This window comes from Robiginitalea sediminis (genome assembly GCF_002198115.1).
GTDB lineage: Bacteria > Bacteroidota > Bacteroidia > Flavobacteriales > Flavobacteriaceae > Robiginitalea > Robiginitalea sediminis.
In genome coordinates, this window is sequence record NZ_NGNR01000002.1 from 470,900 (window position 1) to 701,585 (window position 230,686).

Here is a 230,686-nt window from a genome sequence, read left to right on the forward strand (position 1 = left end):
TTTCGCTGTTAAGGAGTGAATCGCTAATTGTTTTAAACTTTTTGTAGTACTCCAAAGCTTTTTGCGGTTGCTGCAGCGTTTCAAAAACAGCACTGTAGTTTTCAAAAGAAGTGCGAAGTATAGATGGACTGCCGGTTTGCAGTGCGTAGGTCTGTGCCAAATTAAGGGCTTCCAGGGCTTCAGTGGGTTTACCGTCAAGCAATAAGGCCTCGGCCAGCCTGTTTCGGGCAATGGCCATTCGACGCTGGGCATTTATAGATTGGCCCAGTTCAATGGCCTGTTCCAGAAAACCGATAGCGTTTTTGGGTTGCCCCATTTGAATATGAACACTTCCAATATTCGTAAACGCAGCCACCTTAAGAGATGTAACTCCCGCTTCCTCCGATTTCTTCAGACTTCGGTCAAAGAACTCGAGGGCGCGTTTTTCATCGTTCATAAGCTTATGCATGAGCCCGATATCATTTAAAGCCTGTGCCTGGTAATAGGTATCTCCATGGGCTTCATAGATAGCCAGGGCCCCTGAATTATAATCGATTGCTTTTTGAAAATTACCCAGATTGTGTTCTAAGGTTGCCAGGTGATTCATGGCATCGGCAATGCGAATCGAATCGCCCAACCGCTCAAAAATCTCAAGCCCTTTCAACACATGGCTTAAGGCTAGAGAATAGTAACCTCTGTTTTGGTTAACGCTACCACTGAAATCATAAGCCAGTCCGATGCCCAAACTATCTCCGGCAAGAACCGCCTGTTCCATATCGATGGAATTAATGCTATCGGCAGCCTTGAGCCTTCCCTGGCTGAACTCCAAAATAGCCAACGCGCGCAATGCCTTGGAAATTGGGATGTGCTTCCCCAGTTTTCTGGCCAACGACAAACTTCTGCGGTAGTGGTATGCTGCAGAATCGGCCATGTCCCTGTTGTTATAGACGATCCCTAACTGATAATGGGCCTGAGATATCCCCGAAATAAAATCCAGGGATTCTGCGAGCGCAAGTTGTTCCCGCGCAAATTCCGCTGCTTTCGCATTATCGCGATACATATAATAGTTAACAATAGTATTTATGGTCAGGACTTTGTTTGTGTCTCTGGGTTGTTGTTTATATACCGCTAGCAGACTGTCCGGATCCGAAGGGTTTTGTCCGTGCCCTAACGCGGAAACAGAAAGCACCAGGCAGAACAAAATTTGTTTATACCACATACGATTGCTCTTATGATCAACAAGATAGGGTAATTAATCCGTCATGCGTCGGGGCCTGTTTGGCCGAAATTGGCTCATGTCCATGACTTGTCTATGTATTTCATCGAAGCGATCATCTGTTACAACTATTTAAAATGTTGATAAACAATTAAATACAAATAAACAGTCCATTTCGGTTATTGAAGGTGTCCATGCCCGAATGAGGGTTGGACACTTAAATCTGTCCATACTTTGTCCATGCTGAAAATTAGGGAGCGGAGAATCTCGCATATAGTTTAGCCGTGTTGAATCTCAAAAACCAATACGCGATGAAAACAATCAGCAAATGCCTTAACATCTTGCCCCTCATTCTGCTCGGGGCAGCCTTGACTCTCGGTTCATGCAGTAAAGATGATCCCGAGCCGGACCCGGACCCCACTTCCAATCCGACCCCGGATGGTCCATTGACCTTCGCCAGTGTCCTGGCCCGCGGCGGGGACTTTGAGTCGTTCCCCGAGTCCCGGGATACGGATACCCTGGAAGTAGGGGAGAACTACAATGAGGAATACACGGTAGACCAGAATGGCAGCCAGGTTACCCAGCGGTTTGTCTGCCAATCTTCCAAGGTAAGTGTCCTGGACGGGAATGGTAAATTTCCTTTGTTCAATGCCAATGCCGAGGTTATCTATCCGGCGAGCTTGCTTCAGGGTAAATCCCTCAGGAATGCCACCCCGTCCATCATCCCGGTGAAACGGGCTGGAGGAACTATTTCGTATAACCTCAACAACGGGAACCTTAATTCCTCCTTCGAAGTGGAGGAAGTCACCAAAAGCTCCATACAGAATGCGATGAACAACATCATCGCCAATTCCCCGGATGTGGTCCCGGCCAATTTCAATCTGGATATTGAGGAGGTATTTTCCGAGTCCCAGCTCGCCATTGAAATGGGTATCGATGTTCAAACCTTCCGGGCAAAGGCCTCGGCAGATCTTTCATTTAGTACAGATAAGTCCTATAACCGTTTCCTGGTGAAATTAACCCAGGAGTATTACACCATGAGTTTTGATCTGCCCACCCGCAAAGAAGACATCTTTCACGAAAGCGTTACCCCCGAGGACCTGAGCACCTATGTGCAGGAGGACAATCCGGCTACCTTTATTTCATCGGTTACCTACGGGCGTATTTTTTACATGCTGGTAGAGTCCACCTCATCCCGTCAGGAAATGTCGGCCAAACTGGATGCTTCTTATGGTGCCTTCAAGAATAAGGTGGAAGGCAGCGTGGAAGTTGATGCCTTTAACTCTCTGGACGAAGTACGCATTAAAGTTATAGCCTATGGCGGCGATGCCAAGGGCACCTTTGAACTCACCGGGGAGACCAATATCAATGCCATAGCCAACAAGTTAGCCGAGAGTACCGATATACGCGCAGGCCTGCCATTGTCCTATATTGTCCGCAGTGTGGAACGCCCGGATATTGTTGTGGGCACCAAGCTGGCTACGGAATACGACGCGGTTACCTGCGAATTGCGGGGCGCCCTTCCCCCGCTCGGATACCGGAACCTGGAAGGGGTCTTTGAAGACGGTTACGGGGCTGCCACTGCTGTAGCCGGGTCCAATGCCATCCTTTTCAACGGAGCGGGTACCGAGTACATTTGGTTCAATGGGAATACGGGGAATATTTCACCGGTTTACTCCATTAAGGATGCCAATGCCCCCTTGGGTGTTGTGCGATACGATGCGATAGGTGCAGCACTGCTGTATATTCCCGGAGAAATTTGGCTCTATGATGAAAACAGCCTTGAGTTCGTCATCCTGAAATTCAATCCTTCACCCTACGCCGGGAATAACAATTCCATTCCCACGACTTATATCGGGGAGCGATACACAGGGCCTTTTAATGTAAACCAGGTCCATAATTCCAACCTGTTGGCTGGGGACTCTTTTCCCTTTTCAAGCCTGGGATTCGATGCCGCAGCATATCTCGGGTATGAGGATCGGGCCTATACGGAAAACAGTTTCGGATCAGTAACGGTTCACAATGTCCGTACGTACAAACATATTTATATCCAAAAGGATCAGAACAACTACTATGCCTATGAGAATTATATTGTAGACAAGTTTGAAAAGGTCAATATTTTCACCGGAAATACTACGGAAACAGGGACCATTGTTACCCGTACCTGGACCAACCGGGCGGATCTGTTGAACGTTTCCAATTCGACCTTCCCGTTCGACCAGGTGGGGGCTGCCTGCAAAATCACCCTTGGGAATACAGCCAATGCCTTTAAATTATTGTATTTCAACGATGCTGGCGACGAGTTCTTTGTGCGCAACGGTGTACTGGGCTCGGCAGACGGTCCGTATGTATTGAATTAGCTCTAGCTTATTAGGGACAGCCGGCCACTCAGGTTGTAGATTCAACAACTTGATGCCGGTTGTTTTTTTGCTGGTTTAGTGCAGGGTTAGCTCCTAATTTGAATGGGTGGGGGGAGGGGGGTGCCCCTTAACACTGAAAAGTGCAATTGTGAAAAGCAGTCAAGTCATTTCCGCGCCTCCACCAATTCCAGCTGGTCCAGGCTAACCTGGGTGGTAAAAATGCCATAATTTACTATGGCTTTGTTTTTTTCGATCTGGTCGATGCTGCCTACGGACTTGCTGTCTGCCAGACGTACACGGTCCCCCACTTTTAAGACGGGCCTTGGCTTGGATTTTTCCTTTTGTTCGGCCTTTTTTCTGGCCTTAGCCTTTTCTTTTCGGATGGCTGCCACCTCTTTAGCTACCTCCTTTGCGACAGATTCCGGAGGTTTGGGTTCCGCGGCTGCTTTTTTAGATGCTTTGGGCGGTTTTGTTTTTCGCTTGCTGTTTTCAGTTTCCACCAGCCGCAGCAGTTCCGAAATGAGGGGCCGTTTTTTCTTATCCCTGAAGTACTGGGATGCGATTTTATCGACCCTCGTGCCCAAGTGGATCATACGCTGATTGTAATCGTAGAGCTCCTGGTAGTTGCTCAGCTTGTCCCTAAGCTTTGCATTGAGGGTTTCCATTTTCTGAGTTTCTTCCCGGGCCCGGGTTTCTTCTTCCTGTAACCGGTTGCCGGTTTGGGCCATTCGCGTCCGTTCTTTTTGCAGTTTGGCAATACTTTCGTCGAAGCGGACCTTCCCGCGGGATACTTTTTTCTTTGCCCTGTTGATAAGGCTGTACGGGATGCCATTTTTCTGGGCTACCTCGAAGGTGAACGAACTCCCCGGTTGGCCCATTTCCAATTGGAAGGTGGGTTCCAGGGTCCGGCTGTCGAAGAGCATATTGGCGTTGGTGGCATGGGGCAGTTCCCCGGCCAGTGCCTTCAGGTTGGCATAATGGGTGGTTATCACCCCGAAGGACTCCCTTTCATAGAAGGTTTCCAGAAACACCTCTGCCAGGGCACCGCCCAATTCCGGGTCGCTTCCCGTCCCGAATTCATCGATTAAGAAAAGGGTATCCGCGTCGCACTTGCGCAGGAACCGGTTCATGTTCTTTAGCCGGTAGGAGTAGGTGCTCAGGTGGTTTTCAATGGATTGGTTGTCTCCGATGTCGGTGAGGACGGATCCGAACAGACAGCAGGTGCTTTTCTCGTGAACGGGGATCAGCAGACCGCTTTGAAGCATAACCTGAAGTAGCCCGATAGTCTTTAACGTGATACTCTTGCCCCCCGCGTTGGGTCCCGAAATCACAATAATCCGATTTTCAGGACTCAGACTGATGGTCTGCGGCCAGGTCTTTTCCCGTTTTTCGGTATTGGTCAGCAATAAAAGCGGATGGTAGGCATCGCGGAGAAACAGGGTCTTGTTTGTATTGATTTCCGGCAACAAGGCATTCATACTGCGGGCAAATGCCGCCTTGGCAGCCGTCAGATCCATTTCCGTCATAACCTCCTGGTAGGCAGTCATTTCCCGGATAAAGGGGCGCAAAGCAGCTCCAAGGGCTTTCAGGATGCGCCGTATTTCTTCCTGTTCCTCCAATTCAAGAAGTTGTAGTTCCCGGCTGTGACGTACCGAAGCCTCGGGTTCGATATAAACAATACTCCCTGTTTTCGAAGTACCCAGGACCTGCCCCTTGACCTTGCGCCGGTGCATAGCCTTAACCGCCAGCACCCGGCGGTTGTCCACCACAGATTCCCGAATTTCGTCCAGGTATTCTGCTTTAACCGCCCGGGCCAGCGCGGCATTGAAACTCTGCCCCATCTGGGCCTTTATGGCATTCATCTGCCGCCGGATACTGTGGAGCAACTCCGAGGCATCGTCCCGGATTTCCCCGAACTTGTCAATTACCTGGCCGATATGCTGCGGAATTTCCTCCCTATAGGTAGCCTGAAAGACCCATTCATTCAGTTGTGGGTAATATTCCCGGAACTTTTCAAAAAACTTCTGGTGGAGCCTTATTTGGGAGGTCAGAGCGGCCATATTCCGGAAGTCTTCCAAAGGCAGTAGGCTGTTTTCGATACGCAAAAGGTCCAGGGCCTCGTCTATGGGTTCGAAGGAGCTCCCCGGGATTCTGTTTTCATTTTGGAAGGAGGAGAGGTACTCGCTTGCTCTTTGCAGGGAAGCCAGTAATTCTTCTTCGCTCCGAAATGGTGCAATGGTAAGTGCCATCTCCCGCGCTGGTCCGGTATGGCAATAGGCCGCCAGGCGCTTCCGGATTTGGGGAAACTCCAGGTCTTCCAGGGTTTTTTTGGGTATCGCTTTCATTTGCATTCCAGACAGGGCAAAGGTAAGCAAAAGCCAGGCACCGCCATGGAACCCATACCTGCGAAAACCATTGTATCCCTGGGAGGGACACGGCGGAAATTCGTACCTTTAAAGGAACTTAATGCCTTACACTCCTTTCATGGATATCAAGGATAAATACACCGAAGACACCTGGGGTAAAATCAAGCGACTTCCCTATATGGTGGCAATAGGCATGGAAGGTGCCGGCCGGAGTGGCCTTTCGGGATCTGCCCAGGAAAGGCATGCTGCGGTGGTCAGTGTCCTCTCGGCTAGGGAGGCTTTTCCTGGTAACCCGCTTATTAGCAGGATCCTGCCCCTCTCCGACGGGGAAAAGGCAGAGATGGACGTCATTGCCCAGCACGACAGCGCTATGAATTTCCTCTCAGCTTCCGGTATACGTTCGGCTACCGACTTATGGAATCATATAGAGGCCTGTGCCCTTGAGGTTCTTCAAGCCCTAGCTAAGCATGAGGCAGGAGATACCCTGACCGATTATCGCCAATGGTTGCTGCGCATTGCCAGTGATGTTTCCGTGGCGGCCAAGGAGGGGGATTTCTTCGGTATAGGTGGGGTGCTGGTTAGTGAGGAAGAGCGGGAGTGTTATGCGCGCCTGGAAAGGGCCCTGGACCTGGAAAGCGGAGAGGAGGACTAATGGAGGTTCGGATTGCCCCTGCCTGGAAAGCTCTCCTGAAACAGGAATTTGAAGCGCCCTATTTTTCATCCCTTGCTGCTTTTGTGCGGGAGGAATACCGGAGCCAAAAGTGTTATCCGCCCGGGAGCGAGATCTTCGCAGCCTTCTCACACTGCGGGCCGGAGGAGATTAAGGCTGTAATCATGGGGCAGGACCCCTACCACGGCCCGGGTCAGGCCCATGGGTTGTGCTTTTCCGTTAGGGATGGGCAGGCCCACCCACCCTCCCTGATCAACATCTTCAAGGAAATCCAGGCCGATACCGGCGCTCCTTACCCCCAAAGCGGCGATTTAACGCGCTGGGCCCGGCAAGGGGTACTCTTGCTTAACGCGACGTTGACCGTTCGGGCACACCAGGCCGGAAGCCATCAGAAGAAGGGGTGGGAAACCTTTACCGATGCGGTCATACATCGGCTCTCCATGAGCCATAAGGGCATTGCTTTTCTGTTGTGGGGCGGGTATGCCAAGAAAAAGGCCCAATTGATAGACAGCAACAGGCATTTGATCCTCATATCCGGCCACCCCTCTCCGCTGAGTGCCAACAGAGGCCTGTGGTTTGGAAATGGCCACTTCAGCCAGGCGAACCGGTATCTGGAAGGCCAGGGGAAACCTGGGTTGGTTTGGTAACTACACCAACAGGTCTTTGGCGTTTATTGTATTAGACAAAAGCTTTAATTCACTTAGTGTAATAATTGTTTTTTCAAGAGATTGCAATGAAATCTGTTGCTGACTCCATCGGGTGAGTCCCAGCCAGCTTTTTACATCTTCCAGGCGCTGCCCGTAGCGGTTGGCCAGGGTACGGTCTATACTGGGGATGTTTCGAAATTCCCGGGTGTAGGTATTGAGAATTTCACGAAGGTTATCCAAAAGGGCTTTATGGCGTGCTGCGTACTCCGACCGGGCCACCAGGATAAAGCAGGGCCAGGGTGTGGGGCACTGGCCAATCCGCCTGAAGACGCCCTGGTCTACCACAGGTTGCGTGGTAAAGCGTTCCCACAGGAAATAGGCTGCCTGTCCTTCTGAGAGGGCTTTTATAGCCCCATCCAGGGTGTGTACAACTTCGAAGCGGACATCCTCAGGTTTCCATTCCATTTCCCGGGCATGCACATAAGCCATGAGTTGGCTTCCGCTTCCCGGCCGGCTGATGGCAGCAACCTTTCCTTTCAGCTCTGAGGGCGCGTGGTAGGGGCTCCCTGCGGCCACATGAATACCCCAGAGCAGGGGGGAGGCCACATATTCCTGGAGGATTACCGCCTGCAGCCCATCGGCGGCCGCTTTGAGAAAACCATCCGTGAGGATCACAGCCAGATCCGTTTCCCCTCTGCGCAGCATTTCTGCCATCCGGCCACTCCCTTCCGGGACATCCGTCCAGTGTAACGCAATGCCCTTTTCTGCAAAGGCACCTTCCTCCATGGCCATGTGCCAGGGAAGGTTAAAGTGTTCCGGAACCCCTGCAATGCGTACGTTTTCCAAAGTTCCTGCTGTCTTTAGTTTGCTGCGATTTGTTCCAGGGCAAAGTCGATGAGCTTTACCACTGCTTTATGCGGGTCTGCGGAAAAGGCCGCGGCCGGCCTGTTGGCCAGGATACAGTTCAGGGAGGCTGCCCGGTGACCCATCAATCTGGCAAGCCCGAAGATACCCGCGGTTTCCATTTCCATGTTAGTGACCCTGAGTTCCCCATGGCGAAAGGCTCCCAGTTTTTGCAGAAATGCCTCGTCCTGAGGGGCCAGGCGAAGCCTTCGTCCCTGGGGGGCGTAAAAGCCGCTATTGGTGGCTGTTATCCCGGTAATCACATTCTTTGCCTTAAATCGGGAGCTCCAGGTTGAATGGGCTTTTACCACATAGGGCGCTGCTTTGGCCTGGTACCACTGCAGATGCCGGGACAGGGCATCCTGAAGAGAGTGTTCCTGTATTTGGGAGCTCTGGTAAAAATGAAGCAGGCCGTCAAAGCCTACGGCGTAATCGCTGAGGACCATCCCGTCTACGGGGATATCCTTCTGAATCGCGCCGGAGGTACCCAGCCGGACCAGGTCCAGGGAAACCGTTTCGGGATGGGGGCGGCGTGTCTTAAAATCAATGTTTACAAGGGCATCGAGCTCATTCAGGGTGATATCGATGTTATCCGTACCAATTCCGGTAGAGACCACGCTCAGGCGTTTACTGCCAAGCCAGCCGGTATGGGTCACAAACTCCCTGTGGGATTTGCGGACTTCCACGCGGTCGAAGCGCTCCGAAACCATCGAAACCCTTCCGGGATCTCCCACCAGGATAACTGTTGGGGCCAGGTCTTCGGGTTTGAGGCTTAAATGGTAAATGGATTGGTCCTCGTTCAGGATTAGCTCGGACGACTCCAGGGACATGTCAGAGCTTTAGGATGCGGTTGGCCTCGGTGTTGTAGAGGAAATTGTATTTGAGGGCCCCGCCCAGGTAGGCTTCATTATTGCGCAGGTCCGAATAGAAGCTGGTTTTATTTTGTAGGATCTGCATGCCTTTTTCATTGAGGCGGGCCGGACTCATGGTCTGGAAAAGCGGTTTGAGCGTTTGCAGGATACGCTGGTACTGGGAATCCCCGAAGCCATACCACCCCTGGTCTTTAAGGAGCAGATTCATAAAGGCCTTCTTGGAGCGGGGTTTTTCTTCTGCGGCGACCTTCAGGATATGGTTTTCCAGTTCATTCAGACCATTTTTAATAGTCGGAAAGCGCTTCAGGTGGGTTTCTATGGTCGGCTTCAGGTAGGCAAACTGGTAATTCCCGTAGTCCGACAGGTTTTCAAGCCGGATGGGGTTGTCACTGCAATAGAGTTGCCACACATAGTCCGCATATTCGATGTCATCCTGGGAAAGCGCAATCCGGTTTTTGAAGAGTTTGCGGATTTGCTCCTCGTTCAAATCCCCTAGGCTCAGAAGTTTTTCGGATCCCTCCTGGTCCCCGCTGCAGGCGAGCGTAATATGGGCGTGGCGCCGGTGGGTCTTGAGCCAGCTGATCACCGCCAGCATATTGATCTGGCAGAAAAGGTCGTATTCAAACCAAAGGATGATTTCGTCCTGCTGCTTATGGTTGCACAGGGAGCGATACTCCTTCAGGGTTTTTTCAATGAACCAGGATTTACTGACGTTATAATTCTTGTGCAGGTAATCAAACCGGGTCTTCCAGAAACTCTCGCTGCCGACGTTGGTCTCGGTCTTGCCCTCACACAACATCTCCCTCCAGGTGATGATATCTCCTTTAAACTTCAGCTCCAAAAGACGCTGAGTGAATGAATCACCATTGGTGATATGCAGCTGCGAGCTCATGGTGTCAGTTGTTTGGTTTGACTTATAAAAGTAACATTTCGTCGAGAATTTCAAAAATAAATTAACAAAACCCCTGAGAATTAGTGGGTTTCAGCCACCAACCCGCTTTACCTTGAAGCCCAGGTCTTTTAGGAAGTCCATAATGCGGTCCCGGTAATCCCCCTGGATAACAATGCGGTCGTCCTTATAGCTGCCTCCCACGTGTAATTCGCGTTTCAGCATCCGGGTGAGCTCCCGGAAGTCGGAATCGGCCCCGGTATACCCTTCCAATACAGTCACAGGTTTTCCCTTGCGCTTTTCATAGACACACCGGATTGGTGCCTCCTGCAGCCATAAACCATGGTCATTACCCTCTTCTGACCTGGAATTCCCGGGTTCGTCCGGTTCGTGGTCCGGGAAGAGGTTGCGTAACTGGTCTGCCAGATCCATGTTTACCCTTTTACCAGCCCCAGCTCGATAAGCCTCTCATGCAGGAATTCCCCTGCAGTAATATCCTCGTACAGTTTCGGGTGCTCCTCGTCTATACAGTGTTCCAGGCAATTCAGGGGCATTTCGCTGACCGGGTGCATGAAAAAAGGTATGGAATACCGGGAAGCACCCCACTGATCCCTAGGCGGGTTGACCACCTGGTGAATGGTTGATTTCAACCGGTTGTTGGAGAGGCGAGAGAGCATGTCTCCCACGTTGATCATCAATTGGTCCGGGGCGGCAATAGCGTCGATCCATTCCCCTTCGTGGTTTTGCACCTGCAGCCCTTTCCCGTGTGCACCCATAAGCAGGGTAATCAGGTTGATGTCGCCATGGGCGGCGGCGCGAACCGCATTTTTGGGTTCCTGGGTTATAGGCGGGTAGTGGATGGGGCGCAGGATGGAATTCCCATTGTGGATATACGGGTCGAAATAGCCCTCGGGCAAATCCAGATGGAGGGCCAGGGCCCGCAGGACATAGCTCGCCGTTTTCTCGAGCATCTTATAGGTTTCTTTGCCTACCTGGTTAAAGCCGGGCAATTCCTCCACGAGCACATTGGGAGGATACTGGGCCTCCAGGACAGGGTTATCCACCACATATTGGCCGAAATGCCAGAATTCCTTGAGGTCCCCTTCAGAACGCCCTTTGGCGTGTTCCTTCCCGAATGAGGTATATCCCCGTTGCCCCCCAATTCCTTCGATCTCGTATTTCGCCTTCACCTCCTGGGGCAAAGCAAAGAATGCCTTAACCTCCTTGTAGAGGGAGGATACCAAACTGTCGGAAAGGAAATGCCCACTAAGGGCTACAAAGCCGATTTCTTCGAAGGCGCTGCCAATTTCCCGGACAAACTTTTGCTTGCGCTGCGGGTCTTCACTGGTGAAATCCCTTAGGTCTACACTGGGAATATGTTTCATGGAAATCTTGTGAATTAGATACCTTCAAAAGTAAACAAAATGCGGCGTTCTATGTCCGAATCCTTAGATTTGTTCCCGATATCACAACCGGTGCCCTATGTCCCAGCCCCAAATGGATTATTCCGCCTACCAGCTGCCTGCCGAGACGCTGCTGTCCCTCTACAAAGGGATGATGAAGCCCCGACTGATCGAGGAGAAAATGCTTATCCTGCTGCGCCAGGGTAAGATCTCCAAGTGGTTTAGCGGCATTGGCCAGGAAGCGATAGCAGTTGGGGTCGCCTCCTGCCTGAAACCGGAAGAGTACATCCTGCCCATGCACCGGAACCTCGGGATCTTTACTTCCCGGCAGGTTCCTCTCAGCCGGCTTTTCGCCCAATGGCAGGGTAAGGCATCGGGGTTTACCAAAGGCAGGGATCGGAGTTTCCATTTTGGCACGCAGGAGCACCGTATAGTGGGGATGATTTCCCACCTTGGGCCGCAACTCGGCGTGGCCGATGGCATTGCCCTGGCAGATGTACTGCAGGGGAATGGGCGGGTAACCGCTGTTTTTACCGGAGAGGGGGCTACCAGCGAAGGGGATTTCCACGAGGCGCTCAACCTGGCTTCGGTCTGGGACCTTCCCGTGCTTTTTTGTATTGAAAACAATGGGTATGGACTGTCTACCCCGGTAAACGAGCAGTACCGTTGTGAGGACCTGGCGTCCCGAGGGGCAGGCTACGGTATGGAGGCGCATATCCTGGATGGGAACAACATCCTGGAGGTTTACTCCCAAGTAAATGCCCTCTGTGAGGACATGCGCAAAAATCCGCGACCGGTGTTGCTGGAATTCAAGACCTTCCGAATGCGCGGGCACGAAGAGGCCAGCGGCACCAAATACGTTCCCCAGGAATTACTCGAACACTGGGCCTTGCGGGACCCGTTGGAAAACTATGGGGCCTACCTCCGAGAGCACGGGATCCTCAGCGAAGAGGAAGAGGTGCGCATCAAGCAGGAAATAACACAGGAAATCCACGATGGCCTCGAAATGGCTTTTGCGGAAAAGCCTGTGGGTTTTAATGAAAGTGACGAGTTAAATGATGTATTTAAACCTTTTGTATATCAAGAGGTAAAACAAAATTCAGAAAAGACCAATATACGTTTGGTCGATGCGGTTTCCCAGGGTCTGGGGCAATCTATGGAGCGGCACGGGAACCTGGTAATCCTGGGGCAGGATATTGCGGAATACGGCGGGGTATTCAAGGTAACCGAGGGGTTTGTATCCCGGTTTGGCAAAGACCGTGTGCGCAATACCCCCATTTGCGAATCGGCGGTGGTATCGGCAGCCATGGGATTGGCCATCAACGGGATGAAGGCCGTTATGGAAATGCAGTTCGCGGACTTTGTGAGTTCCGGTTTCAACCCCATTGTGAATTACCTGGCAAAGGTGCATTACCGCTGGGGCCAACCGGCCGATGTGGTGGTGCGTATGCCCTGCGGGGCTGGAGTAGGGGCAGGGCCCTTTCACTCGCAGACCAATGAAGCCTGGTTTACGAAAGTTCCGGGCCTGAAGGTGGTTTACCCGGCCTTCCCCAACGATGCCAAAGGGTTGCTGGCTACGGCCATAAACGATCCGAACCCCGTCCTGTTTTTCGAGCACAAGGCCCTATACCGGTCCGTGTATGGGGATGTTCCCACCGATTACTACACCATTCCTTTCGGGAAAGCCAACCTTCTCCGCGAAGGCCGGGACCTGACCCTTATCACCTATGGGGCCGGGGTGCACTGGGCCCTTGAAACCCTCGGTGAAATGAGCCTGGAAGGCGTAGACCTGTTAGACCTGCGAACGCTTTGCCCCCTGGACTGGGACGCTGTCTTTGCATCGGTTCGTAAAACCGGAAAAGTGCTTATCTTACAAGAGGACAGCGCATTTGGCGGAGTAGGCTCCGACCTTGCCGCCCGGATTGCCGATACCTGCTTTGAAGCCCTGGACGGCCCGGTTAAACTGGTTGGCGGGCTGGAAACGCCCATCCCTTTTGCACGGAACCTGGAGGCGGGCTACCTGCCCAAGGGTCGTCTGAAGGCAGCCCTGGAGGATCTGATGCGGTACTAAACCGTTTATCGAAAAGGTCGAAGGAAGGCACCCCGGACGCAAACCGACCGCCTCTCTTCGTACGTATATAGATCAAATTAAAAACCACAAACCATGAGAACCATCTTTCTGGGACTCTTTGCCGGGCTCTTGGTCCTGCAGGGATGTTCCGTATCCAAGTCTGCCAGAGGCCAGCGTAACCTGCTAAGCGGCACCTGGGAACTCACAGACATTTCCTACCAAAACAATGAGGGAGCTTTCCAGGCAACCTTGTTCAACGATGCCGATGCCATTTGCTTTGAAGGCAGTGAATGGTTTTTCCGGGATAACAACAGCACAGGAAGGTACACCTTAACCGAGGGCAGTCTTTGCCAGGGGGGCGACCGATTCTTTCGCTGGTCCGTGCAGGAGCGGGAAGAGAACTACAAATCGGTATTCCAGTTTAAATTCATCGATGAGAACCTGAAGGACATTTCCGGGGGGCAGGGCTACCGCCTGCTTATCGAGTCCCTCGACGGGGCACAGATGACCCTAAGTTCCAATGTACAAGCCGATGGGTCGCCCATTACTATTCTGTATCACTTCACCAAAAAAATAAAACCATGAGACATACCAGAACGATTACCGCCCTTTTCGCTTTCTTTTTGATTGCCGGGTGCAGTACGGTTAAAAACGCCAATAACAAACAAAAAGGCGCCGTCATAGGAGCTTCCGGAGGCGCTGTTATAGGCGGGGTCATTGGAAATAATGTAGGCAAGGGGAACTCTGTCCTCGGCGCCATAATTGGCGGTGTTGTTGGCGGTGTGGCCGGTGGCTATATCGGCGACCGAATGGACCGCCAGGCCGAGCGGATCGAGGAGGAAGTCCCCGGAGCAGAAGTTACCCGGGTAGGGGAAGGAATCAATGTGACCTTCACCGAAGATGCGGGCGTATATTTCGAAACCAACCGGGACGAGGTAAAAGGAACCTCCGCCGAGACCCTGGGCCGCCTGGCCGGGATCTTCCAGGAGTACCCCAAAACAGTAATCCTTATAGAGGGACATACAGACAGTGCAGGCTCCGAGGAGTATAATCTGGCGCTGAGCAAAAGGCGGGCCGAATCCGTAGCCAACTATCTCATTGCGCAGGGGGTCGACGCCAGCCGCTTTACCGTAAAATGGTATGGGGAATCCCAACCCCGGGCCGACAATAGCACCCCGGAAGGAAAAGCCCAAAACCGGCGGGTAGAACTCGGGATCATGGCTAGCGAGGCCCTGAAGGAAGAAGCCCGGAAAGAAACCGGAAACTAGGACCACAGCCCGGCTCTCGCCGGGCTTTTTAATTCAACTTTGCTGATTGTCGTATTAGTTTGCAGATCAACGGCATAAGGCAGGTATGAACGCAGAGTTTGCTACTTTTCGGGGAACACTATTTGGAAATGGGACCCCGGAATTTACTCCAATTTACGGCCCTTGCCCTTGGGTATTTCTTTTTTGGCTTGGTTTGCCTTCAGGCACAGGAAATGCGCGTACGCAAGGTAACTACCCTGGAACGCTACGACCAGGCCCTTGTGATACCCCACGAGGAGCGGCTGGCCATGAAACAGGAACGGCAGGAAGAACTGGAGCGCAGAAGGGCTATGCTGGATACTATGGAAGTATCCCGGCATAAAAGATTGCGGTTACTCAGGGAATTGTATCGCAAGCCTTCCGGAGACCTCTGGGCAAACCTCCTGGCCCAACCCGATACTCTTCAGGTAAAAGAGCAATAGGGGGTTGCCCTGCTCTAAAAGGATTTCATCTTCTCTTTCCGCTTGCGCAGCTGTCTTTCCAGGTCTTCAGTAGCTTCGGCAATAGAAGCTTCGAATGCCCCATGCGAGGCTTCTGCAAAGAGCAACGGCCCGGGTAGGCTCAGTCGTATTTTGCAGATTTTCCCCGTATCGGGGTCCGAGGTATTCTCCGTTTTCAAAAAAACATCGGCGCGAACAATGAAATCGTACTTCTGCGCCAACTTATCCAAACGTTGACCGGCCAATATCTCCAGGCGGTTACTCGCCTTCACCTGGTCGTATTCGAAATTGATGTCCATAAAAATCCTTATTTCTGACTTAAAGGTAATGCAAAGCAGCCAGCCCTCAGTATGACAATAGTCATTTTGGGAGGCGCCCTGGTAAATTACCGAAAGGTAATCCTTCCGTTAAGCCTCATGTCGATAGGCAGTGCCTTTGGTTGTCCCGTGTTATTTTCGTAATTTAAAGTACGAATAATCCGTAGTTTCTTCAAGGATCCAATCATGGACCGTATACATCACATACCTGCAACTCCAACCCGGGAAAAACCGCACACGGAATACCTGCGTAAGGGCATAGAACGGTTGCAGCGGTTGTTGATTTCCTATCGCCACGAACCGGTGACACAAGCCAGGTTTGAGGTCCGCGAAGGCCTGCGCAACCAATTGCGTTCCCTCTGGCTTAAATCCCAAACCGAGCCTTCTGGTCGGCTGCTCGAAGAATTCAGGGTTCTGGAAGCGGAGGTAAGCGCGTTTCTGGCTCCCCTTTAAGAAGGGTCGGCGGAACCGGAATTCTTTTCAGGGATATACACCGAAAATAGGATTCCTGCAATCAGGGAGGTGGAGATCACGGTAAGCGATACCCATTCGGGCAAATGGATATGATGGGAAAAGATCATTTTCAGGCCCACGAAAGCCAGGATTACCACCAGGCTGTAATTGATATAACGAAATTTTTGCAGCATCCGCGAGATCAGGAAATACATGGAGCGCAATCCCAGTATAGCCAGGATATTCGACGAAAACACGATAAACGGGTCGGCGGTAATGGCCAGGATGGCCGGGATGCTGTCCAGGGCGAACAGTATATCCGTCAGTTCTATGATGATCAGGGCAACGAAAAGCGGCGTCGCTGCAACCAGACCCATCCTCCGCACAAAAAAATCGTGTCCCTGGAGGGTAGCAGTAATCGGAAAAACCTTTTTGAGTTGGCGGAAGACCCAGGAATTCTGGGGGTTGAAGTCATGGTCGTCTGCCCGGAGCATCCTAAAGGCGGTATAGAGCAGGAATGCCCCGAAAACATATATAATCCAGTCGAACCGGTTGATAAGGGCTACCCCAAAGAGGATCATCAGCCCCCGGAAAACGATGGCGCCCAGGATGCCCCAGAACAACACCCGATGCTGGTATTTGGGTGGGATGGAAAAGGCAGAAAAAATAACGGCAATTACAAAAACGTTGTCGATGCTCAGGGAGAGTTCTATCAGGTACCCGGTGATGTATTTTAAGGTGGCACTTCCCGGGGTAAGTCCGGTTGGGTTTTCTAAATGCCCCCCGCTGAAGAGCCAATAAATCACCCCGCTGAAGCCCAGGGCAATGGAGACCCAGACAGCCGTCCAGGTGGCGGCCTCCTTCGATTTTATTTCATGGTCTTCCTTGTGAAACACGCCCAGGTCCAGGGCCAGGAAAACTGTAATGATGGCTATAAAGCCAATCCATATCCACATGGGTAGTAATCCGTTTAGACAAAGATAAGCATCCGCCAGACAGGAAGGAAAGAAATCAAGAGGACCTGAGGCGATAATTGCTGTAGCCCAGCAGGGCAAGGGAAAAGGACCCGCAAACAGCAAAACCAAGGAAGAGGGGCAGAGCAGAATCGGTCACAAAACTGCCGATCCAGGTACTTATGGGCACAGACATCAGCGTAGCGATAAAGCCGGTAATAGCCGCCCCAATCCCGGCAATATGGCCCAGGGGCTCCATGGCCATGGACCGCAGGTTGCCGAATAAAAATCCCACTGCGAAGAACTGCAAGGCCAGAAACCCCATCAATACCCAAACCGAAGGGTTTTCGCTGTTGAAAAACAGGATGCTGTAACAAAGCGGCGTTGCGGTATAGACCAATAGGGCAACGGTGATAAGCCGTCTCATGCCAAAACGCAACACCAGGGTCCCGTTTAGGAATGTGGCGGTGCCGATGGTTACCGCCAGGCCGGCAAACAGATAGGGAAATAGGTCCGGAAGGCCGTACTGACCCTCAAATATCTGTTGGGAAGTGCTCAGGTATACCAGGAATGAACCGGTTACAAACCCCCAGATATACGTAAAAATCATGGTTCTCCTGTAGCTCATGACCTGCCTGAAACCCCTCAGAATCCGCATAAAGCTAAAGCCGGAACGGTTCCTGGGGTGCAGGGTTTCTTCCTGCCGGCGCCAGAACCAAAGGGCCACCAGGAGGCTGAACCCCACCTGCACATAAAAAATGGCTTCCCAACCCAAAATATCAAGGATGAGTTTCCCAAAAGCGGGTGCCACGATGGGCACCAGAATGAAAACCACGGTCACAAAGGACATGATCCGAGCCATATAATCCCCGCTGAAGCGGTCGCGAATCATGGCAATGCTGATGGTTCTCGGGGCCGAAAGCGACATGCCCTGGAGGATGCGCCCGGCAATCATCCATTCCAGGCTACTTGCTGCCACACATATTCCACTGGCCAGGATAAATATCCCGAAGCCGATATACACCACGGGTTTGCGCCCTACGCTGTCGGAAATAGGGCCAAAGAGCAGAGGACCGGTCCCCATACCAAGGAAGAAAAGGGTAATCAGGAGTTGGTTGGCTGCAGGATCATGGTTCCCCACAGCAATGCCGATGATGTCGAGGGCTGGCAACAAGGCATCCAGGGCCAGGGCCACAATAGACATAAGCGCTGCCATCAAGGCAATGAATTCCGTATGCGTTCCCCCAGGTTTTACCACGGCCCAAAAATAGACCTAAAAATGGGCTTCTGCCTGTTGAACCCCAAAGAAATACGAGGCCCAGTTACTCCGTCTCCATCGCAAACACTTAAGCATCAGGAAGGTGTCGCTTAAGAGACGCCAAAAACTGGGTTGATATAAGACTCGAAATTCCCTGTAAATCGTATCTTTCAGGTAAAACCAGTGAGATGAAAATACGAATGGAAGGCAGTTCCGTGCGCCTGAGGCTTCGGCGTACAGAGGTGGCTCAAATTGGGGCAGGGGAACGTCTGGTCGAAAAAGTGGTATTCCCGGATGGGGTATGGACCTATTCCTTGGTTCCAGAGGACGGTGTCCAGGAACTCTCAGCCCGGATGACTACCCAAGGTGTTGACATCATCCTGCCCGCAAAACTGGCAGCTTCCTGGGCCCATTCGGAACAGGTAGGGTTTGAGAATTGGGTGGGACTCCCCGGGGGTTCGCAACTGCATTTGCTCGTGGAAAAGGATTTTGTCTGCCTGGACAGGGATCTGGAGAGCCAGAAGGATCATTACCCGAACCCCAAGGCAGATGTCCAAGGTTGTTAGTTTTAATTAAATCATAATGAGCTGTATTATAATACTTAAACGTTTGTTATATTATAGTTTAATTTAATTTCTGAAACTAAAGAAAAGGCTGTATACCCCTCAAAAACAAACAGGAATGAAAGGTAGTTTCTGGACCACGGATAAAATCGTTAGTCTCGTTGCCATGGGGATCAGTCTGCTTACGCTTGTCATATTTGTTCGGCAAACCGACATCATCGAACAACAGAGTCATCTTTCGGTAATGCCTTATCTGCGTCTGGAGATGAGCAACGATAACCAGAACCATTTCACTAAGATGGAACTCTTCAACTATGGAGTGGGGCCGGCCATCATTGAATCCCGGGAATTGTATTACAAGGGACAGTGGCTGGATATGGAATTTGCGGATTTTTTCAGGTCCAAAGTACCTGAAATGCAGGAGATAACCCTGGTTGCCAATGCCAACCTGGCCCCAGGGCAGGCCATACCTTCGGGCGGAACCCGACTGCTTTTGCAAATGTGCGATACCCAGGAATGCCACCGCAGGCTGTTTATTGCCATGCAGGCCCTTCAGGAAGGAGATTTCGACTATCGCATCCGGTACCGGTCCATTTACGGGGACCGTTGGGAAATACGGTCCGGCCAATCTGAGCCCCTTGCCCTGCAGCCCTGATTAATTTCCAGTGGTAGCTGTAACATATTGGAAAATTTTCCTTCTCATGTATATATCAAAGAAGGAACACTCATGACCTTGTTATCCCGTCTCACCCTGCTCGTTTGCTTTTTTTGGGCAGGTACTTTTGCGTTTTCCCAAAGCGAACTTACGGCAGCCGAGTGGCAGGAAGACCTCCGCTATTTGCAGCAAACCATCCATTCGGACTATCCCTTTTTGTTTAAGAAGGTTCGCCCAGATGCCTGGGATGCAACGGTAGATTCGCTTTATCTCGCGATTCCGGAGATGGAACCCCATGAAATTATGGTGGGCCTTGCCCGGGTGGTAGCCCGCTTTGAGTACGGGCATACTGTCTTGGGGTATTGGGAAGGCAAGGTGCCTTACAGTCAGTTGCCCATTGTCCTTTATGATTTCCAGGACGGGATATACCTGCAGGGGGTGCATCGGGACTATGCAAACCTGGCGGGGGCAAGATTAACGGGAATTGAGGGGGTGCCCATTTCAGAGGTGCTGAAACGGATGCGACCCGTGGTTCCGGCTGAGAATGATATGTTTGTGAAAGCCTATGGCATTCATTATCTGACCTTTCCGGAATTCCTCCATGCCCAGGGCGTGATACCATCGTTGAAAAACAGTATTACCTTGAACCTGGAGCAGGAGGGAAGGGCCTTTGAAGCCACTATAGAAGCGGTCCCCGCCGAACGGTTTCCGCGCCAATACGGGATGGTGGTCCCCGGCGCGGAATGGGTGGAGTCCCGGGACCTGAGCCAGACCCCGCTATACCTGAAAAACCTCGAGCGCATCTACTATTACGAACACCTGCCAGAAGAAAACGCTGTCTACTTGCGGCACAGTCAGATCATGGACGATTCCACCGCCACTATCCCGCAGTTTTACGATGAGGTGTTCAGGTTTATAGAAGAAAATAAGGTAAAGAAGCTCATTTTGGATGTACGCCTTAATGGCGGGGGTAATAATTACAAAAACAAGCCCATCGTTACCGGGATTATCCGCTCCAGGATCAATGAACCCGGGAAGCTGATGGTCATTATCGGCCGAAGGACCTTTTCGGCCTGCCAGAACCTGGTAAACGAATTACACAACTACACCCATGCGGTGTTTGTTGGGGAACCCACAGGGGAGAACATCAACTTTTACGGGGACAACCGACCGGTAGCCCTCCCGAATTCCGGAATAAACGCCTATTTATCCTATGCCTGGTGGCAGGATAAGCCCCAATGGGAAAATGCGGACTGGCTGGCTCCACAGTTGGCGGCTGAACCTACCTTCGAACAGTACCGGACCAACCAGGACCCAGCCCTCGAGGCGGCACTGGCATTTCAGGACAGTACATATATCTCCGACCCTATGGGCCATCTGACGCGGTTGTTTACCCAGGGAGCGATCCAGGAGGTACAAGCCGAGGCATCCCGGATGATTGCCGATCCCAATTACGCCTACTTTGATTTTAAATCGAAGTTTGAAGAAGCTGCCTCTAACTTGCTTGAAAGCAACAGTGTAGAGGAGGCTTATTTTGTTTCATCCCTGGTCACAGGCTTCTATCCGGAAGCGCCTTCGGCATGGCTGCTTCACGGTCGGATCTTGCAGGCCAAAGGGGAGGGGGAGAAGGCTCGCGAGAGTTTGAAAAAGGTGATTTCCCTGGGAGGGAGCCAGAACCTTCGCAAGCAGGCAGAGGCCCTCCTTAAGGCGGAATAGGGACTCTTAAATCCTTGTGAATTAGGACTTTTTTGGCAATAAATCGCATAAACGAGGGTTACCTTAGAGTATGCGACGAAAGAGCAGGAATATCTTTGCCTTATGTTACGGCTGCTGGTTGGTGGCCATCGTGTTGGTCCTCACCACCAGTACCAGTGGGTGCGATGCGGGAAAAGCCACGGCATCAGCAGAACAGTTGGCAGCTTTGGACCAACAGCTCAAGAGCAATGAGTGGCGCTTGGAAGTGGAGTTTGCCATGCCCATGGCTTCCCCCGAATACGTAAGTGCTGCCAATCTCGGGGTTACTCAGGCCCGGGGGAGTTCTGTAACCAATATTAACCTGACGGGAGAAGGCTATTACCTGGAAATGCATGGGGACTCCATTAAGGCGTATTTGCCGTACTACGGCAGGCGGGACAATGTAACCCGGGTAGGCGGCCGGGGAGGTATTGAACTCGATACGGAATATACCGAATATAAGATCCGGAATTCAAGGAGTGGCAAGACCCTGGAGTTTTTTGCACGGGACGGATACGAACGCTTTCGTTTCCTGATGGAACTCAGCTCAGGTGGTCGCACAGAAGTTTCCGTTTTCAGCCCCCAGCGCGATGTAATCCGGTACAGGGGGATGACCCGGTTTAAGGGAGCAACACCATAAGAGGGTGTTTAAAGGCTGGTTGAAATTTTAGTACTATCTTATAGTAGGATTCCAAAGACTACTAGGACATGAAAATCAGATTTCTGCTTGTTTTGAGTATTGCCGCAGTTTCCACTATAGGTTGCCAAACCGTAAGGAATGTTCCCGGTACAGAAGCTAATACCGTATCGGAACTTAAAGCGCCTTTGCACCTGAATTTTGAGGTAGTAGAATCTTCAACCCAGGTAGCGACCGTTTCTTTTAGGCCTCTCAGAACCAGGAATACTGTGGAATCCTTCAATAAATCCGGTTTTTACCTCAGTATCCAGGGAGACAGGGTCACGGCGGAACTTCCGCATTACATCATGAGACAATTCTTCAGGGATGCGTATGAAAGGCCTGGAATCTTTATAGACAACAAGCAACTCACTAATCTGGCGTATACACGCTATAAAGACCCAAGAGAGTTTACTCTGCAGTTCGAAGTACTGAATCTTACCGAACGCCTGCGCTTTGAACTTCATATAATGCCGGACCAGACGGCATATATGAAGCTGCTTAGTGCACAACGTCCCATGGTCACCGGTTATACCGGGAAGGTGAGCAGTACCTTATAATTCGCTTACCGTCCAATTACATGTAAGTAGGGGGCTTTTCAAATTATCTATTAGACATAATATAAATTATAGTACAACCCAATATCCGCGTAATATGCAGTATTTGACATAAAACCAGTTTCGTACCGCTGTGTATGAAACGGTACAGGTTTTATGACAAGCGGATATGGCCCTATTGAGTAATGTTTTTATTTGCTATTTCCGCTCGGGCGCATAACGGAAAAGATTTTATGTCAAAGGAAATGAACCGTATCATGCAATTACCGAAGCGTACGAAACGGTAGAGGTTTTTATGACAACCGGATACGGCCTAATCCTGTACTGTTGATTTACCATTACCGTTTAGCGGAGCTAATTGATCATATAATCTGTTATGTGTAGCTACATGCAGATAGCATCAGATTTATGACAAAGGAAAATGGCTTGCAGAATCAATGATTTAAAGCGTATGAGACGGCACCTGTGAAGTGTCTGTAGTGTGCCATTTCCTGTTTAAGCCCTTATTAAGCCAGGTTAACCCGGACGGCATTCATGCCTTTCTGCCCCTTTTCAAGCTCGAAGGTAACGGCATCGTTCTCGTCGATTTCGTCGATAAGGCCAGAAACATGTACAAAGTGTTTTTCCTGCGATTCCACATCCAGTATAAATCCAAACCCCTTGGAGTGGTCAAAAAATGTGACTTTGCCTCTGCGAACAGGATCGATTTCTTCTTCCTCTTTCTGAGGGATACCCAAAACAATATCCTCGGCTTTGACTTTGATTTTATCGGATGGATTTGGCGGGGTGTCGGTAAGATTTCCAAATTGGTCCACATATGCGAAGGGGATACCGCCTTCACCCTCCTTGGCCTCTGCCCTGCGCGCTTCTTTCTTCTTCTGCTTTTCTTCCCTTTTCTTGAGCCGTTTTTTCTCCTTTTCCCTTTTACTAAACGTTTGTTGTGATTTGGCCATAGATTGAATTATGCTCTTAAGGTAGTACTTTAAATACCGATAGGGGTCCGATTAAAAAAAAAAGCCCATCCAAAGTGGATGGGCCCTGAAAAAACAATTATGTCTTCAGATAACTTTTACGTTAACTGCGTTTAATCCTTTTTGTCCTTGTTCCAGATCAAATTCAACTTCGTCACCTTCGCGCACCTCGTCAATTAATCCTGTAACATGTACAAAGTGATCTTTTTCGACGCCTTCTTCGGTAATAAATCCAAAACCTTTGGAGTCGTTAAAGAATTTCACTGTTCCTTTACTCATGATAATACTATTAAATTAGTGGGCAAAGGTGAGGCTAATAATCGAATATTCAGTCATTTATTGAAAATATTTATCTTAAATATCCCAATAGCTTTGCCAAAACCGCGACATTAATCTCTTTTAAGTACCTCTGTCGAACAAAACCGGTTCTTATGATGATCAAATCCTTCCGCCATGCCCTCTCCACAGATAAACCTTTAAAGGGCATCCTGATTTCCGTGCCTTCCTGTGAAATGGTCGAAATGATTTCCGACGCAGGTTTTGACTGGTTATTCCTGGACATGGAACACAGCCCTGTGAGTCATGAAACGATGCTGAATTTACTCAGGTGCGTTTCCCCGAAATGCCTGTGTGCGGTTCGGGTCCCGGAGGCAACCGCCACAGATGTGGCCCGGGTGCTGGATGCGGGTGCAGAGGCGGTTATCTTTCCCCGGATTTCTACCGAGGCTCAGGCACGGCATGCGGTTTCCCTGTGCAAATACCCACCTGAGGGCCTGCGGGGTGTGGGTATGGGGCGCGGGGCCCGTTATGGAAGGGACTTTACCGAATACCTGAAAGAGGCGAACCAAAGTATAGCCTGCATTGTCCAGATCGAAGATGCCGAGGCCGTGAAAAATGCGGCAGCCATTGCTGCAGTACCCGGCGTAGACGCCCTTTTTATTGGCCCCTACGACCTGTCCATGAGTATGGGCCTGCCCGGGGAGGTTACCCACCCGGACGTCCAGCAGGCCATTGCCAGCGTGGCACGGCTAAAAGCTCCGGGGCTGACCCTGGGAATTTTTACCGCCAACCCGGAAACCATGAAACAGTATACGGACCAGGGCTTTCGCCTGTTGGCGGGTGGTATTGATACGGAACTGGTCCGTAGCGGAGCCCAACGAATCCTGGATACCATGTAAGGCATTTTCCCGCCGAGGCAGGCGACCACCATTTTTTCCGCACCTTACCCTTTAACCAACTCCTTCTGGATATTGTCCGGCACCACCTCATAGGAAGCAAATGCACTGGAAAAGGTCGCTTTGCCCTGTGTCAGGGACCTCAGGCTGGTAGAGTATCCGTACAACTCTGCTTCCGGAGTAGCGCATTTCAGGATCTGGAAATGGTCCTTGTTGTCCATCCCCAGGATCAGCGAGCGCCGGCTCTGAAGGTCGGTCATTACCCCTCCCATCATGTCCTCCGGCACTTTAACGGTGAGCTGGTGGATGGGCTCCAGCAACTTGGGAGCTGCATTCAGAAAGGCTTCCTTAAAGGCATGTGAACCGGCAATCTTGAAGGAGATGTCGTTGGAATCTACCGAGTGCATCTTCCCGTCGTAGACCATCACCCGTACATCCCGGATATAAGAACCGGTGAGCGGTCCTGATTCCATGACCTCGAGGATGCCTTTTTTGATGGATGGCAGGTAACGCAGGTCTATTACCCCTCCTACAATACAGTTGTAGAAAACCAACTTACCGCCCCAAGGCAGTTCCACTTCTTCTTTTCCCCTGATGTTGAACCCTTCCGGTTCCGGCATGCCTTCTTCCCAGGGTTCTATTTTCAGGTGTACCTCGGCAAACTGCCCCGCACCACCAGACTGTTTCTTATGGCGGTAGCTGGACGACGAAGAGCGGTTGATGGTTTCCCGGTAGGCTATTTTGGGTGCTTCAAACCGGGCCTCTACCCCGTAAACCTTTTCAAGAAGCCACTGGATGTTCGCCAGGTGCAATTCCCCCTGGCAACCCAGGATCTGTTGCTTTAGTTCACTGGAATACGTAATGGTTACCGTGGGGTCCTGGCTGTGGATTTTCTTGAGGGCCTCGGCCAGTTTTTCCTCATCGTGCTGGTTCACCGCCCACACGGCCTTTTTGGTGCGGGGTTGCGGATAGGCTATTGGCCGGATGGTTACCGCTTTAGGCGCCGCGTGAAGGGTGTCGTTAGTCTCGGTATCCTTAAGCTTGAGGGTAGCGCCAATATCCCCTACTACCAATTGGTTCACGGCAATTCGTTTTTTGCCGTCCATGATAAAGAGTTGGTTGAGGGTCTCACTTTCCCCCGTGCGGGAGTTCTCCAACTTATCGTTGACGCGCACCACCCCTGATTTCACCTTAAAGAAAGTCACCTGGCCCACATTGGGTTGCTGAAGGGTCTTGAAAATAAAGAGTGTGGTTGGGGCTTCAGGCGTCGGTTCCACGGTGTCCCCTTCCAGGGTTTGTTCGGGTTTCAGGTCGGCAGCGGCGGGGGCCACATTGTCGATAAAGCCCATAAGCCGCCCGCTTCCCATATCCTGCAGGGCGGAAACGCAGAATACCGGGAAGAGTTCGTGGTGCAGCATCCCGGCTTTGATGCCCTGCCGCATTTCATCCTCGGTGAGGGTCCCCTTTTCGAAAAACAGTTCCAGGAGTTCTTCGTCATTCTCTGCCGCCTTTTCGACCAGTTCATTGTGCAGGGCATTGGCGCGCTCCATCTCGCTGTCCGGAATAGGGAATTTTTCGGGCTTCCCCCCTTCGGATGAAAACTTGTACATCTTCATCTTCAGGACGTCGATAATGCCTTGCGCCCCATCTACTTTGATCGGGTATTGCATCTGTGCAGCGTTATTGCCCACCAGGTTCCGTATTCCCCGAAGGCTGTCTTCGAAACTCGCTGTAGGGTGGTCTATCTGGTTGATGACAAAAAGCGTGGGTTTGTTGTATTTGTCGATGTAGTTCCAGATAATTTCAGTCCCCACCTCTACCCCATTGCGGGCATTAATTACGGTGACGATGGTATCCGCCACGCGGATGGACGAAAGGATTTCCCCGAGGTAATCGTCCAGCCCGGGGGTATCCATGATGTTGATCTTGTAGTTACGCCATTCTGTATGCAAGGGGGTGGCAAAAACCGAGGCACCGCGTTCTTGCTCCAGTTCGTGGTAATCGGAAACCGTATTCTTTCCCTCTACCGTGCCCCGGCGGCTGATTAGCCCGGCCTCAAAGAGCATGGTTTCGGCCAGGGTCGTTTTACCGCTGTTGTGGGCCCCTACTAATACAATGTTCTTGATGTGTTTATCGTCGTAAATTTTCATGGTCTCGGTTGAAAAGGTTAGGTATCATTTCTGGTAGTCCCGTAAAGGTAGCAGAGCGCCCCGGCCCAAAACATGACATTTTCCCATATTTCAGGGATTTCCGAAACCATATGGAAGGTGGGCCTTACCCCTACCCTTCTCCACCGGCTATGGAACCGAAGCCATGGGTTCTGCATAGGTTACCCGGTAGATGGCATCTGCAAAATCGTCCGAAATAAGCAGGGATCCATCCTCGAGGAACAGCAGGTCCACGGGCCTGCCGAATTGTTCCTGGGTGTCATCATCCAACCAGCCTTCAATAAAGGATTCATAGCCTACCGCGGTATTGCCTTCCAAGGTCACCATAGATACCCTGTAGCCGGACTTTTCGCTGCGGTTCCAGGAGCCGTGTTCGGCAATGAGGGCCGCATTTCGGTACTGGGGAGGAAACATATCCCCTGTAGGGAACTTAACCCCGAGGGGCGCTACGTGGGCGCCAAGGTTTTGAACCGGGGCAACAAATTCACTGCAATCCCGCTGGTCTCCGTATTCGGGGTCTGCAATGGTACCCCCATGGCAGAAGGGGTAACCAAAATGGTCTCCTGCCCGGGCTACCCGGTTCAGTTCGCAGGGCGGGATATCATCCCCCATCATATCTCTGCCATTGTCGGTAAACCAAAGCTCCCCGGTTTGTGGGTGCCAGGTGAAGCCAACGGAATTCCGCACCCCGTGGGCGACGATTTCACGGTTGCTCCCATCCGGGTCCATCCGGGTAATAGAGGCATATCGCGGGTCTACCGTGGCCGAGTCGCAAATGTTACAGGGGGCACCTACCGGCACGTAAAGTTTGTCGTCCGGCCCAAATGCGATGTACTTCCAGCCATGGTGGAATTCCGTAGGGTAATCGTCATAGACCACCACGGGTTCCGGCAGGTTTTCCAGGCGCGATTCCACGCTGTCGTAACGCAGCAGGCGCCCCACTTCGGCTACATAGAGGGCCCCTTTGCGGAAAGCGATCCCATTGGGTACCGAAAGGGTCGAATCCAATATCAGGATCCGGTCTGCCCGGAAATCCCGGTCCCGGTCCTGAATAGCATATACGGTTTTATCGTTCCGAGTTCCCACAAAGAGGGTTCCATCGCTACCCATGGCCATGGAACGTGCCCCGTCCACGCTGTCCGCATAGACTTCAATACGAAACCCAGGAGGGAGTTTCAGCCGGTCCAGGGGGAGGTTGCTGGGGGCTTCCTCATATTGGATCTGCGCTGGCTGGTTTGCTTCACTGTTGGATGGTCCACAGCTTTGCATACTCACCATTATCAGGATAAGGAAGAGCACCGGAAAAAGGATTCTGGAAAAAGTCATTCTTTGTATTTTGGTTTGCCCTAAAATAAGAAATCCATATGTCATATCCACAGGTATCGATACTACTAAACACCTTCCTGAAATTCCAATGCCCGAGTCGTGTGGGGAAACTTCCCTACAGTCCAATGTGCCTGAAAATACTCCCCTGATGGGAACCGGTCGTTCGCTCGAATGGAGTACCGTGGGTGGATGGGAATTTTATAAACTACTCCGTTATTGAAGGAAAGGAAAGCGATATGGAGACGCAATAGCACATTGCTTTCCGGCTCACCAATGCGGACATCTGCGCAAACCGGGTTATTAAGGGCAATTGTTCTGAAGTTGATCCCGGTTTTGACCGATACATAAGAGAGGCTTTGCTAATCTCCCCCAAGAAAGCCCTTGACTTGGGAACCTTTCGCCGGTTCTCGCCTGACGCAGTGTTGCCAGTGGGTGTTTCCTACCTTTGCTCGACCAGCTCGTCGTCCTTCCAGGTCCCCTGGGCCACCACCTGATCCGTTTCCGAATAGAAGACGCCCTCTCCGCTGCGACGGTCATTTTCCCAGTCGCCCACGTATTTTTCACCATTGGGCCAGAAATAGGATCCATTGCCATTTCGATGGTCATTCTCGTAATGGCCCACATAGTATTGTCCATCCGGCCAGTAAAAGGATCCCTGGCCGTGTCGCCGGTTGTCTTTCCATTCCCCTTCATAACGGCTTCCGGTTTCCAGAAGCGCTATCCCGTAACCGTTGGCCTTACCATTTCGGACTTCCCCCACATAATATATTCGCGTACCCTTATCCGTCATAAAGGTCAGGTACTGTCCATTGGATTTCTCGCGTAACTGGCGCCGCAGTCCGTGGAGTTCCAGATGTGCCTTTTCCAGGGCAAAGTACAGGGAGTCTACCTGGCGGCCTTCCGAATCGGGGTACGCTGAGGGAAGTGCAGGCATTTCTGCTTCACGCTGGGTTTGTTCCATTATTTGCCTCTGGAGGGATTCACGCTGGGCCAGAAGATCTGCAATCACTGCCATGCGCAGGCGAATACCTGAGGCGTCCAGGCTACCTTCTCCCTGTGGCAGGGATTGTTGTTCCCTTAAGGCCTCCCTGAAACGGCCACTGGCCAGAAGGGAATCGATGTGTCTGGAGGTGCCCAGGGCCTTCAACTGGGCCGAAACTGCTTGTTCTTCGCTCCGGCTTGCTGCCAGTTGCAACTTTAAATCCGTTACTTCTGTTGCTTTGCGCATCCACAGACCAAAGGTCAAAGACAGGAGTACTGAAACGATGAGGAAGGGTGTTTTAAACTTCATAACGGTCTATATACGCAGTAAACGTCTGTTTAGTCGTCGAGGTGTATGGCTGGGAGTTTATTTCTCACTTTCCTGAAATCCGGGGCGTAATAAAGATGGCACCGCACGGTCCAGCCCTGTTTGTAGATTCCCGGGTTGTCAAAGTCCTGACCCTGGGAATACATAAGGCCTGCGGCTACCGTGAGGCGGGGTGTCAGAATGTAGCCCAGGGTAGTGGTCAGACGAAGGTCTTCCAGCACGCTTCCCACCACCTCTTTACCGCTCTGGAGGATGAGTTCGGATTCCGGCGAAAGGTACCAGGTTCCCGGTTCGAACTTATGGCTGTTAAGGGGAACCTTGATGCGAAGCATGTAGCGCCAGCGGTTGCGAAAGATATACGCGCTTTCTTGTGCAAAACCCTGGGACCATCTGTGTTCAATCCGGATGCGGTGGTAGACCATAATGGAGGACAAGGGTTGGGCAAATTGGTATTGGTGCCAGATTCGCCATTCCGGCACTACGTTGCGGCCCTCCGAAAGCGCATCCGTATTGAAATTGACCCGAAGTACGCCACCCAGACTGGCATTGAAGTATTTGGAATAGATATAGGACAAGGCATGTCTGTTATATACTTGGGCAATCTGACCCGCAAACGGGGTGTTTTCCGTTTCCTGGAAACGAAAATGGGTTTCGGCGATCCAGATCAGGCGTTTGGATACCCGGATGTTTCCATAGGTGTTGATCCACAACTTGGATACCGGCTCCTTGTATTTTGAAGCGTCCGGCAAGAGGATGTCTTCCTGGGCGTGTAGTCTACTGGCACCGATGCAAATGCACAGCAGGACGCACAGTCCCCGCAAAACCCGTTTCAAGTGCATTATTCCTGAGCCTTCTCTTTCAGGCCAAACAACGCAATGACCGTTTGCGGATCCTTTTCCTTCCGTAGTTTTCTCTCGAGTTTTTCGGTGTCCTCATCCTTTAGCGCAAGGACCCGTTCAAAGGTTTGCTCCAGGAGCGTGGCCCAATCCTTGGCTTTCTCGCAGCTGGCATTCCTCCCAACTTCGTTCAGGACATAAGGTAAGAGCACCTCGAAATAGGCAGTGGTGATACGACGCTTTACGACTTCATCCATGATGGTAGCCGTAAAAGGGTTCCAAATCTGGTCTGTGTATGCCTCGCGGACCTGCCGGCTTCGCTCCTGTTGCTGCACCAGATTGCGGGATAGCCTGCCCAGATTTTCAAGGCAATTTATGGCGTTTTCAATCTCCACAGACTTTTCTTCTGCGTAAGAGAGTCGCGAATAGCCATCCACCACGCTTTCCGCCTGTCGCAGGACGGCTTGTAGGGCCAGGGTTGTTATTCGCTCTTGGGATTCGGAAGGTTCGGATACCAAGCGTTTCAGCGCTTCGTATTGGCTGACCATGCTTTTTTCCCGTTCCAGAAGTGCCTGTTCTTGTTGCTCCAGGGTGAGTCTGGGGCCAAGGGCTGCTGTAATCTCCTCCAGACTGCCTTTGGCGTACTGGGCCATATCCCTCAGGGAGGCTATTCCGGAACCACCGAAATCCAGGCGATCCGCACCAGGCCCTTCATAATACGCGTACCCAGGCACCTCTGATGGAATCTTTGCTTCGGGGGTATCGGTCCACAAGCGTCCCTGGAGCGCCTCCCTGGGCAGGAAATCCAGCACGCCAAACTGCTTGAGTTTAACTACATGTAAGAGTGGGTTTATCATCCGGGCTTTCAAGCCTCCTGCCACTTGGAAGTAGTACTGGGCCTCCGGATCGGACCGGCGCGCGAGCTCCAATTGCGGGTCGTTCAGAATACGGTCCGACATAGCGGCAGCTTCGGAAACCCATTGCTCCAGGTCTTTTAAAAATGCCTGTTCCGTTGGGGTAAAGGGATAAACGCCCACTTGAACCTGAAACCCTGTTCGGTAAACTGTGGAGCCAAAGGAGGAGAGCAAACCCTTTATTCGCCTGTAGTACCTGTCGTTCTCCCTTAGAAGGGCAACGATCCCAGAACTGTCCGGCGTCATGCCTGCAAAATTGAGAAAGTGAAGATATGCCTCATCCAGGGCCACGGATCGGCGTTGTGGAGCCTCCGCAAAATCCAGACTTCGGCTGGTCCATTGCCCCGTCTCGAGGGTTTCGACCCGCTCCAGTACCCCTTCCTGAAAATACCAGTGTTCCTCTCCCCCCGGAGAAGCCTCGCTAAACAAGGTCCATTGGTCGTGTGCCATACCCGTTCGCAGCAATCTCCCGGCCAGGGCGTTCCCATTCCCTTCAATCCTGAAACTCCGCTGCGGGATGCCCTCCTGGAAGCGGATGGCAGATCTGAATTGGACCTTTTCCAGGGTAGAGTTCCGGATTTGGTTTACCACATGAGTCCATAATCCCTCCGGTTTACCGTTGCTGAGCAACCCAATGGCCTCATGCTCCTCGCCGGAGATGTTAAACTTGTACTGGTATCCCACTCGCTCTGCCACACTGTCTGTCTGAAAGGTGCCAAAGCGAAATTGCCAGGCCCCCTGGGGCACGTGGTCGACGAAATTACCCTTAACCAAAAAACTGTCCTCCTCCCCTGCCAGCGGGTTTTCAGTTGGAGAACTTTGCATCTGAAAGGAGCCTTGAATAAGGGTGTCCTTTTCCTGTACCGTATATTGGAAGGTGGCAGACCCCGCCCACTCACCCGCCTGATAGGTTCCGGAAAACTGGCGTAGTTCCTGTGCCCTGAGGACATGATGGGCAAAGCCGCAAAGGAAAAGGGCTAATCCGGTCCTGACGATATGGGTTTTAAGGCTGCTGTTCACGAATCCGGATAGGATAGGTCCTGGATTGAAATCGAAACTATTTACGAGAGATTAGCTTGGACGGATCATTCGGGCCGAAAAAATATGGCAACCTAATCCTTTGGTAAAGGGAATTCTATTGAAATACAGGATTTTGTACCTTGTAAAAAAACCAATATCGATGATTCGCAGCATAACTATAGGGGTCTTTTGCCTGTTTACAGGAATGTGGGGTGCTTTCTCGCAGGAGGATCGACCCCGTTTCGATGTAGAGCGGGATTTGCTATTAGCCCACTACGATTGCAAGACCGATGTAGACGACCTGCATTCTGTAGCGGCTCTGGCAACTTTGCTTTCCACGGATCGTTTTGACGGGGTGACCTACCATGCCGTAGCCGGGGCCTATGGGGTTCAGGAAGGCTTATATGTACCCCCGAACGAGCTGTTTGAGGCTGCTTTCGCCGGCCATTGGTCCGATGCTCACACCAACCGTGAGCAGGCGCTTACCGAAGTCCTGGCAGTAGCTCTTAGAACCCTCGATGCCCAGGGGGACATCTGGATACCCGAGGCCGGACAATCCGATTTCTCGGCCGCCCTGGTCCGCAGGATTCAGCAGGAAAGACCGAGTCTCAACGTGCGTTCGAGAATACATATTGTTCAGCACAGCGATTGGAATGAAGAGGTTACAGCGGCTGAAGCCCTCGTTTTTGTAAAGGCGCACACCGACTATTGGAAAATTCCCGATGGGAATGCCACGGGTAACGGGACGCCCGGGTTTCGATCCGACGATCCCATATCAGGGCCGGGAGCCCTGGCAGATGCTCACCTCAGGGAAGTTTGGGAATTAGCCATCCGGATTGCCAACCGGTATAACGGAGCAGACGGGCGGTACCTGAATACCTCAATAGCCAAAGGGGGGCTCGACTTTTCGGACACGGCAGAAGTATGCTGGATTTTCGGGATGGAACACCTGGAAGATGCCAACGCTTTTTTTGGCTACATTTCCGGGAAGTGACCGTTTAGCGGACCACCAACACGGAGCCTTGCAGGCCCCGGACGAGTTTCCGCGTCAGGCTTTTCTGCACGCCTTTCGGGATACAGAACAGATCCGTACGGGTCTTGGTGGCAAAGGAAATAACCCGCTCCAGGCTATCGGCATCGTCTGTAAAGACAAAATGCTGTTTGGCCGGGTCGCTTTCGGTTTCGCCAAAAGAGGATTTACCAATACTGAAGTAGCGCGTATTGCTGGCCCTTTCCGTAAGCAAAGGCTCCCAAAGCCCTAATTGGACACCTTTGTCCGGGGCATAGACCCCAGCAGAAAAGGACTGCAGGCCCGTAGTATCGTCCAAAATCAGAACCGATCCGGGGGCACTGTCCAGTACAGCTTCAGTGAGCCGGTCCCCCAGAATTCCGGCCACTTTACGGACGCGTTTGCCTATGATCACCACCTGGGGGGCACTTTCGGCCATGGCTTCCATAACGGTGCCCTTTACATTTCCATAGCGCAGGTCCACTGACTTGCTATACTCCGAACCGGCGATGTCCTGTAGTTTTTTACGGGTTTGACGACTGTCTTCGTAGAGTTCCTTTTTGGCTGAAAACTGATTGTCTTGCTGAATGGCACTTGCAGGTGCCTTTACATGAAGGATCTGAACCGTTGCCCCAAAACGGGAAGCCAGCATTTCCGCGGCTTTCACAAGGTGACCGGAACGGTTGTCCGGGGTGGCAAGTACCAAAATCCTAGAGGGTGCTGGGGTAGCCTTTTCCATTTATAAGCAATTGAATGCATAATGTGTGTTATGTGAAATTATAATAATGCCCTTGGACTTACACGGGTTTTAACCTTTTCTTTTGAAGTTCTGAAGTGCCTGCCCTAGGGGGCAGTCAGTTGGGGTTCCGGGTAAAGGGAACAAACCGGACCGCCATAAGCACTTCGGTATGGATTTTCCCCTCTCGTCGAGTTACCCGGGTGAGTTCCTGCACCCCTTGTGTTTTCCCCAAGGGGATAACCATCCGTCCGCCTTCCCGGAGCTGGGCGAGGAGGTCCTTAGGAATGGTAGGCCCCCCTGCCGTGACCATAATGGCATCGAAAGGAGCCGCTTCTGGCCAGCCGTGATATCCGTCCCCAATGCGGGTCTGGACCTGGTCATACCCAAGTTTTCTCAGGAGTTCTTTGGTTTGAGTCCCCAAAGGGGCTACAATTTCTATGGTATACACCTCCATGCCCATCTGGGCGAGAACGGCGGCCTGGTATCCAGAACCTGTGCCCACTTCCAATACCTTATCCCCTTTCCGGAGGTCCAGGGCCTGGGTCATGGCGGCCACCATGTAGGGTTGGGAAATGGTTTGCCCCCACCCTATGGGAAGTGGGTGGTCCCCATAGGCTGCCTCCTGATCCTGATCGCGTACAAATAGGTGCCGAGGCACCGTTTTCATAGCTTCGAGGACCCGGGCGCTAGTGATATCCCTGGCACGTAATTGTTCCTTAACCATTTGCTCTCGCAAGGTCCCGAAATCGGGTTGGCCGGATAGTGCAGTGAGGTAAGACATGGATATGCTAAGGGCTAACAGGGCTTTCATGAGGGTTTCAACCTTCCTTTAAGATACAAAATTCCCAAGGATTTCCCGGGTGTCTAAAAGTGAAAAAGAAGAAGGGGGCAAATGTAGATTTAACACTATATTTACCATCCAACCGAAACACTATGAGAACCCCCCTCTCCCCTGCCCTGGGTCTGTTCCTGGTATTAACCAGCTTTGCAGGAGTAGCCCAGCAAACAGCCCGGGATACCATACAGGATCGGCCACAATATCAGGCCGTCCTGCTCGAAAACGAACCGCAGGTAGACGGGGACATCCTGAATGACCCGGTTTGGCAGGCAGTTCCGGCCATTGAGGACCTCAGGCAGATCCGGCCTAATTACGGAGAGCCCGTTTCGGAGCGCACTGCGGTGCGGATTGCCTACTCCAGGAGTACGTTTTATGTTGGGGTAGTCTGTTATGACAGTGAGCCCAATAAAATTGTGATTTCGGATTCCCGCCGGGATGCCGACCTGAATGATGAGGACAGTTTCCTTTTTATTATCGATACCTACCACGACCGGCAAAACGGCTTCCTCTTTGGCACCAACGCCCAGGGCATGGAGTACGACGCCCAGATCGACAATGAAGGCAAGGGAAATTTTAACGCCAACCGCCAGCAAGGGGGTGTTATAGGCGGGACCAACCTGAACTGGGATGCTACCTGGAGCGTGAAGACCGAGGTAGGCGATTACGGATGGAGCGCGGAATTTGCCATCCCCCTGCGCTCCCTCAGGTTTGCTTCGGGAACCATGAAGACCTGGGGGCTTAATTTTCAGCGGAATATTGCCAAAAGGACCGAAACTGCATTCTGGGCCAATCTTCCCCTGGGTTTCGACCTGAAGCGGATTTCCCTGGCCGGGCAGCTTTCCGGGTTAAGCCTGCAGAACCCGGGGAACCTGAAACTCATTCCCTATGTACTCGGGCAGGTAGTCAATGACAAATCGGTTTCTCCCTCTGAAACCGATACCCGCTTCGAGGCCGGGCTGGATGTTAAATACAGCGTAACTCCCAGCCTCACCCTTGACCTGACCTACAACACGGATTTTGCGCAGGTGGAGGTAGACGACCAGCAGATAAACCTGGACCGTTTTAATCTGTTCTTTCCCGAAAAACGGGCCTTTTTCCTTGAAAATGCAGGGCAGTTCACCGTCGGGTCCCCGGGAGAAGTAGACTTGTTCTTCAGCCGGCGCATCGGCCTCGGAGAGGACGGGAGTATTGTCCCCATTATAGGGGGCGGAAGGTTATCCGGAAAAATTGGCAATACCAATGTAGGCCTGCTCAGCATGTTTACCGAAGGGATTGAGGCTTCGGGGATCGAGGAGAATAACTTTTCCGTGGCAAGGGTAAACCACAACTTCCCGGGTACCCGTTCCTCCCTGGGGGGCGTTTTTATCAACCGGGCGGGTCTTGGCGACACTCCGGACGATTATAACCGGGTGTATGCCGTAGACGGGAAATGGGGCATCGGGAACAAAGCAGAAGTGACCGGGTTTTTAGCCAAGAGCGTTACCCCGGGGATATCTTCAAGCGACCATGCCTTTAAGCTGATGGCCAATTACAACTGGGATGGCTGGAACTTAACGGCGGGGTATACCGAGGTAGGTGAAGGCTTTAACCCCGAAGTTGGCTTCCTGCAGCGCACGGCCTTCCGCAAACCCGAGTTCCTGATTTTCAAAGCACACCGCATCCCCAATGCGGGCAATTTCCTGGAAATGCGACCACACGTCTCCTACCGGGGGTATTGGAATTTCGACGACGAGGTGGTAACCAGTTTCCTGCACGTAGACAACCACTGGGTCTGGCGCAGCGGGTTCGAAATACATACGGGCATCAATTTTACAGCAGAAAATGTGTTTCAACCCTTCAGCCTGGCAGGCCTCGAAGTCCCAGTGGGATACTACAACAACGAAGAACTGCAGCTGGTGGTTATTACCAATCCTAACAATGCCTTTTCCTTAAGTACCCGTACGTTTATCGGGGGTTATTTTGACGGGAAGAGGATTTCGAACAGCGGCACAGCCAACCTGCGTGTTGGGGACCGTTTCAACTCCTCACTTACCTTCAGCCACAACGACATCAAATTAGGCAGCGGGGATGTGACCGCTTTTGTAAGCGGGCTGCGCTTTTCCTATAGTTTCACCCCGCGAATTTTCCTCCAAAGCCTGATCCAGCGGAACAATGTTTCTGAAATCACCTCGGTGAATGCGCGTTTCGGATGGCTGCAGAATGCGAATACAGGGTTGTTTGTGGTGGTCAATATTGTACGGGACGACAACCTGCTCGATGCCCTGAACAACCAGGTCATTACGGTGAAATACACCCACCGCTTCGACCTCCTTCGCTAACGGGCCTTAGTGCGCCTTACTTCTGAAGCCCCTTATTTTAAGGCTGTTCCTGCTGGTGTTGATAAAGTACACCCCAGTAAGGAGGATTACGGCAGCCACAATAGATTGTACGCTAATGGTCTCATTCAGGAGGGACCAACCCAGGATCATAGCAACAATGGGGTTCACGTAGGTGTTGGTTGACACCTTCTCCGGCGATACATTCTTCAGCAGGAAGTTAAAGGCGGTAAAGGCCGCGATACTCCCGAAGATTATCAGCAGCAACATCGCCCAGTGGGTCTGAGGTTGCCAGTGCAGGGGGTTACTCCAGGTCTCCCCAAGGACCAGGCTCATGATAAAGAGCATAATCCCGCCGGTAGCCATCTGATACCCCGTGTTCACAAAGTAGTTCCTGGGGAAATCTGCAGTACCTACAAACAAGCTCCCATAGCCCCAGGCGAGCATGGCGGCAAAGATCATGGCCACCCCGGCCCATGCCCGGGTATCTGCGATAACCGCATCTTGGTTAACCAGCAGGTAAATCCCCACGATTCCCAACAGGATCCCCACCATAGACATCGGACGTATCCGCTGCCCCCTTAGGATCCACATGAGCAGGAGCACGATAAGGGGTTGGGCGGATATCTCCAGAGCGGCAAAATTACTGTCCACATATTTGAGGGCCCACACCACTACCCCGTTGCCAAAGCTCAGGAAAAGGAACCCGGCAATGGCGGAATTCAATAATTGCCTGCCGCTGATGCGAAGGCTCTTCCCCATAAGGGCGGCAATGCCGAAGATGATGAGGCTTGCCACTGAAAACCGGATCCCCGCCAGCATAAATGGGGGTAGCTCCGCCACCGCCACCTTATTGAGCAGGTATGTGGATCCCCAAATGACGTATATGGCGAAAAAGGATAACAGGATCAAGGCCCTGTTGGGGTTGTTTTCCATGACGCAATATTAAGGTTTTCCCGGGCTAAACCCGGATAGCAAAGCTTCTTTTTCACTAAGATGGGGATTGTACCTATCAGGGCATTCGCAGGTACTCGGAGTCCGGTAATGGTTTGCCTGGTATTCGAGTAAAAAATTCCGCTTTCCGCGCATAACAAAAGGTTCGAGTCTTACCAGGCCTTCCTTTAGAGGGATAAGCCGTTAAATGGCTCGCCCATGGTATTAAGGAATCTTATGAGTCATTATAGAATGTTTAACGTTATAATGAAAAGATTAAACATTAATTAAGAACATGGCACGACCCTAAAGAATACATTTACTCCTGTCTAATCTTTAAAAAAAATCGAAATGAAAATGATCAAATCAACCCTTGCCCTAGTAATGGCCACCAGTCTAACTGTAGCCTGTGCCCAGGACAAAAAACAAGGACCATCCCAATCGGATATGGCGGAGAACACCGAAGCCAGTGCATCCACATGGGAGTCGGAACCCACTATTGTTGGGGTGGCGAGCAACAATGCCCAGTTTTCTACCCTGGTAGCAGCTGTTGGAGCTGCCGACCTGGCCGGAACGCTGAATTCCGCCGGGCCTTTTACCGTTTTTGCCCCGACCAATGAGGCATTCGAAAAGTTGCCGGCAGGCACGGTTGAAACCTTGCTGAAGGCGGAAAATAAGTCCACCCTGACACAAATCCTCACCTACCATGTGGTAGCGGGTAAATTCATGGCAAAAGATGTCATAGAAGCCATTAAGGCCAATAATAATGCCTATCCCGTGGAAACGGTAGAAGGAAGTGTACTTACCCTGAGCCTGAAGGACGGAATGGTTATCCTTACCGACGCCAAGGGTCAGACCAGCACGGTAACCACAGCAGATGTTGCTGCCTCCAACGGGGTTATCCATGTTATCGACACGGTAGTGATGCCGGAATAAGCCAGCTTACATCTCATAAAAAAACCGCCCGGATCACGGGCGGTTTTTCTTTTCATAGCAATTCTCAATCCTGACTCAGACAACCATTTGCGGTTTCAGGCGCGATTCTACTTTCCGCTTGATGGCGGTTAGGCGCTTCATAACATCCATAAGGTGCTGCTCGCGGGTCTTTTTATATACCTCATTAATTTCGAGAATCAGGTTTTTGAGATCCCGGGAGGCCTGAACCCTGTCACTGGTTGAAATCCGGGACCACTTGCGTTGCTCGAATTCGTTTGCCTTATCCAGTAATTCCATAGGTTTCTTTTGAATTGATTTCAATTACGCCTCAAGATATAGAATACCATCCTTACGTTTAAAAGGATTAACAAAAGTTTAAACGTGTTGGCCCTGCTACAGCCCCAAAGGACCTGGTGTTTTCATGCATGCGTGCTGACCTCAGTGCATGTAACTGCCTGCATTGATGTCGATTACAGTGCCGGTAGCATGGTCCATCTGCCCGCTGCAGATAAAAGCGGTTAAGGGGGCGATATCCTCCGGGAGTGTAAGCGTATTCAGTGCAATTTCATCGAGCAGGCGCTGCTCCCCATATTCCTTAACGAAGGTATCTGCCATAGCCGTCCTGGTAAAGCCAGGGGCAATGACAAAAGACTTTACATTATCCTTTCCGAAGGATCGGGCTACCGACCGGGCCAGGGAAGTTAACCCGCCTTTAGAGGCGGCATATCCCAGGAATTCGCGGGTTTCGCCCCGGAAAGCTGCCCGGCTTCCGATATAGATCAGCCGGCCGCCGCCCCCATGGGCCTGGAAATGCCGAAGCGCCATTTGGGTGAGCAGGCCCGGGGCGTCCAGGTTAATGGCCAGGGTTCGCTTCCAAACTGCCCACCATTGGTCCAATTCTTCTTCGATAGGATGCGGCAGGAAGACCCCGGCATTCAGCACCAGGGCATCCAGGTGCCCCAGGGCTTTCAGGGCGTTCTCAAATAAATCCCGGGTCCGGTCCGGGTCTGCTAGGTTTGCGGGCAGCAAGACCCCTTGGTCCTCATAACCTCTAAGAACCCCCTCTGCCTCCTGCCTGCTACTGTTATAGTGAAGGGCTACCTGTGCCCCGTCTTCCAGAAGCCTGCGGGCAATAGCTGCCCCGATGCCCCTGGACGCTCCCGTAACCAGTATGCGTTGTCCGCGAAGATCCATATCCTTCCTTTTATGGCAGGAAGGTAGTCAGAAAGCCGAGATCTTACAATTCTGCGGCTTCCGTAAAAAAAAAAGCGACCCCTCCGGGAGTCGCCTGGTTTGTTTTTATTCGGATTTTACTGGACTTCCAACTGAAAATCCTGAGTTGTCCGGTTGCCGGCAACGACAACCACACCTTCCTGAGTGGCATCCTGGTAGCCTTCCAGGCTTGCCGTGACCGAAAAGGATCCCTCTTCCAATCCCAATATAGCGTAGGCGCCTTCGGCATCAGAAAAAGTACTGGCGTAAACGGAATCCGATGCCATAACCGAGAGCTTAGCCCCTTCAAGAGGAAGGACTGCCCCTGTAGAATCTACAGTGGTTACCATACCCTGTAAGGTGCCGGAAGTAGTCAGGTTGGCCGCCCGAATTACGGGTTTGAAATTGAAGCCTTTGGGATTGGGCCCTCCCTTCGCGACAAATGATCGGCTTACATCCACATCGAGCAGCACATCTGTGCTAAGACTACTCGCTACGCGCAAGGCTGGTTTTATAAATACCTTGATTCCGGATTGCATGCCGCTGGGCACCTTAAGGTCAAAAACCGTACTATCCTGCAGTACTACGCTGGCATCCTTCACGTAAATACGCACCAAATCATAATCTCCGGCAGGGATTTCGGCCGATGCCAGCTGTTCGGTTACCCCTCCTGTCAATTCCAGCAGGTTTACCGAAATTTCCTCTTCCATCAGCACCACAAAGGGGGAACCCGATCTGCTGGTATCCGAGCTGTCCGTTTCCGCAGCGTCCGCGCGGCGGGCTTCTACCTTATAGACGGTGAGGTTGGCCTGGTCGATCCAGGCATAAGGAAAAGGTGCATCGCTCAGGTAAACATTGAGCCGTCCCATTCCACCAGCGGATTCCTCCGATTCGGAACACGCGTGGAAGACCGTGAGGGCCAAAAGGATAAACAGGCCTTTGAGAACTGATTTCATAGCTATGGTTTTTAAATGAGGCGATGGCAAGTAAACACCCCTGAGCTAGAATCCATAGCGGAAACCACTTTTTTCGATGAACGACCGGCTTCTCCCCTTCCCTTTTAACGTCCTAGGTTCCTGGCGTGGCGTTTTCTCTGTTTTAGCTACTGTTAATGATAACCAAATCCTCATTTGGCATAAAATTATATAATGCGTTGAAATACAAGTCGTAAGACGGATTGCTGAGAACTCGGCAATGTTAAAAATTGCTTAAGATGGTACCTTTTATAGCAAGGTACTGTAACAAACCAATTCCATAAGCGTCTTATAGATGTAATCGCCTGGTAAACGAAACAGGGCAGCCCCGAAGAAAAGATAACAGTCATCAGAAATACAGGCGAAGCAGAACAATAGTCATCAATCAAAAAAAACATACCATCATGAAAACAATGTTCAAATCCACACCTACCGAATCCAGAAGGTTTACGTATTTCTCTTCTTTTAAAGGAAGTAAGCGCGTCCGCTGGTCCGAAGCCCGAAACTTCGTCTATTAACAGCAACCATCAATCGTATCATCAAAAAACAACAGTCATGAAACCTTTTTTCAAACAAACGCCCACCGAGTCCCGGAGATTTGCCTACTTCTCCAATTTTAAGGACAGCAAACGGGTACGCTGGACAGAAAGCCGGCACTATGTCTACTAAAGACCATTGCCCGTACACCACAAAAAAAGGCCCGGAAACCCGGGCCTTTTTTAATTTGTTCCTATGCTTTTCTACAAGGTAATGGTTTCGGTAGCTCCGTTGGGATAAGTAACAAGTGCCTGGTCATCGCAGGTACCGTCTCCCAGGTCTACTTCAATCACCAATCCATTCTTGGTGAGCTCCATAACGCCGCTAACCAGGTGCTCACACCCGAAATTTCCGGTCAGGGGTTCCAGCACATCCACAGCGTAGCTATTGCCATCCATGGTCAGGTTCCAGTTTCCGGAAATGCTAAAAGAAATTTCCACAAGGGTCTCCCCAAAGGTAAATGACAGGGTTTTGGTGCCGGTTTCGGCAATGGTGCTGTCATCGGCCAGGGTTACGACCATGTCGCTGGTTACGCTCATGCTTATGGCGGTCTCCCCATCGGAAACCAGGGTAAAGGTCCGGGTGCCGTTCAGTTCCACTTCCCCTACAAAAAAGCCTTCGTAGATAGCTGTAAATGAGGCTGAAGACGTGTCGGCTCCATAGGTGACTACCAGGGAGCCGTTGGCATTGTCCGTCCCGTTGAGGACGCAATTCCCGAAGGTCACGGTAAAGCCGGTTTCGGAGTATTCTGTTTGGTAGCACTCGTTGTTGGCAAACTTTCCGGAGGCTGCATTGCCGTTTTGGTAGATTTCGGCCAGGACGGCATCGGCTGCCCCGGTCCATTGTTCGGCATTCATCACAGCCTGGAATTCGGCCTGGGAAAGGCGGGCATCCTGCGGGATTTCACGCTCATCGGCATCTGTGCTGCAGGACTGCAGGGAGATGGCCGCAAGGGTCAGGAAATAAACACTTATCCAAAAGAAGTATTTCCGTTTCATCGATATCGAATTTGGGTTACACCCCTAAAAACGAAGGGAGAAAGGGAATATTTCCCTGGGAAGCTAAAATCCGATGAACGGTATTTCCGCTATTGACCCGGGAACAGGGATCTGTCCAGGCCAGGAAGAAGCCGGAACGCATTCTCGTAATACACCTTGCGCAATACGGCATCTGGCAGGTCCAGACCGTACATGGCCCAGAACGCGTGGTATTTCTTGTAATAGGGGAAGTACTCGTCATCGCTCTCCAGGACCCGGAAATAGGTGGGGTACTCAGAAGGGTTCCAGGCGTCTTTCCCAAAGACAATCCGGTCCTGGTGCTTCTCGAAGAAGGCCCGGGCCATACGGGGTTGCCTGCCCAGTTCCGCTATCACAGCCCCAATGCCCACGTACATGTTAGGCATTTCATCCATAAGGGTGCTCAGGGTTCCCAGGTCATTGGCAAACCAGCCCATATGGGCATTGATAAACGTGGTCCCCGGGTGCTTTTTAAACATCCGGTGTTGTTCGGCTATAATCTGCTGCCAGGGGGCGGGGTCACTATCACTGCGTTTGCGCCCGGGCCGGAGTTTGAGCTCCAGCCAGCGCTCGTTAAACGAATCCATGGGGTCCCAGAACGAACGGGGGTCGGCAGAATGGATCAGCACGGGAATTCCCAATTCCCCGCACTTGGCCCAGACCGGGTCCAAACGAGGGTCGTCTACGGCTATGCGCTCGCCGTTTATATCCTTGTTGCGCAAGCCGAGGCTTTTGTAGATTTTCAGGCCCGAGGCCCCGTTCTTCACATCTGCTTCCAATTGGGCCGCTGCTTTCTCGCCCCAGCCTGGGGTTCCTACACCCTCAAAATCCACATTGGCAAAGACCACGAACCGGTTCGGATAATGGGCGCGGATGTTGGCCATGGCTCCGGTTATCCGGTCTCCGGAACCCCCGCTGAGATTTACCATAACGGCCATGTTGAGGCTATCCATGGCGGCAACCAGTTCCGAAAGGTCCATCTCGGGCATGCGGAAATGGTGGCTGTGGACGTCCACAAACGGATAACGGGCATGTAAGACGGGTTCTCCTGGCACCACCAGGGTGGAAACCGGGTTATAGGCTTCAAAATCCATTTGTTGGGCAGAAACCGATAGGCTTGGCAGGAGCAACAGTAGGGCGAAAAGGGTTCTCATAGGGATCTAGGTTTTTAGTTTTTGTCCGGTTTGTTCCAGCAAGCGGTTATACGATTCCGGTGTATCCATGTCTGCAGATGCCTCTCCCGGGTCCAGATAGCTCACGTTTTGCGTTTCCCGGGCAATGAGTTTGCGGGCCCCATGGGCATCGGGGAGGTACAAAAGGGCGTCCCAATACTTTTGTGAAAAAAGGGCGGGCACCCCTCCCCCATCCGGGTATCTGGAAGCCACTATGCCCGCATGGCCTCCTTCCCGGAAAACGCGCACAACTTCCCGCAGGTAGCCTTCCGAGATCAATGGCTGGTCACATACGAGGATCAGTACGCCCGGGGCCTGGGGCGATTTTTCCCGGACCGCTTTCATCCCACACCGGATACTGCTGCCCATTCCAAGGGCCCAGTGCGGGTTAAAGGTGCTGGCTACTTCCAGCTCTGCCAGGACAGTCTGAACTTCTTCCCCATGGGCGCCTGTAACCACCAAGGGGATGAACCCAGCTTTCCGGACTTCCCCAAGGATATGGCCCAGCACGGTTTGACCCTTCCAGTGAAGCAAGGATTTCACCGTGCCCATCCTGCTGGATGCGCCTGCCGCTAAAACCAGGGCCGGCATGGGTTCGGTCATGGGGTATGGATAGCTCCGGTTTTATCTTTGAGCGATATCGGATTGGTCTGCCGGAAAACGGAGAGGATTTCTGAGAGGATGGAAATCCCGATTTCCTGTGGCGTTTCCGCACCAACGTCCAGGCCTGCAGGCCCGTGCAATCGGTCAACCCAATCCGGATCGAGATCGGGGCGCCGCTCCAACAGGTCGTTAATAAGGCGTTCCCTCCTGTAGGCCGGCCCGAGGATACCCACATAGCCGGGTTGTGCTCCACTGAGGCCCAGCAGGTATTTAAGGTCTTTGTTGTATGAATGCGTCATCAGGATAACAGCGGTCTGAGGGTCTATATCCGAAGCATCCAGAGCCTCTGGCACAATGGCCCTGAAATGGGTTGCCCCGGGGAAGTTCTCCAGGGTCTTTGCCTCATCCGCAGCTACGGTTACCCGTACTTCCCACCCCATTAAACCGGCAAGGCCTGCCAGTTGAACAGCGTCGTGCTCTCCCCCGAAAATTTCCAGCCGCATGCAGGGGCTGAGGGTTTGGCGGAAGGTTTGCAACCCTTCGTGTTCCAGGGATTTTCCACATGGGTAGCTGTCTCCAGACAACAAAAATTGGGTTCCCATACCTGCCAAAGGACCATCCGGTATCTGGTACCTGCTTTCCATTTCGAAGGGTTCCCGGGAGGCTATTTGTGCGGAAAATGCCTCCAGAAAACCTGATCCCGGATGGAACGGTTCCAACAGGATATGGAGGATTCCCTCACAGCCCAGGCGGAACCTGCCGTCATAGGTCATCATCCTTGGGGTCCCGGATTGGAAAACCCCTGTTGCCTGCCGGTATACTTCCTTTTCCACACATCCCCCACTCACGGCACCGTAAGAGGCCCCGTTTTCGAGTAGGAGCATACGGACGCCGGGCCTGCGGTAGGAACTGCCCTCCAGGGCCACTACCGAGGCCAGAACAGCTTTTTGCCCCATTTCCAGGGCCCTGCCATATGCTGTGACAATATGTTTGATTTCGTGGGTCATACTATTGGATTATACGGGAGTAGTGGAACACGGCTGCCTGCCGGGTACGTGTGCTCTGAAGGATCCAGCCGCACAAAACCCCCGGCCCGGGCCAGACTCAGGAAATCCCCCGAGCTGTTCATAGGAACTTCGGTTGCCAGACACTTCCCTTCCCTCCAAAGGAGGTTGACAGTCCGGAAATGCACCAGGTCTGAGGCATTGCGCATTTCAGTGGTCAATTCGGCCATGAGCCCCGGCTGATCCTGGCCCAGACATGCCCGCAACCATCCCCTAAAGTACAACTGAAAATTGAGGAAGGAGGATACGGGGTTGCCCGGGAGCGAAAAAACCCGACAACCCGAAGCGGGGTGCACCCCAAACCAGAAGGGTTTGCCTGGCCGCTGGGCCACCCTGTGAAAGGCTTTATTGACCCCAAGGTCTGCCAGGGCATCCGGGAGGAAATCGAACTTCCCTTTGGAAACCCCGCCGGATAGGATCAAGGCATCCGAGGTTTGCAGCAGTTCCCCCAGGGTATGGCGGATAGCCTCCGGCTGGTCTGGTAAGTGGTGACGGCTGGCAGTAATACCCAGGCCGGAGAGGGCTGTCGCTATCGCGTATCCGTTTGAACTCCGGATTTGGTGGGCCTCTGGTTGTTGGTCTACGGGCACCAATTCATCCCCGCTGGTTACTACCCCGACTTTGGGAAGTTTACGGACAGGTACACGGGACCTGCCCACAGATGCCAACACCCCGATTTCAGCCGGCCCTATTGAAACGCCGGCCTTAAGGGCAAGGGCGCCTTTGGGGGCATCGCTGCCCATAGGGTGGATATTCTGACCCGCTCTGACCGGATGTATACGGATTTGAAACCCGTTTGGCGTCTTTTCAAGGTCTTCATAACGCACTACGGCGTCCGCGCCAAGCGGAACTACTGCCCCTGTGGCAATTTCAATACAGTTCGAGGGGTTCTTCAGCATACGCACCGCATCACCCGCACGGGCCATGCCCTCGCATGGGAAATCCATCATTCCGGCAGTGGCTTGCGATGCCTTCATGGCAATTCCATCCATGGTAGCCCGGTTGTAGGGTGGCAGGTCCCGATCGGTTTCGATATCTGTGGCCAGTACCCGCCCTAATGCCGATTCCAAGGATATCAATTCCACTGGCAATGGCACAACACTATCCAATACAGCCTCGAAGGCCTTTTCGACAGGTGTGAGCTGGTCTGCGCCTTTCATACTTCCCAGGATTGGTCCTGGCACACCGCCAGGTATTGCCGCATCCCGCCCTCGATCCAGTATACCGGTGTTCCCGGCAGGGTTTCGCGTATAATCGTATATGCCTGCCTGCTTCTGGGGCCGCTTTTGCAAATGACATAAATGGCTCCTGCATCCTTGAGTGAATGCAGGTTCTCTTCCAGGTCCAGAAGCGGGATATTCACAGCTCCAGTGGCCGACTTTGCCTTGAATTCGGACGCTTCCCGCACATCGAGCAGGACCGTACCCGGCACATATCTTTGCTGCTGGTATTCCGCCACACTGCAGGTTCCGTCTGCCCTTGTACATCCGGGAATGCTCGAAGTTTCCAGGGGGGCAAGACCTTCCCGGGTTGGATTCCGGTCGAAGGCAATTTTTTGCATTTGTTGTTCGAGGGCCTGGTAAAGCATCAGGTGCCCTGATAATACGCCAGGAAGGTCACAGAGGGCCTTTACGGCTTCAAGTGCCTGCAGACTGCCGATAATAGCGGGCAGGACGCCAAGGGTTCCCAGGGTGTCACAATCCGGTATTTCACCGATAGCCGGCATTTCCGGAAAGAGACAGCGATAGGTTGGCCCTCCGCGGTAATTAAAAACGCTCACCTGCCCTTCAAAACCGTGTAGCGCCCCATAAACCCATGGGATTTCCCTTACCAGGCAGGCATCGTCTATCAGGTACCGGGTTTGCAGGTTATCCGTGGCATCCACTACCAGGTCATACCCTTCCAGGATCCTTAGGGCATTGGTCGGGTGAAGGAAGGTATCGTACAACCGGATTTGCGTATCGGGATTCTGGTCCTGAAGCACTCCGCTCAGCACTGCTATTTTGGATTTCCCAACCTGTTCCGGTCCATAGGCGGGTTGGCGGTGCAGGTTACTCCATTCCACCTGGTCCCCGTCCACCAGGCCAAGGGTCCCAATCCCCATGGCATTGAGGTATGTGGCTACAGGTATCCCAAGTCCGCCGGCTCCTACTACCAGGACCCGGGCGCGGGAAAGGCGCTCCTGACTCTGGGGTCCGAAGCCCTCCAGCCGGGTCTGACGGGTATATCGGCTGGACTTCATCGGGCTAAACGGGATTGGATGGTTTGGTATTCCTCCGGTCTGTTCGCATTGGCCAGGATCTCCGGGTCCTGAGCCACTACCAGATGGGTTCTGGAGCGGATCAGGAATTTTCTCGGGCAGCTGCCCTCCACCTCCTGGAGGTATGCCGGGACACGTGCCAGGGCGTGGGGCTCCCATATGGCAGCCATTGGCTCGGGAAGTCCGCCCTGCTCCAGGGTAAAAGCTGTGGCATCGGCAGCAGCGTCACGGAGCTTCAACAGGTACTCAAGGGCTTCGGCGTCTATCAGGGGCATGTCGCAGGCCAGTACCAACCAGGCCACGTCCGGCAGCATGACATGGGCGCTGAGTAGGCCGTTAAACGGGCCGCGGAATTCATCCCGGTCCGTTATTACCGCCACAGGTCCTTTATAGGGTTGGTCTGCCCGAAGGCTCATAAAAACTTCAGGGACAACGCTATCCAGCAATCGGGCCAGGTAATCCCGCTGTGGTATGCCGTGGTATTCCAGAAGGCCTTTGTCCAGACCCATCCTGCTGCTTTTCCCGCCCGCAAGAACGAGGCCATAAACAGGTGCTACGTGTGGAGTCTGCGCCATGTTAACGTATTAGCCCCCAATGGAGGTCATGGAACTTCCGAAAATAGGGCCGAATCGCTCCTGCGCTTCAAACCCGTCTTTTGCCCGGGAACCCACCGCCTGACGTATGATCTGGCGCACCTCCGATTCGGGTAACCCGGCGCGGAGTTCGCGTCTTACGTTGGCTACCGGTTTGCCGTAAAGGCAGGTAATGAGGTCTCCTGTGGCTGTTACCCTCAGGCGGTTGCAACTACCGCAAAAGGTTCGGCTAAAGGAAGGGATGATCCCGAAGGACCCCGTATGGCCGGGAATTTTGTAATTGACTGAGGTAGAGGTTAACGGGGCGGGCAGTTTTTCAAAATCCGGGTACTGTCCCCGGATGTGCTCCAATATCCGCTTGTGATTCCAGTGCAAGGTCCGGAAATCTTTGCTTCCCCCGTTAAAGGGCATTTCCTCCAGGAATCGGACGCGTACCGGAAACTCCCGCTGGAATTCCATCATCGGGTATATATCCGATTCGTTCTGGCCCTCCAGGACAATGAAATTAATGCGGACCTCCAGGCCTGCCTCGATGAGTTTCTCCACATTCTCCCGGACTGTACGGTAGTAATCCCTCCGGGTGATCCGTGCAAAGGTCTCCGGACTGATGGCATCCATACTGACATTGACGTGGCGGATGCCGAGTTCCGCAAGCCGGGGGATATGCGGCCCGATGAGGGTGGCATTGGTGGTCAGGGATATTTCCCGGAGCCCTTCCAGGCCGGCCAGGTGCTCCAGAAGGTCCATAATTCCTTTCCGCACAAAGGGCTCTCCTCCGGTAAGCCGGATTTTGTCTACCCCCAGGCCGGCCAGGGTACTGCTGAGGGATTTCAGTTCCGCGATACTCAACAATTCGTTCCGGGAGGAAAAACCGATTCCTTCCTCGGGCATGCAGTAATTGCAGCGCAGGTTGCAGCGGTCTGTCACAGCCAGCCGCACATAGTTTATTACCCTGTTATGGTTATCGATGAGCATAGGTATTCTTTAACCGCCACTTACCGGTGGGATAAGGGCTATTTCATCTTCCTCCCCGATTCGGGCATCATCGCCTGTATATTTCTGGTTTACCGCCACGGCCAGGGAAGAAAGCGTGCCGAGCCTTGGGTAGTGCCCTTTGAGGTAGGTTTTAAGATCGCCAACGGTCTGCAGGGCCGCAGACTCCCCTCGGGGGAGTTGCAGCGGGCTTTCCCCGACAATGTCCCGGGTGATTCCGAACAGGAGGATTTTCATACGTTCCTTTTCCAATTTTGGCCCAAAAGGTGCCGTGGGTTGGGCTACCCTTATACCAGGCCATGAGTTACTCATATCCTACTGGCTTAAAGGTACCAAAAAATGGAGCAAAACCCATTGTTTTAACAATCGGCAGGAACTCCTGTCATTCAGGGCGCTGCCTTACTCAACCTTCACAGGGCTTAGAATATGTAGCCGTACGGCATACTACGAATGGCAATTCTCCGTTTTCCATGGAAATCAAACGAACCGTATATGAAATTGAAACGCGCCTACCTGTTGCTCCTGGCCCTGGCAGGGCTTGTTGCCTCCTGTGGCAATGCCGATGATGATGTAAGCCTGAACCTGAATCAAAACGGGGACCTGGGCCTTGGCAAACCCGCCGATGACTGCCTGTCTTTCGGCACCAATGAATTACTCTTGTCCATTCAGGACCAGTATACCACCCTCCCGGGAAAAGTCTCTGTTTTTTTCAGGGTATCCGATGACCTCGGCAACCCTGTTGCAGGCCTGACTGCCCAGAATTTCACGATTTACGAGCAGGGCAGGAACGACGCCTGCTTCAACACCATTTCCACTTCGGAATCCCAGGCCCGTATCTCGCCCAATTCGCAGATTTTCACCAACCACACCCTTTTGGTGCTGGACCTCAGTAATAGTGTGCTCAGTGGCAGTCTGCAGGAACTCAAATCCGCTTCCACGAGTTTTATCCAGAACGTAATGCCGGCTGTGGAAACCGAATCCTTTAAAATGGGGATTTATTGGTTTGACGGGGAAGACATTCTGCACGAACTCCAACCCCTAACCCCTTCCCGATCTGCCCTCACCGCGGCCATTGAGGGGATCACCCAGGATATCAGTAATGACCCCTCTACGGACCTTTACGGTGCTGTAATCAAGAGTACCGATATCGCGGAAGACCTGCTGCGGGAAAGTGCTCAGAGCAACACCATAGGGGCAGCATCGGTGGTTATTTTTACCGATGGTACCGACCAGGCGTCGCGGTATTCCGAGCAAAGCGCCCTGGAAAAGGTGGAGGAGGCCGATACCAATATTTCATTTTTCACCATCGGCCTGGGGGCCGAGATAGACTCCTCGGTATTAGAGGAGATTGGAAAGACCTTTAGTGTGTTTGCCGGCAACAAGGAAGAATTGGAAATCACCTTTAACCAATTGTCCCAAAAAGTCTCGGAGCGGGCCAATAGCTTCTACCTCTTTGAATACTGCAGCCCCAAACGGGATGGCAGCGGCGAAAACAACCTGGTAATAAGGGTTCTCCGCGACGGGCAGCAGGGAGCGGTGCAAACCAGCTTTAGCGCGGACGGCTTTACCGCGGGCTGTGAATAACGGAATAGACTTCTACCAAAAAAGGCTTCCACTCAGGAAGCCTTTTTTTTGACATCCTCCCGCCGACCGTACCAAGTAGGGTTTTTGGCACGGCACTTGTTCTATTGATACAACAGCCTTACATCCTAAAAACACAGTAGAGCAGTAACCTTAAAAGCGTTCGTCATGGATGTAATTCACGAAATCATCGCACAAAGCCCCATCGGTGCCGCAGCCTCCTGGTTCCGCGCCCTGATACTCAGCCTTTTTATCGCCATTGTAACCCTATTGGGCGGCATGTTGGGCGTCCTGTTGCTGTACGGCAACCAGTTCCAGTTCAGTTTCGGGTATTAAGACCCGGATTTACGGAGGATCAGGCTATTGTTGCCTGTTTCCCATTCCTGTTCCAGGTCATACAGAAACCCATTGACAATGGCGTAGAGCGGTTTGTTTTCCTTGTAGAGAACAAAGGTGGCATTGTCCCCGATATCCCATTTGGATGGAGGGTTTTTAAAGCCGGCTCCCACAATATGGACCGGGAAAGGGACATCCATTTGTTTTTCGGGGACATTTTGGACCCTTACATATGTATAACCTTCTTGGAGCAAGGACCGGAAATCGAGGCTGGAGACTGCGTCCATATCCGGAAGCACTGTAGGATAGAGCTTGCCACTGCGCAGTTCCAGACCCGTAGCCTGAACGGTTTCGTACCCATAAAAAGTAGACAGGTCGCCCATGTCGGTAATACGTCCGATATTCCAGAAATCCCTGTGGCCATCCCTGTCTACTTCGGCGCGGTAGATCCCGAAGTCCATAAGGTAGCTTTTGCCTTCCAGGGGGTAGGTAACCTCCTGTATTTTTAAATCGAGCATTTTCCGGTCATTCTCCGGAATCTGGTAGTAATCGTCCAGGGACACCCCGGTATAGCTTCCCGAAGCAATGGCGTAGATAGCCGAAAGGATGGAAACGTAATTCAGTTTGCGTATTTCCTGTTTTTCGAGGTCCTCGGGATATCCGCCGGATTCTATCAGGATGGCGCTGGTTCCCCATTTCTGGATGTTATCCCCAAAGGCGCGGGGCTCAAAGTCGTCGTTGTAGCGGCCTACCTGCCCCGGGGCATATTCCTGCAGGATCCGGTTCATGTATCCGATAACCCGCATGGCGCGTGCCCGGACCACGTTGACCTCCTTTTCGTAATTGTAGGCCGGCGCCAGGTAGGAAATCGTAGCCGGTTTCGGGGTCTGCTCGGCATTGTAGTACCGACTCTGGTCGTGCAGGTTAAACCCGAATTCGGCCTGCAGGCTGTCCCGTACGCGTTTCAGGGTTTGCCCTTCGGGCGATTGCAAACGCAGGGCGTCCCGGTTGATGTCGATGCCCAGGAAATTATGGCGCTGGAACCTTGCGGCTCCATCGGGGTTCAGCATGGGCAAAAAGTGGATGCGGACCGAATCCAGCAACGCCTGTTTTTCTTCCCGGAAGTCCTCTGAAGACAGGAAATTCAGGATGTCGAAGATGGCCTGGGTGGCAGTGGGTTCGTCCCCGTGCATCTGAGACCAAAGGAAGATATCGGTCTCCCCGCGCCCGGTACTTAGGAGCCTCAGGTCACGCCCTTCAATGGAGCTGCCCACCTTCCGTACTTCAAAGCCTTCCGTCCGGGCAAACCGATCGATTAGGGGCTGAATGTCCTGGTGCTGAATCCGCCGCTGGCCAATTGAAGGTTCCCGGTACTTCTCATAGGTTTCAAAAAACCGCTGGGTGAAGGCTTCCGTTTGGGCTGTAGCCGAAAGGGATATCCCGCATACGGCCAACAAGAGGCATTTTCTAATCATTTGTTATGGAATTTGGAGGGCCCTGAAGGTTCAGCGCTTTCACCGCACGGCGGATGCGCTTCATAAACCCTTGGCCCGGGTCTGTTTTTTCGGTTCGGTACCCGCTGTCTTTTTCCAACCAGAGGGGGTGGCCATCGAAGGCCGTGTATTCATAATGCCCAATCAGGTAGGTGATGGGATATCGCCTGCTAAGTTCCCGGACGAGCCAGATGTTGGCGGCTTCCTGTTCCCGGGTCAGGGGTGTCTGCGGAGTGCCCCCCACATTTTCGATTCCGATGGCAACATGGTTAAGCCCAATGGTATGCCGGGCCATCAGGGTATCTGGCATCAGGTGGTAAATGGTGCCGTCCCGGTCTACCAGGTAATGGGCAGAAACGTTCAGGGCGCCTGCCGAATTAATATCGGGGCGCGAATTGGGCAGCCGGGCAGGCTGGAAAGCGTCGAAAGAGCCCTGCAGACTGGGGATAGCCGTCCAGTGCAAAACGATCATTCGCGGCGTAATCCCGGGAGTACTCTGTACAATACCATAACGCTGTTCCAGATAGTCCAGGGTCAGGCGTTCGCGCTGGGTATCCCAGGAAATGGGTCTTTCCACAACCAATGGGGTATAGGCCGAACACGAAAGGGACAGCGCCAGCAATATCAGAGCGCCTAAGCCGCTAACGATTCTGAATTGCCTCATATTTTTTCCTTTTAACCGTATCTGTTTTTTCGATGCGGTACCAAATTTTCCGTTTTCGCCTTCCCCATTTCCGGGCAGCTTTCACATCGGTGCCCATAAAAATATCGATATGCCGGTGAAAGCGTCGGTTCATTTTATCCCGGACCAGAAAAGTATCCCGCCAGCCCCGAATCCGCACCCGGGTATCCCGCTCCAGACCCAGCTCCAACAGGTCGCGGGAAATGGCAATGGATGGGGTCTGCTCGGAGAGGGTGTCGCCCCAGGCCGCCAATAAAGGGTCGCCATCGGTTTGTGCCTCGGAGGCATTGTACGCCGTTGCCGTTACTTCCAGGGGCAGCCAGTCATACTGGTTTTCCGGAGGATTCTTCTTGCAGGCACCCAGTAAAGGGAGTGCTATAAATACAGGGGCTGCCACCAGCGGATTGACGCGTGGTCTCCCCTGCCCCGGGTACTTCCGGGTATCGACGTAGTTGGGTGGATGCGTGGCCAATTGTGTATCTTGCTGGTTAAAGATACAGTTCCTTCCGAAAAGTTCAGCCTATGAGATGGTTTAAGCGAATCCTCCTGCTTGTGGTAGTGTCCCTTTTGGTCTTTCTGGGATTCCAGTACCCAAAACTCGCCATTATCACAGGATATGCCGCCAAGAATATGGCTTCGACCGCCTTTATTGCCGGGCGATCCGAACAGTCTGTGAACCAGAATGACCACCAGGTCCCCCTGATCGAGATGGCCAAAAGTACCTACCGGGAGACAGACCAAACCGGTCGTGCCACGGTCCTGGGTCTGCAGTCGCGGGAAGCCATTTGCCGGGAGGGCCTGGGCTGCGTTCTGGTACCCCCGGGGGAGAAGGCTCCAACATCCGGAGCTACCCCGAGGAGAAGTTCCACCGAATTAGCCCTGCCTTACCCCCTGGGCCACCTACCCGCGGTAGACACCACCTTTTCGGAAGTGGATTACGCCTTGGTTGCGGAAGCCTTTGACCAGGCCTTCAAGGACCCGGAAATACAGCGCACCCGGACCCTGCTGGTCCTCTACAAAGGGTATTTGCTCCGGGAAAAATATGTCGAGGGGTTTGGCCCCGATACCCCGGTACTGGGGTGGTCCATGACTAAAAGTGTCCTGGCGACCCTTTACGGGATCCTGGAGTACCAGGGCCAGTTAGATATCGATATGCCCACCGGCCTGGCAGGGTGGGCATCAGACCGGCGTTCCCAAATCACATTCGAGGATTTATTGCGTATGCAAAGCGGCCTGGAATGGGACGAGGACTATTCCGGGATCTCCGACGTAACCCGGATGCTGTTCCAAAGCAGCAGCATGCCTGTGGTCCAGGCCCGGAAAGAACTGGCCGGTGCCCCCGGAACCCTCTGGAATTATTCCTCCGGGACCAGCAACCTCCTTTCGGGGTTGCTAAGGGACCACCTGGGCAATGACCAGCGCTACCTGGATTTCCCTTACCGGGAACTCGCAGATAAAATCGGGATGAACAGCCTGCTGATTGAAACCGATCTGGATGGAAACTTCGTAGGGTCGTCATATGCCTGGGCCAGTACCCGGGACTGGGCCAGGTTTGGCCTGCTCTACCTTCGGGAGGGACAGTGGAACAGCACGAGGCTATTCCACCCGGATTGGGTACGGGAGGTTACTACCCCTACGGAACATTCCAATGGCCAGTATGGCTTGCATTTCTGGTTGAACCGGGGTGGCACCTATCCGGATGCCCCGCCAGATCTCTACATGGCTAACGGTTACCAGGGCCAACACGTCTTTATTATCCCCTCAAAGGATTTGGTGGTAGTGCGAACCGGGCTTGCAGAATCCCCCGATTTTGACGCCAATGCCGTTTTGTCCCGGTTGGCCCGGGCGATCCGAAATTAGGTTTTCTAGGGAGTATTTCAACGGCAGGAATGACCGTTTGTCGGATACACCACAGAAAAAGAACGCTTCACAACAAAAAATTCCTCCCCCGGTTGCTTTGGTCTAAGTTTACCTTGTCTTACTTGCTAAGACGGAGTAATTTTTTCATTTTCATATAGTGTTCTCGTAGAAGAGTCCTGGTGTAGCATCAGGGCTCTTTTTTTTTAAGGGATCCACTTATCCTTCCCGAAATCCGGCTTGCGCTTTTCCAGGAAGGCATTTCGGCCTTCAATAGCCTCATCCGTCATATAGGCCAGGCGGGTGGCCTCCCCTGCAAAGACCTGTTGCCCTACCATCCCGTCGTCTGTGAGGTTCATGGCAAATTTGAGCATCTTGATGGAGGTGGGCGATTTGGCCAGGATTTCCCGGGCCCACTCCCAGGCGGTATCCTGCAGCGCTTCGTGCGGGATCACGGCATTGACCATCCCCATTTCGAAGGCCTCCTGAGCGCTGTAATTCCGGCCCAGGAAGAAAATCTCCCGGGCTTTCTTCTGCCCCACCAGCTTGGCCAGGTAGGCAGACCCGTAACCCCCATCGAAACTCGTAACATCCGCATCGGTCTGTTTGAAAATAGCGTGCTCCCTGCTGGCCAGGGTCAGGTCGCAAACCACATGCAGACTGTGTCCCCCGCCCACTGCCCACCCGGGCACTACGGCAATAACCACCTTGGGCATAAAACGGATCAGCCGCTGCACTTCCAGGATATTCAACCTGTGGTAACCGTCCTGCCCTACATATCCCTGGTGCCCCCGGGCACGCTGGTCTCCCCCACTACAGAAGGCGTACACCCCGTCTTTGGGAGAAGGGCCTTCACCGGTAAGCAATACCACCCCTATAGACCGGTCTTCCTGGGCATCGTAAAAGGCCTGGTAGAGCTCACTGGTTGTTTTAGGCCGGAATGCGTTGCGCACTTCCGGGCGGTTAAAGGCAATGCGGGCTACCCCGTCGCATTTTTGGTACGTAATGTCTTCGAAATCGGCTGCCTTTTTCCACTTCGGCTTTTCCATAGACCTGCATGTATTAGTTGACGCCCTAAAGATACGCCCTGCGGCAGAACTGAAAAGGATTTCAACGGGGTTTCCGGTTTTTTTCGGCAATCCAGCGGGATAGATACCGATGGCTGTCAAAAGCCTTGTACCTGAGCAGCGCTCGGAGGATTCCGGCCTCTCGGCCCTGGTGTTGTACTCCGGCGCCTTCCCACCAACCCGCAAGGACACGGGCCCAGAAGGAGGGCTCCCGGAAATGTTCCCGGGTCTCAGCAAGTTGGGTGTCCAGGGCCTGCTTCCATTGGTTTTGGTCCTGGTAGAGCGAGGCGCAACGGGAAACAAACTCCCGGGCGTCATACCCCGGGCAGATATGTGCCCCTTCACCGCTGAAAAGGCCTTCTGCGCCTACCGGGGTGGTCAGGGTAGGCAGACCACAGCTCAAAGCCTGCAGGATTTTCCCTTTGACCCCGGCCCCAAAGCGCAGGGGTGCAACCTGCAGCCTGGTCTTCCGGAAAACCGATTCAATATCCGGTACATGGCCATGAATTTGTATGTGGGAGGTAGCATCCATGCCCTTTTTCCATTTCTCCGGGAGGTAGGCTCCGCAGATGTGCAGTTGTGCCTTCGGCAGGGTTTCGGCCAGCAGGGGGGCAAACATCTGAACAAGCCATTTTACAGCATCCCTGTTCGGGGCGTGCAGGCCATTCCCGACAAAGACCAGGTCTTTTCGCGATTCAAACCCTGGGTTATCCACTGTTCTCGCGTCCTTGAACCCCATAGGCAGGTACAAGAGGGAATCGGAAAGCAGGGGTAGAATCTCCCTGAGGAGGGCCACCTCGGCCCGTGATACCAGGAAGTTCAGGTCGGTACGCAACAGGCTTGCCATTTCCCTGTAAAAGGCAGGTTCCTCCAGCAGGTCCGAAACCTCCCACTCCCGCCCGGCACCCAGGGCTGCAGCCCTGGAATACCGTAAGCTGTGCAGGTCCTGGGTATCCAGAAGGAGAAGCGCCCCTGGGAGGGTATCGCGTACCCGCCAGCCAAACTGCTCCTCGGTAATGAACCGGTCGAAACAAACCGCGTCATACTGCTCCTGCCGCAGATGTCGGTTAAAGGTTTCGCTATTGAGTTCGAACGTATGGCACCGGATTTCCAGGGTTTCCAGCGGGGCAGACAGAGGGCCGCGTTCTGCGGTGCTTCCCATATGGACACGGGCACCCATTTGCCGGAACACCTCCAGGATCTGCAATGTCCTGTGTCCGGCTGCACTGGCCTCGGGTTCGGGCCACTGGTGCCCGAGATACAGGATTTTTCCGGGCAGTTGGGCCATTACATCATCGCGGCATAGAGTTGGGAAATACGAAGCCGGAGCCGGCGTTCGTAATCTTCCTGCAGCCAATCCTTGTAGTTCTTGGTGTTGTTCATGATGCAGTAGGAATACTGCTTGATCCTGAATTCGATCTCCTCCCGGAGTTCCCTTGCCAACAGGCGCGCTTCAAAGATATCCGGGCTGTTCTCCACGCACATTCTGGCGTGTTGTTCAATGGAGCGTTCCAGGACCAGTTTCGATTTTTTGCCTGCAGCAAAAACCTTTTTGTACTCCGCCTTTACGTCGAAATCGATTTCCGGGGTCCGGGAAAACCTGGCGCGAAGGGATTCCGGCATTTCATAGACAAATTCCCGCTCAATCTCCTCGTCGTTTCGGATATTCTCCAGATAGAAATCCGGGAAGTGGAAGATCTCCTGCCAGTCTACCGGGGCATCCCAGGGGCCAAACCGGGCAATGTTGTTCCCCAGGTCTACCACATTGAACTCCTCCTTGTCCTTATAGATCCGGGACCCCCGTCCGATCATCTGGAAATACAGTGTAAGGGACCGTGTGGCGCGATTCAGGATGATGGTTTCCACACTGGGCTCGTCGAACCCGGTGGTGAGAATACTTACCGAGGTGAGGATGGCATCCGGGGTATTGGAGAACCACTCCAAGATCTCCCGCCGCTCCCCTGCCGAATTTTTATTGTCCAGGTGACGGATGGGATATCCTGCCTTCTTAAAGGTTTCATAGACATACCGGGAGGTACTGATCCCGTTGTTGAAAATCAGGGTCTTGGTGCCTTTTGCCACTTCCTCGTAGGCGGTGAGCAATTTGCCCAGCATCAGGTTGTTGCCGTACAGGGCGTCGGACGATTTAACCGTATAGTCCCCATGGATCCCCAGTTTAAGGGATTTCAGGCTCACATCGTAATTGTACATATTGGCCCGGGCCAGGAACTTCTTCTGGATAAGCGACGCTATGGACTCCCCTACAATGAGCTTTTTGTAGTGGTCCTTCATGGGGAGTTTGATGTTGGAGCTCAGAGGGGTGGCCGTAACGCCCAGGATAATAGACTTTTCGAAATACTTGAATAGCTTCCGAAAGGAATTATAGTGCGCCTCATCGATGATAACCAGGCCAACCCCGGAAAGGGCAATGGCTTTCTCCTGCAGGCGGTTGTTTAAGGTTTCCACCATGGCCACGTAACACTGGTAATCCTCCTCCCCTTCCAGGTGCTTCACATCGCTGTTGATGATTTTGTTTCGAACTCCAAAGCCGCTGAGCATGCGGGAGGTCTGGTGGCTAAGTTCTATACGGTGGGTCAGGACCACAACTTTCCGCTGTTTCTCCCGGATGTACCGACGGGCAATCTCGGAAAACACCACGGTCTTACCCCCACCGGTAGGCAACTGGTAGAGTAAGTTGATATCAGACGGGGACTCTTCCAGGCAGGAAAAGATCTTGCCCAGGTCCTGGAGCTGATAGTCGTAAAGCGTTTTTTCCTTGGTCTGCGAGGACATACCCAAATGAAACTAGTAAACAGTTTAGGGGCCTTTTATGGAGGGGGGTCGGCCAAAATGCGAAATTAGCCGATTTTTCCAACTCCCCGAGGGTGCTACCCGAGGTTTTCTCAACAGTGGGGGTTAATAACCCTTTCTTCGGTCTATCAGGTTTTCCGGGGGGCGCCCCTCAATCAGGGCCCTGTAGTTCCGGATAACCTGGTCTGCCACAGAATCGGGGTCAGTCACACTGGCCACATGGGGGGTAATCCATACATTGGGGTGCTCCCAGAAGAGATGCTCCCGGGGTAGAGGTTCCTGGTGAAAGACATCCAGGCAGGCGGCGGAAAGCCGGCCGGTATCCAGTGCATCTATCAGATCCTGGTCTACCAGCAAAGGTCCACGGGCCACATTGATGAGGAACGCACCCTGGGGCAGGCCTTCTAAAAGAGATGCAGACAATATTCCTTGTGTTTCCGGAGTAAGGGGTAACAAACAAACCAGGACATCACTTTGTTGCAGGAAGTCCGGCAAGCCCTTAGGGCCGTGGTAGACCTCCACCGAGGCATTTTTTGGTGTCCTTGCCCACCCTTGTACCCGGAATCCGGTCCTGCCTAGTAGCCCGGCTACGGCAGTGCCCAACTGCCCCATGCCCATGATTCCTACACGGAGGTCCTCTATACGGCGATAAGGCGCCGGGTTCCATTTTTTTTGGCCTTTATCCGAAGCGTGAACATAAAGGCCGCGCAGGTAGGCCATTATCTGAGCCAGAACGTATTCTGCCATATCGGAGGCCAGATACGGATCTACCACACGCATCACCGGGATGCCAGGATCCGCATCCGGGTCCTCGAGGATAAAGTCGACCCCTGCCCCCAGGCCCTGTATCCCAAGGAGATTAGGGAAGGCAGACAGGCTGCCTGCCGGATGCTTCCATACGGCTGCCATGCGAATCTCTTCTTTTGGGAAACTATCCTTGTAGTCATAAACCGGGATATCCGGGGCCTTGCTCCGCAGCAGGCTCCGCCAGGCATTTGTTTTATCGTCGTTTCGAAGTACTGCTATTGCCATCGTAATCTCTTAAAGTTGGTCTTCCAGAAACAGGAAGCGTTCCGCATTGGGCCAGCCTGCTTCCCGGACAGTATCCAGAAAGGCCATGACGCGATCCCGGAACTCGGGTAGCATTCCGTGGTGCGATAGATGGGCCACCCACTGGCGGCAGGAATTGTACATACTCTTATAGAAGGCATCCGGACATCTGCGTACCTTTTCGTACCGGGCAGCGGTCTCCAGGTTGAAGGCCATTAGGTCTGCCAGCAGATAGGGGTCCACTCCAAGAGTTTCATACTGCCGGATATAGCGCTGAGCCACCGACCTTCGCGCTTTCGGGCGCCGGCGGCTCTGTGGGAAATACTCCTTTAGTATCCTTGCCTTAGCCTCTTGCATGAGTTTATCTTCCTTAGGATTAAAGGCAAAATCGTAGTATTCCTTAACCCGGGGAAAGCGATCGTAGAGGTCCAGTAACTGCTCAGCAAGGGCTTCGGGGCCCAATCCGGCCAGGTATTTCTTTAGCGCTCTCTTGCTCATAGGGGGTGAAAGATACGCATCACAAACCAAAGGCATCCGCCAGGGCGCAATGGAATCCTAATTCTTCCCAAACTTCTCATAAATATTGTAAAACTACCCTGAAATCCACTTGCAAAATCCCTTAAAAAAGCTTATAATGAGAGAATGTAATTTGTAGAATCTTTAAACGGGAAATCATACATGAGGCAACTTAAAATTGTCAAGCAGGTAACCAACAGGGAATCCAAATCGCTTGACAAGTACCTGCAGGATATCAGTAAAATAGACCTTATTACCGCCAATGAAGAAGTAGAACTCGCACAACGCATCAAACAAGGAGACCAGGCTGCCCTGGAGAAACTTACCAAGGCGAACCTCAGGTTCGTGGTCTCTGTGGCCAAGCAATACCAAAACCAGGGGCTCAAGCTTCCGGACCTGATCAATGAAGGCAACCTGGGTCTGGTAAAAGCTGCCAAGCGATTCGACGAAACGCGGGGCTTCAAATTTATTTCCTACGCGGTATGGTGGATCCGACAGTCCATCCTGCAGGCCCTTGCCGAACAATCTCGGGTGGTCCGCCTGCCCCTTAACAAGATCGGCTCCATCAACAAGATCAAGAAAACCTTTTCCTATCTGGAGCAGGCACACCAGCGCCCACCAACCCCGGAGGAAATCGCCAAGGAGCTGGATATGACGGTAAGTGAAGTGAAGCAGAGCATTAAAAATGCCGGCCGGCACGTTTCCATGGATGCTCCGCTCAGGGAAGGGGAAGAATCCAACCTGTACGATGTGTTGCGCTCCGGGGAATCCCCCAGGCCGGATAAAGGGCTGATGCGCCAGTCTCTCAATGCGGAAATCAACCGGGCCCTGGAAACCCTCTCCCCCCGCGAAGCAGACGTAATTAAACTGTATTACGGGATTGGAGACCACCAGTCCATGACCCTGGCCGAGATTGGTCAGACCTTCGACCTGACCCGGGAACGGGTACGGCAGATCCGCGAAAAAGCCATCCGAAAACTGAGGCACGATTCGCGAAGCCGATTACTAAAGTCTTATTTAGGATAAAAAAAAAGCGGCCCAATGAGGCCGCTTTTTCCAACATACACTAAAACATTAAGAACAGCTAAGCCTGCTGATATTGAAATCCGAGAGGATTTCGTTTAAGGCCTGGATAAAATCCAGGTAAGCCGCGTGGTCTTGATTCTGGTTCGCCATAGTTTTGGGGTTTTAGGAGAAACAGCCGGGAAGCCGGACTATAAATAGTCCAGCTCCGCCAGCTCGTTCACACTTAAGATTTCATTTAATTCCCGGAGGAAATTCAAATATTCCTCCCCGTAGGTATCGTATAGCATGGTAAGTTGGGTTACAATTTACCCCTTCCGCTTTGGGGGTCGGAAGAGATACGTTAAACCTATTCCCTTTCTGCCGCTTCCACAATAAATTGTGGTGAAGCCTTCCGTTTTTGTTGGCAAATCCTACCGCCTGGTGGTCTGTCCCTAGAAGCCTATCTGGTACCGAACCCCTGCCCTGACTGCCAGGAAATACGAACCGGGCTGCAGAACAAACTCCTGCCGGCTTACCCCTATGTGTGCGCGGTAGCGCCGGTCCGTACGTTTTGCGGTAAACTGGTATTCCACCTGGACCTCCTGGCGCTCCACAAAGAACAAGGTCTCGGCCAAAAGCTGTGTCCCGGAATACAATTGCTGAAGTTCGGGGTTGAAACCGTAATTGGCCCGCAGTCCGAGATAGTGGTGCTCATTTTTAAGATACCTGCGTCCAAGAAATTCTCCCGAAAACCCCGGATCTCTATCCCTGAAGAGGCTTACGTAAGGCCTGAAACTCAGGTAGTAGTTGCCGCGGTACAGGCCATAGGAGCCCGTAAGCAGCGTTGCCTTTTGGGCCTCAAAACCCAAATAACGCATACCGGCAGACAGCTCATGGCCCTTGCCTGCATTTGCATAAACCTCCGCCCCGACCCGGTGCTCCGGATAAGTGGGCGCATTGGAATACCCATAATTGAGATAGGCATAAAACTTTTTGGAGAGCCTGGGGTAGGCATCGAGTTCCCACTGTACCCCGTGGGTCTGGAACCGGTGGCTGTAGTTGATCCTGGGGATCAACTTTCCCCATTTAGTATTGCGTTGGTATTCTATGGTCCCATAAACCATGGGGTCGAAACCCTGGTCGAAGGCTTCGAGGGCATTTTCCAGGGCAATAAAATTACTGGGTTCCCCTGTTGCTTCTCCCCTGCTCTGGGTGGCGCCAGTGCGTATTTCTTCCCGCAATTGCTCAATATCCGGGTTCGACCCCAGAAAGGAAAGGGCTTTGTTGGCCAGGCCAAGGGCCAAAGACGGATTCCCGGCATTGCGTTCATTGCGGATGGCTCCCAGCCAGCCCTCCACGGAGCCTCTGTCCCTTGAGATCACCCGGTTAAAGTGCCGGCGTGCCTGCTCGTAATCCCCGTCCCAGCTATAGGTGCTGGCCAGAAGGTTCTCCACATCTGAATATTTGGGATAATCCGCCAGTATTTGTTTCAGGGCTTTCCGCGCAGGTTCGTACTGGCCATTGAAGGCCAGTTCCCGGGCACTGCTCAGAGCCAGATCGGCATCATATGGAGCTGGGGTATCCTGTGCAGGGCTCGTATGTGGCAGGAGGCAAACCAGCCCTAATATGAGAATTGGCAGTACGCGCTTCATTGGAATGTCGTTTGGGTTAGTTCCCGGGTGGGGTTACCCCCTGTGGAATGCTGGCCTGATGGAGCCCCGGAAGCCCGCATTAATTTCTCGGATAGAATTTTGGAATGCGGTAACCGGGTTTGGATAGCCGCTGCCAGGTAACTGGCCTTATAGTTTTTACCCGCCCAATGGTAGACATCCAACAGGGCAGCATACCCGTCCTCATAGACCGGATATTTATTTACCACTTGTTCCAGGATGTCCTGTGCTTCCGCATACCGTCCTTCCCAGGCATGGATCCGACCCAGCAGGATTTCGGTATCCACATGTCCCGGTACTTCAGACAGGATATATCGGCACAGCAAGCGCGCCCGCTCCCTTTCCGAATTAAAAGCCAGGTCCCGTGCAATACTGTAGGCCTTATCGAAATCCGAACCACTGAACACACTGTGGATCCACACCAGTTCTTTTTTCTGTGGCGGGTGGAATAACGGGGGGTAAAGGACACCATCATTGGGCACCAGGGCGTTATCCCGCCATACGTATTCATATCGGGATTGGAAATCCGCTGCCCGGGAGGCAAGGGACTCCCCTGTTTCCGGGGAAGGAGGTGCAGCCTCCCCGGAAGAAATGCCATAGGCCTTGCCATCCAACAGGAGGTGATCCCGGACCCGAAGATCCGCAACCCGACGGATATGATCCATTAATGGGATTTCCAGATCTTTGCGTGGGGTACTGCCTTGTGGCAACTCCCCTCCCATCCAGGGGGTTTCCTTCGGCAGGTCCCAACTGTATTGCTCAGCCAGGGCATACGCCAGTGTGGGTGCCACGTCCAGGTGGGAGGCAGGTGCCTGAAAATCCATGGGCCTGGAGACTAACGGACCAAAAACCAACAGCGGTACCCCATAGGCCATTTGCGGTTCTGAATCGCCCAGTAATCTGGGTCTGTGGCTGCCGGTAAGCACAAAAAGGGTATTCCGATACTCCGGCAATGCGGCCACTGCCTCCATGAATTCCCGAAGCTGCTGGTCGGTATAGTGCATAGCAGCCAACAGGGACTTGTTCCTCCTGGCGACCCGCCGGGTCCTTTCATCCGTTACAGTTTGTTCCAGCTTTTCACCTACTTGCTTTTCGTAGTATTCGGCATCCGGAATTCGGTAGGGTGGCTTGCTACTCAGGGTTTGGAACACATCGAAACGTGGCTCGGTGGCCAGGGGGCGGCTATCCAGATACCGTTGAAAAAGGGCCTGGTCCGGAAATCCTGTGGAAATCCCGGCTGCATCGGCTTCGTGCTCCTGGTACTGCTCCGGGAAGGCTTTACGGTCTGCCAGTTCATCGATCCGCTCTTCGTATAAATACCGGTCCCAGCCAAAGAGGGCACTATTCCCCCCATACTGGAAACTGGTCCGGTACCCAGCTTTTTTGAGCAAGGCATAAAGGCTATGACGGGCAGGCAGGTGTATACCCGGGTGCGTTTCCACCAAAGGCAGGGAGGCGGTCAGGGCCACCAGTGCAGTTGAGGATTCCCGGCTGTTTGCCATAAAGTCGGACCAAAACAGGCCATGTTGCCTGAGGGAATCCATAAACGGGGTAACTGCAGCAAGCGGGGCATTACTTCCTACAAAATCGGATCCAAGGCCTTCTACCACCAACATAACGATATGCGGAGGGTCAGATTTTAATTCCAGGACCTCTCCCAAGGTCCCTTTTCCGTTTCCGGGCCTCCAGAATGGGTTGGGGTCTTCTCCGGAATAGGGCGCAACCCCGGACCACTGGTCGGCAACCGCTTCCAGGATGTACTGAGTCTTGTTTCGGTTCACCGGCCTCTTTTCCGAGAGCAGGGTTGCCAGAAAGAGCGAAAACAGGATAATGGTTGCCGGGTAGAGGTTGGAGATGACCTGATAAAATCGTTTGCTCAGGCGGTAGGCCCCTCGGAACGCCCCTCCAAGGACCACCGCAGCGACGGCAAGCATTATAAACAGCCGTGTCCCGGAATACTGTTCCCCCAGTTGGGATGCCATGGCCGAACCCACGAGTTCATATCGGTCTATGAAGTATTCAGTCAGGATGGCTTCCAGCAGCAGTAACCCTGTAAACAATGCGGCCGAAATCCGGAAACCAAGTCCGGGCTTTTTGCCTTCCAGAATGTTGAAAACAAAGGCTCCAAGGAGGCCGCAGAGTGCAGCAAAACCAAGTTGATGCAGGGCGTGGAGCAACAGGTTGGTATTAAACAGGGTATCCAGGGCGCCTTGTTCGTAGAGGCGGACTTGCTGGTAGGTGGAAAGCAGCAGCAAAGCCGCAAAAAACGCAATGACCAGCCGGATATAATCCCTCAGGAGGCGTTTGCCGGAGGCTGTTTTTGAAGGTTGCTTTACTTCCATGTCCTATGCTTTGGCAAATCCTTTGCGGACCTGGGAACCCCAGCCCGAATTGATTTTGAACAACTTTTTATAATTGCCGCGCACGGCAGACCACACCACAATCGGGTGGAAGGTAAATGGCTCAATAAGGGCACAAAAGAGCAGGATCAGAATGTCTTTGGTGCGCGTATACTGGTTGTAGGACCACACGTCCCACAGGACCGCGTAAAATGAAAACATAATGGCGAAGGCATAGACCATTACGGTTATGGCCAGAAAGAACGACCAGTTGAGGATACCGAGGTAGGCAAACAACAAGATGGAAAAGAAGCCCAGAAACTCCAGTATAGGAGCCAGCCATTCGTAAAAAAACCAATATGGGTAGGAAAGCATTCCCAGCCGTCCGAATTTGGGATTGAAAAACATATCCTTATGCCGGAAAAGGGTCTCCAGGTTCCCCCGGGACCAACGGTCGCGCTGGTTTACCAGGATTTTCAGGTCTTCAGGGACCTCTGTCCAGCACAGTGGGTCCGGGATGTATTCTACCGTATACGGGAGGTCGCGCTCGTGCATATACCGTCTCATGCGGAAGACGATTTCCATGTCTTCGCCCACAGTTCCCGTGTCGTAGCCCCCTATTTCCATAGCAATTTCCCGATCGAAGAACCCGAATGCCCCGGAAATGATCAGAAGACTGTCTATTCGCCCCCAGGCCATACGCCCGAGAAGGAAGGATCGGGTATATTCCAGCAGTTGGAAGCGGGCCAGCCAATTCTTCGGCAGGCGGATTTCTTCGAGAACCCCGCCATCGATCCGGCAACTGTTGGCCACGCGGATTACCCCGCCAACGGCAATCACCCTTTTCCGGCTCCTTTGGTAGAAGGCCTTTACCACATGCAGAAGGGCATCCGGCAAAAGCAGGCAGTCCACATCGATACAACCTACATACTTACTTTCGGACAATTGGATCCCTGTATTCAGCGCATCCGATTTTCCGCCGTTCTCCTTGTCTACCACCGTGAGCTTGGAAAAGGACCGCTGGCGGGATTTGTACACCCCGCGAATGGGCTTAGAGCGCCACTGCGGGTCAATTTCCCGTTCCACACGCTGCAGGTCGTAGGCGTCGATCATTTTCTGAAGGGTGTCGTCCTTGCTCCCGTCATTGACCACCATAACCTCATAATTCACATAATGCAGGGAAAGCAGGGACCGGATATTCTCCACGATGGTAAGCCCTTCATTGTAGGCGGGGGCAATTATGGTAATGCTCGGGGAAAGAGGCGAAGCCATAATGCGCGATATATCGCCCACACTGTTCTTGTTGCGGTAATGGATGGAACTCCTGGAAGACAGGTATCCCATGGCGGTAAAAAGTAGGAACAACACCAGGGTAAACACCAAAAAGACGATGTTGATATACTCCAGCAATATGTCGAAGGCTCCGCTATTCATGGGTCCTTTCCTTTTTAGGTCTCCAAAGCCTGAACCTGCCGAAATTCCGGAGTTGCAGGCCCCGGGCGGGTTTGGTTTCCTCCGGTCCTACTTGTGCCCCGTTGAGTTCCTCCAGAACGGCTGCGGCCTTTTCCCGGATTCTGGCATCCTGGTCTTCCAGCAATCCTCTGAGGAACGCCGCTTCCTTGGGCCCGCCAACAGCGGGAATTTCAGAAAGCAAGATGAGTTTGGATTCCGTGTCGTACTCCCGGATGAATTCCGAGAAAATGCAGAAAGTGCCTTCCTGGTTAGGGGCTGTTTTTTCGGGTTGTGCCGTGAAATATTCCGTTTTAATGGGTTCCGAAAATGACGTTTCATCCTCCGGTTCCCCTGTGAGTCCGAATGCTGGGACAAGGGTTTCGGCTTCCTGTATTTCGAAATCCGTAGCCTGCCTGGACCAGCGCGGCTCAGATGCCTGGTGGGAACCAGCCATTTCTGCTGAATCTTCCGTTACCAATGGGATGAATGACAGGTCAAACGCCGAGCTGGTTCTGGTTTCATGGTGATACCCCTCAGAAGGGTTCCCGGTTTCCGGGACCACTACCTGGTAGTCTACCTCAATCAGTGCGGGTTCCCTATCTGATTGCAGAGATGTCTCCTCTTCAGGTTCATCCTCGACGATATACGGGATAAAGGCAATATCATCTCCGGGATCCTCCTCAGACGGGCCTGCCTGTGTCATAATGGCCCGCAGTTCCTGTTTCAGGCAAAAGTCGAATAAGGCTTCATCCCAGTCGTCCATGGGAATGTGCGCTCCTTGCTCCGATAGTTCGGGCAGGCCGTTGTCTTCAGGTGCCGATGGGGTGGGTTTGAGATTAAACCCTTCGGTTGCCGGGATTTCCTCCGCCTGTACCTCCAATTCGTTGATCTCGGTTTGCCCCTGGAATGTTTGAAGGACTTGCGGTTCCTCCTTCGGGTTTTCCTGAGGAGCAACTGGCTCCAGGGGGTCGATGCCCGCCACAGGCAGGGCACTTCCCGGGACAAGGGTGTTCATTACCGAGCGCGCTTTGGAACGCACTACGAAATTCCCGTCCTGTTCTGAAATTTGTTGTAAAATTGGCAGGTCATGGGCATCCCCAATACTGGAAAGGGCCTCCAGGATCAGAAGTTTCAGCGCTTCTCCCGATTTCCGGAAAATCACCTTCAAGGGGTCCCGTGCCGCTTTAAAACGGAAATCGCGGATACACTCCGCGGCGGCCATCTTTACCATGGTATTCCGGTGTTGCAACAGCCTTATGATGGCCGGCTCCGCATCGTTTTGGTTGTAGTGCCTGATGAGCCTCAGGGCAAAAAGGACCACATCCCGGTTTTCGGAGGTAAGCCAGTCCCGGAAACGAGGGGGGTTATAATCCTCGCGCTGCCTCAGGATTTCAAGGAGTTTAATCTGCTGCCATTCGGATATGCTGTAGCGCGCCGTGTCCATAAAAAAGGAAAGACCTTCTTCCCGAAGGCTTACGGTAGCCAGCTGTGCTTGTTTTCGGATTACCCCCCTTTTGTCGTTAACAAAGGGGCGGATAAGGGTATAGGCCTTTTCGACCTCCATTTCGGTGAGTTCCCTTATGCCCTGGGATACCCGCTCCCAGCGCCAGCTTTTAAGCTTGGTATATGCGTCCTGGTGCAATCCGAGATCCCGGTACAGGCGGAGTAATTTCACGCGGGCAGAACCCGAAACATCTGTCTTTAAGTCCATCAGGACCTCCGATAATATCCGGCGGTTGAACGGATTCTTGAGCAACTCACGGATTTCAATTTTCATCGTGATATAGGCCTCCCGGCCCTCGGCCTCGGTTTCCGGGTCGTAAAACAGGAAATTGCTAATCATGGGGGCCAGTTCGCGCTTGTGCTGGCGGACGGCGGCTTTACGGGCAGAGAGTCTGTTGCGCATCAGGAAGATGAAGCCAAAATACGCAAGGCTGATACTGCCAAAGAGGATTCCTAGGTCCCACAGAAGATTGGTATGGATCTCCGGGGCCTGGAACAGAGGAAGGGGGCGATATGTCCAAAAGGTTTGGGTCAAGCCACCCGTGTTTTCAGTATTTTATGGATTCGAACCATCAGTTCGGAAGGGCTTACCGGTTTTGCGATGAAATCGTCGGCTCCCAGTTCGAAGGCGTTCAGGACGTTGGTCTCATTGCCAGCCGTGGAAATCAGGATTACCGGGATGGAGGATTTGATCTCGTTCCGCAGGTAGTCCACCATTTCAATCCCGGAGAAATACGGCATAAGTACGTCACTCACTACAATATCGGGAAGGGTGCGTTCCAGGGATTCCTTCATGGCACGGCCGTCGGATACCCACTCCACCAGGTAGCCTTCTTTTTCAAGGCGGTAACGGAGCAGGGAAGCGAGCATTTCGTCGTCTTCGGCGAGTAAAAGTCGGGGGTCATTCATCGCGAGTTGCGTTTAATTAGTTGTAAAAAGGCTTGTTCCAATTGAAAATCCAGTACCTGGTAGTCCCGGGAGAGTTCCGCTTCCCACTGACGGATGCGGCCGAGACCGCGCTGCTCACGGCTCAGTTCATGGATTTCTTCAACGGCACGCAGCCAATCGGTTGCATTTATAAGGACAAGGCCGGCTTTTACTTTATGGGCGGCGTTGCGTATTTCCCGGTAATCCGGGTTTTTCATATGTACTTTTAAACGGCCCAGAAACTCGAGCAGATTTGCACGGAGCAGGTCCAGGAGTTCCCGAAGGACCTCGGGGTCTTCCCCGCACTCTGTCCAAAGCCTTTCCAGGGACAGAGAGTCTTCCGAATGCGAATGCGGTTCGGGCGTGAGCGCCTGCTGGCTCCCTGCCACGGCCTTTATAAGGGCTGCCGAAAGCGTTTCCGGGCGAAAGGGTTTCAGGACGATATCGTCAATTCCGGCTGCTTTGCATTTTTGGTCTTCTTCTGCCGAAAAATCGGCGGTTACGGCTATTATGGGTAGGTTTCGGATACGCGGATCCTCGCTGCTGCGGATTTGCCGGCTGGCCTCATACCCATCCATTCCGGGCATGCGCAGGTCCATCAAAACCACATCCACATCCACTTCTTTAAGTAACCCGAGGCCATAGGGACCACTTGGGGCCGGCAAAAAACGGCATCCCCAGGACTTCAGTCGGGTTTCCATTAATTTCAGGTTCAGGCTGTTGTCTTCGAATACAAGGAATCGCTTCCCTTTGAGGACTTCAATGCCTGAAGGGGTGGCTTCTTTTGACGGAACCGCGGTGGCAGTTCCTATTCCATAAGGGATCTGAAACCGAAAGGTGCTACCCCGGCCCTCGCGGCTCATGGCCTTGATGCGACCCCCTTGTTGATGTACGATTCGGTGAACAATACTTAATCCCAATCCTGTTCCCGGAATGACGGAACCTTCGGAATGCCCTCCCCGGAAATAGGGATCGAAAACTCTTGGCAATACCTCAGGCGGAATGCCGCATCCGGTATCGCGGACGCTCACCGTGAGGACAAATTGCTTTTCTTCCACAGCACCTCCGGCCTGAAGCTGAATCTGCCCCTGGCGTGTAAACTTTGCTGCATTTCCCAGCAGGTTGAACAGGACCTGGGTGAGTTTGGCGGGATCCCCCAAAAGGGTGTCGGGGATTGAATCGTTAAAGTCGTATGTTAACCGGACATCCCTTGAACTGAGGATGGGGCGGACCAGGTCTGCAGCTTCCTGGAGCACCTCCCGGGGTCGGAACGCGGTCCGAGCATAGGGTTCAATCCCCCCGTTGAGACGCGAAAACGCCAGAAACTGGTTGATAAGATCCAGCAGGGATTTTGAAGCGGAACGGATAGAACGAATACTTGAGGTTTGCTGATCATCCAGTTCGGATTCCAGCAACAGGTCTGCAAACCCCATAATCCCGTGCAAAGGTGTCCTGAAATCATGACTGACAGAGGTGATGAGCTTTTGGGCCTCTACCCAGGATGCATTCTCACCTTGTTGATCCGAAGTTGCGCCCCCCCAGTACCTACTGTCCAATTCACTGCAGAACGTCTCGAAGCGATTTTTGAGACGCCGCGCTTCTTCGGCAGATAATTCCTCGAATGAATACGCGTCCAGTGCTTCTTTGAGGCCATGTACACGTTGCTGGAGGTCCTTGGATTTTGTTGGCATGGGTTGGTGTTGGTAGGATTTCCCACCGATTTTCGTGATCAGGTGCGCTAAAAATCCCCAAAACACGGCCCTGGTACAAGTAAATGTTCCCTATCTTTCCAATTCTGTTGTCAAACCCGCATAAACGTTGGTTAACCTATGAAGAAATACGCCTCTCCCCTGTCCTTTTTGTGGTGCGCAGTGCTTCTCGTATCCTGTGTCGAAAATAAAAGCCCGGAACCACCGGATCCCACGCAGGAGGCCATGCGCATTCACCAGGCAGTCATGACTGTGGATACGCATGTGGATATCAATGTCCGGAACTTCACGGATTCGGTCAATTATACCCAGCGCCTGGAAACCCAGGTAAACCTCCCCAAAATGGAAGAGGGAGGGCTGGATTTGGCCTGGCTCATCGTCTATACCGGGCAGGACACACTCAGTCCGGAGGGCTATAGCGCGGCGGCGGAAAATGCCATGGCGAAGTTCGATGCCATCCACCGGCTTTGCGAGGAAATCGCCCCGGACCGGATCGGATTGGCCCTAACGGCTGCAGAAGCCCGGGAAATACACGCTTCCGGGCGGAAGGTTGCCATGATTGGGGTGGAGAATGCCTATCCTATTGGAGAAGACCTCGGGAACTTTGAAGTGTACCACCAGAAAGGTGCGCGCTACGTTTCCCTGGCCCACAACGGCCATAGCCAGTTCTCGGACTCCAACACAGGGGAAGCCGATAGTGTTTGGTTATATAATGGTTTAAGTGAAATAGGCAAAGAAGCTGTAAAAGAAATGAATAGACTGGGGATTATGATAGATATTTCCCACCCTTCCCGCGAAGCGGTAATGCAGATGCTAGAGCTTTCCAAGGCCCCTATTATTGCTTCGCATTCCTCTGCCCGGGCGCTTTGCAACCACAGCCGTAACCTGGATGACCAGCAGTTACTCAAGCTTAAGGAAAATGGCGGGGTCGTTCAAACCGTAGCCTTTCCCGCCTACCTGAATACCGAGAAAAGCGAAGCGCGGGCCGCTTATATGCGCGGACTCCGGGAAGCTGTGGCAGATTCCCTCGGCCTGGAGTGGTACGACCGCTCTCAGTTTGCCTCTCTTTCCCAGGAGCAACGGGAAACCCTTATGGAAAACTATCCGAAAGTGCGCCAAATGGCTGATAGCCTTGCCACGAAACGCGGAGACGCCCCACCGGCGGTGAACGTTTCGGACTTTGCTGACCATATAGACTACATGGTAAACCTAATCGGGATTGATCATGTAGGGATCAGTTCGGATTTCGACGGGGGTGGTGGCATAGAAGGCTGGTCCGATGCCTCCGAAACCTTCAATGTAACCCTGGAATTGGTGCGCCGGGGGTATTCCGAGGAGGACATCCGGAAGCTTTGGGGCGGGAATCTGCTGAGGGTATTGGATGAGGTACAGGCCATAGCTGAGGCCTGGGAGGACTAGGCCTTTTCCAACCGGTCCTTTACAAATTCTACCCTCGTTTTCCCATGAGGTGTGGGCTTGCCGTCGGCATCGAGGTTTACCACGATAACTTGGTCTACCGTAACTATGGTTTCCCGCGTCATTTTATTGCGTGCCTCGCACCGCAGGGTCAGGGAGGACGTCCCGAATTTCACCACCTCTATCCCGATTTCAACGATATCGCCACTGTGGGCCGTACTCATAAAGTTGATTTCGGAAATATATTTGGTTACGACCTTCTTGTTTTCCAACTGGATGATGCTATACAGGATGGCCTCTTCGTCTATCCATGACAGGAGCCTCCCACCGAACAAGGTGCCGCTGGAGTTCAGGTCTTCCGATTTCACCCATTTTCTAGTATGGAACCTCATAATCTGTAATTAGCTTACCAAAGATACGTTGCTGCCGTGCTATCCGGACTACATAAGAAGACTTGCCCGACGCTTTTATTAAATCATAAATTATGTTAAGCCGGGGATAAAGTTTTGCTAATTGGACCGCGGTTAATTCGCGGATTCAGTACTTTCCCAATGCCAAAAACCGACACGCCATGTATACCTTCGTCAAATTCCTGCTGATCCTTGCCCTGACCTTGCTTACAAACCTGCTCTAATCCCGGAGAACCCAAAAAAGGATTTATTTCAAGCAATACTACTCTTTGTAAATCATATTATATTATATATCAATATTATATTATAATATATCAAGAGTAATAAACGGTCTTACAATTGGTGAATTCCCGAATCCCCTCTTCAGACAACTCTCTTCCGTAACCCGATTGCCCCACCCCTCCGAAAGGTAGTCTTGGGTCGCTTTTCACCAGGGCATTGATAAAAACAGCTCCTTCGTTCAGTTTCGGGATCAAGCGTCGTGCGCGATCCATGGAGGATGTAAAAACAGACACTCCAAGGCCAAATAGGGTATTATTGCTAAGGGCCGCCGCCTCTTCTTCCGTATCGAATAGGGTTACCGCCAGAAGGGGGCCAAAAGTCTCCTCCTGGAACAACGGCATCTCCGGACTGACATTCCCCACCAGGGTGGGTTCAAAAAAAGCGCCCTCAGACCCACCTCCACGGAGGAGCTCGGCTCCCATATCAAGTGATTTTTCCAGTTGCAGGGCCAATTCCTTCGCTCCGGACGCCCGTGCCAGAACGCCAATAAAGGTTTCAGGATCCAACGGATCGCCGCACCTAAGGGCCTCAATGCGCTTTTGCAACTTGCTTAGAAAGGTTTCGGACACGGATCGTTGCAGCAACAGCCTTTTCCCTGCAATGCAACTTTGTCCGGTATTCTGAAACCGCGCCTGGATACAGGTTTCCAGGGTCTGTTCCAGGTCGGCATCCTCAAAAACGATCAGGGCATTGCTCCCGCCCAGCTCCAGTACCGATTTTTTGATATGTTTCCCTGCCAGGGCACCCACTGCACTCCCGGCCGCAGTACTTCCTGTAAGGCTTACGGCCCGCACTTCCCGGTGCGACAAAACGATTTCCACCTCGGGGCTTCCGATCTTCAGGTTCTGGAAAACCCCTTTTGGAAAACCGGCCTCCAGAAAAGCTTCTTCAATTAACTCCGCACACTTCCAAACATTGGACGCGTGTTTTAGAAGGCCTGTGTTACCAGCCATTAGCGTGGGTGCTGCAAAACGCATTACCTGCCAGAACGGGTAATTCCAGGGCATAACGGCCAGTACCGGCCCCAGAGGCTCATAAGACACATAACTCCTGCTGGCATCGGTTTGCACTTCCCTGCCAGCCAGATGCGCCCCTGCCATGTTTGCATAATACCGGCATACCCAGGCACATTTATCGATTTCGGCCAGGGACTGGGATATCGGTTTGCCTACCTCCATGGTTATGTTCCGGGCATAGAGCTCCCTATTGGCCTGGAGTACGTCTGCCACCCGTTCCATATGTGCCCTTCTGTCCTTTAATGGCCTTACGGCCCAATCCCTGAAGGATACGGCGGATGTTTCAATGCAACGACGTATCGCCCCGGGTTTCAGCGGCTCGAATTCGTAGAGCACTTCGGAGGTATAGGGATTTATAGATTGGACCATGGTAAATGCCTTTGGTTTGGATACCCTAAAGATACGCATCGGCAAATCGCCCGGGAAGATGCATTGTTTATAAAGGCGTTAAAAACTCCTATCCGCCACCCCCCTGCCCGGATTATTAATCGTTACTTTTATAAAAACGCTGCGCCATGAGCCACAGATCGGCAGACCTGCTTCGCATCAGGCCCACCCTAAGCGGGGCAAGCATTACCGCCCAGACTTCCGAGGACGAACGTTTTCAAAACCACACCCTGAGGCCGGTAATTAAGCTACAGAATGACTTGTTGATAGCTGCGTTCCGCAACTATTCCATGAAACACAAAGGGGTGTTCTTCGAACTGGGGCCGGATCGGAAAGCCCGGTATATAGAAAACGCCATCCAGAAGGACATTAAGTTCCGCAATGCCCTAAAAGGCATGATTATCGGGCAGTTTACCCTGGAAGAATACCAGTGCTACACCCGGAACTCATCTGCCTTAAATAAGCGGATGATGCATATGGTCATCGAGCGCCTGAAAGACCAGATGCAACTCATAGACCTTCCTTCACTGGTCCAGTAAAGACCGGCCATCCAGGTCGGTAGTCAGGATTTCGCTCATCAGATTAAACCAGGGCCGTGCGGCCAGGAACAAAGCTCCCACCCTTTGCGGAAATTCGGGGTGCAATACCTCAGAATCTGTGAATTCCCTGACGAATATGAATTGTTTGTGCCGGATCAGGTCGATGTTGTCGGTATCCCGGGTAAAGCCTTTGGGAGCAGTTTTGACTTTATCCCCCTTAAGGTGGCCCCAGGCCGCTGCAAATTCACGATCCTGGATTACCTCCCTGAATTCCTCCCCTTCGTATTGGAGCGCTTTTCGGATGCGCATCAAATCGCGCGGGTTGGGCTGCCAGAACCCAATGGCGGCAAAGGATTCCCCGGGCCTGACCCTCAGGTAGTACCCACCGCGCCTTTCTGCCCCGGCCCGTGAAAAAGAGCAGGCAAAATGAGGGTTAAACGGGGTCTTGTCATTGGAAAACCGAATGTCCCTGTATATACGGAACAATTTTGCTTTCTCTATCGAATCGTGGGTGTTGAGGTCCTCTTCTATCCCTTTGAAGAAATCCTTTGCCTGCTGCTGGCAGGCTTTGAATTCCGATTTATGCGGATGGAACCACTCCCGGGAATTGTTGGCTTTTAGGAGTTTGAGGAAATCGAGAGCTTCTGGGGTGAAAGATTTCAATGGTAATTACGATTAGGAGTAATACAATCCATAGGTTAGGAATGCTAAAGTTACGCAAAACCAAAAACGGCGGTCCTATTTTATAGTTACTTTTGGAAGCAAGCCCATAGGATATGAAAACCCAGGACATCATTTCCCTGATCGAATCCCGAAAAAACAACCCCTGCCTTAAATTCCGGCTAAAGAAGCAAACAGAAGCTTTTACAGACCTGTTGTTCCTGACCCTGTTCGACCAGGAAACCGAGGTAGGCACCAACCTCACTGTGCTTGAAACGCGGTTCCAGGAATTGGTTTCCCTGGCCTGCTGGCACCCCGACAAGCCATGCCGGGAGGTATGGGGCAAATATGTAAAGCTCCTTCCGGAAATCCTGGACAAACTCAACCTGGATGCCAAGGCAATTGCGGACTGCGACCCCGCCTCCCTTTCCCTGGAGGAGGTCTACATGGCTTACCCGGGCTTTTACGCCATTGCTATCTACAGGCTGGCACACGAACTGCATCAAATGGGGTTCCCGCTGGTTCCGCGCCTGATGACCGAATATGCCCACCGTCAGACCGGAGTGGACATAAACCCGGGGGCAACCATTGGGAAGTCCTTTTTTATAGACCATGCCACAGGGGTGGTCATAGGGGAAACCGCCATTATCCGGGACAATGTGAAGATCTACCAGGGGGTCACCCTCGGAGCCCTCTACGTGGCCAAACAACTCGAAAACACCAAGCGACACCCGACCATAGAGGATAATGTGACCATCTATGCGAATGCTACCATCCTCGGAGGCGAAACTGTGGTGGGGGCCAATTCCATAATTGGGGGTAATGCCTGGCTGACTACCTCGGTCCCTCCGAATTCCAAGGTATTTCACACCCCGGAAATCAAAATCAAGACCCAACATGCCCGCTGATCTCGCTTCCCTGATCGGGAATACCCCCTTGGTACAGAGCCGCAGCCTTGTACAAAAGTCAGGGGTAAAACTCTATTTTAAGCTGGAAGGGCAAAACCCCGGAGGCAGTGTCAAGGACCGACCGGCCCTGAACATGATCCGCAGCGGTCTTGAACGTGGTGAAATTCATCCTGGCTCAAAACTCATTGAAGCCACCAGTGGAAACACCGGGATCGCCCTGGCTATGATTGCCAGGCTTTACAATCTCCATATCGAATTGGTCATGCCCGAGAATGCCACACGGGAACGGGTACAGACCATGAGGGCCTATGGTGCCAGCGTGGTACTTACCCCAGCGGAAGCCGGCATTGAAGGGAGTCGGGACTACGCTGAAAAGAAAGTCCGGGAATCCGGGTACCAGATGCTTAACCAGTTTGGAAACCCGGACAACTGGAAGGCCCACTACTTTTCCACGGGGCCTGAAATCTGGGCCGATACCCAAGGGCAGGTTACCCATTTTATAAGCTCTATGGGCACCACGGGAACCATAATGGGGACCAGCGCCTTCCTGAAGGAAATGGATCCCAATATCCAGATAATCGGCGTTCAGCCGGATGACCACTCGAGTATTCCTGGTATCCGGAAATGGCCCGAAGCCTACCTGCCCAAAATTTACGATCCTACCCGTGTAGACCGCATCCTGGAGGTGACCCAGGACGAGGCTGTGGCCATGAGCCGCAGACTTGCCTCCGAAGAAGGGATATTTGCCGGGATGAGTAGCGGGGGCGCTGCCGCGGCCGCAGAACGGCTGGCGCAAGAATTGGACGAGGGGGTACTGGTATCCATCGTCTGCGACCGGGGAGATCGGTACTTGTCTTCCGACCTGTTTGAACAGTAGGACCTGTTTCGTAAGGGAGTCAGAGGTTTACAGCCATCCTTTCCTGCGGAAATAGACCAGCATACCTATTAAAAGGGCCAGCATGAGCCCCAGCACAAAGAAGTATCCGTGCTCCCACTGCAGTTCGGGCATATAGCTGAAATTCATCCCATAAACACCCGCAATAAAGGACAGAGGAATGAAGATGGAGGCCATAATGGTGAGCACCTTCATCACCTCGTTCATCCGGTTACTCACACTGCTCATATACATTTCCATAAGGCTCAGAACCATTTCCCGCTGTATTTGCAGGGTTTCATAAATCTCCGTGGCATGGTCCAGGGCATCCTTAAGGAATAACCGCGTATCCTGGGTAATCAGGGGAGACTCGGTCTGTATCAGACGGTAGACGATATCCTTAACCGGTACAATAAACCCTCTAAGGGAAATAATCTCCCGCCGCAGCTGCTGGATCTGGTAGGCGGTTTGCTGCGTGGGCTGGTCGAAGACCTCGTGTTCCAGGGTGTCTATTTGTCTTTCGGTGGCCTCCAGGACGAGAAAATAATTATCGATTATGGCGTCCAGGAGGGCGAAAAACAGGTAGTCTGCCCCCCTGCTGCGGATCCGGCCCGATTTCTCCTCGATGCGCTTGCGGACCCCATCGAAAACATCGTGTTCCACTTCCTGGAACAGATAAACCCGGTTTTGGGTAAGGACTATCGCCATGTGTTCCTTTACCACCGCCCCTTCCGGGTTGAGGTAAAGCATTTTAAACACCCCGAAAATATGGTCCGGGTATTCGTCTACCTTGGGCCGCTGCTCGGTATTGGTAATATCTTCCACAACCAGGCTGTTCAGGCCAATTTTACGGCCCAGCGCGTCCATTAAGGCCTCATCGCTTACCCCGATGACATTGATCCATTCCGTGGTACCTTCCAGCCCTGTACCATTGAGCTTGGGCAGGTTCTCTACTTCGGATGCCTCATAGTGGTCCTCCCCAAAAACAATCTTTTCAATCCGGGTTTGCTGTCCTTCCCGGTTGCCCATATATATGATGCTTCCGGGTGCCTTCCCCAATTTCTTATGCCGGCGGCTTGGGAGTACTTTACGGATTTTAGGACTCATGATCTTTCGCTTTGCCATGTTTACAATTTAGGGTTTTTGGTGATGGGGTCAAACCGGGTTTCACACAAATGCAGGCCGGAAGCGGGGGTGATATGGGTGGGTTTCCAGTCCGATTTCCCTTCCAATACCCCAGAGAGGACTTCCCGGCCAATGACCCCGCGCCCCACATCTACAAGGGCGGCCATCATCAGGCGCACCTGATGTCTGCCAAAACCGGAAGCGGTTATTTCAAACGCATAGGTTTTTGGGGGCATAAAGGATGCCTTAATAAAGGTATTGGGCAGGATGCGACTTTTCTCAACAGTCCTCGTAAGCTTTCGCTTGGCGTTGGCCTCCCCGGCTGTAAAGGCTTCAAAACAGTGCGTCCCTTCGAACAAGGGGGCAGCCTCCTGCATAGATACCAGGTCCAGCTCCTCCCTGAAAAAACCCAGAAAAGGGGAACAGTAAGGATGACAGGGTGCTCCGTAGGCAAACAAATAGCGGTAGGTCTTTTGGCGGCAATCCCGGATGACATTGAACGACTGAGCAACCGGGTATATTTCCACCAGACGGATATCCGGGGGAAGGTTCTTGGTCAGGTCTTCCCGCAGGAGATCCAGGTCGGGCTCGGGACCATCCTTTATCATTAGTTGTAAGGCGAAATCTTCGCTGGATACCCGGGCATCGGTCCTGCCTGCCCCCAATATTCTGAAGGTGCGCCCGGGAAGGATAAAACGCACGGTTTTCCGAAGCATACCCTCCACTGTCTGAACCCCTGGCTGGTGTTGCCAACCATGGTAGCGGAAGCCCAGGAACTGGATGCGCATTACATAATAATGGAGAGGGGGTGGGTCCATGGCATTCTTCCTTTCTCACTCAAAGGTACTTAAAACATGACTGGCTCTCCCCGCATGAAACAGCATTGTTCCCCTCTTGGGGACGCATTTGTTCCGGTAAGTGTACCTGGACATAGGTGTCTACAAGTGGGAAGGAAAACCTGCCCTAGCAGATTCCTCACCACAGGATAAAGACCGTTTACAACATTCGCTGCCGTTCGTCGAATCGTCTGAAATATTCAAAATGGGGAGGCGTTCTGGTATTGAAACAAAAGTTCCCAAACGGTGCGACCCCACACACGACCTTCATTCCTGACCGCATTGGTGCCCTGGAAAGCCTGTTTTTATCTCAGTGCGATCCTGCTGCCTGTACTGATTGTCTTTGGCTTTTACGGATTGTATTCCAACCAGTTTTACCTGCTGAAGATAGATAATTATATTTTCCCGGTACTTACCGTACTGCACTATGTGTACCTGTATGCCATTTCCTTTAAGATCCGGGAGGGAGAGTATCCGGACCTGCCGCTTCGCAATGTGGAATACGGCATGTATGCCCTGCTGATTATCTATGTGTTCAAGTGTGCAGACACGGCCTATATCCTGTCGAGCTATGCCGATTACAGTGCCCATATTATCCCGGACACTTTTTTGCCCGTAGGAAGCCTGATCCTGGCGCTCCAAATCCTGTTGGTACTCCTTACCCTAACCACATTCCAGCACCGGAAGGAACGGGTTGGCATCTACGATTTCGACCAGATTAATGAAAATATTGATTCCTGGCCTTAAGCGGCCCGGAATCCATTTGTTGTGGCGAGAAAACCCCCGAACACCCCCGGGGGTTTTTCTTTTTCAAAGCCCCCGGATGTAGTTCCCGTACAAGTCCTTGAACTGATACCCGTCCGAGAACCTTCGCTTACTTAGTTTTTCGTGTGCTACCAACCCCCAGAGCAGCAATTCCATAAGGAAGTAACGCGTCTGGGAATCGGCCTCAGGCTGGTGGGCATCCATCAACTTTCCTAAGGGTGCTACACTGTCCAGCAGGTCCCGGTAGGCCGAATCGCTTAAGTCGTCGTGCAATTCCAGGCCTTCACCTTCGAAAAACCAATGCACCAGATCGTCGTAGGGAGAAGGCACATCTTTGTGCTCCAACTTCCGGATTTCGGGAAAATACTCAGTGAAACTGGACTTTACCGCCTCTTCAATCAGGTGCTGCGCAACCGCGTCGGCACCTTCCTGCTCCCCTTCGTATACCAATTCGATTTTACCTGTAACGGCAGGGATAACACCCATAAAATCTCCCAGTCTGACCCAGGTCTCCGACTCCCCGTTGCGGAGCATACGCCGCTCGGCCGTGCTCACCAGGTTTTCCAGGGCCGTAATACTGGTGCGGGCGCTAACCCCGCTTTTGCGGTCCACAAAGTCGCTTTCCCGTGCCTCAAAACTGATTTGCTCCAACAAGTCGCGGGCGGGATCCGCAAGGTGGATCCCCCTGGCCTGGCTCTCCGTAAGCCCCGCTTCCTGCTCGGTAATGCGGCGGGCTGTTGCAATATCCTCCGGATAATGCGTGAGAATCTGAGAGCCGATCCGGTCCTTCAGCGGGGTTACAATACTACCCCTGTTTGTGTAGTCTTCCGGGTTGGCGGTAAAGACAAATTGCAGGTCCAGGGGCAGGCGGACCTTAAAGCCGCGTATCTGGACATCGCCCTCTTCCAGGATATTGAAGAGCGCCACCTGTATGCGCGATTGCAAATCCGGGAGTTCATTGATACAGAAGATACAGCGGTTGGCCCTGGGAATCATCCCAAAGTGGATGACCCGGTCATCGGCGTAGGAAAGTTTCAGGTTGGCAGCCTTAATCGGGTCTACATCGCCTATGAGATCGGCAACGGTAACATCCGGCGTCGCCAGCTTTTCATAGAAGCGCTCGCTGCGGTGTACCCAGGCTACAGGGGTTTTATCTCCCAGCTCGGCCACGGTTTCCCGGGCAAACCGGGATAAAGGGCGAAAGGGGTCGTCGTGGATTTCAGACCCTTCCACTTCCGGCATCCACTCATCGAGCAACCCTACCATGAGGCGGGCCATACGGGTTTTGGCCTGTCCGCGCAACCCCAGCAGGTTGATGTGATGGCGCGAAAGCAAGGCTTGTTCCAGTTGGGGGATCACCGTATTTTCATACCCCCAGACCCCTTCAAAGGCGGGCTGGTTTGCCTGGATCCGGGCAATCAGGTTTTCACGGATTTCGTCCCGGATAGGGCGAGGAGTATACCCCGAAGCTATAAGCTCCCCCAGGGTTTTGATTTTTGGCGGTTCCGAATGTCTTTCGTTCATAGCGTAAATATTATCCCCGCAAGCGTTTTTTGCGGTTGGTCTCATAGTCTTCAAAAATCATTTCCCCTAACCCCTTAAGCCCTGTAAAGAGGGCCTTGCCTTTGTTGGCCTCGGTAAAATGCCGGACGAACTGCATGAGGTAGGGGTCGCGGGCAATCATAAAAGTAGTGATGGGGATATGGAGTTTACGGGCCTGACTGGCCATGTTGTAGCACTTCTCCACGATAAACTCATCCAGGCCTACACTGTTCTTATAATAGCTGCCATCCGGCAAGCGCAGACAGGAAGGCTTGCCGTCTGTAATCATAAAAATCTGTTTATTGGTGTTGCGCTTACGACGCAACAGGTCCATGGCGAGCTGAAGGCCCGCCACCGTATTGGTGTGGTAGGGCCCTACGGTAAGGTACGGCAATTCCTTTACGCTAATGGGCCAGGCATCATTGCCAAAAACCAGGATGTCGAGGGTATCCTTGGGGTAGCGGGTGGTGATGAGTTCGGCCAGGGCCATGGCTACTTTTTTGGCCGGGGTTATGCGGTCTTCCCCATAGAGGATCATGCTGTGGCTGATATCGATCATCAGCACTGTACTCATCTGTGCCTTAAAGTGGGTGTCTTCCACTACCAGGTCACTTTCATCGAGCCTGAAACTATCCATCCCATGATTGACCTGTGCATTGCGCAGGCTCTCAGTCATGGAGATACTTTCCAGACTATCCCCGAAACGGTAAGCCCTGAAATCGCCCGTATGCTCATCCCCTGGTCCTGCCTTGCCAGTGCGGTGGTCGCCACTGCCGCGGCGCTTGAGTTTGCCGAAAATCTGGTCCAAGGCGCGTTGGCGGAGCATCCGCTCTAGTTTTGGGGTCATACTGAGGTCCCGGTCTGTGGGTTCCCCTTCCCCCTCACCTTCGGGGCCGAACCGGGGTTCTTCCCGCAAAAAGCCCTTGGCTTTGAGGTCCTCTATGAAGTCTTCTATGGTGTAGGATTCGTCGGTGAGGCTGTACTCCTCGTCCAGTTGCCGCAACCAATCCAGGGCCTCGTCCACATCGCCCGAAGTATGGGTAATCAGTTCCTGGAAGATATCGAATAGCTTATCGAAGGGGCTCTTTTCCGGAGCCTCGTAAGCCGTAAAGCGGAATCCTGTTCTTCTCTCCATAGCCTGATCCTAAAAATACGACAATTGGAGGCCAGTGCGAAAACCGTTTGCGAAATCTTAACGACTTTCCCGGTGCCGGGCTTCCAGCACCCCGAGGACGTCTTTCAGGGTAAAACCTTTGGCTTGCAGCAGCACGAGCAGATGGAATACCAGGTCGGCACTTTCTCCCAGGAAATGATCCGGGTTATTATCCATGGCCTCAATAACCGTTTCCACAGCCTCCTCCCCTACTTTTTGGGCTATTTTGGGGACCCCTTTTTCAAAAAGGGAGGCTACATAACTGTTGGACTCCGTTCCCAGGGATGCTTTTCGTTGGGCAATAACCGCTTCAAGTTGTGCCAGGAAGGCATGGCCGCTATGGTTTGGCTGGGACCAGCAGGTGTCTGTACCGGTGTGGCATACCGGCCCCTGAGGGCGGGCCTTTACCAGGAGGGCATCCCCATCGCAGTCTATGAGGTATTCCACAAATTCCAGGTAGTTGCCACTGCTTTCCCCTTTTGTCCAGAGCCGCTGCTTGCTGCGGCTGTAAAAAGTGACACGTCCTGATTCCCGGGTTTTCTCCAGGGCTTCCCGGTTCATGTATCCCAGCATCAGTACAGTGCCCGTGTCTGCATCCTGTATAATGGCGGGGACGAGTCCCCCGGATTTATCATAATCAATCGCTCTCATAGGTTCTTTTTTAAAGCCTGACCGGAATCCCCTTTTGGCTCAGGTACTGTTTTAGGTCTGGTATGGGGATTTCATTAAAATGGAATACGCTGGCAGCAAGGGCGGCATCGGCCTTGCCCTCCAGAAACGCATCGGCAAAATGCGCCCGGGTACCGGCTCCTCCCGAGGCGATTACAGGGACCGTGACCTCTTCCGACATCCGGGCCAGGGCTTCATTGGCAAAGCCATTTTTGGTCCCGTCGTGGTCCATGCTTGTGAAAAGCAGCTCCCCGGCACCCCGGTCTACCACTTCCCGTGCCCAGGAGAACAGTTCCACTTCGGTCGGTACTTTTCCGCCTACCAGGTGGATCAACCATTGCCCCTCCACCCACTTCGCGTCCAGGGCCACCACAATACACTGGGATCCGTATTTTTTGGCAAGGCTGTCTATCAGGTCCGGGTTGCGCACGGCAGCAGAATTAAGTGAAACTTTGTCTGCTCCGTTGTGTAAAAGGGTTTCCACATGGCTTTCGGAGGATATACCACCCCCAACCGTAAAGGGTATATCGATTTGCTCTGCTACATGCCGTACCAGTTCTGCAAGGGTTCCACGGTTTTCCTCAGTGGCGGCGATATCCAGGAATACGAGCTCATCTGCTCCCTGTCGGGCATAGGCTGCTGCCAGTTCTACCGGGTCGCCGGCATCCCTCAGGTCTACGAAATTGATCCCCTTTACCGTCCTGCCATCTTTGATATCGAGGCAGGGGATGATTCGCTTGGTTAGCATGTCTCCTCATTTTTTTGCTCCAGGTCTACCCCCTGATAAAAGCCGAGGTCCTGGTCCTGTTTGGCTTTAACCGCATAGGCTATCTGCCCGGTGTGGTAACTCAGGTGCTCCACAGCGTGCAGGACCATCCCGATCCCACTCATCCGGAACCCCTGTACGGTGCGTTCTTTCAGGTAGGCTTCTTCCCTGGAGTCACGGATCGTTTCCGTCACCGAGGCCACGGTTTCCAGGTACCTTTGCCAGGTTTCTTCCGGGGTCGGTTGTGCCTCCGGTTCAAATTCCAAATTCCTTTCCCGTACATCGGGCGCACCTCCCAACCCGCTTACCACATACTGCCGCATGTTCCCGCATAGGTGGAGTATTAGGTGACCCACAGCGTTGGAGGCCGGATTGGGTCGCCACCAAAAGGCGTTATCCGGCAGGTGTTCCAGGGCCTTTCGGATCATCCGGGTGGACTCCTCAATCCGGTATATGGCGTTCGACTTGAAATCGGCCAGCCATAGCTCTTCGGGTATTGCCTGGTTACTCATTGTTCCAGTTTAAAAGTTCTTTTAAAGGGATTCTACCCTCGTAGATGGCCTTCCCCACTATGGCTCCCTCGCAGCCTATAGCGGCCAGTTCACGGAGGTCTTCCGTGCTGCGGATTCCCCCGCTGGCAATCAGCCGGAGATCTTTCCCCGAGGCTGCAGCCAGGAGATCCCTGTAAAGCCCGGCAGCAGGGCCTTCCAGCATTCCGTCCTTGCTGATATCCGTACAGACCACATAGGAGAGGCCTTTGTCCAGGTATCCCATAACAAATGGCTCCAGGGCCAGGGAGCTGGATTCCTGCCAACCCGAAACCGCTATTTTGCCATTATGGGCATCCGCCCCGAGGATGATGCGCTCCCCTCCATGCCTGTTTACCCAACCCAGGAACGTCTCCGGGTCCTTTACGGCAATACTGCCGCCGGTAACCTGTGCAGCCCCGCATTCGAAGGCAATGCGGAGGTCATCTTCGGATTTAAGGCCGCCACCAAAATCGATTTTCAGCGAGGTATGGGCCGCGATCCGTTCCAGGACACGATGGTTTACCACGTGTGCCTGCCGGGCGCCATCGAGGTCTACCAGGTGCAGGTAAGCTACCCCGTGGTCTTCAAAGGCTTTTGCCATTTCCAGCGGATCCTCAGAATATGTTTTCTGGGTGGCATAGTCCCCTTTGGTAAGCCTCACGCATTTACCTCCAATGATATCAATAGCTGGGATGATCCTCATAGTTCAATAAAATTCTGAAGGATTTTGGCTCCTACCCTGCTGCTTTTCTCCGGATGGAATTGCACGCCGTAAAAGTTCTCCCGGGCAAGGGCTGCACTATACGCCAGCCCGTAATCGCTTTCTGCAACGGTTTCCGGGCAAAGGGGGGCATAGTAGCTATGGACCAGGTAGATATAAGAACCTTCCTCTACTCCTTTAAATAATGGGGATTTGAGGTTTGAAATGTTGTTCCATCCGATCTGGGGGACTTTGAGGCCAGGGGTAAACCGCCGCACGACTGTGTCGAATATACCAAGGCCGGGGGTATCCCCTTCCTCCGAATACCGGCACATAAGCTGCATGCCCAGGCAGATCCCCAAGACGGGTTGCTGTAATTCCGGAAGCAAAGTATCCAAACCTGAACGTTGGAGTTTAGCCATGGCGCTGGCAGCTTCCCCTACCCCCGGGAAAATAACCCGGTCTGCCCGGGAAATCCGCTCCGCACTGTCACTGAGTTCCGGGTGGATTCCCATGCGCTCGAAGGCAAAGCGAATACTCTGGATGTTTCCGGCTCCGTAATCAATTATTACTACGTCCATATTGCAGTTATAACAATCCCTTGGTAGAAGGCAGGACCATGCGGTCCGGATCCCGTTTTACCGCCATTTTAACCGCCTTGGCAAAAGCTTTGAAAATGGCTTCAATCTTATGGTGTTCATTCTGGCCTTCGGCCTGGATATTCAGGTTGGCCCTGGCACTGTCTGCAAAGGACTTGAAGAAGTGCATAAACATCTCCGTTGGCATGTCCCCTATTTTCTCGCGGCGGAAATCGGTGTCCCAGACCAACCAGCTGCGCCCACCGAAATCGAGGGCGACCTGGGCCAGGCAGTCGTCCATAGGCAGGGTAAACCCATAGCGTTCCATCCCCACCTTGGAACCTATTGCCCGGTCAAAAGCCTGGCCCAGGGCAATGGCCGTATCCTCTATGGTATGGTGTTCGTCTACGTGCAGGTCACCTTTCACCCGGATTCGCAGGTCCATCTGACCGTGACGTGCCAACTGATCCAACATATGGTCAAAAAAGGCCAGTCCGGTCTGGATATCACTCCTGCCGCTGCCATCGAGGTTCAGGTCTATCAGGATATCGGTTTCAGCGGTCTTGCGCTTCACTTCGGCTTTTCGGCTCCCAAGCTTCAGGAATTGGTAGATACCTTCCCAGTGAGCACCTTCCCAGGCAATGCTCGATTGGAGCTCATCCCCGGAAATCTGAACCTCCCCTGCCCCGAGCTGGGGGTGGCTGTTCAGGAACAGACCTTTAGCCCCTAGATTGCGGGCAAGTTCCATATCCGTAAGCCGGTCCCCAATCACATAGCTGCCTGCCAGGTCGTACTCGGGCCCGAAGTATTCCGTTAAAAGTCCTGTCCCGGGTTTACGGGTATCTGCACGGTCCGCCGGGAAGGTACGGTCTATATGGACCCCTTTGAAAAAGATCCCTTCTGCTTCAAATGCCTTTACCATAAAATCCTGGACCGGCCAGAAGGCCTCCTCTGGAAACGCCTGGGTACCCAAGCCGTCCTGGTTGGTGACCATAACCAGGTCATAATCGAGTTCCCGGACTAGACGACCCAGGTACCGGAAGACCCCCGGAAGGAAGTCGAGTTTCTCAAAGGAATCGATTTGTTCATCTTCCGGCTCGCGGATCAGGGTACCGTCCCGGTCGATAAACAGGATTTTACGCTTTTTCATTTTCGATGGATTTCAAACGATCAACTACAGCCATTAGGCGATTGTTTTCTTCAGGTGTACCTACTGTAATGCGAAGGGTGTTTTCACAACGTAACTGCCCGGAGCGGTTGCGAACCACAATGCCGGCATCCACAAGTTGGCGGTATCTCAGGGCGGCATCATCTACACGCACCAGGAGGAAATTGGCCTCAGACGGGAAGACTTTCTCCACTATAGGGCAGCGCTCAAAATAAGCAGCCAACCTGTTGCGCTCGGAGAGGATCACCTCCACATTGTGTTGGAATTGTGCCTTATCGCGAAGGGCTTCCAGGGCCCGGCGCTGGGTCAGTTCATTTACGTTGTAGGGGAGTTTAATCCGGTTCATATACCCTATGACCTCCGGGTGGGCCAGACACATCCCCAACCGGATACCAGCCATACCATAGGCCTTGGAAAGGGTCCTGGTAATAATCAGGTTGTCGTATTGTTCCAACCAACGTTCCAGACCAGGACCGGAAGCAAACTGTATGTAGGCCTCATCTACTACCACCAGCCCGGGAAAAGCATCCAGCAATTGCCGTACGCGGTCGGGTTCTGCTACATTTCCCGTAGGGTTGTTGGGGGAACACAGGAACAGGACCTTGGTCCGGGGGCCCGAAGCCTCCAGGATGGCCGGAACATCCGGTTGGAAGTCCGGGTCCAGGGGAACTTCAATATTCGTTATGGCATTGATGCCAGCCAACACCTTAAACATCCCGAAAGTGGGTGGCAGGGTTATAACAGCATCGGTATTGGGTTCACAAAATACCCGGAAAACCAGGTCGAGGACTTCATCGCTTCCGTTCCCAAGGAGCATATGCCCGGGGTCCACCCCCATTTGCGCCGCCAGGAGTGCTTTTAACTGGCGTTGTAAAGGGTCCGGGTACCGGTTGATCCCATTTTCGAACGGGCTCTCATTGGCGTCCAGCAGCACTACAGATTCCCCAGTCTCGCTGAATTCGCTTCGTGCGGAGGCATATGGGCTCAGCCCCTGAACCGTCTTTCGGACCCATCCCGAAATTCTACTGCTTTGCTTCATTGTCCTTTTCCTTTGTTTTCGAGGTACTGTAAGCGGAGGGTAACCGCATTGCGGTGGGCCTCCAGGCCTTCGGCTGCAGCCATGGTTTCAATGGCCGGTCCCAGTCCGCGAATCCCTTCCGCGCTAATGCGCTGGTAGGTAATGGCTTTTGTGAAATGATCCAGGTTTACCCCGCTGTACTGCCGGGCATAGCCATTAGTGGGCAGGGTATGGTTGGTGCCCGAGGCATAGTCCCCTGCACTCTCCGGTGTGTAATTCCCCAGGAATACGGAACCGGCGTGGCGCAGCCCCTCCAGGAGGTAGTCTTCTTCCCTGTGGGCGATAATCAGGTGTTCCGGGGCATAGGCGTTGACCATATCGCAAAGTTGTTCCCGGTTGCGCAGGAGGATGGCTCTGCTATTACCCAGGGCTTTGGACGCAATTTCCCGCCTGGGAAGTTCCGGTAGTTGCCGCGCAATGGCCTGGTTCACCAGTTCCGGCAATGTCTCGTTGTCTGTAAGTAATAGTACCTGGCTGTCCGGGCCGTGTTCCGCCTGGCTGAGCAGGTCTGCCGCTATGAATTCCGGTTGGGCTGTGGCGTCGGCAACCACGAGTAACTCGCTGGGGCCTGCCGGCATATCGATGGCAACACCCAACCGGGTAGCCCACTGTTTGGCCTGGGTTACATATTGATTCCCGGGACCGAAAATTTTATGAACGGCGGGGATGGATTCCGTGCCCAGGGTAAGGGCTGCAACGGCCTGGATCCCTCCTGCTGTACACACGGTAGTTACGCCGCATTTAAGGGCGGCATAGCAAATGGCAGGGTGCAGGGTGCCATCGGCCCCGGGAGGCGAACAAAGCACTATTTCAGGACAGCCCGCAATCCGGGCCGGAAGGGCCAGCATAAGGACTGTGGAAAACAAGGGGGCACTCCCCCCGGGGATGTAGATCCCCACTTTTTCCAGGGGTTTCTTTTCCTGCCAGCACATGACCCCCGGACAGGTTTCCACCGACACCCTATCCGTACGCTGGGCCAGGTGGAAGGCCTCAATATTTCCGTAAGCCGTATCGATGGCTTCCTTCAACTCCGGATCCAACTCGTCGGCCCTAGCCTGAAGGGCAGGCCTCTCGAGCCGCAGGGATTCCAAAGCGACCTTATCATACAAACGGGTGTACTCCAGTACAGCCGAATCTCCCTTTTGCCTTACATTTTCAAAAACCTCCTGCACCAGGGCATCCATGGAGCTCTGGTCTTCCTTGGGGCGTTCCAAAAGCGCTGGCCAGGAGTCTTTTAAAGGGTACTTGATTATGTTCATCCTCCCCATAGCTAGACCACCATTTTTTCGATGGGACATACCAGGATCCCTTCTGCCCCCGCCTGTTTAACCTGGTCCAGGACTTCCCAAAAGCGCTCCTGCGGAATTACCGTATGTACGGAGCTCCACCCCTCTTCTGCCAGAGGAAGTACCGTGGGGCTTCGCATACCCGGAAGCAGCCGGATAATTTCCTGTAGTTTGCCATCCGGCACGTTCATCAGGACATACCGGTTGTCCCGGGCGCGCAGGACAGACCTGATCCTGAAACGGAGTTGCTCCAGGATGGCAGCCTGCTTTTCCCCTATGTGGGGGGAAACGGCCAGTACGGCTTCGCTTCGCATAATGACATCCACTTCCTTCAAGTTGTTTTTAAACAGGGTGCTACCGCTGGAGACGATATCGCAAATCGCATCGGCCAGCCCGATATTCGGGGCTATTTCCACGGACCCGTTAATGATGTGCATCTCTGCTTTAACCCCATTAGCATCTAGGAAATGGGACAGGGTATTGGGGTAAGAGGTCGCGATCCGTTTGCCTTGAAGGTCGGCGGGGCTTTTGTACCCGGAACCCTTGGGAACGGCAACGGAAACTTTGCATTTGGAAAAGCCCAGTTTCTCGGCAACTTCCAGGTCCTGCCCTTTTTCAAAGAGGACGTTTTCCCCGATAATGGCAATATCTACGACCCCATCCCGCAGGTATTGGGGAATATCCCCGTTGCGCAGGTAGAATACTTCCAGGGGGAAATTGCGGGCGGAAGCCCTGAGCTGGTCCTTCCCGTTATCTATGGGGACTCCGCAGTCCTTCAGAATCCGAAGGGAATCTTCATTGAGCCTGCCACTTTTCTGTACTGCTATTTTAATGGTATCCATCAGGTGAATTAAGTTGAAATAAAAAAACCCGCTTGATCGCTCAAACGGGTTTGGAATATGGTGGAATCACAGCATAGTTCGCTACCTCGCCTGAGCGTGGGAGTCGTGGTGGTGATGTGATTTTTTATTAAGCATAACGGGTGTAAAAATAAGGCAAAGTTTTGAAAACAAAAACAGGAAATGCTTAATTATTCCCAAGGATAATTGGTAATCCACTTTCCCCACCGCCTACCACTATCACCTTGGAATTGGGCGACTCGGAGAGTTTCAATGTAGCTTCTATACCCTTGTCTGTCAGGATTTTATCAGTAAGCGAAGCGCTGAGGATCCTGTTGGCATCCGCTTTCCCCTGGGCTTCGATCCGCTGCCGCTCGGCTTCCTTTTCGGCACTAACCAGCCTGAATTCATATTCCAGAGACTGTTGTTCCTGGCGGAGTTTGCGCTCAATGGCCTCTTTGATGGTTTCCGGGAGGGTTACATCCCGTACTAGGACTTCATTGAGTTGGATGTACTGGTCCTCCACGATCTTCCGGGTTTCTTCAAAGATTTCAGCCTGGATGGCATCCCTCTTGGTGGAATAAAGCTGTTCCGGGGTGTAGCGCCCTACCACGGAACGGGCGGCAGAGCGTATGGCTGGCAACAGGATACGATCCTTGTATTCCTCGCTTTTCTCCTTGTGGAGTTTCCCCAAATCGTTGTACTTCGGTTGGAACCAGGCCGAGGCATCCAATTGGATATCCAGGCCATTGCTGGAGAGCACTTTCATCTTTTCGTATACCTCCTGCTGGCGCACCTCATAAATATAGACTTTGTTCCAGGGGGCCACCAGGTGGAAGCCTTCCCCCAACGGCGGTTGGTCGGTCACCACCCCGTCGCCAAAGGTGCGGTACAGTACACCGGCTTCTCCGGAACCGACCGTTATGGCCGATTTGGATACCAGGATAATCAGGAAAATAAAGGCCAGGATGGCCGGGAGGGCTATTTTAGGTAATCTGTCCATAGGATTTTAAGTTTTATAAGTTTCCGTTGTATTTGCGCAGGAACCACTCCAGTCCCAGGCTGATCACTACCAGGGCAAGCAACCATTTGTAGTCGATTAAAGATACGACAATCCGCTGGTTCTCCTGAGTGGGCCTGTAACGGGGGTTGGCCAGCAGACTATCCCGTAGCACCGGCAACTGGTCCGGGAAGTAGGCGCTTCCGCCTGTAGATTCGGCCAATTGAAACAACCTTCCCGAATCTGCCCCTGGTTGCAGGGTCTCCGGATCCGTATCGGTAATGGTGAAACGCCCACTTCGCTCAATGCCACTGTCCTTTTCCCTGACGGTAAAGGAATATTCCCCTGCAGGCCATTCCCCCAGCAGGGCCTCATAATAGCCGGTACGCAGGCCCATGGGCACGGTTTGGGGTGTTCGGCTGCCTTCGGGGCGTATCTCCAGGGTAAGGGAGGCATTGGGCTCGAAGGCAAAGGTCTGGTCATAAAACCGCGCCCTCACATAAGCGACACCCATGCCTTCATAAAGCGGTTCATAATCGAGGGAGAGGCGGCTGCCGGTTTCTCCGGAAGTCAGAAAGCGTATGAGTTTACTGGTGAGGGCATCAAATGCATCGAAATCCCCGTTGAGGCGATAGGAAGCCAGGCGCCATTTCCAATACCCCGTTCCCATCCAAAGGATGCCTGGGGTGTCCCCTTTTATAAGTGCTACCAAGGGTTCACCCAGCTCAAGACCTCTAACCCGTTGCCCCAGAAGGGTCTGATGTTCCGGGCTGATGGTAACGCTTCCCAGGATCCCCTCCAGGGGTGGGTACTGCCCTACTTCCCAGGGCCCCGGGTCAAAATAGGAAAACCCGGCATCCGGGGAAGGAAAAAGGGCTTCATCGGGCCCTGGGTCCTCCAGGGCAAAGCGGATCTGAGCCCGATTAAGCCAGCCCCAGTCCGTGCCCGGGCCTGTTACCATCCAGGTAGGGATCCGGCTATTGTTCAGCGTTTCCATGAGGGGCGCAAATCCCCGGTCGGGAAGGAACAGGATCAACAGGTCGGCACCGTCGAGTGTTGCCAAGGTTTCCCCTGGGGTTTGTATGCGAAAGGACCGCTGCTGGTTTGAAGCGATACTTCTTCGCAATGCCCCGAAATCCGGATGGTTTTTAGTAGCGACCAACCGGATGTCTATCCGCTCGTCTACCACTTCAAACCCACGCTGTACCTGATTGTTGGCGACATTGCGTTCGCCATCCACGGGAAGGAGTAGTGCCCGAAGCCTGTGGGAACCTACCTCCCGGGCCTGGAGCTGTATTTCTGTACGGATGCTTCCCCTACCGGCATCCAGGGTGATGGTCTCCTCAAATACCAGTTTGTCATTGTCGTAGACGCGCAGGTGCGATTCGCCCGGTGCTTTCCCTTTGTAGGACCAAAGGATTTCAACCGGATACCGGTTGTCCAAAAAAACATAGCGGTTCACATTAAGAGCATCAATCCTCAAATCCCGGTATTGGGTAGTGTCCCCTACGATTATCGGATACACCGAAACCGGGTTCCGCCCGGCATATTCATACCCTGCCGCGCCGGCACTCTGGTTCCCGTCCGTAGCCAGGATCACACTTGATGCCCGGGAAACAGCGGCCTGGTTTATCTGCCTGAGTGCGCCCGATATTTCGCTTCTGGAATCCTCAAAGGTAAGGCTGTCTGCCTCCCGCAAGTCGCTTCCAAAGCTCATGACCCTGATCTCGAACCGATCCTGTAGCCGGGCATCCGCCTCGAAGAAATCCCGAACGGCTGCAACGGCCTCCTGGCCAAATCCGGGAGCAATGGACTTACTGTTATCCAGAAGCACGAAAAGCTGGTGTTTCCGCGTACTGGACTGGTTTTTGACTACTTCCGGGTTAGCCAGTAACAAGAGTAAACCAAAAACAGAAAGGAAGCGAAGGAGGGCCAATACATGCCTGTGGGGTTGCCTTGGGCCCCCATTGTAATAGAGAAACCATACCCACCCCAGGCTAAGCGCCACACAAATCAAAATCCAGAAGAGCGGGGTATCGGGCATTCCCTCGTGTTTCTTTTATAAGGGTTGCAGATGCCGGTCTACCTGCCGGTCTACGAACAGAACCAGCAAACAGGCTAGCAACACAATCCCTACATAGCCCAAGAGCATATACATCAGATTAACGTTTCGCTTGGTAACTCGCCCAGATTCCACCGGCAAACCGGCAGGGCCCGGGTAACCGTCAGGTGAGCATGCCCCCATCCACATGGAGAACCTGCCCGGTAACATAAGCCGACAGATCCGAAGCCAGGAATAGGCACGCATTGGCCACGTCCTCGGGTGTCCCACCACGTTTAAGCGGGATGGCATCCCTCCAGCCCTGCACGGTTTTCTCGTCGAGCTTGTCGGTCATTTCTGTTTCGATAAAGCCAGGGGCAATGGCGTTGCACCGGATATTGCGGGAGCCGAGTTCCAGGGCTACACTCTTGGTAAACCCAATCATCCCTGCCTTAGAGGCAGCGTAATTGGCCTGTCCCGCATTCCCCTTGACCCCTACCACACTGCTCATATTCACAATTGAGCCACTGCGTTGTTTCAGGAACGTTCTCTGGATGGCCTTGGTCATATTGAAGATGGACTTCAGGTTTACTTCTATAACCTGGTCGAAATCTGCCTCGCTCATCCGCATCAGCAGGTTGTCCTTGGTAATCCCCGCATTGTTCACGAGAATATCCACACCGCCGAAATCCTCCAGAACCTGGTTTACCAGGGCCTCTGCCTGCTCAAAACTGGCGGCATCGGATTTGTATGCCTTGGCTTTTACGCCATAACCCTCCAGTTCCTTTTGTAGTTCCAGGGCAGGCCCTTCACTGCTGCTGTAGGTAAAGGCAACATCGGCACCGTGGCCGGCAAAGACAACGGCTATTCCCTTTCCGATTCCCCGGCTTGCACCGGTTATAATGGCTTTTTTTCCTTCGAGGATTTTCATCGATTCTGTCGTTTTGGTTGGATGTATATCAAAGATAGCGCGGATTGTACCGCTGCGCAATAAAAAATCCCGCCAGGGGCGGGACTTTATTAATCTTTTAACGGGCTCAGGAAAGCACTTCCTTCACCTTAATACCGATTTCCGCAGGCGAATCCACCACATGGATGCCGCACTCGCGCATAATCCGTTTTTTGGCCTGGGCTGTGTCGTCCGAGCCGCCTACAATGGCACCGGCGTGGCCCATAGTCCTGCCGGCAGGAGCCGTTTCTCCGGCGATAAAGCCAACCACGGGCTTCGCACTGCCGCTCTCCTTATACCAACGGGCTGCCTCGGCTTCGAGTTGCCCTCCAATTTCTCCGATCATGACTACACATTCGGTTTCCGGATCCCCAATGAGCAATTCCAGCGCCTCCCGGGTGGTAGTGCCGATAATGGGGTCGCCACCAATCCCAATAGCTGTTGTGATGCCCAGACCCTGGCGTACCACCTGATCTGCGGCTTCATAAGTAAGCGTTCCGGATTTTGAGACGATACCCACGGCACCTTTCTCAAAAACAAAGCCAGGCATGATGCCCACCTTGGCTTCCCCGGGGGTGATGACACCCGGGCAGTTGGGGCCCACCAGACGGGCACCTCTCTTCTTCACATAGTCATACGCCTTGATCATATCGGCAACAGGGATACCCTCGGTGATGGTAATGATAACCCCAATCCCCGCATTGGCAGCCTCCATGATCGCATCGGCGGCAAAGGCCGGGGGGACGAAGATAATGGCAGTATCTGCTCCTGTTTCCTTAACCGCGTCCTCTACCGTATTGAAAACCGGCTTCCCCAGGTGTTGCTGCCCTCCCTTTCCAGGGGTTACACCTCCTACAATATTGGTTCCGTATTCGATCATTTGCTCGGCATGGAAAGTACCTTCACTGCCGGTAAAACCCTGCACGATAATCCTGGAATCCTTATTGACTAATACGCTCATTCGCTTTCGATTTGGTTTGCACAAAAATAGGCCTTCTTATGGGAAAGGCCCTGAGTGATTTACTGTTTTTTCAATTGCTGCATCAGGGAAGGCAGTTGGCGCACGGCGGCCAGCTCCTTCAGGCGCTCCCGTGCCTCCTCCACAGGGCTCCCGAAATACGTCTTCCCCCCTTGCAGCGATTTGGAGATGCCGGTCTGTGCGAGGACAATTGCGCCTTTTCCGATGGTGATGGCGCTGGTAACCCCCACCTGACCCCAGAGGGTAACCTGGTCTTCGATAACGACGCATCCCGCAATCCCCGTTTGGGAGGCTATCAGACAATCCTTGCCGATAACCGTATCATGGCCTACATGCACCTGGTTATCCAGCTTGCTGCCCTTGCCGATGGTCGTATCTCCTGTCACACCGCGGTCAATCGTACATAGGGCGCCCAATTCCACGTCGTCTTCCAGTACCACGCGACCCCCGGAACGGAGTCGGTCGTACCCATCAGGTCGCTTCTTGTAGTAGAAGGCATCTGAGCCAACAATGGTACCGGATTGGACCACCACCCGATCTCCCAGCACACAATGAGCGCCGATAACCGCATTGGGGTGGATCACACAATCCTTCCCGATTACGGCGTGTTCCCCGACCACTACCTGCGGGCCCAGGGAGGTACCGGAACCAATCTTTGCCGTAGGGGCAATGGCAGCTGCGGCCTGGCGGAAAGGCCGGAAGTGCATAGTCAGCGCATTAAAATCTCGAAAAGGGTCGTCGGACAAAAGCAAGGCCTTGCCTTCCGGACACGCAACCTCTTTGTTGATGAGTATAACCGTGGCTTTGGAAGAAAGGGCTTTGTCGTAGTATTTGGGGTGGTCCACAAAAACGATGTCGCCCGGTTCCACTACATGAATTTCATTCATGCCAGTTATCGGGAATTCTGCGGGCCCGTCGTACCGGGCACCGATCAGATCCGCTATTTCGGAAAGGGTATGCGGCCTGGGAAATCGCATGGCTACTCCTTGGCGCGTTCCATGTAGGAACCGTTGGAAGTGTCTATCTTGATCCGGTCCCCTTCATTGATAAACAGGGGCACATTGATGCGCGCACCTGTTTCCACTGTCGCGGGTTTGGTAGCGTTCGTTGCCGTATTGCCCTTAACCCCGGGTTCGGCATGTATGACCTCCAGGATCACACTGGCCGGCATATCTACGGAAAGGGGCATGCTGTCCTCCGTATTAAACATGATGGTAACTACTTCCCCTTCCTTCATCAGTTCCGGTGCATCCAGGACGCCCCGTTGCAGGGCTATCTGGTTGTAGTCATCGGTATTCATAAAGTGGAAGGTATCCCCCTCGCTGTAGAGGAACTGGTAGGAGCGCGTTTCAACGCGGACGTCCTCTATTTTGTGCCCTGCCGAAAACGTATTGTCAATGACCTTTCCTGTGGTTAGGCTCTTGAGTTTGGTGCGTACAAAGGCCGGGCCTTTCCCGGGCTTGACGTGCAGGAATTCGATTATCTTAAAGATATCGTTGTTATAACGGATGCAGAGACCCTTGCGAATATCGGATGTACTTGCCATAAGTTAGTTGTTACTGAAATATCCCTTCATAATACCGCGTTGGGAATCGCGGATAAATTGTAAAATTTCGTCCCTTTCGGGTGTCGCTTCCATTTCCGCCTCAATGATCTGGACGGCCTGGGTATTGTTGTAATTCCGCTGGTACAGGATGCGATAAATGTTCTGGATCTCCCGTATTTTCTCGGTGGTAAACCCACGCCTTCTGAGGCCCACGGAATTGATACCCACATAGGACATGGGTTCCCGGGCACCTTTAACAAAGGGAGGGACGTCCTTGCGCACCAGCGAACCGCCGGTTACAAAGGCATGGCTGCCTACAGAGACAAACTGCTGCACGGCCACCATCCCGGCCAGAACCACGTAATTCCCTATGGTAACATGCCCCGCCAGGGTTGTATTGTTTGAAAAAATGCAGTTATTGCCTACTACACAATCGTGGGCAACATGGCAATAGGCCATAACGAGGCAGTTTTTGCCAATAACGGTTTTCATCCGGTCTGAAGTGCCCTTGTTGATGGTAGCACATTCCCGTATGGTCACGTTATTTCCGATCTCTACCGTGGTGTCCTCACCATTGTATTTGAGATCCTGGGGCGGGGCCGATATCACGGCACCTGGGAAAATATTGCAGTTCTTGCCTATACGCGCCCCTTCCATAATGGTCACATTAGACCCAATCCAGGTCCCCTCCCCTATGGTTACGTTATTGTGGATCGTTGCAAAAGGCTCGATAACCACGTTTTTGGCAATTTTGGCACCGGGGTGCACATAGGCCAGTGGCTGGTTCATACTAATCGTTTTTGGTTTTGACGATCTGGGCCATGAGTTCCGCCTCTGAAACCAACTTTCCGTTGGCATAGGCATAGGCCTGCATGTGGCAGATGCCGCGACGTATGGGCGACATCAGATCGCATTTGAAAATAAGGGTATCCCCCGGCACCACCTGCTGCTTAAACTTCACATTGTCTATCTTCATAAAGTAGGTGAGGTAGTTCTCGGGATCGGGGACCGTACTCAAAACGAGAATCCCCCCGGTTTGTGCCATGGCTTCGACCTGCAGTACCCCGGGCATTACCGGGGCACCCGGAAAGTGGCCGACGAAAAAGGGCTCGTTCATGGTGACGTTCTTAACCCCTACCACGTGCTTGTCGGACAGCTCCAGGATTTTGTCCACCAACAGGAAAGGTGGCCGGTGTGGCAGCATGCCCATAATTTGGGTAACATCCATCAGCGGCGCCTTGTTCAGATCGTATTTAGGTACCTTGTTGCGCTTCTCCAACTTGATGATCTTCGCCAGTTTCTTGGCAAACTGGGTGTTGACGTAGTGGCCGGGCTTATTGGCGATGACTTTTCCCTGGATCCGGCTGCCGATCAGGGCCAGGTCCCCGATCACGTCCAGCAACTTGTGCCGGGCGGCTTCATTGGGGTGGTGAAGGGTCAGGTTATCCAGGATGCCGTTGGGCTTAACCGATAACTTTTCTTTTTTAAATGCCTTTTGCAGCTTCACCATGGTGGCCTCGGAAATTTCCTTGTCGACGTAGACGATGGCATTGTTCAGGTCCCCGCCTTTGATGAGGCCGTGTTCGAGCAACATCTCCAACTCGTGCAGGAAACTGAAAGTCCTGGAATCTGAGATTTCGGCCTTAAAATCGGAAAGGCGCTCGAGGGTGGCGTTCTGCGTACCCAGTACTTTGGTGCCAAAATCGACCATGGTGGTGACCTGGTATTCTTCCGAGGGGATTACGGTGATCTCACTTCCTGTGGCTTCATCCCGGTAGGTTATGACATCCTTTACCACATACACCTCGCGTTCGGCTTCCTGTTCCACGATCCCCGCTTTTTCGAGGGCTTCCACAAAATATTTGGAAGAACCGTCCATGATAGGGGGTTCCGGGGCGTCTAGCTCGATCATCACGTTATCGATCTCCAGGCCAACAAGGGCTGCCAGCACATGTTCGGAGGTCTGGATCTTTACCCCGCGCTTTTCCAGGTTGGTACCGCGTTGGGTATTAATGACATAATTGGCATCCGCCTCAATGATAGGCTCCCCTTCCAGGTCTACCCGTTTAAAGGCATACCCGTGGTTTTCAGGGGCAGGGACAAACTTCATGGTCACGTTCTCACCGGTGTGGAGCCCCACCCCGGTCAGCGTAATTTCCTTTGCAATGGTCCTTTGCTTGGTCATAGTCCTGCTTACGATTTCGGTTTTTCAAGATCCGAGATGCGGTTTACCAGCTTCGGCAGATTCTTGAAATGGACATAAGATTTATTGTAGTCGGCGTATCCGAGGGCAGGAGACCCCTGCAACACTTCGTCTGCCTTAACATTTCGGGTAATTCCGGACTGGGCCTGGATCTTTACACGGTCCCCTATCACGATATGGCCCACGATCCCAACCTGCCCGCCAATCATACAGTGCTTTCCTATTTTGGTAGACCCGGCAACCCCTGTTTGGGCGGCGATGGCAGTATGTTCGCCAATTTCAACGTTATGGGCAATCTGGATCTGGTTGTCCAGCTTAACTCCCCTTCTCAGAATCGTAGACCCCAGGGTAGCCCGGTCTATGGTTGTACCGGCACCAACGTCCACAAAATCTTCCAGAATCACATTCCCCGTTTGGGGTACGCGGGCTAATTCCCCGTTTTCGTCCGGGGCAAACCCAAAACCGTCTGCGCCAATGACCGCACCGCTATGGATAACACAGCCCTTCCCGATTACGGTTTCCGAGTAAATCTTGGCTCCCGCAAAGACCACGGTGTCGTCCCCAATGGTGACGTTGTCGCCGATATAGACATTGGGATAGACCTTAACATTGTCCCCAATGGTAACGTTATTCCCTAAATAGGCAAAGGCCCCGAGGTAAAAGTCGACCCCGTAGGCAGCTGTATCGGAAACGTAAACCGGCGATTCTATGCCGAGTTTGTTGTTTTTTACCTGGTTGTAGTACGAGAGTAACTTGGAGAAGGATTTATAGGCGTCGTCTACCTTAATGAGGGTGGACTGCACCCTTTGCTCCGGTACAAAATCCTTGTTTACAATAATTACCGAAGCCCTGGTGCTGTACACATAGGGCGTGTATTTGGGGTTGGCCAGGAAGGTGAGCGAACCGGCGGTGCCCTCCTCTATTTTTGCCAATTTATGGACAGCAATTTCGGGGTTGCCCTCCACTTCGCCTTCAAGGATGCCCGCGATCTGACTGGCCGTGAATTCCAAAGGTTAAGGAGCTTTGTGTTTAAAGTGAAGCAAAAGTAAGAAAAATTGTTATATGCCTTTCTTCGGATAACAGATATAATGCTTAACCACGGGCTCTGAGAGCACCTCGAGGTTAAGCCTGTCCGTAAGGCTTGCCACATCCATAACCCTCCCTTTTGGCAGCAGGATGTTGATGTTTTGCCGCTTGGTGTCGTAGGCCCGGTTTTCAACCTTCCCGTCGAACACAAAATACGAGGCCTCTTCAGGGGACATCCCCCAAGCCTCCTGGACCTGCCTGCGTTTTTTCTCCAGGCGGCCCTTTTTAATGGGGTCCGGTTTTATCTTGATAGAAAGCAGACGGCGCTCCAGCAGCATTTCGCAAATCCGGGATAGTACAGTGTCAGGGTGTTGGCGCCAGCGCTTCAGGGCATAGAGGATGTCCACGTCATCCAGTCCCGCAAAATCCGAAAGCCATTCCGGATCCCTCTGCGCCGGGGTACCCGTGGCTTCTATAAACCGGCCCAGGGCTCCCTGCGGGAGGTCCAGTTTTTTCGAGGCATGAAGGAACCTCGCCCGATCTACGGCACGAACCAACAGCTGCTCGGCCACCAGCCCCGTTTTGTGTAAATAGACCTGCCAGTACATAAACCGCCGTGCCATCAGGAATTTCTCAACGGAGTATACCCCTTTCTCCTCCACGGCCAACTGCCCGTCGTGAACGGTAAGCATGGCGATAAGGCGTTCGGAATTGATATTGCCCTCCGCCACCCCGGTGTAAAAACTATCCCGCTTCAGGTAGTCCAGGCGGTCCATATCCAGTTGGCTGGATACCAGTTGGTTTAAGAATTTGCGCGGGTAGGTGCCCTTGAAAATGGCAATAGCCGTTTCGAGCCTGCCCCCAAATTCCCGGTTAAGGGCCTCCATAAACAGAAGCGAGATATGTTCGTGCCCTGCCCCTTCGATCCATTCGTGTTCCAGCGCATGGGAAAACGGGCCGTGGCCAATATCGTGCAGCAGGATGGCAGCCAATAGCCCTTCCTCTTCCTCCGGGGAAATATCAAACCCCTTGTATCGCAGCATGGTAATGGCCTCCTGCATCAGGTGCATGGCCCCGAGGGCGTGGTGAAAGCGGGTGTGGTGCGCTCCCGGATAGACCAGGTAACTCATCCCCATCTGGGAAATGCGCCTGAGCCTCTGGAAATAAGGATGGTTGATCAAATCGAAGATCAGCGCATTGGGTATGCGTATAAATCCGTAAATTGGATCGTTGAATATCTTTAGCTTGGGCCGTGGCTTCAAAGCGGGAGCTTTTAAGAGTCCAAAGGTAGCAAAATGCCCGAAGTTATGGGCATTTATACGATGTGTCCAGGCCATTTTACCCCTTGAAACCTACTGTGCCATGAAGCGCTTTTCCGTTTTATGGGTCGATGATGAAATTGACCTGCTTAAATCCCACCTGATGTTCCTCGAAGACCGGAACTACCGGGTGGAAACCTGCAACAGCGGGCAGGACGCACTGGAAGCTGTGCGCGAACAGCCTTTCGACATTGTCTTCCTGGACGAAAATATGCCCGGATTATCGGGCCTGGAAACCCTTACCGAACTCAAGCGAATAGACGCTTCCCTTCCGGTGGTGATGATTACCAAAAATGAGGAGGAATCTATTATGGAGGAGGCCATAGGCTCCAAGATTGCAGACTACCTCATAAAGCCGGTAAACCCGAACCAGATTTTGCTTTCCCTGAAGAAAAACCTGGACCACAGCCGCCTGGTCTCGGAAAAGACTACGGCCGGGTACCAGCAGGAGTTCCGGAAAATTGCCATGGACCTCTCCATGGTCCGCACCCACGAGGAATGGGCCGAATTATACCGGAAGCTCATTTTTTGGGAATTGCAGCTGGAGTCTATAGAGGATCGCAGTATGTTCGAGATTCTGGAATCCCAGAAATCCGAGGCCAATCAGCAATTCGGGAAATTCATCGAGCGGGAATACCCGGACTGGATTAGCGGAGAGTATGGGCCGGTGATGTCCCATACTCTTTTCCGCCAATGGGTAGCCCCGGTCCTGGAGCAGGGCCCTACCCTGTTGTTGGTTATCGACAACCTGCGGTACGACCAGTGGTTTGCCTTCGAAGATGTCCTGTCTCCCTATTACCGCAAGACTTCGGAAAGGTCCTATTATAGCATTCTGCCCACGGCCACCCAGTATGCCCGAAATGCCATTTTTTCCGGCCTGATGCCGCTTGACATGGAAAAGCGCCACCCTGAGTGGTGGAAAAACGACACGGACCAAGGAGGCAAGAACCTGCATGAAGCAGATTTTCTGAAAGCCCAAATTGGCCGCCTCGGGCTGGATCTTGACTGGGAATACCATAAAATAAGCTCCCTTAAGCAGGGCCGCAACCTGGCGCAGCAATTCCGGACCCTGAAGGGTAAGGACTTGGTTGCCGTGGTTTATAATTTCGTGGATATGCTCTCGCATGCCCGCACCGAGATGGATGTCATCAAGGAACTGGCTTCCGATGACAAGGCTTACCGGTCCCTGGCTCTGAGCTGGTTCAAGAACTCCCCCCTGCTGGCTATTATCCAGGAAGCGCAAGCCCTGGGCTTCCGTTTGGTCATTACCACAGACCACGGCACAATCAATGTTAAACAGCCTTCCAAGGTAATAGGAGACCGGGACACCAGCCTTAACCTGCGCTACAAAACAGGCCGCAGCCTTACCTACGAGGACAAGGAAGTACTGGCTGCCACCCGTCCGGAGGAATTACGCTTGCCCAGCATTACCATGAGCAGCTCGTTTATTTTTGCCAAGAACGACTTTTTCTTTGCCTATCCCAATAATTACAACCACTATGTGAGCTATTACCGGAATACCTACCAACACGGCGGTATTTCCCTAGAAGAAATGGTAGTGCCTTTTATCGTTCTGGATCCGCGCTAGGACTCTGGGGGTGAGGTCCTTTTCCCTTTGAGGTAACTGCCCTCCAGGATTTCGGTGACTTCGTCCAGCGCACCGATACAAATCGAGAAATTGACCTCAAGAATAAACTCCTCCTCGTAGAAATAGGTTCGCCTGCTGCGATCGTACTTGATCTGTGCCCCATAATCCCGTAACTGATCCAGGAGATAGTAAACCGTACGATCGCTGACTTCGAGTCTTTCTGCGATTTCACCGGGTGTACCCGTGAATTCCATTCTAATGAGGTGATGCAGCCGGGTAATCCGTTCGATGTGTGTGAGGTTTTTCATGGTAGTGTTATTTGTGATTTAACCCATATAGAGCTGAACAATATATAGTATATTTTCTGCATATACAAACTATTTTCTATTTTTTATAGAAATACAACATTTAACATCGATTATTTTCTTTTTGTAAGTAAAACCCCTATCTTAGTGCAAATCAATCTCAGGAAATGCTTAAAACCATAGATCGATTACTGGAATTCATTAAGGAAACCGGGCTTAGCGCCCGTCAATTCGACATCTCCATTGGGGCGAGTAACGGTTATACCCTTAGGATGCATAAGAACAGGGCTTCTATCGGGAGTGATGTGATTGAAAGTATTATACGCACCTATCCGGATCTCAATGTTGTGTGGCTGCTCACTGGCGAAGGGAAAATGCTCAAGAGCCAGGAAGAAGAAGAAATTCTGGACTTTGACTCTCTTCCGGAATCCAAACAAAAGGAGATCGAGCGAATCATCGATGCCAAGATCCAGGAGCGCAAGCGGGAAGAACTAAAAAATCTGCTTAAAGAAGTAACTCAGGAGATGGGGAGGTCTGTTTAGACACTTGAATTTTAGGGAAGTTTTCCTGAATAAGATTACTGAATTTTGCTCAATTTTGAAATGTTGACATCCAATTGATTTCCCAACACCTCAATATAATCCAGGGATTTATAGGCATTTTTGGCGGCAATACTAGCGTAAAATGCTAGTATAGTAAAAAGCAGTATAATTGGAATTATCGGCAAGTCACTTTCCGCCTCTATATTAGTCTTTGGTAAAAATGCTCTATAGAATTGATAAGAGTATAAGGTGATTGGAACTATCAATGAATATTTCCACCAATGTCTTGATATTGACAGCAATACCAAAAGGGTAATAATTATAGATGCTTTTCCTAGGATATACCAAATGAACAACTTGGAGGAAACAAAACCATTACTTCCTATCTCTAATGAGCCTATAGATATCTTACCACCATCCGGTATAAAATTCCAAATAAACAAAAGCAAAAAGGAAAAGGAAAGGATAGCAATCCGCGAAGTCCTTATGGGAGTGTCCTTCCCAAAATTATTCTTGACTTGCAAAGGCGCATGACAAGCTAATACTTCAAGGGATCTATAAATAGTATATGTTCTTTTGAGTAAGGCCCCATCTTTTTCTCTAGCTAGAACATCTTCAATACAGTTATTTAGCTTTCTTAGTTTTCTATTAAGAAATTCTTGAACCAATAGTTTGAAGGTAATTAATCTGTCGTACCTGTCCGTTTCTTTATTTCCTCCTCCTTGAAAGATCGTTAGGAATAAAATCAAAATCATCAAAATTATAATGGTTTCGATTTTGAAAAGAGTTACACTAATACTACTCCAGAGAAAGACGGAAATAATATCTAAGCTATAATATAAGATAAATGGATATAACGCGTATTTGTATTTATTACGCATAGCCACAAACATGGTCATGAGAATACTTAAAGGTCCAAGGTCGTTCAGAATCAACCATACAAAGGACTGGTTATTTAAAGCATTATGTGTCCAATCAAAACCCATAATACTTACCGTTGTAGCTTTATCTTTGGAGAATAGCAAGTGTAAGTAAATTGAAAAGGGCAGTATGGAAATTAGGATACATGAAAGGGATCCATTAAGCAGCGGCTTTCTAAGTCCGTATTTTATCCTTTTGCTCATGATTTCATGTTAATAGAATAAGTTGACTTAGAACCAGATGAGACGGAAAAAATCAAACTTATAATGAATATAATCTACAATATAGAGGATTTAGACGATATCGCCAAACTTTTAGTTTCACAGGCAAAAAGCAACTTAATACTATTCCATGGCGATATGGGTGTAGGAAAAACGACCCTAATAAAAGCTATTCTAAAACACCTTGGGTGCAATGCCGACTCTAAAAGCCCAACCTTTTCTATTGTGGAAGAATATAATTGCCAAGCAGGATCATTAGTCTATCACATGGATTGCTACCGATTGGAAAATGAAGAAGAAGCCTATGAAATGGGGCTTTATGAGTATTTCGATGAAGAGCACCTGACCCTTATAGAATGGCCTTCCAGGATTTCCGCTATGCTTCCCGATAGCGGCCTGAATGTTTACCTGGAATTTGTTGATCCGGATACCCGGAAAATAAGTCTGAAGTAGTCTTTTCGTGTAGGTGAACTCCTATTTTCCTTAGGGGAAGCTTATTGTACAGAAATCGATGAAATGCATATTTTTCGTTTAACTGTTTGGTTTTATCGATGAAATACACTATTTTTGAAATTCGCTTGCAGTTGTGGGAAACTTTAATTCCTACATTTGTTAATGAAAATGAAATAAATAAATCCTCCGACTACGATGAACACTACCAAAAAGTTTATTTACGGCTTATTTGCTATGTCCGTACTTGTTTTAGCATCGTGCACAGCAAATTCATCAGATGATGTATATGATAGCGTTGATAAGCGCTATGTGACTAAAGACAATGATAAACAGGGTGTGGATAAACGATATGTTACCAAAGGTACAGATGGCGTAGACAAACGTTACGTGACTACTGGAAATTAATCGTTGACGTCGTTAATCGACGTTTTTTTCCCTTAATCGAATTATAAATGGGTCAAGTCAATATCTTGGCCCTTTTTTCGTTCATGCTTTACCCCAAATCTTGGAAAGTATGAGCAATTTATCTTCTAGTCGAACCAAGGCGCGTAAAAGATTCTATGTTGAATCGCTGCTCCTTTTACTCATCATAGGCTCCCCTTTCATTTTCAAAATACACGAATATTTACCAACAGATCCTGAGGCCACAATAAGTGTTTTAGGGATTGAAATCACTAACAATGGCTTTCATGATGTGAGTATTTACATTTGGTTCTTGCTAGGTAAAGCCATTCCCCTATATCTGCTTACTATTTGGTTTTTTACATGCAAGCACTGGTGGTATCATATCTTGTTGATTCCTATTTGTATGTATGCTTTTCAAATTTTTGAGGTCATTTATACTGAGGACACTTGGGTAGATACAGATAACGTTCTTTGGCTCCTTCCAGTTTGTATGCTCGTTATACCCTTTGTGTACTTTATTCGTCTAAAACTATTTGACAAGTATGTCCACGGAATTGATTTAGAAGCCATGAATGCTGAACTGGAATACTATAAAAATAAGGAACAAGAAGCCCTGAACAAGGTTGGGATTAAATTCAACTCATCCGCGCCTTTTCAAGATAAAGAGACAGATCTTTCAGATCAAGTTCCTAAAAGAGCCTTAAATCGAATATTCCACACCCTCCAACACAGTTTTAAAAGCTTGTTCTAGCCAGGATCGTACGTATATTTTGGCAGATGGATGGAGAGGGCTCTTGGCCCTCTCTTTCTTTTTAGGTTGAAAAGCGGTATTTATTGTACATTTGGAAAAGACCCGGTGCTGCGGTGTCTCACCTTCAACCTATGAGCCAACCATCTTCTCCATTCAGCAAGCAGCAACTGCTCCCACAGGAAGAAAAACTGGAAGTTTTACGCCAGAAAGGCGAGCTTTTTATCGGGATACCCAAGGAAAGTCAATACCAGGAAAAACGGATTTGTCTGACCCCGGATGCCGTGGGGGCCATTACGGCTCACGGCCATAGGGTCCTGATAGAATCAGGTGCTGGGGAAGGTGCCGGATTTGCCGACCTGGATTACACCAATGCCGGAGCCGAAATTACACGGGACGCCAAAAAGGTTTTTGGCTGCCCCATCCTGCTGAAAGTAGAACCCCCTACCCTCAGGGAAATTGAAATGATCAACCCTCAAAGTACCTTGATTTCTGCCCTCCAGATCAAAATGCAGAACAAGGAGTACTTTGAGACCCTTGCCCGGAAACGGATCACGGCGATCGCCTTCGAATATATCCGGGATGAGGAGGGCGCCTACCCGGCGGTTCGTTCCTTAAGTGAAATTGCAGGGATTTCCTCTGTGCTAATCGCCTCGGAAATTATGGCCACCGAACAGGGCAACGGGCTTATGTTCGGGAGTATCAGTGGGGTCCCCCCAGTGGAGGTCGTGATCCTGGGCGCCGGCACCGTCGGGGAATTTGCCGCACGGTCCGCCTTGGGGCTGGGCGCCAATGTCAAAATATTTGACAATTCCATCACCAAATTGCGCAAAATACAGGCGCACCTTGGCAGAACCCTCTACACCTCTACCCTGCAGCCGAAAAACCTGTCCAAGGCCCTGCGGCGTTGCGATGTGGCTATCGGGGCGGTCCGGGGAAAGGACAGGGCACCGGTCCTGGTAGACCAGACCATGGTGGAAAATATGAAAAACGGCGCCGTCATCATTGACGTGAGTATCGATATGGGTGGGTGTTTCGAAACCAGTGAGATCACGTCCCACAGCAAGCCTACCTATACCAAATTCGGGGTCATCCATTACGCAGTTCCTAATATCCCAGCTCGGTACCCGAAAACCGCTTCGGTTTCCATCAGCAACATCTTTACGCCATACCTCCTTAAAATTGGCGATGACGGCGGGCTGGAAAATGCCTTGCGATACGATAAGGGCCTGCGCAACGGGCTCTATATGTATCACGGTATCCTTTCCAATGCCACGGTTGGCGAATGGTTCGGGATGAAATCCAGTGATATCAATTTCCTGATTTTTTAAGTTATGGGCTTTTTGAAGCGCTTCGGGTGGTATCTTCTCGGCTTTTCCATTGGCCTTATCTTCCTTGCGGTTTTCCTGCGTAAAAAGACCGAGGGAACCGGTACGGAATTCTGCTATCTCCCCAATTGCAGGGTATTGAAGGCTCTGCGCACCCAACCCCTTGAGCTGGCACCAGGGCTGGAACAAGACTATGACTCCCTGGCGGTAGCCTACTTGTTTCGGGAAGGGGATGTGAAATTTGACGAAAGCGACCCCAGGGCCGAGCCCTGCGGCATCTATGTGGTGGAAGGCGCCTACCAGGACAAAGCCCTGCGCCTCACCCTTGAAAATTGCGACTCCCTGACCCGACTGACGGCCATAGAACCGCTCCGCCTCGATTAAATTTTCCTGCGCTTGCGCTCTTTGCGCAAGAGTTCCAGTTCCCGGTTGGTCTGCCCGGCCACCGAGGTGTTTTCCTCCGCCCTTCGGATCAGGTACGGCATAACATCACGCACCGGCCCGAAAGGGAGGTACTTCGCCACATTATAACCTTCTGCCCCAAGGTTAAAGCTGATATGGTCACTCATGCCGTATAGCTGCCCGAACCAGATGCGGGGGTCATTTTTGGCCAGGCCACGGCGCTCCATTTCCTCCATAAGGGCATAGGAACTGTTTTCATTATGGGTCCCGGAAAACAGGGATACAGTATCGAGGTTATCCAGGCCAAAACGGATGGCTGCATCGAAGTTGGCATCCGTTTCTTCCTTGCTGCCGCACATGGGGGTTGGGTACCCTTTCTCTTCCGCCCGGTCGTTCTCCTTTTCCAGGTAGGCCCCCCGCACGATTTTCATGCCAACTTGAAACCCTTCTGCACGCGCCTTTTCATGGACTTCACGGAAATAGTCCATCCGGTCCTTGCGGTACATTTGCAAGGTGTTATACACGATGCGGTCCTTCTTGTTGTATTCGCGCATCATGGCTTCCACAAGGTCGTCTGCCGCCTTTTGCATCCAACTCTCCTCAGCATCGATAAGCAATGATACCCCAAGGTCGTAGGCTTTCTTGCAGGAAAGGTCATAACGACGGACTACCCGCTCCCATTCGGCAGTTTCGGCCGGGGTCAGAGTTTTCCCTTCACTTATTTTCTGGTAAAGGGCAAACCGACCATACCCTGTAGGCTTAAAGACCGCGAAAGGCATGGCATCCTTTTTCTTGACAAAATCCAGGATTTCGAGGGTTTTAGCCAGGGCATCGTCCAAGGGGTCCTCTGTGTCCTTGCCTTCTACGGAATAATCCAGGACGGTACAAACGCCCTTTTCCCACATCCGCTCTACCACAGGCATACAATCCTCTTCGTTTACCCCACCGCAGAAATGGTCAAAAACCGTGGTGCGGATCAGGCCTTCCACCGGAAGATTGGCCTTTATGGCGAAATGGGTGAGGCTGGTGCCTATTTTAACCAGGGGTTCGTTGGAAATCATCCGAAACAAGTAGAAAGCGCGCTCCAGCTCGGCATCGGACTTCAGGGCAAAGGCCGTTGCAGTATTCTCAAAAATCCGGGTCATTTTTGTAAAATTCTCAATATGGCAAATATACTGCGCCCCGCCTTGAGCACATATAAAATTTTGGGTAATTTGCATCCTTCTCAAAGCCAGTCTCATGTCTGCCATTAAAACCCCGGATTATGCCGTTCACTTTGGATCCGACGGCGTACGGGCCCTGCGGGAAGTGCTGCAAAAAGGAAAATTTTCCAGTGTCTTTCTGATTGTGGATTCCAATACCGCCAGGGATTGCCTTCCCGTACTTTTAAAGGAGGTGCCCGAGGCTGCCGGATGGGAGGTTGTAACTATCCCTGCCGGCGAATCCCACAAGCAGATTGAAACCTGTATGGACGTCTGGAAGGCCTTGTCGGCCAAAGGGGCGGACCGCAGCAGCCTTGTGGTAAACCTGGGCGGGGGTGTGGTTACAGACCTGGGTGGTTTTGTGGCCTCCACCTATATGCGCGGGATATCCTTTGTGAATATCCCCACCTCCCTCCTGGCCATGGTAGATGCCTCAGTTGGGGGGAAAACCGGTGTGGATCTGGGCACTTTGAAAAACCAGGTAGGGGTCATCAACCAACCGGAGTTGGTCTGGGTATTCCCGGATTTCCTGGACACCCTTTCCGCCCGGGAAACCCGCAGTGGGTTTGCTGAGATGCTCAAACACGGTCTTATCCGAGATGCCGCATACTGGGAACGCCTTAGTGCCTTAAGCGAACCAGACCGGTCCGAGGAGAGCATCCGCCATTCCGTAGCCCTCAAAAACGAGGTAGTCCTGGCAGACCCTACCGAAAAAAACCTCAGGAAAATTCTGAATTTCGGGCATACCCTGGGGCATGCCATAGAATCCCATTTCCTGGAAGGGCCCAATGCCCTTCTCCACGGGGAGGCGATCGCCATGGGGATGATCCTGGAAGCTTATCTCAGCACCAGATCCCTGGGGCTGGACCCGGCAGCCTGCGACCATATTAAGCAAACCCTGGTCAATGTTTTTGGCAAACCCGCCATATCAGAGGAAGACATCCCCCCTATCCTGGCCTTACTGGTGCACGACAAGAAAAACACCCATGGCAAGGTTTTGTTTACCCTGATTGAGAGCCCTGGCAAGGCCGTCTTTAATTGCGAAGTGCCCGCCAAGGACCTGCAGCACGCCTTTGCATACTACACAGAATAAGGATTTTACATACAGTTTTAATCCCGTTTACAACTCTTTTATACGGCCCTTGGGCAAATGGTTTAGATTCGGAAAGAGGAATCAGATTCCTTTTGAATAACAACCAACCCGAACCGTATGAGAAGAGTCATTATCGATTTTAAAAAGCTAACCCCCGAACTGGCGGGAGCCCTTCTGGATGCCTATCCCCAGGGATATGGAGACGAAGACATCATCTCGTTTAAGAACGCCAGCGGACAGTGGATCGAAGCTGTAGAATTACGGGCTGAGGATACGCTCTATCTGGTAAAAATCGGGAAGAACCTGAATTACCTGATGGCCCATTTCGAGGGAATGGACGCGGATTCCGAAACGGAACGCGAACCCATGCAATCCCTGGAAAAGGAATACGACGGGTCCCTGGAGATGGAACTGGACCCGGACTTTTAGGACTTACCTCTCCAGGTAGCGTTCCCGAAGGATGTTGCGGTGGTGACGCTGGTGGGCACACATAATAAACCCTAGTGTCCCCAGGGGCATCGGAACACCACTTGCCGTACCCTGCCATTGCAAATCTTCTTCCGAGAAAGTCCGGAACAAGGCCAAACCAGACCCCCGAACCAACTGATATTCTTCGAGCACATCCGAGAGAGTGCGCTGGTTGGCGCGGCTTTGCGAAACGTAGGCATCCTGGTCGAAACCAGGCAGGGGTGTCGTGTCTTTACGACCAAAGCAAAGCGCCCGGTACTGGAAGACCCGCTCGGTATCCAGCACATGGACCAGGGCCTCGGCAACACTCCACTTCCCGGGGGCATAGGCATACTCCCACTTGTCCTGTGGGATACTCTGTAGAAACCGGGGGAAATTCACCAATTGACGCTCCATAAGCGGCAGGAGCTCCATTTCGGGTTCCAGGGTATCCAGGTAAGGCCTGTAATAGGCCGGGCAAGTCCCCAGGGCGTCGCGCAATTTCATATTCCTAAAGTTCGTTGAAGATGGTGTGCATCAAGCGCTTCTTGTCGTTGATGCTCTCCTCCAGGGAAATCATGGTTTCCGTCCTGCTGATCCCATCAATATCGTCTATGCGGAAGATGATGTTCTTGGCATGGTTGGTGTCTTTTGCCCGTATTTTGCAAAAGATATTGAACTTTCCTGTCGTGATATGGGCCACTGTCACGTTCGGGATTTCATTGAGCCGTTCCAGTACAAACTTCGTCTGGTGGGTTTTCTCCAGGAAGATCCCGACGTAGGCGATAAAAGAATACCCCAGTTTTACATAATCCAGGGTGAGCGAGCTGCCTTTGATAATACCCGCTTCTTCCATTTTCTTGACCCTGACATGGACCGTACCTGCAGAAATCAACAATTTCTTGGCAATGTCCGTAAAGGGGGTCCGCGTATTGTCGATCAGCATATCGAGGATCTGGTGATCGATTTCATCCAATTTTACCTTGGCCATTTCAATAAAATTTTAGGCAAAAATAAGGAATTAACACATAATATATAACAAATGCGTGTTTTTCTTGAATATAACGCAAATATACCGGGGCTATTCCGAAAGTAAGAAGTGGTAAAGCGCTTCCCGGGAGCGCACGGCCTGCATCCCTGCAGGGGTTGAAAGATCCAGGCATTCATGGGCGTAAGTACAGCTGCCAAGGCCTTCCTCCGGCCATTGGGGCTGGAAGAAAATGCGACCCTTCCTCAGGACTTCCCGGTACTGGATAGCCAGGGGCAGCTCCCCGGAATAGCGGGGATCCAGCAAATGGGCGCTGAGCACGTGTAAATCCGTAAAGTCCTTTCCATTCTCGGGTATCTGAAGGTAGCCTTCGGGCTGGACCTTTCGATGGGACCCTCTGGCGATATGTTGCAAGGCGCTCAGGAGTGCCTTGAAGACGAAGGCTCGTGTTTCCTCCCGTTGGTAGTCTCCGGGGAAGTGCCCGGCTTCAAATAGAACCGTGGGGGTACCTGCCATCTGAAACTGATCTCCCGTACAGTCCGCGTTGAAGGAGTCGTCGTACCGGCCAATCCCCCCTGGTAGCTCGGCTTGCAGGTCCGAAGCGATACAGGCGATGAGTTGCATGGCTTCCTTACGGTTCGATGTCAGTGTTCGTTCCGGATCCTGAGCCGGGGAAAGGAAGGACAGGGTTGCTGGCACCGGAGTGTTCCCGACATTATATATCGTCCTCTGATCATGCAGGTTAAAACAAAAGCGGGGCCGAAATTCCAGGTACTGCTCCCGCAAAACCTTGCTCTCTGGTTGGGTAAGCAAGCGGGCGTCCCGATTCAGGTCCACCCCGGCCGCATTCTCCCGGGTATAACTCTTGGCGCCGTCCGGGTTGAGCTGAGGCAGGATTCTGATAGTTAATGCCTGCCTGAGGTCCTGGGAGATCGGGTCATTGCCCATTAGCAGGTGCAAAAGGTCAGCGACTGCCCGGGTGGTGGTAGCCTCATTTCCATGCATCTGGGACCACATAAGTACACGAATGGGGCCAGACCCCAGTTCGGTAACCAGGATGGGCCTGCCTTCCACGGAGGTACCACAAGGGTGTACTTCCAGACCCGGGATGGTTTCCAAAGTCCGGGAGAGGTGGGCTGGCGGAAGGTAGCGTTTTCCCAACCCGGGCAGACAATATTTACTATGGTACTCCGAAAGCATTTGTAAGCGATTCAAATACAAAGGTAACGCCTCAATTGGTCACAGATGTAATGAAAATGGTTACATTAATATACCATAACAACACAGTGAAAGCGGTTGAATTTACAAAAGTAAACATCATTTATTTTTTATAGTTATATTATTGTATATTAGTGTTTTATATATCATTACCTAAACATGTATTTTCCCTTATAAATAAATATGTTCAGTCTTTATAGCTATTGATATATCCTTCAAGCGTATCTTTGTTTTACAATGGTAAACAGTGAAGCCTTCGCCAAGCGGATCGAAGAAATCTGTGCGCATTTCGACCTGAGTGCTGCAGCCTTTGCTCAGGAAATCGGCGTACAGCGTTCGAGCATCTCCCACTTGCTAAGCGGGAGGAACAAGCCCAGCCTGGATTTTATCCTGAAGGTAACCCAACGCTTCCCGGAAGTAGATTTATACTGGCTGCTCAATGGCAAGGGCCGCTTCCCCTTCTCCCCCGGAACAATAGAAGAGCCATCAGAGGAACCCATAGATAAATTGGCCGGGGTGGGAGACAAGGAAATCCAGAAGGTTTTGGTTTTTTACAAGGACGGCACATTTGATACGCACTACCCTTCCCGAAAGGAAGGGTAACCTATACCTCTGACCCCTGGAAATCGTATCTTTGGCTTATGAAACGACTCTGGATTCTCCTGCTCACCCTGCCCGTTTTGTCCTGCAACCCGCCACAGCGCAACTGCGAACTTTTCCGGGACGGAACTTTTACCTTTACCGCCACCGTAGACGGACAGGAGGTGACTACCACCTTTACACGCAGGGACTCGCTTGAAACCTCCACGTATAATGGCCAGACCGATTCCGCAAGGGTCCGATGGATAAACGATTGCGAATACATCCTAACAGACCTGAACCCGGACTCACGGGCGGAGGCACGCCCCATCCACATGAAAATATTGTCTACCACCGAGAATTCGTATACTTTTGAGTACAAACTGGTGGGCACCTCCCAGGCTTCCAGAGGCACCGCCTACAAAGCGCAATAAGCATGTTTGAAATCTTCACCAGCCCCGATGCCTGGATTGCCTTGGTTACCCTCACATTCCTGGAGATCATTCTGGGGATAGACAATATTATTTTTATCTCGATTGCTGCCGGGAAACTGGAGGAGAAACAGCGTAAAAAAGCAACAAACCTGGGGCTTGTATTGGCCATGGGCATGCGGATCCTCCTGCTCTTTGGTATAACCTGGCTAACCCAACTCAAAAAACCCCTGTTCCTTTTAAATGAATCGTGGTTTCACGGTTCCATAAGCGGGCAGGCCTTAATCCTCTTCGGGGGAGGCTTATTCCTGCTTTACAAGAGCACTAAAGAAATCCACGAAAAGGTAGAAGACCGGGGGCACGACGAACGGGAGGTCAAAAAAGGGCAATCCTCCTCCCTAATGAATGCCATCATTCAGATTACGGTGATCAATATCGTATTCTCCTTTGACTCCATCCTTACGGCAATCGGGATGACCAATGGCATTTCCCCAAATCCTGCGGACGCCCTGATATTGATGATCGTAGCGGTGGTCATCTCGGTGGTAATCATGATGCTATTCGCCAACCCTGTAGGCGATTTTGTAAACCGCCACCCCTCCATCCAGATCCTGGGGCTTTCTTTCCTGATCCTGATCGGCTTTATGCTGATTGCGGAAGCGGCCCACCTCTCCCACCTGGTGGTCTTCGACAATGAGATAGGAAGTATTCCGAAAGGCTACCTGTATTTCGCTATCGCCTTCTCTCTCATGGTGGAATTCCTGGACCTGAGAAGGCTTACCAACCGGAAAAAGAACGGTAAAGGCGAATAAAACCGCCTTGGACTTACCCTGCAGGTTTTCGCTCCAGGGATTGCTGCTGAAGTATCTGTTGCTGTTCCTTAACCGTAAGGGTACTTTTGTCCGGGCTCCATCCGGGAGGCCCGAACAAATACATCAGCCCTTCCCGCAGGGATCTCGCAGAACGCAGGTCCTGCCAGATGGATCGGTATTCGTGGGTAAGGATCACCATAGGGTTATAGGAATCCGGGGAATGGATTACCCCGTAATCGATCTCAATAGAATCGTCATAAGCCTTCCAGGTACCAAACATCTTGTCGAAGAAGTTGAAGAAGCCCCCATGGTTTTTATCCAGGTATTCCAGGTTACGCGCATGGTGGACCTGGTGCATGCTGTGGGTGTTGACCCATTTCTCTAAAATGCCGAGGCGCGGGAGGTAGACCGTATGCAACTGAAACTGCCAGAGCGCCTCTAAACCGAGGCAGAAAAGTACCATTTCCGGAGGAAAGCCAATGGCTGGCATCCAGGCATAGAACAAGGGCTTGTACAGGAGGGTGAACCATCCGTTTCGGATTGCGGTACCCAGGTTAAAGTGCTCGGAGGAATGGTGGACGATATGAGCCGCCCACAACACGCGGACCTCGTGGTTGGCCCTGTGGAACCAATAATAGGTAAAATCGTCTGCCAAAAAACACAGGGGCCATACGTACCAGGCATAGCCGAAGGACTCATACCCCATGAGGTTTATCCGCACGCCATCGGGAGAGAGGGGATTGAAATAGGCATAGACCGCCTCGAACATCACTATGGAGAACGCCACCTTGAGGAAGGCCCCCAGGATTGCCGAACCCACACCCATAAATCCGCTGGCGAACAGGTCCTTCCAATGATAATTCTCCTCGTCGCCATGCGCCCGGCTATACGCCAGCTCGAGGATGATAAATGCAATAAAACAGGGGACGCCGTAAACCAGAGGGTCGCTTACAGACATATCAGGGATTGAATCATATTGGGGGTTCTTAAAAAGGGCAGTTTACGCATAAATACTCGTTTTCCGAAATGAGGTTTGCATTAATCGAAAAGTTTTCCCTGGTTCTCATCTGCCTTTCCAGGTGTCTTCCCTTTCGAATTCCTGGCAGGCGGTTCGGGTTGGGGCGCAGCGCCGACATCTTCTTCATCTACCACCTCCATCTCGGCAGCCTCCATTTTTTTGGGCTCCTCATAGGGCAAAGGATCCATGGCGTTTATTTCCAATACTTTTTCCTTTGTTAGCTGATTACCCATGGCGGAAATGCCCTTTACCGAAATGAACTCCTCTAGGTTAACCTGCAGGTTGGGTTTGCGTTCCTGGCCCCTCTTTTTGGCAAAAACCACTTCGGCCATAGGGCGGTAATCGGTAAAGACCCGCTCCAGGTAGGATTTAGGGTGTTCGGTTATGATCGTCTCTTCCCGGTCCGGGTTATCCACCTGGAAACGCTTTACATAGAACAATTCCCGTTCCCCTTCCCAGTATATCGCCGTTATGGGTTTGGCAGGGTTCCATTTCTCCAGGACAATCATGTCCTCGTTGAAATGCATGTTCAGGTCGGGGATTACCGTTTTAAGGATACCTTTCTGGGAAATGATAAGCAAGCGGTCCTCGGAGGTGAATTCCCCCAGGAGTTCCCCGCGCTCGTCTACATTGAGGCGCAATACTGTATCGTCGAACCAGATTTTCCGGGGCTTCAGGGTGGAAAGGCCTTTTTCCTTCAGTTCTATGCGCTTAACCGCATATTTAGTGACGATGTTCCCCTTGGCATTTCGCCCTTTTATCAGCACATCGGCAAAATCCAGGTCCCATTTCAGCTTTTTGATACTCCCGACCTGCCGCAGGTGGATGGTGACCACCTCGGCCTCTCCATTTGGATTGGCCGTAAAATAAAGGATCTGGGACGAAGCCTTGTCTCCGGCCAGGTCGTAAAGCTTATCGCGGGTAATGGAGGTCACATTAAACCGCTTTACATAGGTGGCGCCCCCCCTGCCCTCTTTGTAGACCATGTTGTAAATTGTGCGCTTGTCTTTCTTCTTGAAGACAGCTACGTGGATAATACCCTTTCCTACAAAAATCTTGCTGTCTACCTTGGTCACCATCATCTGGCCGGATTGGGTAAAGACAATAATATCGTCTATGTCGCTGCAATCCGTGACGTATTCGTCCTTCCGAAGGCTGGTGCCCACAAAACCTTCCTCCCGGTTGACGTAGAGCTTGGTGTTCCGGATGACCACCTTGGTTGCCTCGATGTCGTCGAAGACCCGGATCTCGGATTTCCGTCCTCTGTCCTTGCCGTATTTGGCTTTCAGGTCCTTGAAATAAGTAATAGCGTATTCGGTAAGGTGGGCCAGGTGGTGTTTGGTCTCCGCGATTCGGGATTCCAGTTGGTCCAGGTGCTCCTGCGCCTTGTCCAGGTCGAACCGGGAAATCCGCTTAATCCGGATCTCGGTAAGGCGGGTGATGTCTTCTCGGGTAACCTCGCGCTTCAGGTTTTTGGTATGGGGTTTCAGCCCTTTATCGATAGCTTCCAGGACTCCCTCCCAGGTTTCCTCTTCCTCGATATCCCGGTAAATTCGCTGTTCGATGAAAATACGCTCCAGGGAAGCGAAATGCCACTGCTCTTCCAGTTCCGAAAGCTGGATTTCCAGCTCTGCGCGCAGCATTTCCACGGTATGGTCCGTAGAGCGCGTAAGCATCTCGCTGACGCCCATAAAAATGGGCTTGTTATCCTCTATTATACAGCCCAGGGGAGATATGGAGGTCTCGCAGGCCGTAAAGGCATAGAGGGCGTCTATGGTCTTGTCTGGCGATATCCCCGGGGGTAGGTGCACCAGAATCTCTACCTCGGCCGCCGTATTGTCTTCAATCCGCTTGATTTTGATTTTCCCCTTGTCGTTTGCCTTCAGGATGGAATCTATAAGGGAAGAGGTGTTGGTGCCGTAAGGGATCTCGGTAATGATCAGGGTGTTCTTGTCCTTCTGGGAAATACGCGCCCGGGTGCGGACCTTACCGCCCCTAAGACCATCGTTGTAATTTGTGACGTCTATGATACCCCCGGTGGGGAAATCCGGGTACAGGGTAAAGCGTTTGCCTTCCAGGTGGCGGACAGAAGCGTCTATGAGTTCATTGAAATTGTGGGGCAGGATCTTTGTGGAAAGGCCCACGGCTATACCCTCGGCTCCCTGAGCCAGCAATAAGGGGAATTTTACCGGCAGGTTTACCGGCTCCTTTTTCCGCCCGTCATAACTGAGTTGCCACTCCGTGATTTTCGGGCTGAAGACCACTTCGAGGCCGAATTTGGACAGCCGGGCCTCTATGTACCTCGGGGCGGCGGCCCCATCTCCCGTAAGGATGTTGCCCCAGTTCCCCTGGGTATCTATAAGTAATTCCTTCTGGCCCAACTGGACCATGGCATCGGCAATACTGGCATCCCCGTGCGGGTGGTACTGCATGGTGTGCCCCACCACATTGGCCACCTTATTATAGCGCCCGTCATCCATTTCCTTCAGGGCATGCATGATACGCCGCTGGACAGGCTTAAAACCATCTTCAATGGCCGGGACGGCCCGCTCCAGGATCACATAGGAGGCGTAATCCAGGAACCAGTCCTTATACATCCCCGTAACACGGGTGAGGGCTTCCTGCCCCTGTTCATCAGGCGATTCCTGCCCAGCCCCGTTTACCTCTTCATGCTCTTCCATTCGCAGTATAAAATACCTGATTACAGTGCATTGTCCTCAACCAGATCTACTTCTACTTTAAGATTATCAATTATAAATTCCTGACGGTCCGGGGTATTTTTGCCCATATAGAATTTCAGGAGTTCCTCTATGGACATGGCCTTATCCAGCATCACGGGTTCCAACCGGATGTCGTCCCCAATAAAGTGCTGGAACTCGTCCGGGGAAATCTCCCCAAGTCCTTTAAACCGGGTGATTTCGGGCTTGCCTTTCAATTTCCCGATGGCCTCGCGCCTTTCTTCCTCGTTGTAGCAGTATATGGTCTGCTTCTTGTCCCTAACCCTGAATAATGGCGTCTGCAGAATATACAAATGCCCCTCCTTGATGAGTTCCGGGAAGAACTGCAGGAAGAAGGTGATAAGCAGCAAACGAATGTGCATCCCATCCACATCGGCATCTGTGGCAATGACGATATTGTTGTACCGCAGGTCCTCCATGGAGTCCTCGATATTCAGCGCCGCCTGCAGCAGGTTGAATTCTTCGTTTTCGTAAACGATTTTCTTGGACATCCCGTAGGAGTTCAACGGCTTCCCCCTAAGGCTGAACACCGCCTGGGTATTCACATCTCTAGACTTGGTAATGGAGCCGGACGCGGAATCGCCCTCGGTAATAAAGAGTGTGGATTCCAGTCGCCTGTCATGCTTCATGTCCCCAAGATGCACGCGACAGTCCCGTAGTTTTTTATTGTGCAGGCTGGCCTTTTTAGCCCGCTCCCGGGCTAGTTTACGGATGCCCGAAAGTTCCTTGCGCTCTTTCTCGGCCTGTATAATTTTCTTTTGGATCTTGGCGGCGGTTTCCTGATTCTTGTGCAGGTAATTGTCCAGCTCGCGCCCGATAAAGTCGTTGATATAGGTCCTTACGGTAGGAAGGTCCCCGCCCATGTCCGTAGAGCCCAGCTTGGTTTTGGTCTGGCTTTCGAAAACCGGTTCCATGACCTTGATGGAAATGGCCGCAATAACCGATTTGCGTACATCCGAGGCGTCGTAGTTTTTCCCGAAGAAATCCCGGATGGTCTTCACCAGCGCTTCCCGGAAGGCAGATTGGTGGGTCCCGCCCTGGGTGGTGTGCTGCCCGTTCACAAAAGAGTGGTATTCCTCGCTGTACTGGGTTTTGCTGTGGGTGATGGCTACCTCAATGTCGTCCCCTTTCAGATGGATAATGGGGTAGAGCATATCCTCCGCATTGGTGTAATCTTCCAACAAGTCCCGAAGACCGTTCTCGGAATAGAATTTTTCCCCGTTGAACATGATGGTAAGCCCGGGGTTCAGGTATACGTAATTGCGCAACATGCGCTCTACGTATTCGTTGCGGTAGCGGTATTTCTTGAAAATCCCCTCATCCGGGGTAAAGGTGACCTTGGTACCCCTCCGACGGGAGGATTCCTCCAGGAACTCCTCTTCCACCAACTCCCCCATGGTAAACTCGGCAGATTTGGATTGACCGTCCCGGGTGGACTCCACGCGGAAATAAGTAGAGAGGGCATTTACCGCCTTGGTCCCTACCCCATTGAGCCCTACGGACTTTTTGAAGGCACGGGTATCGTATTTACCCCCGGTATTCATCTTGGATACGACATCGACCACTTTCCCAAGCGGGATACCCCGCCCGTAGTCGCGCACGGTCACTTTGTCTTCGCGGATACTGACCTCTATGGTCTTGCCCGCCCCCATGACGAATTCGTCAATACAGTTGTCTATGACCTCTTTAAGCAGGATGTAAATCCCGTCATCGGCAGAAGACCCGTCGCCCAGCTTTCCGATGTACATCCCCGGGCGCATGCGGATATGCTCCTTCCAGTCAAGGGAGCGGATGTTGTCCTCGGTATATTGGGATTGCGCCATGATTCGGGGTTTAACCCGCTAATATATAATTCTGGCGAAGAAATCAAAATCGGGAAGCGGCAAAGTAATTAACAATACCGCGGAGGACTGTTAATTAGCAACCAATAGATAATGCCGGATTACACGTTAAACCGGAAATGCATCACATCCCCGTCCTTCACGATGTATTCCTTGCCTTCTACCCGCATTTTTCCGGCTTCCTTCACTTTGGCTTCTGAACCAAAATTAACGTAGTCCGAGAAAGCGATCACCTCGGCACGAATAAAGCCCTTTTCAAAGTCCGTATGGATCACGCCTGCGGCCTGGGGCGCGGTAGCCCCAACCGGGATGGTCCAGGCCCGTACCTCCTTCTCCCCTGCAGTGAAATAGGTCTGCAGATCCAGGAGTCGGTATGCGGCGCGTATGAGCTTGGAAGCTCCGGGTTCGTCCAGGCCGAGGTCTTCCAGGAAGAGCGTCCTCTCCTCATAGGTTTCCAATTCGGCTATGTCCGCCTCTGTGGCCACTGCCAAAACCAGCACCTCGGCGTTTTCACCGGCCACAGCCTCCCGTACCCGGTCTACATGGGCATTCCCTGTGGTAGCGGCCTGTTCGTCCACATTACAGACGTAAAGCACCGGTTTGTCCGTAATAAGCTGCAGGGGCTTAACAAAGGCCTCATAGACCTCTTCCTCCAGGGCTACTGCCCGCACGGAGGTCCCTGACTCCAGGGCTTTCTTAACCGCCTCCAGGGCCTGGGCTTCCTTCTGGGCGTCCTTGTTGCCCGTCCGTGCGGCACGACCAGCCTTTTCCAAACGCTTCTCAACGGTTTCTAGGTCTTTCAGCTGCAACTCCATGTCTATGGTCTCCTTATCCCGGATAGGATCCACGCTCCCGTCTACGTGCACCACGTTGTCGTTATCAAAACACCGCAACACATGGAGTATAGCATCGGTTTCCCGGATGTTGCCGAGGAATTGGTTGCCCAGCCCCTCCCCTTTGCTCGCCCCCTTTACGAGGCCGGCTATATCTACGATCTCGACTGTTGCAGGAACAACACGCTGGGGTTTTACCAGTGCCTCCAGCTGCGGCAGACGGGGGTCCGGGACATTTACGACCCCTATATTGGGTTCTATGGTGCAAAATGGAAAATTGGCACTCTGCGCTTTGGCATTGGAAAGGCAGTTGAAAAGTGTGGATTTCCCTACGTTGGGCAGGCCTACGATTCCGGCTTTCATACTGGGTTTTTTATCGGCTGCAAATATAGGCCTATTTCCAGTAGCAAAACCCCCGGCAAAAGTCCAATCTTCACGGTATTTTAACACCCCATGGCGTAACAGGACCAGATTTGGGACGTCTTACCCTGAAAACACCACCATTATTATGCGCATTTCCTTAATGGCGTTCCTGCTTTTTACCGTTCAACTGGTTAGTGCACAGGCCAGGACCTTCACCCTCCAGGACGCTGAAAACGCCAAGCCTATTCCTTTCGCCACGGTAGTGACCGGCCCGGGATCGGGTACCATTACCAATGAAGAAGGCATCTTCACCATAGACCTCAGTTCTGTTAGTGGAGACCTCAAAATTTCGTGCCTGGGCTACAGGTCTTTGGCGGTTGCGCCTTCCGATATGCCCCCGGGCCAAAACATCCTGCAGCTGCAACCGGCCGCCATCAACCTCAATGAGGTCCGCGTTGGCGGCGCCATTCCTTCGGCCGATGCCATTGTTCGGCAGGTCCGGGAGCGACTCGATGAAAACCACCCAAGTTCAGGACCCGGCTACACCATTTTTTACCGGGAATCCGACCATATGAAATTCGACGACCTGGTCCTCGAACTCGAAAAGGCATCGGACCTGAACCGGGAGGAACTGCGCGAAGCGGATGCCCGTCTGCGCCAGCTCGGTGCCGATATAGTGAAGGCCAATGTACGGGAGTACCTGGATTTTGGAGGGGTTTGGAAGGCTGTATCGGACACCAGTTCTATATTACAGGTAGACCAGGCCATTGAGTTGGTAGACCACAGCCGGGATTTTTCCATGGACAATATCCAGAAGCGCGCACAGGCCATTATCCTGGACCACCTGGACACGACTCAGACTTACAAAATGAAGACGGGACTTTTCAAAATTGAGGACAGTATCTCCCCGGGGCAGGAATTCGCCGAGGGGTCCGAACGGGAAGACAGCATTGGCACCGGATACCTAAAAGAAAAGGTATCCCGCTTAATGGCCATGGGCGGATGGAAGGACGGTACCCGCCTGCGCAGCTTCCTGGACCCGGATGCCTACGAGTATCGATTTCTGGATGCCACGTATTTCGATGGCTATTACGTGTATGCCATTGGGTTTGAACCCGGAAAACGGAAATCCAAATACAGCGGAGTCCTGTATGTGGAGGCCAACTCTTTTGCGGTGCTGAAGGCGGATTACCGCTATGCCCGTGGAAAAGGGGGAGATAAGGTTAACCTCAAGCTGCTTTTGGGGATCAAGTACGAAGAAAACCTAAGCCGGGGCACCGTGATATTCAAACGCAATGAAGACAATACTTTCTTTCCCTATTATATTGAAATAGATAGTGGTAACTACGTTTATCTCCATCGGGAATTAAAGTTTATCGAAAACAGCCCTGCCCGAAAAAAGGTCCGGTTCGATTTCTTGTTGGAGGGTCGTGCCCGGGAACGGGAGTCCATGCTGGTCCAGCCTGTGGCAGCAGGAAGCGGTGCGTCCCTGACCGCTGCAGAAGAAATAGAGAAAATACCGCTCCTGCGCCCGGGTAGGTTCGAGCGGTCCGTATGGCAGGATGCCACCATAATCGAACCCCTGGAGGATATGAAGAACTTCCGGGTGGAAGAGCGTTAATCAGGGTGCATGAACCGCTGTTTGCCCAGTAGTTCTTCCTCGGATTCCACACGGTCCTCATCCGGAACACAACAGTCTACCGGACACACGGCGGCACACTGCGGCTCCTCGTGGAAGCCCATACACTCGGTACACTTATCCGGGGCAATGTAGTATACTTCGTCGCTGATGGGCTCCTGAACCGCATCTGCGTCCACTTCTTTCCCATCCGGCAACACAACCTTTCCTTTCAGAGAAGTGCCATCGCTGTAACGCCATTGATCGGCTCCCTCATAAATGGCAGTATTGGGGCATTCCGGTTCGCAAGCCCCGCAATTGATGCATTCGTCTGTGATAATTATAGCCATAATCCCTCTTGCATTTTCAGAAACCAGGCGCCCGAAGTTGGCTGGGGCTGCCGGTATCTCTATTTTTGCACAAATTTAATCGCAAAAGCATTAGAGCACAAGCCGGATGCAAATAGATAAAAACATTGTGAAGGCCATTGTGACCCTGGGGGACGAATTGCAGCGGTACCTGGCCCCCGACCGGGGACCGCAACCCCTGGAAAACGCCTTGCAATGGGATGTCCTGCTGGAAGAAGTCCGGATCAAAAACCCCTGGTTTACCCCGGAGCAGGTCCAGTTCGCACTGGGGAAATGGGCGGCCCACTTTTCAGAGGAGGCTCTTGCATATTGGCTCGCCCCCTATCCGGAGGCAACCGGAAAGCGACTCCGGGTTGGGCTGATTTCTGCTGGCAATATTCCGCTGGTTGGCCTGCACGACCTGCTCTGCATCCTGGCTACCGGTCATACCGCTATTGTTAAATGCGCTTCCACAGACACGCTCTTATTGCCCTTTTTGGTGCGTCGCCTGGCTGCTACAGCGCCGGAAATAGATCATCAGGTATCATTTACACAGGGCACTCTCGGGGATTTTGACGCCGTAATCGCCACCGGCAGCAATAATACCTCCCGTTACTTTGAGCATTATTTCAGCAGCAAGCCGCATATCATCCGTAAAAACAGAAATAGTCTTGCGGTTTTAGACGGCAGCGAATCCCAGGATCAACTGGACAGCCTTGCCGATGACGTGTTCCGTTATTTTGGGATGGGCTGCCGGAGTGTTTCCAAGCTCATGGTACCCAAGGGGTATGACTTCAAAGAGGTCTTCCAGGCCTTCTACCGGTTCCGATCGGTAACCGATCACCAGAAATACGCCAATAACTACGATTACAATAAAGCCGTGTACCTGATGAGCGGGGCGCCCATGCTAGACAATGGTTTTCTGCTGCTAAAGGAAGATAATGGGTTGGGCTCCCCCATCGGCACCTTATTTTATCAGGAATACGAAAGCCGTGAAGCCCTTTTGGCGTATTTGGAACACCACACGGAGGACCTGCAGTGCGTGGTAGGTCCTTCCTGGGTATCCGCCTCCATCCCCTTTGGCAGCAGCCAGGAGCCCGGTTTAGCCGATTACGCCGACGGGGTGGACACGGTTGACTTCCTGTTGAAAATAAAGCAAAATTAAGAGGCTGCCGTAGGGGAGGTTTCCTACAGAATTAAGACCTTTACGCCTTTGAATCCCAAACCCATGAAAAAACACAATTTCAGCCCGGGCCCCTGCATCCTTCCGCAGGAGGTGATGCAAAAGGCCGCCGACGCCGTTCGGGAATTGGACGGCACCGGGCTTTCCCTAATTGAAATATCACACAGAAGCCCCGAATTCGTGGCAATTATGGAAAACGCCCGGAATCTGGCACTGGAGCTTTTGGGCCTTGAAGACAAGGGCTATGAAGCCCTGTACCTGCAGGGCGGGGCCAGCACTCAGTTTCTGGCTACAGCCTACAACCTGCTGGAAAAACGTGCTGGTTACATCAATACGGGGACTTGGAGTGCCAAGGCCATCAAGGAGGCCAAGCTTTTTGGCGAGGTGGTGGAAGTAGCCTCCTCCCAGGATGAAAACTACAGGTACATCCCCAAGGATTTTGCAATTCCCGAAGGGTTGGATTACCTCCACCTGACAACCAATAATACCATTTTCGGGACCCAATTTAAAGAGATTCCACAGGCGGACACCACCCTGGTGGCCGATATGAGTTCCGATATTTTTTCCCGGGAAATGGATTTCTCCCGCTTCGGCCTGATCTATGCGGGCGCGCAGAAAAATCTGGGGCCTGCTGGCGCTACCCTTGTCATCGTGCGGGAGGATATCCTGGGTAAGGTGAGCCGTCAGATACCATCCATGCTGGACTACCGGATGCATATTTCCAAAGACAGCATGTACAATACCCCGCCGGTTTTTGCCGTCTACACTGCTATGCTAAACCTGCAGTGGCTGAAGGCACAGGGGGGCATCCCGGCCATAGCTGAAATCAATGAAAAAAAGGCAAAACTCCTGTATTCGGAAATTGACCTTAACCCCCTGTTCCAAGGAGTTGCAGCCTCTGAGGACCGTTCCCATATGAACGCGACATTTACCCTGACCGAGCCGGAACTCAAGGAGCGCTTCGACGCCATGTGGAAGGAAGCGGGCATCAATGGCTTAAACGGCCACCGTTCCGTGGGCGGGTATCGCGCCTCCATGTATAATGCACTTTCCCTGGAAAGCGTGGGGGTTCTGGTAGATGTCATGAGCGACCTGGAACGCAAAGCCTGATCCCCAAGAATAAAAACCACACCCATATGTTTCGTATACTGGCCAATGACGGCATTTCTGAGGCGGGGAAAGCGCGCCTTGAATCGGAAGGGTTCGAACTGATAACCACCCGGGTGGCCCAGGAGCAACTGGGCAAATTCCTGGAGCGGGAGGGTATTGCTGCCTTGCTGGTACGTTCGTCCACCCAGGTAACCCGGGAGGTGATTGACGCCGCCCCGGGACTCAAAATGATCGGACGCGCCGGGGTTGGCATGGACAACATAGATGTGGAGTATGCCCGCAGCAAGGGCATTCGCGTGGTCAATACCCCCGGGGCATCTGCCGATTCAGTGGCCGAACTGGTTTTTGCCCACTTGCTCGGAGGGGTGCGGTACCTACATGACTCCAACCGGCAAATGCCCCTGGAAGGGGACCAGACGTTCAAGGCCCTCAAGAAGTACTATTCAGGAGGCATTGAAGTGAAGGGGAAAACCCTTGGCATTGTTGGGTTTGGTCGTATCGGAAGGGCTGTTGCCCAGCGCGCCCTGGGCCTGGGCATGCAGGTCCTTTATTCTGACCCTGGCGTGGAAAAAGCCCGGGTTACCCTCAGTTTTGCGGACGGACAGGAAGTCCACTTTGAGCTTCAGGGCTCGTCCTTCGAAACCGTCCTGGCCAACGCCGATTTCCTGACCCTTCATGTGCCATCACAAGATAAGCCCCTCATTGGAGAAAAGGAACTGAAAGCCATGAAACCCGGGGCCGCCCTGATCAATACGGCCCGTGGCGGGGTTATAGACGAACCCGCCCTATTGCAGGCCCTGGAAACGGATCATATCCGCTTTGCAGCCCTGGATGTTTTTGCTTCGGAACCCAACCCCGAAATCCAATTGCTGATGCACCCGCAACTCTCGCTGAGCCCCCATATCGGCGCATCTACCCTGGAAGCCCAGGACCGGATTGGCCTGGAGCTGGCCGCCCAGGTTATCCAGGGGTTAAAAAACAACTAGGTTAGGCCGGATCGGGTAAACTTTATTACCTTACCCGGAGAATACTAAACACTACTATTATTATGTCTGGACTTTTAGACCTTTTAAGCAGCCCCATGGGGCAACTAATGATTCAGGGTGTAAGCCGGGAAACCGGGCAACCTGAAGATAAAACCGCGGATGTCCTTTCCATGGCGCTTCCGGTCCTGATGGGGGCCATGAAAAAGAATGCATCGACCTCACAGGGGGCCCAGGGGCTTATGAGCGCCCTGTCTTCCAAGCATAGCGGCGGGATCCTGGACGACCTGGGAGGCCTGTTCGGAGGCGGTGTAGATTCCAATGTCCTGAATGACGGGGCGGGTATCCTGGGCCACGTCCTGGGTAACCGTCAGCCTGCCGTGGAAAGCGCGCTCAGCCAAAAATCCGGGATGGACCCTTCAGCTATTGCCAACATCCTCAAGATTGCCGCACCAATCCTGATGGGCTACCTGGGAAGGCAAACCTCCCAAAGTAATATTTCCGATTCCAATGGCCTTACCTCCCTCCTCGGGAGCATGCTCGGGGGGCAACCCCAGTCCAACCAGAGTCTGATAACCAGCCTGATCGATGCAGACGGAGACGGAAGCGTACTGGACGATGTTGCCGATATGGTTCTGGGAAGCAAGAATAAGAAAAGTGGTGGCCTGGGCGGTATGCTCGGAGGGCTCTTCGGAAAGTAGACCTGAAACCACCCATCAAAAAAAAACCACCGGAAATCCGGTGGTTTTTTTATTTTAAGGAAAAAGAAAAACCCATGAAGCATTGGAGTTCATTTCTTTGGGTAGTGCTACTCCTCGGTCTGGCAGCCGGATGTGGGTCCCAGCAAGGCGTGGAATTATCCGAAGCAGAAAGGGCCATCTTTGCTCAGTCCGAGCCCGACAGTGTGGTTATCGCCGATGCAGAATCCAAATATGAAATCGTCATTATTGACCCGGGCTTCTACAATTGGCTGGTAAGTGTGGCGCACCCGGAAGGGTATTACTCACAGACTTTTCTGGAGACCCGCAATGCGGTTTATGTAACCAATTGGAACAACCGGGTACTACTGCCCGGACAGTTTGACCCCAACCTCTATGAATGGCCTATAGATTATGACCCGAGGATCGACTATGGCTATGAGGTAAACTACAAATTATACAACTATTTCATTTATTTCCAGCGCAAGTACAAGCAGCGTTTGGGGCCCTACCTCCCCCGACTATAATTTTTTATCTTTGGTCCGCTTAATACGGGCCATGGAAAAACTCAAGAAGCGCTGGGGGATTACCTCCAATTTCCAGCTTATAGTCATCTGTGTGGTTTTCGCCATTACGGGATCCGCATCGGTTTGGGTAGCCAAACCCTTCCTGCAATGGATTGGACTGGATGCCCTGAAGGGACATGAAGCCTGGTGGGGGGGTTGGGTATACTGGACACTCCGGCTGCTGCTGATTTTCCCCTTTTACCAAATCCTGTTGGTTGCTTTTGGGTGGCTTTTTGGGCAGTTCCGGTTTTTCTGGGCCTTTGAGAAGAAAATGCTCAAACGCCTGGGTTTGGGCTTCCTTTTTTCCTGAATTGGGAAATTCTTAACATTCTTACTGGGTGCCCATCGGTTACCTTTGTAGGGATAGCGCAGTAAAATGGTCAGAAGCTTTCTTGCATCTTTCTTCCTCCTGACCCTGGTTTTACCGGGAACTGCTCAGATGTGGCATGCCTTCTATGGGCATGTTGAGATCCACTGCCAGGCAGATATCCCCAACCACTTTCACCAGGCGGAATTCAACTGCGATTTTCACACCTTTTTTGCATCGCCTTCGGCGCTTCCGGTTCCGTTAACCCTGGAGGTTTTCCGTGAAAGCGTCCGGGAAGCAATGCTCCCGGCATACCGGTGTCCTGCCGAAGAACGCCCTTGGGTGCTAATGCGCCTGAGAGGTCCGCCACATGGGGTTCAGACTTCCTGATTTATCCCCCATTTTCATTAAACTGTTATTCTCATGAGATACCCTTTAGTGTCTCTTATCCTCTTTATCCTGTTAGGGACTTCCGTCTATGGGCAGCAATGCCGCATGGTACTGAAAGGCCGGGTGGTGGACTACCACGACCAGACTCCCCTTGCCGGGGCCGTTCTGGAGCTTTTGGAACGCGGTGTGTATACCACCACGGATTTTGACGGCACCTTCCAATTTGAGGGCCTTTGCCCGGACGTATACGAATTGCAGGTATCGCATATCGAATGCCGTCCGGTTACCCAGGTAATAGACCTTCAACAGGATACCGAGATTAAAATCACCCTGGAACACCATATCGAAGCCCTGGAGGAAGTTACCGTCCTCGGGGAGGCGAATCCCAATGAGGTACGTTCAGGAGCGGAGGTAGTCCTGGACGAGGAAACCCTTTCCCAATACAGCAGCGGAAGTCTGGGGGATGCCCTGAAGGAAATCAGTGGTGTTTCCAGTATTAATACCGGTGCTTCCATTGTGAAACCGGTGATCCAGGGACTCTACGGGAGCAGGGTGTTGATCCTGAAAAACGAGGTGCGGCTTCAGGATATGGAATGGGGGGAGGAACACGCCCCGAATGTGGACCTGAACAGTTCGGACAATGTCCGGGTGATTAAAGGGTCCGGAGCCCTGAGATATGGAGGGGATGCCGTAGGCGGTGTGATCGTCCTTGAAAACGACAGGACCCTCCGGCGCGACAGCCTTTGGGGTAATACCATGCTTTCGGGCCTGACTAATGGCCGCGGGGGCAGTATCTCTTCTGAACTTACACGAAGCTGGCAATCCGGGCTTTATGCCAGGGCCCAGGCCAGTTTCAGAAGACTGGGGGATACCGAAGCCCCGGACTATGTCCTTTCCAATACCGGCAACCAGCAAATCGGGGTAACCCTCGAAGTGGGAAATTCCCAGTTTGAATCCGGGTGGAGCCTCTTTTACTCCTATTACGATGCCACCCTGGGAATTCTCCGGGCTTCCCACATCGGAAATATCGATGACCTGATCCGCAGCATTAATAACGGTACCCCGGAAGTAGTCGACCCCTTTACCTACACCATCGCAGAACCCCGGCAGGAAGTCGCCCACCACTTGGGTAAAGCCACCTATTATAAGAGGTTCTCTGGGCTGGGTAAATGGGAGTTGCAATACGATTTCCAGCAGAACCAACGGTTCGAATTCGATGTGAACCGCACACAATCGGACGCCGGAAGGCCATCCATAGACCTGACCCTTACTACCCACAGCCTGAGTACAAACTTGTCAATAGACCGTTTTCAGGGCTTTGACCTGGAAGTGGGGCTGTTGGGGAGGTACCAGGACAACTTTGCCGACCCTGCCACAGGGGTCCGGCGGTTGATCCCGGATTATAACCGTTATGAAGTGGGCGGATATGCTACGGCCGAATGGCTTGTGGACGAGGCCTGGACGGCTGATGCCGGTGTTCGGTACGATTACAGTCGGACCGATGCCAAAAAGTTCTACCGTACCAGCAGGTGGGAAGAACGCGGCTACGATGAGGATTTTGCGGATATCATCATCGAAGACCTCGGTACCCAGCTGCTGACTAACCCGGTGCTGGATTTCAGCAATGTCTCGGCTTCGGCAGGGGTTACCTGGCATCCGAACAGCACTTGGACGGCCGGCCTGCAGGTTTCCCGGGCAGAGCGTGCCCCAAACCCGTCTGAACTTTTCAGCGACGGGCTGCACCACTCTGCTGCCAGGATTGAGCTGGGCGATCTCCGGATTGAAAAGGAAACCTCTTATAAGGGATCGCTTAACCTGGTTTATGACAGGGGCGGGTTCCGTGCTGAGGTGACCCCTTATGTCCAAAGACTGTCCGGGTTTATCCTCCTGGAGCCTACCGGTACCGAGTTTACCATCAGAGGTGCCTTCCCCGTTTGGTCTTACCGGCAAACCGATGCCAGCCTTGCTGGGGTGGACGTAAACCTGGGGAATACCTGGGGTGCCGGGTTTTCCAGCACCCATCAGTTTTCGCTTGTAAAGGGAAGGGATCTGGACCTGGATACCCCCCTGATCAACGTCCCAGCTGCGAGGACGCGAAATGAGCTGGTGTGGGAAAAACAGGCCTGGCACGACTTTCAGTTCGGGCTGGAAAGTCTGTATGTTTTCCGGCAAAACGAATTCCCGGAAAATATAGTAGTGTTTTCCCCTGAACAGGGGCAGGACGTGGAGTTGGCGATAAATACCCCTCCCCCGGCCTACCACCTGCTCAACCTGCATGCCGGGATCGGATGGCCGAAGCTGGAGAAGGCATCGGTACGCATCACTCTGCATGCCCAAAATGTTTTGAATGTTTCCTACCGGGATTACCTGGACCGGCTGCGCTATTTCGCCGACAGCCCCGGCAGGAACCTGATCCTGAATATTCTGTTTAAATATTAAAACTAAAAATCTATGATACGCAATACCTTTAACCTGATTTCTGAAAACACCACCCGCATCCTGATCTTGCTGTTGGCCTTAGGGTTCACCGCGTGCAGCAATGACGACGACGATCCGGAGCCGGTAAATGAAGAAGAGATCATTACCACCGTGAGGGTTACCCTCCAGGCCGCTGGCGGCACTGTGACCCTGCAGTCCCAGGACCTGGACGGAGACGGGCCCAATCCGCCGGAAGTGACAGTATCTGGCCCTTTGCAGGCCAATACGACCTACACCGGATCGGTTCAGGTCCTGAACGAAACCGAAACCCCGACTGAAAATATTACGGAGGAAGTGGAGGAAGAAGCCGAAGAACACCAGTTCTTTTACGGAGTTTCCGGAAGTATTAACCAGGTCACCTATACCGACCAGGATGCCAATGGCAACCCCATCGGTCTTTCCTTTACCCTGGAAACCGGTGCGGCAGGTGCTGCAGGGCTTACCGTAACCCTGAGACACGAGCCGAAGAAACCCAACGACGGTACCCTTACCGATGCCGGAGGGGAAACCGATGTGGCACAGAGCTTTACCCTCGCCGTACAATAGTCTGAGGAATCCCGATGTATACCGCCCGGCTTCGCAGCCGGGCGGTTTTTTATTTCGGGGCCTTGGTAAAAAGCCGGCTTACGTAATAGGTGTAGATCCACATCAGGGTAAAGGTCGGCACGACATCTGTACCCGGGAGAAGCTCTTCTGCAAAGGCGATAAAACCAGCAGCTTTCCCGGCCCTGCCCGCGTACATCCGGGTCATGAGCCACCCGGCCACCGGCGCCCAGACCAGGTCCAGGGCAGGCCCCAGCCCGGGGACCAACAGGGACAACATCCCTACCCCGTCCAGGAGTAGCCCGAGGAGGAGCTTGCGCATTTTTCCGTCAGAATCTGCCATAACTTGGGGGTTCCTCCGCTTAGGAGAGGTCAGAACTGATTAATTTGAGGAATTCATTGCGGGTTTCAATTTTCTCGAATTGCCCGCGAAATCCGGAAGTGGTCGTTACTGAATTCTGTTTTTGAACCCCGCGCATCATCATGCACATGTGGGCGGCTTCGATTACCACGGCAACCCCCTTGGGTTTTAAGGTGGTGTTGATGCATTCCAGGATATCATCGGTAAGGCGTTCCTGCACCTGCAGGCGGCGGGCGAAAACATCCACCACCCTGGGGATTTTGCTAAGCCCCACAATATGCCCGTCAGGGATATAGGCCACATGGGCTTTGCCAAAAAAGGGCAGCATATGGTGTTCGCAGAGGGAGTAAACCTCTATATCCTTGATAAGGACCATCTCGCTGTAGGATTCCCGGAACATAGCACTGCGGAGGATCTCGACGGCATCCTGCCGATACCCCTGGGTGAGGAACAACATGGCCTTGGCAGCCCTTTCCGGGGTCTTTACGAGGCCTTCCCGGGCCGCATCTTCCCCGAGTTCGTCAATAATGCCTTCATACCGGCTTTTTAATTCTGTGGTAACTTCAATATTGTATTCCTCCAGATAACGGTAGGGTGCCATAAGGTTGTGCATTTGGTTTAAAGATGCTAAAAAAATCCCATACTGCCCGGACTTGACCAGCCAAAAACAGCCTGGTGCTACTCACCCGGCGAAACGGTGTCTCAAGGTCGTTCCCATTTTGTCCTTTCTGTGCGAATGCGTACTTTCAGGCCGCAAATACTTACCCCATGATCCGGGCAACCGACATCCACAAATTCTACGGCGAACTCGAAGTCCTCAAAGGGGTAAGCCTGGAGATTGCCAAAGGCGAAATCGTCTCTGTAGTAGGGGCTTCCGGAGCAGGCAAGACTACCTTGTTACAGATCCTGGGAACCCTTGACTCCCCTTCCCCCGGATACCCCACGCAAATCGAGATAGACGGGCAGGATGTGACACGATTGGGGTCCAAACAACTGGCGCGCTTCCGCAACCGGCATGTCGGGTTTATATTTCAGTTTCACCAACTCCTCCCGGAATTTACGGCCCTGGAAAATGTCTGTATCCCCGCATACATAATGGGTGCTGGCAAGGAGGAAGCCGAAAGGGATGCGGCCGAGATCATGACCTTCCTGGGGCTGGAACACCGCCTGGGGCATAAACCGTCGGAGCTTTCCGGAGGGGAACAGCAACGGGTGGCCGTAGCCCGTGCCCTGATCAACAAACCCGGTGTTATCCTGGCCGATGAGCCCAGCGGTAACCTGGACTCTGCCAGTGCAGACCGCCTGCACCGCCTGTTTTTCGACCTGCGCGATTCCTATGGGCAGACCTTTGTCATTGTCACCCACAACAAGGAGCTTGCCGGGATGGCAGACCGGAAACTGACTATGGTCGATGGCAGGATTGTCTCCCAGTAGTTCCATGGATCCAAGCCAACTCTACGAATTCCTCGAAGCCAAGACGCTGGAATACCAGAAGCCGGAATTCCTGGAATCCGACCCCATCCAGATCCCACACAGGTATTCCAAAAAGGAAGATATCGAGATAAGCGGGTTCCTTACCGCTACCATTGCCTGGGGAAACCGGAAAAGCATTATCCAGAACGCGGCAGGGATGCTGGAGCGCATGGACCAATCCCCCCATGCTTTTGTACTATCGGCCAATGCTGCGGAACTCAAACGCCTCGGGACTTTCGTACACCGGACCTTCAATGGTTCCGACCTTAAGGCCTTTATCCTCGGGTTACGCCATATTTACAAATCCTACGGGGGATTCGAACCCCTTTTTGCCCGTTATGCGCAGGATGATAACCTGCAGGATGCCATCGTGCAGGTGCGCCGTCATTTTTTCGAACAGCCCCACCCGGCCCGGAGCGAGAAGCATTTCTCCAACCCGGGGAAGGGTTCGGCCGCCAAACGCATCAATATGTTCCTGAGGTGGATGGTGCGGCCTGAAGCGTCCGGTGTCGATTTCGGGCTTTGGAACCAGCTGTCCCCGGCTCAGCTTTCCTGCCCACTGGATGTCCACAGCGGGAAGGTAGCCCGGGCGCTAGGCTTGCTGGATCGCCGTCAGAACGATGCAAGAGCTGTACGGGAACTCGATGCCTCCCTGCGGGCCCTGGACCCTGCAGACCCGGTGAAATACGATTTTGCGCTTTTTGGCCTGGGGGTATTTGAGAAATTCAGCTAACCCCTATTCCTGTAAGATCCCATATCCTTCCGGCAGGTCCAGGGCAATCTGCCTGCCCCCTTCCCGGATGGAACGGTAAATGGCCTCTACAATAACCATATCCCTCCGCCCCATTTCCCCTGGAGCCCGGTTTGGGGTACCTTCCAGGATATGACGGGCAAAGTCGTCCATCTGCAATTTTTGCTGGGACTCGTGCGGGAATTCGATGGGCCCCTCAGAGGTCCGCCCGCTCAAAGGGCCGTAGTTGTTGGCCGGCTGCAATTCAAACCAGCCGCTGGTACAGGAGCCGTACAACCGGTTGGCATTGGCGTTGTGGGAGGTCATCATCTGCCCCACCACGCCCCCGGGAAAGGTAAATTGTGCGGTAATAGTCTCATCGGTGTCCTTGAAATACTCCGGCCTGGTACTGAACTCTTGTGCGCTGACGCCTATCGGGTTTTTGCCGCAGGAGTAGATACAACTCTGAATGGAATAAACCCCCATATTCAACAAGGCGCCCCCTCCGGACAATTCGCGGTTGAGCCGCCATTGGTCCGGGTTTCCCCGGGATACGTAAGCGGCATCGGCACTTATAAACAGGACGTCCCCGAAGGTTTTCTCCCGTACCAAGCGCTTTATTTCCCGGGTATAGGGTTCGGACTGAAGGCGGTAGCCCACGGATAGTTTTACACCGGCCGTTTCACAGGCTGCTATAATGGCATCGCATTCGGCCACGCTAACGGCCATGGGCTTTTCACAAATAACATGTTTCCCGGCTTTCGCAGCCCGGATCGCAAACTCGGCATGCATGCTGTTGGGCAGGACCACATAGACAATATCGATCGAGTCGTCCTGCGCAATAGCATCAAAATTCTCATAATTGTAAATATGGGAGGGGTCTATCCCGTATTGTTCCCTCCATTTCGCGGCTTTTGAAGGGGTGCCTGTTACGATCCCGGCCAGGCGGCACCACTGCGTTTGTTCCAGGGCCGGTGCCAGCTGGTATGTACTGTAGCTTCCCAGCCCCACCAGGGCAACCCCCAGTTTACGCTGGGCGGTATTGCCATTTGGGGCGCAGGCCCAGCTCAGGTGCGGTGCCATCAGGGCCCCTGAAGCCCCCAGGGCCATCTTCCCTGTAAAATTCCTTCGGTCCATCGGTTTTGCCGTTTTGGTGTCCCCTAAAGATAAAAAACTCCGGTTAGCTTAGTGTCTGGTATTACCAGGGAACGCATCCTGGCGCAACCGGTAGGGCATCTCTGGGAAAAACACTATTTTAGGGAGCATTAGACTAACCCAAAAAAACAATGAGTATCAGAATCTATTCCCTCGTTTTAGTGGCCCTATTCATGGGCCAGATCCACGGACAACAACGCAAACTCCCGGTAGATACCACTGTGGTTACCCAGCACAGCGTCACGATTAATGGTCAGCGGTTTTCCTATACAGCCGAGACGGGCACCCAACCCGTGTGGAATGATATGGGCGAGCCCGTAGCTGCCCTGCATTATACCTACTACACCCGGAATAACGTGGGGGACCGCGCAGGCCGGCCCCTGCTGATCTCCTTTAACGGCGGTCCGGGCTCTGGTTCCGTATGGATGCACCTGGCCTATACGGGTCCGAGAGTGCTGCGTATTGACGATGAGGGATACCCGGTACAACCTTATGGCGTGGCGGAAAACCCGTTTTCCGTCCTGGATGTTACCGATATCGTCTATGTGAACCCGGCCAACACCGGATATTCCAGGACCATCCCGGAAACCGGGAAGGAAGTAGACCGGGATATGTTCTTCGGCATTAACGCGGATATCAAGTACCTCGCGGAATGGCTCAACACCTTCGTCTCCCGACACAACCGCTGGCAGAGCCCGAAGTACATCATCGGGGAAAGCTACGGCGGAACCCGCGTAATGGGACTTTCCCTGGCCCTGCAGAACCAGCAGTGGATGTACCTGAACGGGGTTATCATGGTATCCCCAGCCGATTACAAAGTAATCCGCGTGGGCGGGCCGGTGAGCAGCGCCCTGAACCTCCCCTACTACACCGCGGCGGCCTGGCACCACAAAGCCCTTCCCCCGGAACTGCAGCAAAAGGATCTTTTGGAAATCCTGCCTGAATCGGAAGAGTATACCATTAACACCCTTATTCCTGCCATCGCCAAAGGCGGTTTTATCAGCGATGGCGAACGGAATGCCGTAGCGGAAAAAATGGCCTATTATTCCGGGCTCAATAAGAAAGACATCCTGGGCCACAACCTGGACGTACCTACCTCCTTTTTCTGGAAAGCCCTCCGCCGGGACCGGGGCGGGTATACCGTGGGCCGCCTGGACAGCCGTTACCTGGGCCTGGACAAGACCCTGGCCGGCACCCGTCCGGATTATGCGGCGGAATTGACTTCATGGCTCCACAGCTTTACCCCGGCTATCAACTATTATTTCCACAATGACCTGAATTTCAAAACGGACATCAAATACAATATGTTTGGCCCCGTACGGCCCTGGAACGATGAAAATGATGAGACGCGGGACAACCTCCGCCAGGCCATGGCACAGAACCCGTACCTGAACGTACTGGTCCAGTCCGGCTATTACGATGGGGCCACCACTTATTTCAACGCCAAGTATACCATGTGGCAGGTAGACCCCAGCGGGAGGATGAAGGACCGCTTCGAATTCAAGGGATACCGCAGCGGGCATATGATGTACCTGAGGCGGGAAGACCTCAAACAGGCCAACGATGACCTGCGGGCCTTTATCCTGCGGACCATGGCCATCGGGAAAAGCGCTAAATACTAATGCCATGAAACTAAAAAGCATTTTTTTAGGACTCCTGGCAGGGTTGGCCTGCCAAGGACTGACGGCCCAGGAAATTCCCCCCGCCCAGTGGCAGATTGAAACCGCCCTTATGGCGGTACCCCAGGATTACCGGGAACAGGCCCGGGTACTGGGCTATGACCAGGACGGGAACCTGGTAACTTTAAGGGAAGGCGACGGGGACTATATCGCCCTGGCCGACGACCCGGCAAGGGATAACTTTTCCACAGCCGCCTACCATAAAGACCTGGAGCCGTTTATGGCCCGTGGCCGCGAACTGCGTGCCGGAGGCATGTCCTTCGACCAGATTTTCCAGACCCGTGAAGAGGAAGTGCGTTCCGGTTTGCTGAAGATGCCGGACAAAGCCATGCTCTGCGTTTTTACAGGAAAGGTAGACCCGGATTCAGGTGAGATACTGGAGCCCTTTACCCGCTATGTCTTCTACATTCCGTTTGCCACAGGGGCCAGTACCGGATTGCCCACCACCCCGGCACCTCCGGGGCATGCATGGCTCATGGACCCTGGAACCCACCGGGCGCATATCATGATTACCCCTCCTAAGGGAAACCCTCAATAAACCAAAGCCTATCCAATGCCTGTACGAAAAGTACCCTGTATCCTATTACTGACTCTGATCGCTTTTGCCCTCCCCATCCATGGGCAGGACTGGCCGGACCTGAAACGTTTTGCGGATGATAATGCGGCCCTTGCGCCCCCGGCTGAAGGGGAAGCCCGGGTCGTTTTCATGGGAAACTCCATTACCATAGGATGGCTGCACAAAATGCCCGGGTTTTTCGAAGGTAAACCCTATGTGAACCGGGGGATCAGCGGGCAGACTACCCCTCAGATGCTCCTGCGCTTCCGGCAGGATGTCATCGCCCTGCAGCCCAGGGTTGTGGTTATCCTGGCCGGTACCAACGACATTGCCGGCAACACCGGCCCGATGACCCTGGAGCAAATCCGCGACAACCTGGTCTCTATGGCGCAATTGGCAAGGGCCAATGGGATCGAGCCCGTACTGAGTTCTGTCCTGCCCGCCTACGATTACCCCTGGAGGCCCGGATTAAATCCGAATCTCAAAATCCCTGCTCTCAATGCGATGATTGAGGCATACGCCCGGGAGCAAAACATGGTCTACCTGGATTACTTCAGCGCCATGGCCGATGCCCGGAACGGCCTCGGGCCCGACCTGGCTTCGGATGAAGTGCACCCTACGCTTAAGGGGTATCAGATGATGGCCCCCCTCGCGGAAAAAGCCATAGCACAGGCGCTGGAGAAACAACAGGCGGACTAATCCTCAAGGGGAAGCCCCCGAGTTATGGCCGAACCGCGAATCAGTATCCTGATGCCGTTCCGAAATACGGCCGCCTTCCTGGAAGAATGCCTGGCCTCTATCCGTGGCCAATCCCATGAAAACTGGGAATTAATTACCGTAAATGACCATTCGGAAGATGCCAGCAAAACCCTTTTGGAAAAGGCCGCCGTGGCGGATTCCCGCATCCGGGTACTGGAAAACACAGGGACGGGGATTATCCCTGCCCTGAGACAGGCTTATGCCGCTTCCTCGGGTGAACTGATTACCCGGATGGATTCGGATGACCGGATGAGCCCGGACCGCCTGGAAACAATGGCAGGAGAGCTGATCCGAAGTGGCCGGGGTCACCTCGCGCTTGGGCTGGTTAGGTACTTTTCTGATGCCGGGGTATCTGACGGGTATGACCGGTATGAAAAATGGCTCAATGGCCTGAGCGCCTCGGGGGAAAATTTTTCTGAAATCTACAAGGAATGCGTCATCCCTTCCCCATGCTGGATGGTATGGCGGCAGGACCTGGACAAGTCTGGCGCATTCCTGCCCGACCTGTACCCGGAAGATTACGACCTGTGTTTCCGGTTCTACCGCATAGGCCTCCAATGCCTGCCGGCGACAAAAGTCCTTCACTACTGGAGGGATTACGCCTGGCGAACCTCCCGCACCTCCGAGCACTATGCCCAGAATTATTTCCTGGAAATCAAAACCCGGTATTTCCTTGAACTGGACCGACAACCCTCAAGACCCCTGGTGATCTGGGGGGCAGGATACAAGGGAAAGAAAGTGGCACGCCTGCTGCTTGAGGCCGGGGAACCCTTCCGATGGGTTTGCGACAACCCCAGAAAAATCGGGAAGAAAATCTATGGGGTCCGCTTGGAACACTACCGCGCGATTTTCGGCTTACCGCAGCCACAGAGCATTATAACAGTTGCCAACGAGGCCGCCCAGTTGGAAATCAAGGGGGTATTGGGGCAGCTGCAACTGGAACAGCCAAAGGCAGACTACTTCTTTTTTTGTTGATTCCCGGGCGGAAGGCAAAAGGACCTACTGCACATCCCCAAGGTCCTTTCCGGCCATTGAATTGACTATCTTTGGGAATAGAATCGGATTTATGCTATTGAAGTATCCGGAAATGCTCTGGGGCCTGCTGGCCCTGCTACTCCCCATCCTGGTACACCTGTTGCGCCTGCGGAAGTTTCGCAAAACGGCCTTTACCAATGTGCGTGTCTTGCAACGGCTACGGCTGGAATCCGACCGAAGCAGCCGTCTTAAAAAGTGGCTACTACTGGCAGCCCGGCTGGGGTTGCTCGCCGCCCTTGTGATCGCCTTTGCCCAACCGTACCGGGCTGCCTCCGGGGCGCAAAGACAACGCGATATTGTGGTCTACCTGGACAATTCCATGAGTATGGAATATCCGTCGGGAGCCACTACCCTCCTCCAGGGGGAAATCCAGAAACTGCTAAGGGACCTGCCCGGGGATTTCCGGGTCTCGGTACTGACAAACACCCAGCAATATCCACGTCAGGAACTATCAGGGCTACAGGATATCCTGCTCACCATGGGCCATACCCATATAGAATCCGACCTCGGGTCGCTTTTGCTTCGGGCTGCCCCTCTATTTAACAATGACCCCTCTGTAGATCCCGAACTCTGGCTTATTTCCGATTTTCAGGGCTTCCGCGAAGGAGAAGTAGACACCACCCGATTGCCCCGCCTCAGGGCGGCGGTTGTAAACCCTCCCGGTAATAATAATATCTCCCTGGATTCTGCCTATCTCGAAAACCAGGGGGAAGATGTGCTTGAGCTGCATGTTGATGTCCGCCTCAGCAGTCCGGAAATCAACCAGGCGTTATCCCTGTACCAGGGGGACACCCTCATCGCTAAAACAGCTCCGGAAGTGGATGATTCCGGGAATGGGTCGGCCGTTTTTACACTGCCTGCCAGAAAAGGGATTACCGGCACCGTAAGGGTTTTGGACGAAGGCCTGCCTTACGACAATACCCTGTACTTCCACCTGGATAGCCCCCGGAAGATCCGGGTACTAAGCCTGGGGCCAGGCACTACAGATTACCTGAAACGCATCTTTACCGAAGACGAGTTCACCTTCCGGGAAACACGGCTTCGCACCCTCGATTTCGGTTTATTGGAAGCGCAGGACCTGATAATTCTCAATGGTTTGGAATCCATTCCGGAAACCCTAGAGCGCTTGCTTACCGCCAGCCTTGAAGCCGGGGCCAATATCCTGATCATCCCACCGGAGGGCCTGAACCCGGATGGCTACAACCGCTTTCTGGAAAGCACGGCGGGGTTAAGCCTGGAACCAGCCCTGGCCTCAGAGAACCGCATTACCAACATCCGATCGGATCACCCGCTCTTTCGCGATGTATTCGAATCTGAGATTTCCAATTTTGAATACCCGCAGGTACAGTCCTACCACAGGGTAAAAGGCAACCGGCCGGGAATCCTCGAATTTCAGGATGGCTCGCCTTTTTTACTGGGCTCCGGGAACCTCTATCTCTTTACGGCCTCCATAGCCCCTTCGAACAGCAACCTTACCAGCTCCCCTCTTATTGTCCCTACCCTTTATGCCCTCGGGCTAAAAGACCAGCTCCGGGATGCGTTGTACTACACCATCGGAGCACCTTCCAGCGTGAGCCTCGAGCGCAACCAGGGGCCGGATGGTGTTTACCAGCTGGAGACCGACGGATACAGCTTTATTCCGGAGCAGCAACAGCTCGGGAGGAAGACCGTATTGCGGTTTGGGGAGGAACCCCAAAGGAGTGGTACCTACCGAATTTCAGGGCTGGCATCCGAAGACCGGTTCAGTTTCAATTACCCCAGGGACGAAAGCCGCTATCCGGCCTTTTCAGGGGAGCTGCCGAAGTACATCCAGGTGGACCGGGGGATTGATAGCCTGCTTACCGGGTATCAAAATGAAACACGGGTAACCGACCTTTGGAAATGGTTTGTTATTTTTGCTTTGCTGTTTGCGGTGGCTGAGTTACTGCTCCAAAAATTCCTTCGATGAAGCTTCTACTGAAATCCGCTACCCTGATCGACCCCGGTCAGGTTGGCCTGCACGGGAAAAAACGGGACATCCTCATCGAAAACGGGCTTATTTCCAAAATCGCTTCCCGGATAGAAGCGCCCAGGGGCGCTAAAACAATCACTTATCCAAACCTCCACGTGAGCTGCGGGTGGTTCGACAGCAGTGTGAGTTTCGGGGAACCGGGATACGAGGAGCGGGAAACCATCGCCAATGGGTTGCGGGTTGCCGGGGCTTCCGGTTTTACAGGTATCGTCCTCAATACCAATACCCGTCCGGTACCCGATACCAGCGGGGATGTGGTTTTCCTCAGGGAAAGCGCCCGGGGGAGTGCCACAGGGCTATACCCTATGGGGGCGCTCAGCCTCGGCGCCAACGGCGAGGACCTCGCCGAACTTTTCGACATGAAAGGAGCAGGTGCAGTTGCCTTCAGCGATTATAAACACCCCGTTCAGAACCCGAACCTGCTTAAGCTGGCCCTGCTCTATACCCAGAACTTCGATGGGCTTATCCTCTCTTTTCCCCAGGATGGAGACCTTGCCCCCAATGGCCAGGTCCATGAAGGGGAAACTTCCGTTAGGCTCGGAATGCGGGGAATCCCGCCACTTGCCGAAGAATTGCGGGTGGCCCGGGACCTCAGGATCCTGGAGTATACCGGTGGGCGTTTGCATATCCCGACCATCTCCACTGCCCAAAGCATCGCCCTGATCGCTGCAGCCAAGAAGTCGGGACTCGACGTATCCTGCAGCGTTGCCGTGCACAATTTGCTGTACACGGACCAGAAAGTAGCAGGTTTTGACAGTGTTTTTAAGGTTTTGCCCCCCTTGCGCGGGCAACAAGAAGTAAAGGCCCTCCGCAAAGCCCTGGCCGATGGGGTTATCGATATGGTAACCACAGACCACAGCCCAAAGGATATAGAGGAAAAGAGACTGGAATTCGACCGGGCAGCCTTTGGCACCCTGGGGCTGGAATCCGCCTTCGGGATTCTCAATAAAATCTACGATACAGCGCAATGCGTGGAAATCCTGTGCCGGGGTCGTAAGCGTTTCGGTATCCCGCAGCCGCAACTGGCCGAGGGACAGCGGGCCGAACTAAGCCTGTTTAACCCGGATGTGGCAGTGACCCATGGGACTTCCCCCCTTATGTCTACGGCCAAGAACGATATGTTCCTCGGGGAGGAGCTAAAAGGTAAAGCCTACGGTGTAGTGGTAGGCGACAAAGCCCAACTGGCATGAAAGCGCCCGCTTCCGAGGCACGGACCATTGCCATTGTTGCCTACCTGACCCTGGTGGGTTCCCTGATCGCCATGACCATGAACGCAGAACCGAAGCACGCTTTCGGCCGCTTCCATACACGGCAGGCTTTTGGCCTCCACCTGGCTTTTATTTCAGTGATGCTTTTTTCCAGTCTGGTCTGGTTCCACCCCTATACCTGGATCGGTTTCTATGTCTGTTATTTCGCCCTCTGGATCTACGGGTTTATCGGAGCCCTGCAAGGAAAGGCCCTTTTGCTGCCGCTTCTGGGGAAACCTTTCCAGAAATGGTTCACGTTTATTTCCTGATTATGGCCCCTAAGGACCTATCCCTGCACCACCTGATCCGCCCCTCCGCCAACACGGAAGGGACTTCTGCCGCGCTTATTATGATGCATGGCTACGGGAGCAACGAAGAGGACCTTTTTTCCTTTGCCCCGGAGATGCCGGAAGACCTGTTTGTAATATCCCTGCGGGCCCCACATCCCTTACAGCCCTTCGGATACGCCTGGTACGCCATCAATTTTGAAGCGGAAAAAGGTAAATGGAACGATACGGCCCAGGCGGTGGAATCCAGGGAAGCCATCCTGCACTTTATCGGGGAGGCCACTACGGCCTATAACCTGGACCCTTCCAGAATTAACCTCCTGGGTTTCAGCCAGGGCAGTATCCTGGGCTATGCCCTGGCCCTTTCTTACCCGGAACGCATTCGGACCCTTGTAGCCCTCAGCGGGTATCTGGACCCGTCCATGCTGGTTGCGGGATTTGAATCCAAAAAGCACGAAGATTTGGAGATTTATGCCTCTCACGGGCAGGCCGATATGGTCATTCCCCCTGCCTGGGCCCAGAAAACAGCCGCATCCCTAAAGCAGCTGGGCCTTTCCCATGTCTATGAAGAATATCCCGTGGGGCATGGGGTTTCCATGGAAAACTTCAGGTCTTTCCTGCAGTGGCTTACCCCCCGCTACTGACCAGAGCGCGTATAAAGCAGGTGTGCCATGGGCGTAAAGCGCGCCCCCAGGTCTTCCCCCAATTCGTATTCGATAAGCAATTCCCCCCAATAACTGCCGTCTGAGAAATCGGCCAGAATCCATTTGTGGTTCAGGACTTTAATTTTATTGATCTTAAAGTCGCTTTCCATGCCCTCGTATGGGACAAGCGGGTTATCCCCGGACTGCTCGTTGGTCTCAAGCAACCGATCCATAACATAGGCCGAAGGATCCTCCAGGGGCAGGTCTTCAAAATACGCCAGGGCCTCGTCGTTATTCGCCAGGCTGAAATACTGCATATCCAGGGTCTCGAGGCGGGATTGTGTCAGGGAATCCTTCCATTGGGCCTCCCGCTCCCTAAGGCGGGATACCTCATTCTCGAGGCCTTGCATGTTGCGGGAACTGCTTACAGCCAGATAAAGGGCAATTAGTGCCGCAAAAACGAAAGCGTAAAGGAAAATATTCTTCTGCATGGTTATAGCGTTATAGTAAGGTTGTCGTATGCCAGGTGAACCCCTGTGGGCAAACCTGCTTCCACTTCCGCATGGAAGCCCATCCGGTGGCTGATATGGGTGAGGTAGGCCGATTCGGGGGCTACCTCGGAAATAAATGCAAGGGCTTCCTCCAGGTTAAAGTGGGAGTGGTGTGGTTCCTGCCGTAGGGCGTTCACGACCAATACTTTCAACCCTTCCAGCCGCATCATTTCCTCTTTCTCGATGGATTTCATGTCCGTCAGGTAGGCAAAATCGCCAATCCGGTATCCGAAGACCTGCAGGCGGTTATGCCAGACCTCCACAGGAGTCACCTGGTGATTCCCCACCGCGAAGGCCCTGCCCCTCTCCACCTCGTGCACCTGTACTGCCGGGGCACCCGGGTAACGGTCTTCATCGGCAAATATGTAGTCGAAACGCTTCATCAGGGAGGCGATCACACGTTTGTGGGCGTAAACCGGAATATCCCCTTGCCTGAAGAAAAAGGGACGGATATCGTCAATGCCGGCAGTGTGGTCGGCGTGCTCGTGCGTAAAAAGGATGGCATCGAGGCGGGGTATGGGGTGGCGAAGCATTTGCTGGCGGAAATCCGGCCCGCAATCGATAACCATATTGGCATCTGCAAGCTGCACCAGGACCGATACGCGAAGCCTTTTGTCTCTCGGGTCATCGCTGAGGCACACCGGATGGTCACTTCCGATAACCGGGATGCCCTGGGAGGTTCCTGTGCCGAGGAAAGTAATCTTCAACCGCTCGTCTGTTTTATCCAAATTTATAACTTATTTATTACTTGGATTGCCCCATCTTTATATCTTTGTTCCTTGTAAAAACGCCGTTATGCCCAGTGTTGAGAAGAATGAGTTCGCTTTCGAAAACGTTCCTTCCATCAAAGCCAAAACCCTCCGGATTAACCTGAACCCGGATATCTACGGAACCTTCGCCGAGATTGGGGCCGGGCAGGAAACCGCACGGCATTTTTTCCGGGCCGGTGGGGCCTCCGGCACCATTGCCAAGGCCATGAGTGCGTACGACAAGGATTTCAGCGATGCCATTTACGGGATTGAGGAAGACGGACGTTACGTGACCCAGAGTCGGCTGAAAAAGATGCTGGCCCACGAGATGAACCTCATGGAACAGCGCATCAGCCGGGAACACCACCCAGACCGCCTGTTTTTCTCCTATGCCAATACGGTGGCCACCATCGATTTTTCCAAACGGTACAAAGGCCACGGTTGGGTGGGGATCCGCTTCCAGCTGGACCCGCGCCAAAAAGAATTCGACGAGATCGTCCTCCATGTGCGCTTTAAGCAAAATGAAGCGCGACTGCAGCAGGAAACACTGGGGATTGTGGGGGTCAACCTGATTTACGGGGCATTTTACAAGCACCACAAACCACGCAAATTACTCAAATACCTCTACGACCATATCGATACGGATACCCTGGAGATTGACATGGTCAATTTCTCAGGACCCAATTTCACTCATGTAGACAACCGCCTGATGAGCCTTCAGCTCATCAAAAACGACATGACCGATGCGGTGATGTTCGGGCCGGATGGGAACAACCTGCTCCCGGCAGCTGTGCTCTACAAACGGAATATCCTCGCCTTACGGGGGAGTTTCCGTCCGGTGACCAAGGTCAATATGGACATGTTCCAGAAGTCCTACGATATTTTTGTTCGCGAACAAACGGTGGTCGAGGAGAAAACCATCGTAATCTTTGAAATCACCCTTTCCAACCTGAAGTCCTCGGGGGAAATCGATGAACACGATTTTATGGACCGGGCTGAGCTGCTCTGCTCCCTGGGGCATACAGTTATGATTTCCAAATTCTCCGAGTACTACAAACTGGTGGAGTATTTCAACAACTACACCAAAAACCGGATTGGTCTGACCATGGGGGTAAACAACCTGGTGGATATTTTTGACGAGAAATACTACCGCCACCTCAGCGGGGGTATTCTGGAAGCCTTTGGGAAGTTGTTCTTCAAGGACCTCAAGGTGTATCTCTACCCCATGAAAGACCCGGAAAGCGGTCAGATCATGACCAGCAACAACATCCAGGTCCACCCCAGGATGAAGGAGCTTTACAAATTCTTCAAGTACAACGGCAAGGTTATGGATATCATCGACTACGACCCGGATATCCTCCATATTTTCTCCCGGGACGTCCTGAAGAAAATCACCCAGAACGAAGAAGGGTGGGAAGAAATGCTCCCCGAGGGTATTGCCGAAGTCATTAAGGAAAAGAAACTCTTTCTGCCCAAAGAAAGCAAAGAAGCCCAACTCTTAGAATAAAAAAAGCCGGGATGTTCCCGGCTTTTTTTATTCCTGTATCCTATTCCAGGATCTGGGCGGCGTGATCTTTGGTATTGACCTTATCGATGACACGCTCCACTACCCCATCCTGATCGATGATAAAGGTCTTGCGGTGGATGCCGTCAAACTCCCGTCCCATGAACTTTTTAGGACCCCAGACGCCGAAGGCGTTAATTACGGTTCTGTCCTCGTCTGCCAGCAGCGGGAAGGGAAACTCGAATTTATCCCTGAAATTCGCTTGTTTTTTCTGGGAGTCGGCACTGACCCCAACAAGGGCATACCCGGCTTCCTGTAATTCCGCATAGTGATCCCTTAGGTTGCAGGCTTCGGCCGTGCACCCTGGGGTATTGGCCTTGGGGTAGAAAAACACCACCCACTTGCGCCCCTTGAAATCCGTGGAGGATACGGCGTTTCCGTCTTGGTCAACCGCACTAAAATCCGGTACTTTGTCTCCAGCTTTAAGCGTATTCATAGGTTCTATTTGTTTATTTATATTTAAACAAAGTTAAACATTTTTATGACGAAAGCAGAAAAAGCGGCCTTTGTAATGGAAACCCTGGAAGAATGCTATCCGGAGGTTCCCATCCCGCTGGAACATACAGATCCGTACACCTTGCTGATAGCCGTATTGCTTAGTGCACAGAGCACCGATGTCCGGGTGAACCAGACCACGCCCCTGCTGTTCGACCGCGCGGACAACCCCGCGGCTATGGTGCGCCTCAGTGTAGACCAGATCCGGGAGATTATCCGGCCGGTAGGCCTCTCCCCTACCAAGGCGCGGGCCATCCACCGCTTGTCCGAGATTCTGCTCGAAGACTATAAGGGGGAAGTCCCCCGGGAACTGGAGGCCCTGGAAACCCTCCCAGGGGTGGGCCATAAAACGGCCAGCGTGGTGGTGTCTCAGGCATTTGGGGTTCCGGCCTTTCCCGTAGATACGCATATCCATCGGCTCATGTACCGTTGGGGGTTATCTAATGGCAAGAACGTCGTTCAAACTGAAAAGGACGCCAAACGGTTGTTCCCCAGGGAGGCCTGGAATAAATTGCATTTGCAGATCATCTGGTACGGCAGGGAGTATTCCCCGGCCCGCGGGTGGGACCTTGAAAAGGATATCATTACACGAAAAATTGGCCGGAAATCGGTGCTTCGGGAGTACGAAGCCAAAAAAAAGGCCCGCAAATAAGCGGGCCTCGATATCTTAATTCAAGATGGTTTCGAAGGGTATACCTTTATACTCCAGGTAGTGTAAAGCCCTGGAATACTGCATTAAAAGGGAGATGGTCTCCTTTTTGGCCTGAATTACCTCACAGGCGTTGGCGTGTTCTGAGTAAATTTTTTCCATATGCTTTAGAGTTCGTTACACTTGTATAACGCAACCCATATGGAAATATTGCTCAGCTCGTAATCCTAGTAGTTGGTCAATACGATATTGTTCTTCTGGATGATTTTCCTCAGGTTGATCAGGGCGTAGCGCATCCGGCCCAGGGCAGTGTTGATACTGACCCCTGTACATTCGGAAATCTCCTTGAAGCTCATGTCTTTATAGATCCGCATGATCAGCACATCCCGCTGGTCGTCGGGAAGCTCGTCGATGAGCATGCTCAGGTCGCTGTCTATCTGGTCCTTGATGAGCTGTTTTTCCACATTGGGTTTTTCATCCCCGATAACCGAGAAGATATTGAAGTCGTCGCCCCCCTCGAATTTGGGCATCCGTTTGTTCTTCCGGAAATAATCGATAATCAGGTTGTGTGCAATCCGCATCACCCATGGCAGGAACTTACCTTCCTCACTGTAGTTTCCTTTCTTAAGGGTTTTAATGACCTTAATAAAGGTGTCCTGGAAAATATCCTCGGCGGCATCCCTGTCCAGCACTTTGGAGTAGATAAAACTGGTAATGCGCTGGTTGTGGCGGTTGATCAGGATTTCGAGGGCGCGTTCGTCTCCGCTGATATAATCCTGTACCAGGGTTGAGTCGTCGGTCTGGTGTTCCATAGAGCGTACGTATTGATTCAGTTAATGGCCTGTTGGCTTTGGTGATTACGATTATGTGTCCGGGTCTCAAACACAATTTAAAAGTAGCCAAAGGGCCTACGCTCGGAAAAACATTGTTGTAAAAGGGCGGATTCTTGATGTAAAAGCCGGATTTTAGCTTTTATTCCTATTTACGGGGTATGCGGCGTAGTTACCTGTACGGGATTGTACGATTCGCCTTACCTGCGGAATCCGTATCAGAGAAGGGTGATTCAGGGCACTGGAAACCCCTTGGAGGAAATCAATTGAGGTTGTTCTCGAAAACCATTCCCTCGGCCTTTACAATAGAGAGGGATTTGGAATAGTCCAGTAGGAACTTAACGGTACCTTTGGAGGCAGATACCAATTCGCACTTTTCAGTAGACGGGGTGTAGAGTTGATCCATAAGCCTTGCGCTGTTGTTTCCAAAATAACGCAAGGCTGCGGACACCTGATACCCCGCTTCGACCTATTGCCGATTAATTCGTCAAAACTATACTGTTCTCCTCGATGAGCTTTCTGAGGTTAATCAGGGCATAGCGCATACGCCCGAGGGCCGTATTGATACTGACCCCGGTACTTTCGGCAATTTCCTTAAAACTCATTTCCCGGTACATGCGCATTTGAATAACCTTCTGCTGGTCTTCCGGGAGCTGCGCTATGAGCCCTTCCAGGTCGGATTCGATCTGGTCCTTGATAAGCTGGTGCTCGGCATTGAGGGAACCATCCTGCATAATGGCGAAGATGTTGTACTCCTCGCTGGTCTCGTACCGGGGCATCCGGTTGCTTTTCCGATAGTGGTCTATAACCAGGTTATGGGCAATGCGGATTACCCATGGGAGGAATTTGCCTTCCTCGTTATATTTCCCAAGCTTAAGGGTCCGGATCACCTTCATAAAGGTATCCTGGAAGATATCCTCGGTAATCTCTTTGTCGAAGACCTTGGAATAGATGAATGAGGAAATGCGCTGGTTATAGCGGTTAATCAATACTTCGAGGGCCCTTTCGTCTCCTCCTCTGTACCGTTTGATCAGGATAGCATCGTCTGCCTGCAGAAGTTCCATAACTTACTTTTTTGAAGTAGCCCGGGCACCCGTCACAAAGAGGGGCTTCCAGACCGATTTGGGGTTTATAAATCAAAAAAGTAATGTTATGCGATAGGCATATAGATTTTGTGATGCGCCTCAAATATAAGTAAAATAAAATAGCGTCAAAAAATTCTTAACGGTTCCTCCCGGGCAATTCCCCTGGCCGAACCCTCTGGCAGGAGCGTGATTCTTGTCGTATCTTTAACCACATTTTAGCCGTATGCCCGCTCCCTCCAAAGCAAGTACCAAAGACGTTATCAGTATACAGGGTGCCCGACTGCACAACCTGAAAAACATAAACGTAGACATCCCACGCAACCGGCTGGTAGTTATCACCGGTATGTCCGGGTCGGGTAAGTCCAGCCTGGCATTCGATACGCTCTACGCCGAAGGACAGCGCCGGTATGTGGAGAGCCTGTCTTCCTATGCCAGGCAATTCCTGGGGAAACTGGACAAGCCCAAAGTAGACCACATCCGCGGTATTGCACCGGCCATAGCTATAGAACAGAAGGTAAATTCCACCAACCCCCGCTCTACCGTAGGGACCACCACGGAAATCTACGATTACCTGAAGCTGCTCTATGCCCGCATAGGGAAGACCATCTCCCCTATTTCCGGGAATGAGGTAAAGAAACACTCCGTTTCCGATGTAGTAGACCATATCTGTGCTCAGGAAGAAGGGGCCCGCATGCTGCTACTAGCCCCCGTATCTGTACCCGAAGGCCGTAAAACGGAAGATTTTCTTCAAATGCTCCATAAGCAGGGGTATGCCCGGATCCGGGCAGGGGGGGAAATGCTCCGGATAAGCCCCGAACTCGAGGTTACAGACCGGCAGTTAGAGCTGGTGGTAGACCGGATAGTGGCGCGGCCCGAAGACGAGGATTTCCGGAACCGACTGGCCGATGCCGTAGATACTGCGTTTTTTGAAGGGAAGGGCGAGTGCCTGGTTTTCCATATGGAATCGGGGCAGACTGAGGTCTTCAACAACCGCTTTGAGCTGGATGGCATCAGCTTTCTGGAACCCAATGTGCACTTGTTTTCGTTCAACAACCCCTATGGGGCATGTCCTAAATGTGAAGGCTACGGGGACGTGATCGGGATTGACGAGGATCTCGTGATACCGAATACAGCCCTTTCGATCTACGACAATGCCATTTTCCCATGGCGGGGTGAAAGCATGGGTAAATACCGGGATAAACTGGTGAACAACGCCTATAAATTCGATTTTCCCATCCACAAACCCTGGTACGAGCTTAGCGAGGAGCAACAGACTCTGGTTTGGGAAGGCAATACCTACTTCACAGGGCTTAATGCCTTTTTCGCCAAGCTGGAGGAAAAGAGTTACAAAATCCAGAACCGGGTCATGCTATCCCGTTACCGGGGTAAAACCCGGTGCCCGAAGTGTATGGGGAAACGGCTGCGGGAAGAAGCGCACAACGTGCGTATATACGGAAAATCCATCTCGGACCTGGTGGAAGTCCCTATTTACGCCCTGGCTGCCTTTTTTGATGACCTCCAGTTGAGCGATCACGACCGGCAAGTGGCGGCGCGCCTGCTTACCGAAATCCGAAACCGTCTGGGCTACCTCATGCAGGTGGGGCTCGGTTACCTCACCCTGAACCGGAAATCGAATTCCCTTTCCGGGGGGGAAAGCCAGCGCATTAACCTGGCTACCTCCCTTGGCAGCAGCCTGGTGGGGTCCATGTACATTCTGGACGAACCCAGCATAGGGTTACACCCCCGCGATACGGAGAACCTGATCCGCGTGCTGGAATCGCTGCGCGACCTGGGCAATACCGTAATTGTTGTAGAACACGACGAGGACATGATGCGGGCCGCGGATTACATTATCGACATCGGGCCGGAGGCCGGCACCCTTGGGGGCGAGGTAGTAGCCCAGGGGGATTTACAGAAAATCCTGACCTCAGACAGTTTTACCGCCCGCTACCTCAGTGGTGATCTTCGCATTGAGGTTCCCGCCAATAGGCGCAAGGGCAAAGGCTTTATCGAAATCCTGGGAGCCAGGCAAAACAACCTGCAGCATATAGATGTGAGGTTTCCTCTGCAATGCCTGACCGTGGTTACAGGGGTATCGGGAAGCGGGAAAAGCACCCTGGTTAAAGGAATCCTGTACCCCGTAATGCAGAAAGCCCTGGGAGGATACGGGGAAAAAGCGGGGCAGCATACGGCTGTGGAAGGGGAATATAAATTCCTCTCCTACGTGGAATTCGTAGACCAGAACCCCATTGGCCGATCCTCAAGGTCCAACCCTGTGACCTACCTGAAGGCCTACGACGAGATCCGCAACTTGTTTGCCTCCATGAAGCTGAGTAAAATAAGGGGGTATAAGGCCAAACACTTTTCCTTTAATATCGATGGGGGGCGCTGCGAGAAATGCAAGGGAGACGGGGAAATTACCGTGGAAATGCAATTCATGGCAGATGTGCACCTGGAATGCGACCAGTGCAAGGGGAAGCGATTTAAAAAGGAGGTGCTGGAAGTCACCTTCGAAGGGGCCAACATCAGCGATGTCCTGAGTATGACCGTAGACGATTCTATCGCCTTTTTCCGAAACCATAAACAGGAAAAGATCGCCCAGAAACTGCAACCGCTGCAGGATGTGGGACTGGGCTACGTTACCCTGGGCCAACCCTCCTCCACCCTTTCGGGCGGGGAGGCCCAGCGCATTAAACTGGCTTCCTTCCTCGGGAAGGGTCAGAGCCGGGAAAAAGGGCTGTTCATTTTCGATGAGCCCACCACCGGCCTCCATTTCCACGACATCCACAAGCTCCTGAAGTCCTTTGAAGCCCTCATAGACAAGGGGCACTCTATCATAGTAATTGAGCACAACCCGGAACTTATCAAATGTGCGGACCATATGATAGACCTGGGCCCGGAAGGTGGAGACAAGGGCGGGAGACTCCTGGGGACCGGGACCCCCGAGGCCTTGGCGGAGAACCCGGAATCCGTTACCGGCAAGTTTCTTAAAGACAAACTTTTTTCCTGATTCCGGGTTGCTATCCGGTAGCGGCTATCCCTTTATTTCTTAAGTAATCATTTATATATAGCTGTATATCAGATATATACATCACTTTTAAATTTTTTGGCACGCTAATTGTTTCTTTAGGGTGGAATGTGGATCGTCCCATTCGGAACGTAAAACCTTATGTCATGAAACAGTTGATTCTTTTAGTTACAGCCCTCTTGCTCGGAACAGGAAGTTCCCTGCGGGCCGCCTCGGTAGATAAGGTTGCAATGCCCGATGCCTTTCGCTACGGCAATTCATTCATCTTTGTCGAAAACGGGATTACCTTCTCGGTATATCCGGATGGGGAATTCGATTTCCACATAGACCGCTATGCGGGGATAAGTGCCCATATTGGTGCAGGCCCGGTAGGGGTAACCTTCAACACAGGGTTCGATTACAACCCCTATGTACAGTACGACGATTACGGTGCCGTAATCCAGGTGGAACACACCCCTGTATTCTACGATTTTTATGGGCGGGTGAACCGGATTGGCGATATCCGTATCTGGTATCGGAACGGCCTGGCCTACCGTATAGGCGGTATGCGAATTTTCTATAACCCCGGAGGGTATTACGATTACCACACTGGTTTTATCAACGTGTACAACCGGGTTTATGTCTACCGTCCTTTCCACAGGCTTTTTATCCGGCCGGCCCTTGGGTTCTGCATGGTCTACAACCGGCCCTACCGCAGGTTTTACCAGCCGCTGCGCTATACCTACTACAGGCCGTATCGGTTTAATGCCAGACGCCATTACGTAGCCGTGGGTAAGACGCACCGTTACCGGGAACGCGCAGACCGCAGCCGGGTCTACCGTAACGACAACCGGGTAAGCGCCAGGAGGTTCGACGATGTCCGCAGTGAGCGCACCGTATACCGGAACGATGCAGTCCGCTCCAATGCCCGCAGCAACCAGGGGCAGCACAGTGTTGCCCGCAGTGAGCAGGTACGCCAGCCGGAGCGTCGGGTTACACGCACCACCCCTGCCCGTCAGGAGGTCCGCAGTACGCGCAAGGTCGATTCCCGCGAGCCGCGGGCACGCCAGAGCAACCGGAGTGACTCCCGCGTGACCCGGAGCACGACGGTTACCCGTAAGCCGCAGGTGCGTAAGGAAAACAGGGGTGATACCCGAGTGACCCGTACGACCACGACCACCCGGAGGACCAGTACGGTAACGCGCAGCCCGCAGCGCAAGGACACCCCGAGCCAGGTGCGCAAACCGGGACGCTCAGCAGACAGCAGGGCCCGCTCCAAGGCCACGGGAAGCCGCACCAGCGAAGCCTCCCGCAGCCGCAGCAGGAGCAACCGCTCCGGCCATTGAAAGATTTGTTTTTAGGTTGGTTAGTTGTTAAGAACCCCGTGGAGGTATTTACTTCCCGGGGTTCTTTCTGTGCAGCCACTGCCTTACCAGACTATTGAGGTCCTCCGAAACTCCCAGGCGCAGGGCAATCCCTAGGTAAAAGACGCTAACAAGGACACTTTTGAGGACAATGTTGAGTACCGGGTGGAACCCGAACTCCAGCCTGAAGAACAACGCCCCCGTAACCAGGCTCAGAAGCAGAACGCGCCAGGTCCCCCGGCTGAAGGGTAGCATCCTGTATTTTACACCTACAAACACCAGTTTGGCCGCATTATATCCGGCTACAGCCAGGAAGGTAGCCACCGCGGCCCCGGTGATCCCCAAGGCAGGAATAAATACCGTATTCAGGGCGATGGTAGTGCCGGCAAGCAGGACCCCCATCAATAACAGCGTCCGGTAATAAGGTGAATTGTACAAGATGGCACTGTTGATCCCCAGGAAAGATTCAATGCACTTGGCGGCACCGATAAGCAGTACAATATAGAAACCGCCCCTGTAGTTTTCCGGGAGGAGGGCATCGAGTTGCTCCAGGTTAAGCAGGATGAGCAGGAAAATGAGCAGGGTAACCAGCATAAGCCCGAGCGAACTCCGTTTATAGAGGTCCGACAACTCCTTCATTTTTCCTTCGTGCAGGAGTGTTGCCGTAATGGGGTACGTAATCTGGTGCATGGCCCGCATGGGAACGATAATGACCGTGGCGATAAAAACGGAAACCGTATAATAGGCCACATTTTCGATCCGGATATACTGGTTGATCATAAAACGGTCTACCTCGATTAGGATGACCGAAACAGACCCGCCCAACAGGATAAGGCTACTGTATACCAGCATCTCGCGCGTGGTCCCGGGCAGCTGCAGCGTAAGTCGCAGCGGCCTGAGATAAAGGGCATATCCGGCCATAAGTACCGTGCGTATCAGGTAGAGCCCTACCAGTGCCCACAGGAAGGTTTCCACCCCAAACCACCCCAGATAAAGGGCAAGTAACAACAAGGTAGCCCCAAGCCGCACAAAGACTTCTTTCAGGAATGTTCCCCAGGCCGATTTAAGGCATATTTTACTCCAGGCAAAAAACACCTCAAAATAAGCCATGGACATACCCACCGTAAAGATGTGCCATACATAGCCCGCTACAATACTGTTTTCCCTGGAGAGAAAAGCCGCAATAGCCGTTTCTGCGAGGTACGTACACAAGACCACGGGCAGGATGGCTGTCAGGGGAAGCAGCAGCATCAGGCTTAAAAAGCCGTCCCGCTCACCGGATGCCGCAAATCCAGGAAAAAATTTGATAAGGGTGTTGGGTACCCCAACCGATAAAAGCGGCGTTAGCAGGGCGGCAGTGGAGAGTACCACGCCCACCAGCCCGAAGTACGTCTCGCTCATCATGCGGGTATACAGGAACAGGATGTTTACGGCACCCATTACAAACCCGGCATAGGTAAGCACGGTATTCTGTACAGATTGCCTTAAGACGATTCCCATAATACGTCATTTGCGAGTTTCCGGGTGAGGGACTGCCTGTGGTAGTCTCCTATTCCGCGGGTATTTCCGGTCAGGGTGCCCGCCTTGTAAGCCGTATACCACTCCCTGATTTGTTTTTCGATAGCCTGCTCCTGAGCGTACTCGAAGGCCGCACCACAGCCGGTTCCGGCAACGATTTCGGCGGCTTCCCACCCGCTGGGCCCTATGGCCAGCACAGGCCGTGCCGCTGCCATATATTCATAGAGCTTCCCGGGTAGGATCCCACGGGTCTCCGGCAGGTCAATTTCCAGCAGCAGGAGGATCTGGGCTTGCCGGAGGGCCTGCATCGCCTCTTGGTGCGGGACATAGGGAAAGGTGCGGACCCAGGGCATCAGGCCCGAGGCCTCCAGGGAGCGGGTGACCTCCTCGCTTACCAGCCCGGTCAGTTCCAGGCTCAGGTCCTTCCCGAAATCCGGGTGGGTTTGTGTCATCTGCTTCAGTATCCGCCAAAGCGCCTCGGGATTCCGCCCGGCGAGGAGGGAACCAATGTGGACCAGGCGAAAAGGCCCCTCCGGTTGGCTGCCGTCCGATGGTGGCTGGTCAAAACCGTTGGTAATCACATGGACCGGTTTGGTCGTTTGCTTTCGGAATGCACCGGCCGTAGTGCCTGAAGTGGCCACAACGGCATCGGCAGCCTGCAGGACTTCTTTTTCCAGGCGCTCGTGCTTGCGCCGGGCAGGTCCAGACAGATATAAATGTTCGTGATAGCCAATTAGCGTCCACGGGTCGCGAAAATCGGCTACCCAGCGGATGGGCACCTTTGCCTTTAGTGCCATCCCTATAAGATGGACACTGTGAGGGGGGCCGGTAGTTACTACGGTATCTATGCCTTCCTTAGCCAGGATTTCCGGTAATTCCCGCAACGCCGGTTTTAACCAAAACTTCCGCGCATCCGGGATAAAGAAATTCCCCCTGACCCAACGCATCAGTCGTTCGGTTACTCCCGGGCGCTCCTTCTCAATCATCCCGGCGCTCACTCGTTTTGTGGTGCGGGAACCCAGCAGACCGGCCAGCCCATAAGGTTCCCAGAACCGGCTCCGGTACACCGAAACACCTTCTGGTACCAGGGCAACCAGATCCTTGTCTATAATCGGGTAATGGGGGGTTTCCGGTATGAAAACAACGGGGTGGGCCCCCATCTTATGGAGGTAGCGAACAAAATAAAGCCACCGTTGTACCCCGGGTCCGCCGGCTGGCGGCCAGTAATACGTTATGATCAGGACTTTGCCCATTACTCTTCTTCCTTAACCCTGGGGCTGCGAACAATCGAAAACACAAGCGCAGCCAGGAAAGCAACGGCCAGGCCTATAGAACCTGCCAGCGCCAGGCCGGAGCCCCGCAGGACCACTTCCGGTTCGAATCGGAATTCCACCTTGTGGTTCCCGGCAGGGATCCTTGAGGCTCTCAAGGCGTAATTGACCCTGAAATGACTAACAGGGTTACCGTCCACATAGGCCTTCCAACCATGTGGATAATACATTTCGGAAAAGACCAACACCCCTTCCTGCGGATTCTCCGCCTGGTAAACCAATCGGTTGGGGGCATAGGATTCCAGGCGCACCGAGGCGGTGGAATCAACCGGAAAGGTCATACCTCGCATTTCCGGGAAATCGGCAGTATTGACCACCGCATGGCGGACCACATCCAGTGTATCGAGGGCTGCCATAGCGGCATCGGCATCCGGTACGGGGATCAACTGCTCCACAAACCAGGCGTTGCCCAGGGCATTGGGGTTTAAGGCCACCGAAGGTGCCCCTTCCTCATCAGGCTGGATCAGGTATTTGGTATTGAGCATATTCAGCACCTGACGGTTGTCCCGGTAAATGTGGTATTCGAACAGGTCCTGCATCCGGGCGGGTTTGGCCGCATGGTACCCCCCAAGGCTCTGGTGGAAATACGAGGTACGGGCCCCGTTAAGGCCTTCACTGACGTTCAGCACCCTATATATTGAACTGTCCTGCAGGATAAGCTGGTCTGCCTGGCTTTTGGCGATGGGCGCATTCATCCTGCGCTCGGCCACAAAGTCTTCCTGGTTTACATACCGCAGGTTTACCCCCACCAGGTCGAAAACCACAAGGGCCCCGAGGGCGCCGGCCAACAGGTTGCGGCCCAACCTGCCCTTGAGGTAAAGCCAGCACAATAGTGCAGCAACTCCCACCAAAAGGAAGGACCTGAAGGTATCCTCCAGGTAAACCGCCTTACGGTCTGCCCGGATAATATCCACCAACTCCCCTGAAAAATAGCGTCGGAGGATTTCGTCGTTCCCGGCAGCAAAATCGAAACTGCCACGAAGGGCAATAAGCGCAAGGGAAAGGCCGGAAAGGATGGCAAAGGCAATTAGCAGGCTTCTTTGTTTTGCGGGTGCCTCCACGCGGTTGCGCAACAATTCCCGCAACCCCAGGATACCCAGGATGGGGGCGCACAATTCCAGAATGACCTGGGCAGAGGACACCGCCCTGAACTTATCATAGAGGGGGAAATAGTCGATCATCAGGTTGGTGAAAGCCGGGAAGTTTTTTCCCCAGGATAGCATAAGGGAAAGGACAAAGCCCCCTGCAAGCCACCACTTGGCCCTGCCCCGTACCAGTAACAGCCCCAACAAGAAAAAGAAGAGGATAATGGCCCCGATATAGGCCGGTGCAGCCACGCCCGGCTGCTCCCCCCAGTACAACGGGAGCTCATTGCTGAAGTCCAAGGCCTGGGACCGGCTGATACCCTGTTCAACCAGGAACTTATACGTCTTGGAATCCGACCCCAGGGCTTCCACGGAACCGCCCCCGAAGAGGCGGGGAACAAAAAGGTTCAGGGATTCGGATAGCCCGTAGCTGTATTGGGTAATGTACTCTTTATCCAACCCGTTGGTGTCCGTTTTGGGATTGCCTTCCGGATCCAGGGTCAGGGCAGAAGGGCCACGCGTACTCCAGGCCGCGTATTCCCGGGTCGCCAGCAGGGAGGTGGCATTGGCCAGGATACCCAGGCCTACCGCCAGTACCAGAATGCCCACAGACAGGAAGTAATGGCCCAGAACCCGTTTTCGGATGGCGTCTACCAGATAGGCCAGCCCAAGTAACACGACCAGGAGCATGAAATAATACGTCATCTGGTAATGGTTGGCCTGGACTTCCAGGGCCATCGCCAGGGCCGTCAGCACAAAACCCCAGAGGTATTTTTTCCGAAACACCAAAAGGATTCCCCCCAGTAACATGGGCAGGTAGCCCAGGGCATGGGCTTTGGCATTGTGCCCCACCCCCAGGATAATGATCAGGTAGGTGGAAAAACCGTAGGCCAGGGCCCCGATCACCGCCAGGCGGGTGTCCACCTTCATGCAGCACATCAGGATATAAAACCCCAGGAAATACAGGAACAGGTAATCTGCCGGCCGGGGTAGAAACCGTATAACCCGGTCCAGTTTTTTGACGTAATCGTTGGGATAACGGGCGCCCAGCTGATAGGTGGGCATGCCCCCGAACGCACTGTTGGTCCAGTAGGGTTCCTCCCCCGTTTTATCCCGGAAATCCTCCTGCTCCCGGGCCATACCGCGGAACTGGACGATATCGGACTGATAGATGACCTTCCCCTGCAACACCGGGTGGAAATACGCCAGGGCGGCCAGGGCAAAGAAAACAAGGACAAAAAAATGGGTGAGAAACTGCTTGAAACGAAGGTTCATCAATGCGGTTGTGGTGGTTATTCTATTTCTTCGAATTCGATATACTCCCCGACTTTGGCGGAAGGTTTCCGGGATTTGGACGGACCCTTTTCCACGGTTACCTCCCCTACCGGCCCCGAATCTTCCTGCCCCGCGGCATTTTCGTATGCCTTGCGGAAGAAAGACTCCGCTTTCCGGGCGGCGTAGGCCCTGATCCAGGGTCTCAGCAGCCGGGCCAGCAGGAGCAGGGCGTAATACGCCAGGATGACGATCAGAATCGTTTGCAAAATACCCATTTTCTGGCAGCTCTTTATATCAAAAGTACAATTCCGACGTTGTTATAGGGGAATTTAAGTCCTAAATAAATTCTAAATATGGATCGCCCTGCCCGATTTGCCTCCGGAGTTTTTCGCATCTGCCTGGCCGCTGCAGCCCTGGTGCTTAGTGCCCCGGTTGCAACTGCCCAGTATACGGATGTCATCAATTCCAACCGCCCCGGGAAGGCCAACAGCGCCTATGCCGTGGGGACCGGCGTAATCCAGGCCGAGGCGGGCCTGTTTTTTGAACAGCAGGACCACTCCGGCCTCAATACCGATTCCGGCATTACCGGATTGGACGTAGCCCTGAGGTACGGCCTTTTCTTTGAAGCCCTGGAATTGCAGTGGGAAGGCATATTCCAGCATCAGCAAATCACCTTTACCGGCCAGGGGCGGGAAGAAGGCTTTACCGATTTCTACCGCAACCGCATTGGCTTTAAATACCTTGTTTACGACCGGTACAAAGACCCGGAACGCAATAAACCCAACCTGAGGAGTTGGCGCGCCAACAATGTCTTCCAGCTGAAGAACCTGATCCCCTCGGTGGCCCTCTACGCCGGCGCTAATTTTGTGTTGGGTGACAACCCCTTTTACCCGGGGGAACCCACGGTATCCCCAAGGGTAATGGCGGCAACGCAAAGCCGGTTAACCCCTCGTTTTGTCCTTATTACCAATGTGGCATACGACCGCATAGGGACCGATTTTCCGGAGTGGAGTTACCTCGTGTCCCTTTCCCATGCCTTCAGGAATCCCAAATGGAGTGCCTTCGTAGAGAACCAGGGCATTCAGTCGGACCGGTATTCCGATGTGCTGTTGCGGGGCGGTATCGCCTACCTTATTAGCCCGGACTTCCAGGCCGACCTCCTGCTGGGCGCCAGTTTTAAAAATACCCCCAGCCGTATTTTCATCGGAAGCGGGGTGTCCTACCGGCTGGATTCCCACCAGGATATAATCAAACCCATTGAGGACCAGGAGCGTATAGGCCGCAATTCGGGCAAACTATCCAAGGAGGAAAGACGCAGTCGAAAACGCGCCAACCGCAGGAACAAGAAACGCAAGAAGGGTAGCGAATCCGGGGAAATCGACTTTTAGACCGGCACTGGCCCTATTTGCCGGAATCCCTTTATACTGTGGCCAAAGTTTCCTAATATTGAAGCGGTAAAAACCGCTTATGATCCGAATTGTTGAGGCCCGGACCAAACGGGAAATGGAAGCTTTTGTGCGGTTCCCTTTTGAACTTTACAGGAATTCGCCCTATTGGGTCCCCCCTATTATCAAAGAAGAAATCCAGACGCTGGACCGGGAGGCAAACCCCGTGTTCGAGCAGGCAGAGGCCCGGTTCTTCCTGGCCTACCGCGGCCAAAAGGTTGTGGGGCGGGTTGCAGCCATAGTAAACTGGCAGGAAGTCCGGCAGATGGGCCTTCCGAAAATGCGTTTTGGCTGGTTCGATTTCGAAGACGACCTGGCCATCAGCAAGGCTCTTTTAGAGGAGGTAGCAGCCATCGGGAGAAGCCACAACCTGGAATACATGGAAGGCCCCATGGGGTTTTCCAACCTGGACAAAGTAGGGGTCTTAACCGAGGGGTTCGACCATATCGGAACGATGGTTACTTGGTACAACCATCCGTATTACAAGGAGCATCTGGAGCAGCTAGGGTTTGTAACCGAAAAGGAATACATTGAAAGCAAGTTCCCGGTTTCCAATGCGGACCCGCGCCTGTTTAACCGGGTGGAAGGCATCATCCGGCAGCGGTACGGGCTTACCCCGGTTAATTTTACCCTCACCGCCGAGATCATGCCCTGGGTAGATCAGATGTTCGAGCTGTTTAACAGCACCTATTCCCGCCTGTCCTCATTTGTCGCCATTTCGGAGGCCCAGAAGGAATACTTCAAGAAGAAGTACCTGCCCTTTATAAATCCGGAGTATATCAAGTTTATCGTAGACCGGGATGAGAAGCTGGTAGCCTTTGCCATTGTGATGCCATCCTTTTCCAGGGCCCTGCAAAAAGCGAGGGGACGCCTGTACCCTTTTGGTATTTTCCATTTGCTGCGTGCGCGCAAGCACAATAAGGATGCGATTTTCTACCTGATTGGCATTGTTCCCGAATACCAGAACAAGGGCCTTACCTCCATTATTTTCAACGAATATTACAAGGTGTTCCAGAAAAGGAAGGTCACCATGTGCTACCGGACCCCGGAGCTCTCCGACAATATCGCCATCCAGCAGCTCTGGAAGCACTTCTCCCCCGAGGTCTACAAAAGGCGCAGGACCTACCGCAAACCCCTGAAATAAAAAAACCCGGGGAAAAACCGGGTTTGTCTTCTTGTAAAAGGCGTTTTATTCACCCATGGCAGCAGCCACGGCAGCGGAAAGCCTTTTGTACGTCCCGTTTTGAAGGCGCTCCCGGATGGCGGAAAAGGCCTCCAGGGTGTCTTCAATATCCTGGGCCGTATGGGTAGCGGTCGGGATCATCCGCAGCAGGATAAGGCCTTTGGGGATCACCGGGTACACCACGATAGAACAGAAAATCCCGTGGTTTTCCCTCAGGTCTTTCACCAGGGCCATGGCCTCGGGAATACTACCGTTGAGGTATACCGGGGTCACACAGCTGGAAGTGTTCCCAATATCGAAACCACGCTCCTTCAGGCCATTTTGCAGCGCATTTACATTCTCCCACAGCTTGTTTTTAAGCTCGGGCATGGTCCTCAGCATATCCAGGCGTTTCAGCGCCCCTTTCACATAAATCATGGGAAGGGATTTGGCGAACATCTGGGAGCGAAGGTTGTACTTCAGGTAATCGATGATTTCCTGGTCTGCCGCCAGGAAGGCGCCTATCCCGGCCATCGACTTGGCAAAGGTGGCAAAGTAGACGTCGATATCGTCCTGCACCCCCTGTTCTTCCCCGGCGCCGGCCCCTGTTTTGCCAAGGGTTCCAAAGCCATGGGCATCGTCCACCAGGAGGCGGAATTTGAATTTCTTCTTCAGGGCGGCAATTTCCTTTAGCTTGCCCTGTTCCCCACGCATACCGAAAACACCCTCTGAAATCACCAGGATACCACCCCCGGTTTGCTCGGCCATTTTAGTGGCCCGCTCCAGGTTCTTCTCCAGGGACTCAATATCGTTGTGCTTAAAGGTAAAGCGCTTGCCCATATGCAGGCGTACGCCATCTATGATACAGGCATGGGAGTCCACATCGTAGACAATAATATCGTCTTTGGCCACCAGGGCGTCAATGGCAGACATAATCCCCTGATATCCGAAATTCAGCAGGTAGGCCGCTTCCTTGTTGACAAAGGCTGCCAATTCCTGTTCCAGTTGTTCGTGGTACGGGGTATGCCCGCTCATCATCCGGGCCCCCATAGGGTAGGCTGCCCCGAACTCCAGGGCTGCATCTGCATCTACTTTTTTGATTTCCGGGCGGTTGGCCAGCCCGAGGTAATCATTGATACTCCAGGTAATCACTTCCTTGCCCTGGAATTTCATCCGGTTGGAGATAGGTCCTTCCAGTTTGGGGAATACAAAATAGCCCTCGGCCTGGGAAGCCCATTTCCCGAGGGGTCCTTTATTCTCCGTAATCCGATCGAATAAGTCTCTCATGTAGGGTAGCTTGGTTAAGGATCCGTCGGTGCCGGGCACCTCCAAAAACAGCCATTGCTATTAGAACCGGATCCAGCCGCAAAAGTACAGAAAAATGGAACGGAATCACAAAAAATCTGGTACGGGTAGTCCCTTCCCACACCCTTAGACGGCAGTCTTACTTGACGTACTCGATCTTGCGGGCCTGCCCGATATTTTTGCTGTCGAAAAAGCCCTGGGCCTCCATCCACTGGTCGCTGTAGACCTTGCTCATGTAGCGCGAGCCGTGGTCCGGGAAAATGACCACCACCTTGCTATTGGCATCGAATTCGCCAGCTTCCTCGAGCTGCTTCACTGCCTGCAGGGCCGCACCGCTGGTGTACCCGGCAAAAATACCTTCGGTTTTGCAGAGGTGGCGTGCCATATGGGCACTGTCTTCGTCAGTCACCTTGATAAACTCGTCAATGATGTCGAAGTCCGTGGCGTCCGGGATGAGGTTCTTGCCGAGGCCTTCAATCCGGTAGGGATAAATCTCGTCGGAATCGAATTCCCGGGTTTCATGGTATTTCTTAAGTACGGATCCATAGGCATCCACCCCGATAATGCGGATGTCCGGGTTTTGTTCCTTCAGGTAGCGGGCGGTTCCGGAGATGGTCCCACCGGTTCCGCTGCAGGCCACCAGGTGCGTAATCTGCCCGGCCGTCTGTTCCCAGATTTCCGGCCCGGTGGTCCGGTAGTGGGCCTCAATATTGAAGGCGTTGAAATACTGGTTGATGTAAATGGACCCCTTGGTCTCCTCATGGAGCCTGCGGGCCACCTGGTAATAGGACCTCGGGTCGTCTGCACTGACGTGGGCCGGGCAAACATATACCGTGGCGCCCATAGCACGAAGCATGTCGATTTTATCCGGGGAAGATTTCGAGCTAACGGCGAGGATACACTCGTAGCCCTTTATGATACTCACCATGGCAAGGCTGAAGCCCGTATTGCCGGAGGTAGTTTCGATTATAGTGCTCCCGGTCTTAAGGATACCGCTGCGCTCCGCTTGTTCGATAATGAAGTGCGCAATACGGTCCTTGGCCGAGTGCCCCGGGTTAAAGGATTCCAATTTGGCGAAGAATTCGCCGGGATATCCTTCCGTCAGCCTGCCTAGTCTGACCAGGGGGGAATTGCCGATAAGTTCCAGGAGATTGTTGTAGGCCTTGATCTTTTGTTCCATAGGTTGTGGTTAGGCTCAAGAGATATGAACAATGAGCGGCTACCCGGCAAAATTACTATTTTTTTTCAAAATTCGATCCTTTTCCGGCCAGTTCCAGCAGGAACGCGTACTCCATGGCGGTCTCCCTGAGGGCCTCGAAGCGCCCGGAAGCCCCTCCGTGGCCCGCTTCCAGGTTGGTATAGAGGTAAAGCGGGTTCTGATCTGTTTTCAGGCTACGCAGGCGGGCAACCCACTTGGCGGGTTCCCAGTACTGTACCTGGGAATCGTGCAACCCCGCAGTGACCAGCATAGGCGGGTATTCCCGCGCCTGTACATTGTCGTAGGGGGAATAATCCTTCATATACCGGTAGTACCCGACTTCGTTGGGATTTCCCCACTCATCGTATTCCCCGGTGGTAAGGGGGATGGACTCGTCCAGCATAGTGGTGACCACATCTACAAAGGGTACAGCGGCCACGATCCCACTGTATAGCCCGGGTGCCATATTGACGATAGCCCCCATCAACAGCCCCCCGGCCGACCCCCCGTAGGCGAACAGCAAGTCCGGGTGTGCAAATCCCTGGGCAACGAGGTAACGGGAACAGGCGATGAAGTCCGTGAAGGTGTTTTTCTTGTGCAGTAATCTGCCCTGGTCATACCAGGACCTCCCCAGGTACTCCCCTCCCCTGACATGGGCTATGGCATACACGAAGCCCCTGTCCAGAAGGCTGAGTCTCACGGTAGAAAAGTAGGGTTCGGAGGTGCTCCCATACGCCCCGTAGCCGTATTGGAGCAAAGGACTGGTCCCATTGAGCGGGGTATCCCTGTGATGTACCAGCGAAATGGGGACGCGGGCTCCGTCCGGAGCAGTAGCCCATACGCGGCGGGAGACATAATTATCTTCTTTAAAGCTGCCCCCCAGGACTTCCTGCTGTTTTTTTACCTCCCATGTACGGGCATTCATATCGAAATCCACGATGCTGTAGGGGGTAGTCATGGCATTGTATACGAACCTCAGGGTTTGGGTGTCATAATCCAAATTGATATAGGGATAGGCCACATAGGTTTCGCTCTCGAAGGGTATGGGGTAAGATTCGGTCCCGTCCCAGCGGTTGACCTGCAACAGGCTAAGTCCGTTATCCCGCTCACAGACCACGTAGTAGTCGCGGAAAATTTCAAGGTCCTCCAGCAGGACATCCTCCCTGTGGGGGATAAATTCCTCCCAGGAGGTACTGATAGTCTGGCCCTCCTGGGTTTTCATGACCTTGAAATTGGTTGCCCCGTCCTTGTTGGTCAGGATAAAAAAGGAATCCCCGTAATGGTAAATGGAATATTCCACCCCCCGCTCCCTGGGCGAGAATACCCTGAATTCCCCTTCCGGATCATCTGCGCGGAGGATGCGGTGTTCCGAGGTCAGGGTGCTGTAGGAGCCAATGACGATATATTTCCGGGATTTCGATTTGTAGACGTAGGTATTAAAGGTGCTGTCCTGCTCGTGGTACACCAGTTCATCTTCGGAAACCGGGGTGCCCAGCACATGTTTGTATATTTTGTCCGAGCGCAGGGTTTCCGCATCTTTTCGCGTATAATACAGGGTCTTATTATCGTCGGCCCAAACCGAACCCCCAGTGGTATTCTCCAGTTTTTCCGGATAGACTTCCCCGGTTTCGAGGTTTTTGATCTGGATGGTGTACTGGCGGCGCGAAACCGTATCCACCCCATAGGCGGCAAGTCGGTTATCCGGGCTGATTGAAACCCCCCGGAGATTAAAAAAATCGAAACCCTCAGCCATTTGGTTGGCATCGAAGAGGATCTCTTCCCCCGCCTCCAGGGTCTTTTTCTTACGGGTATAGATGGGGTATTCCTTTCCCTGTTCGTAACGCGTGATATACCAGTACCCATTATAGATATACGGCACGGACTGGTCATCTTCCTTAATACGCCCCTTCATCTCTTCGAAAAGGGCCTCACGGAAGGCCTGGCTTCCCGCCGTCTGCTGTTGGTAATAAGCGTTTTCGGCCTTCAGGTATTCCAGAACTTCGGGGTCTTCCCGGTCATTGAGCCAGTAATAGGGGTCTATCCGGATGTCATTGTGCGCTTCCAACCGGTGGGGCCTCTCGGCTGCCTTCGGCGGCTTGGATTCTTCCATAGGGGGCAGATTGCTTGCGTTTTGGGAGGTCAAAAATAGGATATTCCTTCAGGATTTGGGAGGATGGCCGGTTACAGGCCACCAGACAAAGGGATAGCGAATCCATTTTTCGTACTTTTACAGGGATACTAAAAGGCAAAACCATGTTTGGAGATCTGATGGGCATGATGGGTAAATTAAAGGAGACCCGCCAGAAGATAGCGGATACCAAAAAACGCCTGGATACGGTGACCCTGAAGGAATCCACGGCCGATGGGGCTGTGGAAATCCTGATAACAGCCAACAGGGAAATCCGGGAAATCCACCTGGACGACCGCCTGCTCCAGGATAAGGATGAACTGACCGATACCCTGGTCATGGCCCTGAACCGGGCCATTACCCGGGCAGGGGAAGTGCAGGAAGCCGAATTGGGCGCGGTAGCCCGGGAGGGAATGCCGAATATTCCCGGGATGGATCAGTTCCTCAAATAAGAACGAAATGCTCGAAATCTGCAAAAACCGAGAAGGGTCTTACAACGTTGTTGTCAAAAGTGACCAGGGCCACACCCTGCTCGAGAGTATTTCCATTAACGAGCCGAGGGAAGCAGAAAAACTGGCAGCCGATATAAGACACCTCGCCGGAAACCCCTCCAATTTTGAACGTACCACCGAACACAGCGGCCACTTCCGGTTTACACTAAAAGGTCCTGATGGCAGCATTCTTGGCAGAAGCCTGCCCTACCAGTCCGAAGCCGGCATGGAAAACGGTATTAAAAACACCCTGGCGCGGATTGCCCGCGGGCTATCAGAAGGATAACCCTGCCAGGACTTCCTGTACGTATTGGTGCATGCTTTCGGTGTAGTCCCGGTGGGTCACCATCCGCAACTTCCCCTGCCCCATTCCGATCAGACGGATCCCCTTGGAGGTAAAAAAATCGGTGAGTTCCGTATCTGTAACGGCTTTGGGGTCTACCTCAAAAATGACAATATTGGTCTCCACAGGGGCCACGTAGGTCACAAAATCTTTAGCCTCTAATAATGCTCCGATTTCACGGGCTTTGCGGTGGTCCTCCCGGAGGTCTTTCATTTGGTGGTCCAGGGCGTATATACCGGCGGCAGCCAGGTACCCGGCCTGGCGCATCCCGCCGCCCAGGACCTTTCGGATTCGCAGGGCCTGGTCCATAGACGCTTTGCTGCCCACCAGGAGCGAGCCCACCGGGCACCCAAGCCCTTTGCTAAGGCAAACGCTTATCGTGTCGAATAACTTTCCATAATCCGTGGCAGCTGCACCGGTGGCTACCAGGGCATTCCAGAGCCGTGCCCCATCCAGGTGGTACGCAAGGCCATGGGTATCGCATACCGCCCGGATACGCTGTAACTCGGCAAAATCCCAACAGGCGCCCCCGCCTTTGTTGGTGGTATTTTCGATACAGACCAACCGGGTACGGGGGCTGTGGTAGAAATCGGGCGGGTTAATGCCCGCTTCCACCTGCCAGGCCTTCATCATGCCCCTGTCTCCGTCCACTAGTTTGCAGGAGACCCCGCTGTTAAAACTCACCCCTCCTCCTTCGTAATTATAGACATGGGCGTATTTATCGCAGATGAGCTGGTCTCCCGGCTGGGTATGCAGTTTGATCCCGGTTTGGTTGGCCATGGTCCCGCTCGGGAAAAAGAGGGCTGCCTCCATCCCAAACATATCGGCTACTTTCGCCTCTAAAGCATTAACCGTTGGGTCTTCCTTAAAGACATCATCGCCAACCGCGGCCCCCATCATGGCCTCCAGCATTCCTTCGGAAGGTCGGGTAACCGTGTCGCTTATTAAGTTTACTTCCATAAAGCCGGTATTTCGTCCAGGCAACCCATCCCAATGGGGGAACCATCCGGGATTTTGGGCACCTCCGGAACCTTAAGCTTGTCCGGGTGCTCGAAAAACTGGTCTATACGCCGGACCATTTCCCGGGAGGCTGCCCCGTCGCCTTCCTTCAGGAGCCTGGTTTTCAGGGCACGCAACTGGGCGTATGCCAGGGCATTAACCTGCGGGTGCACCCCTTCGCGTGCCGCCAGAGCCATCAGGTGCCACAACACCCGAAATTGGACCACTTCCCGGATGCTCTGGTGATAGGTTTCCTTTTCAGGCTTGGCAAAAACGCGGGAGGTGAGTCCCTGGAGGACCTCCCCCAATCCGAGCTGGCCGGGATCAATCCCCTTTTGCTGTACCAGGCGGGAAGCCCGCTGGGGGTGCAAAAGGAGCTCCAAAGTCATATCTGAGGCGGTCTCGGCAGCCGCCAGGGCATCGAAGCCGGTACCAATCCGGTTTTTAAAGGATTCCCGCGTAGCCGGGTACCCCATGGCCCTGGGCGGAAACCAGGCCAGGGTTTTTTCCGGGATGGCCAGCACCACGGGTTCCAGGGTCCGGAGCACCGCATCCAGGGCTTTCTCCTGTTCTTTTGTCTCCAAAAAGGACCAGGGCGGTGTGGGTTCCCCCTTAACGGCATAGGAATACACCATTCCTCCAATGCTTTTCACAGCAGCCTCGGTCTGGTAGCGATGGAAAAAATACAGGGGGACAAAAACGTCCTCCAGTACGCTGTAAGGCTCTCCGCTCCGGATATTGTCCGGGGAAAAATGGGTTATGGCCGCTTTCCGGATGCCCAAAACCCGGTCGAGTTCGTCGGAGGCGTTTGCCCCATTATCCCAAAGGTGGGCATGGGCATGGGCCCCACCCTGCGGGCGGGCATCCTGATCGGAGATATAGCGCAGGCCGCTCTCGAAGGCGCTATCCAGGATGGCGCTGAGGGCTTCTCCCTGGTCGGTACCCTCCTGAAAATCGGAATATGCGTAGGCTACGGTAACCTTGTCCCATTCGCCAATACCCGTATCGTATGCCATACTAAAATCGATATCCTCCCCGGTCACCTCCACATAGGGATGCGGGTAATCCATTACCGAGGCCCGGTTATTGGTACTGGCTGCAAAATTATGGGCAAACCCCAGGGTATGGCCTATCTCATGGGCAGAAAGCTGGCGGATACGCGCCAGGGCGAGCTCCATCATTTTGGAAGTATTGCCGTCCGAATCCCGGAACGGGGCCCGCGCCAGGGCCTGTGCAATCATAAAATCCTGGCGGATGCGCAGGCTGCCAAGGCTTACATGCCCTTTGATGATTTCCCCGGTCCGCGGGTCCTGTACGCTGCTGCCGTAGCTCCAGCCCCGTGTAGAACGGTGCACCCATTGGATGACATTATACCGCACGTCCATGGGGTCGGCATCGTCCGGGAGGATTTTTACCTGGAAGGCATCTTTATACCCGATGGCTTCAAACGCCTGGTTCCACCAACGGCCTCCTTCCAGTAAGGCCGAACGCACAGGTTCGGGCGTCCCGTTGTCCAGATAATAGATAATAGGTTCCACCGCTTCGCTTACGGCGGCGGACGGGTCCTTCTTTTCAAGGCGGTGGCGGGGGATAAACCGTTTCATGATGGGTTCTTCCACCGGCGTTGCGTAATCGTAGAAACTAAAGGGGTAGGATCCGCTGCGCGGGTCGAATGGCCGCATTTCAAACCCGGGTTCCGGGAGCTCGATAAAGGAATGATGCTGGGCTACGGTCACCGACTTGGCATCCGGGGTCACAGAACGTATATAGCCGCCCTGTGGGCTCCCCTTAAAGGTCAGCCAAATATCCAATTCAATGTTCTTGGGAAAGGCTTTGGTCCGCTCCAGGTTTACGGCGCTGCGGGAGGTGTCCAGGCTGTAACTTCCCTGCCCGGTCTGCTTCAGGCGGTCCGAGACCCCGTGGGCGTCCTGCATCAGGAATGGGGTGAGCTCCACGATATGGCGCTCCCCGATGGTTTCCACAATGGGGAAACCAAAGCGCACCGATTGGGCAAATGCCTGCTCCACAGACTTTCGCTCCAGGGCGTTCTCCGTATTGGCCCGAAACCGGAGGTTGGGTTGCACCATCAGGATCTTATTGCCGACCTTTTTGAAACGGACCACCTGCTCGTTACCCAACTGCCCGCGGTCCAGGCCTATATCATTACTGCCGATACCGCTGCTCAGGGAATAGACATACAGAAAATCCGTGTCGAGTTTGTCGATCTCCAGGTAGACTTTACCCTCAGAATCGTCGTAATAAAAGTTGAAATAGCCTTCAAATTTCTGGTAAGAGGCGCTTTTGTCTGAAAACTGCCCGAAGACGCTGGCCTGGAAAACCACTGCCAAAAGGAGGAGGAAACGATATCTCATACGATGCTTTTGTGCTAAAAGTAATGAAAAAGGGAGCGAAACAAAACACCCTTCAATCGGTAAAAAACCTCTACTTTTACAGTTCGAAATCTAACTGCGAACGATGATAGATCGATATAAGTCGCTTATGGATCGCCTTGGTGCGTTAAGGAGGTATCTTTGACATAGATGCCAAGCGAATAGAAATCCAGAACGAAGAAGAAAAAACACTCGTCCCCGGCTTCTGGGACGATCCCGTAACCGCCCAGGCTTTTATGAAAAGCCTGAAATCCACAAAAAACTGGGTGTCGGACTTTGACGAAGCCCGGGAAATGATGGGGGAAGCAGAGGTGCTCCTGGAATTTTACGAAATGGATGAGGTCTCCGAGGCGGAGGTGGAATCCACCCTGGACAAGGCCGAAGTGGCCATGGAAAACCTCGAATTCCGCAACATGCTTTCCGATGAAGGGGATGACATGACCGCCGTGCTGCAGATTACCGCCGGAGCCGGGGGTACTGAAAGCTGCGATTGGGCGTCCATGCTCATGCGGATGTACCTGATGTGGGCGGAAAAGAACGGCTATAAGGTCCGGGAACTCAACTACCAGGAAGGCGATGTGGCGGGAATTAAAACCGTCACCCTCGAAATTGAGGGAGACTATGCCTTTGGTTGGCTCAAAGGAGAGAACGGGGTGCACCGGTTGGTGCGCATCTCCCCTTTCGACAGCAATGCCAAACGCCATACCTCCTTTGCTTCGGTATATGTCTACCCCCTGGTGGACGACACTATCGAAATCGAGATCAACCCGGCCGATATAGAAATTACCACTGCCCGTTCCAGCGGAGCCGGGGGCCAGAACGTCAACAAGGTGGAGACTAAGGTGCAATTGGTGCATAAACCCACGGGGATTCAGATCAGCTGCTCGGATTCCCGCAGCCAGCACGACAACCGGGCCACAGCCCTGAAAATGCTGAAATCCCAGCTCTACGAGATTGAACTCCGCAAAAAACAGGAGGCAAGGGATGCTATCGAATCTTCAAAAAAGAAAATCGAGTGGGGCTCCCAGATCCGCAACTACGTATTGCACCCTTATAAGCTGATAAAAGACGTCCGCACAGGGGAAGAAACCGGTAACGTGGATGCCGTGCTGGATGGGGACCTGAACGCGTTTTTGAAAGCCTTCCTCATGATGACAGGGCAGCAAACCACCGATACCTAAATCGTACCGCCATGATTACCATTTACCACAACCCCCGATGCCGCAAGTCGCGGGAAGCCCTGCAATGGCTCTCCGACCATGGGTATACCCCGGAAATTGTAGAATACCTGAAGGCTCCCCTTTCCCGGGAGGCCTTGGCCGACCTCCTGGAAAAACTGAAGATGGAGCCCGGTGACCTGATTCGGCGCAACGAGTCCATCTGGAAGGAAACCTACAGGGGGCGGGACCTGAGCCGGGATGAGCTGCTCGGAGCCCTTGCGGAACATCCTAAGCTAATGGAACGACCGGTCGTGGTGACAGGTTCGAAGGCCGTGGTCGCCAGGCCTGCAGACAGAATATCTGAACTATTTGATAATTAGCATTTTAAAACAAAGAACCGGAGCACACTTGAAATTAACAAAGTTTTAACCAAGCCCGGTTAAACCCACCCCTTTTAAATCCATCTAAAAAAACACGAGATGAAGACAAAGCTTTTGATTTTGTTCGTCCTGGTGGCCGGATTGCATGTGGCCCATTCCCAATATGGGTATGGTATGAACCGCTATTACGGCCGGAACGCCATTCCGCAGGCCGATGCCCCGGATAAAAAACCGGAGCCCCTCACAGCCGAGGAAATCGTGGAAAACGAAATGCCCAACATCATTGAAGCCGTAGGGCTGAATGATTTCGAAGCAGCCGTTGTCTCGTCCATCCTGACCAAATACGTTAAACAGCGCATTGAACTCCGAATCCTTGAATTAGAACCGGAACAAAGCCGGGCGGCCTACGAGAAGATCGATAGGGCCGAGAGAGAAGAACTAATGCAAGGGCTTCCTCCTGAAAAATTTGAAGCCATGGAGGCCCTGAAGGAAAGCGGATATGATGCTAAAAAGCTTAAGAAAAAAGAAAAGCGAAAACGTAAAAAGTCGAAAACCTAAACACATGAAGCACCTCCTATTGCTGCTCCTGGTAGTATGCACCCTGGGCCTGCAGGCGCAACGCCCCCAAGGACAGGCCGAAAACATCAAAATAACGGGTACAGTACTGGACCAGGACACAGGGAGGCCCCTGGAATACGCCACAGTAGTAATGGAGAGCGTTCGGGAACCTTCCCGTATCACCGGAGGGATTACCGACCTGGACGGGAAGTTTGAAGTTGAGTTGCCCAGGGGGATGTACAACATCCGCGTCGAATATATCTCCTATACTACCTATAGTTTAGAGAATCAGCGCCTGTTCCAGTCCAAGGACCTGGGGGAAATCCGGTTAGGCGTGAATGCTACCCAGCTGGAGGCTGTGGAGGTGGTGGGCGAACGGACTACCGTGGAGGTCCGCCTCGACAAGAAAATCTACAATATTGGCAAGGATCTGACCAACAGCGGGGCTACCATCTCGGACGCGCTGAACAACGTCCCCTCCGTAGATGTGGACGTGGAGGGCAATATTAGCCTGAGGGGTAATGAAAACGTCAGGATCCTGATCAATGGCCGACCTTCCGCCCTGGCGGGCTTCGGCTCCACCGATGCCCTGCAGCAACTGCCGGCCGACGCTATTGAGCGGGTGGAGGTCATTACCAGCCCTTCGGCCCGTTACGACGCCGAAGGCACTGCGGGTATCCTGAATATTGTCCTTAAGAAAGAAAAGACCCTGGGCTTCAATGGCTCGGTAAATACCTTTGTGGGAGACCCGACCAATGCCGGGATTACGGTAAACGGAAATCTCAGGACCGATGCATTCAATATTTTCAGTACCGTGGGCTACCGTTACCGGGAAGGGCCTGGAAACGGTTTTTTCGACAACACTTACACCGGCGGTTCCTTCGACCGTATTACGGAAGACCGGGACATCAACCGGCTTAACCGTGGGGTTAATGCCAACCTCGGTATGGAAGTCTTCCTCAACGACCACTCCAGCATTACCGGGAGTTTTTTTATGAGGGGCGGCAACGACAAGGATGTTACCCAGAACAACACGGAGCGCTTTGTAGGGGGCACCACAGATAGTCGGACCCTCCGTGTGGAATCCGAAAAAGAAGAGGATAACAGTTACCAGTGGTCTTTTAATTACACCAACGACCTGGACGACGATGGCCAAAAGCTCACGGCAGATGTACAAATAGGCCGCGACAAGGAAGATGTTACGGCCCTCATTGAAGAGCGCACCACCTTCCCTACAGATAACCTGGTAGCCCTGGAGAACGTGCTGCAGAAGGAAGAATCCAAGGAATACCTGATCCAGGCCGATTACGTCCTGCCCATGGAAAATGCCCAGTTCGAGGCCGGTTTTCGCATAGACCTGGAGGAGGAGATGACGGATTACCGCCTGGACTCATTGGACCAGGCCAGCGGGCAGTTTGTCATCAACGAAACCCTGACCAACCTGTTTACCTTTAACGAGGATATCGCTGCGGTATACACCCAGTACGGGAATAAATTCGGGAAGTTTTCCTTTCTGATGGGCCTGCGGCTGGAGAATACACGGCTCAGGGGGGAGCTGGAATCCGAATTTGACCCCAGCCAGCTGGAGGAAGAACTCGGGGTGGATGTCGATGTGAATTTCGACAAGAATTACCTGGGCCTCTTCCCTACCATTAACCTTATTTATGAATTGGCCGAACGGGAAAATATCACCATCGGTTACAACCGGCGGATAAACCGGCCCCGGGGTTGGTTCATCAACCCCTTCCCTTCCCGGAGTTCCCGGACCAATATCTTCCAGGGGAACCCGGACCTGAACCCGGCTTTTTCACATACCTTCGACCTCGGGTACCTGAAGCGTTGGGAAAAAATTACCCTGAGTTCGTCCGTGTACTATTCCAGGGAAACCGATGCCTTTGAGCGCGTACAGGAGGAGACCGGGCAGACCACTACAGACGGGATCGAGATTATCCGCTCCATCCCCATCAACCTGTCTACCAACCAACGGATAGGGGGCGAAGCCAGTATCCTGTACAACCCTTCCCGCAAGTTCCGCCTGAACGCCAGTTTCAACATTTTCCAGTTCGATACCGAAGGGGAGTTTAACGGGGTGGACTACGGGGCCAAGAACACCAGTTGGTTTGCGCGTTTCGGCTCTAAGGTAACCCTGCCCCTGGCCATCGAATGGCAGTCCAATGCCTTTTACCGGGGCCCGTTCCAGAATGCACAGACCGAAACCCAAGGGATTTTCTCCCTGAACATGGCCTTAAGTAAGGACGTACTGAAAGATAATGGGACCATTACCCTTAACGTGAGCGACCTGTTTAATTCGCGCAAGCGGCAGTCCTTTACCCAGACCCCTTTCTTTACCTCAGACAGCGAATTCCAGTGGCGGGTACGCCAAATAAACCTGGCGTTTGTCTACCGCTTTAACGAGGCGAAGAAGCGCAATGGACGCGGGGAGCGCAATTTTGATGATGACGGTGGAGAGGATTTCGGAAGTTCCCGATAATGACCAAAAAAGAAACGGGGCCAAAAGGCCCCGTTTTTCTTTTATTCCCTGGCGCGCTTGGCTGCGCGGCGTTCTTTCCAAAGTTCGATCAGGTTACCACCCAACCAGTAAGGAACCACGAACAGCAGCAGGAACATCATGAGCCAAAAGCCGATGGTCACAATGGTCAGGAAGGCTAGGAATCCGAGATACTGGTCAAACTCAAACATGTTTTTCTGCTTTGGTCCACAAAGATAGCAGGATTCCTTCTAATCCTGCAAACCAAAGGAAAATTTTTACACCCCATCCCTACCCGAGGTCCTGTTGAAATCCCATTGAATCCGTACCTTTAACACAAAATCGGACACCATGAAATACCGCGTCGAAAAAGACACTATGGGGGAGGTTCAGGTCCCCGCAGACAAGTATTGGGGGGCGCAAACCGAACGCTCCAGGAACAATTTCAAAATAGGCCCTTCAGGCTCCATGCCGTTGGATATTATCTACGGGTTCGCCTACCTGAAAAAGGCTGCCGCCTATGCCAATTGCGAACTCGGGGTGCTGGCCAAACCCAAGCGGGACCTCATTGCATCCGTTTGCGACGAGATCCTGGAAGGGCAGCACGACAACCAGTTCCCCCTGGTAATCTGGCAGACCGGCTCCGGGACCCAGAGCAATATGAATGTTAACGAGGTAATCGCCAACCGCGCCCATGAAATGGCCGGCAAGGCCATTGGGGAAGGGGAAAAAACCCTTCAGCCGAATGACGATGTGAACAAATCACAGTCTTCCAACGATACCTTCCCAACCGGCATGCATATAGCTGCTTACCTGAAAATAACGGGCACTACCCTGCCGGGTGTCCGGAAACTGCGCGATACCCTGAAGGCCAAATCCGAGGCCTTCCGGGACGTGGTTAAAATCGGAAGGACCCACCTGATGGATGCCACTCCTCTTACCCTGGGTCAGGAGTTTTCCGGATATGTGAGCCAGCTGGACCACGGGATCAAAGCCCTGGAGAACACCCTGGACCACCTGGCCGAACTGGCCCTGGGAGGGACGGCAGTGGGAACCGGACTCAATACTCCGGCCAGGTACGATGTGCTGGTGGCTAAATACATCGCGGAGTTTACCGGGATGCCGTTCCGGACCGCGGAGAATAAATTCGAGGCCCTGGCCGCCCACGACGCCCTGGTGGAAACTCACGGGGCCTTAAAGCAACTGGCCGTTTCCCTCAATAAAATTGCCAACGATATCCGCATGCTGGCCTCCGGGCCCCGTTCCGGCATTGGGGAAATCACCATCCCGGCAAATGAGCCCGGCAGTTCCATCATGCCCGGAAAGGTTAACCCCACCCAATGTGAAGCCCTGACCATGGTATGCGCCCAGGTAATGGGCAACGACGTGGCTGTGACCATCGGGGGGACGCAGGGCCATTACGAACTCAATGTCTTTAAACCGGTCATGGCCGCCAATGTCCTGCAATCTGCCCAGCTCCTGGGGGATGCCTGCATGAGTTTTGAAGAGCACTGCGCCTCCGGCATTGAGCCCAACCGGGAAAACATCGAACGCCTGTTGAACAATTCCCTTATGCTGGTAACTGCCCTGAATACACGCATCGGGTATTACAAGGCGGCCGAGATCGCCAATGCGGCACATGCCAATGGCACTACCCTGAAAGAGGAAGCCGTGCGCCTGGGCTATGTTACTGCCGAGGAGTACGACCAGTGGGTCCGTCCCGAAGAAATGGTGGGGAGCCTCTCCAGCTGACTTCGGCCAACCTCTCCTTAAAATAAAAAAGCCGCCCGGTTTCCCGGGCGGCCTTTTTGTGTATGGATAGTGTTTACTTAGCTCAAACAGCCATTACTTAAGCTCGAACTTATTAGTCCCCAGAAGGGTCAGGCGGTCGTCATAGACGTTAACCATGTAATTTCCTTCGGCGAACTCCCCGGAGTAGTTGCTGATGTAGTCGCAAACGTCCAGGTTACTGTTTTCATAGTAGAAATTGGTCGCCTTGGTAAAGGTTATGGTGGGGCCGTCTTCCAGAGATTTGCTGTTTCCGGCGCCCATAACGTTGCCCTGCGGATCCAGTACTTCGATGTAGAACTCCCGGTCTCCGGCTTCTGCGATTACGTTGTCGGCAACGGTAAAGCAGATTTTAAGCCTGTCGGTGCGGCGGGCACGGGTGGTGGAAACCAGTTTCCCGCTGCTGCGCTCACGCACGGCGTCTACTGTAAAACGGTTCAGGCTGAGGGCAGAACCGCGCTCTACGGCATCGGCCAGCTGCGTATTCTGAACTACCAGGGAATCGTTGAAGATGGTCTGCTTCTCCAGCTCGGCAAAGGTGCTATCGCGCTGCATGGCGATAAGGGTGTTGGATTCCTTGAGGGAATCGACCTGGCGCAGCAGTTCCTCACGCTCCTGCTTCAGGATGGAAACCTGGCGGCGGTAGCGGGAAAGGGTGGCGAGGTCTGTTTTCATCGCCTTCAGGGAATCGATATATTTCGCGATGTTGTCGCGGGCGGCAACCAGCTCTTCGTTGGTCGCATTGCTCTCCAGGATGGCCTTGTCGTACTCCGACTTCAGGCTGTTGAGATCTTCAACCACGAGCTCTTTCTCCTGAGTAAGGACGGCTTCGTTTTTTTTCTTTTCCTGGTAGAGGCTAACGGTATAGATGATGGTACCGAGGAGGATGACTCCCAGGATACCTGCCAATACCTTCAGTCCGTTATTGTTTTTCTGTTCTGCCATAAGTGTTTTAATTATTTACTCTTTACAAGTATTAGATTGTTGCCCTCTATATACGCGAAGGGGTGCGGGTTTAGATTTCCAAGTGTTAAAAAAAATTAGGTGGCCTTCGCCCAGACCCCTAAGTATCGTATCTTTAGGAGGTTTGAACCCAATAAAAAATTTGCGATCTGTATGTACGCCTCTCCCCTATTATCCAGGAAAAGAACTGCCGTCTTTCCGGCACTTATCACCTTAATGCTGCTTTTTGGGGCATGCGGGAACCCTGTAAAAAAGGAAAGTGCCCAAAACACCCCAGAACCCGCACCTGAGGTGGAAACCGGGCCGGAAATAAAACCCATCTCCCATGCCACTGCCGTTCTTAGCTTGGGCGGTACCATCCTGTACCTTGACCCCGTAGGCGGAGGGGATGCCTTTTCGGGCCATCCTGCGCCGGATGTTATCCTTATCACGGATGTTCACGGCGACCATTACAACCGGGAAACCCTGGAGGCTGTTGCAGGCTCCGCTACCCTGATCATCGCCCCCGAAGCGGTTATTGCTATGATGCCAGAGCGGTTGGCGCAGCAGGCCACTGCCCTGGGGAACGGGGCCGTCCTGCCTCTTGGCGAACTTTCCATAACCGCCATCCCCATGTACAACCTTCGGGAGGAAGCCCTGAAATTCCACGAAAAAGGCCGTGGTAACGGTTATGTGCTGGAACAGGACGGATTCCGGGTCTATGTGTCGGGCGATACGGAAGACATCCCTGAAATGCGCGCCCTGGAAAACATCGACGTCGCCCTGGTTTGTATGAACCTGCCCTACACCATGACCGTGGAGCGCGCGGCAGATGCCGTTCTGGAATTCAAGCCAAGTCGGGTATTTCCCTACCACTATCGCGGCAACCCGGAGGTGAGTGATGTTTCCCGTTTCAGGGCCCTGGTGGAAGCTGGCAACCCCGGGATTGAAGTGGTACAACTGGACTGGTACCCGGGACAGCCGTATTAGCGAAGCATTTTTGTAACACATCGCCCGTATGGGCGTCTGTTTAAAGGGGTTCCCCCTATGACTAATTATTAAATACCCATTTTATGAGACATTTGTTTTGGCGCGTGGCCGCCATCGGGTTCTTTGGCTTGCTGCTGGCCTCTTGTGCCGGCGAAAGCCAGGAGGAATCCGCCGGATCGGAATTCAAGGTTCCGGTCACCTATTACAAACTGGACAACGGCCTTAAGGTGATCCTGTCCGAAGACCACACCTCGCCCACGGCGATCGTGGCGGTGTACTACAACATCGGCTTCCGGATCGAACCCCGGGACCGTACCGGGTTTGCCCACCTCTTTGAGCACATGATGTTCCAGGGCTCCCAGAACCTCGGGAAAATGGAATTCATCAAGCTGGTACAACAGAACGGCGGGGTCCTGAACGGCTCTACCCGCTTCGATTTCACCAACTATTTCGAGATTGTGCCCTCGCATAAACTGGAAACCATGCTCTGGGCCGAAGCAGACCGCATGCGCGGGTTGGATATTACCCAGGAAAACCTCACCAACCAGCAAGGCGTGGTTAAAAACGAGGTAAAGGTCAATGTGCTGAACCAGCCTTACGGGGGTTTCCCCTGGCTGGATATGCCCCAGTACGCCAACGAAAACTGGTTTAACGCCCACAACTTCTACGGGGACCTGGAGGACCTGGACGCGGCTACCGTGGAAGATGTCAGTAGTTTTTTCAAAACCTATTACGCTCCTAACAACGCCGCTATTTCCGTAGTAGGCGATTTTGACCCGGAGGAGGTAAAGGGTTGGATCCAGAAATACTTCGGGGATATCCCGGCCGTAGAGCAACCGCCAAAGCCGGACATCTCGGAAGCCCGGCAGGAGGCCGAGAAGGAGTTCGTAAAAGACGACTCCCTGGCCAACAAGCCCGCCCTGGCCGTGGCCTACCACATGCCTCAACGCAACACCCCGGAATACTATGCCATGGGGTTGCTGGACCAAATCCTGATACAGGGAGACAACAGCTTGCTGGTCCAGAAACTCGAAAATGAAAAAGGCTACTCCTCGGATGTGAACGGGGGGATCAACTACCTGGGCAATATGTTCAATTACCAGGGGCCAATGCTCTGGATGTATGACCTTACCTACGACAACGACACCACCAGGGACGATATCATGGCTGCCGTGGAGGAAGTAATGTCCGGTCTTAAGGAGGAACTCACCCAGGAAATGCTGGACCGGGCTATTATTAAAATCCGCTCCCAGTTATACGACAACATCGGGGGTACTTTCGGGTTGGGCCGCGCAGACCTCTTGTGCAGTTTTGCCCTATTTGACGACAACCCGGAGCGGATCAACACCCTGGAGGAGGAATTCAGGAAGGTAGACCTGGAAACCGTGAACAAAACCATAGACGAGTACCTGAGGCCAACCAACCGCACCATCCTGGTGACCAACCCCTTGTTGGCCAGTAATGCTAAAACCGAATTGTAATGAAAAATATCTTTAGCTCCCTGTTGGCCCTGGTCCTGGTAACCGGAATACTGCCAGCCCAGGAAAAACAAGTCCCACCCCAGGGCGGGACCCCCAAGAACTTCACCCTCCCGGAAAAGGAAGTGGTACAATTAGACAATGGCCTGCAACTGGTCATGGTGCCCTATGGCTCCATCCCGAAGGCCAGTATCCAGATCAGTATCAAGACCGGAAACATCAATGAGGGCGAAGACCAGGTCTGGCTCAGCGACCTGATGGCAGATCTTATGGAAGAAGGCAGCACCACCCGTAGTGCCCGGCAGATCGCCGACGAGATGGCGGGGATGGGCGGAAACCTAAATATCGGGGTAGGCCTCCACAACTCTTCTCTTTCGACTTCCGTTCTCTATGAATTTGCACCGGATGCCATCCGGCTGATGGCAGATGTGCTGCGAAACCCGGCCTGGCCTGAAGCCGAGCTGGACCGCCTGAAAAGCGATATGAAACGCTCCCTGGCCGTACAACTCTCCCGCCCAAGGGCACAGGCCCAGCGGGATTTTTACGCTGCTGTGTATCCGGACCATCCCTATGGCCGCATCTACCCTACAGACACTCAGGTAGATGCCTATACAGTGGACGATATCAAAGCCTTCTACGAGGCCCAGGTCGGCGCGCGCCGGACCACGGTATACGTGGCAGGAAACTTCGATGCCAAAGCCGTGACCCAAGCCGTCAGGGAAGCCCTCGGGGACTGGCGGGAAGGGGAAGAAGCAAATTATCCCGTAGCCGAACCCAGTGTATCCCCGACGGTTAAGATCATTGACCGGCCCGGGGCACCCCAGTCTACCATTTTCTACGGATTGCCGGTCCCGGACCCCTCACACCCGGATTACCTGGCCCTGGATGTGACCAATTCCATCCTGGGCGGAAGCTTTGCTTCCCGAATTACCAGCAATATCCGGGAGGATAAGGGCTATACCTATTCCCCTACCAGCATCATGGCTGCCAATTACAAGAGCGGGCTGTGGTACGAGAGGGCCGATGTGACCACGGAGCATACCGGGGCCTCCCTGTCGGAGATCAAAAAGGAAATTGCCCGGTTGCAAGAGGAACCGCCTACCCAGGAGGAACTGGATGGCATCATCAACTACGAATCCGGGATTTTTGTGTTGCAGAACTCCTCTCCCAACGGAATTATCGGGCAGATGATTTTCCTGGACACTCACGACCTGGATGAATCCTTCCTTACGAACAAGGTGGCCAATATGCATGCGGTCACCCCGGGGCAAGTCTCCGAGCTTACCCGGAAATACATCCGGCCGGAGGACATGATCCTCATAGTGGTGGGGGATAAAAAGAAAATCGAAAGCCAGCTGGAACAAACCCTGGAAATCCCGCTCAAACAATAGCAACCAAAAAAAACTCCCGCCATGAGCGGGAGTTTTTCGTTTTAGTCTCGAACGAGTTTCTTGTACTTGATGCGCTTGGGGATGGCATCTGCCCCCAGGCGTTTTTTCTTGTTCTCTTCATAGTCGGAGAAGGAACCTTCAAAGAAATAGACCTGGGAGTCCCCCTCGAAGGCGAGGATGTGGGTACAAATCCGGTCCAGGAACCAGCGGTCGTGGGAGATGATTACCGCACAGCCCGCAAAATTCTCCAATCCTTCCTCCAGGGCCCGGAGCGTATTGACATCCAGGTCGTTGGTAGGCTCATCCAGCAATAGTACGTTGCCCTCCTCCCGAAGGGTCATGGCCAGGTGGAGACGGTTGCGTTCCCCTCCCGAGAGCATGTTTACCTTCTTGTTCTGCTCGCTTCCGGAGAAATTAAACCGGCTCAGATAGGCACGGGAATTTACCTGCCTCCCGCCCATGTTGATGAGCTCCTGTCCTCCGCTGAAGTTTTGCCAGATGGTCTTCTCCGGGTCGATGTTGGAATGGCGCTGGTCCACATAGGCGATCTTTACGGTATCCCCTACCTCGAAGGTGCCTTTATCCGGGGCTTCCTCCCCCATTATCATTTTGAAGATGGTGGTCTTCCCCGCCCCATTGGGCCCGATAACCCCTACTATGCCAGCCTGGGGCAGGCGGAAGTTCAGGTCCTCGTAGAGGAGTTTATCCCCGAAGGCCTTGCTTACCCCTTTGGCCTCGATGACGTTCGTGCCCAGGCGCGGGCCGTTCGGGATATAGATTTCAAGTTTTTCGTCCAGTTGTTTCTGGTCCTGGCTCAGCAGCTTATCGTAGTTGTTCAGACGGGCCTTTTGCTTGGCCTGCCTTCCCTTGGGGCTCTGGCGCACCCATTCCAGCTCCCGCTCCAGGGTTTTCTGCCGCTTGCTGGCCTGCTTTTGCTCCTGGGCCAGGCGTTTGGCTTTTTGCTCCAGCCAGCTGGAGTAATTCCCTTTCCACGGGATGCCTTCTCCCCTGTCCAGTTCCAGGATCCAGCCCGCTACATTGTCCAGGAAATACCTGTCGTGGGTTACGGCAATCACCGTCCCCTTATACTGGGCCAGGTGGTGCTCCAGCCAGTGTACCGACTCTGCATCGAGGTGGTTGGTAGGCTCATCCAGCAGCAGGACGTCCGGTTCCTGGAGCAGCAGGCGGCACAAGGCGACCCTTCGGCGTTCCCCCCCGGAGAGCACCCCGATTTTCTGCTGAGGGTCCGGGGTACGCAGGGCATCCATGGCCAGTTCCAGCTTGGAATCCAGCTCCCACGCCCCACTGGCATCGATCTGGTCCTGCAGCTTGGCCTGCTTGTCCATGAGCTGCTGCATCTTGTCGGCATCTTCATAGACTTCGGGAAGGCCGAACATGTCGTTGATCTTATTGTACTCATCCAGGATGGCTACTGTTTCGGCCACGCCTTCCTTCACCGTGTCTAAAACGGTCTTATCGTCGTCCAGCTCGGGTTCCTGTTCCAGGATACCCACTTTGTAGCCGGGGGAGAAGACCACATTGCCCTGGTAGTTGCTGTCCTTCCCGGCTATAATGCGCAGCAGAGTGGATTTCCCGGACCCGTTGAGGCCCAGGATCCCGATCTTGGCACCGTAAAAGAAACTCAGGTAGATGTCCTTCAATACCGGGGTATTGGCATTCTTATAGGTCTTGGTGACCCCGGACATGGAAAAAATGACCTTCTTATCGTCTGACATGTGTCTAAGTTATATGCGTGAAGTAAAATTGCCGGGCTTATACCCTTCCTTTGAGGGCATTGAACACCCAGGCAATGGCAAAAAAACCAATCCCGACCGAGGCGAAGCCCCAGCCGGCTATTTCATCGTAGCGAAAGGCGCCCAGGGCAATAAGCCCCATCCCCACGAAAATCATGATGAACGTGGCCCAGGCCAGCACCGTATTCTTGTCCTTTAATCCCATTCTAGTCTCGTTTGTTTGGTTGGCTCAAATATCGGATTTTTTGCCGAAAACCGGCCACAAGATTACCCTTCGGAAGGGAAATGAATCCCGGCCATACGGCGGATTTCGTAGAGGAGCCCGTGCAGGACCCGGCTGTCCTCGTGGGACCAAAGGGCGCTTTCCAGCCTGCCCTTGCGCAGACAGCGCTGCACCTCCTCAATCTCATAGGTGTACCCTTTACCCCTTTTGGGGAACGGGTGGTGGACGGGCGGCCCTTCGGCCGTAAAACTGTACCCCTGGGTTTCGTGCCACCTGGGGTCGATGGTAAACGTCCCGGATTCGCAGGAAATTTCGGCCCGCATTTCCGAATGCGAACTCAGCCCGCTGTAAAGGAGGGCCATGGCCTGCGGGTATTCCATCACGATGGCAATTTGTTTCTCCACCCCGGTTTCGTGAAATTTGGCGGAAACCCGGATGGCATCCGGCATACCCAATACCCAGTAGGCCAGGAAGACCGGGTAAATCCCGATGTCGAGCAGGGAGCCACCGGCGAGGTTCGGGTTTAGTAAGCGGCCCGAAGGATCGCGGTCCAGGGCCGGAAAGGCAAAATCGGCCTTCAGGTAGGCCACCGGGCCACCCTCCCCTGAGTGCACCCGTTCCACGGCATCCCGCAGGGCCGGGTTAAAGCGGCTCCAGAGCGCTTCCATAAAAAACACCTTTTCCTCCCGGGCGCAGGTAAGCAGGGCATCCACTTCCTCCGGGTTAATGCCCATGGGCTTTTCGCAAAGGACATGCTTGCCTGCCCGCATGGCCTCAAGGCTATGCGGGAGGTGGTGGGTATGGGGGGTGGCGATGTACACGACATCTACGGCCGGGTCTTCCAGCATTTGCCCGTAACTCCCATATGCGGCCCCAGTCCCGTATTCCGCTGCAAAGGCCTCGGCCTTGGAATGGTCCCGGGAGGCTACGGCGACCAGGGTGGCATCTGGCACCAAGGCCAGGTCTTTGGCAAAGGAATGGGCAATCTTGCCAAGGCCCAGGATGCCCCAACGAATCGGTCCTGCCATGTTTCAGGTTTTTGGTGTTACCCAAATGTAATGATAAATCCTCCGTATCTTTAGCCTGCACCCGGAAGCACCAATAATTATGGACATAACCTTCAATAAAAACGAAGACCACAACAAACTCCTCAGGGCAGAATTGCGCAGGCAACTCGGCAAGGTTCACCAGGGGGGTGGGAAAGCGCGTATTGAAAAACTGCACGCCGAGGGGAAAATGACCGCCCGCGAACGGGTGGAATACCTGCTGGACCAACCCAACCAGGCCCTGGAAATCGGTGCCTTTGCCGGGCACGGGATGTACCAGGACCACGGGGGGTGCCCCTCCGGCGGGGTGGTGGTGAAAATAGGGAAGGTCGCCGGCCGCATGTGCGTAGTGGTGGCCAACGACGCTACGGTAAAGGCCGGGGCCTGGTTCCCCATTACCGGCAAAAAGAACCTTCGGGCCCAGGAGATTGCCATGGAAAACCGCTTGCCCATCATATACCTGGTAGACAGTGCCGGGGTCTACTTGCCGATGCAGGACGAGATTTTCCCGGACAAGGAGCACTTCGGGCGCATTTTCCGGAATAATGCGGTGATGAGCAGCATGGGCATTGTGCAGATCGCTGCCGTTATGGGCAGTTGTGTGGCCGGGGGGGCTTATCTGCCCATTATGAGCGACGAGGCCCTGATAGTAGATAAAACGGGGAGTATTTTCCTGGCAGGCAGCTATTTGGTCAAAGCCGCCATAGGCGAAACCATAGACAACGAAACCCTGGGTGGTGCCACGACGCACTGCGAGATCAGTGGGGTTACGGACTACAAGGCCGCAGACGACAAGGATGCCCTAAACCGCATCCGCAGTATTATGGAAAAGATGGGGGCGCAGCCTGTTGCCGGCTTCGACCGGGCCGAGCCCCGGAAACCCGCAAAAGACCCGGAAGAAATATTTGGGATCCTCCCGGCATCCCGGAGCGAACCCTACGATATGCTCGAGGTTATTGAGCGTCTGGTAGACGATTCTTCCTTTGAACAGTACAAGGAGGGGTATGGCAAAACCCTGCTTACCGGCTATGCCCGAATAGACGGGTGGGCCGTGGGGATTGTGGCCAACCAGCGCAAGGTGGTCAAAACCAAACAGGGGGAAATGCAATTCGGAGGGGTCATCTACTCGGATTCTGCAGACAAGGCCACCCGGTTTATCGCCAATTGCAACCAAAAACGCATCCCCCTGATCTTCCTGCAAGACGTAACGGGCTTTATGGTGGGCAGCAAAAGCGAACACGGCGGTATCATCAAGGACGGCGCCAAGATGGTGAATGCCGTGAGCAACTCCGTGGTGCCTAAGTTCACCATTGTCATTGGGAACAGCTATGGGGCCGGGAACTACGCCATGTGCGGCAAGGCCTACGACCCCCGCCTGATCGCCGCCTGGCCCAGCGCGGAACTGGCCGTAATGGGCGGAAACTCCGCCGCCAAGGTGCTGTTGCAGATCGAAACCGCCAGGCTTAAGAAACAGGGGGAATCCCTCTCGAAAGAAAAGGAAAAGGCCCTTTTTGAAGAGATCAAGCAGCGGTACGATGCACAGGTATCCCCCTACTACGCGGCGGCCCGCCTCTGGACCGACGCCATCATAGACCCTATGGAAACGCGCAGGTGGATTGCCACGGGGATTGAGGCCGCCAACCAGGCGCCCATCGAAAAGCCCTTCAATATGGGGGTGCTGCAGGTATAACTACATCCCTTTCAGGTTTACGGTAAGGGTACCGGTTTCCCGGATTTTCAGGATCAGGAAATCCCCGCCTGGGCGGGTAAACCGAAGCACGTCCCCTGGGGAAGCCAGCAGCCGGTACCGTCCCCGGGTATCGGAGGTTGTTTCTTCCCGTGTATTGAGGTTCTCCACCCGGATTCCCTCCAGGGCACGCCGGCCAAAAAAGACAAACCCGCCTACCGGGGCCTGGCTGCGTTTCAAACTGCGTTCCACCACCCGGTTGCGCGCCTTACGCGGATCGTTAGTGTAGTAGGTGGTCTGCAACGCATACCCTACCCCATAGGCACCGATCTTCTCCCATTCCCCCTGGCTGGCATACCGCCGGTAGGTTGCTCCCCGGCTTTCGGCAGCTGCGGGCATGGTCAGGGAAATTTCATCAGACCCGTATACGGCCAGAAGTTCCAAACTCAGGTAAAAGTCATCCTCAACCCAAAGGTCGAAAGGCATCAGATCCACGACAGCTTCGGAAGCTCCCCCGGGTAGCGTATAGAGGATACTCTGTCCGCTCTTATTTAGTGGTTCCGCAGGTTTTCCCCCGGAACCTGGAAACGCATAACAGTTGATGCGGACCAGCACACTGTCCGCCGGGTTGCTGGTCGTATTGAAAAACAAGGTATTCAGACGTCGTGTGCCCGGGCTTACACGAATCCGGCTGGCCAGCTCAGCCCCCAGGGCCAGGCTGTCCTTCCAATACGCAAAATCCCGCGTGGACGCCAGCGGGTAACCCACTATTTCTTCCAGGGTATACGTAGGCAGCACAGACACCACCACCTCATCGAGGGCAATGGCACCCTTGCGCATAGTAAAAGAAATGTCGGGACCTTCCGGCAGGTCTTCCCAGCTTTGTGTAAGGGGCTCATAACCCAGGCAGGAAATCCGAAGCAGATCGTCAGGGGATGCCTCGCGCACCCACAATTCGTAATACCCGTCCGCATCGCTTACTGTGCCGATCCCACGCCCCACCAGGCCGATATTCACATAGGGAATGGGCTGCCGAGTGGCAGCGTCAGTGATACGTCCCCTCAATAAAAGCTGGGCGGAGGCCGTTACGGCTCCGCCCAGTATGAATATTACAATCAGAAAAACGCGCATCCTACCGCACCGTGCTGTTGCCGGGGTTGGTCAGGGTAAGCAGCTTTTGGTTTACCCCTTTGAGCTGCAGGCGGAAGGTCCGGACATCCTCGCGCTGGCTGCGCTCCCCGTAGGCCGTGTAGGTGGTGACCTTCAGGTAAGTCGGCGTAAGGCTTTTGTTGCCGTGGTAGATGGCATTGATGTCCCAGTTTCCAGGCAGGTTCTCATCGATAACAAACTCGGCCACCGAGTACCCGTTGTCCTTCTCGTCCAGGATCAGGTCCTCATTGTCTGCATAGGTATGTTTCCAGGTGGTGTACTGCCCTTCCGGGTTGACGAATTGCAGGTCGAATTCGGCCTCGCTGTCGTTCCACTCCACTACCACCCGGGTGCTCCCTTCCACATAGGGGTCGGTCTTGATCCGGCGGGTATCGGCGCCTATGCTGCGCCCCTCCAGGGCCAACAGGTTGTCGCTCTCGTGCTGAATGATCTTCCCGAATTCCTCGGACGGGGTTAAAAAGCCCTCATCCAGCAGGTACTTGTACCGCGCATACATGGCAGCCGCCTTCCCGGTTTCCCCTGCGGCCCGATAGGCACGGGCCAGGTCCAGGTAAGACTGGCTGTAGTGCGGACGCAAGACAAAGATTTCCTTGTAGAGATTCAGGGCATCCGCGTGGCGACCCTGAGCCTCATACTCGTAGGCGAGGCCCTTGAGCATAGGGGCGCTGTTCTCGAATTTCCCCATGTGTGACTCCAGGATTTCCCCAGCCAGGTCCTCCCCACCCGGGCGATTGGAGAAATGGGCATACGCATCCAGGAAGAAGTGGGGGGAGGCGCTAAAAGGCGTTTCAAAGGAATAGTAGACCTTTTGAGCATCCGACAGGGAAGCCGCCTCCTTGAGTTCCTTCAGGTAGGCAGGCCCGTTCTGGGCGACCTCCTCCTGGTCCAGGACCTTGCCCTGTACGTAATTGTTGCGCAGGCGGGCCAGGTCCTGGGCCCTCGCAGTTGCTGCCGCCTGTCCGCTGATCGTATTGATGATAACCACCCCACCTACGTTGCCGGCCGAGGCGCCATAGCGCACACTGTAGGCCATGGACGAAATGATGGCGATCCGTTTAATGGAGTTGACGTCGAGCCATAAGGGGACATCGGTGAAAATCTGCCCGTCGATATCGAAAATCGCCACCCGGGCATTGCCTATAGAACCGGGCCCCCGAACGATGATGCTTCCCCCTTGCAGACAGTCACCGGTGGTACGAATCCCTGGAAATCGGTTGCGGACTACATCGAGGATACAAAGGCCTATGGGGGTAATGTCCTTCTCAGAGAGCATCCGGACAGTTCCTGGGGCGGTCTGAGCATCAATAATCCCGTATGCGGTCTGAATGAGATACGGGTTGGAGCGGTATTCGGCAGCGAGCTCTTTCTGCGATTTCCGGTTGCTGCGGGTCACGGTTACCTCGTCCAGCTCCTGCACGTCGGGTACCATAATCAGGTTGAGGAATTTGGTGACATCTTCCACGCGTACCTTATAGGTTTTCATCCCGGTATACGCGTAGGCGATAAGGTCTCCGGGGGCAGCCTGTATCTCATACTTCCCCTCGGCATCGGTGAACGCCGCAGTGCCACCCTCATTGACGGTGATGGCGACGTCTGCCAGGGGTTGGTTGCCGTCGGAAATGGTCCCCGAAATGGTCCGGGTGTCCTGGGCGGAGACCACGGTGGTGGCAAGGGCGGCCAACAGGATCATAAATGCGTGTATCTTTTTCATAGGAGCTTAATTTGAGGCGAATATCGCCGGGTTAGACAAGGTCAGGAGTTCGTAATTGAGGTTTTTGAGCTGTAGTTTATGAACGCTTATAAAAGCTTCTTGGGCGGAGGTGCCGTAGTTCTCATATCGCGTGATTTTCAGGTACGTGGGCGTCAGCGCCCTGTTACCCAGGTATTTGGCATTGACCCTCCAGGTGCCCGGGAGGGATTTATCCAACAGGAATTCCCGGGAACCGAAGCCTACAATCTTTTCTTGCATTATGGCTTCCGCATCTTCAAAAACGGAGTGTTTCCACGTGTAATACTGGTCTGCCGGGTTCACAAACTGCAATTCGAAATCGGCATCGGCATGGTTCCATTCCACCACGATACGCGTAAGGCCCCGTACCTCTTCATCGGGGTCAATATAAACTTCTGAAAAGGCCTTAGCACTGACGAGATCGTTTTTATGACGGGTCAGGAGGTTATTGAATTCCCGCTCCACAAAAGGAGCTACCAGGGCAGTATCGAGGGGTAATCTCCCATCAGATACCAACTGATTGTACTGTTTAAGCAGGTTCAGGGACCTGAGGGGCTGCCCCTGCATTTCTTTTATACGCGCCATGTCCAGGTAGGACTGCACATAGCGCGGGCGAAGCCTGAAAACAGATTCGTAGGCCTCCTCCGCCTTCCCGAGTCTCCCCTGAGCCTCATAGAGAAAGGCCAGGGCTTTCAGATGGACAGCATTTTTGTTGAATAAATTGATGTTCCCTTCGATAATGGCATCGGCAAACTTCTGATCCGGGTACTGGGTCGTAAAGACCTGATAGGCGTCCAACAGGAAGTAGGGATTGCTCCCGGAATACGGTGCAAGGCTATCATAGCGCCTGCGCGCTTCCTCCAGGGAGCCAGCCGTCTGCAACTTTCTGAGGTAGGCAGGCAGGTCCGCCTGCAGGTCTTCCGACCCCGGAACGGGTTCTCTCAGGTAATTGTTCCGCAAACGGGCCAAATCGAATTCCTTTGTCTTTTTGGGGGAGTAAGTATTCGTATTGATCACGATTACCCCTCCGGCCTGCCCATAGCGGGCCGTAAACCCAAGGCCGGCTACAATGGCGATGCGTTTTATATTTTCCAGGGGAATCCAAACAGGGGCCGTACGGAAGATCATGCCATCCACATCCCAAACAGGCGTTACCGCCTGCGTTAAGGAACTAACCCCGCCCCGGAGCGTTACATTCCCTCCATTATAGCAGTCCCCAAAAACACGGATCCCGGGGAGTCGATTTCTCAGAAAATCCAGGATACAAATCCCGATGGGAAGAATCTCCTCCTCGGGTATTACCCGGACCGAGCTTGCCATTGTACTGGCATCGATAAACCCAAAGGCGGTTTGAAACAAATTGTCGTTGTACGGATATTCAAGGCGTAAATCCTCCTGGGTCTTCCGAACCCGCTTTTGGACTACGACTTCATCCAACTCAATGATTTCGGGTACGAGGACCGGATTGTGAAATCGGGAAACGTCTTCTACCAGGTACCTGTAGGTTTTAAAACCAACGGCTGAAAAAACAACCGTATCCCGCACATGAACCGAAATCCGGTATTTTCCCTGGTCATCGGTAAAGGTGCCGGCATCGGTACCCGCTACGCGGATGGTGACATCCGCAATGGGTGCCCGGCCATCGGTAACCGTACCCGAAAGTTCCCGTTGCTGTCCCAGGGCCAAAAAGGGCAGGGTAAGGAGTAGCAGTACAAACCAACGCTGCATAATGTGTAGTTAATGGTCTTTCCTAAAATAATAAACAACTTTAAATCTTTGGTGTGATAATCACACCTAAAACCCTGTTTTTCTGATAGCTATACTATTATGTTGAGCTATATGAATCTGTTGAAACCCCGAAAAACCGGGTTTGTGATTCCCATCAAACCGTAGGGTTAAAATATCGTTAAAGTGACTGATAGTGCCTTTACAACCTGAAACGAAGGACATCCGTGTACCGTTCGGCGTCTGGTAGCACCACCAGTTTCTCCAGTACTTTTTGGGAGGGCGTTCCGAAGTTCAACACCAGAGAAGCGCGCATAACCAATGGCACATGCCCGTTCTTCATTCCTGACGGACCATCGTGACTTGCCTGTATGAGCCATGCCCCCTGGGAATCCTTCCCATAGATCTCAAACTCCCCCCAGGCCGAAGATTCCGGAGGCAATTCCCGGCTTTTCCAATCGAAATAATGATTTTTGGGATGAACAAAACGGATGGAAACCGGGTAGTCCTTCGTATTCCACTCGAAGGACAGGCGCGCATCCAAAGTAAGGGTTTGCCCATACCGGGCAGGGATTTGGAGCGTGGGCTCCTGCCCGTGAAACCTACGGACCCAGTCTGTCCATTCCCGGGTCAGGTATTTTTCAAGATGTTCCGTAAAAGGTTGCCCTGCCAATCGGTTGGTCTCCAGTTTGGATAAAATGGCATGGGCTTCACGGGCTTTGCCCTGCCCGGCCATGGCACGGGACAGGTCCAATTGTATGCGGGGGTCTTCAGGGTCCAGAAGGGATAACTTTCTGTTCAGCCGCTCGGCCCACCAGTATTGCCCTGAGACAGAAGCTCCCATTGCTGCAATACGCAAATACGCCGAATCCTCCGGATGGGTTTCCGCCAGGTTGCTAAGCACCCGGAAAGCCAGGCGTTTGTCTACAGGGGCAAAAAAATCGTAGGCTTCCAGATAGAATGCCGGATCGTCTCCACGAACCTCCCGCCACCCTAGATATTTCGTATAGGCTTCCTGAGGGGAACCCGCAGACTCCAGGGCAAGTACAAAAGAAGATTTTGCACGTGTTCCCTTGGGTACTTCCCTTTCCTCCAATACCTGGGTAGTAGGCCCATATTGCTTCGATGCAGCCTCAGCACCTTTCCGGTAGGAAGCGGTCTTGGTTGTAATCAGGATAACCCCGTTACCGCCTTCGCTCCCATAAACGTTGGTTGCGGCCAAACCTTTTAAAACGGTAATGGAGGCGATATTGCCGGGATCTACGATATCGAAATTTTCAATGGTCTGGTTAAAGTTTCCCCTTTCGATTCCTGTATTGGAGCGGGACAAAGGCACCCCGTCTACCACGATCAGAGCATAGGGGTTGAGGCTGAAGGTATTGCGGCCCCTTATTTCGGCCCGTGAAAAACCCGCGCGGGTTTCCGGGTCCCCCCATCCGTTGCGACCCGGCATCCGCACCCCGGGCACCTTGGTACCAAGGGCCTCATCGGCATATACTTCAATTTGTGAAATATCGGACTCATCGATTTCCGCCACAGCATATCCCAGGGATCTCTTATCTCTTACGCCGAGGGGCGTACGTACTTGTTCGACAGCCTCCTCGAGCCTGTTTTCGGTAAGGACCACCTCATTCAACGCGATAGCCTTGTCGTCCAGGAAGGTAGGGGGAAGTTCCGGTCCTTCAATAGTCCCGGGACGGATCTCTTCCCCATTGGCAAGTCTTACCACTACCGTATCCCCGTGTTTACCTTGCAAGGCATAGGTGCCACCGGCATCCGTTGTGGTCCAGTTGCCGGAATTCTGTACGTAAACCAATACCCCTTCGGCAGGCCTATTGCCAAACCAGACCTTTCCGCTAACGGCCATGTCCTCCTGGTCCTCGGCACGCGGCCCTGCCTCTGTTTTATGCTCTCTATTAAAATCGACAACCCGTGCCCGGTGCAGGAGGGCTGTGCGTTCCAGAAAGGCCTTGTTGCGCATAGGGCTGCTGACCACAATAAAACTCCCTCGCGGCAAGTCGGGAATGTCGGTATCGGTTATCGGGTTGCCATCGGTAAAGAGATATACGGTTTCGGAACCTATGCGTTCGGACAACCCTTCGTAAGTGGTGGCGCCATCGTAAATGGTGGCCCGAAGCATCTCTTCCAATGTACTCCAATCCCCCTGCCTTACCGCCAAAAGATCCTCTTTGATCTCTGTTCCGAAGCGAAGCAGTTGTACCTGGGCTTCGGGTTGGCGCTGGAAGACCTGTGCGAGCCATTCCAAATCCAGATCGATATTCCTTTGCCCGGCAGAAAGGGAAGTATCCCAACAAAGGGTTAGCGTGGGTTTTTCCGATTGGGAAATAGCGGGAGAACCCGCTAACAGGAGAACCCAGATGATTACCCAAAAAGTGTTACAATTTCGCATCGTATCTGATTACTGTTTTACACACCGAAACAAAACGGAACTAATACATATGTCCCGGGACAAGAAATGTCCCGGCCGCTGGGGGAAGAAAAACACCGCTCCTGCGGTAAGGGCAGCGAATAGAGGGCCGGTTAAGCAGCCACTTCTAAGATATGCTTTTTATTAAAATGCCGGGTTAGTACCCGGCATTTTAATGTTGCAATGTTCTTGCGCTTAATTCATGGCAACAGAAACCGCCTTGGTAAGGGTAAAGAGTTGCTGGGGCACATTTTTGACCTTGAGCTTAAAGACCTTTACCTGTTTCCGCTGGGCACGGGTTCCGTAATTGTCGTAGATCGTGACTTTCAGGTAGGTGGGCGTCAGGCTCTTGTTGCCCATATAGGTGGCATTGACCTGCCAGGTGCCCGGGAGGGACTCGTCTATGAGGAATTCCCGCGTATTATACCCGAGTTCCTTTTCCCGCAGGATCTCATCCCCGTAGCGGGCCTGGCTGTGCTCCCAGTTGAAATACTGACGTTCCGGGTTCACAAACTGGATGTCGAACTCAGCTTCCCCATCGTTCCATTCAAATACCAGGCGGGTCCCTTTAAAATCCACCTCGTCCTCCACAAAGAGGTCTGCCCGGTTCTCTGCGCTGACCAGGGAAGCCCGGTTCAGATACAGCAGGTTATTGTATTCCCGCTCCAGGATGGGCTGAAAATCCGTGCTGTCCTGCGGTAGGAAACCCTCCTCCACCAGGTAGGTATATCGCTGGTAGATTCCGGCAGCCTTGTCGAATTCATTCAGGTCGCGGTAACTGCCGGCAAGGTCCAGGTAGGACTGTCCGTACTTGGGCCTCAGGGTCAGCACTTCCCGGTATGCCTCATTGGCTTTGGCATACCTTCCCTGCGACTGGTACGTATAGGCCAGGGCCTTGAGCAGGACAGCATTGCCCTGGAACCGCCGTTGGTTTTCTTCCAGAATAGCATCGGCAAAAGCCGCGTCGTTCCGGTTTTCATAGAAATAACGGTAGGCATCCAGGAAGAAATGGGGAGAACTCGCATAACGGGAGGCATACGACTGATAGACTTCCCGGGCCTCGGCATCGCTGCCGCTGGCATAGAGTTCCCGCAGGTAGGTGGGCTGGTTGGCTGCTACCTGCTGGGGGGTCAGCACTTTTTCTGAAAGATAGTTGTTCCGCAGGCGGGCGAGGTCTGCCAGTTGTTGCCGCTTTGGGCTCCCTGCCATGGTGTTGACAACGATGACGCCCCCGGCCCCTACGTTCCCGTACATGGTGGTGGTGGCAAAGTTGTTCAGGATAGCCATACGCTTAATCTGTTTGACGTCCAGCCATACAGGGGCGGTATAGAAAATCTGCCCGTCCACGTCGAAAATCGCGGAGCGCTGGTTGTAAATGGAAGAGGCACCGCGGATAAAGACGCGCCCGCCTTCCGGGTTGTCGAAGCCCTGGAAGCTGCCAGCATCAGATTCGGTGTTAGACAGGATATTGGTCACCTGCCCCTGGACATCGGCCCGGAGGCCTCCGGCTCCGATGCAATCGCCCTGAACCCGGACACCTGGGAATTGGTTCCGCAACAGGTCCAGGATGCAAAGGGTTACGGCATTGATCTCATCCTCCCCCATAAACTGGATTTTTCCCGGGGCGGTATCGGCATTTAAAATCCCGTAGGCCGTGCGGATAAGGCGCTGGTTGGCCGGGTATTCATAGGAGAGTTCCTTCTGAGTCTTCCGGTTGCTTCCCACCACGACCACCTCCTCGAGCTCGGCCACATCGAAGGTCATGGATGGGTTGAGAATACGGGTGACATCCTCCACCATGATGCGCTGGGTCTTCATGCCCTGATAGGAGAAACGCAGGATATCCCCAGGTGCGGCCTCTATGGCGTACCGGCCTTTTTCATCGGTAAATCCATTTGTATCCGACCCTTCTACCGAGACAGCCACATTTTCCAGTGCCGCTCTCCCGTCCGTCACCCGGCCGGAAATGGTGCGTTGCTGCGCCATCAGTACCGGGCCGGCCAGCAAAACGATCAAAACCAATATCTTTTTCATAACACAGTGTTTTTTAGTCTCTTAAAGATACACAGAAAAATAATATGCACGCCATGGCATGTCTTCCGTCGTAGGGAAATAACACGCATCCTTCAGATGCAGGAACGGTTTCCAGGGTTGCGTGCCGCTACAAATAAAGCCTACTCGGTGTTGGACGGGCTGACCCTTGGAATGAGGTAGAGTTCGGTTTGCCTGCCATCAGGATACCAGAACCCTTCAGGACCGAAATACCCCGGCTCCTCCAGCATCACCCGGATATCCCTCCCCCACTGGGGCAAGGACACCGTCGTATTCAGCTCTATGGCATAAGCCGTATGAGGGTGCAGGCCATAGCTGGACCCGTCTGCACTGGAAATGCCCTGCTGGGAATCCCACATGCCAATGGTAGTACCGGCCGAATGCCCGTATGTGCCCAGGGGATGGGTATATATGGCCGGGCGAAGGCCCTCCGCCCTGCCCTTTTCCAGGGCTGAAAGCAGGATGTCGTTCCCGGTGCGACCTTCCCGCATTTCTGCGGTGAGCAAATCCTGAACGCGGTTACCGTCCGCAAGGGCCTTGCGCAGGTATTCAGGGGCCTCCCGCTCCCCAGGTCTGAGCACGTAGGCCAATTGCTGGCAATCCGTATTCAGGCGCAGGTACTTGATCCCGAAGTCGCAATGCAGCAGGTCGCCGGGCAGGATGACCTGTTGCTCGGGCCGGTCGGAAAATGAATACAAGTGCCCCTTCAGGCTGTCTGCCGGCCGCTGGATATCTACCGTTGGGTGGAACCAAGTATCCAGGCCCAGATCCGTCACTTTCTGGCGCATCCACCACTCCACTTCGGTGGTGGTCGTATGGCCGGGGGTAATGACCGCCTCCGAGAAGGCTTCTGCAATAATATTGTGGGTGATACGGGCCAGTTGGGTATAGACCGCCATTTCCCGGGGGGTCCGGGTCTCAATCCAACCTACGGCGAGGTTTTCTGCCGATACCACCCGGCTGTGGTATTTCCGGGGCAGGGCGTTCATAAACAGGTCGTAATCCGTTTTGTCCAGCCCATCGGCAATGTTGTGGTCCTCCGAGAAATTCAGGCCGATTTTCTCCGGGTTCCGCTCCTCGATGAGTTCCACCAGTCGCTTCCATTGGTCGGGCTGTTTCTCTTTATCCCACGAAGACACGATACTTTTCCCGATGTTATAGCGGGCCACGGCCAGGCGGTCGGTGCGGTCCGCTGCCTTGTCGCGGTAAAAGAGCAGCATGGTCCGCCGGCGGGCACTGAGCCAGGTGGCGGGTAAAAATGTTTTTAACACGGGGTCCTCATTGTACTCCCGGGAAATCAGAATCCACATATCTATTCCCGTATCGTCCATCAGGCGCGGAAGAACCGTTTTAAGGCGATCTTCCAGGAGGGCATCCACCAAGGTTGCCTGGTCTTTTTCGGGGAGGACGGCCTGGGCACTGCCTTCTACCGTACTGAGAAGGAGGAGGACAAGTAAAAACGTAAGGACTTCAGATCGAATACTTTGGAAGGATATGCTCATATCTGACATTTTTTAGGCTTTAAAGATATTTATTACCTTGAGGAGAAAAAAGTGTGATGAAGAGATTCCTGGTATTCCTATTGCTACTCGGTCTGGCCAGTTGCGATTCTGGCGGAGGCAGCCCGGAAGGCGGGGAACAGGTCAACAAGCCCGTAAAGCGCTCCCTCCCCCAGGGTGAACCTGTAAATATCCTTTTTGTTGGGAACAGTCATACCTATTACAATGGTGGGGTAGGCTCCCATCTCAGTAAGATGCTGGTGGAAGGAGAACCTTCCGGAAACTACTTCATCTCCGATCTTACCGCCAGCGGAGCAACCCTCGAAGAACACCTTGAAAATGAGATTACCGCCCAGCGTTTACAGGAAAGGGATTGGGATATCGTGGTGCTGCAGGAAAACAGTTTTGTGGCCTATACCCAGCCTGAGGTGGTACCGCCCAGCGTCCGGGCCTTCAATACGGCCATTAATAACCCGGATACCAAAATCTATGTCTTTATGACCTGGGCCTATAAGGATAACCCTTCTATGTATCCGGTAATCCGCCAGGCCTGCGAAACGGCGGCGGCTGGTGTATCGGGAACCGTTGTACCCGTAGGCGTGGCCTTTGAGCAGGTACGGCTCGATCCTGAACTCCCCCTGGAACTGCACGACCCGGACCAGTTTCACCCCAGTGCCGCCGGTACCTTCCTGGCAGCCTCCGTCTTCTACGCCGTGCTCTCCGAGAAGGATCCGGGTGCATTGGAATATGCCGCATCCCTGAACCCGTCAGATGCCCAGCTCCTTAAAATGGTTGCCTGGGAGACCGTAACGTCATACGGAGACTAGGGCGCAAATACTCAGCCGAGATCTAAGGCCTTCAGGGTGCCGATGCGGTCTACTTTCCCACTGCCGGTTTGGGCGAATTTCGCTGAAAAATAAACGGCTTTGGGCCATTGGTGTTTCTCCAGCAGCTTTTTCCCCTTCAGACCGTCGAGGATTTCAGCGGCCTCGCCCTGGCCTTCCACCACCATTACCAGGCGTTCTCCCAGTTCAGGGTCCGGGATGCCGGCCAGGAAAAAGCGGTTCTTAATATGACTGGAAAGTTTCGATTCCAACGTCTCCGGGAAGATCTTAACCCCCCCGGAATTCACCACCCGGTCTGCCCGCCCCAGCCACCGGAAGGTCGTTTCGGACAGGAGTTCCACCAAATCGTTCGTCACAATGGGGACTTCGGAAAGGTAAGGGGCGTTTACAATGAGGCAGCCGCGCTTGTCCACCGCGAAATGCACCTCGGGCAAGCCTTCGAAATACCCTTCATGCCCCTCCGCCTTATGGCCCGTAATGGGTTTTACAGCCACATGGGTAATGGTTTCGGTCATCCCATAGGTTTCAAAAACCTCAGCGGAAAAGTCCTGCAGGGTTTTTAAAAGGGCTGCAGAAACCGGGGCCCCGCCAATAATAAGCGTGCCCACTTTTGGCAAAAACGCCAGGGAGCTGCTTACCTGGGCGGGGGTCAGGGCCGTAAAATCGATGGGCTTCTCCAGATCCTTCAACGGGTTCAGGGAAGGCTTTACATAATACAGGGACCAGCCCAGGACCATAGCCCGCACCCACATCATTTTACCCGCAACCGTATGGGCCGGCAGGCACAGCAGGGCCCGGGTACCGGGTCCCATCCCGAAATAGGCACCGGTGGCCTTTGCGCTGGCCACCATTTTCTCCTTCTCCAGCATAATGGTTTTGGGCGGGCCGGTGGAACCGGATGTCTGCTGAGCGATCTGGGGGCGGTCCGATACCCAGTCCAGCAGGAAATCCCCTATTTCGCGTTCGAAGGGTTCGCCTTCCTTCACCAGGCTGTACGCCACTTCCTTCAGGTCTTCGAAGCTGTATTCAATATTGTTGAGGCGGAATGCTCTGTGGTGATAGTCCTTCATGCGGTTTCATTTTTAAATCGATCCAATGCCTCTGCCCGGTTCAAAACGGGCCCGGCCAGCCGGCCTTTCCAGTCTTTCCAGCCGTATTTCCGTGCGAAAACCCAGAGCAATAAAGGGAAGACGATAAATATCGGCACAAAGGCATCCCACCCCAGGGCGGGTGCGGAGATATCCTTGTACAGGGAATCGGTCTGGAAGGCGGTCCAGTCTGCGGTAACCAGCAGGGCGGTAATCAGGTTGTTTGCGGCGTGGAAGCCCAGGGCCAGTTCCAGGCCTTCATCCATGAGGGTTATAACTCCCAGGAATAAGCCCGTCCCGATATAGTACACCATACTTAAGTACCCCAGCTTTTCCACTTCCGGGTTGCCCAGGTGCATCAGGCCAAACAAAACAGAGGTCACGACCAGCGGTACCCATCGGTTACGCGCGATCAGGCCCAGGCCCTGCATCATGTGCCCGCGGAAAAGGTACTCTTCAAAACTGGTCTGCAGGGGAATCAGCAAAATCCCGATTAGCGCCAGCTTCCAGAAGGCATCCCACCGGAAATTCCAGACGTAATCTTCCGGGGAAAGCCAGATGTCCACGCCGGTAACGGCAATAGTGAGTAACCCCCAGAGGGCAAAGGCAAAAAATACCCTGCCCCAATCCACCCGGCGGCGGGAGGTGGTCAGGGAGCGAATGGACTGCGGGTGGATCCATTTGGTCCAGGCCAGGACCAAAACAAGGCCAAAAGCCAGGGGCGCGAGGAGCATAATCAGCACCGTGTTGCTGCCCAGCTGGTCTATCATATCGGCCATCATCTCATCCACCGGAACCGGTGAAGCCAGGGTAGCGATATAGTTAAAAACCATCAGGGCGATGAACCCTAGGGGCAGAAACAGGTATTTCCAATACCCCAGGTCCCCCCTGTATCCTTGTTCTATGTACATAGTGCTTCGAGTTTATCCAGCCGCCAGGGCCTGGTGTTGTCGTATCGCAGGTAGCCCCCCTCTACATAGAGGGGCGATTCGAAATTATTGGTAAAAAGAGAGCCCGTCCCCAACCCCTGGGGCATATCCACATTAAGGGTTGCCGTCCATTGGGCAATGGCATTGAGGCCGATGTTACTTTCCAGGGCACTGGTGACCCACCAACCTATCCCCCGCTCCTGCGCCAAACGGATCCACTGCTCAGAGGCCGCATACCCGCCAACAAGGCTGGGTTTAAGGATAATATACTGGGGTGCAACCGCATCCAGCATGGCCGCTTGTTCGGATGCCGGAAAGACCCCGATCAATTCCTCGTCCAGGGCAATAGGCAGGGGTGTTTTGGAACAAAGGGTTGCCATAGCCTCCCGCTGGCCTGCCGCGATAGGCTGTTCGATGGAGTGCAGGTCCAGGTCTGCCAGGGCTTTAAGGCGTTCGAGGGCCTCCCCGGGGGAAAATGCGCCATTGGCGTCTACCCGTAACTCCAGGTCCCGGCTCGAATAGCGCTTTCTCAGGGCGTGCAACAGGGAAAGTTCTTCTTCGAACCCCAGGGCCCCTATTTTAAGTTTCAGGCAGCGATTGCCTTCCGCCAGCTTCGCCTCGATCTGCTCCTGCATAAAATCCAGGGTGCCCATCCAGATAAGGCCGTTTATGGGTAACGGCTCCCCCTCCAGGAACCGGGAGGGAAAAAGGACCATAGGGTGCTCCGATGCCAGGGAACGAAATGCCTGTTCCACCCCGAAACGGATACTGGGCCATTGCTCCAGGGCAGCGGCAAGCCCTTGAGGGCCCAAGCTCGTGTTTTTGCAGACCCAGTCCAGTTTGGCATCGTAGCCGGGGCGGTCGTCCGCGCTGAGCCCCAGGAACAGGCCGCACTCGCCAATACCGGTAGCCCCTGCATCCTCCAGGAGGAGCAGGTGGGTTTCCTTTTGGGTTAGTACCCCCCGGGAGGTACCGCCCGGGCGCTTAAAATGGAGCTGGTAACTGCGGTGTGTCGCTTTCATAGAGGCGCCTCAAATTTACGTATATTTTCGCAGGATTAAACCACGGGATATGTATCAGAAAGGAACGGTAGTCTGGATTACAGGAGCATCATCGGGCATAGGGGAAGCCCTGAGTTACCACCTCAGTCGCCTGGGGTGCCGCCTGATCCTGTCAGCCCGCCGGGAAGCCCGCCTCCGGGAAGTGCGGGAGGCCTGCGCCAACCCGGGGGAGGTGGCTCTACTGCCCCTGGACCTCGGCGAGTCGGAAGCCATGCCGAAGCGGGTGAAAGAAGCCCTCTCGGTTTACGGGCACGTGGATGTACTGGTCAACAATGCCGGGCTCAGCCAGCGCTCCCTGATCCGGGAAACGGATATGGCGGTATACGAGCAGCTGATACGGGTAAACTACCTCGGCACAGTAGCCCTTACCAAAGCCCTGCTGCCCGCTTTCCTGCAAAGGGGTAAAGGCCATTATGCCGTGGTCACCAGCCTGATGGGGCGGTTCGGGTCCCCCTATCGCTCCGGGTATTGCGGGGCCAAGCATGCCCTCCATGGCTTTTTTGACGTCTTGAGGATGGAACACGAAAAGGACGGCATATGCGTGAGCCTTATATGCCCTGGCTTCGTGGATACGGATGTGGCGCGCAACGCCCTTACTGCAGACGGGTCGTCCCAGGCGCGGCAGGATTCGGCCACTGCAGCCGGTATGGCTCCTGAGCGGTTTGCCGTTAAGATGTGGAAGGCCATAGACCGCGGGAAATGGGAAACCTACATTGGTGGAAAGGAGGTATCCGGGATCTATCTCAAGCGGTTCTTTCCGAAACTCCTGCACCGGGTAGTGTTGCGCAGCCAGGTGGTCTGATTACACTTCCAGGGTTTCGCCGATTTCCGGCAGCAACAGGGTTACTCCTGCCCGGTCAAAGGTCTGCAGGGCCGCTTCCCGGTCTATCTCGATATAACCAAAAGTGTCGTAGTGGACACCCATGACCCGCCCAGCATCCACAAAACCGGCTGCCCGGGCGGCATCTTCCGGTCCCATGGTAAAATTATCGCCAATGGGGAGAACGGCCAGGTCTGGTTTCCCATCCAGAGGGATGAGTTTCATATCCATGTGCAGGGCCGTGTCCCCGGATATATATAGGCATTTACCCCCGCTTTTCAGGACAAAGCCCCCGGGCTGCCCGCCATAGGACCCGTCCGGGAAGGAGGAGGTATGTACGGCATTGACGTATTTCAGCCAACCGAAGGGAAAGGTCCGCCCCCCGCCGTGGTTCATGGGGTGCCCTTCAAAACCTTTGGCCTGGTAATGGGTAACAATTTCATAATTGCTGATGATGGTAGCGCCGGTCCGGCCTGCAAGGGCCTCCACATCCAGGATGTGGTCCTGGTGGGCATGGGTAAGCAGCAGGTAATCCGGGTTGAGGCTGTCCAGGCTCACCTTGCCTTTGGCCAGCGGATTCCCGCTTATAAAAGGATCAATAACGAGTTCGTGTTCGCCGGTACGGATTTGGAGGGATCCGTGGCCCAGAAATGTGATGTTCATGGGAGGGTGCTTTCTCCCAAATTTACTTAAAATGGAACCAAAACCGAACCCCGTCCGAGGTTTTGTCTATGTTCAGGGAAGACTGCAATTGGTTCACGAGGCGGCGCATCAGGCGGATGCCCATGGAGTTGCTGGCCCGCTCGTCTGAGTCTTCGGGCATACCAACCCCATTGTCAGTATATTCAAAGAAGCCGCCTTCGCCGTTTTTACGGATGTGGATATAAATCTGCCCCTTCTGTTCCGGGTCCGGGAAGGCGTATTTAAAAGAATTGGAAACCAGTTCATTCAGGATAAGCCCTATGGGAATGGCCCGGTCTATATCGAGCTCCACCCCTTCGGCATCGATGGTAATATTGATCTGGTGCCCCCCTTTCTTGTATACGGATTGCACGCTGTTGATAAGGCTTTCGATATACCCCTGCATCTCGATGACGGAAAGATCGTCGTTCTGATAGAGTTTCTGGTGGATCAGCGCCATGGCCTTGACCCGGGTTTTCCCCTCCTCCAGGGCTTCTATAGCCGCCTTGCTCCGCGTATTCTTGGTTTGGAGACTAAGCAGGCTCGACACCATCTGCAGGTTGTTCTTTACCCTGTGGTGGATTTCCTTGAGCAAGGAATCTTTCTCCACCAGGGACTTTTCAATAATGTGTTTTTGTTCGGCCAGCAGCCGCTGGTTTTTGATATTCTTCAGATAGGCATAGACCAGGCCGGCAAACCCGAGTAAGGTGAAGACCAGGGAGATAAATACCAGGTTAATCCGCATATCCTGGGCCTGCATCCGGGCCTGGCTCCGTTCCAGGTCCATTTGCAGTTCATCCCGGGTCTGTTTGGAATTCTCCAATTCTTCATTGGCGACGATAGCCAGGAGCTGCTGTTTTTTAAGGGAGGTCTGGGAGCGATCGATGGAATCGCGCATGCGCACATTCTGCTGCAGATAATACACCTCTGCCTTGTAATCGGCCTGCATCTCGTAATAAGAGGCCATCAGCCGGTTGTACTTCAGGCGTAATTCCGCATACTCCTCTCCGGGGACATCCCGGAGATACTCCCGCGCTTTCTGGGCATTGCCCAGTTCTAAAAACGCCTGGGCCAGGCCCAATCGGTTTTCCACCACCACCTGGCGCAGGTATTCCTCCGGGCTGTCCCGCAGCTGTCCAATGCTGTTTTCCAGGTACGGCAGGGCATCCTCGTATTGTGCCAGCTGCAGGTGGGAACGGCCAATATTGCCGTCTATAATCGCCTTCAGGCGCTCCGCTTCGGCTACCTCTTTCTCCGATTTAATGGTGTTGATGTCATTCAGGTATACCGTGATGTACCCCTGGGCCTTCTTAAAATAGGAAAGGGCCGTTGCGGCAGAACGGTCCAGCAGGAGGAACTGGCCAATATCGTTGTCGTAGACGGCGCTTTGGTACAAATCAGTTTCGTCCAGCAGCTTCTTCTTTTCGTAGATATAATCGTTCATCGCCTTCCGGTACATGCCCAGGTTGGCATAGATATCGTAGAAAGTGACATTGTCGGCCAGGCCAAGTTCCTGTTTGCGCTTGCGAACCTCTATCTGTTTGTCGTACAACCGGAGCTGGCCGTAGCTCTTGTCTAGTAAATCCAGCAGCAGGGCCTTGGACTCCCCGTATTCGTCCCCTTCCTGGATACGGGTTAGCAGGTCGTTGGCCAGGGCAATACCCTTGTTGTAATTGCCGATATCGTGGTATAACTCGGCCTGCATCAGGCCGTAATAGCGCAATGCCGTAGAATCTGCGTTCTGGGCTGCCGTATTGTAGCGCATATTGACCTCATCGAGCCAGACATAGGGGGAATGAGACCGATACCGTTCTGTTTCCCTGAAGAAAAAATCCAATTGTTCGCCAGGGGTGGGCTGCTGACGGAATTCCATTAGGTTGTCCGGCTGGTCCATACCCAGATCCTGGCCGTAGAGGCCCAGGGGAGCCCCCAGCATCAGGCTTGCCGCAACCACGATGTATATTGTCCTCATAAAGGTGCCCTATGGGCCCGATATCCTTACCCTCGGGCCAGGGGTGTTACAAAATCAAACTTACACCAATTCCACCGCATCTGGCAGCTTTTGTTGTAAACGCCCCCGAAGTTGTGGTAACTCCTGGGAATGGGCCCATTTACCGCATAACGAAAAAGGCCATGTTCGAAAACACAGCCTTTCCGGTTAACAGTAAGATTTGGGGATCTTATCTCTTATAGGTCAAATGTAAGGCGTCCCACCCGTTCCCCTTACGCTTTTGTTGTGTAGCCTTGTTATTTTGTGGTGAATGGCTGCACAGGGGTGGTTTGTCGACCCCGGGAAGGCGTTTAACGGGAAAAACACCTTTTTTCAATAAAAAAGCCCTGCCGTTAGGTTGGCAAGGCTTCTTTCTTTGAGAACACTATATGAAAATGAAAAAACGAATTCTTGATTACACCACGAATATAGGGAAGTACTCCCCGGGGAACCAAGGAATTGTTGTGAATGGCAAAAGAGGTGTTGTGAAAACGCGGGAGGGTGCTATCTGCCCTATATCCCCATCAGGAATTCATGGATGAAATAATGAATTCCTTGAAATCCTTGGAGATCGGGATCAGGTTGTTATTGATCATGATATCCTTGGAATTTATGGCGTCTATATGGTCCACATTCACGATGTAGGACTTGTGCGCCCGGTAGAATTTATTCCGCGGGAGCTTTTCCAGATAGTCCTTCAGTGGGGAACGCACCAGGAACTTCTTATCCTTGGTGTTGACTTCCAGATACACGTTATCCGCTTTTATAAATTGGATGTCGTCGAACTGGATTCGGTAGTACAGGTGCTGTTTTTTGACGAAGATGGAATCCTTGAGCACCGAATTGGTATTGATCCCATCGGCGGCGTCATCGTCCTGCTCCCCGGCAGACGATGCCTTCTGCCCTTTGATGAAATTGGAAAGGGCGATCTCGATGGAGGTATAGAGGTCCTGCTGTTCAAAGGGTTTCACCAGGTAACCATTGGGTTTAACCGTCTTGGCGTTTTCCACAGTGGCCCGGTCGGAGTTGGAGGTAACAAAGATGAATGGGATGTCGTAATTGTCCCGGATATGCTTGCCGAGGTCTATCCCGGTTTTGTCGGATGCCAGGATAATATCGATCAGTACCAGGTCCACTTCCTGGCTTTTCAAAACCTCTACGGCCTGTTCAAAAACGATAACATTATCTACCACCTCATACCCGATTTCCTCGAGCATGGATTGCATGTCATCTGCGATAATCACGTTGTCCTCAACGATGAGGATTTTGATAGGTTGTTCCAAATTCGCTTCGGTTTAGAAGGTTATCGCAGTTAAAATTACAAAAAATAATCATTCGCGATATACAGCATAAGCCCCAAGGCAAAGGTACTGAGGGCCACCTTCTTCAATTCCGGGTCCAGAGCCTCAGGCCCCCTGGCCCGGGCAAAGGAAACCAAATGCAGGACAATGCCCAACAGGGGCAGCAATACCCATGCGGCCCGGGCGGGTTGGGAATGCTGCGCCACATAGGCGCAAATGGATCCCAACCCGACAAGACAAAGTATCCAATGGTAACGGCGGCCGCCAGGGTACCCGAGGTGTACCACCAGGGTGCGTTTTCCTGAGCGAGCGTCACTTTCGCAGTCCCTGAGGTTATTCAGGTTTAAGACGGCTGCAGAGAATGCCCCTATGGCGATGGCCGGCCACCAGGCCTCCGGGAGAAGGTCCCTAGTATAGAGGAACTGGCTTCCCTGCACGCTCAGCAACCCGAAAAAGAGGAAGACAAAAAGGTCTCCCAACCCTTTGTAACCGTACGCCCCTGCCCCTACCGTGTAGCGCACCGAAGCCCAAATGGCAAGGGCGCCCAACGCGCCGAACAACAGGAGGTATCCCAGCTGGCCCCAGCCAAAGGCCCTGAGGAGCGTTAACAAGGTGAGCAGGCCGCTCAGGAAGATCATTACCCAAATCCCTCTTTTAAGGGCCTGGCGGCTGAGGGCCCCGGACTGCAGGGCCCGGGCGGGGCCTATGCGTTCTTCGTTGTCTGTCCCTTTTACCCCATCCCCATAATCGTTGGCAAAATTGGAAGTGATCTGATATGAAAGGGTGGTGGCAAGGGTGAGGATAAAAAGAAGGGTATCCCGGTATCCGCTGGCATGCGCCAGGGCCGTTCCGGCCAGGATCCCGGCTACCGATAAAGGCAGGGTCCGCAGCCTCGCGGCACCCAACCAGGGTTTCAGCTGCTGCAAGGTCAGTCGGGGTCTTCTATTTTTAAGCGCTTGCCCTCTTTGTAGGAGGCGACAAATGCGTCCTTGAAGCCCATATCCACAAGTTCCCTGCGGAAGCGTTGTGCCTCCTCCAGGGTTTCGAAATTCCCGATGGAATACGCGTAGAAGGGGTTGGTCTTGACAAACAGGGTATTGGTCAGCGACTCGGAGGCCAGGCTGAGGTTATTGTCCACAAAAGCCTTGACCTGTACCGAATAGATGGTTTCCTTTTCCAGGAATTGTTTGGCCAGGTAGAATTCCTTGACCAGGCTTAATTCCTCGTTCTGCTGCCTGAGGTTGCTGAGCCTGTTCCTGAAGACTTCCAGACTGTCTATAGAAACATTGAGATATTCCGAGTTATTCTGCTTGGCACTTGAGGTAAGGCCCACGGTGAAGGAGGCTACAGCCAGTGTCCCGATCAGGAACAGGGTGGTAACTCCGGCAAAGATGTTGCGCTGCAGTTTGGCACGGCGCAAATCCCGGTTTTTATACTTGATCTGGTCCAGCAGGCGCTCATTGATAATCTGCGCCTTATCGATGTCTTTGTGCAGTTCCAGCAGGTCGCTTTCTTCGATAAATGGCATAAGGCAACGGTTTGATGGAAATTCCGCTAAATGTAACCAAATTGGTGGGATCCGCCAAAGGAAACGCCCGGAAAACCAGGCAAATCCGGCAGGGGGGTTTCTCCCCTTTACAGCAACCGGATACCGTCCTGTGCCATCTCGATCTTCCGCGCCTTATACAAAACGCCCACCCCTTTCTTAAAACGCTTCTTGCTCATCTGGAGTTGCTGCTGGATTTGTTCGGGGTCTGTACGGTCGTGCAAGGGGAGGAAGCCCCCCGCTTCCTGCAGAGCCTCCAGGATCCGTTGTGCCGCGGGTTCCAGCCCATGGTGGCCCAAAGGCTCCAGGACGATGTCCAGTTTTTTGTCCGGGCGTATGGCCTTGACATATCCGGAGAGGCGGTCTCCGGGTTGCAGGCTGCGAAAAATCTGGTCCTGGAATACCAGGCCTTTATGGGCATCATTCACCACGACCTCTACCCCCAGGTCTGTTTGCCGGTAGGCCATCAGGGATACTTCCTCCCCGGCTTTCAGGCCCATGTTGTCGTTGGATAGAAAACGCTCCAGCCTCCCGGAGGCCACCAGCCGGCCGGATTTCTGGTCCAGATAACAGTACACCGGGTAACTGTGGCCCTCCTCCATAGGGGCGGGCTGTTCCCGGAATGGGACCAGAAGGTGTTTTTCGAGACCCCAGTCCATAAAAGCCCCGAAGCGGCTTATCTCCGCTACGGCGAGCACGCCAAACCGGCCCCGCTCTATAAGGGGCTCCAGGGTTGTGGCAATGGGTCGTTCCTCATGGTCGAGGTAACAGAAAACCCGGAGCATATCCCCTACCTCGCAATTCTCCGGAACATATTTTTTGGGCAACAGCACCTCGGCGGATTCCCCGTCGGAAAGGTATAATCCCACAGAAGTAGTCCTGGAAACGAGCAATGTATTGTGCAATCCGATTTCTATCATGGCCGGGGTGTATGGGCCTGCAAAGGAACGGTAATTTTTCCGGCGGGCCGCCAGTTTTTATCCGTAAACCGAGGTCTTTCCAAAATGGCGGGCCAGCATGTAGTAAATTACAGCCCGGTACTTGTTCCGTTCGGAACGCCCGTACCTGTCAATTACCTGATGAATGGCTTCCATAAGGGCCGGGCTGTCTTCCATCCCGAGTTTGCCCAACAGGAAATTCTGCTTCACGCGTTCCAGTTCGGCCGCGTCCGAGCCGGATACTTTGGAGGCATCGGAGTTATAGATGGCCGGCCCAAGGCCAAGGGTTACCTTGGTGAGGAACTCCATATCGGGCTCCTCCCCCATTTTATCGCGGATATCCGAGGCATAGTGGGCAATCCATTCATCTCGTTTGCTCATAGTAAAAAGTATTGTGGTCCGCCTAAGTTAGGTATTCGAAATATTCGAGCAAAACCCGGTCATTGATCTTCCGTGCGGTAAAGACTTCCAACAGGGCTGCGTGGCCTGTTGGAATGTAAAAGGTCTCCAGGGCGCTTCTGAGTTCTTCCAGGGTGGACGCCTTGCTGTATGCCAGGCCAAATTGCAGGCACATATGCTCCGCTGTGCGGCCATGGGTGGTTTCAAAGTAGGTTTCGAACGCCGGACTATCCTCCCTGCCTGGCAAAATCCGGAAGATCCCACCCCCCGAATTATTGATGAGGATGATCCGGAAATCCTCGCGCAGATACTGATTCCAAAAGGCGTTGCTGTCGTAGAAGAAACTCAGGTCCCCCGTTATGAGTAAGGTAGGGGAATCGGTGTTCCAGGCCGCTCCCATTGCCGTTGAGGTGCTCCCTTCAATGCCGCTGGTCCCGCGGTTGCAGAAGACCCGGAGGGATGGGTGCATATCGAAGAGCTGGGCGTAGCGGACCGTGGAGCTATTGGCCAGCTGGACATGGGTGTGGTCCGGGATACCTTTCAGGATCTCACCAAAGGCCTGAAAATCTGAAAACGGGATTTTTTCCAGGTAGGTTGCCCTGTTTTCCCTGTGCGCCGCCCAGACGGCAGCCCACCTTTCCCGGTACTCGCTATTACCCGGGACTGACCCGGCCAGTAACCCGGAAAGAAAGGTACCGGCATCCTGCTGTATATGACGGCTGAGGCAGTAATAGGTGTCCATAGCTACCTGGGGGTGGATGCACCAGTGCTCCCGCGGTGGATGGTTCCGTAAGAACTGCTTGATTTTTTTGGAGACCACCATGCCGCCCAGGGTCACGAGGATTTCGGGCTGCAGTTCCCGGAAGCCTAGTTCGCGGTCTTCGCCCAGTTCCAGCGGGGCCATGATACTGTCAATACTGGGGAAAAACGAAGGGTGATGCAGGTTGGATGTGGTCTCGGTAAATACCATAACAGATGGGTCCTGTGCCAGAGCTTTCAATACATCGGCTTCCACAGCCCCGGGCGAGAGGATTCCTACCAGGACCATTTTCCGCCCTGCCGCATTCCAGGCCTCCCAAAGCGGCTGAAAATCGGCAGTATCCATTTGGGGAACCGCCACGGGTCTGGGCGCCACCGAAAAAGGCGGGGTATCCTGAGTTCCATAGAGGGGCTCTTCAAAGGGAAGGTTCAGATGGACCGGGAGCCGGGATTCGAAGGCCACATCCAGGGCCGCGGCCCATTGGGCCTCATTGTGTTCCTGTATCCCTGCCTGCAGGGCAGCTCGTTCTTCAGCGGTTTGGGGGGCAGTACCCTCCTCCCAGCGGATGCGGTTGGAAGCGTGGGTAGCATCCTGCCTCAAATGGGCCTCGTAGCCGATATGTGCGCTCAATACCCCTTCCTGACGGATGGTCTGCCCATCCCCGATATCGATCTTGTATGGCGGCCGGTCTGCGGAAAGGACCACTAAGGGGATTCGGCTGTAATAAGCCTCGCAGACCGCAGGATAATAGTTTACCAGGGCACTGCCTGAGGTACAAACCAGGGCGGTTGGTAACCCAGATTGCTGGGACAGGCCCAGTGCGAAAAAGCCGGCACTGCGCTCGTCCACTATAGAAAAGCACTCAAAAAACGGGTCAGCACTAAAGGCCAGGATAAGCGGGGCATTGCGAGACCCCGGGGAAATGACCACCTGCCGGATACCGCGTTTTTTGCAGTACTCAACGGCTGTATGTGCAAGAGGAATATTGCTGTACCTCATAGTGGTTGCAAAGGTACAAAGCAGCGGGCTGTAAACCCACCCGGGGGCTCAGGAATTCTTGAGTACGGTGAGTAGGGTAGCACTCTTCTGTCGGGTTTCCTCCCACTCGGCCTGCGGGTCGGAAGCTTCGGTAATGCCCCCACCCACATAGATAAAGGCCTGTTCCTTCCAGAGTTGCATACACCGTAGGTTCACATAGAGGTCAAAAGCGTCGTCTGCCTCTATTCCAAAGGCCCCCAGGTAACCGGTGTAGTATTCCCGGTCGAAATTCTCATGTTTTCCAATAAAGGAAAACGCCGTTTCGGGAGGGGTGCCGCAGACCGCCGGGGTAGGATGCATCCGGTCTACCAGCGACAGGGCCCGGTCCCGCCCCGCTTTCGCACCCAACTCGGTTTTCAGGTGCCATACCCCACCAGCCCGGACGGGTTTTGGGGTACTCACCTCGGGGGTCAGGCGTTCTTCGGTCATGGCCTCCAGGATGTGCGAGGTAACCATGGCCTGCTCTACCTGCTCCTTTTCCCCGAATACGGGGGGATCGTCTCCCAGGGCCGGCAGCGTCCCGGCCAGGGATACGGTTTTTATGCGATTGTCGGCATACTGAAGCAACAATTCCGGGCTTGCGCCCATCCAGGCGCCAAAGCCAGGGTGTTCCCAGTAATAGCAAAAGGCATCAGGATAGGTCAGTTGCAGGCTCCTGAACAACAACAGGGCGTCCTCTGGAAGGGGGTGTGAAAACCGGCGTGCCAGAACTACTTTGTGGAGTCTCCCTTCCCGGATGGCCTCCAGGGCCCTGCGGACCATGGTATTGTGAAGGGCTTTGGCTTCTGGGTCTTCTGCCTGGGTAGCGGGTTCCAGTAACAGTCGCTGGCCTTTAACCGGGCACTGATAGAGCCGGTCTGCCCGGATCCAGACGCGTTTTTTGGTCGTAGGATCGAAAGGTTGCGCCATAAAACCCTGGAAGGCATCTTCAGGATCCCCGAGGATTTCTGGGCTATCCTGTAAAATGGCGATTAGGCTGGCGCTGCCGGGTTTGCGATAGACAGCGAAGGGCAATCCTGCGGTGCGGTGTTCGCCAATGCGCTCGCGAAACCCTTTGAACTTAATGGTCCTTGGCGATAGCAATGGTTGTGAGTTTACATTGGGATATCAATTGCCCCGCATCGTTGGTTACGCGTATTTCCCAGAGTTGGGTGGTCCGCCCTTTGTGGAGCAGGGAGGCACGGGCCCATACCGATCCCTCCGAGGCACTGCGCACGTGGTTGGCCGAGATCTCGATCCCGCGGACAGCGAAATTACGGGCATCCAGGAAGATGTAGGAAGCTGCGCTGGCCACGCTCTCCGCCAGGGCAACCGTGGCCCCGCCATGCAGGATGCCATCCGGTTGAAATACCTTTTTTGTAACAGGCATCCGGGCGGTGAGGAAGTCCTCCCCAACATCGGTGTATTCTATTTCGAGGGTCTCCATGAGGGTATCTTTCCGGGCCTCATTACAGATCCGCAGGATTTTTTCTTTGTATTGCTCCATGCATTTTTGGATTTTTGCAAAGGTAGCATTCCCCGTTTAAAAATGGCCGAGAACACCCATCACAGTACCCATGAGAAATGGGTCCGGTACCAAAACCGGGCCGCTTATGCCACCCTGAACCGGCAGGGTCCGGATACCCATACCGTATGGGTGGCCTTCCACGGGATAGGCTACCTCGCCCGCTATTTCCTCAGGCATTTCAAAACCCTTCCCAGGGAGAGGCACTACCTTATTGCACCTCAGGCGCCCTCCCTGTATTATCTGAGCGAGACCTATACCCACGTGGGAGCCTGTTGGCTAACCCGGGAGCACACCGGGGAGCACATGGGCAACCTGCTGGGGTACCTGGACCAGGTGGCTCAGGAGGAAGCCCTCGAAGAGGCTCCATCCCTCTGTCTTATGGGATACTCCCAGGGGGTGTCGGTGTTGTGTCGGTGGGTTGCCTACGGGAAGCGACAATGCGATACACTGGTCCTTTACGCTGGCCGGGTACCCGAAGAACTGGGGCCCTCGGATTTTGACCACCTCCCGGAAACCACTCGGGTAGTCCTGGTATACGGAACCCAGGATCCCTATATCCCGGAAGAGAACGTTCCAGGCCTGCTGGAACGGTACCGCGTGCTCTTTGGGAACCGCCTGCAGGTGCTGACCTTCGAGGGCGGGCATGAAATGAAGGAAGCCGTAATTGAACAAATCGCCAGGATTCATGGAAGCACTTGAGAACGTAAGGGTCCGTTTGCTGCCCCTTACAGAAACCTATTATCCGGAATTGCAGGAAGTCGCATCCGAACCGGGGCTCGTCCGGTATTCCCCGGGCACTCTGTATACGGCAGAAGGGTTTGCGAGGTATATGGAAAAAGCCCGGAAGGATGCGGAGATGGGAGACAGCATCCCCTTTGTGATCTACGATAAAGCTGTGGAAAAAGTGGCCGGATCTACGCGCTATATGCGCATAGACCGGGCGAACCGCGTATTGGAAATAGGGGCCACCTGGATCGGCAGTGCCTTTTGGGGAACAGGCCTTAATGATGCCGTAAAGGCCCTGATGCTGGCCCAGGCCTTTGGGCCCATGGGCTTCGAAAAAGTCTGTTTCCGGATCGATGAACGCAATATCCGTTCCCGCAAAGCCGTGGAAAAACTTGGGGCCGTCCTGGAGGGAATCCTCAGGAAGGACGTCTACCTGGACGACGGGTTTAAGCGCAATACCTGTATGTACGGTATCCTTAAAGAAGCATGGGCCGGTTAGTTCCTTAGGCTGTCTGCTGCCACCTTTGGGGATTCGGGCTCATAATAAACCAGGGAACGCACCACATAGGTATTCTCCGGGGTGGTCACCTGGCGCACCCAGTTGGGAGGGGTCTTGCCGTCCATCTGGTAGACAAACTGCCGAACCACAGGTTCCCGGTCTCCGGTAGGGTTGGTAACCCGCTCCTGGCCTAGCAGCCCCTGGGCATCGTACTCCAGCTCCCGGACCTCCTCTGCAAAAAAGGACTCCTTTTGCGGATCGTAGCCGAAGGTGGTTTCCTTTACCAGGAGGCCTTCGGTATTTCGTATTTCCTCCACGGCCTTCTGGGGGGCACCGCCCGCATATTCCTTGGTCAGGACCACCTGGTAGGTTTGCCCGCCTTTGCGGACTTCCGATTTGCGGACAGACCGCTGAAGCTGGTCACTGAGGAAGTACGAAGTCGTGGTTTCCCCTTTCAGGGTTTCGGTTTCCACCCGGGTATCATCCACCCCCTGGGGGGTGGCATGTACAATCCGGCTGAGAGTCCCGTCCGGAGTATACGTAAAGTCCACTTGCTCCCGTATAGTCCTGTCATAGGAAAGGATTGTTTCGGTAAGCATTTTGCCATCGGCACTGTCCCGCTCGTAGAAATGGGCTATGGAAATCTGCGGGTCGAAGGTCCCCCCCCGGTAGGCTTCGTCCCGGCGCTCATAGAGGATCCCATCCCGGAACCGGTAATAGGTAATATCGTAATCCTCTTCGTTGTACTGGGTAAGGGACTTCAGAAGCCGTCCTTCCCGGTCGAATTCAAAACGCTCCTCCCCGTAAGAAGCTTTCACCACACAGGTGCGGACAGGGCCCCGGAGCTGGAAATCGCGGAGGGAAAACTGCTCGGGTTGCTGGGCATGCCCCCCCTGGGGGAGTGCGATTAAAAAAAGAAGCAAGAGGAATGGGTAGTGTTTTTCCATACAGTAAAAGTAACGGTTACACCCCTAACCCGGAACAAAAGCCGAGCCAAAAAAAAGAGGGCGGGAAACCCGCCCTCTTCTATAACGATCCCAAAGGATGCTTTCTTATTTGACTTCCTCGAAATCTACGTCTTCCACGTTGTCACCCTGCTGGGTACCTTCGGCGGAAGATGCGCCTGCATCCGGGCCGGGAGCACCCTGCTGGGCTTCGGCCTGGGCCTTGTAGAGCTCCTCGGAAGCGGCCTTCCAGGCCTCGTTGATCCCGTCCAGGGCCGGTTGGATCTGGTCGAGGTCTTTGGTCTCATAGGCCTTCTTGAGGGTTTCCAGGGCTGCTTCGATCTTGGATTTATTGTCCGCGGAAAGCTTTTCCCCGAATTCGGAAAGCTGCTTCTCCGTCTGGAAGATCATACCGTCTGCCTCGTTGAGTTTGTCCACCTTTTCCTTGGCTTTCTTATCGGCTTCGGCATTGGCCTCTGCTTCGGATTTCATCCGTTGGATTTCCTCTTCGGTAAGGCCGGAGGAAGCTTCAATCCGGATGTCCTGGGTTTTGCCCGTAGCCTTGTCCGTGGCGGAGACCTTGATGATACCGTTGGCATCTATATCGAAGGTTACCTCGATTTGAGGCGTACCGCGCGGGGCCGGAGGAATACCATCCAGGTGAAAGCGTCCGATGGTTTTGTTGTCGGTGGCCATGGGGCGTTCCCCCTGCAGGACGTGGATCTCCACGGAGGGCTGGTTATCTGCCGCGGTGGAGAAAATCTGCGATTTTTTGGTCGGGATGGTGGTGTTGGACTCAATCAGCTTGGTCATAACCCCACCCATGGTTTCGATACCCAGGGAAAGGGGGGTTACATCCAGCAGGAGGACATCCTTAACATCTCCGGTGAGGACCCCGCCCTGGATGGCCGCACCGATAGCCACCACTTCGTCCGGGTTAACCCCTTTGGAGGGTTTCTTACCGAAGAATTTCTCCACGGCCTCCTGTACAGCAGGAATCCGGGTAGATCCCCCTACGAGGATGATCTCATCGATATCGCTCTTGTTCAGGCCTGCCGACTTCAGGGCCGCGCTGCACGGGTCTATGGTACGCTTGACCAGGTCGGCGATCAGTTGCTCGAACTTGGCGCGGGAAAGGCTCCTGACCAGGTGCTTGGGGCCAGAGGCCGTAGCGGTGATATAGGGCAGGTTGATTTCGGTCTGGGTGGAGGAGGACAATTCAATCTTGGCCTTTTCCGCGGCTTCCCGCAGGCGTTGCAAGGCCATGGGGTCCTGCCTCAGGTCCATGGATTCCTCGGTTTTGAATTCCTCGGCCAGCCAGTCAATAATTTTTTGGTCTACATCGTCCCCGCCCAGGTGGGTATCCCCATCGGTGGCAAGAACTTCAAAAACGCCGTCCCCGAGCTCCAGGATGGAGACATCATGGGTACCCCCACCAAAGTCGAAGACCACGATTTTCTGGTCTTTATCCTTTTTATCCAGGCCATAGGCCAGAGAGGCTGCGGTAGGTTCGTTGATGATCCGCTCCACCTTGAGGCCCGCAATTTCGCCGGCTTCCTTGGTGGCCTGCCGCTGAGAATCGTTAAAGTAGGCCGGAACGGTGATTACCGCGCGGCTTACGCTTTGGCCGAGGTAGTCCTCAGCCGTCTTTTTCATTTTCTGAAGGACCATGGCAGAGAGCTCCTGGGGCGTATACAGGCGTCCGTCGATATCTACCCTGGGGGTGTCATTGTCTCCCTTAACCACTTTATAGGGTACCCGTTCTGCCTCCGTCTTGGATTCGGAGTACTTGTTCCCCATAAAACGCTTTATGGAATAAATGGTTTTATGCGGGTTGGTAATGGCCTGCCGTTTGGCTGGGTCCCCCACCTTGATCTCGCCTCCTTCCACGAAGGCGATCACCGACGGGGTGGTGCGTTTCCCTTCGGCATTGGGGATTACCACGGGTTCGTTACCCTCCATTACGGAGACGCAGGAGTTTGTGGTACCTAAGTCAATTCCGATAATCTTACTCATTATGCTGTGCTTATGATTCGTGATTTGATTTCAAACTTTCGCTAAAGGGGTGTCAAACAATATGCCAATGCCGCAAAACTGACAGACTGTCATTCTGCAGGTAATTTTTAAAATTCGATACGTTTTACAAACGCAAAGGCTTTGTACCTTAGCCTGGCCGTTTGAAAAAGGAGGCAACATGGAATGCATCAGCGTTTTTGACATGCTCAAAGTTGGGGTTGGCCCATCGAGTTCCCATACCCTGGGGCCCTGGAGGGCTGCCCAGCGGTTCCTTTCCGCTTTGGAGCCCCTGGGCGGGCTGCCGCAGGTGCGCAAGGTTCAGGTAGAACTCTACGGCTCCCTCTCCCTTACCGGGAAAGGGCATGCCACGGATACTGCCATTTTAATGGGGCTTTGCGGCACCGATCCGGAGACTGTGCCCGTGGCCGAGATCGGCCCCACCCTTTCCGCAATAAAAGACACCCGGAAATTACCGCTCGGGGGCGTTGCGGAGATCGCCTTCGACCCGGAAAAAGACCTGGCATTCCGGCGGAAATTCCTGCCGTTCCACGCCAATGGGATGACCTTTACAGCCCACCTCGAAAATGGGAAGGTCGTTTCCGAAACCTATTACTCTATAGGAGGTGGATTTGTGGTGCAGGAGGAGCGCAAACGCGCCAAACGCAAGGAGAAGGCTTTTAACGCATTCCCCTGCCCCATCTCGACCGGGGCCGAGTTGCTGCAATACTGCAACAAGCGAAACCTCCCGATTTCCGGGGTTGTCATGGAAAATGAACGCTCGCTTCGCTCGGATGCGGAAATTGATGCGGGACTGCAGCGGATCTGGGATACCATGCTGGAGTCCGTCTACGAAGGCTGCCATAAAGGGGGTACCCTACCCGGGGGTCTCAATGTGAAGCGAAGGGCCCCTGAGATGTACGAAAAGCTCAAAGGGGACCGGCCTTACTCCGGGCCAAAGGACTGGCCGGCCTCCATCCGCAAGACCCGGGTGCGGTTTCGTGAAATCCTTAAATGGGTCAGCTGCTTTGCCCTTAGCGTCAATGAGGTCAATGCAAGCCTGGGCCGTATTGTTACGGCACCCACCAATGGCAGCGCCGGGGTAATCCCCGCGGTTTTGATGTATTACCTGGTTATCGAGAACCACAAGGCGGGGTTCGAAGAAATCAAAAAGTTCCTGCTGGTGGCCAGCGAAATCGGCAGCCTGTTCAAAAAAGGAGCGACCATATCGGCCGCGATGGGTGGCTGCCAGGCCGAAATAGGCGTTTCCTCCGCCATGGCGGCCGGCGCCCTTACCGAGTTGCTGGGCGGAACCCCGGAACAAGTACTGGTGGCAGCAGAAATCGCCATGGAACACCACCTGGGGCTCACCTGCGACCCTATTGGGGGCCTGGTCCAGGTACCGTGCATCGAGCGGAATTCCATGGGAGCCATCAAGGCGATCAACGCCGCGGAACTGGCCCTGGACTGCGATCCGGCCAGCACCAAGGTACCCTTCGACAAAGTGGTGCAAACCATGTGGGATACCGCCCGGGACATGCACAAGAAGTACAAGGAAACCTCCAAGGGAGGCCTGGCGGTAAGTGTCAGCCTCAGCGACTGCTAACCTTCCCCCCCTGTTTCGCATCCCTCGCGACGCCGGGTATCTATAAGGGATACCAGGCGCCAGCGCCCCTCCATCCGCACAAAGTGGAAGGAATTGACCCCGCAATGGGAGAAGCCCCCCCGAAGGTAAAAGGCATAGGGCGTCCAGGCGTGGGCCATGGGGCCATCTACCTGTATGTGGTACTCCAGCAGGCGTTCCTCAATGGCCACAGAATCCGGGATCCCGGCCAGAGAGGCGAGAAAGTCTCCGGCAGCTTCCTTGCGCAGGACCACCTCCCCTTCCCGGCTCAGGCCCACACTCTGCAGGACCATGTCCGCTGCCAGCATTTCCCGGATACGGGTGGTGTCCCGGTCGTGGAAGGCTTCAAAAAAGGCGTCGATGGCGGCTTTTACCTCTGCTTCGGGTTCTGCCTGGGCAACGGCTCCGGCGGTAAAGGCCATAAGAAGTAAAAGGAGGAATCGTTTCATGACGGGTTGTTTTTACCCAAAAGTAACGGATTTTTCAGGTGTGGCAACAGGCTGGGCCATCGACTCAGAAATACGTACTTTTGGGCAAAACCGCTCGCCCATGTCTGCATCCCGAAAAGAATTCAAACGGGTCACCGTTAAGTCCCTTGTTGAAATGAAACAACAGCGGGAGAAGATTTCCATGCTTACCGCCTACGATTATTCCATGGCTAAAATCGTGGATAATGCACAGGTGGACGTGATCCTGGTGGGTGACTCCGCCAGCAATACCATGGCCGGGCACGAAACGACCCTCCCCATCACACTGGACCAGATGATATACCACGCATCCTCAGTGATACGGGCCGTTCAGCGCGCCCTGGTGGTAGTAGATTTGCCGTTCGGATCCTACCAGAGCGACCCCAAGGAAGCCCTGCGCTCGGCCATCCGGATCATGAAGGAAAGCGGGGCCCATGCCGTAAAACTCGAAGGGGGCGAAGAAGTAAAGGAATCCGTGAAGCGAATCCTCAATGCCGGGATCCCGGTCATGGGACACCTTGGACTTACCCCTCAGAGCATTTATAAGTTTGGTACCTACACCGTCCGCGCCAGGGAAAAAGAAGAAGCCAAAAAACTCATACGGGATGCCAAACTCCTGGAAAGTCTGGGGTGTTTTGCCGTGGTACTTGAGAAGATTCCTGCCGAGCTGACCAAGATCGTATCGGAGGAAATCACAATCCCGACCATCGGGATTGGCGCCGGGGCAGATGCCGACGGCCAGGTCCTGGTCATACACGACCTTTTGGGGATGACCCATGAGTTTAACCCGCGCTTTCTGAGGCGCTACATGAACCTGTACGATGAAATGGGTGCAGCCATTGGCCAGTATGTTGCCGATGTAAAGTCCAAAGACTTCCCCAGCGATAAGGAACAGTACTGATTTGACTATGTCTGCCCCATCTACCCGACTTACGAAGGTATTGCTACTCCTGTTTATCGCCCTGAATGTCCTGGTGGACCAATGGAGTAAGGAAGCGGTCCGCCGTGAGGTGGAACCCCGCTCTTACAAAGAGATAGCGGGCCCGGCCTTTATCCTGACCCGGGTGGAGAATACCGGGGCCTTCCTGGGGATGGGGCAGGATTGGAACCCCCTGGTCAAGCGGATATTCCTGCAGGGCGTCCCCCTGGCCCTGATGCTCTTCCTGATGTACCGGCTTTTACAGCACCCCGGTAATAACCGGCTGTTGGCCATCGGGCTCTGTTGCATTATTGGCGGGGGCCTGGGCAACCTGTGGGACCGGTTTTACCTGGGCGAGGTCACCGACTTTTTTCAATTGCGTTTCGGGGTGGTACGTACCGGCATCTTTAATATGGCGGACGTTTCGGTGAGCGTGGGGCTGTTATTGGTGGTGATCGCCTATTTCCGGTACCGAAAACCCCAGGAGGCCTGATGGAGCGCGAAAGGAGCAGCCCGGAGACCCTCAGGGTACTCTACGAGGACAACCACCTGATTGCCGTATGGAAGCGCGCCGGGGATATCGTCCAGGGTGACAAAACCGGCGACACCCCTTTGCCAGAAGTGGTCAAAGCCTATCTGAAAATGAAATACGACAAGCCCGGAGCGGTTTTCCTGGGGGTGGTGCACCGCCTGGACCGCCCCACCACGGGGATCGTGGTATTTGCCCGAACCTCCAAAGCCTTGTCGCGGATGAATGCCCTCTTTGCGGGCAGCGATATCTCCAAGACCTACTGGGCGGTAACCTCCGGGGCACCCCCACAGGCCGAAGGCAAGCTGGAGCACTGGCTCTTCCGCAACACCAAACAAAACAAGTCCTACGCCTATGAGGCGGACGGTCCCGGGCGCAAACACGCCCGGCTCACCTACCGGCACCTCAAGGCGCTGGAGCGGTACCACCTGCTGGAGATCCGGCTGGAGACCGGGCGGCACCACCAGATCCGGGCCCAATTGGCTGCCATAGGGTGCATCATTAAGGGAGACCTGAAATACGGGGCCGCGCGCAGCAACCCGGATGGCAGCATCCATCTGCACGCCAGGGAACTGGAATTCACCCACCCGGTCCGAAAAGAACCGGTCCGGATCCTGGCACCCCTCCCGGATGACCCGGTCTGGGATGCCTGCAAGGGGTAGGCCGAATTGCCTATCTTAGGTTTCCATGAAGTACAACGGTTTTATTTCCTACAAGCACGGGGCAGACGACCCCCTGGCACATGCCCTGGAAAAGGGGCTGGAAAAATTCGCCAAGCCCACCTTCAGGCGCCGCGCGCTTGAAATCTTCCGCGACGGCAACGACCTGTCTGCCGCGGCAGACCTGGGGGAAAAGATCCGGGACGGCCTGCAGCAGTCCGAATACTTCATCTGCCTGGCGAGCCCGGAATACGCCCAGTCCAAGTGGTGCCGGCGGGAAGCCCAATACTGGCGGGAACACAAAGCTGTAGACCAGTTCCTCATTGTCCTTACCAAAGGGGAAATCCTGTGGGACGATGCTTCGGGGGACTTCGACTGGGAACAGACCACAGCCCTCCCTAAGGAACTTTCCGGAATGTTTAAGGGCGTCCCCTTTTACATCGATTTCCGGGATGCCGGCCCCGAGGAAACCCTGACCCTGGACCATGACCCTTTCCGAACACGCCTGGTGCTGCTGGCTGCAACCCTTCATGGAAAATCCGTGGGCGACATGTCCAGCGAAGCAGCCCGGCAACACCGGCGGACCCTGCGGATCCGCAATGCGGCCATAGCCGTGCTCAGTACCCTCCTGCTGCTGGCCCTGGGGATGGCCTGGTACGCCAACAGGCAGAAAAACAGGGCCTTGCTCTCCCAGTACATCTCCCTCTCACAGGCCCAGTTCGGGCAGGACCCTACCCTATCGGTACGGCTGGCCCAGCACGCTTACCAGTTTGCAGCCCGAAAAGAGTTCCCCACCAAAGATGCCGCCGAACAACTTATCCGCGTCTTTTACAGTGGTAAGGGATTTTACACCGTACCGGTGGAAGTGGAATTGGATTTTACAGAGCCGGAACCGGGGCGGTATGCGGCTTACCCCGAGGTAGCCACCCTGGCGGATTCCCTGCTGCAAACCCTCCCTGCCGACCCCTACCTGAGCAATGCCTCCGACCTCTATGTAGACCCCAACACAGGCAATGGTATTCTAGTTGCCTCCTCCACCGCCCTGAGGTACAGCCGTATTTTCTACCTGGAGTACGGTTTGGATGGGTATTCCACAGCATATACCGATATCCTGATCCCGGATTTCAGCGGGTATACCGGCTACATCCAGGACATCGATATTTCCCCGGACGGGAAAACCACCCTGCTGGGGGCCGCAAACGGAAAAACGGCCCTGATAGACAACCACGCGTACCGGTACCAGGCGGATAAAAACCGATTTAAGGACCGGGCCCTATATCATTCCGGGGTGGAAGCCCCCATACGGGAGGTGGCCTTTGCAGACCAGGGACGGGTAGCCGTTACCCGGAGCTTCACCTCTGTAATGGAGAACGGCCGCAGGCAGGATGGGGAGCGGCACGAATACTTCTACCGCACCCATGCCTTACCCTATATTGAAATGGTAAACCTGGAAGATCATTCCGGGGCGGTATCGCTGGACGGGCAATACACCATGGTCCCGCAGGATCCCGAAGCCGACCCCTTTACCTGGTTCCATTTTGCCCATGACATCCTGATGGAAGACAGCGTGTTGGCTTCCTTCCCCGATGCCCTGGGGGCCGGGTTTGAACGAATCGACAATGCAGATGGCTCTTATTTCCTGAATTACCAGGGCATCTTCAACGCGGAAGGGGACCTGCTCATTGCCCTAGACCTGGATATCATCGATAACCCGGGTATTGCACTTTGTTTTTCGCAGGACGGGCGGTTTGCCAAGGTGAGCTACCTGGACGGGGTGGAACGCATCTTTTGCCTGGACCCGGAGTGGATTATCGAAAGGATCAGCCAGCCAGAGGCCTTGGGGCCCGTAGCCCCATTGAGCGAAGATCAGAAAGAGCGGTTTATGATTCAGGAATAGGCGCGCCTCTTACAGAGGGATATAAAAGGACATCGGAAATTTGCCTACCTTCCCCGTACCTGAAAAACCGGATTCCATGAAGCCCCTGAAGTATTTCCTGCTGCTGGCAGCACTATGGCTGCAGTCCTGTGCCCCCACCCAGTCTATGGACGCCTTTTATGAAAAACACAAGGAAGGCACCGATGTCCTGGCTTTCCGTGTGCCCCCGGTCATGTTCTCCCTGCTGGGGGAAGTGTCCCCTGAGATGAAAAGCCTGGTCGGTACTACCACGGATTTGCGTTATATACGGCTCCCGGCTAGCGGGCAAGGGGAAATGGCTGCCCTCAACCAGCAGGTAACCCACCTGACTTCTGGGGCCTTCATTGAGGTTTTTAGAGAAAATGAAGGGGACAAAAGGAACATCGTGGCCATTCGGGAACGGGGCAATACCGTGCGCAACATCATGGTATATTCCAACAATGCCGCCTTTGGTTCTGTCCTGTTTATAGAAGGGAAGTTCGACCCGGAAAAGGTCCGTACCCTGGCCCGGGAGGATGGTTTTGGCCGCCTGGAAGAGACGCTAACCGGTACTTTTGGCTCCCCGGGTATCAGCGAGTAAGCGCCAGGGCTTTTTCGCGGATAATCTCGGCCACCGGCCGACCCTCGAGGTGGCTTTCGAGCCAGGAAAGGATGTCTAGATAGAGGAAGGCCCGCTTCTCATAGGGGTGGTTTTCGTAGGCTTTCAGGCGCTGGTGCAATTCCCGGAACGATGCCTTGAGGTCCTGCGGATAAATGGAGCCCATTTTTCGCAAAAAGCCAATCATTTCACGCTGTACCGCATGCAGCTCGTTCATTTTCAACAGGAACTTGTAAGTGCTTTTAAGCTGGATTTCCAGGTGGTAATCCATGCCGGCCTCGTAATGTGCCACCAGGCTAAGCACCCGTGCAAAACACATGAGGTCTTCCCGCACCTTCAGACTCTTGTTCTGGATAATTTTCTTCAGGTACTGGATACAGGCCTTGTGGTCGCCCACCCCGAAATACAAGCAGGCAATTTTGTAGTAGAACAGCATGATATGGTGCTGGTCCAGCCGTTCCCTGTGCTTCCCGATGCCGTATTCCACGATTTTAACCAGGTACAGGCCCTTTTCGAAAGTGCCCTCCAGGAAATGCAGGTTTATTTTGTTGGCGTTCACATAGAGGAAACTTAAGGAAGCCACATTGTCGTTTTTCGGGAAATCCTTTCCGGCCAGGACCTTCTCGAGCCGGTTCAGGGTATTGCGGAACTGGCTGCTGTACTTTACGAAAAACAGGGACTCCAGCAGGTAGTTGTTCCCCTTCAGGAAGAACACAGGATTGAGGTAAATCTGCTGGGGGTTATCGTAGAACAGGTCTACCCATTTACTGGAATACTTGTAGGAAGAGAGGAAGTCCTGGATCAGGAAACTATACCAGAGATGCGCCTTGAACAGCCAGAGTTTCTCCCGGAAGCCGAGGTCCTCCATCCGGTATTCCGGCAGGTGGATATCGAAGTAGTCGGTTACCCTGCAGTAGTCCTCGTCATTGCGCACATAGCCCACCTTGAGCATCATACTGTAGAGTTCCAGGGAGAGATTGGAGAGTTTGCTGGTAATGGCATTGAGCTCGCTGAGCTGCTGGCTCTGGGTGGCCAGTTCTTCCGCTCGGTCCGGAAGGCTACGGGTAATGTACTGGGTTTCAATTATTTTTTCCAGTTCCACGATCTCGTAAGCGATATTCTTTTCCTCGTTTTCTATGGCGAGGCCCTTGGCCTTGTCCAGGATTTTAAGGCTTTGCTTATAAAGCCCCTTCTGGTAGAGGATGGTGGCAAAATCGAGTTGTTCCCGGATCTGGACGCGGACGTTCTGGTTTACCGGGTTCAGGCGGAGGCTTATCAAAATCTGTTTGTAGAGGTGGGCCTTGAGGTTAGAGAGCTGGGATTTCTTGACAATCCCGCTTTCCAGGATGGCATCCTCCTGGTAGGTCCGCATCTTGTCCAACAGGTTAAAAAGGGCCAGGAATTTAGCGTCGACATTCACCCCCAGGCGCCCCACGTAAAGCTTGAATTGTCGCTTTTCGGACTTGGACAGGGATTTCACCAGAATGAACAGGGCATCCTTATGGGTATTTGTCATCGTAAAATAACTGATTTAACCTATTGTTATACAACTACATAGCACACATGAAAACCTGCTAAACGTTGTAATGGGTCCCGTCCTGGCGCTTTGGTGTGTACCCGTCGGGGTATATTCGTATTTAGGGGATTAAAAGTAAGAAATATAATGAGCAAAGAGAAGGTACAAATTTTCGACACTACCCTCAGGGACGGGGAGCAGGTGCCCGGGTGCAAACTCGACACCAAGGAGAAACTGGTCATTGCTGAACGCCTGGACATTCTGGGCGTGGATGTCATCGAAGCCGGCTTCCCGATATCGAGCCCCGGAGACTTCCGGTCGGTGACGGAAATTGCCCAGATCGTGAAAAATGCAACCGTTTGCGGACTGACCCGCGCGGTTAAGAAAGATATTGAGGTAGCCGCTGAGGCCCTGAAGCAGGCCAAAAGGCCCAGGATCCATACCGGTATAGGCACCTCGGACTCCCACATCCAGTTTAAGTTCAACTCCACCCGGGAAAAGGTGCTGGAGCGGGCCGTGGAGGCGGTGAAATACGCCAAGTCCTTTGTGGAGGATGTGGAGTTTTACGCCGAGGATGCCGGCCGCACCGACAATGAGTACCTGGCCAGGGTCTGCGAAGCTGTAATTGCGGCGGGGGCTACCGTGCTGAACATTCCGGATACTACCGGGTATTGCCTGCCGGAGGAGTACGGGGCTAAAATGAAATATCTTAAGGAAAACGTCAAAGGGATCGAGAAAGCCATCCTGTCCTGCCACTGCCACAACGATTTGGGCCTGGCAACGGCCAATTCCATAGCCGGGGTGATCAACGGGGCACGGCAGATTGAATGCACCATTAACGGCATTGGCGAACGGGCCGGAAACACCTCCCTGGAGGAAGTCGTCATGATCCTGCGTCAGCATCCGTACCTGGAACTGGACACCGACATCAATTCCAAACTACTGTACAGTACCAGCCAGATGGTCTCCCAGAAAATGGGTATGCCGGTACAGCCCAACAAGGCTATCGTAGGGTCCAATGCCTTTGCTCACAGCAGCGGCATCCACCAGGACGGGGTCATCAAAAAGCGGGAGACGTACGAGATTATCGACCCCCACGACGTAGGGGTGGACCACTCCTCTATCGTGCTCACCGCACGCAGCGGCCGGGCAGCCCTGGCCTACCGGGCTAAAAAGGTGGGGTACGAACTCACCAAGGTTCAGTTAGACAAGGTCTATGAGGAATTCCTCAAGTTTGCCGACCGCAAAAAGGAAATCGAAGATGAGGACATCCACCAGATCGTGGACGCCTCCAACGTGAATATCGAAAGCATCGCTTAATGAAACTTAAAATCGCATTACTTCCCGGAGACGGGATCGGGCCGGAAGTGGCCGCCCAGGCTGTGGCCTGCCTGAAGGCTGTGGAGGAATCCTTCGGCCACGAATTTACCTTTACCCCGGCTCCCGTTGGGGCCATAGCCATCGATAAAACCGGTAACCCCCTGCCCGATGAAACCCTCGAGCTCTGCAAGGCTTCGGATGCGGTACTGTTCGGCGCCATTGGCGACCCCAAGTACGACAACGACCCCAGTGCGAAGGTCCGCCCGGAACAGGGACTGCTGCGCCTGCGCAAGGAGCTGGGCCTGTTCAGCAACATCCGCCCGGTAAAAGTATTTCCCACCCTCATCGAGAAATCCCCCCTCCGGGAAGAGCGCATCAGCGGCACCGACCTGGTCATCTACCGGGAACTCACCGGGGGCATTTACTTTGGCGAGAAATACCTGTCCGAGGACGGCACCGTGGCTTCGGACCTCTGTATCTATTCCGAGGAGGAAATCAGCCGCATTGCCCACCTGGCCTTTAAAGCGGCCAAGGGAAGGCGAAACAAACTCACCCTGGTAGACAAGGCCAACGTTTTGGAATCCTCCCGCCTCTGGCGCAAAGTGGTCACTAAAATCGGGGAGAGTTACCCGGAAGTGACCCTGGACTACCTTTTTGTGGACAATGCCGCCATGCAGATGATCCTCAACCCCAGCCAGTTCGACGTAATCCTGACTGAGAACATGTTCGGGGACATCATTTCGGACGAAGGCAGCGTAATAGGCGGGTCCATAGGGCTCCTGCCTTCGGCTTCCGTTGGCGAAAACAGTGCCATGTTCGAACCTATCCACGGATCCTATCCCCAGGCGGCAGGCAAGAATATCGCAAACCCCATAGCCTCCATCCTGTCGGCTGCGATGCTGCTGGACCATTTTGGTCTGGACGAAGAGGCTGCGGCAGTGGTGCGTTCCGTGAACCAGGCCCTCAAAAAAGGCATCGTTACCACTGACCTGGACCCGAAAAGCCATTACGGAACAGACGAAGTGGGGCATTTTATCGCTACCCACATTTCGGATTCGGACGATTTCCGAGGCCTGAACAAGGAGAATATCGGGTTGGGGAAATCCACCATTATTTAAGCAATCCCCCAGATAGGAATACAGACCCCCGGGCCGTCGGCCCGGGGGTTTTTACATATGCCGCCGACCCTTGTCCATGGTGCATATCTTCGGGCATTGTTTTATCTTTGGTGGCTTAAAACGGACTGATGAAGATTTCCTATAACTGGCTCAAACAATTCCTGGAGCTGGACTGGCCGGCAGAACAGACCGCAGAACTCCTAACCGACCTGGGCCTGGAAGTTGAAGGCATTTCCCCTTTCGAATCGGTTACAGGCGGGCTTCGTGGGGTTGTTGTGGGCAAAGTCCTGACCTGCGGGAAACACCCCAATGCGGACCGCCTCAGCGTATGTTCGGTAGATATAGGGGAAGACGCACCCGTGCAGATCGTCTGCGGGGCACCAAACGTCGCTGCAGGGCAGCTGGTTCCGGTGGCTACTGTGGGTACCACCCTGTACGACGGGGAAGGAAACCCCTGGGCTATCAAAAAAGGGAAGATCCGGGGCGAGGTAAGCCAGGGCATGATCTGCGCAGAAGACGAACTGGGCCTGGGCGATAACCACGATGGAATTATGGTTCTGGAGGCCGAAGCTGCTCCCGGGACACCGTTATCCAAGCTCCTGAAAGTGGAATCGGACCAGGTTTTTGAGATCGGGCTCACCCCCAACCGGGCCGATGCCATGAGCCATTTCGGGGTTGCCCGGGACCTGAGGGCAGGACTCCGTCAGAAGAAAATAACCAAAGAACTCATCACGCCCTCCGTGAGTAGTTTCGGGGTAGATAACCGGAGCCTGCGCATCGAGGTTTCCGTTGAAGACAACAAACTGGCCCCGCGTTACTGCGGGGTAACGATATCCAACCTTATTGTTCAGGAGAGTCCGGATTGGTTGAAAAACCGGCTGAAGGCCATCGGGCTGAACCCGATCAACAACGTGGTGGATGTGACCAATTACGTGCTTCACGAATTGGGTCAACCCCTTCACGCTTTCGATGCGGGCAGGATCCACGGCAAGAAAATCGAAGTGCGGACGGTAGCACCCGGCACCAAATTCATGACCCTCGACGGGGAGGAGCGCGTCCTGCACGAGGAGGACCTGATGATTTGCGACGGGGAAAAGCCCATGTGTATTGCCGGAGTTTTTGGGGGAATCAACACCGGGGTAACGGAGGATACCCGGAGTATTTTCCTGGAAAGTGCCTATTTCGACCCGGTCTCCGTACGCAAAACCGCCAAAAGGCACGGGTTGAGCACCGACGCCTCCTTCCGGTTCGAACGGGGGGTAGACATCAACAATGTGGAGTACGCCCTGATGCGCGCCGCCATCCTGATCCGGGACATAGCCGGGGGCGATATATCTTCGGACCTGATAGACCTGTATCCCAACAAGATGCCGGATTACAATGTCTTCCTCAGCTATGAGCACATCCACAGCCTTATCGGGGAGCAAATCCCTAAGGACACCATCCTGTCCATCCTGGCCTCCCTGGAGATCCAGGTGAAAAGCACTACCGAATCCGGGCTGGGGCTTGTAATCCCCTTCTATCGCGTAGACGTGCGGCGGGAGGTGGATGTTATCGAAGAACTGCTCCGGGTTTATGGCTACAACAACATCCCGGATAAGACCAAATTTACGGCCTCCATCCTACCGCCTACCGGGGCAGAACCCCACGATTACCAGAGGCGAATCGGCAACCAGCTGGCAGACCAGGGCTTTAGTGAAATCCTGGGTAACAGCCTGTGCAATCCGGAGCATAATGCCTTATTGGGGAAAGACCCCGACACATCCGTAACGCTTCTGAACCCTTTGAGCGGAGAACTTTCCGCCATGCGGCAGGATATGCTTTTTACCGGCTTGGGGGCGGTGGCCTACAACCTGAACCGCCGGCAATCGGATCTCCGCCTTTTTGAGTTTGGGAAGGTTTATGAAAAAACAGTAAAGGGGCATACCGAGGAAACGCGGTTATCCCTGCTTGTGAGCGGGCGCATGCATGCAGACCATTGGGCTGCTGCCGCAAAACCCGCGGGGTTCTTCTACCTGAAATCTGCGGTCTGCGCTATCCTGGAGCGGTTGGGCCTTGACCGGTGCCGGGAGGTCCCCTTCCGGGACGAACGGTTTTCCGAAGGCCTTAAGTTGATGCATAATGATAGCGTCCTGGCAGAATTGGGGGTGGTACATCCGGATTTCACCAAACCTTTTGAAATCCGCCAGGAAGTAGTCTATGCCAACCTGAAGTGGTCCGATCTGATTGAATTGGCGCATGCGAAAACCGCCCTGCGCTTTTCTGAATTGCCGAAATTCCCGGAAGTACGCCGGGATTTTGCCCTCATGCTGGGTAGCGAACGCAGTTTCAGCGAGATCTACGAGCTCGCCTACCGAACCGAGCGCAACCTCCTGAAAGAGGTCCAGCTCTTTGATGTGTATACCGGGGATAAGCTGCCGGAGGGCAAGAAATCCTATGCGGTCAGCTTTACCTTGCAAGATGCCTCCAAAACCCTTACGGACAAGAAGATAGACGGGGTGATGGACCGGCTGCGCAAAACTTTCGAAGCAGAACTGGGGGCGGAACTGCGCTAGGGGTTCGGGAGCGGTTGAATAACCGAATCGATTTCGTGGTAGACCACATTGTCTCCCAGGCCATCGGCCTGGAGGATTCGTGCCCGGTTCCCGGAACAATCCGTCAGGACAATATCCGTACCTTCAATGGTGGCCAGCAGCTCTTCTCCCTGAACCGTTGTAAAACGCGCTACCCCATTCCCACGACACAACTGCCTCAGGATTTGGGAGGCGGTAATCCGCCCGGCTACCATATGGTAACTCACCAGGGAGCGCAGTTTCTGCTTGTTATCCGGGTCGAGCAATACCGCTGCCCGGGATTCCAGATAATCTTCCAGGGCGCGCTCCGTTGGAGCGAAGACCGTAAAAGGACCGCTATTGGCTAAGATGTCGGAGAGATCTGCAGCTTTAAGGGCTAATTCCCACGCCCCATTACCGACCATACCCTTTTCGGAATCTGCGCCATGAACCTGCAACTGGGCCTGCACCCTAGGGGCACACATCAGGCCAAGCACAACCGCTAG

At 53.4% G+C, this 230,686-nt stretch carries 218 protein-coding genes (2 of these 218 cut by a window edge); 87 read left to right on the plus strand and 131 right to left on the minus strand.

The features are described 5' to 3' along the window. Positions 1-1,198, minus strand: partial view of a tetratricopeptide repeat protein gene (locus CA832_RS08280; RefSeq protein WP_088341108.1) — the 5' portion only. The gene continues 680 nt to the left of window position 1, outside the view; 1,198 of the gene's 1,878 nt are visible here — the first part of the coding sequence; the start codon lies at positions 1,196-1,198; its stop codon lies off the left edge, out of view. Positions 1,199-1,506: 308 nt separating this feature from the next. Here CA832_RS08280 and CA832_RS08285 point away from each other — a divergent pair, with 308 nt between their 5' ends. Continuing rightward, complete coding sequence (locus CA832_RS08285; protein WP_088341109.1) at positions 1,507-3,555, plus strand: thiol-activated cytolysin family protein; 2,049 nt, start codon at positions 1,507-1,509, stop codon at positions 3,553-3,555. A 164-nt stretch (positions 3,556-3,719) separates the two neighbouring features. On the opposite strand, the gene CA832_RS08290 is transcribed toward CA832_RS08285, so the two are convergent. Continuing rightward, on the minus strand, positions 3,720-5,900 hold the full coding sequence (locus tag CA832_RS08290) for an endonuclease MutS2 (RefSeq protein ID WP_088341110.1): 2,181 nt from the start codon (positions 5,898-5,900) through the stop codon (positions 3,720-3,722). A gap of 139 nt (positions 5,901-6,039) precedes the next feature. Between CA832_RS08290 and CA832_RS08295 the strand changes: the two genes are divergently transcribed. Both CA832_RS08295 and ung read left to right on the plus strand, forming a co-directional pair. Further along, positions 6,040-6,573: a hypothetical protein gene (locus CA832_RS08295; protein WP_088341111.1), complete on the plus strand. Its 534-nt coding sequence runs from the start codon at positions 6,040-6,042 to the stop codon at positions 6,571-6,573. Next, a complete protein-coding gene (gene ung, locus CA832_RS08300; protein ID WP_088341112.1) occupies positions 6,573-7,238 on the plus strand; it encodes a uracil-DNA glycosylase in 666 nt (221 codons plus the stop codon). Before CA832_RS08295 ends, ung begins: the two co-directional genes overlap by 1 nt. Here ung and CA832_RS08305 read toward each other — a convergent pair whose 3' ends face one another. The 5 genes from CA832_RS08305 to CA832_RS08325 form a co-directional block, all read right to left on the minus strand. Next, entirely contained in the window at positions 7,239-8,084 is an 846-nt protein-coding gene (locus CA832_RS08305; RefSeq protein ID WP_088341113.1) for a substrate-binding domain-containing protein, read from the minus strand. It abuts the gene before it with no gap. Between the two features lie 14 nt (positions 8,085-8,098). After that, positions 8,099-8,971, minus strand: coding sequence for a nucleoside phosphorylase (locus CA832_RS08310; RefSeq protein ID WP_198944459.1), 873 nt, complete (start codon positions 8,969-8,971; stop codon positions 8,099-8,101). A gap of 1 nt (position 8,972) precedes the next feature. Then, the gene (locus CA832_RS08315) at positions 8,973-9,905 is read right to left on the minus strand and encodes a DUF1835 domain-containing protein (protein WP_088341114.1); all 933 of its coding nucleotides are present in this window, start codon (positions 9,903-9,905) and stop codon (positions 8,973-8,975) included. Between the two features lie 90 nt (positions 9,906-9,995). Then, the gene (locus CA832_RS08320; RefSeq protein ID WP_088341115.1) at positions 9,996-10,334 is read right to left on the minus strand and encodes a translation initiation factor; all 339 of its coding nucleotides are present in this window, start codon (positions 10,332-10,334) and stop codon (positions 9,996-9,998) included. A 2-nt stretch (positions 10,335-10,336) separates the two neighbouring features. Next, entirely contained in the window at positions 10,337-11,287 is a 951-nt protein-coding gene (locus CA832_RS08325; RefSeq protein ID WP_088341116.1) for an isopenicillin N synthase family dioxygenase, read from the minus strand. Between the two features lie 97 nt (positions 11,288-11,384). Between CA832_RS08325 and CA832_RS08330 the strand changes: the two genes are divergently transcribed. The 4 genes from CA832_RS08330 to CA832_RS08345 all read left to right on the plus strand — a co-directional run bounded on the left by CA832_RS08330 (position 11,385) and on the right by CA832_RS08345 (position 15,105). Then, positions 11,385-13,376 (plus strand): alpha-ketoacid dehydrogenase subunit alpha/beta, encoded by a 1,992-nt coding sequence (locus CA832_RS08330; RefSeq protein WP_233131770.1) that lies wholly within the window; start codon positions 11,385-11,387, stop codon positions 13,374-13,376. A 93-nt stretch (positions 13,377-13,469) separates the two neighbouring features. Then, entirely contained in the window at positions 13,470-13,961 is a 492-nt protein-coding gene (locus tag CA832_RS08335) for a lipocalin-like domain-containing protein (RefSeq protein WP_088341117.1), read from the plus strand. After that, positions 13,958-14,644 carry an OmpA family protein gene (locus CA832_RS08340; RefSeq protein WP_088341118.1) on the plus strand — a complete coding sequence of 229 codons (687 nt, stop codon included), beginning with the start codon at positions 13,958-13,960 and terminating at the stop codon, positions 14,642-14,644. The genes CA832_RS08335 and CA832_RS08340 overlap by 4 nt, the downstream gene beginning before the upstream one ends. A gap of 128 nt (positions 14,645-14,772) precedes the next feature. Beyond that, positions 14,773-15,105 carry a hypothetical protein gene (locus CA832_RS08345; RefSeq protein WP_088341119.1) on the plus strand — a complete coding sequence of 111 codons (333 nt, stop codon included), beginning with the start codon at positions 14,773-14,775 and terminating at the stop codon, positions 15,103-15,105. A 14-nt stretch (positions 15,106-15,119) separates the two neighbouring features. Here the strand turns inward: CA832_RS08345 and hpf are convergent, their stop codons facing one another. Further along, positions 15,120-15,422: a ribosome hibernation-promoting factor, HPF/YfiA family gene (hpf, locus tag CA832_RS08350; RefSeq protein WP_088341120.1), complete on the minus strand. Its 303-nt coding sequence runs from the start codon at positions 15,420-15,422 to the stop codon at positions 15,120-15,122. A 204-nt stretch (positions 15,423-15,626) separates the two neighbouring features. On the opposite strand from hpf, the gene CA832_RS08355 reads away from it, so the two are divergent. Further along, the gene (locus CA832_RS08355; RefSeq protein WP_088341121.1) at positions 15,627-15,893 is read left to right on the plus strand and encodes a hypothetical protein; all 267 of its coding nucleotides are present in this window, start codon (positions 15,627-15,629) and stop codon (positions 15,891-15,893) included. On the opposite strand, the gene CA832_RS08360 is transcribed toward CA832_RS08355, so the two are convergent. Both CA832_RS08360 and CA832_RS08365 read right to left on the minus strand, forming a co-directional pair. After that, complete coding sequence (locus CA832_RS08360; protein WP_088341122.1) at positions 15,890-16,849, minus strand: TerC family protein; 960 nt, start codon at positions 16,847-16,849, stop codon at positions 15,890-15,892. The genes CA832_RS08355 and CA832_RS08360 overlap by 4 nt on opposite strands. A 55-nt stretch (positions 16,850-16,904) precedes the next feature. Then, complete coding sequence (locus tag CA832_RS08365; protein ID WP_088341419.1) at positions 16,905-18,062, minus strand: multidrug effflux MFS transporter; 1,158 nt, start codon at positions 18,060-18,062, stop codon at positions 16,905-16,907. A 230-nt stretch (positions 18,063-18,292) separates the two neighbouring features. Here CA832_RS08365 and CA832_RS08370 point away from each other — a divergent pair, with 230 nt between their 5' ends. From CA832_RS08370 to CA832_RS15020, 5 genes are all read left to right on the plus strand, one after another. Further along, entirely contained in the window at positions 18,293-18,670 is a 378-nt protein-coding gene (locus CA832_RS08370) for a DUF7009 family protein (RefSeq protein WP_143542356.1), read from the plus strand. A gap of 115 nt (positions 18,671-18,785) precedes the next feature. Continuing rightward, positions 18,786-19,322 (plus strand): hypothetical protein, encoded by a 537-nt coding sequence (locus CA832_RS08375; RefSeq protein ID WP_143542357.1) that lies wholly within the window; start codon positions 18,786-18,788, stop codon positions 19,320-19,322. A 72-nt stretch (positions 19,323-19,394) separates the two neighbouring features. After that, complete coding sequence (locus tag CA832_RS08380) at positions 19,395-21,038, plus strand: S41 family peptidase (RefSeq protein ID WP_088341125.1); 1,644 nt, start codon at positions 19,395-19,397, stop codon at positions 21,036-21,038. A 70-nt stretch (positions 21,039-21,108) separates the two neighbouring features. Next, positions 21,109-21,696, plus strand: coding sequence for a DUF4251 domain-containing protein (locus CA832_RS08385; RefSeq protein WP_088341126.1), 588 nt, complete (start codon positions 21,109-21,111; stop codon positions 21,694-21,696). A 266-nt stretch (positions 21,697-21,962) separates the two neighbouring features. After that, positions 21,963-22,292: a DUF4251 domain-containing protein gene (locus CA832_RS15020; protein ID WP_158211905.1), complete on the plus strand. Its 330-nt coding sequence runs from the start codon at positions 21,963-21,965 to the stop codon at positions 22,290-22,292. A gap of 503 nt (positions 22,293-22,795) precedes the next feature. On the opposite strand, the gene CA832_RS08395 is transcribed toward CA832_RS15020, so the two are convergent. Both CA832_RS08395 and CA832_RS08400 read right to left on the minus strand, forming a co-directional pair. Next, complete coding sequence (locus CA832_RS08395; RefSeq protein WP_088341128.1) at positions 22,796-23,242, minus strand: cold-shock protein; 447 nt, start codon at positions 23,240-23,242, stop codon at positions 22,796-22,798. 105 nt (positions 23,243-23,347) lie between these two features. Further along, on the minus strand, positions 23,348-23,539 hold the full coding sequence (locus CA832_RS08400) for a cold-shock protein (RefSeq protein ID WP_088341129.1): 192 nt from the start codon (positions 23,537-23,539) through the stop codon (positions 23,348-23,350). Positions 23,540-23,691: 152 nt separating this feature from the next. Between CA832_RS08400 and CA832_RS08405 the strand changes: the two genes are divergently transcribed. After that, on the plus strand, positions 23,692-24,438 hold the full coding sequence (locus tag CA832_RS08405) for an HpcH/HpaI aldolase family protein (protein WP_088341130.1): 747 nt from the start codon (positions 23,692-23,694) through the stop codon (positions 24,436-24,438). A 44-nt stretch (positions 24,439-24,482) separates the two neighbouring features. Here the strand turns inward: CA832_RS08405 and CA832_RS08410 are convergent, their stop codons facing one another. The 5 genes from CA832_RS08410 to CA832_RS08430 all read right to left on the minus strand — a co-directional run bounded on the left by CA832_RS08410 (position 24,483) and on the right by CA832_RS08430 (position 32,008). Then, positions 24,483-26,585, minus strand: coding sequence for an elongation factor G (locus tag CA832_RS08410; RefSeq protein WP_088341131.1), 2,103 nt, complete (start codon positions 26,583-26,585; stop codon positions 24,483-24,485). Positions 26,586-26,732: 147 nt separating this feature from the next. Continuing rightward, positions 26,733-27,929 carry a PQQ-dependent sugar dehydrogenase gene (locus CA832_RS08415; protein ID WP_233131771.1) on the minus strand — a complete coding sequence of 399 codons (1,197 nt, stop codon included), beginning with the start codon at positions 27,927-27,929 and terminating at the stop codon, positions 26,733-26,735. 439 nt (positions 27,930-28,368) lie between these two features. Beyond that, the gene (locus CA832_RS08420; protein WP_088341132.1) at positions 28,369-29,220 is read right to left on the minus strand and encodes an MORN repeat-containing protein; all 852 of its coding nucleotides are present in this window, start codon (positions 29,218-29,220) and stop codon (positions 28,369-28,371) included. A 29-nt stretch (positions 29,221-29,249) separates the two neighbouring features. Next, positions 29,250-30,059, minus strand: coding sequence for a DUF2490 domain-containing protein (locus CA832_RS08425; RefSeq protein ID WP_233131772.1), 810 nt, complete (start codon positions 30,057-30,059; stop codon positions 29,250-29,252). A gap of 17 nt (positions 30,060-30,076) precedes the next feature. After that, a complete protein-coding gene (locus CA832_RS08430) occupies positions 30,077-32,008 on the minus strand; it encodes a hypothetical protein (RefSeq protein WP_088341134.1) in 1,932 nt (643 codons plus the stop codon). Positions 32,009-32,168: 160 nt separating this feature from the next. Here CA832_RS08430 and CA832_RS08435 point away from each other — a divergent pair, with 160 nt between their 5' ends. Then, entirely contained in the window at positions 32,169-33,002 is an 834-nt protein-coding gene (locus CA832_RS08435) for a hypothetical protein (RefSeq protein ID WP_088341135.1), read from the plus strand. A gap of 4 nt (positions 33,003-33,006) precedes the next feature. Here the strand turns inward: CA832_RS08435 and CA832_RS08440 are convergent, their stop codons facing one another. Both CA832_RS08440 and CA832_RS08445 read right to left on the minus strand, forming a co-directional pair. Continuing rightward, positions 33,007-33,756, minus strand: a complete 750-nt coding sequence (locus tag CA832_RS08440; RefSeq protein WP_088341136.1) for a universal stress protein — start codon at positions 33,754-33,756, stop codon at positions 33,007-33,009. 115 nt (positions 33,757-33,871) lie between these two features. Then, positions 33,872-34,567 carry a protein-L-isoaspartate(D-aspartate) O-methyltransferase gene (locus CA832_RS08445; protein WP_088341137.1) on the minus strand — a complete coding sequence of 232 codons (696 nt, stop codon included), beginning with the start codon at positions 34,565-34,567 and terminating at the stop codon, positions 33,872-33,874. Between the two features lie 122 nt (positions 34,568-34,689). Here CA832_RS08445 and CA832_RS08450 point away from each other — a divergent pair, with 122 nt between their 5' ends. Next, positions 34,690-36,912, plus strand: coding sequence for a DUF5916 domain-containing protein (locus CA832_RS08450; protein ID WP_088341138.1), 2,223 nt, complete (start codon positions 34,690-34,692; stop codon positions 36,910-36,912). Between the two features lie 6 nt (positions 36,913-36,918). On the opposite strand, the gene CA832_RS08455 is transcribed toward CA832_RS08450, so the two are convergent. Then, the gene (locus CA832_RS08455) at positions 36,919-37,845 is read right to left on the minus strand and encodes an EamA family transporter (RefSeq protein ID WP_088341139.1); all 927 of its coding nucleotides are present in this window, start codon (positions 37,843-37,845) and stop codon (positions 36,919-36,921) included. A gap of 348 nt (positions 37,846-38,193) precedes the next feature. On the opposite strand from CA832_RS08455, the gene CA832_RS08460 reads away from it, so the two are divergent. After that, the gene (locus CA832_RS08460; RefSeq protein ID WP_088341140.1) at positions 38,194-38,778 is read left to right on the plus strand and encodes a fasciclin domain-containing protein; all 585 of its coding nucleotides are present in this window, start codon (positions 38,194-38,196) and stop codon (positions 38,776-38,778) included. 75 nt (positions 38,779-38,853) lie between these two features. Here CA832_RS08460 and CA832_RS08465 read toward each other — a convergent pair whose 3' ends face one another. The 12 genes from CA832_RS08465 to CA832_RS08520 form a co-directional block, all read right to left on the minus strand. After that, positions 38,854-39,075, minus strand: a complete 222-nt coding sequence (locus CA832_RS08465) for a hypothetical protein (protein WP_088341141.1) — start codon at positions 39,073-39,075, stop codon at positions 38,854-38,856. 141 nt (positions 39,076-39,216) lie between these two features. Next, on the minus strand, positions 39,217-39,972 hold the full coding sequence (locus CA832_RS08470) for an SDR family NAD(P)-dependent oxidoreductase (protein WP_088341142.1): 756 nt from the start codon (positions 39,970-39,972) through the stop codon (positions 39,217-39,219). Between the two features lie 116 nt (positions 39,973-40,088). Beyond that, entirely contained in the window at positions 40,089-40,946 is an 858-nt protein-coding gene (locus CA832_RS08475) for a DUF4382 domain-containing protein (protein WP_088341143.1), read from the minus strand. A gap of 758 nt (positions 40,947-41,704) precedes the next feature. Beyond that, a complete protein-coding gene (locus CA832_RS08480; protein WP_088341144.1) occupies positions 41,705-42,499 on the minus strand; it encodes a hypothetical protein in 795 nt (264 codons plus the stop codon). Positions 42,500-42,588: 89 nt separating this feature from the next. After that, on the minus strand, positions 42,589-43,671 hold the full coding sequence (locus CA832_RS08485) for an amidohydrolase family protein (protein WP_088341145.1): 1,083 nt from the start codon (positions 43,669-43,671) through the stop codon (positions 42,589-42,591). A 6-nt stretch (positions 43,672-43,677) separates the two neighbouring features. After that, positions 43,678-44,292, minus strand: a complete 615-nt coding sequence (locus tag CA832_RS08490) for a nucleotidyltransferase family protein (protein ID WP_088341146.1) — start codon at positions 44,290-44,292, stop codon at positions 43,678-43,680. Further along, complete coding sequence (locus CA832_RS08495) at positions 44,289-45,299, minus strand: XdhC family protein (RefSeq protein ID WP_088341147.1); 1,011 nt, start codon at positions 45,297-45,299, stop codon at positions 44,289-44,291. The genes CA832_RS08490 and CA832_RS08495 overlap by 4 nt, the downstream gene beginning before the upstream one ends. Further along, positions 45,296-46,516, minus strand: coding sequence for a molybdopterin molybdotransferase MoeA (locus CA832_RS08500; protein WP_088341148.1), 1,221 nt, complete (start codon positions 46,514-46,516; stop codon positions 45,296-45,298). The genes CA832_RS08495 and CA832_RS08500 overlap by 4 nt, the downstream gene beginning before the upstream one ends. After that, positions 46,513-47,598, minus strand: a complete 1,086-nt coding sequence (locus CA832_RS08505) for a HesA/MoeB/ThiF family protein (protein ID WP_088341149.1) — start codon at positions 47,596-47,598, stop codon at positions 46,513-46,515. Before CA832_RS08505 ends, CA832_RS08500 begins: the two co-directional genes overlap by 4 nt. Beyond that, entirely contained in the window at positions 47,595-48,191 is a 597-nt protein-coding gene (mobA, locus tag CA832_RS08510; RefSeq protein WP_088341150.1) for a molybdenum cofactor guanylyltransferase, read from the minus strand. Before mobA ends, CA832_RS08505 begins: the two co-directional genes overlap by 4 nt. A gap of 9 nt (positions 48,192-48,200) precedes the next feature. Further along, positions 48,201-49,184 carry a GTP 3',8-cyclase MoaA gene (moaA, locus tag CA832_RS08515; protein ID WP_088341151.1) on the minus strand — a complete coding sequence of 328 codons (984 nt, stop codon included), beginning with the start codon at positions 49,182-49,184 and terminating at the stop codon, positions 48,201-48,203. 9 nt (positions 49,185-49,193) lie between these two features. Beyond that, positions 49,194-49,439 carry a MoaD/ThiS family protein gene (locus CA832_RS08520; RefSeq protein ID WP_088341152.1) on the minus strand — a complete coding sequence of 82 codons (246 nt, stop codon included), beginning with the start codon at positions 49,437-49,439 and terminating at the stop codon, positions 49,194-49,196. Between the two features lie 255 nt (positions 49,440-49,694). Between CA832_RS08520 and CA832_RS08525 the strand changes: the two genes are divergently transcribed. Continuing rightward, the gene (locus CA832_RS08525; RefSeq protein ID WP_088341153.1) at positions 49,695-50,786 is read left to right on the plus strand and encodes a vWA domain-containing protein; all 1,092 of its coding nucleotides are present in this window, start codon (positions 49,695-49,697) and stop codon (positions 50,784-50,786) included. 165 nt (positions 50,787-50,951) lie between these two features. Next, positions 50,952-51,119 (plus strand): hypothetical protein, encoded by a 168-nt coding sequence (locus CA832_RS15025; RefSeq protein ID WP_158211906.1) that lies wholly within the window; start codon positions 50,952-50,954, stop codon positions 51,117-51,119. Here CA832_RS15025 and CA832_RS08530 read toward each other — a convergent pair. From CA832_RS08530 to CA832_RS15130, 3 genes are read right to left on the minus strand one after another with little or no spacing between them, the layout of a single operon-like run. After that, the gene (locus CA832_RS08530; RefSeq protein WP_088341154.1) at positions 51,116-52,594 is read right to left on the minus strand and encodes a M14 family metallopeptidase; all 1,479 of its coding nucleotides are present in this window, start codon (positions 52,592-52,594) and stop codon (positions 51,116-51,118) included. The two genes, CA832_RS15025 and CA832_RS08530, sit on opposite strands and share 4 nt — an antisense overlap. Further along, complete coding sequence (locus CA832_RS08535; RefSeq protein ID WP_088341155.1) at positions 52,587-53,276, minus strand: N-acetylmuramoyl-L-alanine amidase; 690 nt, start codon at positions 53,274-53,276, stop codon at positions 52,587-52,589. The genes CA832_RS08530 and CA832_RS08535 overlap by 8 nt, the downstream gene beginning before the upstream one ends. Beyond that, positions 53,254-53,766 (minus strand): RlpA-like double-psi beta-barrel domain-containing protein, encoded by a 513-nt coding sequence (locus tag CA832_RS15130; RefSeq protein ID WP_198944460.1) that lies wholly within the window; start codon positions 53,764-53,766, stop codon positions 53,254-53,256. Before CA832_RS15130 ends, CA832_RS08535 begins: the two co-directional genes overlap by 23 nt. A 50-nt stretch (positions 53,767-53,816) precedes the next feature. Here CA832_RS15130 and CA832_RS08545 point away from each other — a divergent pair, with 50 nt between their 5' ends. Then, a complete protein-coding gene (locus CA832_RS08545) occupies positions 53,817-55,154 on the plus strand; it encodes a serine hydrolase domain-containing protein (protein ID WP_088341156.1) in 1,338 nt (445 codons plus the stop codon). A gap of 203 nt (positions 55,155-55,357) precedes the next feature. Here CA832_RS08545 and CA832_RS08550 read toward each other — a convergent pair whose 3' ends face one another. The 5 genes from CA832_RS08550 to CA832_RS08570 form a co-directional block, all read right to left on the minus strand. Beyond that, positions 55,358-56,200 carry a 1,4-dihydroxy-2-naphthoyl-CoA synthase gene (locus tag CA832_RS08550; RefSeq protein WP_088341157.1) on the minus strand — a complete coding sequence of 281 codons (843 nt, stop codon included), beginning with the start codon at positions 56,198-56,200 and terminating at the stop codon, positions 55,358-55,360. Between the two features lie 61 nt (positions 56,201-56,261). Further along, positions 56,262-57,506, minus strand: a complete 1,245-nt coding sequence (locus tag CA832_RS08555; RefSeq protein WP_088341158.1) for a glycosyltransferase — start codon at positions 57,504-57,506, stop codon at positions 56,262-56,264. Continuing rightward, positions 57,506-59,011: a DEAD/DEAH box helicase gene (locus tag CA832_RS08560; protein ID WP_088341159.1), complete on the minus strand. Its 1,506-nt coding sequence runs from the start codon at positions 59,009-59,011 to the stop codon at positions 57,506-57,508. Before CA832_RS08560 ends, CA832_RS08555 begins: the two co-directional genes overlap by 1 nt. 123 nt (positions 59,012-59,134) lie before the next feature. Then, on the minus strand, positions 59,135-60,061 hold the full coding sequence (locus CA832_RS08565) for a 2-hydroxyacid dehydrogenase (RefSeq protein WP_088341160.1): 927 nt from the start codon (positions 60,059-60,061) through the stop codon (positions 59,135-59,137). Positions 60,062-60,070: 9 nt separating this feature from the next. Next, on the minus strand, positions 60,071-60,577 hold the full coding sequence (locus CA832_RS08570; protein ID WP_088341161.1) for a DUF6155 family protein: 507 nt from the start codon (positions 60,575-60,577) through the stop codon (positions 60,071-60,073). Between the two features lie 180 nt (positions 60,578-60,757). Here CA832_RS08570 and CA832_RS08575 point away from each other — a divergent pair, with 180 nt between their 5' ends. Then, positions 60,758-61,621: a sigma-70 family RNA polymerase sigma factor gene (locus CA832_RS08575; protein ID WP_088341162.1), complete on the plus strand. Its 864-nt coding sequence runs from the start codon at positions 60,758-60,760 to the stop codon at positions 61,619-61,621. A 431-nt stretch (positions 61,622-62,052) separates the two neighbouring features. Here CA832_RS08575 and CA832_RS08580 read toward each other — a convergent pair whose 3' ends face one another. From CA832_RS08580 to CA832_RS08605, 6 genes are read right to left on the minus strand one after another with little or no spacing between them, the layout of a single operon-like run. Further along, on the minus strand, positions 62,053-63,252 hold the full coding sequence (locus CA832_RS08580; protein WP_088341163.1) for a YaiO family outer membrane beta-barrel protein: 1,200 nt from the start codon (positions 63,250-63,252) through the stop codon (positions 62,053-62,055). Next, on the minus strand, positions 63,249-65,612 hold the full coding sequence (locus CA832_RS08585) for a sulfatase-like hydrolase/transferase (protein ID WP_088341164.1): 2,364 nt from the start codon (positions 65,610-65,612) through the stop codon (positions 63,249-63,251). Before CA832_RS08585 ends, CA832_RS08580 begins: the two co-directional genes overlap by 4 nt. A gap of 3 nt (positions 65,613-65,615) precedes the next feature. Further along, complete coding sequence (locus CA832_RS08590) at positions 65,616-67,043, minus strand: glycosyltransferase family 2 protein (protein ID WP_088341165.1); 1,428 nt, start codon at positions 67,041-67,043, stop codon at positions 65,616-65,618. Then, entirely contained in the window at positions 67,036-69,099 is a 2,064-nt protein-coding gene (locus tag CA832_RS08595; RefSeq protein ID WP_088341166.1) for a HEAT repeat domain-containing protein, read from the minus strand. Before CA832_RS08595 ends, CA832_RS08590 begins: the two co-directional genes overlap by 8 nt. Then, entirely contained in the window at positions 69,096-69,473 is a 378-nt protein-coding gene (locus CA832_RS08600; protein WP_088341167.1) for a response regulator transcription factor, read from the minus strand. Before CA832_RS08600 ends, CA832_RS08595 begins: the two co-directional genes overlap by 4 nt. Further along, positions 69,470-71,182 carry an ATP-binding response regulator gene (locus CA832_RS08605; RefSeq protein ID WP_143542358.1) on the minus strand — a complete coding sequence of 571 codons (1,713 nt, stop codon included), beginning with the start codon at positions 71,180-71,182 and terminating at the stop codon, positions 69,470-69,472. Before CA832_RS08605 ends, CA832_RS08600 begins: the two co-directional genes overlap by 4 nt. 138 nt (positions 71,183-71,320) lie before the next feature. Between CA832_RS08605 and CA832_RS08610 the strand changes: the two genes are divergently transcribed. Then, complete coding sequence (locus CA832_RS08610; protein ID WP_088341169.1) at positions 71,321-72,619, plus strand: dipeptidase; 1,299 nt, start codon at positions 71,321-71,323, stop codon at positions 72,617-72,619. Here the strand turns inward: CA832_RS08610 and CA832_RS08615 are convergent. Beyond that, positions 72,616-73,008 carry an acyl-CoA thioesterase gene (locus CA832_RS08615; protein WP_088341170.1) on the minus strand — a complete coding sequence of 131 codons (393 nt, stop codon included), beginning with the start codon at positions 73,006-73,008 and terminating at the stop codon, positions 72,616-72,618. The genes CA832_RS08610 and CA832_RS08615 overlap by 4 nt on opposite strands. Before the next feature lie 332 nt (positions 73,009-73,340). After that, entirely contained in the window at positions 73,341-74,693 is a 1,353-nt protein-coding gene (locus tag CA832_RS08620) for an NAD-dependent succinate-semialdehyde dehydrogenase (protein ID WP_088341421.1), read from the minus strand. A gap of 146 nt (positions 74,694-74,839) precedes the next feature. Between CA832_RS08620 and CA832_RS08625 the strand changes: the two genes are divergently transcribed. Continuing rightward, the gene (locus tag CA832_RS08625) at positions 74,840-75,250 is read left to right on the plus strand and encodes a glyoxalase (RefSeq protein WP_088341171.1); all 411 of its coding nucleotides are present in this window, start codon (positions 74,840-74,842) and stop codon (positions 75,248-75,250) included. Here the strand turns inward: CA832_RS08625 and CA832_RS08630 are convergent. Continuing rightward, positions 75,236-75,913, minus strand: a complete 678-nt coding sequence (locus CA832_RS08630; RefSeq protein WP_088341172.1) for a DUF2461 domain-containing protein — start codon at positions 75,911-75,913, stop codon at positions 75,236-75,238. The two genes, CA832_RS08625 and CA832_RS08630, sit on opposite strands and share 15 nt — an antisense overlap. Positions 75,914-76,026: 113 nt before the next feature. Here CA832_RS08630 and epsC point away from each other — a divergent pair, with 113 nt between their 5' ends. Together epsC and cysM are read left to right on the plus strand one after the other, a co-directional pair. After that, positions 76,027-76,818 carry a serine O-acetyltransferase EpsC gene (gene epsC / locus CA832_RS08635; RefSeq protein ID WP_088341173.1) on the plus strand — a complete coding sequence of 264 codons (792 nt, stop codon included), beginning with the start codon at positions 76,027-76,029 and terminating at the stop codon, positions 76,816-76,818. Next, positions 76,808-77,695 carry a cysteine synthase CysM gene (gene cysM, locus CA832_RS08640; protein WP_088341174.1) on the plus strand — a complete coding sequence of 296 codons (888 nt, stop codon included), beginning with the start codon at positions 76,808-76,810 and terminating at the stop codon, positions 77,693-77,695. Before epsC ends, cysM begins: the two co-directional genes overlap by 11 nt. 27 nt (positions 77,696-77,722) lie before the next feature. Here the strand turns inward: cysM and corA are convergent, their stop codons facing one another. Both corA and CA832_RS08650 read right to left on the minus strand, forming a co-directional pair. Next, positions 77,723-78,817, minus strand: coding sequence for a magnesium/cobalt transporter CorA (gene corA / locus CA832_RS08645; RefSeq protein ID WP_088341175.1), 1,095 nt, complete (start codon positions 78,815-78,817; stop codon positions 77,723-77,725). Between the two features lie 2 nt (positions 78,818-78,819). Then, positions 78,820-79,635 (minus strand): tRNA pseudouridine synthase A, encoded by an 816-nt coding sequence (locus tag CA832_RS08650; RefSeq protein WP_088341176.1) that lies wholly within the window; start codon positions 79,633-79,635, stop codon positions 78,820-78,822. Between the two features lie 264 nt (positions 79,636-79,899). On the opposite strand from CA832_RS08650, the gene CA832_RS08655 reads away from it, so the two are divergent. Further along, positions 79,900-80,400: a hypothetical protein gene (locus tag CA832_RS08655; protein WP_233131774.1), complete on the plus strand. Its 501-nt coding sequence runs from the start codon at positions 79,900-79,902 to the stop codon at positions 80,398-80,400. A gap of 63 nt (positions 80,401-80,463) precedes the next feature. Here the strand turns inward: CA832_RS08655 and CA832_RS08660 are convergent, their stop codons facing one another. The 21 genes from CA832_RS08660 to CA832_RS08760 all read right to left on the minus strand — a co-directional run bounded on the left by CA832_RS08660 (position 80,464) and on the right by CA832_RS08760 (position 101,733). After that, positions 80,464-81,942: an AAA family ATPase gene (locus CA832_RS08660; protein ID WP_088341177.1), complete on the minus strand. Its 1,479-nt coding sequence runs from the start codon at positions 81,940-81,942 to the stop codon at positions 80,464-80,466. 10 nt (positions 81,943-81,952) lie between these two features. Continuing rightward, entirely contained in the window at positions 81,953-83,095 is a 1,143-nt protein-coding gene (locus CA832_RS08665; protein ID WP_088341178.1) for a vWA domain-containing protein, read from the minus strand. A 57-nt stretch (positions 83,096-83,152) separates the two neighbouring features. Continuing rightward, positions 83,153-83,764, minus strand: a complete 612-nt coding sequence (gene hisIE, locus CA832_RS08670) for a bifunctional phosphoribosyl-AMP cyclohydrolase/phosphoribosyl-ATP diphosphatase HisIE (RefSeq protein ID WP_088341179.1) — start codon at positions 83,762-83,764, stop codon at positions 83,153-83,155. Positions 83,765-83,774: 10 nt separating this feature from the next. Continuing rightward, entirely contained in the window at positions 83,775-84,530 is a 756-nt protein-coding gene (gene hisF, locus CA832_RS08675; RefSeq protein WP_088341180.1) for an imidazole glycerol phosphate synthase subunit HisF, read from the minus strand. Next, complete coding sequence (locus CA832_RS08680) at positions 84,524-85,060, minus strand: DinB family protein (RefSeq protein ID WP_088341181.1); 537 nt, start codon at positions 85,058-85,060, stop codon at positions 84,524-84,526. Before CA832_RS08680 ends, hisF begins: the two co-directional genes overlap by 7 nt. After that, positions 85,053-85,781 carry a 1-(5-phosphoribosyl)-5-[(5-phosphoribosylamino)methylideneamino]imidazole-4-carboxamide isomerase gene (gene hisA / locus CA832_RS08685; RefSeq protein ID WP_088341182.1) on the minus strand — a complete coding sequence of 243 codons (729 nt, stop codon included), beginning with the start codon at positions 85,779-85,781 and terminating at the stop codon, positions 85,053-85,055. The genes CA832_RS08680 and hisA overlap by 8 nt, the downstream gene beginning before the upstream one ends. Then, positions 85,778-86,359, minus strand: a complete 582-nt coding sequence (hisH, locus tag CA832_RS08690) for an imidazole glycerol phosphate synthase subunit HisH (RefSeq protein WP_088341183.1) — start codon at positions 86,357-86,359, stop codon at positions 85,778-85,780. The genes hisA and hisH overlap by 4 nt, the downstream gene beginning before the upstream one ends. Positions 86,360-86,366: 7 nt before the next feature. Next, positions 86,367-87,506, minus strand: a complete 1,140-nt coding sequence (gene hisB / locus CA832_RS08695; RefSeq protein WP_088341184.1) for a bifunctional histidinol-phosphatase/imidazoleglycerol-phosphate dehydratase HisB — start codon at positions 87,504-87,506, stop codon at positions 86,367-86,369. Further along, entirely contained in the window at positions 87,493-88,563 is a 1,071-nt protein-coding gene (hisC, locus tag CA832_RS08700) for a histidinol-phosphate transaminase (RefSeq protein ID WP_088341185.1), read from the minus strand. Before hisC ends, hisB begins: the two co-directional genes overlap by 14 nt. Continuing rightward, on the minus strand, positions 88,560-89,861 hold the full coding sequence (gene hisD / locus CA832_RS08705) for a histidinol dehydrogenase (RefSeq protein ID WP_088341423.1): 1,302 nt from the start codon (positions 89,859-89,861) through the stop codon (positions 88,560-88,562). Before hisD ends, hisC begins: the two co-directional genes overlap by 4 nt. Positions 89,862-89,872: 11 nt before the next feature. Continuing rightward, entirely contained in the window at positions 89,873-90,730 is an 858-nt protein-coding gene (gene hisG / locus CA832_RS08710) for an ATP phosphoribosyltransferase (RefSeq protein ID WP_088341186.1), read from the minus strand. Between the two features lie 184 nt (positions 90,731-90,914). After that, complete coding sequence (locus CA832_RS08715) at positions 90,915-91,730, minus strand: prohibitin family protein (protein ID WP_088341187.1); 816 nt, start codon at positions 91,728-91,730, stop codon at positions 90,915-90,917. A 13-nt stretch (positions 91,731-91,743) separates the two neighbouring features. Next, on the minus strand, positions 91,744-93,771 hold the full coding sequence (locus tag CA832_RS08720) for a vWA domain-containing protein (RefSeq protein WP_143542359.1): 2,028 nt from the start codon (positions 93,769-93,771) through the stop codon (positions 91,744-91,746). A 181-nt stretch (positions 93,772-93,952) separates the two neighbouring features. Then, a complete protein-coding gene (gene fabG / locus CA832_RS08725) occupies positions 93,953-94,699 on the minus strand; it encodes a 3-oxoacyl-[acyl-carrier-protein] reductase (protein WP_088341189.1) in 747 nt (248 codons plus the stop codon). A 106-nt stretch (positions 94,700-94,805) separates the two neighbouring features. Further along, positions 94,806-95,678, minus strand: coding sequence for a succinate--CoA ligase subunit alpha (sucD, locus tag CA832_RS08730; protein ID WP_088341190.1), 873 nt, complete (start codon positions 95,676-95,678; stop codon positions 94,806-94,808). 59 nt (positions 95,679-95,737) lie between these two features. Continuing rightward, the gene (locus CA832_RS08735; RefSeq protein WP_088341191.1) at positions 95,738-96,673 is read right to left on the minus strand and encodes a UDP-3-O-(3-hydroxymyristoyl)glucosamine N-acyltransferase; all 936 of its coding nucleotides are present in this window, start codon (positions 96,671-96,673) and stop codon (positions 95,738-95,740) included. 2 nt (positions 96,674-96,675) lie between these two features. After that, the gene (gene efp, locus CA832_RS08740) at positions 96,676-97,242 is read right to left on the minus strand and encodes an elongation factor P (protein ID WP_088341192.1); all 567 of its coding nucleotides are present in this window, start codon (positions 97,240-97,242) and stop codon (positions 96,676-96,678) included. Between the two features lie 3 nt (positions 97,243-97,245). Continuing rightward, complete coding sequence (gene lpxA / locus CA832_RS08745; RefSeq protein WP_088341193.1) at positions 97,246-98,031, minus strand: acyl-ACP--UDP-N-acetylglucosamine O-acyltransferase; 786 nt, start codon at positions 98,029-98,031, stop codon at positions 97,246-97,248. Between the two features lies 1 nt (position 98,032). Continuing rightward, positions 98,033-99,427 carry a bifunctional UDP-3-O-[3-hydroxymyristoyl] N-acetylglucosamine deacetylase/3-hydroxyacyl-ACP dehydratase gene (locus tag CA832_RS08750; RefSeq protein ID WP_088341194.1) on the minus strand — a complete coding sequence of 465 codons (1,395 nt, stop codon included), beginning with the start codon at positions 99,425-99,427 and terminating at the stop codon, positions 98,033-98,035. Positions 99,428-99,435: 8 nt separating this feature from the next. Beyond that, the gene (lpxD, locus tag CA832_RS08755; protein ID WP_088341195.1) at positions 99,436-100,455 is read right to left on the minus strand and encodes a UDP-3-O-(3-hydroxymyristoyl)glucosamine N-acyltransferase; all 1,020 of its coding nucleotides are present in this window, start codon (positions 100,453-100,455) and stop codon (positions 99,436-99,438) included. Positions 100,456-100,503: 48 nt separating this feature from the next. Then, entirely contained in the window at positions 100,504-101,733 is a 1,230-nt protein-coding gene (locus tag CA832_RS08760; RefSeq protein WP_233131775.1) for an HD domain-containing protein, read from the minus strand. A gap of 100 nt (positions 101,734-101,833) precedes the next feature. On the opposite strand from CA832_RS08760, the gene porX reads away from it, so the two are divergent. Beyond that, a complete protein-coding gene (porX, locus tag CA832_RS08765; protein WP_088341197.1) occupies positions 101,834-103,378 on the plus strand; it encodes a T9SS response regulator signal transducer PorX in 1,545 nt (514 codons plus the stop codon). On the opposite strand, the gene CA832_RS08770 is transcribed toward porX, so the two are convergent. After that, positions 103,375-103,686, minus strand: a complete 312-nt coding sequence (locus CA832_RS08770; RefSeq protein WP_088341198.1) for a helix-turn-helix domain-containing protein — start codon at positions 103,684-103,686, stop codon at positions 103,375-103,377. The genes porX and CA832_RS08770 overlap by 4 nt on opposite strands. Positions 103,687-103,850: 164 nt before the next feature. On the opposite strand from CA832_RS08770, the gene CA832_RS08775 reads away from it, so the two are divergent. Continuing rightward, entirely contained in the window at positions 103,851-104,225 is a 375-nt protein-coding gene (locus CA832_RS08775) for a hypothetical protein (RefSeq protein ID WP_088341199.1), read from the plus strand. A 35-nt stretch (positions 104,226-104,260) separates the two neighbouring features. On the opposite strand, the gene CA832_RS08780 is transcribed toward CA832_RS08775, so the two are convergent. After that, positions 104,261-105,250, minus strand: a complete 990-nt coding sequence (locus CA832_RS08780; protein ID WP_088341200.1) for a hypothetical protein — start codon at positions 105,248-105,250, stop codon at positions 104,261-104,263. Positions 105,251-105,412: 162 nt separating this feature from the next. Between CA832_RS08780 and tsaE the strand changes: the two genes are divergently transcribed. The 5 genes from tsaE (at position 105,413) to CA832_RS08800 (ending at position 108,685) form a co-directional block, all read left to right on the plus strand. Next, on the plus strand, positions 105,413-105,820 hold the full coding sequence (gene tsaE / locus CA832_RS08785) for a tRNA (adenosine(37)-N6)-threonylcarbamoyltransferase complex ATPase subunit type 1 TsaE (RefSeq protein WP_088341201.1): 408 nt from the start codon (positions 105,413-105,415) through the stop codon (positions 105,818-105,820). A 195-nt stretch (positions 105,821-106,015) separates the two neighbouring features. Further along, positions 106,016-106,225, plus strand: a complete 210-nt coding sequence (locus CA832_RS14940; protein WP_143542360.1) for a hypothetical protein — start codon at positions 106,016-106,018, stop codon at positions 106,223-106,225. 109 nt (positions 106,226-106,334) lie between these two features. Beyond that, on the plus strand, positions 106,335-106,976 hold the full coding sequence (locus CA832_RS08790) for a hypothetical protein (RefSeq protein ID WP_088341202.1): 642 nt from the start codon (positions 106,335-106,337) through the stop codon (positions 106,974-106,976). A gap of 131 nt (positions 106,977-107,107) precedes the next feature. Continuing rightward, the gene (locus CA832_RS08795; RefSeq protein WP_088341203.1) at positions 107,108-108,304 is read left to right on the plus strand and encodes an alanine dehydrogenase; all 1,197 of its coding nucleotides are present in this window, start codon (positions 107,108-107,110) and stop codon (positions 108,302-108,304) included. Between the two features lie 3 nt (positions 108,305-108,307). Beyond that, positions 108,308-108,685, plus strand: coding sequence for a hypothetical protein (locus CA832_RS08800; RefSeq protein WP_088341204.1), 378 nt, complete (start codon positions 108,308-108,310; stop codon positions 108,683-108,685). On the opposite strand, the gene CA832_RS08805 is transcribed toward CA832_RS08800, so the two are convergent. After that, entirely contained in the window at positions 108,682-109,848 is a 1,167-nt protein-coding gene (locus tag CA832_RS08805) for a proline dehydrogenase family protein (RefSeq protein WP_088341424.1), read from the minus strand. The two genes, CA832_RS08800 and CA832_RS08805, sit on opposite strands and share 4 nt — an antisense overlap. 94 nt (positions 109,849-109,942) lie before the next feature. Between CA832_RS08805 and aroB the strand changes: the two genes are divergently transcribed. Both aroB and CA832_RS08815 read left to right on the plus strand, forming a co-directional pair. Continuing rightward, positions 109,943-110,998 carry a 3-dehydroquinate synthase gene (gene aroB, locus CA832_RS08810; protein WP_088341205.1) on the plus strand — a complete coding sequence of 352 codons (1,056 nt, stop codon included), beginning with the start codon at positions 109,943-109,945 and terminating at the stop codon, positions 110,996-110,998. A gap of 117 nt (positions 110,999-111,115) precedes the next feature. Next, entirely contained in the window at positions 111,116-111,427 is a 312-nt protein-coding gene (locus CA832_RS08815) for a hypothetical protein (protein WP_088341206.1), read from the plus strand. Positions 111,428-111,430: 3 nt separating this feature from the next. Here the strand turns inward: CA832_RS08815 and CA832_RS08820 are convergent, their stop codons facing one another. The 3 genes from CA832_RS08820 to CA832_RS08830 form a co-directional block, all read right to left on the minus strand. Next, positions 111,431-111,952 (minus strand): DinB family protein, encoded by a 522-nt coding sequence (locus CA832_RS08820; RefSeq protein WP_088341207.1) that lies wholly within the window; start codon positions 111,950-111,952, stop codon positions 111,431-111,433. Positions 111,953-111,956: 4 nt separating this feature from the next. Beyond that, positions 111,957-112,436, minus strand: coding sequence for an Lrp/AsnC family transcriptional regulator (locus CA832_RS08825; RefSeq protein ID WP_088341208.1), 480 nt, complete (start codon positions 112,434-112,436; stop codon positions 111,957-111,959). Positions 112,437-112,526: 90 nt separating this feature from the next. After that, complete coding sequence (locus CA832_RS08830) at positions 112,527-113,594, minus strand: M14 family zinc carboxypeptidase (RefSeq protein ID WP_158211907.1); 1,068 nt, start codon at positions 113,592-113,594, stop codon at positions 112,527-112,529. Between the two features lie 294 nt (positions 113,595-113,888). On the opposite strand from CA832_RS08830, the gene CA832_RS08835 reads away from it, so the two are divergent. Genes CA832_RS08835 through CA832_RS08845 form a run of 3 tightly spaced genes read left to right on the plus strand, consistent with a single transcriptional unit; the run spans position 113,889 to position 115,473 of the window. Beyond that, entirely contained in the window at positions 113,889-114,254 is a 366-nt protein-coding gene (locus CA832_RS08835) for a helix-turn-helix transcriptional regulator (RefSeq protein ID WP_088341210.1), read from the plus strand. Positions 114,255-114,292: 38 nt separating this feature from the next. Beyond that, positions 114,293-114,664 (plus strand): DNA topoisomerase IV, encoded by a 372-nt coding sequence (locus CA832_RS08840; RefSeq protein ID WP_088341211.1) that lies wholly within the window; start codon positions 114,293-114,295, stop codon positions 114,662-114,664. 2 nt (positions 114,665-114,666) lie between these two features. Further along, complete coding sequence (locus CA832_RS08845) at positions 114,667-115,473, plus strand: TerC family protein (RefSeq protein ID WP_088341212.1); 807 nt, start codon at positions 114,667-114,669, stop codon at positions 115,471-115,473. Positions 115,474-115,486: 13 nt separating this feature from the next. Here CA832_RS08845 and CA832_RS08850 read toward each other — a convergent pair whose 3' ends face one another. From CA832_RS08850 to ychF, 4 genes are all read right to left on the minus strand, one after another. Beyond that, the gene (locus CA832_RS08850) at positions 115,487-116,431 is read right to left on the minus strand and encodes a sterol desaturase family protein (RefSeq protein ID WP_088341213.1); all 945 of its coding nucleotides are present in this window, start codon (positions 116,429-116,431) and stop codon (positions 115,487-115,489) included. A gap of 80 nt (positions 116,432-116,511) precedes the next feature. Next, complete coding sequence (locus CA832_RS08855) at positions 116,512-119,172, minus strand: DNA gyrase/topoisomerase IV subunit A (protein ID WP_088341214.1); 2,661 nt, start codon at positions 119,170-119,172, stop codon at positions 116,512-116,514. A gap of 20 nt (positions 119,173-119,192) precedes the next feature. Beyond that, positions 119,193-121,052, minus strand: coding sequence for a DNA topoisomerase IV subunit B (locus tag CA832_RS08860; RefSeq protein ID WP_088341215.1), 1,860 nt, complete (start codon positions 121,050-121,052; stop codon positions 119,193-119,195). A 119-nt stretch (positions 121,053-121,171) separates the two neighbouring features. Next, positions 121,172-122,266: a redox-regulated ATPase YchF gene (gene ychF, locus CA832_RS08865; RefSeq protein WP_088341425.1), complete on the minus strand. Its 1,095-nt coding sequence runs from the start codon at positions 122,264-122,266 to the stop codon at positions 121,172-121,174. A 145-nt stretch (positions 122,267-122,411) separates the two neighbouring features. On the opposite strand from ychF, the gene CA832_RS08870 reads away from it, so the two are divergent. Beyond that, the gene (locus CA832_RS08870; protein WP_158211908.1) at positions 122,412-123,887 is read left to right on the plus strand and encodes a carboxypeptidase-like regulatory domain-containing protein; all 1,476 of its coding nucleotides are present in this window, start codon (positions 122,412-122,414) and stop codon (positions 123,885-123,887) included. Here the strand turns inward: CA832_RS08870 and CA832_RS08875 are convergent. After that, positions 123,884-124,234 (minus strand): 4Fe-4S dicluster domain-containing protein, encoded by a 351-nt coding sequence (locus tag CA832_RS08875; RefSeq protein ID WP_088341217.1) that lies wholly within the window; start codon positions 124,232-124,234, stop codon positions 123,884-123,886. The genes CA832_RS08870 and CA832_RS08875 overlap by 4 nt on opposite strands. A 106-nt stretch (positions 124,235-124,340) precedes the next feature. Between CA832_RS08875 and CA832_RS08880 the strand changes: the two genes are divergently transcribed. The 8 genes from CA832_RS08880 (at position 124,341) to CA832_RS08920 (ending at position 132,492) form a co-directional block, all read left to right on the plus strand. Beyond that, the gene (locus tag CA832_RS08880; protein ID WP_088341218.1) at positions 124,341-125,396 is read left to right on the plus strand and encodes an acyl-CoA reductase; all 1,056 of its coding nucleotides are present in this window, start codon (positions 124,341-124,343) and stop codon (positions 125,394-125,396) included. A 63-nt stretch (positions 125,397-125,459) separates the two neighbouring features. After that, the gene (serC, locus tag CA832_RS08885) at positions 125,460-126,524 is read left to right on the plus strand and encodes a 3-phosphoserine/phosphohydroxythreonine transaminase (protein WP_088341219.1); all 1,065 of its coding nucleotides are present in this window, start codon (positions 125,460-125,462) and stop codon (positions 126,522-126,524) included. Positions 126,525-126,550: 26 nt separating this feature from the next. Next, positions 126,551-127,510, plus strand: a complete 960-nt coding sequence (locus tag CA832_RS08890; protein WP_088341220.1) for a D-2-hydroxyacid dehydrogenase — start codon at positions 126,551-126,553, stop codon at positions 127,508-127,510. A 62-nt stretch (positions 127,511-127,572) separates the two neighbouring features. Next, the gene (locus tag CA832_RS08895) at positions 127,573-128,208 is read left to right on the plus strand and encodes a DUF937 domain-containing protein (RefSeq protein WP_088341221.1); all 636 of its coding nucleotides are present in this window, start codon (positions 127,573-127,575) and stop codon (positions 128,206-128,208) included. Positions 128,209-128,282: 74 nt separating this feature from the next. Next, a complete protein-coding gene (locus CA832_RS08900) occupies positions 128,283-128,732 on the plus strand; it encodes a DUF6146 family protein (RefSeq protein ID WP_088341222.1) in 450 nt (149 codons plus the stop codon). Between the two features lie 31 nt (positions 128,733-128,763). Next, positions 128,764-129,081 (plus strand): DUF6787 family protein, encoded by a 318-nt coding sequence (locus tag CA832_RS08905; protein ID WP_088341223.1) that lies wholly within the window; start codon positions 128,764-128,766, stop codon positions 129,079-129,081. Between the two features lie 420 nt (positions 129,082-129,501). Continuing rightward, positions 129,502-131,907 carry a TonB-dependent receptor gene (locus tag CA832_RS08915; protein WP_088341225.1) on the plus strand — a complete coding sequence of 802 codons (2,406 nt, stop codon included), beginning with the start codon at positions 129,502-129,504 and terminating at the stop codon, positions 131,905-131,907. A 12-nt stretch (positions 131,908-131,919) separates the two neighbouring features. Next, entirely contained in the window at positions 131,920-132,492 is a 573-nt protein-coding gene (locus tag CA832_RS08920; protein ID WP_233131776.1) for a type 1 periplasmic binding fold superfamily protein, read from the plus strand. Between the two features lie 49 nt (positions 132,493-132,541). Here the strand turns inward: CA832_RS08920 and CA832_RS08925 are convergent, their stop codons facing one another. Together CA832_RS08925 and folE are read right to left on the minus strand one after the other, a co-directional pair. Beyond that, complete coding sequence (locus tag CA832_RS08925) at positions 132,542-132,832, minus strand: hypothetical protein (protein ID WP_088341226.1); 291 nt, start codon at positions 132,830-132,832, stop codon at positions 132,542-132,544. Positions 132,833-132,851: 19 nt separating this feature from the next. Further along, complete coding sequence (gene folE, locus CA832_RS08930; RefSeq protein ID WP_088341427.1) at positions 132,852-133,451, minus strand: GTP cyclohydrolase I FolE; 600 nt, start codon at positions 133,449-133,451, stop codon at positions 132,852-132,854. A gap of 167 nt (positions 133,452-133,618) precedes the next feature. On the opposite strand from folE, the gene CA832_RS08935 reads away from it, so the two are divergent. Both CA832_RS08935 and CA832_RS08940 read left to right on the plus strand, forming a co-directional pair. Then, positions 133,619-134,284: an ABC transporter ATP-binding protein gene (locus tag CA832_RS08935; RefSeq protein WP_088341227.1), complete on the plus strand. Its 666-nt coding sequence runs from the start codon at positions 133,619-133,621 to the stop codon at positions 134,282-134,284. Between the two features lie 4 nt (positions 134,285-134,288). Beyond that, positions 134,289-135,056 (plus strand): TIGR02757 family protein, encoded by a 768-nt coding sequence (locus tag CA832_RS08940; RefSeq protein WP_088341228.1) that lies wholly within the window; start codon positions 134,289-134,291, stop codon positions 135,054-135,056. 3 nt (positions 135,057-135,059) lie between these two features. On the opposite strand, the gene CA832_RS08945 is transcribed toward CA832_RS08940, so the two are convergent. Next, positions 135,060-136,190 carry a Gfo/Idh/MocA family protein gene (locus tag CA832_RS08945; protein WP_088341229.1) on the minus strand — a complete coding sequence of 377 codons (1,131 nt, stop codon included), beginning with the start codon at positions 136,188-136,190 and terminating at the stop codon, positions 135,060-135,062. Between the two features lie 149 nt (positions 136,191-136,339). Here CA832_RS08945 and CA832_RS08950 point away from each other — a divergent pair, with 149 nt between their 5' ends. The 8 genes from CA832_RS08950 (at position 136,340) to CA832_RS08985 (ending at position 144,426) form a co-directional block, all read left to right on the plus strand. Beyond that, positions 136,340-137,830 (plus strand): S10 family peptidase, encoded by a 1,491-nt coding sequence (locus tag CA832_RS08950; RefSeq protein ID WP_088341230.1) that lies wholly within the window; start codon positions 136,340-136,342, stop codon positions 137,828-137,830. Between the two features lie 4 nt (positions 137,831-137,834). Continuing rightward, positions 137,835-138,425, plus strand: a complete 591-nt coding sequence (locus CA832_RS08955) for a hypothetical protein (protein WP_088341231.1) — start codon at positions 137,835-137,837, stop codon at positions 138,423-138,425. 15 nt (positions 138,426-138,440) lie between these two features. Further along, positions 138,441-139,142: an SGNH/GDSL hydrolase family protein gene (locus CA832_RS08960; protein WP_088341232.1), complete on the plus strand. Its 702-nt coding sequence runs from the start codon at positions 138,441-138,443 to the stop codon at positions 139,140-139,142. Positions 139,143-139,166: 24 nt separating this feature from the next. After that, complete coding sequence (locus CA832_RS08965; RefSeq protein ID WP_088341233.1) at positions 139,167-140,177, plus strand: glycosyltransferase family 2 protein; 1,011 nt, start codon at positions 139,167-139,169, stop codon at positions 140,175-140,177. A gap of 91 nt (positions 140,178-140,268) precedes the next feature. Then, a complete protein-coding gene (locus CA832_RS08970) occupies positions 140,269-142,185 on the plus strand; it encodes a BatA domain-containing protein (protein WP_088341234.1) in 1,917 nt (638 codons plus the stop codon). Beyond that, the gene (locus tag CA832_RS08975; protein WP_088341235.1) at positions 142,182-143,438 is read left to right on the plus strand and encodes a dihydroorotase; all 1,257 of its coding nucleotides are present in this window, start codon (positions 142,182-142,184) and stop codon (positions 143,436-143,438) included. Before CA832_RS08970 ends, CA832_RS08975 begins: the two co-directional genes overlap by 4 nt. Beyond that, complete coding sequence (locus CA832_RS08980) at positions 143,435-143,764, plus strand: hypothetical protein (RefSeq protein WP_088341236.1); 330 nt, start codon at positions 143,435-143,437, stop codon at positions 143,762-143,764. The genes CA832_RS08975 and CA832_RS08980 overlap by 4 nt, the downstream gene beginning before the upstream one ends. Before the next feature lie 2 nt (positions 143,765-143,766). Then, complete coding sequence (locus CA832_RS08985) at positions 143,767-144,426, plus strand: alpha/beta hydrolase (RefSeq protein WP_088341428.1); 660 nt, start codon at positions 143,767-143,769, stop codon at positions 144,424-144,426. Here the strand turns inward: CA832_RS08985 and CA832_RS08990 are convergent. Then, complete coding sequence (locus CA832_RS08990; RefSeq protein WP_088341237.1) at positions 144,420-144,917, minus strand: hydrolase; 498 nt, start codon at positions 144,915-144,917, stop codon at positions 144,420-144,422. The two genes, CA832_RS08985 and CA832_RS08990, sit on opposite strands and share 7 nt — an antisense overlap. 2 nt (positions 144,918-144,919) lie before the next feature. Then, a complete protein-coding gene (locus CA832_RS08995; RefSeq protein ID WP_088341238.1) occupies positions 144,920-145,684 on the minus strand; it encodes an MBL fold metallo-hydrolase in 765 nt (254 codons plus the stop codon). 88 nt (positions 145,685-145,772) lie between these two features. Here CA832_RS08995 and CA832_RS09000 point away from each other — a divergent pair, with 88 nt between their 5' ends. Further along, complete coding sequence (locus CA832_RS09000) at positions 145,773-147,233, plus strand: nicotinate-nucleotide adenylyltransferase (RefSeq protein WP_088341239.1); 1,461 nt, start codon at positions 145,773-145,775, stop codon at positions 147,231-147,233. A 40-nt stretch (positions 147,234-147,273) separates the two neighbouring features. Here the strand turns inward: CA832_RS09000 and bcp are convergent, their stop codons facing one another. Then, on the minus strand, positions 147,274-147,726 hold the full coding sequence (gene bcp, locus CA832_RS09005; protein WP_088341240.1) for a thioredoxin-dependent thiol peroxidase: 453 nt from the start codon (positions 147,724-147,726) through the stop codon (positions 147,274-147,276). 45 nt (positions 147,727-147,771) lie between these two features. On the opposite strand from bcp, the gene CA832_RS09010 reads away from it, so the two are divergent. Continuing rightward, a complete protein-coding gene (locus tag CA832_RS09010) occupies positions 147,772-148,437 on the plus strand; it encodes an endonuclease III domain-containing protein (RefSeq protein ID WP_088341241.1) in 666 nt (221 codons plus the stop codon). Positions 148,438-148,452: 15 nt separating this feature from the next. On the opposite strand, the gene CA832_RS15135 is transcribed toward CA832_RS09010, so the two are convergent. The 4 genes from CA832_RS15135 to CA832_RS09020 all read right to left on the minus strand — a co-directional run bounded on the left by CA832_RS15135 (position 148,453) and on the right by CA832_RS09020 (position 150,328). Continuing rightward, the gene (locus CA832_RS15135) at positions 148,453-148,596 is read right to left on the minus strand and encodes a hypothetical protein (RefSeq protein ID WP_198944461.1); all 144 of its coding nucleotides are present in this window, start codon (positions 148,594-148,596) and stop codon (positions 148,453-148,455) included. Positions 148,597-148,661: 65 nt separating this feature from the next. Next, positions 148,662-149,246 carry an RNA polymerase sigma factor gene (locus CA832_RS09015; RefSeq protein ID WP_088341242.1) on the minus strand — a complete coding sequence of 195 codons (585 nt, stop codon included), beginning with the start codon at positions 149,244-149,246 and terminating at the stop codon, positions 148,662-148,664. A 280-nt stretch (positions 149,247-149,526) separates the two neighbouring features. Beyond that, positions 149,527-149,670, minus strand: coding sequence for a hypothetical protein (locus CA832_RS15140; protein ID WP_198944462.1), 144 nt, complete (start codon positions 149,668-149,670; stop codon positions 149,527-149,529). A gap of 73 nt (positions 149,671-149,743) precedes the next feature. Further along, positions 149,744-150,328: an RNA polymerase sigma factor gene (locus CA832_RS09020; RefSeq protein WP_088341243.1), complete on the minus strand. Its 585-nt coding sequence runs from the start codon at positions 150,326-150,328 to the stop codon at positions 149,744-149,746. A gap of 244 nt (positions 150,329-150,572) precedes the next feature. On the opposite strand from CA832_RS09020, the gene uvrA reads away from it, so the two are divergent. Further along, entirely contained in the window at positions 150,573-153,359 is a 2,787-nt protein-coding gene (gene uvrA / locus CA832_RS09025) for an excinuclease ABC subunit UvrA (RefSeq protein ID WP_088341244.1), read from the plus strand. Positions 153,360-153,523: 164 nt separating this feature from the next. Further along, a complete protein-coding gene (locus tag CA832_RS09030) occupies positions 153,524-154,702 on the plus strand; it encodes a hypothetical protein (RefSeq protein ID WP_088341245.1) in 1,179 nt (392 codons plus the stop codon). A 48-nt stretch (positions 154,703-154,750) separates the two neighbouring features. Here the strand turns inward: CA832_RS09030 and CA832_RS09035 are convergent, their stop codons facing one another. The 4 genes from CA832_RS09035 to CA832_RS09050 are packed head-to-tail and all read right to left on the minus strand — an operon-like array spanning position 154,751 to position 160,195. Further along, the gene (locus tag CA832_RS09035; protein ID WP_088341246.1) at positions 154,751-156,220 is read right to left on the minus strand and encodes an oligosaccharide flippase family protein; all 1,470 of its coding nucleotides are present in this window, start codon (positions 156,218-156,220) and stop codon (positions 154,751-154,753) included. Next, entirely contained in the window at positions 156,205-157,491 is a 1,287-nt protein-coding gene (locus CA832_RS09040; RefSeq protein ID WP_088341247.1) for a glycosyltransferase family 4 protein, read from the minus strand. Before CA832_RS09040 ends, CA832_RS09035 begins: the two co-directional genes overlap by 16 nt. After that, a complete protein-coding gene (locus CA832_RS09045) occupies positions 157,491-159,929 on the minus strand; it encodes a YfhO family protein (protein WP_088341248.1) in 2,439 nt (812 codons plus the stop codon). The genes CA832_RS09040 and CA832_RS09045 overlap by 1 nt, the downstream gene beginning before the upstream one ends. 17 nt (positions 159,930-159,946) lie before the next feature. After that, positions 159,947-160,195 (minus strand): DUF4834 domain-containing protein, encoded by a 249-nt coding sequence (locus CA832_RS09050; RefSeq protein ID WP_143542362.1) that lies wholly within the window; start codon positions 160,193-160,195, stop codon positions 159,947-159,949. A gap of 87 nt (positions 160,196-160,282) precedes the next feature. Between CA832_RS09050 and CA832_RS09055 the strand changes: the two genes are divergently transcribed. Continuing rightward, positions 160,283-161,317 (plus strand): transporter, encoded by a 1,035-nt coding sequence (locus CA832_RS09055; protein WP_088341250.1) that lies wholly within the window; start codon positions 160,283-160,285, stop codon positions 161,315-161,317. A gap of 79 nt (positions 161,318-161,396) precedes the next feature. Beyond that, a complete protein-coding gene (locus CA832_RS09060) occupies positions 161,397-162,518 on the plus strand; it encodes a GTP cyclohydrolase (protein WP_088341251.1) in 1,122 nt (373 codons plus the stop codon). A gap of 45 nt (positions 162,519-162,563) precedes the next feature. On the opposite strand, the gene CA832_RS09065 is transcribed toward CA832_RS09060, so the two are convergent. The 3 genes from CA832_RS09065 to CA832_RS09075 all read right to left on the minus strand — a co-directional run bounded on the left by CA832_RS09065 (position 162,564) and on the right by CA832_RS09075 (position 167,149). Then, entirely contained in the window at positions 162,564-163,823 is a 1,260-nt protein-coding gene (locus CA832_RS09065) for an aminotransferase class I/II-fold pyridoxal phosphate-dependent enzyme (RefSeq protein WP_088341429.1), read from the minus strand. A gap of 157 nt (positions 163,824-163,980) precedes the next feature. Then, positions 163,981-165,021 carry a PLP-dependent cysteine synthase family protein gene (locus CA832_RS09070; RefSeq protein WP_088341252.1) on the minus strand — a complete coding sequence of 347 codons (1,041 nt, stop codon included), beginning with the start codon at positions 165,019-165,021 and terminating at the stop codon, positions 163,981-163,983. Positions 165,022-165,076: 55 nt separating this feature from the next. Next, positions 165,077-167,149 (minus strand): S9 family peptidase, encoded by a 2,073-nt coding sequence (locus CA832_RS09075; protein ID WP_088341253.1) that lies wholly within the window; start codon positions 167,147-167,149, stop codon positions 165,077-165,079. Between the two features lie 143 nt (positions 167,150-167,292). Here CA832_RS09075 and CA832_RS09080 point away from each other — a divergent pair, with 143 nt between their 5' ends. Both CA832_RS09080 and CA832_RS09085 read left to right on the plus strand, forming a co-directional pair. Beyond that, positions 167,293-167,619 (plus strand): YbaB/EbfC family nucleoid-associated protein, encoded by a 327-nt coding sequence (locus CA832_RS09080; protein ID WP_088341254.1) that lies wholly within the window; start codon positions 167,293-167,295, stop codon positions 167,617-167,619. Between the two features lie 7 nt (positions 167,620-167,626). Continuing rightward, the gene (locus CA832_RS09085; protein WP_088341255.1) at positions 167,627-167,944 is read left to right on the plus strand and encodes a YegP family protein; all 318 of its coding nucleotides are present in this window, start codon (positions 167,627-167,629) and stop codon (positions 167,942-167,944) included. Here CA832_RS09085 and CA832_RS09090 read toward each other — a convergent pair. Together CA832_RS09090 and CA832_RS09095 are read right to left on the minus strand one after the other, a co-directional pair. Then, the gene (locus tag CA832_RS09090; RefSeq protein WP_088341256.1) at positions 167,933-168,961 is read right to left on the minus strand and encodes a threonine aldolase family protein; all 1,029 of its coding nucleotides are present in this window, start codon (positions 168,959-168,961) and stop codon (positions 167,933-167,935) included. The genes CA832_RS09085 and CA832_RS09090 overlap by 12 nt on opposite strands. Continuing rightward, on the minus strand, positions 168,952-171,372 hold the full coding sequence (locus tag CA832_RS09095) for a zinc-dependent metalloprotease (RefSeq protein WP_088341257.1): 2,421 nt from the start codon (positions 171,370-171,372) through the stop codon (positions 168,952-168,954). The genes CA832_RS09090 and CA832_RS09095 overlap by 10 nt, the downstream gene beginning before the upstream one ends. A gap of 103 nt (positions 171,373-171,475) precedes the next feature. On the opposite strand from CA832_RS09095, the gene prfB reads away from it, so the two are divergent. The 4 genes from prfB to CA832_RS09115 all read left to right on the plus strand — a co-directional run bounded on the left by prfB (position 171,476) and on the right by CA832_RS09115 (position 175,979). Further along, positions 171,476-172,571, plus strand: a protein-coding gene (gene prfB / locus CA832_RS09100; protein WP_143542363.1) for a peptide chain release factor 2 whose coding sequence is annotated in 2 segments (ribosomal slippage) — positions 171,476-171,532 and positions 171,534-172,571 — 1,095 coding nt in all. Because the reading frame shifts where the segments join, the coding sequence is not laid out codon by codon here. 11 nt (positions 172,572-172,582) lie between these two features. Further along, positions 172,583-172,930 carry an arsenate reductase (glutaredoxin) gene (gene arsC, locus CA832_RS09105; protein WP_088341259.1) on the plus strand — a complete coding sequence of 116 codons (348 nt, stop codon included), beginning with the start codon at positions 172,583-172,585 and terminating at the stop codon, positions 172,928-172,930. Positions 172,931-173,029: 99 nt separating this feature from the next. Further along, a complete protein-coding gene (locus CA832_RS09110) occupies positions 173,030-173,488 on the plus strand; it encodes a hypothetical protein (RefSeq protein WP_088341260.1) in 459 nt (152 codons plus the stop codon). Between the two features lie 4 nt (positions 173,489-173,492). Continuing rightward, on the plus strand, positions 173,493-175,979 hold the full coding sequence (locus CA832_RS09115; RefSeq protein ID WP_088341261.1) for a TonB-dependent receptor domain-containing protein: 2,487 nt from the start codon (positions 173,493-173,495) through the stop codon (positions 175,977-175,979). A gap of 41 nt (positions 175,980-176,020) precedes the next feature. Here CA832_RS09115 and CA832_RS15145 read toward each other — a convergent pair whose 3' ends face one another. After that, positions 176,021-176,188, minus strand: coding sequence for a hypothetical protein (locus CA832_RS15145; protein WP_088341262.1), 168 nt, complete (start codon positions 176,186-176,188; stop codon positions 176,021-176,023). A 139-nt stretch (positions 176,189-176,327) separates the two neighbouring features. On the opposite strand from CA832_RS15145, the gene fumC reads away from it, so the two are divergent. Continuing rightward, complete coding sequence (gene fumC, locus CA832_RS09125) at positions 176,328-177,728, plus strand: class II fumarate hydratase (protein ID WP_088341263.1); 1,401 nt, start codon at positions 176,328-176,330, stop codon at positions 177,726-177,728. Between the two features lie 93 nt (positions 177,729-177,821). On the opposite strand, the gene CA832_RS09130 is transcribed toward fumC, so the two are convergent. Beyond that, the gene (locus CA832_RS09130) at positions 177,822-178,709 is read right to left on the minus strand and encodes a hypothetical protein (RefSeq protein WP_088341264.1); all 888 of its coding nucleotides are present in this window, start codon (positions 178,707-178,709) and stop codon (positions 177,822-177,824) included. Between the two features lie 234 nt (positions 178,710-178,943). Between CA832_RS09130 and CA832_RS09135 the strand changes: the two genes are divergently transcribed. From CA832_RS09135 to CA832_RS09145, 3 genes are all read left to right on the plus strand, one after another. Then, positions 178,944-179,696, plus strand: a complete 753-nt coding sequence (locus CA832_RS09135) for an MBL fold metallo-hydrolase (RefSeq protein ID WP_088341265.1) — start codon at positions 178,944-178,946, stop codon at positions 179,694-179,696. A gap of 83 nt (positions 179,697-179,779) precedes the next feature. Beyond that, positions 179,780-181,177 carry a M16 family metallopeptidase gene (locus tag CA832_RS09140; RefSeq protein ID WP_088341266.1) on the plus strand — a complete coding sequence of 466 codons (1,398 nt, stop codon included), beginning with the start codon at positions 179,780-179,782 and terminating at the stop codon, positions 181,175-181,177. Then, the gene (locus CA832_RS09145) at positions 181,177-182,565 is read left to right on the plus strand and encodes a M16 family metallopeptidase (protein ID WP_088341267.1); all 1,389 of its coding nucleotides are present in this window, start codon (positions 181,177-181,179) and stop codon (positions 182,563-182,565) included. The genes CA832_RS09140 and CA832_RS09145 overlap by 1 nt, the downstream gene beginning before the upstream one ends. A gap of 41 nt (positions 182,566-182,606) precedes the next feature. Here the strand turns inward: CA832_RS09145 and ettA are convergent, their stop codons facing one another. From ettA to CA832_RS09160, 3 genes are all read right to left on the minus strand, one after another. Further along, positions 182,607-184,301 (minus strand): energy-dependent translational throttle protein EttA, encoded by a 1,695-nt coding sequence (gene ettA, locus CA832_RS09150; protein ID WP_088341268.1) that lies wholly within the window; start codon positions 184,299-184,301, stop codon positions 182,607-182,609. 37 nt (positions 184,302-184,338) lie between these two features. Continuing rightward, the gene (locus tag CA832_RS09155) at positions 184,339-184,524 is read right to left on the minus strand and encodes a CAL67264 family membrane protein (RefSeq protein WP_088341269.1); all 186 of its coding nucleotides are present in this window, start codon (positions 184,522-184,524) and stop codon (positions 184,339-184,341) included. Positions 184,525-184,586: 62 nt separating this feature from the next. After that, entirely contained in the window at positions 184,587-185,570 is a 984-nt protein-coding gene (locus CA832_RS09160; RefSeq protein WP_088341270.1) for a Gfo/Idh/MocA family protein, read from the minus strand. Positions 185,571-185,649: 79 nt separating this feature from the next. On the opposite strand from CA832_RS09160, the gene CA832_RS09165 reads away from it, so the two are divergent. Then, positions 185,650-187,278 carry an acyl-CoA carboxylase subunit beta gene (locus tag CA832_RS09165; RefSeq protein WP_088341271.1) on the plus strand — a complete coding sequence of 543 codons (1,629 nt, stop codon included), beginning with the start codon at positions 185,650-185,652 and terminating at the stop codon, positions 187,276-187,278. Here the strand turns inward: CA832_RS09165 and CA832_RS09170 are convergent, their stop codons facing one another. The 6 genes from CA832_RS09170 to CA832_RS09195 all read right to left on the minus strand — a co-directional run bounded on the left by CA832_RS09170 (position 187,279) and on the right by CA832_RS09195 (position 197,881). Beyond that, positions 187,279-188,406: a carboxypeptidase-like regulatory domain-containing protein gene (locus tag CA832_RS09170; protein WP_088341272.1), complete on the minus strand. Its 1,128-nt coding sequence runs from the start codon at positions 188,404-188,406 to the stop codon at positions 187,279-187,281. Position 188,407: 1 nt separating this feature from the next. Continuing rightward, positions 188,408-190,156: a carboxypeptidase-like regulatory domain-containing protein gene (locus tag CA832_RS09175; protein WP_088341273.1), complete on the minus strand. Its 1,749-nt coding sequence runs from the start codon at positions 190,154-190,156 to the stop codon at positions 188,408-188,410. Positions 190,157-190,162: 6 nt separating this feature from the next. Next, complete coding sequence (locus tag CA832_RS09180; RefSeq protein ID WP_088341274.1) at positions 190,163-191,902, minus strand: carboxypeptidase-like regulatory domain-containing protein; 1,740 nt, start codon at positions 191,900-191,902, stop codon at positions 190,163-190,165. A gap of 199 nt (positions 191,903-192,101) precedes the next feature. Beyond that, complete coding sequence (locus tag CA832_RS09185) at positions 192,102-194,165, minus strand: TonB-dependent receptor plug domain-containing protein (protein ID WP_158211909.1); 2,064 nt, start codon at positions 194,163-194,165, stop codon at positions 192,102-192,104. Between the two features lie 357 nt (positions 194,166-194,522). Next, positions 194,523-196,361, minus strand: a complete 1,839-nt coding sequence (locus tag CA832_RS09190; protein WP_088341276.1) for a tetratricopeptide repeat protein — start codon at positions 196,359-196,361, stop codon at positions 194,523-194,525. A 140-nt stretch (positions 196,362-196,501) separates the two neighbouring features. Next, positions 196,502-197,881: a M24 family metallopeptidase gene (locus CA832_RS09195; protein WP_394335744.1), complete on the minus strand. Its 1,380-nt coding sequence runs from the start codon at positions 197,879-197,881 to the stop codon at positions 196,502-196,504. 56 nt (positions 197,882-197,937) lie between these two features. Here CA832_RS09195 and CA832_RS09200 point away from each other — a divergent pair, with 56 nt between their 5' ends. Continuing rightward, the gene (locus tag CA832_RS09200) at positions 197,938-198,705 is read left to right on the plus strand and encodes an SGNH/GDSL hydrolase family protein (protein ID WP_088341278.1); all 768 of its coding nucleotides are present in this window, start codon (positions 197,938-197,940) and stop codon (positions 198,703-198,705) included. A gap of 11 nt (positions 198,706-198,716) precedes the next feature. Here the strand turns inward: CA832_RS09200 and CA832_RS09205 are convergent, their stop codons facing one another. The 3 genes from CA832_RS09205 to CA832_RS09215 are packed head-to-tail and all read right to left on the minus strand — an operon-like array spanning position 198,717 to position 201,762. Next, positions 198,717-199,793, minus strand: coding sequence for an AMP-binding protein (locus CA832_RS09205; RefSeq protein ID WP_088341279.1), 1,077 nt, complete (start codon positions 199,791-199,793; stop codon positions 198,717-198,719). Next, positions 199,790-200,722: a CPBP family intramembrane glutamic endopeptidase gene (locus CA832_RS09210; RefSeq protein WP_088341280.1), complete on the minus strand. Its 933-nt coding sequence runs from the start codon at positions 200,720-200,722 to the stop codon at positions 199,790-199,792. The genes CA832_RS09205 and CA832_RS09210 overlap by 4 nt, the downstream gene beginning before the upstream one ends. After that, positions 200,713-201,762, minus strand: a complete 1,050-nt coding sequence (locus CA832_RS09215) for an o-succinylbenzoate synthase (protein ID WP_088341281.1) — start codon at positions 201,760-201,762, stop codon at positions 200,713-200,715. Before CA832_RS09215 ends, CA832_RS09210 begins: the two co-directional genes overlap by 10 nt. Before the next feature lie 49 nt (positions 201,763-201,811). Between CA832_RS09215 and CA832_RS09220 the strand changes: the two genes are divergently transcribed. Beyond that, positions 201,812-202,603 (plus strand): SDR family oxidoreductase, encoded by a 792-nt coding sequence (locus tag CA832_RS09220; RefSeq protein WP_088341282.1) that lies wholly within the window; start codon positions 201,812-201,814, stop codon positions 202,601-202,603. Here the strand turns inward: CA832_RS09220 and CA832_RS09225 are convergent, their stop codons facing one another. The 10 genes from CA832_RS09225 to CA832_RS09270 all read right to left on the minus strand — a co-directional run bounded on the left by CA832_RS09225 (position 202,604) and on the right by CA832_RS09270 (position 212,760). After that, a complete protein-coding gene (locus tag CA832_RS09225) occupies positions 202,604-203,284 on the minus strand; it encodes a metal-dependent hydrolase (RefSeq protein ID WP_088341283.1) in 681 nt (226 codons plus the stop codon). It lies immediately after the preceding gene. A 22-nt stretch (positions 203,285-203,306) separates the two neighbouring features. Further along, positions 203,307-205,274 (minus strand): sensor histidine kinase, encoded by a 1,968-nt coding sequence (locus tag CA832_RS09230; RefSeq protein WP_233131777.1) that lies wholly within the window; start codon positions 205,272-205,274, stop codon positions 203,307-203,309. Between the two features lie 542 nt (positions 205,275-205,816). After that, positions 205,817-206,575, minus strand: a complete 759-nt coding sequence (locus tag CA832_RS09235; RefSeq protein WP_088341284.1) for a LytR/AlgR family response regulator transcription factor — start codon at positions 206,573-206,575, stop codon at positions 205,817-205,819. A gap of 35 nt (positions 206,576-206,610) precedes the next feature. Then, positions 206,611-207,519: a 1,4-dihydroxy-2-naphthoate octaprenyltransferase gene (gene menA, locus CA832_RS09240; RefSeq protein WP_088341285.1), complete on the minus strand. Its 909-nt coding sequence runs from the start codon at positions 207,517-207,519 to the stop codon at positions 206,611-206,613. Between the two features lie 2 nt (positions 207,520-207,521). After that, entirely contained in the window at positions 207,522-208,121 is a 600-nt protein-coding gene (locus CA832_RS09245) for an SPOR domain-containing protein (protein WP_088341286.1), read from the minus strand. Between the two features lie 107 nt (positions 208,122-208,228). Continuing rightward, positions 208,229-209,059, minus strand: coding sequence for a CvfB family protein (locus tag CA832_RS09250; RefSeq protein ID WP_088341287.1), 831 nt, complete (start codon positions 209,057-209,059; stop codon positions 208,229-208,231). Between the two features lie 57 nt (positions 209,060-209,116). Continuing rightward, positions 209,117-209,458: a DUF2853 family protein gene (locus CA832_RS09255; RefSeq protein ID WP_088341288.1), complete on the minus strand. Its 342-nt coding sequence runs from the start codon at positions 209,456-209,458 to the stop codon at positions 209,117-209,119. Positions 209,459-209,480: 22 nt separating this feature from the next. After that, positions 209,481-211,235 carry a 2-succinyl-5-enolpyruvyl-6-hydroxy-3-cyclohexene-1-carboxylic-acid synthase gene (menD, locus tag CA832_RS09260; protein WP_088341289.1) on the minus strand — a complete coding sequence of 585 codons (1,755 nt, stop codon included), beginning with the start codon at positions 211,233-211,235 and terminating at the stop codon, positions 209,481-209,483. Between the two features lie 48 nt (positions 211,236-211,283). Then, positions 211,284-212,357: a chorismate-binding protein gene (locus CA832_RS09265; protein ID WP_143542364.1), complete on the minus strand. Its 1,074-nt coding sequence runs from the start codon at positions 212,355-212,357 to the stop codon at positions 211,284-211,286. Further along, positions 212,335-212,760: a PaaI family thioesterase gene (locus CA832_RS09270; RefSeq protein WP_088341291.1), complete on the minus strand. Its 426-nt coding sequence runs from the start codon at positions 212,758-212,760 to the stop codon at positions 212,335-212,337. The genes CA832_RS09265 and CA832_RS09270 overlap by 23 nt, the downstream gene beginning before the upstream one ends. A gap of 42 nt (positions 212,761-212,802) precedes the next feature. Between CA832_RS09270 and CA832_RS09275 the strand changes: the two genes are divergently transcribed. Then, on the plus strand, positions 212,803-213,480 hold the full coding sequence (locus CA832_RS09275; protein WP_088341292.1) for an alpha/beta hydrolase: 678 nt from the start codon (positions 212,803-212,805) through the stop codon (positions 213,478-213,480). Continuing rightward, positions 213,467-214,006 (plus strand): GNAT family N-acetyltransferase, encoded by a 540-nt coding sequence (locus CA832_RS09280; RefSeq protein ID WP_088341293.1) that lies wholly within the window; start codon positions 213,467-213,469, stop codon positions 214,004-214,006. The genes CA832_RS09275 and CA832_RS09280 overlap by 14 nt, the downstream gene beginning before the upstream one ends. Here the strand turns inward: CA832_RS09280 and CA832_RS09285 are convergent. Next, the gene (locus CA832_RS09285) at positions 214,003-214,953 is read right to left on the minus strand and encodes a hypothetical protein (RefSeq protein WP_088341294.1); all 951 of its coding nucleotides are present in this window, start codon (positions 214,951-214,953) and stop codon (positions 214,003-214,005) included. The two genes, CA832_RS09280 and CA832_RS09285, sit on opposite strands and share 4 nt — an antisense overlap. A 105-nt stretch (positions 214,954-215,058) precedes the next feature. Beyond that, on the minus strand, positions 215,059-216,966 hold the full coding sequence (gene dnaK, locus CA832_RS09290; protein ID WP_088341295.1) for a molecular chaperone DnaK: 1,908 nt from the start codon (positions 216,964-216,966) through the stop codon (positions 215,059-215,061). Positions 216,967-217,144: 178 nt separating this feature from the next. Here dnaK and CA832_RS09295 point away from each other — a divergent pair, with 178 nt between their 5' ends. After that, positions 217,145-218,569, plus strand: coding sequence for an L-serine ammonia-lyase (locus CA832_RS09295; RefSeq protein ID WP_088341296.1), 1,425 nt, complete (start codon positions 217,145-217,147; stop codon positions 218,567-218,569). Here the strand turns inward: CA832_RS09295 and CA832_RS09300 are convergent. Beyond that, positions 218,566-219,036: a nuclear transport factor 2 family protein gene (locus CA832_RS09300; RefSeq protein WP_088341297.1), complete on the minus strand. Its 471-nt coding sequence runs from the start codon at positions 219,034-219,036 to the stop codon at positions 218,566-218,568. The two genes, CA832_RS09295 and CA832_RS09300, sit on opposite strands and share 4 nt — an antisense overlap. 100 nt (positions 219,037-219,136) lie before the next feature. Between CA832_RS09300 and panB the strand changes: the two genes are divergently transcribed. The 5 genes from panB to CA832_RS09325 all read left to right on the plus strand — a co-directional run bounded on the left by panB (position 219,137) and on the right by CA832_RS09325 (position 223,656). Further along, entirely contained in the window at positions 219,137-219,955 is an 819-nt protein-coding gene (gene panB, locus CA832_RS09305; protein ID WP_088341298.1) for a 3-methyl-2-oxobutanoate hydroxymethyltransferase, read from the plus strand. Between the two features lie 7 nt (positions 219,956-219,962). Further along, on the plus strand, positions 219,963-220,466 hold the full coding sequence (lspA, locus tag CA832_RS09310) for a signal peptidase II (protein WP_088341299.1): 504 nt from the start codon (positions 219,963-219,965) through the stop codon (positions 220,464-220,466). Beyond that, entirely contained in the window at positions 220,466-221,164 is a 699-nt protein-coding gene (locus CA832_RS09315; protein ID WP_088341300.1) for an RluA family pseudouridine synthase, read from the plus strand. Before lspA ends, CA832_RS09315 begins: the two co-directional genes overlap by 1 nt. Before the next feature lie 25 nt (positions 221,165-221,189). Further along, positions 221,190-223,058: a toll/interleukin-1 receptor domain-containing protein gene (locus CA832_RS09320; RefSeq protein WP_088341301.1), complete on the plus strand. Its 1,869-nt coding sequence runs from the start codon at positions 221,190-221,192 to the stop codon at positions 223,056-223,058. A 76-nt stretch (positions 223,059-223,134) separates the two neighbouring features. Beyond that, on the plus strand, positions 223,135-223,656 hold the full coding sequence (locus CA832_RS09325) for a DUF4252 domain-containing protein (RefSeq protein WP_088341302.1): 522 nt from the start codon (positions 223,135-223,137) through the stop codon (positions 223,654-223,656). On the opposite strand, the gene CA832_RS09330 is transcribed toward CA832_RS09325, so the two are convergent. Then, positions 223,646-225,190, minus strand: coding sequence for a hypothetical protein (locus CA832_RS09330; RefSeq protein WP_088341303.1), 1,545 nt, complete (start codon positions 225,188-225,190; stop codon positions 223,646-223,648). The two genes, CA832_RS09325 and CA832_RS09330, sit on opposite strands and share 11 nt — an antisense overlap. Positions 225,191-225,337: 147 nt before the next feature. Here CA832_RS09330 and CA832_RS09335 point away from each other — a divergent pair, with 147 nt between their 5' ends. The 3 genes from CA832_RS09335 (at position 225,338) to pheT (ending at position 230,183) form a co-directional block, all read left to right on the plus strand. Continuing rightward, complete coding sequence (locus tag CA832_RS09335) at positions 225,338-226,510, plus strand: 2-isopropylmalate synthase (protein ID WP_088341304.1); 1,173 nt, start codon at positions 225,338-225,340, stop codon at positions 226,508-226,510. After that, positions 226,510-227,628 (plus strand): 3-isopropylmalate dehydrogenase, encoded by a 1,119-nt coding sequence (gene leuB / locus CA832_RS09340; RefSeq protein ID WP_088341305.1) that lies wholly within the window; start codon positions 226,510-226,512, stop codon positions 227,626-227,628. The genes CA832_RS09335 and leuB overlap by 1 nt, the downstream gene beginning before the upstream one ends. A 128-nt stretch (positions 227,629-227,756) precedes the next feature. Continuing rightward, on the plus strand, positions 227,757-230,183 hold the full coding sequence (gene pheT / locus CA832_RS09345; protein WP_088341306.1) for a phenylalanine--tRNA ligase subunit beta: 2,427 nt from the start codon (positions 227,757-227,759) through the stop codon (positions 230,181-230,183). On the opposite strand, the gene CA832_RS15030 is transcribed toward pheT, so the two are convergent. Then, positions 230,180-230,686 carry the 3' portion of a fasciclin domain-containing protein gene (locus tag CA832_RS15030; protein ID WP_158211910.1) on the minus strand. The gene runs 21 nt beyond the window's last position, so the window shows 507 of its 528 coding nt (coding positions 22-528); the start codon falls outside the window, past its right edge — the gene reads right to left on this strand; it ends in the stop codon at positions 230,180-230,182. The genes pheT and CA832_RS15030 overlap by 4 nt on opposite strands.

Coding starts and splice junctions, on each gene's coding strand:
- CA832_RS08285 (WP_088341109.1), top strand. CDS start 1,507: ATGAAAACAATCAGCAAATGCCTTAACATCTTGCCCCTCATTCTGCTC.
- CA832_RS08290 (WP_088341110.1), bottom strand. CDS start 5,900: ATGAAAGCGATACCCAAAAAAACCCTGGAAGACCTGGAGTTTCCCCAA.
- CA832_RS08295 (WP_088341111.1), top strand. CDS start 6,040: ATGGATATCAAGGATAAATACACCGAAGACACCTGGGGTAAAATCAAG.
- ung (WP_088341112.1), top strand. CDS start 6,573: ATGGAGGTTCGGATTGCCCCTGCCTGGAAAGCTCTCCTGAAACAGGAA.
- CA832_RS08310 (WP_198944459.1), bottom strand. CDS start 8,971: ATGTCCCTGGAGTCGTCCGAGCTAATCCTGAACGAGGACCAATCCATT.
- CA832_RS08315 (WP_088341114.1), bottom strand. CDS start 9,905: ATGAGCTCGCAGCTGCATATCACCAATGGTGATTCATTCACTCAGCGT.
- CA832_RS08320 (WP_088341115.1), bottom strand. CDS start 10,334: ATGGATCTGGCAGACCAGTTACGCAACCTCTTCCCGGACCACGAACCG.
- CA832_RS08325 (WP_088341116.1), bottom strand. CDS start 11,287: ATGAAACATATTCCCAGTGTAGACCTAAGGGATTTCACCAGTGAAGAC.
- CA832_RS08330 (WP_233131770.1), top strand. CDS start 11,385: ATGTCCCAGCCCCAAATGGATTATTCCGCCTACCAGCTGCCTGCCGAG.
- CA832_RS08335 (WP_088341117.1), top strand. CDS start 13,470: ATGAGAACCATCTTTCTGGGACTCTTTGCCGGGCTCTTGGTCCTGCAG.
- CA832_RS08340 (WP_088341118.1), top strand. CDS start 13,958: ATGAGACATACCAGAACGATTACCGCCCTTTTCGCTTTCTTTTTGATT.
- CA832_RS08345 (WP_088341119.1), top strand. CDS start 14,773: ATGGGACCCCGGAATTTACTCCAATTTACGGCCCTTGCCCTTGGGTAT.
- hpf (WP_088341120.1), bottom strand. CDS start 15,422: ATGGACATCAATTTCGAATACGACCAGGTGAAGGCGAGTAACCGCCTG.
- CA832_RS08355 (WP_088341121.1), top strand. CDS start 15,627: ATGGACCGTATACATCACATACCTGCAACTCCAACCCGGGAAAAACCG.
- CA832_RS08360 (WP_088341122.1), bottom strand. CDS start 16,849: ATGTGGATATGGATTGGCTTTATAGCCATCATTACAGTTTTCCTGGCC.
- CA832_RS08365 (WP_088341419.1), bottom strand. CDS start 18,062: ATGGCAGCGCTTATGTCTATTGTGGCCCTGGCCCTGGATGCCTTGTTG.
- CA832_RS08370 (WP_143542356.1), top strand. CDS start 18,293: ATGAAAATACGAATGGAAGGCAGTTCCGTGCGCCTGAGGCTTCGGCGT.
- CA832_RS08375 (WP_143542357.1), top strand. CDS start 18,786: ATGAAAGGTAGTTTCTGGACCACGGATAAAATCGTTAGTCTCGTTGCC.
- CA832_RS08380 (WP_088341125.1), top strand. CDS start 19,395: ATGACCTTGTTATCCCGTCTCACCCTGCTCGTTTGCTTTTTTTGGGCA.
- CA832_RS08385 (WP_088341126.1), top strand. CDS start 21,109: ATGCGACGAAAGAGCAGGAATATCTTTGCCTTATGTTACGGCTGCTGG.
- CA832_RS08395 (WP_088341128.1), bottom strand. CDS start 23,242: ATGGCCAAATCACAACAAACGTTTAGTAAAAGGGAAAAGGAGAAAAAA.
- CA832_RS08400 (WP_088341129.1), bottom strand. CDS start 23,539: ATGAGTAAAGGAACAGTGAAATTCTTTAACGACTCCAAAGGTTTTGGA.
- CA832_RS08405 (WP_088341130.1), top strand. CDS start 23,692: ATGATGATCAAATCCTTCCGCCATGCCCTCTCCACAGATAAACCTTTA.
- CA832_RS08410 (WP_088341131.1), bottom strand. CDS start 26,585: ATGAAAATTTACGACGATAAACACATCAAGAACATTGTATTAGTAGGG.
- CA832_RS08415 (WP_233131771.1), bottom strand. CDS start 27,929: ATGACTTTTTCCAGAATCCTTTTTCCGGTGCTCTTCCTTATCCTGATA.
- CA832_RS08420 (WP_088341132.1), bottom strand. CDS start 29,220: ATGAAGTTTAAAACACCCTTCCTCATCGTTTCAGTACTCCTGTCTTTG.
- CA832_RS08435 (WP_088341135.1), top strand. CDS start 32,169: ATGATTCGCAGCATAACTATAGGGGTCTTTTGCCTGTTTACAGGAATG.
- CA832_RS08440 (WP_088341136.1), bottom strand. CDS start 33,756: ATGGAAAAGGCTACCCCAGCACCCTCTAGGATTTTGGTACTTGCCACC.
- CA832_RS08445 (WP_088341137.1), bottom strand. CDS start 34,567: ATGAAAGCCCTGTTAGCCCTTAGCATATCCATGTCTTACCTCACTGCA.
- CA832_RS08450 (WP_088341138.1), top strand. CDS start 34,690: ATGAGAACCCCCCTCTCCCCTGCCCTGGGTCTGTTCCTGGTATTAACC.
- CA832_RS08455 (WP_088341139.1), bottom strand. CDS start 37,845: ATGGAAAACAACCCCAACAGGGCCTTGATCCTGTTATCCTTTTTCGCC.
- CA832_RS08460 (WP_088341140.1), top strand. CDS start 38,194: ATGAAAATGATCAAATCAACCCTTGCCCTAGTAATGGCCACCAGTCTA.
- CA832_RS08465 (WP_088341141.1), bottom strand. CDS start 39,075: ATGGAATTACTGGATAAGGCAAACGAATTCGAGCAACGCAAGTGGTCC.
- CA832_RS08470 (WP_088341142.1), bottom strand. CDS start 39,972: ATGGATCTTCGCGGACAACGCATACTGGTTACGGGAGCGTCCAGGGGC.
- CA832_RS08475 (WP_088341143.1), bottom strand. CDS start 40,946: ATGAAATCAGTTCTCAAAGGCCTGTTTATCCTTTTGGCCCTCACGGTC.
- CA832_RS08480 (WP_088341144.1), bottom strand. CDS start 42,499: ATGAAACGGAAATACTTCTTTTGGATAAGTGTTTATTTCCTGACCCTT.
- CA832_RS08485 (WP_088341145.1), bottom strand. CDS start 43,671: ATGAGAACCCTTTTCGCCCTACTGTTGCTCCTGCCAAGCCTATCGGTT.
- CA832_RS08490 (WP_088341146.1), bottom strand. CDS start 44,292: ATGACCGAACCCATGCCGGCCCTGGTTTTAGCGGCAGGCGCATCCAGC.
- CA832_RS08495 (WP_088341147.1), bottom strand. CDS start 45,299: ATGACCCACGAAATCAAACATATTGTCACAGCATATGGCAGGGCCCTG.
- CA832_RS08500 (WP_088341148.1), bottom strand. CDS start 46,516: ATGAAAGGCGCAGACCAGCTCACACCTGTCGAAAAGGCCTTCGAGGCT.
- CA832_RS08505 (WP_088341149.1), bottom strand. CDS start 47,598: ATGAAGTCCAGCCGATATACCCGTCAGACCCGGCTGGAGGGCTTCGGA.
- mobA (WP_088341150.1), bottom strand. CDS start 48,191: ATGGCGCAGACTCCACACGTAGCACCTGTTTATGGCCTCGTTCTTGCG.
- moaA (WP_088341151.1), bottom strand. CDS start 49,184: ATGCTCATCGATAACCATAACAGGGTAATAAACTATGTGCGGCTGGCT.
- CA832_RS08520 (WP_088341152.1), bottom strand. CDS start 49,439: ATGAAAATCCTCCTGTTCGGAATCACCCGGGACATTGTCGGGGAAAGC.
- CA832_RS08525 (WP_088341153.1), top strand. CDS start 49,695: ATGAAATTGAAACGCGCCTACCTGTTGCTCCTGGCCCTGGCAGGGCTT.
- CA832_RS15025 (WP_158211906.1), top strand. CDS start 50,952: ATGGATGTAATTCACGAAATCATCGCACAAAGCCCCATCGGTGCCGCA.
- CA832_RS08530 (WP_088341154.1), bottom strand. CDS start 52,594: ATGATTAGAAAATGCCTCTTGTTGGCCGTATGCGGGATATCCCTTTCG.
- CA832_RS08535 (WP_088341155.1), bottom strand. CDS start 53,276: ATGAGGCAATTCAGAATCGTTAGCGGCTTAGGCGCTCTGATATTGCTG.
- CA832_RS08545 (WP_088341156.1), top strand. CDS start 53,817: ATGAGATGGTTTAAGCGAATCCTCCTGCTTGTGGTAGTGTCCCTTTTG.
- CA832_RS08550 (WP_088341157.1), bottom strand. CDS start 56,200: ATGGAAAAGCCGAAGTGGAAAAAGGCAGCCGATTTCGAAGACATTACG.
- CA832_RS08555 (WP_088341158.1), bottom strand. CDS start 57,506: ATGGCCCAACTGCCCGGAAAAATCCTGTATCTCGGGCACCAGTGGCCC.
- CA832_RS08560 (WP_088341159.1), bottom strand. CDS start 59,011: ATGTCCTCGCAGACCAAGGAAAAAACGCTTTACGACTATCAGCTCCAG.
- CA832_RS08565 (WP_088341160.1), bottom strand. CDS start 60,061: ATGGCAATAGCAGTACTTCGAAACGACGATAAAACAAATGCCTGGCGG.
- CA832_RS08570 (WP_088341161.1), bottom strand. CDS start 60,577: ATGAGCAAGAGAGCGCTAAAGAAATACCTGGCCGGATTGGGCCCCGAA.
- CA832_RS08575 (WP_088341162.1), top strand. CDS start 60,758: ATGAGGCAACTTAAAATTGTCAAGCAGGTAACCAACAGGGAATCCAAA.
- CA832_RS08580 (WP_088341163.1), bottom strand. CDS start 63,252: ATGAAGCGCGTACTGCCAATTCTCATATTAGGGCTGGTTTGCCTCCTG.
- CA832_RS08585 (WP_088341164.1), bottom strand. CDS start 65,612: ATGGAAGTAAAGCAACCTTCAAAAACAGCCTCCGGCAAACGCCTCCTG.
- CA832_RS08590 (WP_088341165.1), bottom strand. CDS start 67,043: ATGAATAGCGGAGCCTTCGACATATTGCTGGAGTATATCAACATCGTC.
- CA832_RS08600 (WP_088341167.1), bottom strand. CDS start 69,473: ATGAATGACCCCCGACTTTTACTCGCCGAAGACGACGAAATGCTCGCT.
- CA832_RS08605 (WP_143542358.1), bottom strand. CDS start 71,182: ATGCCAACAAAATCCAAGGACCTCCAGCAACGTGTACATGGCCTCAAA.
- CA832_RS08610 (WP_088341169.1), top strand. CDS start 71,321: ATGAAGAAATACGCCTCTCCCCTGTCCTTTTTGTGGTGCGCAGTGCTT.
- CA832_RS08615 (WP_088341170.1), bottom strand. CDS start 73,008: ATGAGGTTCCATACTAGAAAATGGGTGAAATCGGAAGACCTGAACTCC.
- CA832_RS08620 (WP_088341421.1), bottom strand. CDS start 74,693: ATGGTCCAATCTATAAATCCCTATACCTCCGAAGTGCTCTACGAATTC.
- CA832_RS08625 (WP_088341171.1), top strand. CDS start 74,840: ATGAGCCACAGATCGGCAGACCTGCTTCGCATCAGGCCCACCCTAAGC.
- epsC (WP_088341173.1), top strand. CDS start 76,027: ATGAAAACCCAGGACATCATTTCCCTGATCGAATCCCGAAAAAACAAC.
- cysM (WP_088341174.1), top strand. CDS start 76,808: ATGCCCGCTGATCTCGCTTCCCTGATCGGGAATACCCCCTTGGTACAG.
- corA (WP_088341175.1), bottom strand. CDS start 78,817: ATGGCAAAGCGAAAGATCATGAGTCCTAAAATCCGTAAAGTACTCCCA.
- CA832_RS08650 (WP_088341176.1), bottom strand. CDS start 79,635: ATGGACCCACCCCCTCTCCATTATTATGTAATGCGCATCCAGTTCCTG.
- CA832_RS08660 (WP_088341177.1), bottom strand. CDS start 81,942: ATGAACGAAAGACATTCGGAACCGCCAAAAATCAAAACCCTGGGGGAG.
- CA832_RS08665 (WP_088341178.1), bottom strand. CDS start 83,095: ATGGAGAGAAGAACAGGATTCCGCTTTACGGCTTACGAGGCTCCGGAA.
- hisIE (WP_088341179.1), bottom strand. CDS start 83,764: ATGAGAGCGATTGATTATGATAAATCCGGGGGACTCGTCCCCGCCATT.
- hisF (WP_088341180.1), bottom strand. CDS start 84,530: ATGCTAACCAAGCGAATCATCCCCTGCCTCGATATCAAAGATGGCAGG.
- CA832_RS08680 (WP_088341181.1), bottom strand. CDS start 85,060: ATGAGTAACCAGGCAATACCCGAAGAGCTATGGCTGGCCGATTTCAAG.
- hisA (WP_088341182.1), bottom strand. CDS start 85,781: ATGAGGATCATCCCAGCTATTGATATCATTGGAGGTAAATGCGTGAGG.
- hisH (WP_088341183.1), bottom strand. CDS start 86,359: ATGGACGTAGTAATAATTGATTACGGAGCCGGAAACATCCAGAGTATT.
- hisB (WP_088341184.1), bottom strand. CDS start 87,506: ATGAAAAAGCGTAAAATCCTGTTTATCGACCGGGACGGTACCCTGATC.
- hisC (WP_088341185.1), bottom strand. CDS start 88,563: ATGAAGCAAAGCAGTAGAATTTCGGGATGGGTCCGAAAGACGGTTCAG.
- hisD (WP_088341423.1), bottom strand. CDS start 89,861: ATGAACATAATCAAGTACCCTTTAAAAGACTCCTGGCCAGCGCTTTTG.
- hisG (WP_088341186.1), bottom strand. CDS start 90,730: ATGGATACCATTAAAATAGCAGTACAGAAAAGTGGCAGGCTCAATGAA.
- CA832_RS08715 (WP_088341187.1), bottom strand. CDS start 91,730: ATGGACAGATTACCTAAAATAGCCCTCCCGGCCATCCTGGCCTTTATT.
- CA832_RS08720 (WP_143542359.1), bottom strand. CDS start 93,771: ATGCCCGATACCCCGCTCTTCTGGATTTTGATTTGTGTGGCGCTTAGC.
- fabG (WP_088341189.1), bottom strand. CDS start 94,699: ATGAAAATCCTCGAAGGAAAAAAAGCCATTATAACCGGTGCAAGCCGG.
- sucD (WP_088341190.1), bottom strand. CDS start 95,678: ATGAGCGTATTAGTCAATAAGGATTCCAGGATTATCGTGCAGGGTTTT.
- CA832_RS08735 (WP_088341191.1), bottom strand. CDS start 96,673: ATGCGATTTCCCAGGCCGCATACCCTTTCCGAAATAGCGGATCTGATC.
- efp (WP_088341192.1), bottom strand. CDS start 97,242: ATGGCAAGTACATCCGATATTCGCAAGGGTCTCTGCATCCGTTATAAC.
- lpxA (WP_088341193.1), bottom strand. CDS start 98,031: ATGAACCAGCCACTGGCCTATGTGCACCCCGGTGCCAAAATTGCCAAA.
- CA832_RS08750 (WP_088341194.1), bottom strand. CDS start 99,427: ATGACCAAGCAAAGGACCATTGCAAAGGAAATTACGCTGACCGGGGTG.
- porX (WP_088341197.1), top strand. CDS start 101,834: ATGAAGCGCTTTTCCGTTTTATGGGTCGATGATGAAATTGACCTGCTT.
- CA832_RS08770 (WP_088341198.1), bottom strand. CDS start 103,686: ATGAAAAACCTCACACACATCGAACGGATTACCCGGCTGCATCACCTC.
- CA832_RS08775 (WP_088341199.1), top strand. CDS start 103,851: ATGCTTAAAACCATAGATCGATTACTGGAATTCATTAAGGAAACCGGG.
- tsaE (WP_088341201.1), top strand. CDS start 105,413: ATGAATATAATCTACAATATAGAGGATTTAGACGATATCGCCAAACTT.
- CA832_RS14940 (WP_143542360.1), top strand. CDS start 106,016: ATGAACACTACCAAAAAGTTTATTTACGGCTTATTTGCTATGTCCGTA.
- CA832_RS08790 (WP_088341202.1), top strand. CDS start 106,335: ATGAGCAATTTATCTTCTAGTCGAACCAAGGCGCGTAAAAGATTCTAT.
- CA832_RS08795 (WP_088341203.1), top strand. CDS start 107,108: ATGAGCCAACCATCTTCTCCATTCAGCAAGCAGCAACTGCTCCCACAG.
- CA832_RS08800 (WP_088341204.1), top strand. CDS start 108,308: ATGGGCTTTTTGAAGCGCTTCGGGTGGTATCTTCTCGGCTTTTCCATT.
- CA832_RS08805 (WP_088341424.1), bottom strand. CDS start 109,848: ATGACCCGGATTTTTGAGAATACTGCAACGGCCTTTGCCCTGAAGTCC.
- aroB (WP_088341205.1), top strand. CDS start 109,943: ATGTCTGCCATTAAAACCCCGGATTATGCCGTTCACTTTGGATCCGAC.
- CA832_RS08815 (WP_088341206.1), top strand. CDS start 111,116: ATGAGAAGAGTCATTATCGATTTTAAAAAGCTAACCCCCGAACTGGCG.
- CA832_RS08820 (WP_088341207.1), bottom strand. CDS start 111,952: ATGAAATTGCGCGACGCCCTGGGGACTTGCCCGGCCTATTACAGGCCT.
- CA832_RS08825 (WP_088341208.1), bottom strand. CDS start 112,436: ATGGCCAAGGTAAAATTGGATGAAATCGATCACCAGATCCTCGATATG.
- CA832_RS08835 (WP_088341210.1), top strand. CDS start 113,889: ATGGTAAACAGTGAAGCCTTCGCCAAGCGGATCGAAGAAATCTGTGCG.
- CA832_RS08840 (WP_088341211.1), top strand. CDS start 114,293: ATGAAACGACTCTGGATTCTCCTGCTCACCCTGCCCGTTTTGTCCTGC.
- CA832_RS08845 (WP_088341212.1), top strand. CDS start 114,667: ATGTTTGAAATCTTCACCAGCCCCGATGCCTGGATTGCCTTGGTTACC.
- CA832_RS08850 (WP_088341213.1), bottom strand. CDS start 116,431: ATGTCTGTAAGCGACCCTCTGGTTTACGGCGTCCCCTGTTTTATTGCA.
- CA832_RS08855 (WP_088341214.1), bottom strand. CDS start 119,172: ATGGAAGAGCATGAAGAGGTAAACGGGGCTGGGCAGGAATCGCCTGAT.
- CA832_RS08860 (WP_088341215.1), bottom strand. CDS start 121,052: ATGGCGCAATCCCAATATACCGAGGACAACATCCGCTCCCTTGACTGG.
- ychF (WP_088341425.1), bottom strand. CDS start 122,266: ATGAAAGCCGGAATCGTAGGCCTGCCCAACGTAGGGAAATCCACACTT.
- CA832_RS08870 (WP_158211908.1), top strand. CDS start 122,412: ATGCGCATTTCCTTAATGGCGTTCCTGCTTTTTACCGTTCAACTGGTT.
- CA832_RS08875 (WP_088341217.1), bottom strand. CDS start 124,234: ATGGCTATAATTATCACAGACGAATGCATCAATTGCGGGGCTTGCGAA.
- CA832_RS08880 (WP_088341218.1), top strand. CDS start 124,341: ATGCAAATAGATAAAAACATTGTGAAGGCCATTGTGACCCTGGGGGAC.
- serC (WP_088341219.1), top strand. CDS start 125,460: ATGAAAAAACACAATTTCAGCCCGGGCCCCTGCATCCTTCCGCAGGAG.
- CA832_RS08890 (WP_088341220.1), top strand. CDS start 126,551: ATGTTTCGTATACTGGCCAATGACGGCATTTCTGAGGCGGGGAAAGCG.
- CA832_RS08895 (WP_088341221.1), top strand. CDS start 127,573: ATGTCTGGACTTTTAGACCTTTTAAGCAGCCCCATGGGGCAACTAATG.
- CA832_RS08900 (WP_088341222.1), top strand. CDS start 128,283: ATGAAGCATTGGAGTTCATTTCTTTGGGTAGTGCTACTCCTCGGTCTG.
- CA832_RS08905 (WP_088341223.1), top strand. CDS start 128,764: ATGGAAAAACTCAAGAAGCGCTGGGGGATTACCTCCAATTTCCAGCTT.
- CA832_RS08915 (WP_088341225.1), top strand. CDS start 129,502: ATGAGATACCCTTTAGTGTCTCTTATCCTCTTTATCCTGTTAGGGACT.
- CA832_RS08920 (WP_233131776.1), top strand. CDS start 131,920: ATGATACGCAATACCTTTAACCTGATTTCTGAAAACACCACCCGCATC.
- CA832_RS08925 (WP_088341226.1), bottom strand. CDS start 132,832: ATGGCAGATTCTGACGGAAAAATGCGCAAGCTCCTCCTCGGGCTACTC.
- folE (WP_088341427.1), bottom strand. CDS start 133,451: ATGGCACCCTACCGTTATCTGGAGGAATACAATATTGAAGTTACCACA.
- CA832_RS08935 (WP_088341227.1), top strand. CDS start 133,619: ATGATCCGGGCAACCGACATCCACAAATTCTACGGCGAACTCGAAGTC.
- CA832_RS08940 (WP_088341228.1), top strand. CDS start 134,289: ATGGATCCAAGCCAACTCTACGAATTCCTCGAAGCCAAGACGCTGGAA.
- CA832_RS08945 (WP_088341229.1), bottom strand. CDS start 136,190: ATGGACCGAAGGAATTTTACAGGGAAGATGGCCCTGGGGGCTTCAGGG.
- CA832_RS08950 (WP_088341230.1), top strand. CDS start 136,340: ATGAGTATCAGAATCTATTCCCTCGTTTTAGTGGCCCTATTCATGGGC.
- CA832_RS08955 (WP_088341231.1), top strand. CDS start 137,835: ATGAAACTAAAAAGCATTTTTTTAGGACTCCTGGCAGGGTTGGCCTGC.
- CA832_RS08960 (WP_088341232.1), top strand. CDS start 138,441: ATGCCTGTACGAAAAGTACCCTGTATCCTATTACTGACTCTGATCGCT.
- CA832_RS08965 (WP_088341233.1), top strand. CDS start 139,167: ATGGCCGAACCGCGAATCAGTATCCTGATGCCGTTCCGAAATACGGCC.
- CA832_RS08970 (WP_088341234.1), top strand. CDS start 140,269: ATGCTATTGAAGTATCCGGAAATGCTCTGGGGCCTGCTGGCCCTGCTA.
- CA832_RS08975 (WP_088341235.1), top strand. CDS start 142,182: ATGAAGCTTCTACTGAAATCCGCTACCCTGATCGACCCCGGTCAGGTT.
- CA832_RS08980 (WP_088341236.1), top strand. CDS start 143,435: ATGAAAGCGCCCGCTTCCGAGGCACGGACCATTGCCATTGTTGCCTAC.
- CA832_RS08985 (WP_088341428.1), top strand. CDS start 143,767: ATGGCCCCTAAGGACCTATCCCTGCACCACCTGATCCGCCCCTCCGCC.
- CA832_RS08990 (WP_088341237.1), bottom strand. CDS start 144,917: ATGCAGAAGAATATTTTCCTTTACGCTTTCGTTTTTGCGGCACTAATT.
- CA832_RS09000 (WP_088341239.1), top strand. CDS start 145,773: ATGCCCAGTGTTGAGAAGAATGAGTTCGCTTTCGAAAACGTTCCTTCC.
- bcp (WP_088341240.1), bottom strand. CDS start 147,726: ATGAATACGCTTAAAGCTGGAGACAAAGTACCGGATTTTAGTGCGGTT.
- CA832_RS09010 (WP_088341241.1), top strand. CDS start 147,772: ATGACGAAAGCAGAAAAAGCGGCCTTTGTAATGGAAACCCTGGAAGAA.
- CA832_RS15135 (WP_198944461.1), bottom strand. CDS start 148,596: ATGGAAAAAATTTACTCAGAACACGCCAACGCCTGTGAGGTAATTCAG.
- CA832_RS09015 (WP_088341242.1), bottom strand. CDS start 149,246: ATGGAACACCAGACCGACGACTCAACCCTGGTACAGGATTATATCAGC.
- CA832_RS15140 (WP_198944462.1), bottom strand. CDS start 149,670: ATGGATCAACTCTACACCCCGTCTACTGAAAAGTGCGAATTGGTATCT.
- CA832_RS09020 (WP_088341243.1), bottom strand. CDS start 150,328: ATGGAACTTCTGCAGGCAGACGATGCTATCCTGATCAAACGGTACAGA.
- uvrA (WP_088341244.1), top strand. CDS start 150,573: ATGCCCGCTCCCTCCAAAGCAAGTACCAAAGACGTTATCAGTATACAG.
- CA832_RS09030 (WP_088341245.1), top strand. CDS start 153,524: ATGAAACAGTTGATTCTTTTAGTTACAGCCCTCTTGCTCGGAACAGGA.
- CA832_RS09035 (WP_088341246.1), bottom strand. CDS start 156,220: ATGGGAATCGTCTTAAGGCAATCTGTACAGAATACCGTGCTTACCTAT.
- CA832_RS09040 (WP_088341247.1), bottom strand. CDS start 157,491: ATGGGCAAAGTCCTGATCATAACGTATTACTGGCCGCCAGCCGGCGGA.
- CA832_RS09045 (WP_088341248.1), bottom strand. CDS start 159,929: ATGAACCTTCGTTTCAAGCAGTTTCTCACCCATTTTTTTGTCCTTGTT.
- CA832_RS09055 (WP_088341250.1), top strand. CDS start 160,283: ATGGATCGCCCTGCCCGATTTGCCTCCGGAGTTTTTCGCATCTGCCTG.
- CA832_RS09060 (WP_088341251.1), top strand. CDS start 161,397: ATGATCCGAATTGTTGAGGCCCGGACCAAACGGGAAATGGAAGCTTTT.
- CA832_RS09065 (WP_088341429.1), bottom strand. CDS start 163,823: ATGAGAGACTTATTCGATCGGATTACGGAGAATAAAGGACCCCTCGGG.
- CA832_RS09070 (WP_088341252.1), bottom strand. CDS start 165,021: ATGGAACAAAAGATCAAGGCCTACAACAATCTCCTGGAACTTATCGGC.
- CA832_RS09075 (WP_088341253.1), bottom strand. CDS start 167,149: ATGGAAGAATCCAAGCCGCCGAAGGCAGCCGAGAGGCCCCACCGGTTG.
- CA832_RS09080 (WP_088341254.1), top strand. CDS start 167,293: ATGTTTGGAGATCTGATGGGCATGATGGGTAAATTAAAGGAGACCCGC.
- CA832_RS09085 (WP_088341255.1), top strand. CDS start 167,627: ATGCTCGAAATCTGCAAAAACCGAGAAGGGTCTTACAACGTTGTTGTC.
- CA832_RS09090 (WP_088341256.1), bottom strand. CDS start 168,961: ATGGAAGTAAACTTAATAAGCGACACGGTTACCCGACCTTCCGAAGGA.
- CA832_RS09095 (WP_088341257.1), bottom strand. CDS start 171,372: ATGAGATATCGTTTCCTCCTCCTTTTGGCAGTGGTTTTCCAGGCCAGC.
- arsC (WP_088341259.1), top strand. CDS start 172,583: ATGATTACCATTTACCACAACCCCCGATGCCGCAAGTCGCGGGAAGCC.
- CA832_RS09110 (WP_088341260.1), top strand. CDS start 173,030: ATGAAGACAAAGCTTTTGATTTTGTTCGTCCTGGTGGCCGGATTGCAT.
- CA832_RS09115 (WP_088341261.1), top strand. CDS start 173,493: ATGAAGCACCTCCTATTGCTGCTCCTGGTAGTATGCACCCTGGGCCTG.
- CA832_RS15145 (WP_088341262.1), bottom strand. CDS start 176,188: ATGTTTGAGTTTGACCAGTATCTCGGATTCCTAGCCTTCCTGACCATT.
- fumC (WP_088341263.1), top strand. CDS start 176,328: ATGAAATACCGCGTCGAAAAAGACACTATGGGGGAGGTTCAGGTCCCC.
- CA832_RS09130 (WP_088341264.1), bottom strand. CDS start 178,709: ATGGCAGAACAGAAAAACAATAACGGACTGAAGGTATTGGCAGGTATC.
- CA832_RS09135 (WP_088341265.1), top strand. CDS start 178,944: ATGCTGCTTTTTGGGGCATGCGGGAACCCTGTAAAAAAGGAAAGTGCC.
- CA832_RS09140 (WP_088341266.1), top strand. CDS start 179,780: ATGAGACATTTGTTTTGGCGCGTGGCCGCCATCGGGTTCTTTGGCTTG.
- CA832_RS09145 (WP_088341267.1), top strand. CDS start 181,177: ATGAAAAATATCTTTAGCTCCCTGTTGGCCCTGGTCCTGGTAACCGGA.
- ettA (WP_088341268.1), bottom strand. CDS start 184,301: ATGTCAGACGATAAGAAGGTCATTTTTTCCATGTCCGGGGTCACCAAG.
- CA832_RS09155 (WP_088341269.1), bottom strand. CDS start 184,524: ATGGGATTAAAGGACAAGAATACGGTGCTGGCCTGGGCCACGTTCATC.
- CA832_RS09160 (WP_088341270.1), bottom strand. CDS start 185,570: ATGGCAGGACCGATTCGTTGGGGCATCCTGGGCCTTGGCAAGATTGCC.
- CA832_RS09165 (WP_088341271.1), top strand. CDS start 185,650: ATGGACATAACCTTCAATAAAAACGAAGACCACAACAAACTCCTCAGG.
- CA832_RS09170 (WP_088341272.1), bottom strand. CDS start 188,406: ATGCGCGTTTTTCTGATTGTAATATTCATACTGGGCGGAGCCGTAACG.
- CA832_RS09175 (WP_088341273.1), bottom strand. CDS start 190,156: ATGAAAAAGATACACGCATTTATGATCCTGTTGGCCGCCCTTGCCACC.
- CA832_RS09180 (WP_088341274.1), bottom strand. CDS start 191,902: ATGCAGCGTTGGTTTGTACTGCTACTCCTTACCCTGCCCTTTTTGGCC.
- CA832_RS09190 (WP_088341276.1), bottom strand. CDS start 196,361: ATGAAAAAGATATTGGTTTTGATCGTTTTGCTGGCCGGCCCGGTACTG.
- CA832_RS09195 (WP_394335744.1), bottom strand. CDS start 197,881: ATGAGCATATCCTTCCAAAGTATTCGATCTGAAGTCCTTACGTTTTTA.
- CA832_RS09200 (WP_088341278.1), top strand. CDS start 197,938: ATGAAGAGATTCCTGGTATTCCTATTGCTACTCGGTCTGGCCAGTTGC.
- CA832_RS09205 (WP_088341279.1), bottom strand. CDS start 199,793: ATGAAGGACTATCACCACAGAGCATTCCGCCTCAACAATATTGAATAC.
- CA832_RS09210 (WP_088341280.1), bottom strand. CDS start 200,722: ATGTACATAGAACAAGGATACAGGGGGGACCTGGGGTATTGGAAATAC.
- CA832_RS09215 (WP_088341281.1), bottom strand. CDS start 201,762: ATGAAAGCGACACACCGCAGTTACCAGCTCCATTTTAAGCGCCCGGGC.
- CA832_RS09220 (WP_088341282.1), top strand. CDS start 201,812: ATGTATCAGAAAGGAACGGTAGTCTGGATTACAGGAGCATCATCGGGC.
- CA832_RS09225 (WP_088341283.1), bottom strand. CDS start 203,284: ATGAACATCACATTTCTGGGCCACGGATCCCTCCAAATCCGTACCGGC.
- CA832_RS09230 (WP_233131777.1), bottom strand. CDS start 205,274: ATGAGGACAATATACATCGTGGTTGCGGCAAGCCTGATGCTGGGGGCT.
- CA832_RS09245 (WP_088341286.1), bottom strand. CDS start 208,121: ATGCCATTTATCGAAGAAAGCGACCTGCTGGAACTGCACAAAGACATC.
- CA832_RS09250 (WP_088341287.1), bottom strand. CDS start 209,059: ATGATAGAAATCGGATTGCACAATACATTGCTCGTTTCCAGGACTACT.
- CA832_RS09255 (WP_088341288.1), bottom strand. CDS start 209,458: ATGAGCAAACGAGATGAATGGATTGCCCACTATGCCTCGGATATCCGC.
- menD (WP_088341289.1), bottom strand. CDS start 211,235: ATGAGGTACAGCAATATTCCTCTTGCACATACAGCCGTTGAGTACTGC.
- CA832_RS09270 (WP_088341291.1), bottom strand. CDS start 212,760: ATGGAGCAATACAAAGAAAAAATCCTGCGGATCTGTAATGAGGCCCGG.
- CA832_RS09275 (WP_088341292.1), top strand. CDS start 212,803: ATGGCCGAGAACACCCATCACAGTACCCATGAGAAATGGGTCCGGTAC.
- CA832_RS09280 (WP_088341293.1), top strand. CDS start 213,467: ATGGAAGCACTTGAGAACGTAAGGGTCCGTTTGCTGCCCCTTACAGAA.
- CA832_RS09285 (WP_088341294.1), bottom strand. CDS start 214,953: ATGGAAAAACACTACCCATTCCTCTTGCTTCTTTTTTTAATCGCACTC.
- dnaK (WP_088341295.1), bottom strand. CDS start 216,966: ATGAGTAAGATTATCGGAATTGACTTAGGTACCACAAACTCCTGCGTC.
- CA832_RS09295 (WP_088341296.1), top strand. CDS start 217,145: ATGGAATGCATCAGCGTTTTTGACATGCTCAAAGTTGGGGTTGGCCCA.
- CA832_RS09300 (WP_088341297.1), bottom strand. CDS start 219,036: ATGAAACGATTCCTCCTTTTACTTCTTATGGCCTTTACCGCCGGAGCC.
- panB (WP_088341298.1), top strand. CDS start 219,137: ATGTCTGCATCCCGAAAAGAATTCAAACGGGTCACCGTTAAGTCCCTT.
- lspA (WP_088341299.1), top strand. CDS start 219,963: ATGTCTGCCCCATCTACCCGACTTACGAAGGTATTGCTACTCCTGTTT.
- CA832_RS09315 (WP_088341300.1), top strand. CDS start 220,466: ATGGAGCGCGAAAGGAGCAGCCCGGAGACCCTCAGGGTACTCTACGAG.
- CA832_RS09320 (WP_088341301.1), top strand. CDS start 221,190: ATGAAGTACAACGGTTTTATTTCCTACAAGCACGGGGCAGACGACCCC.
- CA832_RS09325 (WP_088341302.1), top strand. CDS start 223,135: ATGAAGCCCCTGAAGTATTTCCTGCTGCTGGCAGCACTATGGCTGCAG.
- CA832_RS09330 (WP_088341303.1), bottom strand. CDS start 225,190: ATGACAAATACCCATAAGGATGCCCTGTTCATTCTGGTGAAATCCCTG.
- CA832_RS09335 (WP_088341304.1), top strand. CDS start 225,338: ATGAGCAAAGAGAAGGTACAAATTTTCGACACTACCCTCAGGGACGGG.
- leuB (WP_088341305.1), top strand. CDS start 226,510: ATGAAACTTAAAATCGCATTACTTCCCGGAGACGGGATCGGGCCGGAA.
- pheT (WP_088341306.1), top strand. CDS start 227,757: ATGAAGATTTCCTATAACTGGCTCAAACAATTCCTGGAGCTGGACTGG.